Origin of the sequence: Chitinophaga sp. RAB17 (assembly GCF_052114225.1) — a bacterium.
Lineage (GTDB): Bacteria > Bacteroidota > Bacteroidia > Chitinophagales > Chitinophagaceae > Chitinophaga.
Window position 1 is genome coordinate 115,344 of sequence record NZ_JBFREI010000002.1, and the last position, 230,686, is coordinate 346,029.

184 protein-coding genes and 4 tRNA genes (2 of these 188 only partly in view) are annotated in these 230,686 nt (G+C 43.9%); 111 read left to right on the forward strand and 77 right to left on the reverse strand.

Annotated features, from left to right (window positions below; translation table 11 throughout):
* Positions 1-1,113, forward strand: partial view of a hypothetical protein gene (locus AB4Z08_RS06480; protein WP_441572919.1) — the 3' portion only. 63 nt of this gene lie to the left of the window's left edge; only the last 1,113 of its 1,176 coding nucleotides appear in the window; the start codon falls outside the window, past its left edge; its stop codon occupies positions 1,111-1,113.
* A 15-nt stretch (positions 1,114-1,128) separates the two neighbouring features.
* Positions 1,129-2,280 carry a hypothetical protein gene (locus AB4Z08_RS06485; protein WP_441572920.1) on the forward strand — a complete coding sequence of 384 codons (1,152 nt, stop codon included), beginning with the start codon at positions 1,129-1,131 and terminating at the stop codon, positions 2,278-2,280.
* Positions 2,281-2,331: 51 nt separating this feature from the next.
* Here the strand turns inward: AB4Z08_RS06485 and AB4Z08_RS06490 are convergent, their stop codons facing one another.
* The 4 genes from AB4Z08_RS06490 to AB4Z08_RS06505 all read right to left on the reverse strand — a co-directional run bounded on the left by AB4Z08_RS06490 (position 2,332) and on the right by AB4Z08_RS06505 (position 9,319).
* Positions 2,332-3,726 carry a S41 family peptidase gene (locus AB4Z08_RS06490; protein ID WP_441572921.1) on the reverse strand — a complete coding sequence of 465 codons (1,395 nt, stop codon included), beginning with the start codon at positions 3,724-3,726 and terminating at the stop codon, positions 2,332-2,334.
* 140 nt (positions 3,727-3,866) lie between these two features.
* Entirely contained in the window at positions 3,867-7,061 is a 3,195-nt protein-coding gene (locus AB4Z08_RS06495) for an error-prone DNA polymerase (RefSeq protein WP_441572922.1), read from the reverse strand.
* A 19-nt stretch (positions 7,062-7,080) separates the two neighbouring features.
* Positions 7,081-8,583 carry a Y-family DNA polymerase gene (locus AB4Z08_RS06500; protein ID WP_441572923.1) on the reverse strand — a complete coding sequence of 501 codons (1,503 nt, stop codon included), beginning with the start codon at positions 8,581-8,583 and terminating at the stop codon, positions 7,081-7,083.
* Between the two features lies 1 nt (position 8,584).
* On the reverse strand, positions 8,585-9,319 hold the full coding sequence (locus AB4Z08_RS06505) for an ImuA family protein (protein WP_441572924.1): 735 nt from the start codon (positions 9,317-9,319) through the stop codon (positions 8,585-8,587).
* Positions 9,320-9,509: 190 nt separating this feature from the next.
* On the opposite strand from AB4Z08_RS06505, the gene AB4Z08_RS06510 reads away from it, so the two are divergent.
* From AB4Z08_RS06510 to AB4Z08_RS06525, 4 genes are all read left to right on the forward strand, one after another.
* Positions 9,510-9,896, forward strand: coding sequence for a DUF2750 domain-containing protein (locus AB4Z08_RS06510; protein WP_441572925.1), 387 nt, complete (start codon positions 9,510-9,512; stop codon positions 9,894-9,896).
* Between the two features lie 129 nt (positions 9,897-10,025).
* The gene (locus AB4Z08_RS06515; protein WP_441572926.1) at positions 10,026-11,117 is read left to right on the forward strand and encodes a glycosyltransferase family 2 protein; all 1,092 of its coding nucleotides are present in this window, start codon (positions 10,026-10,028) and stop codon (positions 11,115-11,117) included.
* A 150-nt stretch (positions 11,118-11,267) separates the two neighbouring features.
* Positions 11,268-11,966, forward strand: coding sequence for a dTMP kinase (gene tmk, locus AB4Z08_RS06520; protein WP_441572927.1), 699 nt, complete (start codon positions 11,268-11,270; stop codon positions 11,964-11,966).
* Positions 11,967-12,064: 98 nt separating this feature from the next.
* Positions 12,065-14,416, forward strand: a complete 2,352-nt coding sequence (locus AB4Z08_RS06525) for a TonB-dependent receptor (RefSeq protein WP_441572928.1) — start codon at positions 12,065-12,067, stop codon at positions 14,414-14,416.
* A 58-nt stretch (positions 14,417-14,474) separates the two neighbouring features.
* On the opposite strand, the gene AB4Z08_RS06530 is transcribed toward AB4Z08_RS06525, so the two are convergent.
* Positions 14,475-15,365 carry an amidohydrolase family protein gene (locus tag AB4Z08_RS06530; protein ID WP_441572929.1) on the reverse strand — a complete coding sequence of 297 codons (891 nt, stop codon included), beginning with the start codon at positions 15,363-15,365 and terminating at the stop codon, positions 14,475-14,477.
* Positions 15,366-15,714: 349 nt separating this feature from the next.
* Here AB4Z08_RS06530 and AB4Z08_RS06535 point away from each other — a divergent pair, with 349 nt between their 5' ends.
* Positions 15,715-16,896 (forward strand): glycoside hydrolase family 76 protein, encoded by a 1,182-nt coding sequence (locus AB4Z08_RS06535; RefSeq protein WP_441572930.1) that lies wholly within the window; start codon positions 15,715-15,717, stop codon positions 16,894-16,896.
* 85 nt (positions 16,897-16,981) lie between these two features.
* On the opposite strand, the gene recB is transcribed toward AB4Z08_RS06535, so the two are convergent.
* The 3 genes from recB to recD are packed head-to-tail and all read right to left on the reverse strand — an operon-like array spanning position 16,982 to position 25,485.
* Positions 16,982-20,416, reverse strand: coding sequence for an exodeoxyribonuclease V subunit beta (recB, locus tag AB4Z08_RS06540; protein WP_441572931.1), 3,435 nt, complete (start codon positions 20,414-20,416; stop codon positions 16,982-16,984).
* Positions 20,413-23,622: an exodeoxyribonuclease V subunit gamma gene (gene recC / locus AB4Z08_RS06545; RefSeq protein ID WP_441572932.1), complete on the reverse strand. Its 3,210-nt coding sequence runs from the start codon at positions 23,620-23,622 to the stop codon at positions 20,413-20,415. The genes recB and recC overlap by 4 nt, the downstream gene beginning before the upstream one ends.
* Before the next feature lie 45 nt (positions 23,623-23,667).
* Positions 23,668-25,485, reverse strand: a complete 1,818-nt coding sequence (gene recD / locus AB4Z08_RS06550; protein ID WP_441572933.1) for an exodeoxyribonuclease V subunit alpha — start codon at positions 25,483-25,485, stop codon at positions 23,668-23,670.
* 97 nt (positions 25,486-25,582) lie between these two features.
* On the opposite strand from recD, the gene AB4Z08_RS06555 reads away from it, so the two are divergent.
* Both AB4Z08_RS06555 and pth2 read left to right on the forward strand, forming a co-directional pair.
* Positions 25,583-26,140 carry a hypothetical protein gene (locus AB4Z08_RS06555; RefSeq protein WP_441572934.1) on the forward strand — a complete coding sequence of 186 codons (558 nt, stop codon included), beginning with the start codon at positions 25,583-25,585 and terminating at the stop codon, positions 26,138-26,140.
* Positions 26,141-26,171: 31 nt separating this feature from the next.
* Positions 26,172-26,567, forward strand: a complete 396-nt coding sequence (gene pth2, locus AB4Z08_RS06560) for an aminoacyl-tRNA hydrolase (RefSeq protein WP_441572935.1) — start codon at positions 26,172-26,174, stop codon at positions 26,565-26,567.
* Here pth2 and AB4Z08_RS06565 read toward each other — a convergent pair.
* The 6 genes from AB4Z08_RS06565 to AB4Z08_RS06590 form a co-directional block, all read right to left on the reverse strand.
* Positions 26,564-26,773: a YwbE family protein gene (locus AB4Z08_RS06565; RefSeq protein WP_441572936.1), complete on the reverse strand. Its 210-nt coding sequence runs from the start codon at positions 26,771-26,773 to the stop codon at positions 26,564-26,566. The two genes, pth2 and AB4Z08_RS06565, sit on opposite strands and share 4 nt — an antisense overlap.
* Before the next feature lie 88 nt (positions 26,774-26,861).
* Positions 26,862-27,956 carry a slipin family protein gene (locus AB4Z08_RS06570; protein ID WP_441572937.1) on the reverse strand — a complete coding sequence of 365 codons (1,095 nt, stop codon included), beginning with the start codon at positions 27,954-27,956 and terminating at the stop codon, positions 26,862-26,864.
* Positions 27,957-28,462: 506 nt separating this feature from the next.
* Positions 28,463-28,537, reverse strand: a tRNA-Phe gene (locus tag AB4Z08_RS06575).
* Between the two features lie 7 nt (positions 28,538-28,544).
* Positions 28,545-28,630, reverse strand: a tRNA-Tyr gene (locus tag AB4Z08_RS06580).
* Positions 28,631-28,852: 222 nt separating this feature from the next.
* A tRNA-His gene (locus AB4Z08_RS06585) sits at positions 28,853-28,925 on the reverse strand.
* Positions 28,926-28,936: 11 nt separating this feature from the next.
* Positions 28,937-29,009: transfer RNA gene (locus AB4Z08_RS06590), tRNA-Ile, on the reverse strand.
* 830 nt (positions 29,010-29,839) lie between these two features.
* Between AB4Z08_RS06590 and AB4Z08_RS06595 the strand changes: the two genes are divergently transcribed.
* From AB4Z08_RS06595 to AB4Z08_RS06605, 3 genes are all read left to right on the forward strand, one after another.
* Entirely contained in the window at positions 29,840-30,214 is a 375-nt protein-coding gene (locus AB4Z08_RS06595; RefSeq protein ID WP_441572938.1) for a response regulator, read from the forward strand.
* Entirely contained in the window at positions 30,211-30,510 is a 300-nt protein-coding gene (locus AB4Z08_RS06600; protein WP_441572939.1) for a winged helix-turn-helix domain-containing protein, read from the forward strand. The genes AB4Z08_RS06595 and AB4Z08_RS06600 overlap by 4 nt, the downstream gene beginning before the upstream one ends.
* A gap of 105 nt (positions 30,511-30,615) precedes the next feature.
* Positions 30,616-30,891 (forward strand): hypothetical protein, encoded by a 276-nt coding sequence (locus AB4Z08_RS06605; RefSeq protein WP_441572940.1) that lies wholly within the window; start codon positions 30,616-30,618, stop codon positions 30,889-30,891.
* A 51-nt stretch (positions 30,892-30,942) separates the two neighbouring features.
* Here AB4Z08_RS06605 and AB4Z08_RS06610 read toward each other — a convergent pair whose 3' ends face one another.
* Complete coding sequence (locus tag AB4Z08_RS06610; RefSeq protein ID WP_441572941.1) at positions 30,943-31,299, reverse strand: hypothetical protein; 357 nt, start codon at positions 31,297-31,299, stop codon at positions 30,943-30,945.
* Between the two features lie 577 nt (positions 31,300-31,876).
* Here AB4Z08_RS06610 and AB4Z08_RS06615 point away from each other — a divergent pair.
* The gene (locus tag AB4Z08_RS06615) at positions 31,877-32,596 is read left to right on the forward strand and encodes a hypothetical protein (protein ID WP_441572942.1); all 720 of its coding nucleotides are present in this window, start codon (positions 31,877-31,879) and stop codon (positions 32,594-32,596) included.
* A gap of 45 nt (positions 32,597-32,641) precedes the next feature.
* Here the strand turns inward: AB4Z08_RS06615 and AB4Z08_RS06620 are convergent, their stop codons facing one another.
* Positions 32,642-33,238 carry a hypothetical protein gene (locus AB4Z08_RS06620; RefSeq protein ID WP_441572943.1) on the reverse strand — a complete coding sequence of 199 codons (597 nt, stop codon included), beginning with the start codon at positions 33,236-33,238 and terminating at the stop codon, positions 32,642-32,644.
* Between the two features lie 95 nt (positions 33,239-33,333).
* The gene (locus tag AB4Z08_RS06625; protein WP_441572944.1) at positions 33,334-34,422 is read right to left on the reverse strand and encodes an MrcB family domain-containing protein; all 1,089 of its coding nucleotides are present in this window, start codon (positions 34,420-34,422) and stop codon (positions 33,334-33,336) included.
* A 124-nt stretch (positions 34,423-34,546) separates the two neighbouring features.
* Here AB4Z08_RS06625 and AB4Z08_RS06630 point away from each other — a divergent pair, with 124 nt between their 5' ends.
* The 5 genes from AB4Z08_RS06630 (at position 34,547) to AB4Z08_RS06650 (ending at position 42,776) form a co-directional block, all read left to right on the forward strand.
* A complete protein-coding gene (locus AB4Z08_RS06630; RefSeq protein WP_441572945.1) occupies positions 34,547-35,089 on the forward strand; it encodes an RNA polymerase sigma-70 factor in 543 nt (180 codons plus the stop codon).
* A gap of 49 nt (positions 35,090-35,138) precedes the next feature.
* The gene (locus AB4Z08_RS06635; protein ID WP_441572946.1) at positions 35,139-36,266 is read left to right on the forward strand and encodes a FecR family protein; all 1,128 of its coding nucleotides are present in this window, start codon (positions 35,139-35,141) and stop codon (positions 36,264-36,266) included.
* Between the two features lie 93 nt (positions 36,267-36,359).
* Positions 36,360-39,890, forward strand: a complete 3,531-nt coding sequence (locus AB4Z08_RS06640) for a SusC/RagA family TonB-linked outer membrane protein (RefSeq protein WP_441572947.1) — start codon at positions 36,360-36,362, stop codon at positions 39,888-39,890.
* A gap of 20 nt (positions 39,891-39,910) precedes the next feature.
* Positions 39,911-41,287: a RagB/SusD family nutrient uptake outer membrane protein gene (locus AB4Z08_RS06645; RefSeq protein WP_441572948.1), complete on the forward strand. Its 1,377-nt coding sequence runs from the start codon at positions 39,911-39,913 to the stop codon at positions 41,285-41,287.
* Positions 41,288-41,297: 10 nt separating this feature from the next.
* Positions 41,298-42,776: a TlpA family protein disulfide reductase gene (locus AB4Z08_RS06650; RefSeq protein WP_441572949.1), complete on the forward strand. Its 1,479-nt coding sequence runs from the start codon at positions 41,298-41,300 to the stop codon at positions 42,774-42,776.
* 119 nt (positions 42,777-42,895) lie between these two features.
* Here the strand turns inward: AB4Z08_RS06650 and AB4Z08_RS06655 are convergent, their stop codons facing one another.
* Positions 42,896-44,743: an ABC transporter ATP-binding protein gene (locus AB4Z08_RS06655; RefSeq protein ID WP_441572950.1), complete on the reverse strand. Its 1,848-nt coding sequence runs from the start codon at positions 44,741-44,743 to the stop codon at positions 42,896-42,898.
* Between the two features lie 388 nt (positions 44,744-45,131).
* On the opposite strand from AB4Z08_RS06655, the gene AB4Z08_RS06660 reads away from it, so the two are divergent.
* From AB4Z08_RS06660 to AB4Z08_RS06670, 3 genes are all read left to right on the forward strand, one after another.
* Positions 45,132-46,598: a serine hydrolase domain-containing protein gene (locus tag AB4Z08_RS06660; protein ID WP_441572951.1), complete on the forward strand. Its 1,467-nt coding sequence runs from the start codon at positions 45,132-45,134 to the stop codon at positions 46,596-46,598.
* An 82-nt stretch (positions 46,599-46,680) separates the two neighbouring features.
* The gene (locus AB4Z08_RS06665) at positions 46,681-47,892 is read left to right on the forward strand and encodes a glycosyltransferase family 87 protein (protein WP_441572952.1); all 1,212 of its coding nucleotides are present in this window, start codon (positions 46,681-46,683) and stop codon (positions 47,890-47,892) included.
* Between the two features lie 63 nt (positions 47,893-47,955).
* Complete coding sequence (locus AB4Z08_RS06670; RefSeq protein ID WP_441572953.1) at positions 47,956-50,232, forward strand: GH92 family glycosyl hydrolase; 2,277 nt, start codon at positions 47,956-47,958, stop codon at positions 50,230-50,232.
* A gap of 116 nt (positions 50,233-50,348) precedes the next feature.
* Here AB4Z08_RS06670 and AB4Z08_RS06675 read toward each other — a convergent pair whose 3' ends face one another.
* The 4 genes from AB4Z08_RS06675 to AB4Z08_RS06690 all read right to left on the reverse strand — a co-directional run bounded on the left by AB4Z08_RS06675 (position 50,349) and on the right by AB4Z08_RS06690 (position 55,205).
* Positions 50,349-51,437 carry a family 10 glycosylhydrolase gene (locus tag AB4Z08_RS06675; protein ID WP_441572954.1) on the reverse strand — a complete coding sequence of 363 codons (1,089 nt, stop codon included), beginning with the start codon at positions 51,435-51,437 and terminating at the stop codon, positions 50,349-50,351.
* Between the two features lie 58 nt (positions 51,438-51,495).
* Complete coding sequence (locus AB4Z08_RS06680; RefSeq protein WP_441572955.1) at positions 51,496-52,614, reverse strand: carbohydrate-binding family 9-like protein; 1,119 nt, start codon at positions 52,612-52,614, stop codon at positions 51,496-51,498.
* The gene (locus AB4Z08_RS06685; RefSeq protein ID WP_441572956.1) at positions 52,611-53,000 is read right to left on the reverse strand and encodes a GxxExxY protein; all 390 of its coding nucleotides are present in this window, start codon (positions 52,998-53,000) and stop codon (positions 52,611-52,613) included. Before AB4Z08_RS06685 ends, AB4Z08_RS06680 begins: the two co-directional genes overlap by 4 nt.
* A gap of 156 nt (positions 53,001-53,156) precedes the next feature.
* The gene (locus tag AB4Z08_RS06690; RefSeq protein WP_441572957.1) at positions 53,157-55,205 is read right to left on the reverse strand and encodes a M13 family metallopeptidase; all 2,049 of its coding nucleotides are present in this window, start codon (positions 55,203-55,205) and stop codon (positions 53,157-53,159) included.
* Between the two features lie 152 nt (positions 55,206-55,357).
* On the opposite strand from AB4Z08_RS06690, the gene AB4Z08_RS06695 reads away from it, so the two are divergent.
* From AB4Z08_RS06695 to AB4Z08_RS06705, 3 genes are all read left to right on the forward strand, one after another.
* Entirely contained in the window at positions 55,358-56,542 is a 1,185-nt protein-coding gene (locus AB4Z08_RS06695) for a DUF5009 domain-containing protein (RefSeq protein ID WP_441572958.1), read from the forward strand.
* Between the two features lie 156 nt (positions 56,543-56,698).
* Positions 56,699-56,956 (forward strand): hypothetical protein, encoded by a 258-nt coding sequence (locus AB4Z08_RS06700; protein ID WP_133807026.1) that lies wholly within the window; start codon positions 56,699-56,701, stop codon positions 56,954-56,956.
* Positions 56,957-56,962: 6 nt separating this feature from the next.
* Complete coding sequence (locus AB4Z08_RS06705; RefSeq protein ID WP_133807025.1) at positions 56,963-57,211, forward strand: hypothetical protein; 249 nt, start codon at positions 56,963-56,965, stop codon at positions 57,209-57,211.
* 33 nt (positions 57,212-57,244) lie between these two features.
* Here the strand turns inward: AB4Z08_RS06705 and AB4Z08_RS06710 are convergent, their stop codons facing one another.
* The 5 genes from AB4Z08_RS06710 to AB4Z08_RS06730 are packed head-to-tail and all read right to left on the reverse strand — an operon-like array spanning position 57,245 to position 65,206.
* Positions 57,245-59,137 (reverse strand): monovalent cation:proton antiporter-2 (CPA2) family protein, encoded by a 1,893-nt coding sequence (locus AB4Z08_RS06710; protein WP_441572959.1) that lies wholly within the window; start codon positions 59,135-59,137, stop codon positions 57,245-57,247.
* Position 59,138: 1 nt separating this feature from the next.
* Positions 59,139-59,744: an NAD(P)H-dependent oxidoreductase gene (locus tag AB4Z08_RS06715; protein WP_441572960.1), complete on the reverse strand. Its 606-nt coding sequence runs from the start codon at positions 59,742-59,744 to the stop codon at positions 59,139-59,141.
* A 49-nt stretch (positions 59,745-59,793) separates the two neighbouring features.
* Entirely contained in the window at positions 59,794-61,644 is a 1,851-nt protein-coding gene (locus AB4Z08_RS06720) for a chloride channel protein (protein WP_441572961.1), read from the reverse strand.
* A 16-nt stretch (positions 61,645-61,660) separates the two neighbouring features.
* Complete coding sequence (locus AB4Z08_RS06725) at positions 61,661-62,581, reverse strand: transglutaminase domain-containing protein (RefSeq protein ID WP_441572962.1); 921 nt, start codon at positions 62,579-62,581, stop codon at positions 61,661-61,663.
* A 21-nt stretch (positions 62,582-62,602) separates the two neighbouring features.
* Positions 62,603-65,206: a hypothetical protein gene (locus AB4Z08_RS06730; RefSeq protein WP_441572963.1), complete on the reverse strand. Its 2,604-nt coding sequence runs from the start codon at positions 65,204-65,206 to the stop codon at positions 62,603-62,605.
* A gap of 631 nt (positions 65,207-65,837) precedes the next feature.
* On the opposite strand from AB4Z08_RS06730, the gene AB4Z08_RS06735 reads away from it, so the two are divergent.
* From AB4Z08_RS06735 to AB4Z08_RS06745, 3 genes are all read left to right on the forward strand, one after another.
* Positions 65,838-80,138, forward strand: coding sequence for a gliding motility-associated C-terminal domain-containing protein (locus tag AB4Z08_RS06735; protein WP_441572964.1), 14,301 nt, complete (start codon positions 65,838-65,840; stop codon positions 80,136-80,138).
* A gap of 92 nt (positions 80,139-80,230) precedes the next feature.
* The gene (locus AB4Z08_RS06740; protein ID WP_441572965.1) at positions 80,231-81,238 is read left to right on the forward strand and encodes a PorP/SprF family type IX secretion system membrane protein; all 1,008 of its coding nucleotides are present in this window, start codon (positions 80,231-80,233) and stop codon (positions 81,236-81,238) included.
* Positions 81,239-81,301: 63 nt separating this feature from the next.
* Positions 81,302-83,356, forward strand: coding sequence for an OmpA family protein (locus tag AB4Z08_RS06745; RefSeq protein WP_441572966.1), 2,055 nt, complete (start codon positions 81,302-81,304; stop codon positions 83,354-83,356).
* A gap of 184 nt (positions 83,357-83,540) precedes the next feature.
* Here AB4Z08_RS06745 and AB4Z08_RS06750 read toward each other — a convergent pair whose 3' ends face one another.
* Positions 83,541-84,044: a hypothetical protein gene (locus tag AB4Z08_RS06750; RefSeq protein WP_441572967.1), complete on the reverse strand. Its 504-nt coding sequence runs from the start codon at positions 84,042-84,044 to the stop codon at positions 83,541-83,543.
* Between the two features lie 504 nt (positions 84,045-84,548).
* Between AB4Z08_RS06750 and AB4Z08_RS06755 the strand changes: the two genes are divergently transcribed.
* Both AB4Z08_RS06755 and AB4Z08_RS06760 read left to right on the forward strand, forming a co-directional pair.
* Complete coding sequence (locus tag AB4Z08_RS06755; protein WP_441572968.1) at positions 84,549-85,964, forward strand: MATE family efflux transporter; 1,416 nt, start codon at positions 84,549-84,551, stop codon at positions 85,962-85,964.
* Between the two features lie 80 nt (positions 85,965-86,044).
* Complete coding sequence (locus AB4Z08_RS06760) at positions 86,045-86,968, forward strand: PfkB family carbohydrate kinase (protein WP_441572969.1); 924 nt, start codon at positions 86,045-86,047, stop codon at positions 86,966-86,968.
* Between the two features lie 102 nt (positions 86,969-87,070).
* Here AB4Z08_RS06760 and AB4Z08_RS06765 read toward each other — a convergent pair whose 3' ends face one another.
* Entirely contained in the window at positions 87,071-87,862 is a 792-nt protein-coding gene (locus tag AB4Z08_RS06765; protein WP_441572970.1) for a S1/P1 nuclease, read from the reverse strand.
* A 105-nt stretch (positions 87,863-87,967) separates the two neighbouring features.
* On the opposite strand from AB4Z08_RS06765, the gene uvrB reads away from it, so the two are divergent.
* The 4 genes from uvrB to AB4Z08_RS06785 all read left to right on the forward strand — a co-directional run bounded on the left by uvrB (position 87,968) and on the right by AB4Z08_RS06785 (position 93,975).
* Positions 87,968-90,022, forward strand: a complete 2,055-nt coding sequence (gene uvrB, locus AB4Z08_RS06770) for an excinuclease ABC subunit UvrB (RefSeq protein ID WP_441572971.1) — start codon at positions 87,968-87,970, stop codon at positions 90,020-90,022.
* Positions 90,023-90,431: 409 nt separating this feature from the next.
* A complete protein-coding gene (locus AB4Z08_RS06775) occupies positions 90,432-91,823 on the forward strand; it encodes an ammonium transporter (protein WP_441572972.1) in 1,392 nt (463 codons plus the stop codon).
* Positions 91,824-92,109: 286 nt separating this feature from the next.
* On the forward strand, positions 92,110-93,195 hold the full coding sequence (locus AB4Z08_RS06780; RefSeq protein ID WP_441572973.1) for a porin: 1,086 nt from the start codon (positions 92,110-92,112) through the stop codon (positions 93,193-93,195).
* A 120-nt stretch (positions 93,196-93,315) separates the two neighbouring features.
* A complete protein-coding gene (locus tag AB4Z08_RS06785; protein WP_441572974.1) occupies positions 93,316-93,975 on the forward strand; it encodes a DUF2461 domain-containing protein in 660 nt (219 codons plus the stop codon).
* A gap of 223 nt (positions 93,976-94,198) precedes the next feature.
* Here the strand turns inward: AB4Z08_RS06785 and AB4Z08_RS06790 are convergent, their stop codons facing one another.
* Both AB4Z08_RS06790 and AB4Z08_RS06795 read right to left on the reverse strand, forming a co-directional pair.
* Positions 94,199-94,450 (reverse strand): hypothetical protein, encoded by a 252-nt coding sequence (locus tag AB4Z08_RS06790; protein WP_079471700.1) that lies wholly within the window; start codon positions 94,448-94,450, stop codon positions 94,199-94,201.
* A gap of 317 nt (positions 94,451-94,767) precedes the next feature.
* Positions 94,768-95,757 carry an aspartate-semialdehyde dehydrogenase gene (locus AB4Z08_RS06795; protein WP_441572975.1) on the reverse strand — a complete coding sequence of 330 codons (990 nt, stop codon included), beginning with the start codon at positions 95,755-95,757 and terminating at the stop codon, positions 94,768-94,770.
* A gap of 149 nt (positions 95,758-95,906) precedes the next feature.
* Here AB4Z08_RS06795 and AB4Z08_RS06800 point away from each other — a divergent pair, with 149 nt between their 5' ends.
* The 3 genes from AB4Z08_RS06800 (at position 95,907) to AB4Z08_RS06810 (ending at position 100,342) form a co-directional block, all read left to right on the forward strand.
* On the forward strand, positions 95,907-97,613 hold the full coding sequence (locus AB4Z08_RS06800; RefSeq protein WP_441572976.1) for a lamin tail domain-containing protein: 1,707 nt from the start codon (positions 95,907-95,909) through the stop codon (positions 97,611-97,613).
* Positions 97,614-97,706: 93 nt separating this feature from the next.
* Positions 97,707-98,384 carry a DUF5606 family protein gene (locus AB4Z08_RS06805; RefSeq protein ID WP_441572977.1) on the forward strand — a complete coding sequence of 226 codons (678 nt, stop codon included), beginning with the start codon at positions 97,707-97,709 and terminating at the stop codon, positions 98,382-98,384.
* A 236-nt stretch (positions 98,385-98,620) separates the two neighbouring features.
* Positions 98,621-100,342 (forward strand): M3 family oligoendopeptidase, encoded by a 1,722-nt coding sequence (locus AB4Z08_RS06810; RefSeq protein WP_441572978.1) that lies wholly within the window; start codon positions 98,621-98,623, stop codon positions 100,340-100,342.
* Positions 100,343-100,436: 94 nt separating this feature from the next.
* Here the strand turns inward: AB4Z08_RS06810 and AB4Z08_RS06815 are convergent, their stop codons facing one another.
* A complete protein-coding gene (locus AB4Z08_RS06815) occupies positions 100,437-100,871 on the reverse strand; it encodes a Fur family transcriptional regulator (RefSeq protein WP_441572979.1) in 435 nt (144 codons plus the stop codon).
* A 12-nt stretch (positions 100,872-100,883) separates the two neighbouring features.
* A complete protein-coding gene (locus tag AB4Z08_RS06820; protein WP_441572980.1) occupies positions 100,884-101,510 on the reverse strand; it encodes an SCO family protein in 627 nt (208 codons plus the stop codon).
* 202 nt (positions 101,511-101,712) lie between these two features.
* Between AB4Z08_RS06820 and AB4Z08_RS06825 the strand changes: the two genes are divergently transcribed.
* The 3 genes from AB4Z08_RS06825 to AB4Z08_RS06835 all read left to right on the forward strand — a co-directional run bounded on the left by AB4Z08_RS06825 (position 101,713) and on the right by AB4Z08_RS06835 (position 105,940).
* A complete protein-coding gene (locus tag AB4Z08_RS06825; protein ID WP_441572981.1) occupies positions 101,713-102,114 on the forward strand; it encodes a MerC domain-containing protein in 402 nt (133 codons plus the stop codon).
* Positions 102,115-102,159: 45 nt separating this feature from the next.
* Positions 102,160-103,344: a GTP-binding protein gene (locus tag AB4Z08_RS06830; RefSeq protein WP_441572982.1), complete on the forward strand. Its 1,185-nt coding sequence runs from the start codon at positions 102,160-102,162 to the stop codon at positions 103,342-103,344.
* A 133-nt stretch (positions 103,345-103,477) separates the two neighbouring features.
* Positions 103,478-105,940 carry a TonB-dependent receptor gene (locus tag AB4Z08_RS06835; protein ID WP_441572983.1) on the forward strand — a complete coding sequence of 821 codons (2,463 nt, stop codon included), beginning with the start codon at positions 103,478-103,480 and terminating at the stop codon, positions 105,938-105,940.
* 6 nt (positions 105,941-105,946) lie between these two features.
* Here AB4Z08_RS06835 and AB4Z08_RS06840 read toward each other — a convergent pair whose 3' ends face one another.
* From AB4Z08_RS06840 to AB4Z08_RS06850, 3 genes are all read right to left on the reverse strand, one after another.
* A complete protein-coding gene (locus tag AB4Z08_RS06840; RefSeq protein WP_441572984.1) occupies positions 105,947-106,618 on the reverse strand; it encodes a hypothetical protein in 672 nt (223 codons plus the stop codon).
* Positions 106,619-106,673: 55 nt separating this feature from the next.
* Positions 106,674-107,243 carry a phosphoribosylglycinamide formyltransferase gene (gene purN, locus AB4Z08_RS06845; protein WP_441572985.1) on the reverse strand — a complete coding sequence of 190 codons (570 nt, stop codon included), beginning with the start codon at positions 107,241-107,243 and terminating at the stop codon, positions 106,674-106,676.
* A 130-nt stretch (positions 107,244-107,373) separates the two neighbouring features.
* Positions 107,374-108,123: a copper resistance protein NlpE N-terminal domain-containing protein gene (locus AB4Z08_RS06850; RefSeq protein ID WP_441572986.1), complete on the reverse strand. Its 750-nt coding sequence runs from the start codon at positions 108,121-108,123 to the stop codon at positions 107,374-107,376.
* A gap of 494 nt (positions 108,124-108,617) precedes the next feature.
* Here AB4Z08_RS06850 and AB4Z08_RS06855 point away from each other — a divergent pair, with 494 nt between their 5' ends.
* The 16 genes from AB4Z08_RS06855 (at position 108,618) to AB4Z08_RS06930 (ending at position 125,089) form a co-directional block, all read left to right on the forward strand.
* Complete coding sequence (locus AB4Z08_RS06855) at positions 108,618-109,838, forward strand: c-type cytochrome (protein WP_441573951.1); 1,221 nt, start codon at positions 108,618-108,620, stop codon at positions 109,836-109,838.
* Between the two features lie 69 nt (positions 109,839-109,907).
* Entirely contained in the window at positions 109,908-112,973 is a 3,066-nt protein-coding gene (locus AB4Z08_RS06860) for a TAT-variant-translocated molybdopterin oxidoreductase (protein ID WP_441572987.1), read from the forward strand.
* A gap of 116 nt (positions 112,974-113,089) precedes the next feature.
* Positions 113,090-114,526: an NrfD/PsrC family molybdoenzyme membrane anchor subunit gene (gene nrfD / locus AB4Z08_RS06865; RefSeq protein ID WP_441572988.1), complete on the forward strand. Its 1,437-nt coding sequence runs from the start codon at positions 113,090-113,092 to the stop codon at positions 114,524-114,526.
* A gap of 48 nt (positions 114,527-114,574) precedes the next feature.
* The gene (locus AB4Z08_RS06870) at positions 114,575-115,168 is read left to right on the forward strand and encodes a DUF3341 domain-containing protein (RefSeq protein WP_441572989.1); all 594 of its coding nucleotides are present in this window, start codon (positions 114,575-114,577) and stop codon (positions 115,166-115,168) included.
* A gap of 83 nt (positions 115,169-115,251) precedes the next feature.
* Positions 115,252-115,857 carry a c-type cytochrome gene (locus tag AB4Z08_RS06875; protein ID WP_441572990.1) on the forward strand — a complete coding sequence of 202 codons (606 nt, stop codon included), beginning with the start codon at positions 115,252-115,254 and terminating at the stop codon, positions 115,855-115,857.
* A gap of 44 nt (positions 115,858-115,901) precedes the next feature.
* The gene (locus tag AB4Z08_RS06880) at positions 115,902-117,107 is read left to right on the forward strand and encodes a quinol:cytochrome C oxidoreductase (RefSeq protein ID WP_441572991.1); all 1,206 of its coding nucleotides are present in this window, start codon (positions 115,902-115,904) and stop codon (positions 117,105-117,107) included.
* A gap of 62 nt (positions 117,108-117,169) precedes the next feature.
* Positions 117,170-118,198 carry a cytochrome c oxidase subunit II gene (locus tag AB4Z08_RS06885; RefSeq protein WP_441572992.1) on the forward strand — a complete coding sequence of 343 codons (1,029 nt, stop codon included), beginning with the start codon at positions 117,170-117,172 and terminating at the stop codon, positions 118,196-118,198.
* A gap of 112 nt (positions 118,199-118,310) precedes the next feature.
* Positions 118,311-120,122, forward strand: a complete 1,812-nt coding sequence (locus tag AB4Z08_RS06890; protein WP_441572993.1) for a cytochrome c oxidase subunit I — start codon at positions 118,311-118,313, stop codon at positions 120,120-120,122.
* Positions 120,123-120,270: 148 nt separating this feature from the next.
* Positions 120,271-121,146, forward strand: coding sequence for a heme o synthase (cyoE, locus tag AB4Z08_RS06895; RefSeq protein ID WP_441572994.1), 876 nt, complete (start codon positions 120,271-120,273; stop codon positions 121,144-121,146).
* A 25-nt stretch (positions 121,147-121,171) separates the two neighbouring features.
* Positions 121,172-121,729, forward strand: coding sequence for a cytochrome c oxidase subunit 3 (locus AB4Z08_RS06900; protein ID WP_441572995.1), 558 nt, complete (start codon positions 121,172-121,174; stop codon positions 121,727-121,729).
* A gap of 27 nt (positions 121,730-121,756) precedes the next feature.
* Positions 121,757-122,431: a cytochrome c oxidase subunit 3 gene (locus AB4Z08_RS06905; protein ID WP_441572996.1), complete on the forward strand. Its 675-nt coding sequence runs from the start codon at positions 121,757-121,759 to the stop codon at positions 122,429-122,431.
* 80 nt (positions 122,432-122,511) lie between these two features.
* Entirely contained in the window at positions 122,512-122,913 is a 402-nt protein-coding gene (locus AB4Z08_RS06910; RefSeq protein WP_441572997.1) for a cytochrome C oxidase subunit IV family protein, read from the forward strand.
* Positions 122,914-122,988: 75 nt separating this feature from the next.
* On the forward strand, positions 122,989-123,660 hold the full coding sequence (locus tag AB4Z08_RS06915; protein ID WP_441572998.1) for an SCO family protein: 672 nt from the start codon (positions 122,989-122,991) through the stop codon (positions 123,658-123,660).
* Between the two features lie 75 nt (positions 123,661-123,735).
* Positions 123,736-124,308 carry a DUF420 domain-containing protein gene (locus AB4Z08_RS06920; RefSeq protein WP_441572999.1) on the forward strand — a complete coding sequence of 191 codons (573 nt, stop codon included), beginning with the start codon at positions 123,736-123,738 and terminating at the stop codon, positions 124,306-124,308.
* 62 nt (positions 124,309-124,370) lie between these two features.
* Positions 124,371-124,586 (forward strand): hypothetical protein, encoded by a 216-nt coding sequence (locus tag AB4Z08_RS06925; protein WP_441573000.1) that lies wholly within the window; start codon positions 124,371-124,373, stop codon positions 124,584-124,586.
* 29 nt (positions 124,587-124,615) lie between these two features.
* A complete protein-coding gene (locus tag AB4Z08_RS06930; protein ID WP_441573001.1) occupies positions 124,616-125,089 on the forward strand; it encodes a GNAT family N-acetyltransferase in 474 nt (157 codons plus the stop codon).
* Positions 125,090-125,093: 4 nt separating this feature from the next.
* Here the strand turns inward: AB4Z08_RS06930 and AB4Z08_RS06935 are convergent, their stop codons facing one another.
* The 3 genes from AB4Z08_RS06935 to AB4Z08_RS06945 all read right to left on the reverse strand — a co-directional run bounded on the left by AB4Z08_RS06935 (position 125,094) and on the right by AB4Z08_RS06945 (position 126,692).
* Positions 125,094-125,705 (reverse strand): MarR family winged helix-turn-helix transcriptional regulator, encoded by a 612-nt coding sequence (locus AB4Z08_RS06935; RefSeq protein WP_441573002.1) that lies wholly within the window; start codon positions 125,703-125,705, stop codon positions 125,094-125,096.
* 79 nt (positions 125,706-125,784) lie between these two features.
* Positions 125,785-126,078 (reverse strand): DUF2024 family protein, encoded by a 294-nt coding sequence (locus tag AB4Z08_RS06940; protein ID WP_441573003.1) that lies wholly within the window; start codon positions 126,076-126,078, stop codon positions 125,785-125,787.
* Positions 126,079-126,113: 35 nt separating this feature from the next.
* On the reverse strand, positions 126,114-126,692 hold the full coding sequence (locus AB4Z08_RS06945; RefSeq protein WP_441573004.1) for a protoglobin domain-containing protein: 579 nt from the start codon (positions 126,690-126,692) through the stop codon (positions 126,114-126,116).
* 186 nt (positions 126,693-126,878) lie between these two features.
* Here AB4Z08_RS06945 and AB4Z08_RS06950 point away from each other — a divergent pair, with 186 nt between their 5' ends.
* Positions 126,879-128,159 (forward strand): chloride channel protein, encoded by a 1,281-nt coding sequence (locus tag AB4Z08_RS06950; RefSeq protein ID WP_441573005.1) that lies wholly within the window; start codon positions 126,879-126,881, stop codon positions 128,157-128,159.
* A 16-nt stretch (positions 128,160-128,175) separates the two neighbouring features.
* On the opposite strand, the gene AB4Z08_RS06955 is transcribed toward AB4Z08_RS06950, so the two are convergent.
* Genes AB4Z08_RS06955 through AB4Z08_RS06965 form a run of 3 tightly spaced genes read right to left on the reverse strand, consistent with a single transcriptional unit; the run spans position 128,176 to position 130,846 of the window.
* Entirely contained in the window at positions 128,176-128,841 is a 666-nt protein-coding gene (locus tag AB4Z08_RS06955) for a DNA alkylation repair protein (protein ID WP_441573006.1), read from the reverse strand.
* 3 nt (positions 128,842-128,844) lie between these two features.
* The gene (gene meaB, locus AB4Z08_RS06960; protein WP_441573007.1) at positions 128,845-129,753 is read right to left on the reverse strand and encodes a methylmalonyl Co-A mutase-associated GTPase MeaB; all 909 of its coding nucleotides are present in this window, start codon (positions 129,751-129,753) and stop codon (positions 128,845-128,847) included.
* Between the two features lie 46 nt (positions 129,754-129,799).
* A complete protein-coding gene (locus AB4Z08_RS06965) occupies positions 129,800-130,846 on the reverse strand; it encodes a glycosyltransferase family 4 protein (RefSeq protein WP_441573008.1) in 1,047 nt (348 codons plus the stop codon).
* A 172-nt stretch (positions 130,847-131,018) separates the two neighbouring features.
* Between AB4Z08_RS06965 and AB4Z08_RS06970 the strand changes: the two genes are divergently transcribed.
* The 4 genes from AB4Z08_RS06970 (at position 131,019) to AB4Z08_RS06985 (ending at position 134,352) form a co-directional block, all read left to right on the forward strand.
* Positions 131,019-131,654 (forward strand): LON peptidase substrate-binding domain-containing protein, encoded by a 636-nt coding sequence (locus AB4Z08_RS06970; RefSeq protein ID WP_441573009.1) that lies wholly within the window; start codon positions 131,019-131,021, stop codon positions 131,652-131,654.
* A gap of 169 nt (positions 131,655-131,823) precedes the next feature.
* A complete protein-coding gene (locus tag AB4Z08_RS06975; RefSeq protein ID WP_441573010.1) occupies positions 131,824-133,119 on the forward strand; it encodes a hypothetical protein in 1,296 nt (431 codons plus the stop codon).
* Between the two features lie 135 nt (positions 133,120-133,254).
* Complete coding sequence (gene lptC, locus AB4Z08_RS06980; protein ID WP_441573011.1) at positions 133,255-133,806, forward strand: LPS export ABC transporter periplasmic protein LptC; 552 nt, start codon at positions 133,255-133,257, stop codon at positions 133,804-133,806.
* 207 nt (positions 133,807-134,013) lie between these two features.
* The gene (locus AB4Z08_RS06985) at positions 134,014-134,352 is read left to right on the forward strand and encodes a tRNA-binding protein (protein ID WP_441573012.1); all 339 of its coding nucleotides are present in this window, start codon (positions 134,014-134,016) and stop codon (positions 134,350-134,352) included.
* 1,044 nt (positions 134,353-135,396) lie between these two features.
* Here AB4Z08_RS06985 and AB4Z08_RS06990 read toward each other — a convergent pair.
* The gene (locus AB4Z08_RS06990; protein WP_441573013.1) at positions 135,397-137,547 is read right to left on the reverse strand and encodes a S9 family peptidase; all 2,151 of its coding nucleotides are present in this window, start codon (positions 137,545-137,547) and stop codon (positions 135,397-135,399) included.
* Positions 137,548-137,841: 294 nt separating this feature from the next.
* Between AB4Z08_RS06990 and lysS the strand changes: the two genes are divergently transcribed.
* The 3 genes from lysS to AB4Z08_RS07005 all read left to right on the forward strand — a co-directional run bounded on the left by lysS (position 137,842) and on the right by AB4Z08_RS07005 (position 141,203).
* Positions 137,842-139,359, forward strand: a complete 1,518-nt coding sequence (gene lysS, locus AB4Z08_RS06995) for a lysine--tRNA ligase (protein WP_441573014.1) — start codon at positions 137,842-137,844, stop codon at positions 139,357-139,359.
* Between the two features lie 215 nt (positions 139,360-139,574).
* Positions 139,575-140,408 carry a universal stress protein gene (locus tag AB4Z08_RS07000; RefSeq protein WP_441573015.1) on the forward strand — a complete coding sequence of 278 codons (834 nt, stop codon included), beginning with the start codon at positions 139,575-139,577 and terminating at the stop codon, positions 140,406-140,408.
* A 39-nt stretch (positions 140,409-140,447) separates the two neighbouring features.
* Entirely contained in the window at positions 140,448-141,203 is a 756-nt protein-coding gene (locus AB4Z08_RS07005) for a DUF4197 domain-containing protein (RefSeq protein ID WP_441573016.1), read from the forward strand.
* A 93-nt stretch (positions 141,204-141,296) separates the two neighbouring features.
* On the opposite strand, the gene AB4Z08_RS07010 is transcribed toward AB4Z08_RS07005, so the two are convergent.
* Positions 141,297-142,184, reverse strand: a complete 888-nt coding sequence (locus tag AB4Z08_RS07010) for a flavin reductase family protein (protein WP_441573017.1) — start codon at positions 142,182-142,184, stop codon at positions 141,297-141,299.
* A gap of 2 nt (positions 142,185-142,186) precedes the next feature.
* On the reverse strand, positions 142,187-143,200 hold the full coding sequence (locus tag AB4Z08_RS07015) for a fumarylacetoacetate hydrolase family protein (protein WP_441573018.1): 1,014 nt from the start codon (positions 143,198-143,200) through the stop codon (positions 142,187-142,189).
* A gap of 355 nt (positions 143,201-143,555) precedes the next feature.
* Between AB4Z08_RS07015 and AB4Z08_RS07020 the strand changes: the two genes are divergently transcribed.
* Together AB4Z08_RS07020 and AB4Z08_RS07025 are read left to right on the forward strand one after the other, a co-directional pair.
* Positions 143,556-144,803, forward strand: a complete 1,248-nt coding sequence (locus AB4Z08_RS07020) for a serine hydrolase (RefSeq protein ID WP_441573019.1) — start codon at positions 143,556-143,558, stop codon at positions 144,801-144,803.
* Between the two features lie 190 nt (positions 144,804-144,993).
* Positions 144,994-145,650: a sterol desaturase family protein gene (locus tag AB4Z08_RS07025; RefSeq protein ID WP_441573020.1), complete on the forward strand. Its 657-nt coding sequence runs from the start codon at positions 144,994-144,996 to the stop codon at positions 145,648-145,650.
* A 112-nt stretch (positions 145,651-145,762) separates the two neighbouring features.
* Here AB4Z08_RS07025 and AB4Z08_RS07030 read toward each other — a convergent pair whose 3' ends face one another.
* From AB4Z08_RS07030 to AB4Z08_RS07060, 7 genes are all read right to left on the reverse strand, one after another.
* Positions 145,763-146,107 (reverse strand): hypothetical protein, encoded by a 345-nt coding sequence (locus AB4Z08_RS07030; RefSeq protein ID WP_441573021.1) that lies wholly within the window; start codon positions 146,105-146,107, stop codon positions 145,763-145,765.
* A complete protein-coding gene (locus AB4Z08_RS07035; protein ID WP_441573022.1) occupies positions 146,107-147,048 on the reverse strand; it encodes a DUF6263 family protein in 942 nt (313 codons plus the stop codon). The genes AB4Z08_RS07030 and AB4Z08_RS07035 overlap by 1 nt, the downstream gene beginning before the upstream one ends.
* 17 nt (positions 147,049-147,065) lie before the next feature.
* Positions 147,066-147,839, reverse strand: a complete 774-nt coding sequence (locus AB4Z08_RS07040; protein WP_441573023.1) for a TIGR02757 family protein — start codon at positions 147,837-147,839, stop codon at positions 147,066-147,068.
* A gap of 140 nt (positions 147,840-147,979) precedes the next feature.
* Positions 147,980-149,119, reverse strand: coding sequence for a cystathionine gamma-synthase (locus AB4Z08_RS07045; RefSeq protein ID WP_441573024.1), 1,140 nt, complete (start codon positions 149,117-149,119; stop codon positions 147,980-147,982).
* Positions 149,120-149,498: 379 nt separating this feature from the next.
* Complete coding sequence (locus AB4Z08_RS07050) at positions 149,499-150,098, reverse strand: DUF2911 domain-containing protein (protein ID WP_441573025.1); 600 nt, start codon at positions 150,096-150,098, stop codon at positions 149,499-149,501.
* 94 nt (positions 150,099-150,192) lie between these two features.
* Positions 150,193-150,789 carry an ACP phosphodiesterase gene (locus AB4Z08_RS07055; RefSeq protein WP_441573026.1) on the reverse strand — a complete coding sequence of 199 codons (597 nt, stop codon included), beginning with the start codon at positions 150,787-150,789 and terminating at the stop codon, positions 150,193-150,195.
* A 44-nt stretch (positions 150,790-150,833) separates the two neighbouring features.
* Positions 150,834-151,331, reverse strand: coding sequence for a hypothetical protein (locus AB4Z08_RS07060; RefSeq protein ID WP_441573027.1), 498 nt, complete (start codon positions 151,329-151,331; stop codon positions 150,834-150,836).
* Positions 151,332-151,671: 340 nt separating this feature from the next.
* Here AB4Z08_RS07060 and AB4Z08_RS07065 point away from each other — a divergent pair, with 340 nt between their 5' ends.
* Positions 151,672-152,124: a hypothetical protein gene (locus AB4Z08_RS07065; RefSeq protein ID WP_441573028.1), complete on the forward strand. Its 453-nt coding sequence runs from the start codon at positions 151,672-151,674 to the stop codon at positions 152,122-152,124.
* A gap of 154 nt (positions 152,125-152,278) precedes the next feature.
* Positions 152,279-153,253: a deoxyhypusine synthase family protein gene (locus tag AB4Z08_RS07070; RefSeq protein ID WP_133806957.1), complete on the forward strand. Its 975-nt coding sequence runs from the start codon at positions 152,279-152,281 to the stop codon at positions 153,251-153,253.
* A gap of 99 nt (positions 153,254-153,352) precedes the next feature.
* On the opposite strand, the gene hemW is transcribed toward AB4Z08_RS07070, so the two are convergent.
* A complete protein-coding gene (hemW, locus tag AB4Z08_RS07075; protein ID WP_441573029.1) occupies positions 153,353-154,477 on the reverse strand; it encodes a radical SAM family heme chaperone HemW in 1,125 nt (374 codons plus the stop codon).
* A gap of 196 nt (positions 154,478-154,673) precedes the next feature.
* On the opposite strand from hemW, the gene AB4Z08_RS07080 reads away from it, so the two are divergent.
* From AB4Z08_RS07080 to AB4Z08_RS07125, 10 genes are all read left to right on the forward strand, one after another.
* Complete coding sequence (locus AB4Z08_RS07080; RefSeq protein WP_441573030.1) at positions 154,674-155,759, forward strand: DUF4271 domain-containing protein; 1,086 nt, start codon at positions 154,674-154,676, stop codon at positions 155,757-155,759.
* 35 nt (positions 155,760-155,794) lie between these two features.
* Positions 155,795-156,586 carry a uroporphyrinogen-III synthase gene (locus AB4Z08_RS07085; RefSeq protein ID WP_331959312.1) on the forward strand — a complete coding sequence of 264 codons (792 nt, stop codon included), beginning with the start codon at positions 155,795-155,797 and terminating at the stop codon, positions 156,584-156,586.
* A gap of 31 nt (positions 156,587-156,617) precedes the next feature.
* Positions 156,618-156,773: a hypothetical protein gene (locus AB4Z08_RS07090; protein ID WP_441573031.1), complete on the forward strand. Its 156-nt coding sequence runs from the start codon at positions 156,618-156,620 to the stop codon at positions 156,771-156,773.
* Positions 156,774-156,825: 52 nt separating this feature from the next.
* Entirely contained in the window at positions 156,826-158,871 is a 2,046-nt protein-coding gene (locus AB4Z08_RS07095) for a thioredoxin domain-containing protein (protein WP_441573032.1), read from the forward strand.
* 270 nt (positions 158,872-159,141) lie between these two features.
* Positions 159,142-160,425, forward strand: coding sequence for an SUMF1/EgtB/PvdO family nonheme iron enzyme (locus tag AB4Z08_RS07100; RefSeq protein WP_441573033.1), 1,284 nt, complete (start codon positions 159,142-159,144; stop codon positions 160,423-160,425).
* A 151-nt stretch (positions 160,426-160,576) separates the two neighbouring features.
* A complete protein-coding gene (gene gldL, locus AB4Z08_RS07105; RefSeq protein ID WP_441573034.1) occupies positions 160,577-161,314 on the forward strand; it encodes a gliding motility protein GldL in 738 nt (245 codons plus the stop codon).
* A 55-nt stretch (positions 161,315-161,369) separates the two neighbouring features.
* Positions 161,370-162,911: a gliding motility protein GldM gene (gldM, locus tag AB4Z08_RS07110; protein WP_441573035.1), complete on the forward strand. Its 1,542-nt coding sequence runs from the start codon at positions 161,370-161,372 to the stop codon at positions 162,909-162,911.
* A 21-nt stretch (positions 162,912-162,932) separates the two neighbouring features.
* On the forward strand, positions 162,933-163,955 hold the full coding sequence (gene gldN, locus AB4Z08_RS07115) for a gliding motility protein GldN (RefSeq protein ID WP_441573036.1): 1,023 nt from the start codon (positions 162,933-162,935) through the stop codon (positions 163,953-163,955).
* A 108-nt stretch (positions 163,956-164,063) separates the two neighbouring features.
* Positions 164,064-164,639, forward strand: a complete 576-nt coding sequence (locus AB4Z08_RS07120) for a Crp/Fnr family transcriptional regulator (protein WP_441573037.1) — start codon at positions 164,064-164,066, stop codon at positions 164,637-164,639.
* A 65-nt stretch (positions 164,640-164,704) separates the two neighbouring features.
* The gene (locus AB4Z08_RS07125; RefSeq protein WP_441573038.1) at positions 164,705-165,301 is read left to right on the forward strand and encodes a DinB family protein; all 597 of its coding nucleotides are present in this window, start codon (positions 164,705-164,707) and stop codon (positions 165,299-165,301) included.
* 2 nt (positions 165,302-165,303) lie between these two features.
* On the opposite strand, the gene uvrC is transcribed toward AB4Z08_RS07125, so the two are convergent.
* From uvrC to gpmI, 3 genes are all read right to left on the reverse strand, one after another.
* A complete protein-coding gene (gene uvrC / locus AB4Z08_RS07130) occupies positions 165,304-167,109 on the reverse strand; it encodes an excinuclease ABC subunit UvrC (RefSeq protein ID WP_441573039.1) in 1,806 nt (601 codons plus the stop codon).
* A gap of 2 nt (positions 167,110-167,111) precedes the next feature.
* Positions 167,112-167,696 (reverse strand): hypothetical protein, encoded by a 585-nt coding sequence (locus tag AB4Z08_RS07135; protein WP_441573040.1) that lies wholly within the window; start codon positions 167,694-167,696, stop codon positions 167,112-167,114.
* Positions 167,697-168,036: 340 nt separating this feature from the next.
* A complete protein-coding gene (gpmI, locus tag AB4Z08_RS07140; RefSeq protein WP_441573041.1) occupies positions 168,037-169,560 on the reverse strand; it encodes a 2,3-bisphosphoglycerate-independent phosphoglycerate mutase in 1,524 nt (507 codons plus the stop codon).
* A gap of 292 nt (positions 169,561-169,852) precedes the next feature.
* Between gpmI and AB4Z08_RS07145 the strand changes: the two genes are divergently transcribed.
* From AB4Z08_RS07145 to AB4Z08_RS07160, 4 genes are all read left to right on the forward strand, one after another.
* Positions 169,853-170,266, forward strand: a complete 414-nt coding sequence (locus tag AB4Z08_RS07145; protein ID WP_441573042.1) for a DUF4783 domain-containing protein — start codon at positions 169,853-169,855, stop codon at positions 170,264-170,266.
* 198 nt (positions 170,267-170,464) lie between these two features.
* A complete protein-coding gene (nadC, locus tag AB4Z08_RS07150; protein WP_441573043.1) occupies positions 170,465-171,316 on the forward strand; it encodes a carboxylating nicotinate-nucleotide diphosphorylase in 852 nt (283 codons plus the stop codon).
* A gap of 10 nt (positions 171,317-171,326) precedes the next feature.
* Entirely contained in the window at positions 171,327-172,208 is an 882-nt protein-coding gene (locus tag AB4Z08_RS07155; RefSeq protein WP_441573044.1) for a diacylglycerol/lipid kinase family protein, read from the forward strand.
* Between the two features lie 20 nt (positions 172,209-172,228).
* Positions 172,229-172,567, forward strand: coding sequence for a translation initiation factor (locus tag AB4Z08_RS07160; protein WP_441573045.1), 339 nt, complete (start codon positions 172,229-172,231; stop codon positions 172,565-172,567).
* A gap of 124 nt (positions 172,568-172,691) precedes the next feature.
* On the opposite strand, the gene AB4Z08_RS07165 is transcribed toward AB4Z08_RS07160, so the two are convergent.
* Both AB4Z08_RS07165 and AB4Z08_RS07170 read right to left on the reverse strand, forming a co-directional pair.
* Positions 172,692-173,684: an aldo/keto reductase gene (locus tag AB4Z08_RS07165; protein ID WP_441573046.1), complete on the reverse strand. Its 993-nt coding sequence runs from the start codon at positions 173,682-173,684 to the stop codon at positions 172,692-172,694.
* Positions 173,685-173,774: 90 nt separating this feature from the next.
* Positions 173,775-174,713, reverse strand: coding sequence for an AraC family transcriptional regulator (locus AB4Z08_RS07170; protein ID WP_441573047.1), 939 nt, complete (start codon positions 174,711-174,713; stop codon positions 173,775-173,777).
* Positions 174,714-175,134: 421 nt separating this feature from the next.
* Between AB4Z08_RS07170 and AB4Z08_RS07175 the strand changes: the two genes are divergently transcribed.
* Positions 175,135-176,622, forward strand: a complete 1,488-nt coding sequence (locus AB4Z08_RS07175) for a glycosyltransferase family 39 protein (RefSeq protein WP_441573048.1) — start codon at positions 175,135-175,137, stop codon at positions 176,620-176,622.
* 57 nt (positions 176,623-176,679) lie between these two features.
* Here AB4Z08_RS07175 and AB4Z08_RS07180 read toward each other — a convergent pair whose 3' ends face one another.
* Positions 176,680-177,468, reverse strand: a complete 789-nt coding sequence (locus AB4Z08_RS07180; RefSeq protein WP_441573049.1) for a biotin--[acetyl-CoA-carboxylase] ligase — start codon at positions 177,466-177,468, stop codon at positions 176,680-176,682.
* A 114-nt stretch (positions 177,469-177,582) separates the two neighbouring features.
* On the opposite strand from AB4Z08_RS07180, the gene rsfS reads away from it, so the two are divergent.
* The 4 genes from rsfS (at position 177,583) to AB4Z08_RS07200 (ending at position 181,676) form a co-directional block, all read left to right on the forward strand.
* The gene (gene rsfS, locus AB4Z08_RS07185; protein ID WP_441573050.1) at positions 177,583-177,987 is read left to right on the forward strand and encodes a ribosome silencing factor; all 405 of its coding nucleotides are present in this window, start codon (positions 177,583-177,585) and stop codon (positions 177,985-177,987) included.
* Positions 177,988-178,063: 76 nt separating this feature from the next.
* Entirely contained in the window at positions 178,064-180,094 is a 2,031-nt protein-coding gene (gene ftsH / locus AB4Z08_RS07190) for an ATP-dependent zinc metalloprotease FtsH (RefSeq protein WP_441573051.1), read from the forward strand.
* 8 nt (positions 180,095-180,102) lie between these two features.
* Positions 180,103-180,738, forward strand: coding sequence for a LutC/YkgG family protein (locus AB4Z08_RS07195; RefSeq protein WP_441573052.1), 636 nt, complete (start codon positions 180,103-180,105; stop codon positions 180,736-180,738).
* 119 nt (positions 180,739-180,857) lie between these two features.
* Positions 180,858-181,676 carry a UDP-2,3-diacylglucosamine diphosphatase gene (locus AB4Z08_RS07200; RefSeq protein ID WP_441573053.1) on the forward strand — a complete coding sequence of 273 codons (819 nt, stop codon included), beginning with the start codon at positions 180,858-180,860 and terminating at the stop codon, positions 181,674-181,676.
* On the opposite strand, the gene recO is transcribed toward AB4Z08_RS07200, so the two are convergent.
* Complete coding sequence (gene recO / locus AB4Z08_RS07205; RefSeq protein WP_441573054.1) at positions 181,641-182,378, reverse strand: DNA repair protein RecO; 738 nt, start codon at positions 182,376-182,378, stop codon at positions 181,641-181,643. The two genes, AB4Z08_RS07200 and recO, sit on opposite strands and share 36 nt — an antisense overlap.
* A 247-nt stretch (positions 182,379-182,625) precedes the next feature.
* On the opposite strand from recO, the gene AB4Z08_RS07210 reads away from it, so the two are divergent.
* The 7 genes from AB4Z08_RS07210 to AB4Z08_RS07240 all read left to right on the forward strand — a co-directional run bounded on the left by AB4Z08_RS07210 (position 182,626) and on the right by AB4Z08_RS07240 (position 197,215).
* Positions 182,626-184,992: an efflux RND transporter permease subunit gene (locus AB4Z08_RS07210; RefSeq protein WP_441573055.1), complete on the forward strand. Its 2,367-nt coding sequence runs from the start codon at positions 182,626-182,628 to the stop codon at positions 184,990-184,992.
* A gap of 253 nt (positions 184,993-185,245) precedes the next feature.
* Positions 185,246-185,935: a hypothetical protein gene (locus AB4Z08_RS07215; protein ID WP_441573056.1), complete on the forward strand. Its 690-nt coding sequence runs from the start codon at positions 185,246-185,248 to the stop codon at positions 185,933-185,935.
* Positions 185,936-186,414: 479 nt separating this feature from the next.
* The gene (locus AB4Z08_RS07220; RefSeq protein WP_441573057.1) at positions 186,415-189,441 is read left to right on the forward strand and encodes a SusC/RagA family TonB-linked outer membrane protein; all 3,027 of its coding nucleotides are present in this window, start codon (positions 186,415-186,417) and stop codon (positions 189,439-189,441) included.
* Positions 189,442-189,460: 19 nt separating this feature from the next.
* Positions 189,461-190,870, forward strand: coding sequence for a RagB/SusD family nutrient uptake outer membrane protein (locus AB4Z08_RS07225; protein ID WP_441573058.1), 1,410 nt, complete (start codon positions 189,461-189,463; stop codon positions 190,868-190,870).
* 114 nt (positions 190,871-190,984) lie between these two features.
* Positions 190,985-191,254 (forward strand): hypothetical protein, encoded by a 270-nt coding sequence (locus AB4Z08_RS07230; RefSeq protein ID WP_441573059.1) that lies wholly within the window; start codon positions 190,985-190,987, stop codon positions 191,252-191,254.
* Positions 191,255-192,557: 1,303 nt separating this feature from the next.
* Positions 192,558-195,719, forward strand: a complete 3,162-nt coding sequence (locus AB4Z08_RS07235) for a SusC/RagA family TonB-linked outer membrane protein (RefSeq protein WP_441573060.1) — start codon at positions 192,558-192,560, stop codon at positions 195,717-195,719.
* Between the two features lie 11 nt (positions 195,720-195,730).
* Positions 195,731-197,215: a RagB/SusD family nutrient uptake outer membrane protein gene (locus AB4Z08_RS07240; RefSeq protein ID WP_441573061.1), complete on the forward strand. Its 1,485-nt coding sequence runs from the start codon at positions 195,731-195,733 to the stop codon at positions 197,213-197,215.
* 78 nt (positions 197,216-197,293) lie between these two features.
* Here the strand turns inward: AB4Z08_RS07240 and AB4Z08_RS07245 are convergent, their stop codons facing one another.
* A complete protein-coding gene (locus AB4Z08_RS07245) occupies positions 197,294-198,451 on the reverse strand; it encodes a redoxin domain-containing protein (RefSeq protein WP_441573062.1) in 1,158 nt (385 codons plus the stop codon).
* A 68-nt stretch (positions 198,452-198,519) separates the two neighbouring features.
* Positions 198,520-199,968 (reverse strand): Asp-tRNA(Asn)/Glu-tRNA(Gln) amidotransferase subunit GatB, encoded by a 1,449-nt coding sequence (gene gatB, locus AB4Z08_RS07250; RefSeq protein WP_441573063.1) that lies wholly within the window; start codon positions 199,966-199,968, stop codon positions 198,520-198,522.
* Between the two features lie 109 nt (positions 199,969-200,077).
* Here gatB and AB4Z08_RS07255 point away from each other — a divergent pair, with 109 nt between their 5' ends.
* Positions 200,078-201,460, forward strand: a complete 1,383-nt coding sequence (locus AB4Z08_RS07255; RefSeq protein WP_441573064.1) for an aldehyde dehydrogenase — start codon at positions 200,078-200,080, stop codon at positions 201,458-201,460.
* Positions 201,461-201,533: 73 nt separating this feature from the next.
* Here AB4Z08_RS07255 and AB4Z08_RS07260 read toward each other — a convergent pair whose 3' ends face one another.
* Both AB4Z08_RS07260 and alaS read right to left on the reverse strand, forming a co-directional pair.
* A complete protein-coding gene (locus AB4Z08_RS07260) occupies positions 201,534-202,568 on the reverse strand; it encodes a PDZ domain-containing protein (protein WP_441573065.1) in 1,035 nt (344 codons plus the stop codon).
* A gap of 195 nt (positions 202,569-202,763) precedes the next feature.
* On the reverse strand, positions 202,764-205,382 hold the full coding sequence (alaS, locus tag AB4Z08_RS07265) for an alanine--tRNA ligase (RefSeq protein ID WP_441573066.1): 2,619 nt from the start codon (positions 205,380-205,382) through the stop codon (positions 202,764-202,766).
* 353 nt (positions 205,383-205,735) lie between these two features.
* Between alaS and AB4Z08_RS07270 the strand changes: the two genes are divergently transcribed.
* The 3 genes from AB4Z08_RS07270 (at position 205,736) to AB4Z08_RS07280 (ending at position 207,901) form a co-directional block, all read left to right on the forward strand.
* The gene (locus AB4Z08_RS07270) at positions 205,736-206,707 is read left to right on the forward strand and encodes a peptidoglycan DD-metalloendopeptidase family protein (protein WP_441573067.1); all 972 of its coding nucleotides are present in this window, start codon (positions 205,736-205,738) and stop codon (positions 206,705-206,707) included.
* 152 nt (positions 206,708-206,859) lie between these two features.
* Complete coding sequence (locus tag AB4Z08_RS07275) at positions 206,860-207,378, forward strand: MerR family transcriptional regulator (protein ID WP_441573068.1); 519 nt, start codon at positions 206,860-206,862, stop codon at positions 207,376-207,378.
* 10 nt (positions 207,379-207,388) lie between these two features.
* A complete protein-coding gene (locus AB4Z08_RS07280) occupies positions 207,389-207,901 on the forward strand; it encodes a hypothetical protein (RefSeq protein WP_441573069.1) in 513 nt (170 codons plus the stop codon).
* A 137-nt stretch (positions 207,902-208,038) separates the two neighbouring features.
* On the opposite strand, the gene AB4Z08_RS07285 is transcribed toward AB4Z08_RS07280, so the two are convergent.
* Positions 208,039-209,142, reverse strand: a complete 1,104-nt coding sequence (locus tag AB4Z08_RS07285) for a mechanosensitive ion channel family protein (protein ID WP_441573070.1) — start codon at positions 209,140-209,142, stop codon at positions 208,039-208,041.
* A gap of 9 nt (positions 209,143-209,151) precedes the next feature.
* Complete coding sequence (locus AB4Z08_RS07290) at positions 209,152-210,297, reverse strand: amidohydrolase family protein (RefSeq protein WP_441573071.1); 1,146 nt, start codon at positions 210,295-210,297, stop codon at positions 209,152-209,154.
* A gap of 99 nt (positions 210,298-210,396) precedes the next feature.
* Between AB4Z08_RS07290 and prfA the strand changes: the two genes are divergently transcribed.
* The 3 genes from prfA (at position 210,397) to AB4Z08_RS07305 (ending at position 213,123) form a co-directional block, all read left to right on the forward strand.
* Complete coding sequence (gene prfA, locus AB4Z08_RS07295) at positions 210,397-211,461, forward strand: peptide chain release factor 1 (RefSeq protein WP_441573072.1); 1,065 nt, start codon at positions 210,397-210,399, stop codon at positions 211,459-211,461.
* A gap of 174 nt (positions 211,462-211,635) precedes the next feature.
* Positions 211,636-212,217: a hypothetical protein gene (locus AB4Z08_RS07300; RefSeq protein WP_441573073.1), complete on the forward strand. Its 582-nt coding sequence runs from the start codon at positions 211,636-211,638 to the stop codon at positions 212,215-212,217.
* Positions 212,218-212,424: 207 nt separating this feature from the next.
* On the forward strand, positions 212,425-213,123 hold the full coding sequence (locus tag AB4Z08_RS07305) for an OmpA family protein (RefSeq protein WP_441573074.1): 699 nt from the start codon (positions 212,425-212,427) through the stop codon (positions 213,121-213,123).
* A 68-nt stretch (positions 213,124-213,191) separates the two neighbouring features.
* On the opposite strand, the gene AB4Z08_RS07310 is transcribed toward AB4Z08_RS07305, so the two are convergent.
* The 4 genes from AB4Z08_RS07310 to AB4Z08_RS07325 form a co-directional block, all read right to left on the reverse strand.
* Positions 213,192-213,581, reverse strand: a complete 390-nt coding sequence (locus tag AB4Z08_RS07310) for a VanZ family protein (protein WP_441573075.1) — start codon at positions 213,579-213,581, stop codon at positions 213,192-213,194.
* Positions 213,582-213,697: 116 nt separating this feature from the next.
* Positions 213,698-214,078 carry a glycine cleavage system protein GcvH gene (gcvH, locus tag AB4Z08_RS07315; RefSeq protein WP_441573076.1) on the reverse strand — a complete coding sequence of 127 codons (381 nt, stop codon included), beginning with the start codon at positions 214,076-214,078 and terminating at the stop codon, positions 213,698-213,700.
* Between the two features lie 71 nt (positions 214,079-214,149).
* On the reverse strand, positions 214,150-214,812 hold the full coding sequence (locus AB4Z08_RS07320; protein WP_441573077.1) for a peptidylprolyl isomerase: 663 nt from the start codon (positions 214,810-214,812) through the stop codon (positions 214,150-214,152).
* A gap of 9 nt (positions 214,813-214,821) precedes the next feature.
* The gene (locus AB4Z08_RS07325) at positions 214,822-215,160 is read right to left on the reverse strand and encodes a hypothetical protein (RefSeq protein WP_441573078.1); all 339 of its coding nucleotides are present in this window, start codon (positions 215,158-215,160) and stop codon (positions 214,822-214,824) included.
* A 243-nt stretch (positions 215,161-215,403) separates the two neighbouring features.
* On the opposite strand from AB4Z08_RS07325, the gene AB4Z08_RS07330 reads away from it, so the two are divergent.
* The 5 genes from AB4Z08_RS07330 (at position 215,404) to rsgA (ending at position 220,459) form a co-directional block, all read left to right on the forward strand.
* On the forward strand, positions 215,404-216,405 hold the full coding sequence (locus AB4Z08_RS07330; RefSeq protein WP_133806907.1) for an AAA family ATPase: 1,002 nt from the start codon (positions 215,404-215,406) through the stop codon (positions 216,403-216,405).
* 63 nt (positions 216,406-216,468) lie between these two features.
* On the forward strand, positions 216,469-217,338 hold the full coding sequence (locus tag AB4Z08_RS07335) for a DUF58 domain-containing protein (protein ID WP_441573079.1): 870 nt from the start codon (positions 216,469-216,471) through the stop codon (positions 217,336-217,338).
* A 24-nt stretch (positions 217,339-217,362) separates the two neighbouring features.
* A complete protein-coding gene (locus AB4Z08_RS07340) occupies positions 217,363-218,361 on the forward strand; it encodes a hypothetical protein (RefSeq protein WP_441573080.1) in 999 nt (332 codons plus the stop codon).
* A gap of 29 nt (positions 218,362-218,390) precedes the next feature.
* On the forward strand, positions 218,391-219,401 hold the full coding sequence (locus AB4Z08_RS07345; RefSeq protein ID WP_441573081.1) for a vWA domain-containing protein: 1,011 nt from the start codon (positions 218,391-218,393) through the stop codon (positions 219,399-219,401).
* Positions 219,402-219,523: 122 nt separating this feature from the next.
* Complete coding sequence (gene rsgA, locus AB4Z08_RS07350) at positions 219,524-220,459, forward strand: ribosome small subunit-dependent GTPase A (RefSeq protein ID WP_441573082.1); 936 nt, start codon at positions 219,524-219,526, stop codon at positions 220,457-220,459.
* Here the strand turns inward: rsgA and AB4Z08_RS07355 are convergent, their stop codons facing one another.
* The 3 genes from AB4Z08_RS07355 to AB4Z08_RS07365 are packed head-to-tail and all read right to left on the reverse strand — an operon-like array spanning position 220,460 to position 221,354.
* A complete protein-coding gene (locus AB4Z08_RS07355) occupies positions 220,460-220,606 on the reverse strand; it encodes a hypothetical protein (RefSeq protein WP_441573083.1) in 147 nt (48 codons plus the stop codon). It lies immediately after the preceding gene.
* Between the two features lie 10 nt (positions 220,607-220,616).
* A complete protein-coding gene (locus tag AB4Z08_RS07360) occupies positions 220,617-220,769 on the reverse strand; it encodes a hypothetical protein (protein ID WP_441573084.1) in 153 nt (50 codons plus the stop codon).
* Positions 220,770-220,817: 48 nt separating this feature from the next.
* A complete protein-coding gene (locus tag AB4Z08_RS07365; protein ID WP_441573085.1) occupies positions 220,818-221,354 on the reverse strand; it encodes a gamma carbonic anhydrase family protein in 537 nt (178 codons plus the stop codon).
* A 91-nt stretch (positions 221,355-221,445) separates the two neighbouring features.
* Between AB4Z08_RS07365 and AB4Z08_RS07370 the strand changes: the two genes are divergently transcribed.
* Positions 221,446-222,627, forward strand: a complete 1,182-nt coding sequence (locus tag AB4Z08_RS07370; RefSeq protein ID WP_441573086.1) for an aspartate aminotransferase family protein — start codon at positions 221,446-221,448, stop codon at positions 222,625-222,627.
* Between the two features lie 35 nt (positions 222,628-222,662).
* Here the strand turns inward: AB4Z08_RS07370 and AB4Z08_RS07375 are convergent, their stop codons facing one another.
* Genes AB4Z08_RS07375 through AB4Z08_RS07385 form a run of 3 tightly spaced genes read right to left on the reverse strand, consistent with a single transcriptional unit; the run spans position 222,663 to position 226,178 of the window.
* On the reverse strand, positions 222,663-223,199 hold the full coding sequence (locus tag AB4Z08_RS07375) for a hypothetical protein (protein WP_441573087.1): 537 nt from the start codon (positions 223,197-223,199) through the stop codon (positions 222,663-222,665).
* A gap of 56 nt (positions 223,200-223,255) precedes the next feature.
* Entirely contained in the window at positions 223,256-223,648 is a 393-nt protein-coding gene (locus tag AB4Z08_RS07380) for a hypothetical protein (RefSeq protein WP_441573088.1), read from the reverse strand.
* A 10-nt stretch (positions 223,649-223,658) separates the two neighbouring features.
* Entirely contained in the window at positions 223,659-226,178 is a 2,520-nt protein-coding gene (locus tag AB4Z08_RS07385) for a DUF5686 family protein (RefSeq protein ID WP_441573089.1), read from the reverse strand.
* Positions 226,179-226,301: 123 nt separating this feature from the next.
* On the opposite strand from AB4Z08_RS07385, the gene AB4Z08_RS07390 reads away from it, so the two are divergent.
* The 5 genes from AB4Z08_RS07390 to AB4Z08_RS07410 are packed head-to-tail and all read left to right on the forward strand — an operon-like array spanning position 226,302 to position 229,692.
* Positions 226,302-226,940, forward strand: coding sequence for a hypothetical protein (locus AB4Z08_RS07390; RefSeq protein ID WP_441573090.1), 639 nt, complete (start codon positions 226,302-226,304; stop codon positions 226,938-226,940).
* An 8-nt stretch (positions 226,941-226,948) separates the two neighbouring features.
* Positions 226,949-227,245, forward strand: coding sequence for a winged helix-turn-helix domain-containing protein (locus AB4Z08_RS07395; RefSeq protein WP_133806897.1), 297 nt, complete (start codon positions 226,949-226,951; stop codon positions 227,243-227,245).
* Between the two features lie 54 nt (positions 227,246-227,299).
* Positions 227,300-228,628: a cell envelope integrity protein CreD gene (creD, locus tag AB4Z08_RS07400; protein ID WP_441573091.1), complete on the forward strand. Its 1,329-nt coding sequence runs from the start codon at positions 227,300-227,302 to the stop codon at positions 228,626-228,628.
* A gap of 8 nt (positions 228,629-228,636) precedes the next feature.
* Entirely contained in the window at positions 228,637-229,008 is a 372-nt protein-coding gene (locus AB4Z08_RS07405) for a diacylglycerol kinase family protein (RefSeq protein ID WP_441573092.1), read from the forward strand.
* Positions 229,009-229,020: 12 nt separating this feature from the next.
* Positions 229,021-229,692: a DUF1361 domain-containing protein gene (locus AB4Z08_RS07410; RefSeq protein ID WP_441573093.1), complete on the forward strand. Its 672-nt coding sequence runs from the start codon at positions 229,021-229,023 to the stop codon at positions 229,690-229,692.
* Between the two features lie 74 nt (positions 229,693-229,766).
* On the opposite strand, the gene AB4Z08_RS07415 is transcribed toward AB4Z08_RS07410, so the two are convergent.
* Positions 229,767-230,686: the 3' portion of a hypothetical protein gene (locus AB4Z08_RS07415; RefSeq protein ID WP_441573094.1), read on the reverse strand. 2,488 nt of this gene lie beyond the right edge of the window; only the last 920 of its 3,408 coding nucleotides appear in the window; its start codon lies beyond the right edge, outside the window; it ends in the stop codon at positions 229,767-229,769.

The window sequence follows — 230,686 nt, forward strand, 5'->3', positions numbered from 1 at the left end:
AGATATTTGTTGTTAAATGGCGGGTTTACAAAAAGCATTAGCTTAAACGCCGGTAAAACAGGGATATCGTTTTTTATGCTGCATTATGCCAGGTATAAACAAGTGAAAACATACGATTCCTTTGGGGAAGATCTGCTACAGGAGGTTTTTAGTACCATGAATTTTAAGTCAGGCAAAGGGTTTGGATCCGGACTACCTGGAATAGCTTGGACGGTAGAATACCTGTTGCGGCATAACTTAATACGCCTGAATGATTCTTCTCTGGCGGTATTAAGTGATATTGACGAAGCGGTGTATTCCTGGAATTATGAGTTGAGCTGGGGATTTTCCGAGGGATTGACAGGACATGTACTGTACCTGCAAAACCGTATTGATCGCGAAGGATATAATGCCGAAGACCTGGAAAAAATTATACGGTATGAGGTGTACATTGGTATGATAGACCGGCTGGAAAGAATCTTCCTGAAAAAATTCAGTGAAGATAGTAATGCTCTTGCCAAATTTATTGCCGATAAAAAGTATACTCCTACCGAGAAGAATATAGAGACCTGCCATCATGCAAAAGTAGTTACCGCTCTTGCCAGGAGCCTGCAGTATGACATCTATCCTGTTGTTACAAAGCGCTCGCTGGAGAGAATGGTCGCATGTATTCCTGCTGCTATTGCCGCTATGGAACAAAATATTCCTGGCAATGTGCACGATGCATTTATGTATTTTAATATACAGGTAGAACTATGCCGGTCTTGTTGGAATGCCTGGAAGTATACGGGTAATGAAAGTTGGAAAGAGATCGCCAGGGAGCATTTGTTGTCGGCTATAGATAACTATCTGCCGCTGATAGGTGCTGCATTTAAGAATATCATCTATCTGCAGAAAACTATTTTTATAGCACAGGTGTACAGGCGTGCTTACCTGGAAATGCAGGAACCGGCATTTGAGCGTGTTTATGATGAAATCACTGATCATTTAATTGGTTTGTCATATGCTGCTATTGCAAAGGAAAGCGATAAGTGCATAGGTATAACAGAAGGTTTGGCGGGTATTGGCCTGGTTCTTTTATCAGGTATAGATGAAGAAACCTGCTGCTGGGATGAATGTTTGTTAATCAGTTAAGATAATCCGTGCTATATGCTACACATTGTTAAAATATTCGACACTACCACTACCGGGTCATCAATATTAGATCATCTCCTTACTTCATCATGGAAAAACGGGGAGTACTTATCTTACAATATATATATCGGCAGCAATAAATATGCGGAGTATACAGAACAAGAGATAAATGGCGAAGTATATATTTATATTCCTTTCCCGTTTGCAATAAAATACCTGGCAAACATACCAACAGCGGAATTTAAAAAATACTCCCTGCGGATTGCTGACTTGCTGGAACAACGTTTCAGTGGAAAGAGCAACCTCCTTTTCCATTTTGAAAGTTGCAATTGGGGGTACCTCGCACAAAGTATTAAAACGATATTGAATGCTATTATTACATGCGGATGTAATGGCGCCATATTAACCAACAATGCCATGCAGCAGGCCATGATAAACGCTGCCGATAGCATACTTTGTACAAGTCAGGTGGCCCGGGAACAGCTACTGTTAGTATATCCTTATATTATTGAAAAGGTATCCGTCATATATAATGTTATCTCCCCTATCAATAAAACAGCGATTTTGCCGGAGCAGCGTACTGCGTTTCGAAACGCCTGGGGGCTTCCCGCCGAAGAGGCTGTATTTGTATTTAACAAGCAAATGGCCGGGGAGGAATATGATATGCCATCCCTTATTCATGCATTTACCACTTTAAAGAGGGAGCTGCCGAAGGCCAGGTTGTTTATTCTCCATGAGTCGGATATCATGTTATATCCGGCATTCATAGAGAAGCACATGTGGAATAGTATAACTTTTATCAGTAGCCTCGCGGAGGAAGATGTAATGGAATTATATGCCGCCGCGAATGGGGTTATCATGCCGCCGCTGAGAGAAGATAATTTTCTTTATGTCATACAATTATTGCAAAACGGTATCCGGTTTATTTATGATGACGCTCCGAATGATAACAGCTGGTTTAATGAGCTGGTAAGTATGGAAGCATTAAAACCGATAACAAACGATAATAATAACACGAGCTATTTGTTGCATCAGTTAAAACAGGTGCTTACTCAAAATAATAATACGCCTGGGAAAATGCTGCCGGCGGCCTTTACAGCTGCATTTATACATAAACAGCTGAATGTTGTTTATGAGAAGATGTTAAGCCTGGAGGCAATCAGCTGAAGGTTACATTCAATTAAACAGGCAGCATTTTAATGTAATTAGAATGCTGCTTTATTTTTTCTCCAAATATTGCTGTGCTGCAATTATCCAATTCTGTGAGGGTTTCAGTTTTATCGCAGGCTGTAATCCTACGTTGTCAATGCCTTTCCCCATATCAATTCTCCTGCTCCTTGTAGTTGCGTAATACAAGGTATATGGCATGCACGGAAGTGCCACCTGCCTCATATTTGCGTAGTCCAGCACACCTGCGGTCGCTTCACCTATTACAGTTACTTTCTTACTTTGCATGGCATCCAGCAGGAACTCTTCTGTGGTGCTGCCACAGCCTCTGTTGACCAGGATGGCTACTTTTTGCGGGTAAGGTTTGATACTGTCTAATACCTTTTTCTCATCTTCCACCACGTTTACAAATCCTCCCTTGCCACGTTCCATTGATTCAATCATGCCCGTAATTTCTTTTTTCTGTTCTGCAGGGATATCGGCCATTTTCAACAGCGGTTTCCACCCTTCAATATTTTGTTCTGTTGCTAACGCATCTACTCCAATCTTTTTAATAGTATCTGTATAAAGATAGGGAGTGATGGGCGCATACGCGAAATCGGACCCTCCCCCATTGTCCCGCACATCTATGATCAGGTTAGGTGTTTTATCCAATAACGCTTTGTATGCTTTAAATAGAGAATCAATATTGGCGGCGTTGCTTTGATCGAAGGATTTTATTTTAAGATAGAGTGTTTTATCAGATAATAGTTTGCCTGCTACATTTTCGGTAGAGCCGTCTTCATTGCTATTATTCACAGTACCTTCCCGTTGCCAGGTCCCCAATGTATTGGTGGTAACAGGAAATGATTCACCATAAGGAGTGTGATCGGTATCATACGTAATCCCTATTAATTCGTTCTTTTTATTGGATTTTCGTAACTCCAGTTTTACCTGTCCGGGTTTCCAGTCATCCACTTTTGAATAGATAATCACACCTGCATAATCCCGGAAATTTTTGACGCTTTTAACGATAGCTATACGGAATGCAGAATCATTACTCCAATAGATGCCATCAATGCCTTTAGCTTGCTTCAGCTGATCTAACTGTTGTTTGGGGAGCTTTATATTTTCCGTTTCTGAAACTATTTTCTGCAAAGCTGTTGCTGATAAGGGGTTTTCGCCAAAAGCCACGTGTCTGTCTTTAAAGAAATTAAGCCAGTCATTAATCAATAGCGCGCAATGATGTGGTTTTGTTATTCCTTTTGTTGCGTTAAGAATCCGTTGTGTATAGGTTGTGTACGCCACATTTGTAGCTCCTGTTACTTTGTCTTTGAATCCTGCATAGTTATGTGTTATCTGATCTTTAACATGCAAAAATTCAGCTGTGCAATTGCAGGTTTGTCCAATAGCGTGAATGCTGATTAATAAACAAATAGACGGAAAAAGTAAGTGCTTCAAATTCATAAGACAGCCATTTCTTCAATGAACAGCATTAGGGCTGTTCATTACTGGGTTTTTTAGTGAGCCTAAGATAATTGAATTCCGGTAAAATGAAAGACCTTATCCGGTAGAAATATAAAAYGGCTATTTAATTGTGACGGTTTCTATCTGAAATTCCTCGCCTCTGCAAAAATGTTTCCCTGCGTCACTTCTTTTTTCTGCTCCTGTTGCTGCTCTCCTACTACCTGTGCTGCCTTTGCTTCTATCCTGGATGGAATGAGTTGCTGCAATAATCTCGATACGTTATAACAACGTTGTACCACCACATGCACTACTTCTCCTTCGCGTTGCAGTTTGCCTTCTACCATGAGTAAGCGTGATTGCACGATTTCTTTTCGAAATTTGTCGAATGTTTTTTTGAAAACCACCAGGTTACTGCATCCTGTTTCATCTTCAATAGTAATAAAACAAACGCCGCTCGCTGTTCCGGGCCTTTGTCTTACCAGTACCAGTCCTGCTACTTTTACAGGTTGTCCATCGGGAATAGTGTCAAGATCTTTTGTGGTGGTAATATGTAGCTGCTGAAGTTTTTCACGTACAAAGCTTACCGGATGTGCTTTTAAAGATAGTGTGGTGCTGCTATAATCGTGTACTACATGTTCTGAAGTAGTCATTTCAGGTAGCTGTATTTGTGCTTCGGAGGTGCTTTCAGAGGGCTGGCCGGTAAACATGCCGGTGGGGCGGTCGTGTAGCGCGGATACTTCCCATAGTGCGCGGCGCCGGTCCAGGCCCATAGATCTGAAGGCATCTGCATCGGCTAGTTTTTCCAGCGTGGTGAGGGGAATGCCGGCATCGCGGAGTGCGGGTATACTGGTGTAGTGGGTGGTTCTGTTGGAGAGAAGCGATTGCAGATCATCTTCCTTAAGTCCTTTCACCTGGCGGAAACCCAGGCGGAGTGCATGATATTTCCCGGATATTTCCTCGAGCTTATTATCCCATAAAGAAAGATTTACATCTACAGGTCTTACTTCCACACCATGATTGCGGGCATCAATTACAATCTGTGCCGGGTGGTAAAAGCCCATGGGCATGCTGTTTAATAAAGCACATGCGAAAACATCGGGATAGTAACATTTGATCCAGGAGGAAACATATACCAGCAAAGCAAAACTGACGGCGTGGCTTTCGGGGAAGCCATAGCTGCCAAAGCCTTCCAGCTGTTTGAAGATACGGTTGGCGTAGTCTTCTTTATATCCTTTTTTTGTCATGCCCGTAACCAGTTTCTCACGAAGCCGGGAAATGGTGCCAACAGATTTGAAAGTGGCCATACTGCGGCGTAGTTCGTCTGCTTCAGTGGGCGTAAAGTCTGCTGCAACGATAGCGATTTTCATGGCTTGTTCCTGGAATAATGGAACACCCAAAGTTTTTTCAAGAATAGCTTTCAATTCATCATTGGGATAATCTACCGTCTCCTCGCCATTACGGCGCCGGAGATAGGGATGCACCATGTCTCCCTGTATAGGCCCGGGGCGTACGATCGCCACTTCGATCACCAAATCATAAAAGCATTTCGGTTTTAAGCGGGGGAGCATAGATTGCTGTGCCCTGCTTTCGATCTGAAACACACCGATCGTATCTGCATGACCCACCATTTCATATACTGCGGGATCATCTTGTGGTATGTTGGCTAATGTAAGATCCAGCTCATAGTGCGCTTTGGCAAGGTCAAAAGCCTTGCGGATACAGGTGAGCATGCCCAGTGCGAGCACATCAATTTTCAGAAAGCCTAAAGCATCGATGTCGTCTTTGTTCCACTCGATGTTGGTTCTGTTTTCCATACGTGCATTCAGGATGGGACACAGATCAGATAATTTCCCCTGCGTAATCACAAAACCGCCGGTATGTTGTCCCAGCTGGCGAGGAAAGCCGATCATCTGTTCGGTGAGTTCCAGTACTTTGCTGAGATGCGGGTCATTGGGATTTAATCCCTGTGCAGCAACCTGATCGCTATCAAACGAATCATCGGTGTATTCCCAGATAACACCTGACAGGCGGTTGATCATATCCACAGAGAGTCCCATGGCTTTTCCCACATCGCGGATGGCGCCCTTTTGCCGTTGCTGGGTAACAGTGGCAACAATGGCTGCCCTGTCGCGGCCATATTTTTCATAGATGTATTGAATGACTTCCTCCCGCCGTTCATGTTCAAAGTCTACATCAATATCCGGTGGCTCGTTACGTGCGGAAGAAATAAACCGTTCGAACAGCAAATCAAATTTTGTTGGATTCACAGACGTGATGCCTAAGCAGAAACATATAGTGGAATTGGCCGCGGAACCACGCCCCTGGCATAGGATGTGTTGTTTCCTGGCAAATCTTACAATATCATAAACTGTTAGAAAGTAGGGAGCGTAATCCATTTCCTTAATAAATCCCAGCTCGTAGTTGATGTTATATATTATTTTTTCAGGAAGATGATCACCGAATATTTCCCTGGCGCCCTGCCATGCGAGAAAAGTCAGTTCTTCCTGTGGTGTACGTCCTTCTGTAGTCAGTTCTTCCGGATAAATGTATTTCAGGGAGTCGAGCGAGAATTGGCATGCTGCAGCTATTTCCTTTGTACGACTGATAGCATCCCGGTATTGCCGGAATAAACGATGCATTTCAGCCGGCGGCTTCAGGTATCTTTCTGCATTAAGATGCAAACGATAGCCGGCATTGTAGACGGTACATTTTTCTTTGATACAGGTTAATACATCCTGTAATTGCCGGCGTTCCGGATGATGATAATGTACATCATTAGTAGCGGCCAAAGGAATGCTCAATGCTTCAGATAACCCGGAAAGACGGTATAGTTTTTTTAAGTCATCGCCCTGGTAGGAACGGGTGGCAGCAAGATAGAGATGCCCTTTAAAGGCTTCACGGTATTCACTTAGGACCTGTTTGAACGTATCATCATAGTCAAACAGGGCATTTAACGCAGGTGGTGGAATCACGATGAATTTAATGCCTTCCGCATGTTGATATACATCTGTTTTATATAAATGACATTGCCCTTTTTCTGCCCTCAGATTACCTTTTGTTAACAGTGCAGATAGCCGCCCATAGGCATCTCTGTTGGTGGGGTACGCCAATAGACTGGGGCCATCCAGCAGGTCAAGGCAGCATCCGGGAATGATGCGTATCCCTTTTTGTTTGGCGGCAACATGACCGCGAACGATGCCTGCAAGCGTGTTATGATCTGTGATAGCTATTTCCGTGTATCCTAAAGTGGCGGCCTGTTCTACCAGCTCCTCCGGATGGGAGGCGCCCTGCAGAAAGCTAAAGTTGGAGGTGACCTGTAATTCTGTGTAGTACATACTTCATCATTTTCATTCTTCACGCAAAAAAGCCATGAATAAACCAGTGTTGAGGTTTATCCGCATCATAATGTCCCAACCTGAAAAGCCAGTAACGGCGGCCTTCTTCATCTTCCACGCTGTAATAGTCACGATGTTCGCCTGCTTCCAGCCACCATTCGCGTTCTATCCGTTCGGGGCCATCTGCTTTTTTTATCCGGTGCAGCTGTCCTTTGTAATGGAATAACATGGGGGGATAATCAGGTATCGGTGCAGACACTTGTACTGCTTCCGGCTTTTTTAAGAGCCGGATGGGCCGGGGCCTGTCTGCGCGCCAGTCTATTGTTGGTTTTTCCTGTAGGCTGGAAGCGGTTTTAATAGAGCGTTCCGGCCAGTGATGCTGATCCGGTAAATAGCGTTGTATGGTATGCGTACCCATTTTTCCGGTGAGTCTGTCCAGCAATTCAGCTATGATCACATCTTCCAGACTGCCGGGTGTTACCCACAATACTTCCTGGGAAGGGAGCGCGTCTTCCACTTTAGGCGCTTCCAGTACAAACAGTTCAATGCCTAATGCGGGTTCGATCATCTGGATTTTCCCATCGAACAGTTTGAAAAGATGAATGGGATTATGCGATGCGCGGTTGGTGCCAATGTCAATCTGCTGGATATTACCATCTACCCGGTAGCATTTAAATACGCAGGTGCGAAGTCCTTTTCCTTCCCTGGTCAGTCGTTCACAGAGTGTTTCCAGGAGTCGGTTCAGCGCAATTTCAATACCCGTGGCGGTCATGATAGGCTCCATACTGGGTAGTCGTTCCTGGTAAGGTTCGGGGGGCTGTAATGGTTCAATGGCCTCTTCTTCCTGGCCCAGGGCATGATCCAGCCGGTGTAGCATGTCCTGGCCGAAGCGTCGGCGTAATGCAGACCGGGGCATACCAATAAAATTGGCTACCTGGTAAAGCCCGAGTTTGTGCAGCCGTTCAACAACTGCCGGATCCAGGCGTAATGCTGCGGGAGGAAGTGGTAGCAGGTAGGCTGTTTGCTCACCTTGCGGTATCATGGCAGCGCCTTGTCCATAGCGTGCAATGGCCCATGCGGCGCCAATGGTATCAGCCATTCCGGCACGCACATCATAGCCGAAATTTTTTAATCGTGAAAGGATGTCTTGCAGATAGGGTGCTTCGCCTCCCCATAGATGTGCACAGCCACTTATATCGAGGATCAGTCCATCAGGTGGATCAATGGCGGTGACGGGAGTATAACGGATGCACCAATGGCCGAGTGAGGTAAGTAATCTGGCTGGTAGTTCCGGCACTTCATCAAATACCTGCAGGGAGGTAAAGAGGGCTCTGGCATCGGCAACAGACATGTCCGCATTGATGCCATGCATCTGTGCTGCTGCATTAGCGGCGGTTACTTTCATACGGCCATGATCTGCTGCGGCCAATACAAAAGGTGTGTTTCGCAGGTGGGGTTGCCGGCGGGTGAACCAATCCGTCAGTAAATGACGGAACCATATCGTTACAAAGCGCCGGGACATATCAACCTATTTTTCGGATGGGCTGTTGCGGTACTACTGCAATATGCTGGTGAACAGGCCGGAACCTGCCTGCTGACCATTCTACCTGCCATATGCCGGGTTTGCCATTACGGATCTTCTCTAACTCCACATTCCAGCGCGGAAAGCCTACGCCGGGCATATGATCTTCCTGTTCACTGATCAGTGGAGTTATTCTCCATCTGGAAACGCAGGTGGTGGTACCAATGCTGCGGGGCTGATGCCGGTGAATAAATCCGGTTACCCTGCTTTGTTCCACCGCTAATTGAAGCCTTCTTGAATTAGCGAAACTGATCTCTCTTATTTCACCAACAACCGCTGCGAGTCCCTCACATTTGAGGGCTTCCTCCATGGCCCAGAGCGCATCTTTATCGCGTTCCAGGTCAACGAAAATGATTTGATCAGGTGCTATACCAAAGCTTTTTAAAGCAGGAGGAAAAATGGTGCGGGAAGTGCTGATCCATAAACAAATGCCGCCTCCTGTCATCAGACAACCCAATAATCCACTAATGAAACCAGCGGTAGCTGCTGCATCTTCTGTGGCGGTGCTGAGGAATTCATGTACGGCACCTGTGGGAAAGGAACGGTTGGGAAATGCATCTTTTATCGGCCCAAGCCCCACATCTACGGCAGCACTGTTTAATGTTGGTTTGAGCCCTTGTAAAAGAAGGATATCTTTTTGCAATTGCGCGATGATATCTGCTTTTTTTGCGGGCATCGTTATGAATTTTAAAGCTAATATATTTAGCAATTATACTAATTTAATTAGTATTTATAGCATATTATTTTCCGTATTCTACTAGTAGTTAAAAGACAGAACGTTAGCTGGCAGCGTAGCTGCGGATGTTATTAGTTTTCCTTAAAATCCTAACTTGCACTACTTAAAAAGGAACCAACAAAGGAGTTTCATGAAGATTATATCACAAAAAGAAGTAGATAACGTTTTGAAGTTATCGCCTTTGCAACGATACAAATACACTGTTAAGTGGATCGCGGATGGCCTCACTATCTATACTTTAGCCAAACAAGCCACCATCGCCATTACTGAACTGGAAGGCCGTAAAATGATTTCATTCTGGAGTGCGGAAGTTTTCGCGCAATTATCCGCCAAAGGAGCGTGGAGTGATTATGAGGTGATGAAAGTTAACTTTGAAGCGTTTGAGTCTGAGATAATCCCGTTAATAATGAAGGAAGATTATTTGTTAAATATTTTTTCTATTGAAGATAAATCAGGATTTGTGGTAGATCTGGACGAGTTTATAACGGATCTTAATGAAGAGCTGAGTAACTATTAGACCCCAAAATATACCTGGAATTCATTTGTACGAATGCACCTAAATATTCCCCTTCCCCATCAAACAATCTTCTTCTTCCATTGTTATACTACCCGGCACCTCCATGAAAACACCATTAAAGAAGTATCCATGCAAAACCGCATATCCTGCTGTACAGTATGTATGAACCGGACCATACACCTGAAGCAAACCCTGAAACGTAATATCCTCGACAATGCAGGGTATAATAATATTGAATTTGTCATCCTCGATTATGGTTCCCGCGATGATTTATACGACTGGATCCAAAAAGAGTTGCAACATGAAATAGATACCGGCCTGGTGACCTATTTCAGAACAAAAGATCCTCAGTTTTTCCACATGAGCCATTCCAAGAATATGGTATTCAGACTCGGTACCGGCGATATTCTATGCAGTATAGATGCTGATAATTTCACCGGTCCCGGGTTTGCAGCATATGTAAATGAGCAGTTCAATAAAGAGTCTGATATCTTTTTAATGCCTCCCCGTATTGGCGCTAACAAAAAATGGTGGGATGTACAGGGACGGGTATGTGTAAGGCGGGACGATTTTTATGCAATGAGAGGATATGATGAAAAAGTAATGGATTATGGTTATGAAGACAAAGACTTCAAATGCAGACTGGAAGCCTATGGACGAAAAAGTGTTATTATTAAAGAGCCTGTATTTTTAAATGCCATTACCCATGATGATAGTATGCGGATAGCTGATGGCTTTTCAACAAAGAAAACGAAAGACGTACTTATTTCCTCACAGGGAGAAGATTTAACGGAGATTATTTACCTGGAAGAGCATAATATATTTGAAATATTTTACGTGAGCAGTGAATCATTGGCCAGCGGAAAATTAAGCGATTGTGTGCTGCATCCCAAAAAGAGATATGACGGTGTTTATAGGCAGGATGGGAAAGTGCTACAGCTGTACAAGGATAATGGCATCTTGTTCAAGACCTTGACTTATACAGGTAATGACCACCTTATGTCAGATGATCACCGGGGCTTTAATCGCATTAGTTCTGACTTGTTGCGGGAAAATTTCTTACTGAAAAGAGCTATTTATGTAGGAAAGAAAATCTTTTCCAATAACAAAAATAAAGGCGGCATCGTGAATGAAAGTGGCTTCGGACAGGGCATCGTTTATCCTAACTTTTCTGATATCAGCATTCATCTCGGGGAAGAAGTGGCAGCAGGCCGAATTTGATTTTGGGCAAAACTTTGCTAACTTCGCTTCAGGTACGATAAAAGTCTGCAGTAATGCAGACTTTTTGTATTTCAAGCGTAATCGTATTCATTAATAAATCAAAAGAGCAGGAGATTTTCATTAATTTCCGACTTCAATTCAGGGATCATAATGGTAGCAAGTAGCAAATTTATAGCGGTGGAAGGTTTAGATGGCGCCGGGAAGTCAACGCAGATAGAACTGCTGACAAAATACCTGGAGTCAAAAAATGAGAAGACCAAATTCGTGCACTTTCCCCGGAGCAACCAGGGCGTGTTTGGTGAACTCATTGCTAAATTTCTCCGTGGTGAATTTGGCGAGGTGAAAAATGTACACCCGCAGCTGGTGGCGTTATTGTTTGCGGAAGACCGTAAAGCATTTGCCGCTACCATCAATGAATGGCTCCGTGATGGCTATTTTGTGCTGGTAGACAGGTATGTACTTTCAAACATTGCCTTTCAATGCGCCAAGCTACATACCGATTCAGAGAAAGAATACCTGCGCAACTGGATCAATGATTTCGAATATAATTACAACCAGATCCCCAAACCACAGTTTTCTATTTACCTGGATGTACCATTTTCCTTTGTTGAATCAGCGTTGGCCAAAAGACGCGTCAATGAAGACCGGGACTACCTCCAGGGGAAAGATGATATCCACGAAAAAGATACTTCCCTGCAACAGGCCGTAAAGAAAGAGTATGAAGCGATGCTGTTAGCTGATGAAAGCATTAACAGGATTGTTTGCGCTAATGACACTCAGGGAATGAGGTCTGTGGAAGACATTCATGCAGAGATCATACAGCTGGTCAATAGCCGTCTGCAGCTCTAACCCGTAAAATTCCGCTTTCGATCATTATATTTCCCTTTTTCGCAATCAGGGATAAATTGTAGCTGCTAGCTTTGCGCTTCAAATTTATCAGCCTATATATGCGTAGTATATTTTTATTAATTCCCATCCTATTGGGAGTTACGCTATCAGCCAATGCTCAGCAAGCTGTTTTAAAAGGCACCGTGAAAACTGAAACCGGTGATCAGCTGCCATTTGCAAATATCAGCATCCCCGGATCAAAAACAGGTGTGGTAGCCAATAAATCAGGTGTTTTTATACTCACACTGGCTAAAGCCGGTACTTACAAAATAAAGGTGACCAGTGTAGGATATAAAGGAATGGAACAAACCGTTACCCTGCTCCCTAACGATACCACCCACCAGGAAATAACTTTATCATCGAATGGCGACCTGCAGGAATTTGTAGTATCTGCCAGTCGTAAACAGGAAACACTGGACCAGGTGCCGTCTTCCATTACTATTTTAGGTGCTAAAGATTTAGCTATTCAAAAAGGAATCAGTAATAATATTTCGGACATCCTGGCTAACAGTGTGCCCGGACTGGGTTTCAGCAGCAATACTACCGGTAATTCCGGGCAAACGCTGAGAGGCAGAGAGATATTGGTGATGATTGACGGTATTCCACAGTCAACACCGCTGAGAAACGGAGGTCGTGATATCCGCAGCATAGATCCTTCTGCCATTGAAAGAGTGGAAGTGATAAAAGGCGCTACCGCCATTTATGGTAATGGCGCCGATGGTGGATTGATCAATTATATCACCAAAAAAGCCAACCCGGGACAGCCTTTGAGTGGACAAACCACCATCGGTGGCAATACCCAGCTAAAAAATGCACAGCATACCGGTGGCTGGCAGGTAGGACAACTGTTGTCCGGTTCATATAAGAAACTGGATTATGTAGTTTCAGGACACTATGAACAAACCGGTGTGTATAAAGATGCAAAGGGCGTAGTGCTCTCTCCTGATTATGGTCTGGGGGAAACACAGTTATGGAATGCTTATACAAAAATTGGTTACAACATTAATCCCCTCAACCGTGTGGAAGTGATGTATAACTTTTTCGGTAGCCAGCAACGGAGTGACTATATCCTGAAAAAAGGCCACTATCGGGATACCGCAGCTACTGGCGTTTTTGGGACCCGTCCCGGCAATCCGGAAGGAACACCTTACAACCATAACGTAAACGTGCATTATGGCAGCCAGAAAATTATCGGTAATACTGATCTGGATATCAATGTATACTACCAGAAATTTTATACCGTATTCTCCTGGGTAGATTCCTTTGTAGGTGGCGGCCAGTCAACCATTTCATCGGATAAAAAAGGGATACGTATTAATTTATCTACTCCATTCCAGGCTGGTAAAAACATAGATGGTGACCTGGTATACGGATTAGATATCTTAAATGATAAAACAGCACAGAAGCTGACGGATGGAAGAACCTGGGTACCGGAAATGAGTATGCGCAACCTGGCGCCTTATGCACAACTGAAGACCACTTTCTTCAAGCACCTGATATTTAAAGCAGGTGCGCGCTACGAAAATATTAATATCGATGTACCGGATTATACCACCATTATTTCCCTGAATACCAAAACAGGTCTGTATTCTGAAGGTGGTAAAAGTGTAAAAGGTGGTGCTATTGACTACAACGCCCTGGTATTTAACGCAGGGTTACGTTATAATCAGCTGAAATATTTCAAACCCTTTATCAGCTACTCCCAGAGCTTTTCTGTGAATGAGCTGGGCCGTACTTTACGTACTGCCAGTGAAAGCACGGTATCCCTGTTAAAAACAAAAGCTATCATTGCCAATAACTACGAAGCGGGCTTTAACAGTACATTAGGTCCTGTAGAACTGGAAGGTAGTTATTATATCAGCTCCTCTAAATTAGGCGCCAACTACACACTGGTAGAAGGTCGGTTTGAAATAGCACGGGAGCCGATTAAGATCCATGGTTTCGAAATAGCTGCTGATGTTCGTATCCTGAAAAATTTAGGTGCAGGTGCCTCTTATTCCTATATCGAAGGAAAAATAGATGCCAACAAAAATGGTAAGTATAACGATAAAGAGGATACTTATATCCTGGGAGATAAAATTGCTCCGCCAAAGTTAACCGCCTACATCCGCTATCAGCCGGTGAAGCAATGGAATTTACGTTTGCAGATGCTGCAAGCTGGCGCGCGTAATCGCTTTGCTCCGGATGCTACTGGTGCATACACTTATGGAAAAGGACCTATAGAACAGTTTACCTTATTCAGCTTCTTCTCTGACTTTAATATAGATGGTCATAGCAGTGTGCAGCTCGGAGTAGATAATATTTTCAACAAAGACTATTACACCGTTACTTCTCAATGGAATGCCAGGAATGAGAATTTTATAAAGGGATCAGGCGCACGTGTTAATATTACTTATAACTATAAGTTTTAAAAAAAGAAGGCCAGCTTCTCTGATAAAGGGAAGCTGGCCTTCTTTTTAAAACCACCTATCATGGTTGTAATTGCAATAACCTCGCGGCATTGCTATAAAATATTTTCTGTTCTTCTTCCTTCGTAAACCCCATCGCCTCTATTCCTTTAATTGCTTCGCCCGGTGCGAAAACGGGAAAGTCAGAGCCAAACAGGAACTGGTCTACACCGATTTTCCGGATAGTCCATACCAGCTGGTCCCGATAGGGAGAATCACCGAGTAAAGGTGCAATGGCTGAGAGGTCCATCCAGATATTACCCTTATACCAGGGATATTTCTTCAATGCTTCAATAGCAAGAAGTTGTGGGAAATTTATCAATCCCGTATGCGCAAATATGAATTTCGCTTCCGGGTTGGTAGCAGCCAGCATAATCAGCTTACCAATTTCACTGTTATCCAATAAGCTATAGCTGTCAAACAGCAAGGTCATATGTAGTTCCCCAGCTTTTTTGGCAATAGCAGCTACTTCTGGTGCCGCTACATCAAAACGTTGGGTGTTGGGGTGCAGCTTTATTACCTGTACTCCCTGCTGGTGTACCCGCTCCATTTCTGCAAATGCATCTGCGCCATCCATAGGATGCACAGAGCATACAGGTATCAGGGAAGGATATTTTTTGCTAAGCGCTATAATGCTATCATTTCTCCAGCGGGTATTCACCATATCTCCTTTCCAGGCCATGGTGATAATGGCTGCTTTAGTAATAGGCGTAGCAGTCATAAAGGCTTGTATATCCTTTAGAGAATTGGTACGCTCGGCGCTCAGGCTTTTGACTTCCTGTTCGTTCAAACCGATATGCACATGCATGTCTATAATTTTTCCTTTATAGTGAGGAGCGGAAGACTGGCTTATTCCTTTGATGGCGATAAATAACAATACCAGGCTGAAAACAGGGATCAGGAACTTTCTCATAATAGCAGATCTTGGATGATGTTTTTGGCAAAAACGGTGTTCTAAATTACATTAATTTTTACAGGTTGTAAGACAGAAAAAAATAATGATCGTTTAGTCTTCACCGGGAGGGCTCCCAAAATATTTTTTGTGTTTGTAAGGAATTCTGCCCCGTTCACCTGTCCTCAGGTGTAGGATATCCGTGTAAACCCGGTTCCACTGTTATGAGTCCGCATTGTTTGCACAACCAACAAGCATTTGCGGCTCCTTTGTAGTAATACGGCTTTCCATAAGACAGGCACTGATCGGCGCGTAGCAAACAGTTCATTCCACAAAAAGCAGCATTCCTGATTCCACAAAAACTGAAAACATGAAAACTCCATCGGGCGCAAAAGCGCTTTCCCGCACCCAGTGTGTAGTGGCCCTCCTATTGGCACTGATTTTTGTTGGCTGCCAAAAAAAAGAAATGATAGCAAAAGATCCGGCTTCCCTTTCGGGAACAAAGGCTAACCTGGTCACTATCAATTCTGTACAACCTGTAAAGTCGGAAGCATTGCTGGCCATGCAGTGCTATAACAACGCCTTCTACCATCAGTATGGTACCTATGGTCCTTCCTTTAAAGCGTACTATTATTCTGATGTAACCCAGAGCGGCCGCATGGATTTCTGGCGACAGGCAGAAGCTATTGAAATGTTGATTGATGCGTATACCGTCAACAACGACATAGATCTCAAAAACAAGATGGTATACCTCTACAATGGTATGAGAGATGCCTATGGCTTACTCTGGACTTCCAACATCTATAACGATGATGTCATCTGGGGTGCCCTGATGTGTATCCGTGCTTTTCAGATTACCAATGATGGCGGTATGAAAGACATGGCAAAAAACAATTTCGATATGGTATGGGCCCGTGCCTGGGATACCAATCTGGGCGGCGGCTTATGGTGGACTACCGCCAATAACTCCAAGAATGTATGTGTAAACGCGCCTGCAGCCATTTGCGCCATGTACCTTTACCAGGCTACCGGCGATGTTGGTTACCGCACGAAGGCAAAACAGATCCTGGACTGGATGGTCACCAAGTTGTACGTATCCGGCACAGGTGAAGTAAAAGGCGCTATGAATTCAGCCGGCACTATTACGGAAGGAGCACGCACCTATACCCAGGGCACTTTCATTGGCGCCTGCAGCATGTTGCATAACTCCTACCCTTCCAATGGATACAAAGCTATGGGAGCTAAAGCTATGGACTATACGAAAAATACTATGAGCAATGCACAGGGCCTGCTGCCGGATGAATATGATAACGACGATTGCCAGGGCTTTAAAGCTATTTTTGCACGTTGGGCCTGCAAGTTTGTACATGACCAGAGCTACCAGAGCACTTATGCTGCCTGGCTTAACTACAACGCCGCAGAAGCCTGGAACTACAGAAACTCCAATGGTTTGATGTGGGGACAGTGGTGGCACAGAACACCGGATAATTACGTGAACTCATTTGAAACAACCTGCGGTGTAGCGATGATGAATGGGGTATGGCTTTTTTAGCTGTTAGGCATTAGCTGTTAGCTTTTAGCTAAGAGCGAGTGGGGGATCACTTTTAGTAGTATGCCCGTAGCCGTTAGCGATAATGTTAACGGCTATGGGTATTTTTTTTTGTTAGCAAGGATTCTAGCAATTGTATCTTTTTCAAATTGGGCCTGGCGGTAAAAATGCCTTGCCCACTGGTGTTTCTGACACCACGCACAAAGCAATAGATAACGCCGCCAAACTGTCTTTCGTAATCAAAGCCAGGAATGCGGCTTTCCAGGTATTTTTTTACAGCTACCGTGTATATGAAATATTGCAGGTGATAATTACTTTCATTCATCGCCGCTGCAAGTCCTTCTTTGTCATAATCCGCCACACTGTTGCCCAGATAGTTTGATTTCCAGTCGAGGATATAATATTTACCGTGGTATTCAAAGAAAAGGTCAATTTTCCCGTTCATGATTCCTTCCAGTTCCTGGCTGCTATATTCAGAGAAACGTTTTACACTCACGCTCACCTGGTCATCAGAAAGATTGTTGAGCAGGTTTGCCTGAAATACCGGTACCGGGAAATCAAATTCAAATTCTGCCAGCCGCTGCTGACGCCCTACAGATGCCAGTTGGAAAGTATTGCCTGCTATGTGAATGGGAGTATACATCACATGCTGTAACATTTCGTGTAACCGTTCAAGGTATACTTCTCTTTGCCCCGGTACAAATCGGCGGATAGCTTCTTCCAGCCAATGATCCCATTTGCTGTTATCGGAGAAATTGATGCTTTCAAAAATGAAGTGCAACAGGTTTCCTGTTTTAGCACCGCGGCGTAGCGTGGTGAAAATGAAATTATCGTAAGGATCTGTTTGTTGGAAAGAGCGTACACGTGGCCGGTGTTCGGGTTTGGCGGCCAGCATGGTATAGCTCATCTTGCGCCAGTTTTGTTCCAGCAGATGGAAGGCTACCGGAGCGCGGTTGACTGCCAGTTTACCTTTGGTAGTTTGCTGCCGGTAAGTTTGTTCTGTTGTAGCCGGAATAGCTCCCTGCAGCTGTATCAGCGAGGGATCCGGATTCGCTACGGCTAATGCTTTCAGGAAAAATGCCAGCGAAGAATCTTTGAATTTGGTGAAATTATTTTTAAACAGGTAACATTTATACACCGCGCGAGTGATGGCCACATAAATTAAGCGGCGGTTCTCCTGCTCTTGTTGTTGCTGGTAGGCTTCCAGTTGATCTTCTGAGAGACGGGCACGTTGTGTGCCCAGGTAATCGCCGCTTGCCGGGTCGCGGAAGCTGACAAACTCAATGTTTTGTGATTCCACGAAGTCCAGGAAAGGAGCCATTACAATTTTGTATTCCAGCCCTTTACTTTTATGGATGGTGACAATATTTACCGCCTCTTCATCACTTTCTACGCGCTGGGCATATTCATCACCATCGGTAGTCATGCCGTCAATGCCGCGTTTGAGCCAGGAAATAAGATCCCGCATAGACAGGTTTTTCCGGCTTTGCACCTGGTGTACCAGTTCCGATAGTTGATAGAGATTAGTGATAATCCGTTCTCCGTTTTCGGTATGTCCATCGAGTAACACGTGGCGTACGTTGAAATCGGTAATGAATTCCATCAGCGCGGTGTAGGCGCCATCGCGTTGCCAGAGGTTGCGGTATTTGCCGAACAGGTCCAGCATGGTTTCATCGTCCAGCTTCAAAATAGTGCTGGTATTGTATCCGGTGAAAGACCCTAACAGCGCGCGGTTAATAGACGATCGGTCCGGCGTTTCCATGGCTTCCAGGATATGCAGTAATTGCTGTGCTTCTCCTGATCTCAGCACTCTGGCTTCATCGATGGTCACGGCTGGTATGCCCAGTTTTGCAAGGGCATGTTTAATATCTTTCCCTTCCTGGCCTGTGCGTACTAATATACCTATGTCTGAAGGGGTAATGTTGCGGCTACCTTTGTCATTTTCAATCCGGTAGTCCTTATCCAGCAATAGTTGCGCTATCTGCGCTGCTACTGCTTCGCAGATGGTTTCTTTTTTATCGCAGGCAATAACTTCTATGGGTACTTCTTTCCTGCTGCCTTTAAACAGATAACCTTTGGTATTATTCTCCGGACTGTTCACCGGGATATAATCAATGCTATCGCTTTCTCCTCCGAAGTCGAAGGTGTCGAAGCCGGGAGTAGGTTCAAAGAAGATGTTCATAGCACGGATCAGGTTTTCCGCAGAGCGGAAATTCTGATTCATGTCATACACCTGTTGTACGCCGTTGCGGGCATTGAAGTAAGTGAAGATATCTGCTTTACGCCAGGCGTAAATACTTTGCTTTGGGTCGCCGATATAGAACAGCGTGGTGTTTTGGCCGAAGGCCTTATCAAATACCTCAAACTGCTCACGGTCGGTGTCCTGGAACTCATCTACGAAAACCGCCTTGTATTTGTTTTGCAGATTAGCGATGAGATCCGGATTGCCGTTTTTTACCAGGGCTGTATGCAGGTTGTTGATGAGGTCATCATACCCCATCATATTACTGCGTTCTTTAAAGAGACGTACCTGCTCTCCCACTTCTTTAATGGCTGTATAGAAAAGGTGACGGCGTATTGATTGTTGATATTCGGTGAGCTGCTGACGTATTTCTTCTACTTTGTCCAGTTCTTCCAGAATATCCGGGAAAACGGCTTCAATATATTTGGCATCTTTTCTTTTGGCGAGGATCTTTTTTACCAGCAATTCCGGCTGTGCTACTAATTCCGGCCATTCCTTTTTGGTATACCGGTTACTAGTACAGGCAGCAATAAGCCGGGCACTGTTGGCAGTAATGCCTTCGTACAGCTTTTCTATGGCAATTTGTACATTGGCAGCCAGTTGATCCATTTCCTGGATCCATTTGTCCTGCTGTTCTTCGCTGATGGTGTCCGGAATGTCTTCCCGGTAGCCTATATATTTTTTTCCGTTGAGATGCTCCTGTATGACTTTCTGCAGATCGGCTTTCATTTTCTCCTCCCAGATGCTTTCCAGCAGGCTGGTTTTGAGCGTGGTGATATTTCTGCGCCAGAATTTATTCAATTCATTTTCCACTACCGGCGTAAGGTCCGGCACCATTTGGGCGCCAAATAGCTGGTTGGTTTCAAAAGCGTATTCATTCAGTGTTTGCTGGCAGAAGCCGTGGATAGTCAATACAGAGGTTTCATCCAGCAGCAGGATAGCATCGCGCAGCAGTTGTTGTACCGGTAGCGGGTCCTCCGGATCTATCACTTCCAGCACCAGGTCCAGTATTTTTTCATCGGCTATGTCCTTACCCATACTGGCTTTATACGCCTGCCGGATAAAAAGACGAATCCTTTCTTCCAGTTCTGCTACGGCGGCCCGGGTGAAAGTTACCATCAGTATTTCTTTGACAGACAGCTTTTGCTCCAGTATCAGCCGGAGTACGAGGATAGCGATGGAATAGGTTTTCCCTGTTCCGGCGCTGGCCTCAATCAGATTGCTGCCCTCCAGTGGTACTGTAGTGGCCTCAAACTTTTTATATATAATGCTATCGATCATTTCTCTTTATCTGGTTTTTCAAAATACGCCGGCAGCAATGTTGTCAACGGCGCTATCAGCAAGTCGTATACATCGAGGAAACTGGTCAGTGCCTCTTCTCTGTCAAAAAATCCCTGTTCATATACCTGCACGATATAAGGATCCGGCGCTTCATGCCGGTCAATCAACCCGGTAATTTTGCTTTTAAATTTCTTCAGATCTATGGTGAGTACATCTTTCGCACTAATTTCCAGATCCGGATAAAAAGAAATGATATGCGTAAATCCGGTTTTGTATACTTTAATAATTTCTGTTAAGCGGCGTGTGGCTTCTTCCTGTGTGAGCGCCACCGCTTCAAATGCGTCTTCTTTTTTAGTACCTGAAATGTAGCAGAGATGCGTGATCACTCCCGCCGCCCTGCCCGCGAGATAACGGATATAGGCTTCCACCAGGTATTTGCTTTCTCGTTTAGACCATGACACCTGTAACACCGTATGATCAAATGTCCGGATATTTCCTTTCAGCGAGCTGTTATCGATAAATAGTTCTATCGGTAACTTTTTTTCTGTCGTGCCTTGTGTACAGGCTTCGTATAAATTGCGAACGGGCACAACCAGGTCTTCCATCCGGTGAATGGCCACTGCAGCCATATTTCGGAGTGGTAGACGACCTTTTTTCACCATCACAGTTTGCAGTGTATCTTGTTCAGACGCAGGAACGGGCAGCAATTCATTTTTGACAGACCACTGCTGTAATTTATTCAGATCAAAAATTTCTGTTTCGTTCAGCAGCAGCTGACTGTCGTTATACCGAATCCCTAACACCTTATTGTAGTATGCCCGGAACGGATTTTTGAAGAAGCTGATTACTTCTTCAAGGGTAATTTCTTCAAAGGTTAAAGGAGTCGTGATTTTATTTTCATTGAGAAAGGATGCAGTGGCGGCTTCTTTCGTACTCAGATAAGAAAAAAGACGTTCATCCGTGCCAGCATATTTCCTGCTGAAACTTTGCAGCGGCTGTAAGGTCACCAGCTGACTGCGCACCGTTTCCGGCGAGGCAGTACCTGCTTCTATATAATCTATCAGTTCGTCTACCAGTGCTGATGGCGGGAGGTCGGCGTTATCTTTTGCATTTTTCCCGAGATAGCTGATGTATAAATATTCCCTGGCGGAGAGCAATGTTTCCAGGAACAGGTGTTTATCATTCTCTTTCACATTACGATCGCCTTTCTGCCGGTTGTCTTCCATGATGTTGAAGCTGGATTTATTTTCCCGGCGGGGGAACTTATCGTAATTCAATCCCATCAATGCTACCACCCTAAAGGGAATACTACGCATGGGGATGAGTGAGCAGAAAGTAATACCTCCGTTTACGAACAAACCAGCGCGGGTGCTACCGGTGAGGGTATCCAGGAAACTGTGACTAAACACCTCAAACGTTACTTTTTCACTCATAAACTCATTGAGTGCATTGTAGGCAGTGAGCTGTTTTACCAGGGTGTTATAGTCTTCATCCACATCCTCTACGGGTTCAAATACCATGTTGTGCAGTACTCTTTCCGTATAGGCCACCCACTCCACAATGGTGCGTGGACGGCGCCTGTCGAGGATAGACGACATGAGCACTTCTGCAAAATGACAAAACCGGATGACATCATGGGCATCGCTGCCTTCGGTGATATCCAGTGGGAAGAAGCTGTCTTCCCCACTGCCATATTCTTCTTCCCCGCTCATGCAGATGCCGTACATGATCCGTTGAATACCATATTGCCAGCTGACGAAATGAGTTTCATCTTTTTTGTGACCGTTGATGCCGAAGCGGATATTGGCCGCTTCAATAATCCGGCGGATGAGTACGGGATCCTCCAGGTTAAAGCGTTTACGGATGTACGAAAAGTCCAGCAGCTGCATCACTGCTTCTGCCTTAAAATTCTCTTCGTTCATGGTGAGAATAGCGTGCAGGGCATTGAAGAGGTTGTCGTTGTCCGTATAGCTTTCATCGGCGATGGTATACCTGAACGGATAGGGCGCATTGTTGAACACCGCCTTGATATAGGGTGCGTAGGCATCGATGTCGCTTACCATCACTACAATGTCGCGGGGCGACAGTTGCTCCTGCCGCCGGGCTACCAGGTGTACCAGGTAGTTGTAGAGTACTTCTACTTCACGGGCAACGGTATAACAGGCGTTGATGGTAACGGAACCATCGTTGATATCCTGTTGGGAAATGCGTTCCCTGTCTGCCGTGGTAGCGGCTATGAAAATGTCATGTTGTATTTTATGTAGCAGGGTGTCTGTATCGGGTTCTACAGTTTCAATTTCCTCATAGGCATTTATGAATGCATCGTACGCGAAGAAAAGACCGAAACTGTCCTGTATTACTCTGCCCCAGCCGGTGAGTAAGGCGTTGCCGGCTTTGGACTCTTCCAGTTCTTTGAGTCCTTTTTGCCGCCAGCGGGCCAGTTGTTTTTCATTGCGGTCATCGAACCAGAACATCACTGGTGCGGGGTTGATGATATGAAAATGTACATCTATGAAGCTGGATAGTTCATGCAGGATCTTCACGTGGTAGGCCGTGATAATGGATAATCCAAACAGGTGGATTACCGGCATACGGGAAGTGAGCGCTGCTTTATTGTGCCCGGTATTGTGTAGCGTGTCCAGGATAAAGTTACCCACGATGGTTTTATCCGGGAGAGCGCCGCCGGAGAGCTGTTTTACTTTTACCCAGAGCCAGTGTTGCCAGCCGGCGCCGGAAAGTTCCGGGGTGTTGGTATTGGTCCAGGCCTGGATCATTTCCGGGCGGTATACCTGGTACTGGTCAAACAGATCGGCTACTTTTTCCGCGAGGGCCATGCGTTTCAGGTCACTTTCTGCGTGCTGTTCTGCATAGTAGGCCGCTACTTTCGGAAATTTGGCCATGAACTCTTCCTGCCCCAGGAGTTTAAATACCAGCCAGCTGAGATTCTGAGGGGACAATACTTCAGAGAAGGGCCCGCCCAGCAATACATATAGCTGGTAGAGCAGGTCGTTAGGCTTCATGAAGCGGCAGTTGGCTGCAATGCCCAGGCGGTCTGCCAACTGGAGTTTCAGCCAGTTGTTCATACCTTCCGTTTGGGTAATAATATAGTGAGGCTGAAACACACTGTTGCCCGCATCCTGCAGGTCTTGTGCCAACCCGGATGATAAGCTATTGAGTGAGTTCGAAACTTTTAAAAACAATGCCATTGATAAATCCTTTGTTTAGACTCCGCCATTCCCGAAGCATGTTATTTAATTTGCATGCGCGTCTACTTCTCTGAATCTGGAGGCAATGCCAGAAGCTCTTTCTACAAAGCGTTCTGCCGCCATGAGGATTACTTCCGGTGTTCCCTGAACATACACTTTCTGTTTGGCACGACTCACCGCGGTGTACAGCAGTTCCCGTGTAAGAATGGGCACGTCTGTGGTATCCGGCAAAAGTACCAGTACTTCTCCGAATTCGGAGCCCTGGCTTTTATGGATGGTCATGGCGAAGGCCGTTTCCGCCTGGGTAAGATAGCCGGGTAATACCGCTTTCAGCGCCCCGGTGCTGTCTTCAAACCAGGCCATGAGCACCCCGTTTTCATCTGTCCGTATAATACCGGTATCTCCATTAAACAATCCGTGTTCATAATAGTTACGGGTAAGTATCACCGGACGGTTTTGATAAAACTCGGTATTGGCCTGAATCAGCCGTTTATCGTGCAAATATTTTTCTATTTGTTTGTTGACTGCGTACAGCCCTTGCGGTCCTTCTCTCACGGCGGTGAGTACACGTTGTGCATTTAGCAGCTTCAGTGCCGTGGGAATATCCTTTTCTTTTATAAATGTTTCGTAACCGGCAATAAAGTCTTCGAATAATTTTACAGATGCAGTAGGGTCAATGACTACCTGTTCATCTGCCGAAGGCGGGAAAAAAGAATGTATTACCGGTACATTATTGGCGATGATGGCCTTACTAAATTTACCAATGCCTGTGTTGCCGGTAAAACGGTGACTGCGCCTCAGTTCCACCAGGTGTTGAAATAGTGGATGGCTACTATCCGCGTTTTGGGTGGCAGGGATATGGCGTTGTTCATCTGCAATAAAACTGTTGATAAACTGACGCCGGGCAGCGGTAAAAAGGTTCAGTTTTTCCTGTGCCTGGCAGAGATCTCCAAACAGGCTACCTGCTTCTACGGAGGCCAGCTGGTCTTTATCTCCCAGCAAAATGAGGCGGGTACCAGGATGGATCGCTATCATCAGTTTAGCAAACAAGGCCACGTCAATCATGGAACACTCATCTACAATGACTACATCGTAGTTGAGCGGGTTGTCTTTGTTATGCCTGAAATATGGGCTGCCATTAATAGGCTTCAGCAACCGGTGAATAGTGGCTGGTTGCAGTAGCCGGAACTTTTCGGTAATGGTAGCATCTACTTCAATGGTGGTGCTGCGTAAACTTTCCGCCATACGGGCGGCTGCTTTACCGGTAGGTGCGGCCAGCGCCACTTTCAATGCGGGGTCGGTGGCAAACAGGATGGCCAGGATTTTAGCCACTGTAGTGGTTTTACCTGTACCCGGACCACCGGTAATGATGGTGAAATTATTTAATACACCGGTGATGGCAGCGGCGAGCTGCCAGTCGGCCGGATCGTTATCATCATTGATAGTGGTAGCTGTATTAAACAGTTTGCTGATCAGTGGTTGCTGGCTTTTCAATAATGCCATTCTTTCCGCCAGCAATGCCTGCTCTGTTACCAGGAACTGTTTGATGCGTTGCAGAAATTCCGTTTCATACCTGAAGTATCGTTGCAGGTAAAGCCTGTTCTGATAAATAACGAAAGGTTGTTTGTCGTTGCCATGCGTACCTACTACTGGAATGGTTTCCAGGATGCTGTTGCTGGTTTCTATTTTCTGGTAGGACTCTGGCAGGTTTTCCTGTTCTTCTTTTATTTTATCGAGATGCAGACAGATATGTCCTTCGCTCCCTTTTTTTGATAGTAGATAAGCATACGGTTTCAGCGCCGGTATATCAAAATACTCGGCAAATTGTTGATGTACATCGTTCAGCGTGGGTATGTTTCGCATTCTTATCCGGACACTTGAAAAGATTAAAGTACGACTTTTTCTGCTTCGGTTGAAAGGCTTATATTGCTTTTAATCTATAACCTATATACTGTATACTATGTCAAAGAAATGGCACATTTTAAGTGCGTTATTGTTAGTTGCCTTTTTACGTGTTAACGCCCAGCAGAATTTAGAAAGAAAGCCGAGTCAACTGAGAGCAAATTTTTCCGTTCTTGGATTGGGTGCAAATTACGAATTGCGATTGTTAAAATTCACCACACTTAACCTGGATGCAGAAGTTGGAATGGGGGTGAGTTATTCCTACAGTGATTATATGGGATCAGATTGGGGATATGCTATTGTACCGGATTTTTCAGTTGGGATAAGACAATACTATAATATTGCACGCCGCGAAAAGAAGGGAAAACGTATTGACAATAACTCCGGCAATTTTTTTACGGTGAGGGGTGGTTATATGGCTAATCCTATTGCTGCCAATGATTATTATGAAGGTAACTATGCTTATTTCGTGCCTGCCTGGGGAATGCAGCGCAGTTGGGGTAAGCACTTTAGTTTTGAAGCCCAATTTGGTATCAGGTTTAGCCCGGTAGAATATGAAAATGGTGCTATTAATGCGCTGGATGCACGTTTAAAGGTCGGGTATGTAATTTGGTAATGTTGTAAATTAGCTGCTTAAAAGGAGTCATATGTCGTCCAGGATAATTAAGCAGGTAATAGTGATGCGCAAGGATCTGAACATGCGCAAGGGAAAAATGATTGCTCAGGGAGCGCATGCTTCTATCGCGTTTCTAACGCGGCATGCCACGATCGAAGGGCATACATTACAAACCAATCTGAGAAATCCGGAAGAAGTATCTGAATGGATGACGAAAGGGTTTACCAAAATTTGTTTGTCGGTGGACTCGGAAGAAGACCTGGACCGGGTATACCAACAGGCGGTTGAAGATGGGTTAAATGCTACGCTGATAACAGATTCGGGGTTAACAGAATTTGGAGGGGTGCCTACTAAAACCTGTTGTGCTATCGGCCCTAATTTAAACGAGGAAATAGATCGTATTACAAAAGATTTGAAGTTGCTTTAATCTTCGTCCCCTACTACGTCTGTTTCAATGACTCTGCCTACCTGTCCATCTTCCAAACGTACTTTAATACCGCGGGAATGATAGGCGGCAGAGGTCAGTAAATCCTTTACGATACCATAGGTTTTTTTACCGCTGCGTTGATCTTTTTTAAGGATGATGGCCACTTCCAGGCCTGGGTATACATCTTTTCTATATTGTCCGTCCATTATTTTATTTATGCTTATGCTGCAAAGCTAGAAAAATTATGCTGAATTAATGGCTAAAGGCACCACCCTTTTGGTAGTGCCTTTTCGCTTATTTAGGGATAAATATTTGCCTTAGCTGATCAATCAGTACACCGTTTCCGCTTACGCTGATGCTGTTGATCTTTTCTGCGATTTTTTCCACATATTCCATTTCCTTCAACTTAAACAGCATCGGGTTGTCTTCCATCAGTTTGGCGGTATTCAGCAAACTTCTGGTGCTGGCTGTTTCTTCTCTTCGCATGATGATATTGGCTTGTGCCTTCTTTTCAGCTACCAGTACCTGGTTCATGATTTCCTTTACATCGCCCGGCAGGATGATATCGCGGATACCAAAGCTGGCGATGGTGATACCCAGGCTTTCCGCCTTAGGCGTAACAGCTTGCATGATATAAGGCGCCAGTGCATCTTTCTTTTCCAGCAATTCATCAAAATTCAGTACGGCGATGTATTCTCTCAGCGCCAGCTGGAACAGGATGTAGAGCTGTCGTTCGTAGTCCTTATTTTGCAACAGGGCCTTGTTGATATCTACCACCCGGTACTGTGCCCATGCGTTGATTCTCAGTGCTGCTTTGTCTTTGGTCAGGATTTCCTGACCATTGATTTCTGCCTGCAGTTGCCTGGTATCAATTTTAGAGATGGTGATAGAGATGTTATTCCTCCACCAGAAATAGATGCCAGGATACAGCGTCATAGAATATTTACCATCGATGAGCAGGATCGCCTGTTCGTGACTTTCCACGCTATAGCTCCTCACATAAGGGGCTACCAGCCGGTGGCAAAGTGTGGACCGGTCTATGTTTTCCGTGATGGCTATCTTGGAGATATCCGCGCGGATAAACTTGTAGTCGATCATATTTTTCCAGAAGGTGTATCTACCTGCGGTCAATACCTGCTTCAGCAATCCATTTTCGTAATGCAATACAATTTCTGTTTCGCTTACTTCTACTACGTGCAAAGCGGCGGTGATTTCTGGGTCTTGCAGGAGTATGTTCAGCTCCAGGGGAGCAACAAAAGGTTTGTTGATATCGAAGATTTCCACGTCTTCGTTAATCAGCCAGTGTCTGCCTTCCTGCAGCATTCGCTGATATGCTCCGTTCTTAAATATCAAGCCTCTTTCGTAGGCGTTGATGGTTACTCTTTTCATTTTCCTTTTCTTTTGGGGTTGTTAAAAAAAGCCAGCGCTGTTGTCCATTCTGCCTGCACGGAAACAGTTGTCAATCTACCGTTATTCATCAGTTAGGGCGGAAGTGCTAAGTGATGGTAATGGTATGATGTATATACCTGTTTTCTGGTGTTGGCAAAACTGCCGGTATCACCCTTTTGATGATGTGGCTGGACCTACAGCCCTGGCTTTTGTTTGTTGTTTGGTTGCTATTTTCAGTAGCAGTTTTTAACAGTTTTTAAGACTGTCTCCTGAAAGGGAGTTATCCATTGCTCTGCCGCTGAGCTACCGTTTTTCAGACGGACGGGATTCGAACCCATGACCCATAGACGATTTGGGCGAGAGCAGTGTCTTGAGGCAACAGCATACAACACGTTACTACGGCTGCACTGCAGGGCTTTGTGAAACCCTTGCCTGGTTTGCGTTCAACGACATCAATTCTCGTCTTCCCGTTGGGGAAGGATTTTAGTAAATGCTTTTCATTTACCTGGTGGATGAAGCAGGATTCGAACCTGCACTGGCGGTACTTCAAGCCGCTGCTCTACCATTGGAGCTATACATCCTTTTTAGTGTGAGTTGCAGGATTCGAACCTGCTAAGCCTGTTAAGGCGATGGTTTTACAGACCATTGCGACACTCCCGCTTCGCTGTACTCACCTTGGGGTTTCCTGTTTTTGGGTTAACAAATTTGGGGTTAACCTCATTTCGACAACACTCTTGGGGGTTAATACTCTTTTAGGGTTAACGTTCTTTTTGACAACACTTTTACCGTTAGTGTTTTGGGAGTTAACACGCTTTCCGGTTAACAAATTTGGGGTTAACACATTTTGGATGAACAAAATTTGGGTTAACAAACAGGGTTAACAACATTGGTTCTCGGGGTGCAGGCGGGGCTTGAACCCTGATCTTCCGGTTCACAGCCGGATATTCTCACCATTGAACTACATGCACCATTTACAAAAGTTGGCCAGACCGGATTCGAACCGATAACTCGCTGCATATAAGGCAGATGCTCTACCAGTTGAGCTACTGGCCGTTTTTTTGCACAAAAAAAACCGGGCGTTTATAACGACCGGTTTTTACGTTGTACATAAGCAGTTACTTATGTTCGTTGACACCTGGGTCGTTGATATTTTTTTGCATAGGGATACCATATCGATAACAGTTGTTTGTTATGATCACAGTTAAACCGTATGCTATGAATATGCGTTTGCATGCTTAATTGTTTCGTTATAAATACAAATAAAAAGCCCCGCAATCTCTTGCGGGGCTTATGTTATATTGAATTCGTTTTATCAACTATTCTGTAGCATAACATGCCCCGCACCTTGTATAGTCCTCCACGTGACTAAACCGGTTTTTTGTTTGTATGTGTAATATTGAGCGGTACATGTTTTATGATTTTTTTAACAGTGCAAAGATGGATATATTTTTTTAATATCTCCAAATTTTTTTGAAAAATATTTTTTAGCTAGATAAGTGAGGAGGATTAGCCATCACTTTTTTTGAGAAAGATGTGATCTCCTTATTTGTAATTTTCTGGTGGTTTTTGTGAATGAATTCTTAATGAAATTAGAAGTGTTATTTAACTTGTATTAAGTGTCGATTAACAAACCATTAACCGATGCATCCCTTTCAGAATGGGTGTTTCAGCGTTTTAATCTTTTTTGTTTAAAATCCGGCATACTTAGAAAATTACTCGCTTATTTTGTGTGTATGGTTATTATTTTGATAACCTTAGGGTACACCAACCAATCGCAGGAACGCCTAAAAAGATAAGCGCAACCATTATCCGTATAGCATTCTTCGAATTGTAAAATGTGCTTTTTGTCGGGATTCATTTCTTTTACAATACAGTAATATCTTATGAAATATCGCATCCTGCATGCAGACGATGATACCCTTTTCTCCCGTATCGTAAAACAAGTTTTACAGCAAAATGGCTTTGAAGTTCACAGTGCATTTGACGGTGAACAGGCATGGCTGCTTTTCAACCAGATGAGCTTTGATAGTTGTTTGCTGGATATCCAAATGCCGCATCTGGATGGAATCGGTCTGGGTGAAAGAATCAGAAATGCAGATAAACAAGTACCTATTGTGTTTCTATCAGGCGAAGATCCTGCAATAGTAGCTGCGGAAGTATTTGGGAGAGGTGGTGGCAATGGCTACTTCACAAAAACACTCAACATCAGACAATTATCTGCCCTACTAAATCTGCATCTTAATCAAAGAATACAATGAAGGATATAGGGATATTTAAACTTGACTTAAACAGTTTAATACTTACCGGACCTCGAACTGAAACGAAGTTGTCGCCTTATATGAGTAAACTGTTGATTTACCTTTACGATAATGTTAATAGAACACTTAGCATGGAAGATATTCTGCTGAATGTATGGGGCGGAAAAGAAGGCGCAAAGAAGTCGCTTTACGTTTATATTCCCAGGCTTCGCGGAATACTTGAAGAAGATGACAGGCTCGAACTGGATAATGAATATGGCAAAGGTTATGGAATAAGAGAACACAGAATTAAATAGGTGTAGTATGTTTTCCTAACAAAATACTTTCTTATATTTGATATCTGTTTCGTAGACCCAAAAGAACCGTTAGCCATATTTTTAAAAACTCAAAAAACAATTACCATGAAACTCCACAGAACATTACATCATCCTGATGGTGGGCGTTCATTAGCAGAATATGAAATCAGAGAAAACAATGTTTTTACAACCATACACCATGCAAAGGGCTCCAATTCCCTTCCCTGGTATGAGGTCAGGGACAATAAGCTATATCCTACCACGCATCATCCGGAAGGCAGAAGCTCCTTTCCCTGGTTTGAAATTACTGGAAATAGTATAACCCCGTCAATCCACCATCCGAAAGGCTGGGATGGGTTGCCCTGGTACAAGATTATGTGAAAGTAAGTAAGGGTTTACTGACGGGCCTGGCATTTAGTTGCCGGGCTTTTTTTATGAATTTATTATCTGGTCATGTGTATCAGGGTACGAGATATTTAACCATTGAATGCACTTTTCCATATTTACTTCAATGCCTTCGTGAACCAGATCTACAAAAGGGGCAGGTATCCAGGCCAATAATACTGGACCATCAGAAGTATTAAAGAGGTGAAACCAAGTATCGATAGGTGGGCAACTGTAATCGTCGAGAAAGCCATCTGTTTCATCGGTGGCTGCGCCATCAAATAAATTCCAGTCCATCATGAAGGCGAGTATCTTCCCTGCTTTGTCGATGTCCTGGTGTGCGAAGTGAGTTTCCTCTTTTCTTTTAAAATCCATCTGATAGTCAAAGACGTCCGCTATCAACATTCCTGTTTTATCATCATATGGTTTTTTTCGCCATTGGACCAATGGGGATCTGTCTGCTTCTATGTAATAGAACAGGTGGCTGGAGGGAATAGTTCGCAGAAGTGGTCTATGGCGAGCATAGGATTAGTGGATTCCTGCTTGGATAAGTGGGTGTGATTGAAAAATGGTTGAGAGGTTTGCATAACAATAGATTTTTTGATATCGAAAATTTGCATAAAAATATTAGGGCTATTTAATTCCTTAATAAATATATTTGTATACTTACTAGGGCTATTTTTTAAAATCATTGTGAAGATTATTCTGCCTAAGTTGATGAAAATATGCTTTAACAGCGTTTTTATGAGCGATAAAGTATTCAATAGAATAAAGGCGGTATTGGCTGAAAGAGGAAGAGCGAATAAATGATTAGCAGAAGCACTGGTGTGAATATTAATACAGTGTCTAAATAGTGTACTATAAAATACAACCTTCGGTTGAGACTTTGTTTGAGATTGCAGAGGCATTGGACGTGGAAGCGAGGGAGCTTCTGGTGCTAAGAAAAAGTAAATAACCCCTCTGCAGAAATTTTTAACCCACGATGCAATACAAAGAAGAACTTGATCTCCTGCGTCAACAAATCCCCATCGGTATTCGTCATGGAGGCAACCTACTTATTAAAACTAATGGCAACATAAATGAGGCGCGTCGTTTATTTGAGGACGAACTCATAGAAATTATTGTCAGTAAAACTGCTGTTTCACAGGAAGACGCTCATAAGCATTTGATCACCGCCGATTATGATATCGCCAAAACGCTTATCAGTATTGACGAATCGCGATTTACCTTGCCAGAACGGATATTGCGTAAATCGAAAGATAATAAGGAAGACGCGCTAACCTTATTAGCGCGAAACCTGGAAGATGCTAAGCGTATAAAGCGTGGGTACTGGCTCACTCTTGATCAATTGCAAGATTTGTCGGCAGTGCAGTATTGTTTATTGGTAGTAAAGGAGTGGCTGGATTATGAAGATTACGAGGGATTTGATACAGCTATGTACTTTTACCTGGATATTGTTGCTGCCCAAATTGAAACAGAGCTGTTATTACCTGAAGTGGCGGATTGCCTCCGTATAGCGAGGAAACGAAGTGACGAGATCGTTGCGCAATACAAGTTTGCTGAGAAGCCATCATTATTAGGTAATATGCTTAATGAAGATAAAAGTTTTATGAGGAGTGAAAGTGCATTTAAGAAAGCAAGGCCGGTTATTATAGATAGGCTTTATGAGCTGGTAGTGAATAATATTGGGAAGTTTGTCTGAAGCTGCCAACTTAATCAAAGCTACCAAGGAAGCCTACTGATGTTTTTATCCCCGACTAAATTTATTAATCCTTTTTTCCGCGAGGATGTGTACCGCGAGTTTGAATGGATCAATATATTTTCGCTGTAAACCAATTGAAAGTAGAGCGAGCAGAGTAATGAGGGGGAATACAATTAGATTAATAAGTTGTTGCGCATATACATTCGGAGTGGGTAGTTTATAAAATAGAATAAACGAAATGAAAAGCGAAAGGAATGATAGGGTTGTTATGAGGACAAATTTTTCAGTCGATTTTATTAACTTTTTTTCTTTATTCGTAAACTCTAATTTGGGCTGTCTAATATTCGTCCAATCTATATATTTCTGAACTTTTTTTACCTGTGACCACCTCTCTATATTGTATTCTTTTTTTATGTACCTAAAGCCTGTGATTCTATTGCTATTAGTGCGTATTCCAGAGTCTTGAAAAAATTGTTCTTCATCCAGTAGCTCTTTTGTATCACGTATTTCATCGGCACTGCCATTATATTTTTTAAGAAAGAATATCCGATCTCTATAGACTTCAATTTTTTTCTTCGAGTTATAGTCAAGAATAAAAGAGAAAAGCCGACTGCTTAGTGATATTAATAGGCCTGCATTCATGATTTTTTATTTTAAAATGATAATCATGAATAAATTTAGAAACGGAAGGGCTTATAACAGTTAATGAATTCTTAAGCTTTAAGGCTTTACATTCCTTATTCCACAAACTCCCTGCTCTTCAAATACAACTTTACTAATAATTCTTCCTGTATCTTTATCCCCCGCCTACTCAATCCGTCTTCCCGCTGTCGAAGAAATACATCCAACATCTGCTTTTTCACATCTGCATTTGCATAATGAATCGCTCTGTGACAATTCGGGCACAGCGCAATAATATTTTCGGGTACATCAAGACTATACTTGAAATTATCCTGAAATTGCATTGGTATTAAATGATGGGCCTCTACAAAGTGATTCCCCGATTTAGCATTGATGAAAGTTTCATGATGCGATTTATGCTCGCATCTATGTCCTGCATTTTCTAACGCTTGTGCGGAATAACTAGCATTTCTTTTCCACGTCTCCCCAGTATTGGCCCTTTTAGAGCCCTTGGGGACAGGTCCTATTGGCGGCTTTTCAGCAGCAGTATGTTGTATTTCATCTTGAAATATTTCTTCTTTGGATCTAATTTCGATGTTCAAGATATTTGCGCCTACTAATCCCTTCAGTTCTTTATAAACTCCTACTAAATTGCGCAAATCGTCTACTAATTCGGCGTCAGATGGTAGGTTGTCAGCCTCGTATACCTTGGAACAAATAGCGCCTAGCTCATAACCTCTACCTAATGGTCGTGTAGCATTTAGCACCGGTGTTTTGAAAGAAAACCCTTCGGCAGATCTAATGATATTGCGAATTTTAGCAGTATTGATGGCTATTTCATTTTTCCCATTTTTAACACCATATTGATCCTTGTACTGTGTCCATGCCTGTTCAAGGGTTAAGTACACCCTTTTCATGTTGGCCTCAAATAGGTAGACAATATAATACCCTTTCTGTGCGGAAGTGGTGATCTCAGAGTCGAATATACATAGATGTGGAACTTCCGGCATATTCCCCTTACCTATCGAACCGTCGAATAAGTAGAGATCACTTAGACTGCTTGCATTTTTGAATTTAATGGGTAATTCCTTTTCCAATTTGTTAAAGGTGAATAGGGAACTTAGCTTTTTGTCTTCTAGGGCAGCATATATCTCCTTATCCTCTAAATAATGTTCCAATACATCTTCAAACAATTCTCTAATCATAACGATGGACGATAATGGGTATTTTGAAATCTTACAGTAATTCTCAGTATGATTCTTAAAATTACAAATTCCCTTTCAAAACCCACAATTGCAAATCCCCCCTATTCTCCCTAAATTTACCCCAATGCATACCGGCGATCCACAACTCTCCCATCACCAACTAAAGTCATTATTTGACCTGTTATACCTGCGCCTATGCCGTTTCGCAGATCAAATCATCGCCGATTCCGCCGCTGCAGAAGACATCGTCCAGGAGGCTTTCATCAAATTCTGGCAACACAATGCGGATGTAAAAGATCTAAAAGCCATTAAAACATTTCTGTATGTAATGGTGAGAAACGCATGTCTGAACCACCTTAAGCACCAAAAGGTGGTAAAGAAATTCGAGCAAACGCAGACGGAGGTGGCCGAAGAAGCGGCGGTACTTAAAGCGGAAGTATGGGGAGAAGTGTATAGAGCAATTGCTTCGCTGCCGGAAGGCTGCCGTAATGTTTTTAAGCTCAGTTACCTGGAGGGGTTAAAAAACCAGGAAATCGCTGATGAACTGAAAATTTCCATTAACACCGTAAAAACGCAAAAAGCCAGGGCGTTAGAGTTATTAAAGTTAAGATTAAAGCCGGAAGCCTTTCTGGCATTATGTCTCCTCGTTTCAGAAAAATATTTTTAGGTCTTTCACCCATTTGCAATCAGTAGATTGTTTATAGATATAGTAGCACATGGAATCATACAACCACCTGTATCACACGTCCCGGTTAATAGTGAAGTATTGGGATAATACGTTATCTGAAGAAGAGAGCGTGGAGTTGGAGGCATGGATAGCCGTGACTGAGGGTAATAGGTTGTTGTTTGAGGAATTGAGCAAGGAAGAGGTGTTAAAGGAGGAGATGCAGGCAATGGGGAAATATCATCCGCAGCAGGCCTGGGATCGTATTGAGGGCGAGGTGATGGTGAAAAGGATGGTACCCTGGGGACGGGTGGCCGCAGCCATGGCATTGATTATATTGGCTATTGGGGCGAAATGGTGGTATACCAACAGTATGGAGCCGCTAAGGCCGGTGATAGCGAAAACACAGCAGATGAAGGGAAGACCGGTGCTGATTATGGGTAATGGAGAAACGGTTGTGCTTAGCGGGACTAAAGACACGCTGTTAACAGAGCAAAGTGGTGCGAAGATTAGGCAGCAGGGCAATAAGCTGGAATATAAAGACGGCAGCGGGCCGTTAGTATATAATACCCTGCAAATACCGAGGGGAATGGATTATAGCCTTACACTGAGTGACGGCACACAGGTATGGCTGAATGCAGAGTCATCATTGCGTTTCCCGGTACATTTTACGGAGAATAACCGGAGAGTATACCTGACGGGAGAAGCCTACTTCGCGGTGGCGCCTAATGCGGCGAAGCCTTTCAGCGTCACCGCCGGGCAAGTAGAAGTGGCGGTATTGGGAACGGAGTTTAATATCATGGCCTACGAGAATGAGCCGGCAGTACAAACGGCTTTAGTCAGTGGCAGTATAAAAGTAAACACGACGATATTGCAGCCAGGTTGGGTTGGTGTTACGAGTAACGGGAACACCACTACGCAGCAAATGGATATCACTGCGTTGACAGGTTGGAAAAGAGGGATGTTTGTATTCAGGAATGATGATATCAGTACTGTATTGCACCAGTTAGAGCGCTGGTACGATGTAACGGCAGTATATCCAAAGGGGAAAGCGGGTAGCCAGCATTTCACCGGCGCCATGAAGCGCTATAATAATATAGAACAGGTACTGGAGCTATTAAATCAAACTGGGGGAGCCAATTTTAAATTGAGTGGAAGACAAATAAACGTAGCATTTTAATCAACAACCAACCAGTGTAATTGTCAGAATGATACCCGGAACGTTACGGGTAGATGATTGTCATGCTCGCTGAGCCAAAATCTCTTGTAGTCAATGAAACGATTGTTCGTATTACTGCTTTGTATGCAGTATATAGTGCCGCTATGTGCGCAGTCAGTTACGGCGAGCCTGCAGCATGTGTCCGCAGAGAAAGCATTTGCCGTTATTCAGCAACAGACCGGGTACGAGTTTTTATATAATAACGAGTCGGTAAAAAAGGCGGGGACTATCAGCCTTTCGGTAAAGCAGGCAACGTTGGAAACCGCTTTACAGCAGTGTTTTAGCCAGATCCCTTTTACCTGGAAGGTGGTGGACAAAACGATTGTAGTAACGCCTAAGCCGGTAGCAGCCACCGCAGAGTACACCATCAGCGGTCGGATATTGTCCCTGGATAGTAAGCAGCCATTGATTGGTGCCACTATCCGTGTGAAGGGTACTGATAAAGGTGCTACCAGCAACAGCAGCGGCGCGTTTGCTATTACGACCGGGATGCAGCATCCGCTTTTACAGGTGTCATTTCTGGGATATATTACGAAAGAAATCAGAGGAGAAGAGGAACAAATAATTTATCTGGAAGAAGATAAAAAGAAACTCAATGAAGTAGTAGTCACTACGGGCTATATCACGCTCCCGAAGGAACGCGCTACGGGCTCTTTTTCGCAGGTAGATAAGTCACAGTTGGATAAACGCATCACCACCAATATCCTCGATAAACTCGAAGGCCTCAGTACAGGCTTGTCTTTTTCAAGAAGTGTGACGTCCGATAAGCCTAAGCTGAGCCTACGCGGCCGCAGTACCTTGTTCTCTGAAGATCAACCTCTGATTGTAGTGAATGGTTTCCCGATAGAAGGTGATCTGAATAGCATCGATCCCGATGATGTGGAAAGCATCACCATCCTGAAAGACGCAGCAGCGGCATCTATCTGGGGTGTTCGGGCAGCCAATGGCGTGATTGTGATCACCACCCGCCAGGGTAAATTGAATCAGCGCCCTTCAGTGGAAGCAAGAACAAACATCGTTTTTGGGAAGAAGCCCGACTACAGTCAGCTGCATTTAATGAGCACCAGTGATTATATAGATGCCCAACAGATATTGTTTAAAGCAGGTAGATTTAATAACCTGTTTTCTGTTGGCAGCAGGCTGCCTATCCCGGAAGCAGTGCAGATCTGGAAAGATGAAAAAGACGGAAAGATCAGCAGCGACATCGCTGCACAAAAAGTAAACGCACTCCGTAGTATCGATATCCTGGATGATTACAGTCGCTTATTTACCAGGAATACTTTAACACAGCAGTACCAGGTAAATGTGAGTGGCGGTGGTGAAAACATGCAGTATTATCTATCTGCAGGATATGATAAAAACGCCAACTACATGGTAGGCAATGATTATGAGCGCTTCACGCTGAATACCAGCAACACCGTTCGTGTAACAAAAAAGCTGGAACTCAGCATCGCTGGACAGCTGTCTCAAGGCAATGCCACCAACCCTTTTGATGTAACAGGTAGTTCTGCTTTCGATATCATCAGCGGATCACGCAGCGCCACAAATGTAAGCGCGCAGATTCCTTCCCCCTACTCCAGGCTGGTAGATGATAACGGTAATGCGTTAAAAGTACCTTGGTTTTATAATGATGCATTTAAGCAACATGGATATGATCAGGGATTTCTGAACATGGACTACTCCCCGCTGACAGAGTACCAGCTAATGAACCGGCGTGAAAAAAGTATGGCCGTTAACGTTAGATTGGGTGTCAACTATGAAATCATTAAAGGCTTAAACCTGGATCTGAAATACAACCTGGAAAAGAACAACGGATCAGACAGAAATCTGCAGGATCAGAACACGTTTATGGTAAGAGACAATGTAAATCTCTTTTCAGAAACAATGCCTGATGGTGAGTTGGTGCGGCATCTGCCACTGGGCGATATTTTAACGCTGGCGAAAAATGATCTTACGGCGCAAACATTCAGGGGGCAGTTAAACTTCAATCGTAGCTGGCGTCAAAAGCATGTGGTGGCGGCTATTGCAGGTGCAGAGTCAAGAGAAATTCTGAGAGAAGGGAACCGGCAGCGCCTCTTCGGTTACAACGATCATACGCTGCAATTTGCGGATGTGGATATGGTCACACAATTCCCGAACTATTTCGGTTTCACCAATTCCATCGGTAGCTCGCTGGGAGTAGGTATCCCTGTAACTTATATAAAAGATCGTTTCATTTCTTACTTTACCAATGCTTCCTATACTTATCTTAACCGCTATACGTTATCCGCCAGCGGCCGTGTAGATGGTTCTAATCTTTTTGGCGTACAGCGAAATCGTCGCCTGAATCCATTGTGGTCAGTAGGTGCCGCCTGGCAGGTGCAGCGAGAGAAATTCTTTCATGCGGATTGGGTGGATATGCTGAAATTGCGTGTTACCTATGGTTTCAACGGCAACATCAACAAAACGGCTACAGCTTATACTACGGCTAATCTCCTGCCATCAGGTGAAAATGCTACTTCTTATATTCCATATGCGAATATTATTAATCCTGCCAATCCTAACCTGCGTTGGGAAAAAGTGGGGCAAGTAAACCTCGGGGTAGACTTCGCACTCTTTCACGAGTCGCTGAATGGATCGTTGGAGTATTTTAACAAGCGCGCACAGGATCTTTTTGGAAGTGCTTTCCTGGCACCTTCTACCGGCTTTAATAGCATTAGTAGCAACATTGCCGCGATGCGCACACATGGTTGGGAGCTGAAGCTGGACTCCCGTAATATCAGCACAAATAATTTCAGGTGGAACACCACCTTGATGGTGAGTGTGGCAAAAGATAAGGTGACGAAGTTTTATAACACCGGCAGCAGCATGAATCCCTCGCTGTTCCTGTTATATGGCGGCCGCGATGATGACGATCGTTCTACCTATTTGCCGGTTGAGGGATATCCCCTGTTTGGTCTCTGGGCTTATCCATGGGGCGGACTGGATGCTAAAGGAAATGCTTCCATCATAGGTCCTGACGGTAAAGCCATCAGGGATCGTTTGGAGGCAGGACGCATCTATGATAACATTTATAAAATGAAATACATGGGCGCGGTGAATCCACCGGTGTTCGGCAGCGTGGCCAATACCTTTTCTTATAAGCAGCTGAGTGTTACGGTGAATATCCTGTATAAACTGGGACATTATTATCGTGGCAGCGACCCGGGATATTTTACGATGGCGGCTATGTACCAGCGCGGCCCGGATATCTTTAAAGACCGCTGGAAACAAGTCGGTGACGAAGCGAAAACAAATATTCCGGCCTTTACTGGTGTGAGAGCGCAGGATCGGACGAACAATGATTTGTACCAGTATTCAGATGTGAATGTGAATAAAGCGGATCATGTGCGCTTGCAGGACATATTATTAAGTTACGACATCACCCGGCAAACGGTTGCCAGCCTGCCGGTGAGCCGTATCACCCTGTATGCACAGGCCAGCAATCTGGGTATTATCTGGAGAGCAAATAAAAATGGAATAGATCCGGACTATGCACCACAAACATTTTCTTCAGTGATGCCGCCGGTGCGCACACTGGCAATAGGTGCCAAGGTAGGTTTCTGATCACATCAAATAATTAAGCAATGAAGAAGAATATATATATAGTATTTGCTTTTATAGTGGCGGCTTTGGCAGGTTGTAAAGATTACCTGGATATACAGCCCAAAGACAAACTCATTCCTTACGGCGTAGAAGATTTTCGTTTATTGCTCGATGATCAGTGGACCATGACGCTAACACCGGGCATAGGAGATATCATGACGGATGATTTGTTTTTAACGGAAGATCAATACGGAGATGTGCCACAGGACTACTTTCAGCGTACTTACACCTGGAGCAAAGACCTCTTCGCTCCGGATGACGATATACGGGACTGGAGCGCGCCATATAAGATAATTTTTTATGCCAACACCATCAAAGAAGGATTAAGAGCAAATCCGGCGGGATTGCAGGAAGCACGTAACCAGGTGGAAGGGGAAGCTGATTTTTATCGCGCTTACGCCTACTTTAACCTGTTGAATACTTTTGCAAAACAATACAATGTTGCCACATCAGGTAAAGATCCGGGTGTGCCACTTCGCTTATCTTCTGATGTAACGGCGCCGGTTACACGTAATAGTGTAAAGGAAGTATATGCACAGATACTTACAGATGTGAATGATGCCATAAAACTATTGCCGGTAAAAGCAACGTATAAAACAAGACCATCCCGCGCCGCAGCCCATGCGCTGGCAGCACGTATCTACCTGCAGATAGGGGATTACGATCGGGCCATGGAACAGGCTACTGCCGGCCTGTCTCTCCAAAATACTCTGCTGGATTATAACAAGGTGGATCCGGAAAACAGCCCTTTTGATGCCGTATTTCCGGTTACCATTGTGAGCAATCCGGAAGTAATTTTCATTTCATCGACTACAGGGATATATGCGAAAAATAATTTCATCTCTCCGGATGTTTATCAGCTTTATAATAGCCATGATCTGCGTACTTCTTTATTTTTCAGAGAGATGCCGGATCAGGGCGACTATCAGTTCATCGGTAGTTATAACGATGGCGGCAGTACGAATGTGCCGAATCCATTTTCCGGGTTTTCCGTGGCAGAATTATATCTCATCCGGGCAGAATGTTATGCACGTAAAAATGAAACCGGTAAAGCGATGGGAGATCTGAATACCTTACTGGTAAATCGTTTCGAAGCAGATGCCTTTCAGCCTCTAACAGCTGCATCTCCAAAGGAAGCACTGAAAATTGTGCTGAAAGAGCGCCGGAAAGAACTGATCTTCAGAAACCTCCGCCTCATGGATCTCAAACGTTTAAATGTAGATCCGGAATATGCCATAACGTTGACGCGTACACTGAATAATGAAACGTTCACGTTATTACCTGGAGATAACCGATACGTTTTTCCTATTCCTGCAAAAGAAACTTCCGCCACCCACCTGGAACAAAACCCAAGATAAATTATATATCATGCGAGTGATCATCGTTTTTCTCATAGCATTGATTACCACATCGGTAGTAAATGCGCAACAAAAGGTAGATAAATCTGTCAGAAGTAGTCTTACTTTAACAGCCTTTCAAAAAAAAGGAAAATTCCGGATCGAACAATTATCGACAGCAAAGAATGCGGTGCTGCGGAAAGCACCACCAGCGGCAATGCTGCCATTAGATAGCCTGGATCATATTACCTGGACAACAGATATCAGCGAGCCCGTTATTATTAATTTATTAATGATCGGTGAATCTGCAATGGCTTCGCAAAAAGTTTATCTGAAGCCCGGCGACTCTTTAAGCCTGGTGTTTAATGATCAGGACACTACGGCGCATGACATAATGATGGATACACTGCACTCTCATGCAGGTACACTGAACAACGCGCTGGCATGGTATGAATATACTACCAGTGCTTACGGAAAATCCATGTCGGATAGTTTTGATGCTAAACAGGCGTCTCAACCTTTCCTGGAACAACAGCTGAAGGCAATGGATAATGCATATGCAAAGGCACAACAGATCGCTGGTAATAATAATTATCTGAAGGCATTGCATGCTTTCAACATGATCAATAACCGTTACTATTGCTGGTGGTATTATGATGAGAATAACATTGTACCTGCTATCCCGGCATCGTTGATCGGCGCGGCTTATGATGATAAAGCCTTTGGGCTGTTGAATCAGCCTGTTTTTACAACATATATTCTTCCGGGAGAAGTGAAAGCAGGGTTCTTTTTTGTATACGATTGGATGCTCAAACAACGATTTAAAAAAGAGCGTGCTGCTATTACAAATGATAGTGCTAAAATCGCTTTCCTCGGAAAAAAAGCATTGCAGTTAAGTACTTATGCTGCCTTCAGGGAGCTGGTGCAATACTGGTATGTAAAGGATGTGTATTTCCCCTATGTGCAAAAAAGTCATTCCAGTTCGGAGCTGACCATTGCCCGCAAACTCGCTGCTGATGCTGCCCTGCCGGTGAAAGATACAGCCCTCCAGAATCGTTTGCAGCAACTGATTGTGACCATGGGTAATGTGTTACCAGGCACGCCCGGCCTCAATTTCGCCCTGGAAGATCATAAAGGTAAAATCTGGCATTTCAACGACCTCAAAGGAAAAGTAGTATACATCGATGTGTGGACTACCTGGTGTGGCCCTTGCCGCATGGAAGCACCGCTTTTTGAGAAAATGGCAGCAGACTACGCAGGTAAAGAAGTAGTGTTTTTAGGTATTTCAGCAGATAGACCTAAAGATAAAGCTACCTGGATAGAAATGGCCGGCCACAAACAAACCTTACAACTGTATTCCGGCGAAAAAACAGCCTTTATGCAGTACTACCAGGTTCCTGGCTATCCTACCTTTCTGCTCTTCGATAAAGAAGGAAAAGTAGTTACCGCCAATGCACCAAGACCCAGTTCAGAAGAGACCCTGAAGGCTGCTATAAATAAGCTTTTATAAACAGTTGATAGGGGTATAGCAGGCGCACCTGCGTTCTGCTTGAAAGGGGGATTACCTCTTCTTTCCGCCATAGGTTTTCTTAAGAGGAGGCTGTCTCAAGATAGGGAGATGGCCTCTTCTTATTTATACCCTGCCGCCTGCAATTCAAATAATTCTGCATAACGTCCTTTCTTTGCCAGCAGCTGTTCGTGACTGCCTATCTCTACTAATGCACCCTTTTCCAGTACCAGTATACGATTGGCCATGCGCACTGTAGAAAACCGATGAGATATCAATACAGCAGTTTTATCCCTGGTGAGATCTGCAAAGCGTAGGAATACATTGTATTCTGCGCGCGCATCCAGTGCGGAAGTAGGTTCATCTAATATTAGCAACTGGGCATCTTTCATGTAAGCCCTTGCCAGTGCTATCTTCTGCCACTCACCACCGGAAAGTTCTATGCCCTGGTTAAAGCGGCGTCCAAGCATCTGCTCATATCCCAAAGGCATTTTTTCTATAAGCGGATAAGCCAGGCTTTGTTTAGCCGCATCTTCAATCATAGGCTGGTTGCTGCTTTGCGCTATATTACCTACGGCAATATTCTGCGATACAGTCATCTGGTATCGCTGGAAATCCTGGAATATAACGCCCACCTGTGTACGTAATTCTTTCAGATCGTATTCCCGTAAGTCCACACCATCTAATAAAATCCGGCCTTCCACAGGATCGTATAAACGAGAGAGCAGTTTCACCAGCGTGGTTTTTCCTGCTCCGTTTTCTCCTACCAGCGCCAGCTTTTCACCAGCATGCAACGTGAAGTTCAAATGACGGATGGCCCATTTATCAGAGTTGATATATTTAAAACCTACATCTTCAAAAGTAAATCCCTGTTGTATAGGTTTGGGAAAGTTCCGCGGATGAATTGGCGCCACCATCTTAGGCTGTATCTCAAAATATTCAAACAGATCACGGAGGTATAAGGCGCCTTGTGTAACCGAGGAAAAGCGGATGAGAATCCCCTGGAAGGTTGATCGCAGCTGCCGGAATGATCCTGCCAGGAAAGCCAGGTCACCAATGCTGAGATGTCCGCTGATGGTTTGCATAATAATGATCACATAGGCGGCATAGTAGCCACCGGCACCTAATACGGCAAACGCGGTTCCCCAGACAGACTCCCTTACCTGCAGCACTTTTTTATCAGTATAAAACTTATCGGAGATCGCCCGGAACCGGCTGATCAGGAAATTGGAAAGATCAAATACTTTCACCTCTTTCGCTGTTTCATCGCTGGCGCCGAGGTAGCGGATATAGTCCAGCTCACGCCTGTCGGAAGTTTGCCCCCAGGCTAATTTATAATACAGATCATTGAAATGCGACTCGTTTAAAAACGCCGGTATCACGGCAAGCAGCAACAATAATATCAGCCACGGATTAAATAACACCAACCCCGCTGCCAGGAAAACAATAGTAATCATGTCCTGGACCTGGCTTAATACCTGTGCCAGCAGCACCGTTCGCCCGGATGTTTGTTGACGCGCGCGCTCCAGTTTATCATAGAATTCCGCATCTTCAAACTGGTCAAGATCGAGGGTAGCGGCATGTTCCATGATTTTTACGGAAGTATGGTTGGCGAAAAGATCGCCGAGTAATCCATCCAGCAGCGAAATTGCGCGACTCAATGCATCTGAAATAATCGCCAGCCCGAATTCAAACGCCACCAGCTGCCAAAGCCAGGTGCTGGAATGATGTGGATCTTTATTTAACTGTACTACCTGGTCTATGATTAGTTTACCAACATAAAGTAAGGATAATGGCATGGAAGATTGCGCCACTCTAAGTACACTGTTGGCTATCGTAAGGCCAGGACTCGTTTGCCACACCATGCGGAAGAATGCCGGTAGGTTACGTAACGCTGCCAGGCGCTCTTTAAAGGTTAATTTTTCGTCCTTGCCGGAACGTTTTTTTCTAGGGCTTCCCATTGCGCTCATGCAAGTAATTTACGAAAATTGTTTCTCCAAACCTGAAAGCCGCACGCTGGCTTAGAGAGCGCGACTATATTCAATTTCTACTTTCCAATGTTCATCTGATTATTAATCTCCGGTCGCAACGGACCAATTTTCCAGACCATCATATGTTTTTTACAACCTGGAGTTTATCTGCTTGCTAAGTTTTTTCTTTACATTTGAGCTCATGTGAAAAAATCGGGTTTGCTATGATTTTATTGATAAGTTTCCTTGTAATCTTTTGTAGTGTGGTGTTTGCGGGCGTTGTATACGCTATTAATGAGCAATCAAAACAATGGGCGAAGTCGGAAAATTAAAACTGCAGTTATACCGCAGCCACGAATACTAATTTAAGCCCAATCAATATGCTGTTATGCCGAAGTCTTTCCTGCCATGCGTTTTGCTGGCGTTGACCCTCCATGTTTCTGCACAAGACAATCATAAAATGGAGCAGGTGGAAAATAACCTGAAGCCCTGGTTTCAGCCAGAAGGTGCACCTGCCATGGGTTTTAACATCTATGACCGCATGAAGGCATATAACATACCTTCAGTTTCTATTGCGGTCATCGACAACGGAAAAATTTCCTGGGCAAAAGCATATGGCCTTGCAGATGTAGCGGAAAATAAACCAGCTACTACGCAAACTATTTACCAGGCTGCATCTATCAGTAAACCTGTAAATGCTATCGGGGTAATGAAACTGGTAGAAGGCAACAAATTGTCATTGGATAAAGATATTCGCGGTTATCTCAAAACCTGGAAATTTCCAGAGAACCAGTTTTCAAATAATCAAACCATCACCCTCCGGAACCTGATGAGTCATACAGCCGGACTAAATGTGCATGGATTTGGTGGGTATGAAGCCGGTACTCCCCTGCCGGATATTAATCAGATCCTTAATGGTGAAGCTCCTGCCAATAGCCCCAGGGTAGCTCCTATATATAAGCCTGGTGAAAGAGTGGAGTACTCCGGTGGCGGCACCACCATTATCAGGAAAATCATTGAAGATAATATCGATAAAGATTACGCGGGTTTGTATCAGAAGATGGTACTAACACCGTTGCATATGACGCATAGTACCTTTGTGCAGCCATTGCCGCCGGCGTTGGCCGTAAATGCTGCCACGGCTTATAAAGAAGACGGAGCGCCGCTGAAAGGCAAATATCATGTATACCCTGAAGTGGCGCCAGATGGCCTCTGGACAACCCCTTCGGATCTCGCTACGTTCGCTATTGGCATACAACAGTCGCTGGACAGCAGCAAACATAGCTTCCTCCGGCCAGCTACAGTACGAACCATGTTAACGCCCGTTACGCCGCAGGAAAATAATGCCCTCGGTTTTTTTATTGAGACTACGGATACAGAAAAATTCTTTCAGCATAGTGGAGGCAACGAAGGATTCAGATGTATGTTGTTCGCTGGCGAAACAAACCACCAGGGGGTAGCGGTGATGATCAACTCAGACAACGGCGGCATTTTAAGGGAAATTGTAAATGCGGTGGCTGAAGTGTATGGCTGGAAGAACTTCTACAAGCCAGTCATCAAAAAGATAATCAACCCTGCCACAGACAGCCTCCAGGCGTACACCGGCAAGTACCTCATCAAAAACCAGGATCTGAACCTGTATCTGGAATTTGTTGTGCAAAACGGTCTTCCCGGTTTGATCCGCTCAGATAGAAAGGTCTGGGAGCAACTTTATTTCACAGATGAAAGCAATGCTTTCCTGCTTTCAGAACAGTTTAATTTCCGGTTTACCCGCAATGCCAGCAGCCAGATAGACCATATTGTTATTTCAAATAGCAATGTTAGCATGAACGCCCAAAGAGTAACTGCAGAATAATTAACACAACAGTAGAGGGATGTGCATTTCTGATGCGTCATACCTTCGTACTGTAGCTTTTAATTATTTAGTAATTATTGATATGCGTGAAAAAAGGAATGTGCTGACTTATCTGGCGGAAAAGGAATGGCTAATCATGTCTTTATGGTTCGGACTGGCCTTCCTGGGCGCTGTCATGGAGATATCCAGAGGTAATATTAATAATTTTCTAATATTTAAGAACGTATTTTTCCACCTCATTCATCAGCAACCTTTATACATTCAATACCCCGCTGAGTATTATGATGTAAACCTTTATGGCCCTGTATTCAGTATCATGATTGCCCCATTTGCCGGTCTGGATACTCACCTCGGAGCCATGCTGTGGGCAATGACAGGTGCTGCTGCACTTTTTTATGCTATCCGCCAGCTACCCCTTACCCGCATGCAGCAAAACATCATCCTGCTGTTATGTACCCAGGAGCTCATGGGCGCCAGTGGATGGTTCCAGCTAAACCAATTTATAGGCGCTTTCATTATACTTACTTTTACTAATACGATCAAAGGAAAAGAGCTGTGGGCTACTTTCTTCATTGTATTAGGTACGCTTACCAAATTTTATGGCATCGTGGGACTGGCATTTTTCTTTTTCAGTCCTAATCCAAGACGCTTCATCGGAGGGCTAATCCTGTGGGGCGCGGTAATGTTTGCCTTGCCTATGGCTATTTCTTCTCCTCAGTATATCATCAACTGCTACTTTGAGTGGTATGCGGCACTGGTACATAAAAATGCCCTGAACGTAGGAGACAATGCTATCTTCCAGGATATTTCAGCCGGCGGCTTTATCAAACGGGTGTTTCATATTCCCTGGTTAAACAGCCTGGTAGTGCTGATTCCGGCAGTAATCTTATTCGGGTTGCAGTATACACAACTGAAATATCGCTACAACTCCCGTTACCGTTTATATATTTTATGTTCTACTTTAATGTTCCCGGTACTCTTTAGCAGTAGCTCGGAATCGCCCACCTATATCATTGCTATACCAGCCATCTGTATCTGGTACGTGATGCAGCCGGCAACTAAGTGGAATAATATATTTATCTTTTTTGCCATCCTGTTTGTGAGCTTCTCACATTCTGATCTGGTAACTCCCTGGGTAAGAAAAAATCTGGCGGTACCTTATGCCCTGAAAGCCTTGCCCTGCCTGGTGTTATGGTTAATGATCGCATATGAGATCTATACCCGTAAATTTTTGTTGAAAAAAGAACATGCTCCCGCGCCTGTACAGGAATTGAAGGCCATCGCCCATTTATAAAAAAATTAACTAAAAAAGTAATAATCAGGCCGTAAATTGCCAGATTATTAAAGGTTTTTGATTATGAACACGGGATTCAAGATAGGTGGCGCACTCGCGTTATCTGCAATGCTGTTTCACAGCATACAGGCAGATGCTCAGAAAAAAGAAACATTTGTTGAAAGTAAATCAGTCGCCTCAGTAGATCCATATATTGGCTCCGGTGGACATGGACACGTATTCTTAGGGGCCAGCGTGCCTTATGGTGCCGTACAAACAGGTCCTACCAATATTGTGAAGGGTTGGGATTGGTGCTCCGGTTATCACTATTCAGACAGTGTATTAATAGGCTTCTCTCAGATGCACCTCAGCGGCACCGGTATTGGTGACCTGGGGGATGTACTCGTAATGCCTTATACCGGCAAGGTGAGAACTAACAGGGGTACGCAGGAAGATCCTACTTCAGGATACGGTTCCCACTACTCTCATGACCGCGAAACAGCCCGTCCCGGATACTATTCCGTTCAGCTGGACGACTACAATATCAAAGCAGAACTAACGGCATCAGAAAGAGTTGCTTTACATAGGTATACTTTCCCGAAAGATCAACCTGCTAATATCATCATCGACCTGAAAGAAGGTATCGGCTGGGATGCTCCGGTAGAAACATTTATCCGTCAGGTAGATGAATATACCCTGGAAGGCTACCGCTACTCCAAAGGTTGGGCAGAAGACCAACGCCTCTGGTTTGCTATCAAGTCGTCTGTACCGGTTAAGCAATTCCTGGTATTTGATGGAGATACCAAACAATCAGGTAACTCCGTAAAGTCAAAAGCCGCCAGGGGTGTTATCTCCTTTGATAAATCTCCGGGTCAGGTAATGCTGAAAGTGGGTATCTCTCCGGTAAGCAGTGAGAATGCACTCGCTAATATCAAGGCAGAAATTCCAGGCTGGGACTTTACCAAAACAGTAAACGCCGCCAATGCCAAATGGGATAAAGAACTCTCTAAGGTAAAAATAGAAACGAAAGATGAGGCAGYGCGTCGTGTATTCTACACAGCCATGTATCATACTATGATTGATCCTGCTTTATTCAACGATCATGATGGCAGCTACCGTGGCACAGATAAAAAAGTATATACCAATCCCGGATTCGATAACTATTCCGTATTCTCTTTATGGGATATCTATCGTTCCTGCGCACCATTGAGCACCATCCTGCACCCTGAAAAGGTAAACAGCTTTGTGAACTCTATGCTCGCTATCTACAAGCAACAGGGCAAATTACCGGTATGGCACCTGATGGGTAATGAAACCAATTGCATGGTAGGTTATCATGCAGTTCCTCCTATCGTTGATGCTTATCTGAAAGGCTTTACCGGCTTTAATGCAGAAGATGCATTTGCTGCCATGAAAGCTTCTTCTACCCGCGATGACCTGGGTGTGAAATACGTAAAAGAGTTAGGATACATCCCTGCTGACAAGGAATATGAATCCGTTTCTAAAGCACTGGAATATGCGATCGATGACTGGTGCATCGCCGCTATGGCCAAAAAATTGGGTAAAACTACTGACTACGAATACTATAAAAAACGCGCGGGCTACTATAAAAACTATTTCGATAGCACCATCCGCTTTGTTCGTCCACGTATGAGCGATGGCAGCTTCAAAACACCTTACGATCCATTCAACTCCATTCATGAAAAAGGCGACTTCACCGAAGGTAATGGCTGGCAGTATACCTGGCTGGTGCCACAGGATGTAGAAGGTCTTATTAGCCTCATGGGTGGTGATGATGCTTTCACCCGTAAGCTCGATAGCCTCTTTACCGCTAAAGGCGATATGGGTGCAGAAGCCTCCAGTGATATCTCTGGTCTCATTGGTATGTATGCACACGGTAATGAGCCTAGCCACCACGTTACCTATATGTATGCTTTCTCCGGTTACCAATGGAAAACCGCTGAAAAAGTAAGACAGGTAATGAAAGATTTCTACTTCGACAAACCGGAAGGTTTGGCCGGTAACGAAGATTGCGGCGCTATGTCTTCCTGGTATGTATTCTCTTCTTTGGGCTTCTATCCTGAAAACCCAGCCAGTGGCGTGTATGTATTAGGCAGTCCGCTGTTTGATAAAGCAACTATTAATGTAGGTGCTGGTAAAACATTCACTGTACAGGCCATCGGCAATAGCCCTGAAAACATTTATATCCAGAGCGTTACCCTCAATGGAAAGCCTTACAGCAAAAGCTTTATCACGCATCAGGATGTAGTGAAAGGTGGTACCATGGTAGTTAAAATGGGTAACAAACCTAATTACGACTTCGGTAAAGCAGCAGCAAACAGACCAAAGAATATATTGTAATCGATAGGGAGTATGCTCCCGGTGATATATAAAAAGATTAGCGAAGACAGATACATTTTTCAGTATCGGTCTTCGCTAATCTTTTTTATGAGATGGCCTTAAAATAAGGACAATGCTTATGCGCTCTCTCCCAGTATCCGTAGCACTTCCGGCGTCACTTCTCCGAAAATGGAAACACCCGCAGCGCCATTCTGAACAGCTAGTCTAACCGCTTCCGCCAGCTCGGTGTAGTTGCCGTGGAAGTCCGGTAAATAAAGACCGGCATACAGCGGAAACGCACCATGCAAACCCTTCACACCTTCTGCTACCGCATCCCCTATCCAGCTTACATTTTCCCGGTAAAATCCATGATATATCATGGGACATACAGCATTCAGAGGCCAGTTGGTCCAATCCTGCCGTACAATACGTTTGGCAATTTCCGGTGTAGGAAATACCGCTGCTGAAATAGGTTTCTTATGTTGTCTGGCTACCTGCGCCAGGTTACTGACCACGTTGGTAATACGATCATAACGAAACTTTCGCCAGGAAGGGCTTTGGTCAGGATGCTCCATCTGTAATGGATCTACACCGCTTTTTTCTTTATATGCATTGCGGCATTGATCACAATAACAGAAATCATATTCCGGTAATTCTTTTGACTGATCAATACCGTAATTACTCCACAGGTTCACTGGTAGTATCACATCGCAGTAACGCACATAATCCAGGTGAATACCATCTACATAATCCAGGCTAAGGATCTTTTCTACCTGGTCTTTCAGATAGTTAACTACTTCAGGTTTGCTGGGACACAGCCAGCGGTAGTAATCTACATAGGGAGGATGATCAGCACAGGATTCTCCTTTACGGTTTCTGGCGTACCATTCAGGATGACTGGCCAGCAATTCTTTCTCGCCGCGGTTCATGGTCCATATCCAGCGGTGCGCTTTGATACCATTCGCTTTCGCCGTTTTAAAATGTAATGGACTGTCGGCTTCAAACATGATATCCGTAATTCCTGCTTTTCTGTAAGCGGCATATCTTTGCTGCAATACGGCAGCAGTGTCTTTGTGATCCGGATTGATCCACACGCGGTGCTGCACTGCTGTTTTTTCCAGTCTGGGCGCCTTTTTAGTGGCTGCCGCAGCACTTCCAGGTAACAAGGGAGCTGTTAGCGCCAGTCCTCCAATACCTAATGATTTAATAAAAAGACGTTTATCCATATCCGTTATTTTCTGTTTTAGATAGCATGGTTTTCCTCGTGAATACGCAGGTAGCTGTTTATTTTCTATTACCCCCAATTCTTCCTTCCTGGTTAATACTCATAGTACCAGGAAAATTGCTGCCGGTAACGCTGGCGGTAAACTGGGAAGTAATTCCTTCCATCGTGAAGTTATATATCTGGCCGTTGGCGGCGGTTTCTTTTGCAGGCAGCTTCAACGCTTCCAGGCTGCTCGCATATTTGCCATTACTGTATTTGTATGTCTGTTGCGCATAATAAATACGCCACAGGTAAGCTTTGGCGTCTTCTGATGCTGGTAACTGGAAAGTAGCTTGTGCTTGGGTGGTGAACAACAGGTAGCCCCATCTTTCCGGCGCATGCATATTTATGATGTCCTGTGGCGACCATACCCAGTTGTTTTCAGGCTTTTGCTGCTTCACATATTCACCATTCTTTATGTCGGTATCCCATTCTACCCTTGAAAAGTTAATCCGCCATAAGCTGTTATCTGTGGGCTTTTGGCTACTACCAAAAAAGCGGAGTGCACTAAATGGAATGGCCATTTCTACCGTCCATTCTTTGTCGGTGTCCTTTGCATTATTAAGTGTGCCGTTTACTTGTACAGCTGTGCGAATCCCCTTGGTGTCCCAGTTCAGCAGGGCTTCACCGCCATTGCGGTAAGGCTTGCCCATATACAGGTCCATCACCGTATTCAGGGCATTGATTTCTATTTCATAATACTGATGTGTATCTCCATCAGGATCTATAAATACTTCAAAATCATTGTCATGGAAAATGATCGCATCATGGTCGCGCAGTGTCGCCCATATATGCGGTTCCTGCAGCTCGGCGGCAATATAGAGGTACTTGTCGTCCCACATCATCTTCACCCTGGTGCGCAGCCGTGGGGTAGGTTTAGCCTTGCCTTCAATGTCCTCGAAATCTGCTGTCCAGTTAACCTGTTTCCATGCCGCTTCATCCAGCTTGCCATCAACTACCACACTCCCTTTTACCTGGTAGCAGATGTAATGCTTCGGTGTTCCGGTGAAGGGCTTAAAGGCATCAGAGAAGGTTTGAGCGGAGGTTGTCTTACTCAGGATTATACTGATTATACTGATTGTGCAGATTATACTGATTGTGCGGATTATCTTTTTTATACTATTATGTCTTGTTCTCATTGAAACTTGTCGTTGAATAGTCTTTTAAATTCAAGGCTTGGCGTGCCAAAGTTAATAAGTAATCCCGTGTCTACATTATACGCTTTAAGATAGCTTTTTGCCTGAGATATATGTACTTGTTCTGTCATTACTAATGCTTTCAGTTCCACAGAAATAACGTTTTCAACAATGAAGTCTGCTCTGCGACCTCCTACATACAATCCTTTATAATATATTGGACTCTCTTTTTCTCTTTCAAAAAGAATTCCTTTCTCATCCATTTCAATGGCCAGGGCACGCTGATATATTACTTCCTGAAATCCAGGACCTAAAACGCGATGGACATGCATAGCACATCCTATTATTTTACCAGTAAGCTCAGAATGCTTGTAGTTAGGGTTAATCATAAAGTAAGGTTAAAACAAACAATACCCCTAATTTAACCAATTCACTACATAAAAAAAGAGCCGGAATAATATCCGGCTCAAATCTCAAAAAACATAAAATCAAAGTCTTAAAAAAATCATCAAAATCAGTATAATCCTGATCAAGACAAAAACTCGCTACCAGATCCTCACTCTCGTACTATCTGCTCTGTACATACCATCTCCTGGCTTAAGACCATACACTTCATAGAATGCATCTACATCACTAAATGGCCCATTCACCCTGAACTTAGCAGGAGAATGTACATCAGTGAGCACTTGTCTCGCCAATGCTTCTTTTTTAGTGTGGCCTAACCATCCCAGTGCATAGCCCATAAAGTAGCGCTGCGACGGAGTATAACCGGCAATTTTCTCGTTTTTCTTGAACTGTGCTGTTTTCTTGAAAGCTTCCCATCCAAGCAGTATACCGCCAAGGTCGGCAATATTTTCACCGAGTGTGGCTTTACCGTTGATGCGTAAGGTATCCACTACTACATATCCATTGAATTGTTTCACCATCACAGCCGCACGATCATTGAATTTCCTTTCATCATCTTTTGTCCACCAGCTTTTCAGGTTGCCGGCGGCATCAAATTGGCGGCCTTCATCATCAAAGCCATGGGTGATTTCGTGGCCAATGGTGGAAGCACCTGCATATCCGTATACCAGGGCGTCATCCAATTCCTCATCGCGCTTGCCTGGAACAGTGAAGATACCAGCAGGCAACACAATTTCATTGTTGCTGGGGTTGTAGTAGGCATTGTACGTTTGTGGTGTCATATCCCACTCGGTGCGGTCTACTGGTTTGCCCAGTTTATTTATCTGGTATGCTAACCACCACTGACGCGCGGCTTGCATATTCTCATAGTAGGATTGTTCTTTGATATCCATGGCAGAAAAATCTTTCCACTTGTCGGGATAACCTACTTTCTTCGTGATCTTAGAAAGTTTGTATAATGCTTTTTGCTTGGTACTATCGCTCATCCACTCCAGGTGTTCGATACGTGTTTTCAGTTCTGCACGAATTTCTTCTACCAGGTTTTCGTATCTTTTTTTAGCGGTTGCATTAAAGAACTCTTTTGCAAAAAGTTGTCCCAGCGCTTCGCCGATGGCGCCTTCTTCAGCATCCAGTACACGCTTCCAGCGGGGCTTCTGCTTATCCTGTCCTCTCATCAGCGTACCGTAAAAGGCGAAGTCGGTGTTGGCAATTGTGTCGCTCAACATCTCGGAAGATCTGTTGATCAGGTTCCACTTCAGATAATTTTTCCAGGTGTCAAGTGGTTGCGACTTAAGAGCATTGCTTAAGGCCGTATAGAATTCAGGTTGACCAACAATTACGGTATCTGCAAATTTGCTGATGCCCTGTTGTTTGATGAAATCTACCCAATCAACACTGCCGGCAATTTTATTCAGGTCGGTCACCGCCATTTTGTGGTAGTTGGCTTCAGGATCACGAAGGGCTTCCAGTTTGCGACTGGATTTAGCCAGTATGGTTTCCAGTGCTATTACGCCGGCAGCAGCCTTTTTAGCAGCAGTGCTGTCAAGACCGGTAAATTGCAGCATCTTCGCCACATGCACCGGATAAGCATTTCTTATTTTGGTGGTGCGTTCATCTGTATTGAAATAGTAATCACGGTTAGGTAAGCCTAAGCCACCCTGTGAAAACTGCGCGATGATTAACTCACTGTTTTTTGCATCCTGTCCTATGGATAGGTCGCACATAACACCGGTTTGGTTGTGCTGTTTGGCAGCCAGTTGCACCAGTTGTTGCATATTCGTCACTGCATCAATGGCCTTCAGGCCTTCTTCAATAGGTTTGATCCCATCTGCATTGATTTTCACGGAGTCCATTCCGCTTTTCCAGAAGGCTGCTATCTTTTTGGAAATAGCATCAGTAGGATTTTCTACCGCCTTTTCGTTGATGGTACGGAGACGTTTGTACAGTTCTTCCTGTACCAGGTTACCTATTCCCCAGGAGCTATATTCAGGAGGAATGGGATTACGCTTTATCCAACCGCCATTGGCATAATCAAAAAAATCCTGGGCGGGATTAACAGTACTGTCTACGTTGGCGGCTACGGCATCAGGAGTAGCTTCGGTAGTGTCGGCACTTTTTGTTCCCTGGTTGCAGGCTACGAAACAAGCCATACTGGCTATACCGGCCCCAGTGAGAATGAATTTCATCATAAGCTGTAGAGAATTTTGTTGTCGGGAGAAAGGTAATTATTTTTTATCAACCTCCTTATTAAAAAGGGCTTAATGGTAGTAGGATAATTTGAAGTAAAAGATCGTTTAATGTTGTATTTTGTTACGAAGTCAACTGCTTACCCATTACACTTATGATCAATAAATTGAGGCCCGGCCGTATTTTATCTATCGATGCATTTCGCGGCATCACTATTCTTGTCATGATTTTCGTTAATAGTGTAGCGGGCGTAAGCGGTATCCCTTCCTGGATGCAGCATGCACATGGTAATGAAGACAGGATGACTTTTGTGGATGTAGTATTTCCGGCGTTTCTTTTTATCGTAGGGATGTCTGTTCCTTTTGCTATCAACAGCCGGCTAGCGAAAGGTGATTCTTTCTGGAAATTACAACAACACATTGCGTGGCGCACGTTAGGCTTATTGGTGCTGGGTGTTTTCATGGTGAATGCGGAAGAAGTAAATGCAGCTGCAACAGGTATGAATGGCGCGTTGTGGGCATTGTTATTTTATGCGTGTGTAATACTGGTTTGGAATGTATATACGTTTAAGCAGCCCTGGATCAGCTGGTGCGGCAAAGGTATTGGCCTGGCAGGATTAATTATGTTGGGTATCATATATCGCGGCGGAGATGGTAGCGAACGATTAAGTCCACAGTGGTGGGGCATTCTGGGGCTCATTGGATGGGCTTACCTGTATGCATGTATTATTTATCAGTTGTTCAGAGGCAATGCCGGTGGTATTATGCTGATGATAGCTGTTTGTATTGGGTATTATGCGTTATGTCAACGTTCGTTTATACAAAACAGTGGCTGGAGCTGGCTGACAACGCAACAGGGTAATGCAGCACACACAGCTATTATGTTGTGTGGTATGGTGCTAACCTTGTTTTATTTCGATGAAGAGTTGGGCTTAACCGGCAGTAAATTATTTGCGCGGGTTACTGGTTTTTTAATCATCATTTTAATTGCTGCCTGGCGTTTACGACCGGCTTATAAAATATCAAAGATTCACGCTACGCCCAGCTGGTGCCTGTATAGTGCCGCTATTTGTGTAGCTGTATTTTCCTTTTTATATTTTTTGATAGATGTAAAACATATCAACAAATGGACTGCCTTTTTCCGCCCTGCAGGATCTAATCCACTACTCACTTATATACTGCCGGACATTGTTTTCTACGGCATGCTGCTGGCCGGTATCGCTTTACCTGCTGTATTGGGAGAAGGGTGGCCGGGTATGGCCTGGTGCGCCTTTTTCGCAGTGGCCATGCTTTTTGTGGTAAAAGGTTTAAACAAGCTGGGAATTCGTTTGCAACTGTAACAATCTTACACAATACACCGTTTTAACGCTCGTAATGTAGAAATATATCTACGTGAAATACATCTGTATACCCGTGTATCACGTAGATATGACATGGCATTTCGTTTGCCGCTGTCACTACGGATGCAAGATTTTTTGTCCCAAAAAAAGTTCCCCATGAAAAAAATCGCGGTAGTATTGGTGTTAGCAGGAGTGATTTTAGCTATCTTAGCACAGTACGCCTACATCAATGACTGGGTGTGGTTTAAAGTATTCCATACACTCGGATTTATAGGCTACATATTTATCATCAGCGGTCTTGCTTATTTTTCCCTGTGGTTAATTCATCTGTTTTCCCGTGATGAAAAAAACAGGATAAAACGCTACTATCATCGCCATAGAGGGGATGCAGCAGCCAATACTGCACAACGGTAACAACATATGTCAGATATTTTCACACTCAAGTTTGAATACAAAGGTCATCCGCACATCCTGGAAGTGCAGACTGCACATCAGCAATATAAAACAGTATATAAGGTAGCCATCGAAGAGCATGAAATTGTTTACGAACCTGATGAAGAAGGCTTTGTACGCGCCATCTCCAGCAAGCCGATGCATGATCATTTAAATGCAGTGGATGTGGGATTATTACACCGGGTAGCCGAACTCATTGTAGAACATATTCAGTAATACCTCATGCAGGAGGCGCAAATGGACAAACCATTATGCCTCCTCTCCTTTTTCTCCCCTGATTTCATCACGTAAAGATTCAGGGTCCCATCCCTGTCCTTCATCCAGCCAGGTTTTCACGCGATCAGAGGAAATGAGTTTTTCCATTTCCTCAATGCGTTCTTTCATGGAATTGATATACTGCTTTTTGTCATCGCGTAAGGCCGATAAACCTTTTAATGTCCGTTCATCCTGCCGGAAAAAAGTACGGGCAGCCCGTTCACTCCGATAGGCCCGATTCCCCAACATGCGGAGGGCATCTACGCCTACCCGCAGGGAAGTATCTACCGTTTCGCGATAGATGTGTAACACGCCCAGATCCATCAACTCAAAAGTGTCTTCATTATTTTCGGCCCTTACCAATAATTGCAGATGGGGGAAATACCGCTGCGCGATTTTTACGATATCACGGGTTTGCTCCGGATGATCCGTGGCAATGATCAGCATTTTAGCATCCTTGGCACCTGCTGCTGCCAGCAGATCATAACGGGAGGCGTCTCCATAATATACTTTAATGCCCAGGTTATGCAATGCATCTACGCGGTCAGAATCCAGGTCCAGGATGGTGGCATTGATGCCATTGGCACGCAGGAAACGCCCTGTCATGCTGCCAAAGCGGCCAAATCCTGCTATAATTACCGGGTTCTTTTCATTGATTTCATCCGCTTCCCGCTCTGCACTTACCTCTGATCTCGTGAAATAAGGCTGTATCACTTTTTCATACAACAACATAATCAGCGGCGTGAGCGCCATACTAATAGCCACCACAGCTGTCATCATGGCGGTCATCTCCGTACTCATCAGGTGCGTTTGGGAGGTGAACGACAACAGCACAAAGGCAAATTCTCCGATGTCCGCCAGGGCAAAGGCAAACAACAGGTTTTGGTCAATATTCAGCTTGAATATTTTGCCCAGCATCAGCAATACTATTCCCTTTAATGCCATGATACCCGCTACCAGACCAAAGATCAGCCAGGGCTGCGTCATGATTAATCTGAAATCTATAGAGGCGCCCACGGCAATAAAAAATAGGCCCAGCAATAAACCTTTGAATGGTTCAATATCACTTTCCAGTTCGTGCCGGTATTCACTGTTGGCCAGCACTACGCCTCCCAAAAAGGCTCCCAGCGCAGAACTCAGCCCCACAAGATTCATCAGTACTGCGATGCCAACTACCATCAGTAAAGCGGTGGCGGTAAATAGTTCGCGCACCCGTGTACGGGCTATAATCCGCATCAGCGGCCGCACGAGATATCTGCCGGCAATGATAATGATGGCTACTGCCCCCAGTACCACCAGTGTTTGTCCCCAGCCGGGTAAGTTCTCCCGCAGTGAAGGTGAATGAGCTGCGGTATCTGCAGCCGCATTGCCCGCCAATAAAGGAAAGACGGCCAGCATCGGAATCACGGCAATATCCTGGAACAGTAATACCGAGAAGGCACTCTGTCCGGCAGCAGTTCCCATCCACCCTTTCTCATTCAGTGTTTGCAGCACTATCGCCGTGGAAGACAGCGATAAGATCATGCCCAACGCCAGTGATGTATTCAAAGGTTGTCCTATCAGAAAGGCAATACCTGCTATAGCGGCGGCACTTAATATCACCTGTAAACCACCCAATCCCAGAATCGAAGCCCGCAATCGCCACAACAGCGCCGGCTCCAGCTCAATACCAATCAGAAACAGCATCATCACTACACCGAATTCCGCGAAATGCATAATGTCTTCTCCTTCTCTCCCTATAAAACCAAGTAAAGAAGGACCTATGATAATACCCGCTATCAGATAGCCCAATACTGCACCCAGCCCCATTTTTTTGGCAAGAGGCACAAATACAATGGCCGCCGCCAGGTATACCATCGACTGAAATAGTAAGGAATGTTGATCCATATTAACGGGTTTGTGCGGGAAGTTGAAGTATTTGATTCAGGTAATCCAGTCCGGGTAATGGGGCCAGGTCAATTTTTTTATCACTTAACCGCTCCAGCACGCGTGCCAGTTCTTCGGCATCTTCTTTTATATCAGAAAGATCCTGCCGGTGTACACCATAAATTACAAATGGTGCCACATATTGCATATTGCACAACCTGGCTGTTTGCGAAAATGGTAGTAAAAAATCATGTATCGTATGACCATGATGCCCATCCGGATGATAGGATTGTTCGGATCCACCAGCACTGATAATGTTGCCGAAATACTTTCCCTGCAATGCTTTTCCGGTATGGCCATAAGCCCAGCCATGCTCCAGTACAAGGTCTATCCATTGTTTTACAATGGCAGGTGCACTATACCAGTAAAAAGGGTGCTGCATCAATATAATATCATGCTGCTCCAGCAACTTTTGCTCACGGGCTACATTTATATCCAGATCAGGGTATTGCTCGTACAGATCATTAAAAGTAACACCCGGTATATTTTTAATAACACGCAGCAACTGAGTATGCACCCTGGACTTCTCCAGTGCAGGATGTGCAAAATTTATCAGAACTCTGGCCATTTAGTCGTTGGGTATTTTAGAATAAAAATAGACCATCTGCAGGAACAAATTATCCTTCAGAATATTCCTGTAATAATAACCGGTATTTATTGAGAACGCTGGATTTGGAAATAAAGCCTATCAGCTGCTTATCCTGTACCACTGGCAGGTTCCATGCGTTGACTTCATCAAATTTTTTAATCACCTGGTTGATATTATCTTTTAAATTAACCACCGCAGGAGGCGCCTGCATCAGCTTCTTAACGGTAACCGTATCGTACAGTTCCGGACTAAACATGATGGGCCGGATATCATCCAGTGTAATAATGCCTTCAAACAATTGCTGGTGATTGATCACCGCAATAATATTACGACTACCCTCTTTTACCAGCTCAATCACTTGCCGCAAAGTCGCGTCAATGTTAATGAGTTGTACATCTGTTTCTACCAGGTCGTCCATTTTTAGGAGTAGCAGTATGTTCTTGTCATGTTCCCTGGTAAATACTTTACCATCTTTTGCCAGTTCTTTTATTTCTGGTGAGATGGGAGAAAACCACTTTGCCATTAAAAATGAGATCGTGGAAACAATCATCAGTGGAATAAACAGGTCGTACCCTGAGCTGGATTCAGCGATCAGGAAGATGGCGGTAAGTGGGGCATACATCACACCGGCCATCACACCGGCCATACCCACAATTACCAGGTTGGTAACCGGAATGTCCGTCAGTCCCATCTGCTGACATACCATCGCATAAAAAAATCCGAGGAACCCGCCTGCAAATAGTGATGGAGCAAAGTTTCCCCCATTACCACCACTTTGTATGGTCACAGATGCGGCCAGCGCTTTCAATAAACATACACAACCGGTAAACACCAACAACATCCAGCTTTGTATGGGCAGATAACGGAAAAAACTGTTTTGTAAAATGGCTTCACCATTGCCGGAAGCCAGTGATTTTACACTGGTATAACCCTCTCCGAATAAAGGTGGTAAGGCCACACAAAGCGCCGATACCAGCACACCGCCCAGTATAGCCCGCTGCAGGGCTGTCCACTTCAGGCGATGAAAGAAATGTTCTATTTTTTGTGAGATGACCACATAATAGCGGGCATAAAAGCCACTGAGAATGCCCAGGGCTATATAATAGGGTACGTTGTGATAATTGAAGGCTACACGGGATTCAAAATGAAACAAGGCTTCTTCCTGTAAAATAATCTTCGACAGCAAGCTGCCACAAACCGCTGCTACTATCAATGGCATGAAATCTGAAAACACTACGCCTGTCAATAATATTTCAAAGGCAAACATCATCCCGGCTATTGGCGCATTAAAAGCGGCTGCTATACCTGCCGTGGCGCCTGCAGCCAGTAACAGGGTACGTTCTTTATAACCAAGCTTGTAAGTACGTGCATAGTTAGAACCCAGGGCAGCACCGGTTACAGCAATCGGACTCTCCAATCCCGCAGATCCACCCAGCCCCACAGTGATAGCACTTTGCAATATCTGGGAATACATTTTTACCGGCGGAATAATGCTGGAGTTTTGTGCTATTTCATGTAATATGGCGGGGATTCCTTTTCGTGATTGTCCTTTGAAAAACCAGATCACCATCAGCGTGGTCAACACAATTCCCAGGAAAGGGAAAACCATATAAAAAATGATCTGTGTACTGAAATGAACTTTGTAGGTGATAACATAATGTATATAGTGGACCAGGCTTTTCAAAATCACTCCCGCCAAACCTGCACTGCATCCCACTATTATACCGGAAAGCAGGAGAAATTGCTGCCGGTTCATCTTGCTGTGTAACCAATGTAGAATCAGCTCATAGCTTTTGGCACTCTTTAAACTATACTGTTCGAAGTCCTTTTTAAATCGAAAAAAGCTATGATACTTCCGGAGGCGGGTAAATTGACTCATGTGGCAAATTTAAGGATCAGAGCTCAATCAGTGCATAAACTTTATCGTTCATGTATGGTCCTCCAGGATGACGGGCAGTATAATCCAGGTTAATCCAATACTCCCCTTTCAGCTCGTGATAATATATTTCGGTCACCATAGGCTTGGGGAAAAGCGTGATGATGGCTTGCTTCATGATTTCAAAATCTTCGCGGTCGCCGCAATAGAGTTCCGGATAGGCATGTCCTTTCACCAGCACAATACGGCAACGGGCACCAATAGACTGTAAGCAGGAGGTCATTAATATGGAGTGGTCATCGCAGTCGCCACCCAAACCATTTTCTATGGTTTCCTGTGGTGTGGCAAAATATTCATCACGCCGGGAGTCGAGTACATATTTAAAGTGGCTGTTGATATAACGAAACAGGGAAAGGAAGCGGGTTACTTTGCCGTATTTATAAAAGTATTGGTCATAATAATCCAGGGAATGTTTTACGGAGAAGTTACGGACTACGGAATCCTGGAAGTTGATTTTTTCCCGCATGCCTCTGACCGTTTTATCGCGGTAACTCTCTACCCTTCTGGGATAAAGACTGAGGATATCCAGCTGTTTGCTGTCTTTGGCGCCCAGGTTTCCCTGTACCATCCCCTTATAGTCATTGATGACATTGCTGAAAGTATAGCGGTCGGTATATTTATTAAATACCATTACGCCACAAACCAATAAAAACACAGGAATAATAAGTGGTCTGAACATCCAGCGAAAGAGGAATACCACAAAAAAGCTCAGGACTACAGATGCCAGCAGGTCCACATGCCAGCCATTGGCAACCAGCGGTGGAACAAAGCGGTTGATGTAGGGGGCGAGTAGTAATAAAGTCAACAGGCTCAATAAATTGAGCAGTAACAACTGTCCCCTCGTGTATTTGCTTTCGTCGATGGCCATTATGCTACGCAATAAAGCAAAATTATGCCATAATCACCTAGCAAAATTTGAAACAGCTTGTTTAAAGGAGGTACTTTTTCTGATGAGCTCTATTTGCTGTACGGTATCATTTTTCTGTTTATCCATCTGTAGTTGCTGATAGATCTTATTCAACAACCCAAAATTCATCAGTGCCAGTACTTTGAAATCCAGTTTTTGTGCATTTTCCACGGCAGTTTCAGCAGTACGGATAGCCTTATTGAATTCGTGTTCATTAAAATAAACACCGGCATACAATAGTTTCTGGACAGATTCGAGGTACTTGCCACCGAAATAATCAGCGGAATATTTTTTAATGACCTGGTCGGTATGTCTGCAAATACGAGCAGCCGATGCTGTTTGTCCCAGTCCAAGGTAGGCCTGTGCCTGCCAGCAGAGCAGCATCAGGCGTAGTGAATCTGTTTTGCGGTGTTGTAAAGAAGGATATGTTTCAAATATACGGGTGGTAAAACTAAGTAGATGTTCGTTGTCTTCCAGCAGGGTAAATACGATGCCCATATTCCGGAACACAATTTCCTGTGGTTCTGATATTGGTTTTTTTCCACCATTGGTGCCGGTCCAGTAACGGAAATAATTGTAGATCTTTTCCCTGATATCTTCATTCACAATACCAAACTTGAGGAATTCGTAAATGAACAGTTGTATTTCATAAGGTGTCACCCAGAGTTCATCTTCAAATTCATCCGCAGCATATATCTTTTTAATATTGTTAAGCTCTACTTCACACTGCTCGGCATCCAGCTGCAGCAGGGCCATGGTGAATAGTTTGCTCCGGATTTTAAGTTTATCTTCCCGGGCTTCTGCCAGTCCCAGCAGCGCCGTTAGCACCTTCCGTTTTCTGAAATGAATAAATTCATCACTGATAAAAGGGCCAATCGGATTCTTTTTAAAGAAGCCTGCCGGGAAGATAGATTTCAGTTCTCCCTGGTTATTACCATCATGCTGGTAGTGTAGTACAAGGTATTCCAGCAGATGGGATTTTTCTATGTTGGATAATGGTAAATGCAACATTTTGATGATGCCATCTATCTGGGCGTGGTTAATGGCATAGCGCAACAGCCATCTGAATACGCCAATGCGATAGGGCGATTGAGGCAAATGATCCAGTATTGCCATGAGCAGCCCTTCATTGATTTCCTGGCCATTCTGTTTCAGGTAATGCATGGCCACAAAATATTCGAGCAACATGGTATGGGCGAAACGCACCTTCACATTGAACATGATTTCCTGGCTCAGATTTTCTTCTACCAATATATTATCTGCCAGTAATTCTTTATAGGCAGGAAATAGTTCGGCGTTTTGGGTGAGCAGGAGGTTTTTGTCTGTATAGATCCCGGTTCTGCCAAGATCTAACAGGGTCAGTAATTTCTCAATGATTTTTATTTTGAAAGAATTGCTTTGCGAGTTGAACACCCGGTTTTGAATGAATCGCGAAACAATTTCGAATAAGCTGAGGTGTTCATCTACAAATGTTTGATCAGGACCGCTGTTTAACTGGCAGAACAACTGCAGATAATATGGGTACCTTAATTTTTGCAGGAAGTTTTCAGAGAACAGCCGCACTGTTGCAGGATCAAACTGATGGTTATATAATATGGACTTCACTTCCTGCTCCGTTAGCCGGGGCATATTGATATTGGTTTCCTCGTCCATTTCGGCGCCGAGGTACCAGTAACGCCGGAAGGCGGGGTATTGCTGGGAGTGCTGGAATATTTCCGCCCAGGTACTGCTCCGGATAGAAAGGATCACTTTCACCCATGGGTACAAATCGTTGGAGTATACGAAGTCTTCCAGTTTTGAATATAACAAACGGAGTTTTTCGCCTGCTACGGCAATTTCATCGAATCCGTCTATTATTAATATAAGGCGTCCTCCTTTTTTGTCGAAGTGACTGGAGAAGTATTCCCGGAAGTTTTCTCCGTTGCCCAGGTTCATCTGGTTGTCCAGCCAGCTGGAGAGTGAAAATCCTTTGAGTAACAGGCTGCCGGCAGCATGTGCATGAATAAACCAGCAAACATCTCTTTTATACCGGGCTTCTTTCCCAAACCAGCAATGTTCCGCCAGGTGTACGAGTGCCAGTGACTTACCCCAGCCGGAAGGAGCAATTAAAGCGGTGGCCGCATAATCGCTTTCCAGGAACTTTTCGATATGTGCATTACAGAATGGCCGGTGTACGGTGTACGGATAGGCTATGCCAGAGCGGTTTTTGAGGGTGAGGATGGTGTAATGGGAAACAGCATCCGCCTTGCTTTTTAAGTCAAGCCATTTCGTGGTGTCAAATACTGGAACAGTAGCAGTTTCAGTAGCAGAAACCGGCTCATTGTTGAGCATCCTGTAATGATGTTGCTGAAAATCTTCCCAGTCTTTATACTGACAGTATTGCGAAAGTGTATTTAAGGTGTATCTGGAGAAGCTGTGTTGAGCCACAGCAAAACCAAACACCCTTTTGAGCGTAGTTTCGCTCACCAGTTTCGTGGTGTCATCCAATATGGACTGAGAGAGATGTTTGCAATCTCCTGGTAGTATGACTTCAACACCGAACCTGCGCAAAACTTCATTCTGCAAGGTGACGATAAAGTCATAGGATAGATCAATCATAGGGGACAATAAAATGGATTTTCGAATTGTCGGTACTTGTTTAAGTACGTATGCTATTTGCGTTTAGATTTTACAAAAAGCGAATGAACAAAATGAACAGAAAACATTAAACTGAATTATATATATAAATTAAACTAATAAGACTTGCGTGCTCTATAATTGTTAGATGAATATCATATATAAATATGAGTGGTACAATATAATATTATTATATAAAATATATTAATATATTATTTTTTTGTGTTGTGATAGCGCGATAATATTTCACAATTATTTTGCTGTGGCTGCTTAAAAAAAAGAAGTTCTTCACATTTAAAGACCTGACCAGGGTTAACTCCGCGCAAATCATCCTATTTTGATTTTTGAAAATGAACGAAATGAACAGGATAAATGCATATTGAACAAAGTGAACCGTGAAAAAATAATGAATGAAAAGACCCTTTCGTAAACCACCCCTTAAATATACATTCGTAGCGTTTTTGTAACATTCTTTTAACAAATAACCGCAAGGAAGCATACTTTTTTATCAACCAGTATCCTTTCCCGAAGACATTCCTAACCTACCTGCCTCCGATAGAGTTTTGTTGTATCGCAATGAAACTGAACAATTTTTATTCAAATATTTGATGCTATGCATTCAAAAGCTACTCCTAATAGCCCTTTTACTGCTCTTTTTTGTCTCCCTCACCCAAAGGGAACGGCTACTGTTAAAACCAGTCTCGCTTATACCTGTCGTGGAGCCGGTTCGCTGGCCTGGAAAAGTCTGCTGGTATTACTACTCCTGTTTGGTATAAGCGCTAAGGAGAGCTCGGCGCAGACCTATACTACAAGAGTATATGCCAATGATCAGGCGAGCAGGTCCACAGGACTCTGCGTAGGTTGTAATGTAGCCAACCCCGGACAAGCGGTAGATGGCAACCTGAACACAGCATCAACTATTAATACTTTGGTAACCCTGCTGGGAGCCACGGAATCTCAGGACCTGATTTTCCCGGCTCCGGTAACCAACAATGCCCCTGCAATAGTAAAAGTCGGATCTGCCGGGAACCTGGGAGGTCTCGTATCACTGCAGTTGTTAGGGGGTGTATATGTACAGGCTTATAACGGATCCACTCCGGTTGGAGATACGGCATTTGCAAGTGAGGCAACATTAACACTCCTTGCCAGTGGTAACCAGGCAGAAATATTCCTGGTTGCTCCCGGAGTAACTTATGATAGAGTACGTGTAACTGTTGATGGAGGATTGGCCGGTGTGGCAGGTAGTATAAACGTATTCTCCGCTTATTACAATGTACCCGCTGCCAGCACTATTGCCTGCGACGTAGCCGTTGATGTCCTTTCCGGCGTTACCGGTTCCATTGGTGCATTAGGAAGCGTGACTAACCCCGTACAGGCAGGTGATGGTATTGTAACTCCCGCAAATTTTGCTACACTATCCAGCGCAGTTGGTCTGTTAAACAGCAGCGCCCAGGTAACAGCCATATATCCTGGTCTTTCTAAACTCGGCGATTCTGTTCGGATAGTGATGTCTATCCCATCTTCGCTCATTACATTACAGGTATTAGGCTCCGTTAAAATCATTACATACAATGGACCTACCGTAGTAGATAATATCACAGCATCCAGTAACTTCCTGAATCTGACTTTACTTGGAGATGGCAGCGGATTGCAATCACTTTCTTTTCAGGCTTCCGCACCTTTCGATCGAGTCGAGGTATTGCTGGGTTCAGTCCTCGCAGGAGCACTATCGACCCTGCGGGTGCATGAAATACAACGATACCCGGCAGGTCCGGCAACGAACAGTGGAGCACTGCGAACCACCTGTTTGAATTCGGCAATTACACTGAATGTAACTAGCCCCGATCCGGGACTTACTTACACCTGGTACGATTCTACCCAAACTACAGTTGTTGCTTCCAATAGCACCAGCTACAGCCCTCCGGTGAACGCCATCGGAACTTTTCGCTATTATGTATCTGCTAAAAGATTGAATTGTTCTACAGAATCAGCCAAAACACTGGTGACTGTAAAAGTGAACAACTTCGCAACTGCTGCTGATATTACGGTACCGGCAAATACTGCTTCCTGTCCCGGTGATACTGCCAGGATCACTCCTACTTCTGTTACCGCTAACACAAAGCCGGTATTCAAATGGTATAAAGATGCTGCCAAAACCACCGCTATCACAAATGGTCTGGTGGAAGGCGCTGTAAAATACACTATCGATACTACCGGCAGATTATCTATTACCGGTCTCGCGGTTGGCACTTATAACTATTTTGTAAGTGTGACAGATAGCAATCATTGTGAAAATGCAGCGAATACACTCAAACAAGCGACTGTAACAGTAGGCACCGGCCCAGCTCCTGCATCAGTAGCGCCGGCCTTCTCCGTTCCAACCGGTCAGACAGTAACCCTGACCGCAGCTCCGGTTCCCGGCGCCACCATCGTTTGGTACAGTGATACTACCCAGGCATCTATCGGTGCTGGTACTTCCTTCCAGGTAGGACCGTTCAGTACACCAGGTACCTATACTTTCTACGCAGGCGTACGTCTTACTGGTGGTTGCGAATCTTATCGCGTGCCGGTAGTCGTAACGGTTACAGGCCCGGTAACTACCGGAGGATGTAATGTCCCTACCAGCCAGGTAACAGGAACTACCCTGGGTTGCGTACTGTGTAGCGTGGATAATCCAACGAACGATATTGATGTGAATCCGAACAATTTCACTCAACTTAACCTTCCAGTAGGATTGTTGGGTGGATCGGTTTATCAGCAACTGATATTCCCGGCCGTTGGTGCAGCAACAGACAGCATCCGGATTGATCTGGGCACAAGTGCTCCACTCGCCAATGTAAGTCTGCTCGGAGGTACTATCATTACTATCGCTAATGGTACCACCGTTATAAGAAGAGATACGCTCTCTCAGCTGCTGACCTTACGTTTGCTGAGCAGTACACGCTATAGCGTAAGCATCCCGGCAACCGGACCTTACGATCGTGTACAGATCCTCATGACCGGCACCCTCAATTTGCTGAATGCCTTGCAGATATATGGTGTGCGTGCTGTAGGTGCAAATCCGACAATTACACCAAATGGCTTTACTACCTGTGTTGGTTCAACGGCAACTTTGTCCGTAACACCAGCCGCCGGTACAAGCGTATTATGGTTCGCGGATTCTACTACTACCACCTCACTGAGTAATCAGCCTACCTATACTACTACTGTATTAAATACACCTGGTAAAGTGACTTACTTTGTACAGGTGGTAGACGGTTCAGGTGCCAGTGCATGTAACAATCCAGAAAGGATACCAGTAGTGGTGAATGTTAATCCTTTGGGAACTGCTGCAGATATCACACTGCCAGATACTACTGCCACTTGCGGTAGTGCTGCTGCTGTGATTACACCTACAGCTGCCGGTGTAACCGCACCTGTATTCAAATGGTATGCAAATGCGAATAAAACCACTCCAATCATTAACGGTACCGTTATAGGTGCTGCTACATTTGCAATAGACAGCACTGGTAAACTCAGCGTTACCGGTCTGGCTCCTGGTAATTATACCTATTATGCAAGTGTATCCGGTACCAACCGTTGTGAAAATGCAGCAGGCAGTCTGAAAGCAGCTACTATCAAAGTAACCAGCACACCGGCTCCGCCTACATTGATACAAACATATACTGTCACCACAGGATTACCACTTACATTAGTGGCCTCCCCTGCCCCAGGTGCTACTGTATTATGGTACAGCGATACTACCAAAGCTTCCATTGGCAGTGGTAGTTCTATCACGCTGCCTCCGTTTAGTACACCAGGTGTCTACAAATATTTTGCCGGTGATAGTTTACCAGGTGGTTGTATCTCTAACCGCCTGTTAGTGACCATCACCGTAACAGGTCCGGTAATCCCAACCAGTTGTAATGTACCCACCAGCCAGGTAACAGGGACTACTCTGGGTTGCGTACTGTGTAGCGTAGTAAATCCGACCAACGATATTGATGCAGATCTGACCAACTTCGCCCGCCTGAATATCCCAGTAGGTTTACTCGGTGGCTCTGTCTTCCAGCAACTGATCTTCCCGGCCAATGGTGCAGGAACAGACAGCATTCGCTTCGACCTGGCTTCACCAGGTGGACTGGCAGATGTTTCATTGCTCGGTGGTGCGGTGATAACCGTATACAATAACAACACAGTTGTAAGTACACATACTTTATCACAATTACTTACTTTAAGATTACTGAGTGGTAACCGTTATACCGCATCAGTAGCAGCAGGCGGCGCCTACAATAAGGTAGAAGTAAAACTCACCGGAGTAGCTAATCTGTTGAACTCACTGGATATTTATAATGTACGCGCAGTTGGACCAAATCCAACCATTACAGCGAGCAACGTAACCGTATGTGCTGGTCAGCCTGCAGCACTCACGGCTACCCCAGCAGCCGGAACTACGGTTCAGTGGTATAAAGATTCAACTGGTGGTGCTTCTCTCAGCAACCAGCCTACTTATACTACAGATAGTCTGAAAACAGCAGGCACCTTCACTTACTACGTACAAGTAGTAGATGGTACCTGTCCGAATCCTGAACGTATACCAGTTACCGTTACTGTAAACCCACTGGGCTCACCAGCTGATATTACAGTGGCTGATACCACTACAGTATGTGGAAGTGCAACCGCTGTGCTGACACCAACAGCAGCCGGTGTAACAACTCCTGTATTTAAATGGTATGCAAATGCAAACAAAACAAGTCCGATTATAAATGGTACTGTAATAGGTGGTGCTACCTTCACGATCGATGCGTCAGGTATTCTGCGTGTAACCGGTTTAACTCCGGGTAATCACACCTATTATGTGAGCGTATCCGGTACCAACCGTTGTGAAAACGCGGCGGGCAGCCTGAAAGCAGCTACTATCAAAGTAACCAGTGCACCGGCTCCACCAACATTGGTTCAAACATATACTGTCACCACAGGCTTGCCGCTGACTTTAGTAGCGTCTCCTGCTCCAGGTGCTACAGTAGTATGGTACAGCGATACCACCCTGGCTTCTATTGGCAGCGGTAGTTCTATCACACTGCCTCCATTTAGCACACCAGGTGTCTATAAATATTTTGCTGGTGATAGCTTACCAGGTGGTTGTATCTCTAACCGCCTGCTGATCACTGTCACTGTAACTGGTCCGGTAATCCCAACCAGTTGTAATGTACCCACCAGCCAGGTTACAGGAACGACTCTGGGTTGCGTACTGTGTAGCGTGGTGAATCCAACCAACGACATCGATGCAGATCTGACCAACTTCGCCCGCCTGAATATACCGGTAGGCTTACTCGGTGGCTCTGTCTTCCAGCAACTGATCTTCCCAACCAATGGTGCAGGAACAGACAGCATTCGCTTTGATCTGGCTTCACCAGGCGGACTGGCAGATGTTTCATTACTTGGTGGTGCAGTGATAACCGTATACAATAACAATACGGTTGTAAGTACACATACCTTATCACAATTACTTACTTTAAGATTACTGAGTGGTAGTCGTTATACCGCAACAGTTGCAGCAGGAGGCGCCTACAATAAGGTGGAAGTGAAACTTACGGGTGTAGCCAATCTGCTGAACTCACTGGATATTTATAATGTACGCGCAGTTGGACCAAATCCAACCATTACAGCGAACAGTGTAACAGTATGTGTTGGTCAACCAGCAGCACTCACCGCTACCCCAGCAGCCGGAACTACGGTTCAGTGGTATAAAGATTCAACTGGCGGTGCTTCTCTCAGCAACCAACCTACTTATACTACAGATAGTCTGAAAACAGCAGGCACCTTCACTTACTACGTACAAGTAGTAGATGGTACCTGTCCGAACCCAGAGCGTATACCGGTTACCGTTACTGTAAACCCACTGGGCTCACCAGCTGATATTACTGTAACAGATACTACAGCTACCTGCGGCGGAAGTGCAGCAGTGCTGATTCCAACAGCAGCAGGTGTAACTACTCCGGTATTTACATGGTATGCAAATGCAAACAAAACAAGTCCGATCGTAAACGGTACCGTAATAGGTGGTGCTACATTCACCATCGATGCGGCTGGTAAACTTACTGTTACCGGCTTAACACAGGGCAGCCATACTTACTATGTAAGCGTATCCGGCGCTAACCGTTGTGAAAATGCAGCCGGTAATCTGAAACCTGCTACAATCAATGTAACAGGTGCACCAGCTCCGCCTACTGTTGTACAGAACTACACCATCACTACAGGATTGCCACTCACTTTGGTGGCATCTCCTGCTCCGGGTGCTACCGTAGTATGGTACAGCGATACCACAAAGGCAGCAATAGCTACAGGTAATTCAATTACACTTCCGCCGTTTACGAATCCGGGAGTATATATTTATTATGCAGGCGATAGCTTGGCGGGGGGCTGTTTATCCAGCCGCCTGCCAATTACCATTACAGTAACTGGTCCGGTGATCCCAACCAGCTGTAATGTGCCAACCAGTCAGGTAACAGGAACTACCCTGGGATGCGTACTGTGTAGTGTCGTGAACCCAACAAATGATATTGACTCTGTCAATACCAACTTCACCCGTTTGAATATACCAGTAGGATTACTGGGCGGTTCTGTCTTCCAGCAACTGATCTTCCCAACCAATGGTTCAGGAGCAGATAGTATCCGTTTCGATCTGGCTTCTCCAGGTGGCCTGGCAGATGTATCCTTACTGGGTGGTGCAGTAATAACTGTATACAATAACAACACAGTTGTAAGCACACATACTTTATCACAATTACTTACTTTAAGATTACTGAGTGGTACCCGTTATACTGCAACGGTAGCAGCAGGAGGCGCTTTCAACAAGGTGGAAGTGAAACTCACTGGTGTGGCTAATCTGTTAAACTCACTGGATATTTATAATGTTCGTTCAGTGGTGCCGGATCCAACAATTGCAGCTAAGAGTGTAACAGTCTGCGCTGGTCAACCTGCAGTATTAACAGCTACTCCATCAGCTGGTACCACTGTTCGCTGGTATGCAGATTCTACTTCTCCGGCTATACTCAGCACACTCAGTACATTTACTACTGATAGCCTGAAAACAGCAGGCACATTTGTTTACTATGCGCAAGCAGTAAGTGCAAGTGGTTGTGCTAATCCTAATCGTATACCGGTTACCGTTATCGTTAATCCGTTAAGCAACGCAGGTAATATTACAATAGCAGATACAACTACTGCCTGCACCAGCAATCCTGCAGTACTCACACCAACAGCAACAGGTGTTACTGCACCGGTATTCAAATGGTACAAGGATGCTAATAAAACATCGCCAATAACAAATGGTCTGGTAAATGGTGCAGTAAGCTACGCGCTCGACAGCACCGGTAAACTGACTATCACTGGTCTGACAGCAGGTAACTATACTTACTATGTAAGCGTATCCGGTACTGGTCAGTGTGAAAATCCTGCTGGTGCACTGAAAGCAGCAAAAGTACAGGTAGTAACCGCTCCTGCCGCACCAGTAGTAACCGGTGATGTAGTAGTACAAACTGGTGTGAAAGCCACGCTGTCAGCTACACCGGTAATAGGTGGAAATGCTACTATCGTATGGTATAGTGATTCTACTTCTACTGTACCAGTAGGAACAGGTGCTTCTATCCAGGTAGGACCATTCAATAATCCAGGTACATATACTTACTACGCAGCTATCCAGATCACAGGCGCCTGCTCATCTGCGCGCGTACCTGTACATGTGGTGGTAACAGGACCAGTTATTCCGTCTCCGGATTGTAACGTTCCAACCAGCCAGAATTCAGGTACTACCCTGGGTTGTATACTGTGTAGCGTAAATGGACCAACAAATGATATCGACAGCGTTCAGACAAACTTCACCAGATTGTCTATCCCTGTAGGATTACTGGGTGGATCAGTTTACCAACAGCTGATATTCCCGAACCCAGGTAAGGCTACCGACAGTATCCAGATTCGTCTGGCTACCTCTGTGGGACTGGCTGATGTAAGTCTGCTGGGCGGTACCCTGATTTCATTGTACAATAACAATACGCTGGTTAAAGCAGATACATTATCCAGACTGCTTACTTTACGTCTGCTCAACGGACAACAGTTTGCAGCCACTATAACAGCACCTGGTGCCTACGATCGTATAGAAGTAAGATTGACAGGTGTGCTTAATCTGCTGAACTCAATTGACATCTATGGCGCACGGATCTTCTATCCTAAACCAACTGTCAATACAACTGGCGCAAGTGTTTGCATAAACAATAAAGCGACCCTCTCCGTAACACCGGCAGCTGGTACGTCTGTGCGCTGGTATGCTGATTCTACCAGCACTACTGTATTAAGCACACAGTCTACTTATACTACTGATACACTAAGAACAGCAGGAAAAATCACTTACTACGTAGCGGTACTCGGCGGACCTAACAACTGTCCAAACCCAGAACGTATCCCGGTAAGCGTGACCGTGTCTCCTGCACCGGCAGTGCCTGGAGCTCCGGCTACTGTTAATATTTGTCCTGGTTCAGACGCAGTGTTGCAGGTAACTAATCCTGATCATCAGCTCAGGTATAACTGGTACAACGTAGCAACAGGTGGTACCAAGCTGAACACAGACAGTGGTTTTGTATTCAGCGTACCTGCAGTTAGCAGAGATACCATCTTCTACGTAGAAGCCGTAAGCAGCTGTGGTGCAGCGTCTGCAAGACAAGCCATCAGTGTTAAACTGTCTACTTCTTTAAGTGCACCAACCGTTATTCCAAATCCGGATTCAGTGGTGATCGGTACACAGGGCGTACTCACGGCTACTTCCAATGCAGCAAATGTGATCTTTAAATGGTACGGCAGTCAGACTGGCAATGACAGTCTGTTTACAGGACCAGTATTTACACCGCCAATCAGTAATACACTGGGTACAGTTACTTACTGGGTAGAAGCTGCGTTAACGGGTGGTACAACTTGTAAGTCAATAAGAGTGCCTGCGGTGGTAGTAACAATACCTGCTGGTCCGTTCACGCAAGTGCCTTGCGAAGGTGCAACTACTCAAACAATTGGTGGCAGCGGATTGCTGATACTGGGCAATGTTTACAATCCTGCCCTGTCAGTTGATAACGATGCAAGCACCGCATCTTCCCTGGTTATCAACCTCGGCGCACTGAATGCACAGGTATGGCAGAGAGCTAAATTCAACGGAGTATCTTCTCTGGGTGATACAGTAAGAGTATTACTGTCTAATCCAAGCCAGGTACTTTCTGCAGCAGTATTAGGTGGTGTTCAGTTAACCACTTATAACGGTAACACACCTGGAGATTCTGTGGCAATAAATAATCCGCTTGTTAAACTCACACTCCTGAACAACAGTAAACAAGCTATCGTCGAATTCGTACCAACGAAAGCATTTGATGCGATAGAAGTGAAACTGAAATCAGGTATAGTAGGAGCATTAACAACAATAGACTTTAACTACGCACAGCGTGCACTGGTGGCGCCAAAAGTACAGGCAGCCCAGGTAACGGTTTGCGCAGGAAATACAGCAACATTGAATGTGCAGGATCCTGTAGCAGGAATTACTTATCGCTGGTACAACAGCAACGGTATTTACCTCACAGGAAAAGATGGCGTATCACTTACTACAGGCACCCTTACCAAGGACACTACCTTCTTTGTGGAAGCGTTCAGAAATGGTTGTGCAAGTAAAGGACGTGCAAGAGTAGATGTGAAAGTAACTGCAGCACCAGCAGCTCCGCAGGTACAATCTGCCAATGTGGATGTATGTGCCGGTTCAGATGCGGTACTCGCCGTGGTCAATCCTGTGAAAGGTTACACCTACGCATGGTACAACGTGGCAGCGGGTGGTACTAAGCTGAATACAGACAGTGGCTTCACTTATAAAGTGGTGAATGTAACTGCGAAGGCAATCTACTATGTGGAAGCTAAGAACGACAGCTGTAATACAGTATCTGCTACAAGAACCGCAGTAACTGTTAACACTGCTGCGGCACTGGCTCCGCCTACGGTATCTCCAACAACAGATACTGTGGTTGTAGGTCAGCAACCAGTGTTCAGAGCAAGCGCGGCTTCCGCAAATGCACAGTTCTTCTGGTTCGCCAGTCAAACAAGTACTGACACCTTATTTAAAGGGTCAACATTTGCGCCTCCGGCATCTAATGTAGTAGGTACTATCACTTATTGGGTAGAGGCAGCCCTGCCGGGAGCAGCTACCTGTAAGTCAGCAAGAGTAGCGGTGAATGCGCTTACCGTTAACAGCAACCTGGATATCGTGCCTTGCGAAGGCGCAACTGGTCAAACGATCGGCGGATCTGGTCTGTTAATACTGGGTAACGTTTATAATCCTGCCCTTGCTGTGGATAATAATAAAAATACCGCTGCTTCCCTGGTTATCAACCTCGGCGCAGTTAACGCCAGCGTATTCGAAAAAGCAACGTTCACTGGTTTGTCTACTCCAGGCGATACCGTGAGAGTGATGCTGTCGAACCCAGGCCAGGTGCTTTCTGCCGCAGTACTTGCCAGCATCCAGCTGACAACATACAACGGTAATACTGCGGGCGACTCTGTACTGGTATCTAATCCGATCCTCCACCTGGATCTGCTCAGTGGTAGCAGAGGTGCATTACTGTCCTTCGTTCCGACGAAAGCCTTTGATGCGGTGGAAGTGAAACTGAAATCCGGTATCATCGGTGCGCTGACAGCAATAGACTTCAATTATGCGCAGCGTGCAATTGTACAGCCTAAAGTACAGTCTAATAACGCCACCATATGTAAAGGCAAACAAGCCACACTCAGCGTGGTGAATCCTGCACAGGGTGTTGTTTACAGCTGGTACAACAGTCAGGGTAACCGCTTGCTGGATAGCATAGCATTTGTAACGCCAACTACCCTTGATTCCGGTACGTATACTTACTTCGTAAGAGCTACCAGGAATGGTTGTACAGGAAGTGCTTCTGCACCTGTTCTGGTAGTTGTAAAAGGAATACCATCCGTACCAGTACCAGTAAGCAACAACGTATCTACCTGTCTGAACACACCTGTAACCCTCAGCGTGAAAGCAGTGGCTGGTGTTCAGTTCAACTGGTACGATGCAGCTACCGGTGGTGCTATACTGGTATCAAATAATAATACATACACTACGCCGGCAAATCTGCAGGCTGGTACTTATAACTTCTATGTAGAAGCGGTGAATGCCGGTAACTGTGCGAACGACAGCGGACGCGTGAAGATCATGCTTACCGTAGACAGCGCATCCACAGCAGCCGACATCCAGGTAGCTGATAAGGCAATCTGCGCAGGTGGTGTGGCGGTATTAACACCAACCAGCACTACTGTTCAGAACCCGGTATTTAAATGGTATGCAAATCCTGATAAAACAGGTCCGATCACACAGGGTGTAAGTGCAGCCGGTGTATTAACGATCTCCGGATTAGCTACAGGAACATACACCTACTATGTAAGTGTAAGCAATGCCGGTAAGTGTGAAAACCCTGCCGGTGCACTGAAAGCAGTCAAAGTAACGGTGAATGCTGGCGCAACTGCTGCCGACATCATACTGGCAGATACTACTATCTGTGCAAACAGTACCGTGAAGCTGACCGCTACCAGTACAACTGTTATCAACCCAATCTTCAAATGGTATAAAGATGCAAGTCTGACCACCTTACTGTTTACCGGTCCGACATATACCACCGCGTTGATAACTGCTAATACTTCTTTCTATGTTACAGTGGAAGGAGATAACAGGTGCGCTAATACAGCTGCAAATGCGAAGACAGTAACGGTAACCGTACGTGATGTGCCAGTGCCGATCATTGCAGCTTCTGCTATCAGCATCTGCGTAGGCGACACCACCACATTAACAGTTCAGAATGCAGACAACACACTCACTTATCGCTGGTACAACGCAGCTACTGGTGGTACGCTATTATTCACCGGACCGGTTTATGTGGTAAGAGGTCTTACAGCATCTGCAGATTTCTATGCAGAAGCATCAGCAGGTGCATGTAGCAGCGCTACCAGAACGAAAGTATCCATAGGTGTGGGTGTAGCACCAACTCCGATTCTGGAATCTAATAACGTAACGGTTTGTCAGGGTGGTACTGCAGTGCTGAAGGTTACTTCTTCTGTAAATAACATCACTTATAAATGGTACAATACAGCCACAGGCGGTGCCGCTATATTCACTGGTCCGATTTACACTACCGGAGCAATCAATGCAAATGTGACGTTCTATGTAGAAGCTATCGGTGATACTTCGAAATGTGGTAAGCCATCTGCACGCGCTGCTGCGAAAGTAAATGTGGTGCCAGTACCGGCGGCTCCAACCCTGGTAAGCAATAATGTTCAGGGCTGTATCGGTCAAAGTGCTTCGCTGGCTATCCAAAGCCCTGCGGCAGGTACTACCTACCAATGGTTCAATGCAGCCACCGGTGGTACAATGGTATTCGAAGGACCAGTATTTAACATTACGGCCCTCGATAGTACCGTCACCTACTATGTACAGGCATTGGTAAATGGAGGCTGCCCAAGCGCCACCAGGTCCAGCGCCACCATCAAGGTGAACAGCATACCAACAGCTCCGGTAGTAACGGCAACTTCCCTGTTCGTTTGTCAGGGCGGAAGTGTAACACTCTCTATTAAAGATCCGGTTGCAGGTACTACCTACCGCTGGTTCGATGCCGCCACCGCAGGCAACTTGTTGTTCACAGGTGTCAGCTTCCCAACAGGCGTATTGAATGTCAGCACTGATTTCTACGCAGAAGCCAGCAATGGTAACTGTAGCAGTGCATTGAGAACGAAGGTATCTATCGGTGTAGGACAAGCACCAACACCAATACTGGAATCCAACGCAGTTACAGCTTGTCAGGGAACTACGGCTACGCTCCGCGTAACTTCAGCAACCAATGGTATTACTTACAAATGGTATACTCAGGCTACCGGTGGTACAGCAGTATTCACAGGACCAATATTTACTACGGATCCGCTGAACACCAGCATGGACTTCTGGGTGGAAGCAACAGGTACCACTGGTCAATGTGGTAACCCATCTGTCAGAGTGAAAGCTACCGTAACAGTGGTAGTAGCACCAAATGCACCAGATGTAGTAGCATCCTCTCTCAAAACATGTGCTGGTACAGGTGTTACCGTAGCCGTGAAAACAATACTGCCTAACGTTACCTACCAGTGGTATGATGCGGCTACAAACGGTTCGTTGCTCTTTACCGGAGCGGTGTACAGTGTACCTGTCATCACTAAGAATACTACTTATTATGTACAGGCGAACCTGGGCAGCGGCTGCTCCAGCTCTACAAGAACTGCGGTAAATGTAACAGTTGATCCGGCTCCGCCAATTCCAACAGTAGATCTGGATAATGTGGTTACCTGCATAGGTGGTACAGCTACATTCACTATTAAGAATCCTGATGCGACAATGACGTATCGCTGGTTTGATGCTCCGTCTAACGGCACCCTCCTGGCTACGGGCACTGCTTATACTACTGCGGCACTCGCACAAACAACTGTCTTCTACCTTGAAGCATTGAACAGTGCAGGATGCAGCAGCGCACGCAAAGGATTAACGGCAACAGTAGTCAGCACAATAGATGCACCGCTGGCTGATCCGATCACAATATGCAGCGGTCAAACCGGTGTGTTGAGCGCGAAAAACAAACAACCAGGTGTGATCTATAAATGGTACACCGTACTCCATGGTGGTTCACCAGTATTCACCGGAGGCGACTTTACCATCAGACCTACTGCAAATGCAGTATACTACCTGGAAGCGTCTACCAGCGGTGGTTGTGTAAGCGCCAGCAGAACACAGGTAAATGTATCAGTGAATCCGTCACCATCAGCACCGGCAGTTGCCAATGCAACCCTGCAGGCTTGCCCTGGTCAAACAGTTACACTGAATGCACTGAATCCGGATGCTGCGCTCACATATAAATGGTATACCACTGCCGTCGGAGGAACAGCAGTAGCTACGGGAGCTTCATATACAACACCTCCTGTAAATGCAAACCAGATGTACTACCTGGAAGCAACCAACAGCAATGGCTGTTCTAGCCCAACACGTACAGCGGTGAGCGTAGAAGCTACTCCGGCACCAGGTAAACCAACAATTACCGGAAACGATGCAGGTGTCTGCCCTGGTAAAACAGCAACACTCACTGCGGCTTCAACAACAACAGGGGTAGACTTCCGCTGGTACACCGTTGCAACAGGTGGCACACCAATATTCACAGGTGCAACATTTGTAACACCAGCATTAAACACAGCTACTACCTACTACGTGGAAGCATTCACAACCGGAGGTTGTATCAGCGCAGGACAAAGAACAACAGTACAGGTAGCTATAGCACAACCGCTTCCAGCACCGGTAGTAACAGTGGATAATACAACAGCCACTACTATTACTTTCCGCTGGTCACCGGTAACCGGAGCTCAACGTTATGAAGTAACACTGAACAATGGTGTAACATTCATACCACCAAGCTCAGGTGCTAATGGAACCACACATACCATAACAGGCCTGCAGCCTAACCAGAGTGCAACCATACAGGTAAGAGCTATCGGAGCATCAGACTGTGAAACCAGTGCATTGTCTACAGCGGTAACCGGTAAAACAACCAACCCGCAAGGCAACAACATCTATGTTCCAAACCTCTTCAGCCCGAATGGTGACGGAATAAATGATATCGAGTATGTGTACTCAACAGCAATCGCACAACTCGAATTCAGAATCTACAACCAGTGGGGTCAGTTGGTATTCACATCCAAAGACCAACGTCAGGGTTGGGATGGTACCATGAGTGGTCAGAAACAACCGGTAGGTGTTTACGTGTACATCGTGAGAGCTACTATGCAGGATGGCACGGTGATCACCAAGAAGGGTAACGTAACAATTATGAGATAAAGATGATTCATCAGCGTAATACTAAGTCAATCATAAAACCGGGATGCGATTTTGCATCCCGGTTTATCCAGAAAATGCTAAAAAATGTTCCTATGAAAAGGATTTTTATAGTCGCAATAATTTTATGGAGCAGTTTGTTGCCCAGGATATCTGTTGCCCAGGTTGATCCACACTTCTCCCAGTACTATGCTTACCCGTTGTGGCTAAACCCTGCTCTGACGGGAATTATAGATGGGGACTACAGAATTAGCGGTGATTATCGTAATCAGTGGGCTAATTATGGGAAACCCTTTTCTACGGCAGGAGTTTCTATCGATGCCGCTACCAACAAAAATATTGGTGTGGGCCTTAATGTAATGAATATGTCTGCAGGTGATGCAGGCTATAATTATTTTAATGCCATGGCCAGTGTTTCCTATAGTGGTGTGAAATTCGGCCGTACCAAAACCAGCCAGCTGGTGTTTGGTATCAATGCCGGTTTAATCAACAGAAGATTAGATCCCGCCAAATTCCAGACAGGTAGCCAGTATCAGCCGGTAACAGGTTTTGATCCAAGCATATTCAACGGTGAAAATGTAAATAATACTACCTCAAATCAGTTTGATGCCGGCGCCGGCGTGGTGTATTTTGACGGTAATCCGAATCATATGTTCAATCCATTTGCCGGATTTGCCGCTGCACACCTTACGCAACCTAAAGATCCCTTCTCCGCCGATGGTACTGAAAGAAAGTTGCCGGTACGTTACCTGGTGCATGGAGGTACAAAAATCAAACTGAACGAGGCATTAAGCCTTACTCCTACAGGGCTCTATATGAGACAAGGTAATGCAGAAGAGATTGTGGCAGGTGTATACGCTCAACTAATGGTAAACCCCGAATTCGACTTCCTGGTGGGAGGTAACTATCGCTTCAATGACGCGGTAATACCATTTGCCGGATTCCACTTCAAGAGCTTTACATTGGGCTTGAGCTATGATGCCAATACTTCTAACATGCGCCGCCTGGTAAATGGCAGCCAGAGCTTTGAAGTGTCTCTTTCTTTTATCAGCCGCAAAAGAAGAGTGTTGAACGAAGAATACTTTATTTGTCCCAGGTTATAATCTGCAAGCAACCGGATCAGAATGGAGGAAAAAACTTATACAGAAAAAAGAAATGGAACCCTCATGAAAAAAATTACACTCTGTTGGCTGGTGGTTTTTTTAGGAATAATAGACGCGACACAGGCGCAATATGTTTATGATTTTAAACATACTGCTGATGTCTTTTACAATTCAAGAGATTATTATTCCGCGGCGCAGTATTATAATAAAGCGCTTGGTACTTTCAAGATCAAACCAGAACAGGTATTGCCCTATACCATTGCAGGTTCCGCACCCCCAAGCGGTAAAGTGAAAGATTACCAACAGGTGGTAGCCAGGTTGGCAGAATCTTACCGGCTTTTCTATGATTATGGCAATGCTGAAACGTGGTACTCACAGCTGGTAGGATTTAATAATCCTGCATATCCCCAGGCCCGCTACTGGTACGCGGTGTGTTTACGCTTTAATGGAAAGTATCAGCAGGCACTGGATGAATTTACTAAGTTCAAACAAAGCTATACTGCTGCCGACGAACTGTCTACAAGAACACCCCTTGAAATTGCCTGCTGCCAGTTTGCGCTGTCAGAAGCCAATAAAGAGCCAAGATTTACCATCGTAAAAACTTCAGGTAATGTGAACGAAGGTGGCGCTAACTACGCCCCGGTAATACTGGACGGAAGCACTTTAATGTATACCTCTTCCCGTTCCGATAATCCACCTTTGCCCGCCCCAACCGCCAAACAGGCGGCAGCCAATAAGAAACTGCCTAAAGGGACCCCCTATGTAAATGCACTTTATACCGCCACCGGTAGCGGCAATAATTTTGATAACAGCCAGAAGGTAAAAATTCCTACTGCCAAAGGCTATGATCAGGGTGTGTCTGCATTAACACCAGATGGCAATTCCCTGTATCTTACCCGTTGGTTGATGAAAGATGGCGTAAAACAATCTGCCATTTATATCAGTACCCGGCAGAACGGTGTATGGTCCGAACCTAAAATCTTGGGCGATAATGTAAATGTAGCGGGATACAATTCTATGCAACCTTACATCACAGCCGATGGAAAATACTTACTCTTTTCTTCCAACAGGCCAGGGGGGATGGGTAAAAATGATTTGTGGTATTGTATTATGACTAACGGAACTCCCGGTGGTGCACGTAATATGGGCACTGCAATAAATACCAAAGATGAAGAACAGGGGCCCTTTTATGATGCCGAGAAAAATCTCCTGGTATTCAGTACAGATGGCCGTGTAGGCCTCGGTGGACTCGACTTCTTCCAGAGTGAAGGCGATTTTGGTACCTGGTCTGTCCCTGTTAATATGGGCAAACCGTTGAACTCCCCTAAAGATGATATCTATTACACGGCACTAGATAACACCCATCCTTTTGCCGCCGGATTCATCAGTTCCGACAGGGAATCTATTTGCTGTCTCGAAGTATTTGGTATTAATCGTATCCGGAAAATAGCCAGCGGATTGATTGTGGATTGCGATACACATCTGCCATTGCAAGGAGCTACTGTTACCTTATTGGATACAGTGAGAAGAAAAACAATCAAGAAGATGACACTGGATGCTACTGGCCGGTATACCTTCGAAGTTGATCCGCAACGCTACTATAAAGTAATAGCGGAGAAAGAAAATTATTTCACCAAAGCACTCTATTTCAATACAGACGAACTGCAAAGAGTGGATTCTATGGATAATCCAACCCTCTGCCTCAAGCATTATGAAATTGAGAAACCAATCGTACTTAATAATATCTACTATGATTTCAACAAGGCTACACTTCGTAATGAATCGAAAGTGGTATTAGATACTGTAGTAGATATGTTGAACGATAATCCGAAACTGACCATTGAAATGAGTGCACACACAGATAGTGTTGGCTCTGTAAAGTATAATGAGAAGTTGTCTCAGGCACGTGCACAGTCTTGTGTTGATTACCTGATCAGTAAAGGTATTTCACCGGAACGACTTATCGCAAAAGGCTATGGCAAGTCAAGACCAATTGCGCCAAACTCATTGCCTAATCATAAAGATAATCCTGAAGGTCGTCAGCTTAACCGTAGAACAGAGTTCAAGGTGTTAAAAAGACAAATACAGGTAAAAGAAGAAGATAGTAGTAGTCAATAATATTTTTTTTAAGCGCGGCTATAGGCCGATTGCTTCCATATCCTACATTTACCATTTCAAAGCCGGCTATTTAGCCGGCTTTTTATTTATAGTAAGGTATCCTTCTTAAATATATGAATGCGCAAAAGCATATCCTTTTGAAGGGATATGCCTGCAATAGTTTTAATGTAAATTCTTCGGAGAATTAGTTGCTTTTGCCAAAGAGACCGATAGCCAGCGTATCTGCGCCTTTCAACACTTTGATGTGAGAAGCGATAGCCAGTGCGTTGTCGTATTTGAAAGCAGTGTCTTTCTGAATGCCACCTGGTTTGTTAACTTTAATTGTTTTCACTTTAGTGAAAAGGTCTACTTTCAGCGCAGCACCAGTTCCCTGGAAAGCACCGTTGTACAGGGTGTCAGTAACCGGAGCGGTAGTTGTACCTGCAATCAGATAAATTTTGTGCGCTGCGTCTTTTGTATTTTTTGTCAGGTTCAATACTACATTTACAGAGCTATCAGTATTTTCTGTAAGTGTGATATTACCAACTTTTGTATCCTTATCAGCGCCAGTTCCTTTCAGGTCAAATGATTTGGTACGTGCAGGTGGTGGAGTTGGTGTATCGTTATCATCATTTTTGCAGGATGTGAAAGATATACCCAATACAGTAGCGAGCGCTACTCCGGTCCGGAGCGCGTGTTTGTTGAACATAAGCATGATTTCAGTTTTATAAAAGTTTTAAGATTGCGATTCTGAAACAGTTGAATTACAACTGTCACTAACCTTGCGATTTTAAGATTGTGATTTATTTTTTTCTATATAGGTTTTCAGCGCTTACTAGTAGATGTTAAACGAGGCTTGAAATAAAAAGTTACAGCTATAAGTAGGAATTTTTTTAAATATTTATTTTTGCCGCATGTAATGCTTATTGGTAAAGAGTTGCAGCGGTATAAAATATTTTTTCGAACAACATGGTGAGTATAACTAAGTGTTTAACCATTCATTTTTAACCAGCATCTTTTTATAAAGATGTTTTTTGATGATTCAAAAATTAAATTACATTTGTAAGGCATCGCGATTAGATGCGCCAACTGATAGTAATATGAAAATGTAATCAGACTACGGTATTTCCGTTTGTCGCCCTCCCACTCTTATTTTTTTGTTTGCAGTGCCCTCAACCGCACTGTTTCTCCTTTTATTTTTCAAAGTATTTGTATGCATATTTTAACGAAGATGCTATCGCGCATAGCTCGTTTCTTTCAATTATTTAAGATAGCCGTTGCCGGTAGTGAAAAAGAATTTACAACAGGTAGTATTAATCGTGCCATTTTTTTGCTTTCTATTCCAATGATCCTGGAAATGGCCATGGAATCACTTTTTGCAGTGGTGGACATTTATTTCGTGAGTCATCTCGGCGTGAATGCAATTACTACAGTAGGGTTAACCGAATCAGTACTCACGCTGGTATATACTGGCGCAATGGGCTTGAGTATGGCGGCTACTGCCATGATCGCAAGAAGAACAGGTGAAAAAGATCCGGATGGAGCGGCACATGCAGCGATGCAGTCACTATATCCCGGATTGATTATTTCATTGGTGGTAAGTGTTGTAGGATTATTTTTTTCGAAAGATATATTACTATTAATGGGTGCCGCCAAAGAAGTGGCAGATTACGGTTATGTATATACGAAAATTGTACTTGGTGGTAATGTGGTGGTTATTTTATTATTCCTGGTCAATGGCGTTTTTCGTGGTGCCGGAGACGCTGCATTGGCCATGCGCACATTATGGATTGCCAATGGTCTGAATATTATACTATGTCCGGTATTGATTTCCGGTTGGGGCCCTATTCCTGCAATGGGTTTAAAAGGAGCAGCCATTGCTACTTTTATTGGCAGGGGGATGGGCGTAAGCTACCAGTTGTATCATTTAATAAAGGGAAGGGACTTAATACGTATTACAAAGAAGCACCTGGTGCCTGTTTGGAGTTTGATTGGTGCAATTCTGAAAATAGCCATGGGGGCAACTGCGCAAATGTTGATTGCTTCCGCCAGCTGGATTTTCCTGGTGCGTATTATTTCTCATTTTGGCAAAGATGCGGTAGCCGGATATACTATTGCTATCCGGGTAATCATCTTCACCATATTACCTGCCTGGGGAATGGCCAATGCAGCAGCAGCCCTGGTAGGACAAAACCTGGGCGCGCAGCAGCCAGAACGCGCCGCCACGTCCGCCTGGCGGGCAGCTTTCTTTAATATGGTGTTTCTGGGCATAGTGGCTATTATTTTCATGATAGGAGCACCGGCTATTATTCGCTTCTTTACAGATGATCCTATTGTGCTTGGCTATGCGGTGCAATGCATCCGGCTAATGAGTGGTGGCTATATCTTTTATGCCTTTGGTATGGTACTGACCCAGTCCTTCAATGGAGCAGGTGATACCCGCACGCCGATGCTGATTAATTTATTTGCTATGTGGATGTTTCAGATGCCGTTGGCCTATACGTTGTCTGTTTGGTGGAAGATGGGCCCTGTTGGGGTATTCTGGGCAATTGCGATCTCTGAGTCGGCAGCCGCTATCGCTGCTATACTGCTGTTTCGCCGCGGTACCTGGAAACAGGTGAAGATTTAGCTTCCCGCTTTCTGTATAAGTAGTTACCTTTGCCTGGTTTTGTATTGAATTTTAAAGTAATAAAAATTAACTAAAATAGCATGTCACTCACTGTTGTAGGTACTATGGCGTTCGATGAAATCGAAACCCCCTTTGGCAAATCAGGTAAAATCATTGGTGGTTCGGCCACTTACATTGCATGGGCAGCATCAAACTTTGTTCAGCCAATTAACCAGGTATCGGTAATAGGCGAAGATTTCCCTCAGGCAGAACTGGATGCACTGACAGCAAAAGGTGTAGCGCTTGACGGTGTAGAGCATAAGCCGGGGGAGAAATCCTTCTATTGGTCAGGCAGGTATCACATGGATATGAATACCCGCGATTCATTGGCCACAGAGCTGAATGTACTGGCTGATTTTAAACCCGTGATTCCTGAAAGCTACCAGGGAAGCGAATTCCTGATCCTTGGTAACCTTACACCACAGGTACAGATGAGTGTACTGGATCAGTTTAAGGTGCGTCCTAAACTGATAGTAATGGATACTATGAACTTCTGGATGGAAGTAGCACTGGATGATCTGTTGAAAGTATTGAAAAGAGTAGATGTGCTGATGGTGAATGATGGTGAGGCCCGTCAGTTGAGCGGTGAGTTCTCCCTGGTAAAGGCAGCCCGTAAGATCCTGTCTATGGGACCACGGTACCTGATCATCAAGAAAGGTGAACACGGTGCATTGTTATTCCATGAAAATCATGTGTTCTTTGCGCCTGCTATGCCACTGGATGATGTATATGATCCAACCGGCGCGGGTGATACATTCGCAGGTGGTTTCATCGGACACCTGGCAAAGACAAAGGACATTTCTTTCGAAAATATGAAAACCGCGATCATTGTGGGTTCTGCTATGGCTTCTTTCTGCGTGGAAAAATTCGGTACAGAACGTATCCGTGAAATCACACATGAAGACATTACTACCCGTCTGGAACAATTTGTACAGCTGGTGAACTTCGATATAGATCTGGTGTAGATAGCCATTAGCCATTAGCTTTTAGCAAAAATGCAGCGGGGAACATAACATGTTCCCCGCTGCATTTTTGCTAAAAGCTAAAAGCTAATGGCTAACAGCTGTTTATTTATATATTCCGTTCAGTACGGCTGCCAGTCTCAGTCCTCCTTTCAGCAGTTGCTGGTTCAGATCTTTCACAAATACATAATTATAGCGATAGCTGAGCTTTGCATCCGGCTTGGTGTAGGCATATACCTTGTCGGACAGCAGATGTGAGTCGAACATCCAGTCGGCAATAGAACCGCTCTGTATGGTCTTTATTTCAGCTGCAGAAGCGATGTTAAGCGCTTTGGTATACTCTGTATAGCTCAGCTGCTGGAAATCGATCAGGTGTTCGTCCCATACACGATGCAGGTTAGAGGGCTTGTCGAACCACATTACATTGATCTTGTTGCCGCCCATATCTTCGTCACGGCCCACATGCAGTGGCTGATGCATATCTCCCATCATATGTACCAGGAAAGTCAGCGCAAACAGCTTTTTCTCCTGAGATAGCTCACGATTCTTCAGGTCTTTGATCATCGCCTGTGTTTCGGTATACAGGTTTTCGCCGGTAGCCGCATTCAATAACTGATCAAATTTTGCACGGTCAATATCCGCGGGAAAGTCCAGGTAATGCCAGGAGTTGGTATGGTCATACTGGTGGGTAGTATCTGATTTGATAAAATCCGGCCAGTTGGCAATCATGGCCATACTTTGACCTCCCAATATCTTATCGATCGCTTTGCGGGCTTTTGGAGTAAGGTGAAGCCAGGCAATTTCAGCAACAATGCGGTGACCGTTAGGTCCCCAGGCAAAAGAGGCAAGGGGTAGCAGGAAGGCCACTATCAAGCCCATTAAAATTTTTTTTCTCATAAGTCAGTCCTTGGTATGAGCCGCTAAATTAAAGCATCTTTTTTAACACTTCCACTTCCTTATTCTTTAGTATTTTTACAGATACTGCTCAAATACAATTTCAATATGCCTTTTAGTATACGTGCACCATATTCTCCTGCTGGTGATCAGCCGGAAGCCATCAAACAATTAACCCAGGGACTCAATGAAGGAGAACCATTTCAGACCCTGTTGGGGGTGACAGGGTCAGGAAAAACATACACTGTAGCCAATGTAATACAGGAGGTACAGCGGCCTACCCTGGTGCTGACACATAACAAAACCCTGGTAGCGCAGCTTTATGGTGAGTTTAAACAGTTTTTCCCAGACAATGCTGTAGAATATTATGTATCCTATTACGATTATTATCAGCCAGAGGCCTATATGCCTGTAAGTGATACTTATATAGAAAAGGACCTGGCTATTAACGAGGAATTGGATAAGCTCCGGTTGAGAACTTCTGCCAGCCTGCTGTCTGGTCGAAGAGATATTATCGTGGTGGCCAGCGTGTCCTGTATCTATGGTATCGGTAACCCTACAGATTATGAAAATGGGATTATCCGTATAACGAAAGGACAGACACTGAGTCGTAATACCTTACTGCATGGACTGGTAAACTCCCTGTATAGCCGCACCACTGGCGATTTTAACAGGGGCAATTTCCGGGTAAAAGGGGACACAGTAGATATTAACCTGTCTTATGTGGATTATGGATATCGGATTACTTTTTTTGGAGATGAGATAGAAGAGATAGAAACCATTGATGTGCAAAACAGTAAGCGTATTACCGTAGTGGAAAATGCGGCCATTTTCCCGGCTAATATGTATCTGGCACCCAAGGATATGATGCAACAGATCATCTATGAAATACAGGATGAACTGAAAGCCCAGGTAGATTATTTCAAAGCCAATGGCAAACTGATCGAAGCACAGCGTTTATCCGAAAGGGTGAATTATGATGTGGAAATGATTCGTGAACTGGGTTATTGCAGTGGTATTGAAAATTACTCCAGGTTCCTGGATCGCCGTAAGCCCGGTGCGAGGCCCTTCTGCCTGTTGGATTATTTCCCGGAAGATTTCCTGCTGGTAATTGATGAGAGCCATGTAACTATTCCGCAGATAGGCGCCATGTATGGTGGTGACCGTTCCCGTAAACTGAACCTGGTGGAATTTGGCTTTAGGTTGCCATCTGCTATGGATAACCGCCCGCTGAATTTCTACGAGTTTGAGAATATGGTGAACCAGGCCATTTTTGTGAGTGCTACCCCCGGGGATTATGAACTGAAGAAAACGGAAGGCGTGGTAGTGGAACAGGTGGTACGTCCTACCGGCCTGCTGGAACCTCCTATAGAAGTAAGGCCCAGTGTTAACCAGGTGGATGACCTACTGGAGGAAATAGATAAACGCGTACAGAAAGGCGATCGGGTGTTGGTGACTACGCTGACCAAGCGCATGGCTGAGGAAATGGATAAGTACCTGGGACGTATTAATATTAAGTCACGCTACATCCACTCTGAAGTAGATACGCTGGAGCGTATAGAAATCTTAAGGGATCTGCGGTTGGGTAATATAGATGTATTGGTAGGAGTGAATCTGCTGAGAGAGGGACTTGATTTGCCGGAGGTATCGTTGGTGGCCATTCTGGATGCTGATAAGGAAGGGTTCCTGAGAGATGAGCGGTCGCTGACGCAAACGGCTGGTCGTGCGGCGCGTAACGTAGATGGATTGGTCATCTTTTATGCAGATAAGATAACCGAGAGCATGCAGCGTACCATTGATGAAACAGATCGACGCCGGGAAAAGCAGGTGGCCTTTAATATTGCACATAATATTACACCGAAGACAGTACGTAAAAGCAAAGAACAAATCTTGGGGCAAACATCTGTATTGGAAATCAAGCACTTCGATGAAAATTCGCCTATGGCAGTACATGATGAGGTACAACTGGTAGCAGAGGATGCTATGGCATACGCCAAAACTTCCGCTGCGGCCGTTAAAACCATTCCGCAGATGGAAAAATCTATCGCCAAAGTGAAGAAGGATATGGAAAAAGCAGCCCGGGATCTTGATTTTATGGAAGCAGCCCGTTTAAGGGATCAAATGTTTGCGATGGAGCGGGAATTATTAGAAATGAAGCAATAAATGGCTTTGCTTATTTATAACATTATATGTAATTATTTATAATGTATTTGTAAGATTTCCTGCTTCAAATTGATAAATATATAATTTGTAAAATATTATTTGCCAGGTGATTACAGCATATGTTTCCTCGTTACAGTAAGGCGTGCACCTGGCAAATTTGAAAAATGTTAACCTTTCCTTAATGTTCAATATATTTAATTGATAAACAACTAGTTAAGTGTAAATTAAGCGCCGTTATAAAAGCGTATATTCAGAAAAATAATAATTAACATTATTATTATTTATAATATCATTGACTTAATCCTAAATTTCACACCTCTTATTCAAATATTTCTATTTTTATCGCCTTCTATTTGATGTTTTAAATTTCAGACCTACTTTTATTTAAGAAATTTAAAAATCAAACGCTATGAAGAAAATATCATTTCAGGACTATCTCCCCTTCATTTTCCTTTCGATCATTGCGATTATTGGAATTTTTATCCCTTCCCTCCCGAGTTTTGCTGATGGCGGCAAATATAATTCTGCTGACATTGCCTGGATTCTGGTAGCCTCTTCGCTGGTATTTTTAATGACTCCTGGCTTGTCCTTCTTTTATGGAGGCATGGTAAATAAGAAGAATGTTATTTCTACCATGATGCAAAGCTTCATTGCCACCGGAATTATCAGCATTGTATGGTTAGTTGTTGGATTTAGCCTGGCGTTTGGTAAATCTGTTAACGGCATCATTGGTGATCCCCGCACATTCTTTATGTTTCAGAATGTAGGATCTGGTGCTCCATGGAGCCTGGCGCCTACTATTCCGCTGTTATTGTTTGCGCTCTTCCAGATGAAGTTTGCCATCATCACACCTGCCCTGGTAGTAGGTGCTGTAGCAGGAAGAATACGTTTTACTTCTTATGTATTATTCATGGTGTTATTCAGCGTATTGATATATGCACCTATTGCACACTGGACATGGCATCCCGATGGTATCCTGTTTAAATTAGGCGTACTGGATTTTGCTGGTGGTACAGTGGTACATATTTCTGCTGGTTGCGCGGCATTAGCCGGTGCACTGGTACTGAAAAGAAGGAAGGATCACGTGGAAAAGAAAGAATTACAACCTGCAAATATTCCTTTCGTATTACTGGGTACCGGTTTACTGTGGTTCGGCTGGTTTGGTTTCAACGCAGGTTCTGCTTTGAGCGCTAACGCCCTCGCTGCTACTGCTTTTGCAACTACTAATACAGCTACTGCTGCTGCTGGTTTATCATGGGTGTTTTTTGATGTGATCCGTGGTAGAAAACCATCAGCACTCGGCTTCTGCATCGGTGCAGTGGTTGGTCTGGTAGCCATTACACCTGCAGCTGGTTTCGTTGCTATCCCACAAAGTATATTTATCGGATTTATTGCTGCTATCGTTTCTAACGTAGCTGTACACTGGAAATCAAAAACCAGCATTGATGATACACTGGATGTATTCCCTTGCCATGGTTTAGGTGGTATGGTGGGTATGTTGCTCACAGGTATCTTCGCTACCAAAACTATCAACGCTGGTGGCAACGATGGTTGGCTCTATGGCAACTTCGAGCTGTTTAAAAATCAGGTGCTCGGTCTGTTACTGGTAGTAGGCTATAGCTTCACTGTATCATATGGTATCTTCAAACTGATCAACCTGATTCACCCGCTGCGTGTAACTGAAGAAGAAGAAGAATTGGGCCTGGATGTATCACAGCACAATGAAAATTATCATCCTTCTCTGATCAGCATATCCGACAACGGTTCTCTGAAAGAAGAAGATGAACTGGTACACTCTTGAAATAATATGTCGTATACCGGCATAACAATAGAGTGGCAGTTCAAAGAATACGATCTTTATCAACTTTATTAAACATATACTTTATGTTGTAAGAACCTGGAATGGATAATTGGTAGTTAAATCGCTGTAAATAAGTGAAACTCGCACCAATCATTAGCTACTGATTATCCATTCCTTCTATTCTGATTGTAGCATCATCAGAAAGCACGCGAGAATACACCCCCGAAACAATCCGCAAGAAAAGGCCGCATCAATACTTACCATTTTATCAACCAAATTTATAAGTATGAAAAGAATGTTAACGACCTTATTTGTCATGGGCAGCAGCCTCGTTGCCATGTCACAATCCACGACGGATACTACAGTAGCTCCGGCTTTTAAATTGTCCGGATCCGCTGATGTATATTATAAGTACAATCTGAATGGCAACTACACCGATAATAAAACCAGTTTTACCAATTCACATAATTCTTTCGAATTAGGTATGGTATCTCTGAAAGTGGAACATGGGTTTAAAAAAGGAAGTATCGTTGCTGATCTCGGATTTGGTAAAAGAGCCGGAGAATTTTCCTATAATGATGTACCTGGTTCATCAAATGGTTTGTCTATGGCCATCAAGCAACTGTATGTTTCTTACCAGTTAACAGAAAAAGTGAAAGTGAGTCTCGGTAGTTTTGCTACACACATCGGTTATGAATTGGTAGATGCCTATGCCAATAGAAACTATAGCATGAGCTATATGTTTAGTTACGGTCCTTTTTTCAATACAGGTGTTAAGGCAGACATTGCCATCACCTCCTCTTTAAGCGCCATGGTAGGGGTGTTTAATCCTACCGATTTAAAATCAGTATCCCTTAACAGCCATAAATATATTGGTGCTCAGCTGGGCTTCGCTCCTGCCGAAACACCCATTAAATTATACCTGAACTACCTCGAAGGAAAAGATACTTTCGGTGTTCAAAACCACCAGGTAGACCTGGTAGCAACTTATCAGATTAATAAAGTGCTGGGTCTTGGTTATAACGCTACCTACAGCACTTACTCAGATACACGCGCACCTAAGGATACCCGTGAAAATGCCAAATGGTGGGGTAATGCGCTCTACGTAAATCTCGACTTTACCGATAAATTCGGATTAACAGTACGTGGTGAATACTTCAGTGATAAAGATGGTCTGAAAGTATTTGGTGCGATACCCGATGGAGGTAATGTAGTTGCCGGTACGCTTACTTTTAATTATAAGGTAGGAAACCTAACTATTATGCCAGAGTTCAGATTAGATAAAGCATCTGCTGATATATTCAGTAAGTCGGATGGTAAACCTTATGATATGACATCCAATGTACTTTTAGCCGCCACCTATCATTTCTGATTTTTTTTAAAAAGATGTAGTGTTTAGGGATTTAAGGATTTGCTTGCTGCAGGTGGTCTGCGGCAAGCAAATCCTTAAATCCCTAAATGATTTGTATTATATTGCTGTCAAAAAGAAATAATGTTGCAGCCGTCCACGTTAAAATTTCTGAAGTCTCTCAGGCTGAATAATAATAAAGTCTGGTTTGACGAACACAGAACCGAATATCAAACCGCAAAAGCTGATTTTGAAAGTATGGTACAGCAGCTCATTGATGGGCTGGCCAGGCAGGATGCCTCTCTGCAGGGTTTACAGGTAAAAGATTGTGTTTTTCGTATTTATAAGGATGTCCGGTTTTCCAAAGATAAGACGCCTTACAAAACAAATCTGGGTGCCTCTTTTCAGATAGGGGGCAAAAAATCAACCCTTGCAGGTTACTATTTTCAACTGGAACCAGGAGGAAATAGCTTTGCCGGTGGCGGTATTTGGATGCCAGCCGCTCCCGATTTGAAAAAGATACGTCAGGAAATTGACTATAACTTCAAAGAGTTTGAACAACTCATTTCCAATAAAGAATTTATTAAGCATTTCGGGAAGGTAGAAGGAGATGCGTTAAAAACAGCTCCACAGGGGTATCAACCGGACAACCCGGCTATCGCTTATTTAAAGCTGAAAAGTGTGATTGTATCACATCCCTTTTCGGATGAAGCATGCACACAACCCACTATTGTAAAGGAAATTTTGAAAACATTTGCGCTGATGCAACCACTGTTGCAGTTCATTAACCGCGCCATGGATTGATAATAAGTAGTTTATTAGTTTATCAGATAAATAATTTGCTTTATCAGTTGCCGGTTACTAACATATAGATAGCTGTTGCGAACAACATTAAAAAGCAAAGCCGCCAACAATGCCCAGCACCCAAACCAGTAAATAGGCAAATGATTCTCTGTCTTCTCCTGGCAACCTCATGTAAACTAATGATCTGATAAACTAATAAATAACTCTCCGGTTTAACCCGGAATTAATTTTTGTGAATGAGGAATTCGAACGGACGAGCTTTGCGATTCTTTAAAAGGTTTTCTTTGTCCGTACGCGCGTGGGCAAAACGTTGATTGTAAACATTAGCCACCTCAATAATAGGTATAATTCCATCTAACGTATCCTGCTGATCAACGATGTTCATGATCCGGGATACCTGTGAAGAGAAATTGGTGCTCCACTCTTCGGTGAACTTGTGCATTAACAGAAGCTCGCGATTGGTGTTGGTTTTCATAGGACTTAAGGGTGTTTTCTGATTAGAAAATAACGAAAAATACCGGCATCTCTAAAATTGGACTACTCTTCTTTTTCAAAGAGTTTTAGTTGGCATAGGATTATTACTACCAAAATTGGATTTTATCCGCCACAAATCAATACTACTTCCGTGTAATTTTTAAGGTTTTTGTGTTATCGTTTTATGAATCACGTAAAAAAGAGCAAGCGGTAACACGCTTGCTCTTAATGAGTTATAGATATATTTTCGTATAGTCATATACGGGAGCTGCATTTAAGGGTACAATAGGCCCTTAATTACATAGCACAACAGTATGATTACAGCCAGTTCTTACCACTGAGGTATTCTGCAATCTGTACGGCGTTGGTAGCAGCACCTTTACGAAGGTTGTCTGCAACTATCCACATATTCACTGTTTTAGGCTGTGTTTCATCCCGGCGGATACGACCCACAAACACTTCGTCCTTGTCGTGTGCATCTTTAGGCATCGGGTATTGTGCCCTGGAAGGATCGTCTACAACTATTACTCCTGGCGTATTTTCGAGGATAGCACGCAGTTCAGCCGCTTCATACTCATTTTCAAACTCAATGTTCACCGACTCACTATGACCACCCATTACCGGAATACGTACAGTCGTGGCCGTTACCAGGATGCTGTCATCTCCCATAATTTTCTTGGTCTCATTTACCATCTTCATCTCTTCTTTCGTATAGCCGTTCTCGAGAAATACGTCTATCTGCGGAATAACATTTAGATCTATCTGGTAAGGATAAGCCATTTCACCGGTAATGCCTTGTCTTTCATTCATTAACTGGGTTACCGCTTTAACACCGGTGCCAGTTACTGACTGATAAGTAGATACTACTACCCTTTTAATTTTATATTTTTCGTGCAATGGTTTCAGAACCAGCACCATTTGAATGGTAGAACAGTTAGGATTGGCAATGATTTTATCTTCCCGGGTAATAGCGTCACCATTTACCTCAGGTACTACCAGCTTTTTGGTAGGATCCATTCTCCAGGCACTGGAGTTGTCGATAACAGTAATGCCTGCTGCTGCAAATTTAGGTGCCCACTCCAGAGAAGTGCCACCGCCGGCAGAAAAGATAGCCACATTAGGCTGCATCGAAATAGCCGTTTCAGCATTCACCACCTTCCAGGTCTTGCCCTTAAATGTTACTTCCTTACCAACAGACTTCTCAGAAGCCACGGGAATCAATTCAGTAACGGGAAAATTTCTTTCCGTTAACACCTGTAACATTTTTGAGCCTACCAGTCCGGTCGCTCCTACTACGGCAACTTTCATTTTGTTTTACATTTTAAATTTTGGAAGCCCAAAATTAATGTATAGCCCGCGCTTTTCATAGCACTAAGATTTTTTTTTACTGTTTGCATGGCATTAACAGTGCATAACATTCTGAATGCTAAGTTTGAACGCCATAAAACCCAGCAAATATGAAGTTAACTGTTGTTTGTTCCCTCTTGCTATTGCAGACCCTTTATGGTTTTACACAATCCCCCGGCAGATATGGAGTGATTATACATGAAATTATGCCCAAACCTTCTCCTGTGACGGGGCTGCCGCCTTATGAATATATAGAACTAAGAAATGTAAGCGGGGAGACAGTACAACTGAAAGACTGGCGACTCTCCGTCAATAAGCGGGAAGTATTGCTCCCGGCCTTTTTGCTACCCGCAGATAGCCTGGTCGTATTATGTACACCTGCTGCGGTAAATAGCTATAACATCTCCAATATCAGGGGGATAGACCGTTTCCCGGCACTGGCAGACGATAGCGCGTTGATAGTACTGTATGATCCGGCTAAAAGAGTAATACATGCGGTTGATTATCAACAGGGCTGGTATGGCAGCACTAAACCCAAAGGAGGTGTCAGTCTGGAAATGGTCAACGCTGCCCTTCCCTGTAGTGGAAAAATAAACTGGCACCTCAGCACCGCAGCAGCGGGTGGTACTCCCGGCAAAGCCAATGCAGTAGCCGCTATTACAACGGACAATACCCGGCCTGATCTGCTTTTTGCTACCATTACAGACAGTATGCATGTGTTACTGCAATTTAGCAAAACGCTGGACAGTGCACTGGCAGCAGATCCTACGCGCTATCAACTCACAGGAGGAATAAAGATAACCACCAGTATGGTAAGTCCTCCTTTATTTACCAGCGTGCAATTACAGCTATCTGCTCCTATTCATCCGCAGCAGGACTATATATTAAGTACAGGCGGCCTGGCTGGTTGTTATGGAGAAGTTAGTGGAGTCAATACCAGTATCACATTGGGAATGCCGCAGCCACCAGTGGCACAGGATGTGGTCATTAATGAAGTTTTGTTTTATCCGCCTCCGGGGGTACCTGAATTTATTGAGCTCTATAACCGCAGCCACAAAACCATAGAACTGGGGCAATTATATTTTTGTGCAAGAAAGACAGATGGAAAATTTGAAACATTTAAGAAAATAGCAACGGCAGGCCGGCTGTTGATGCCAGGACAATTCCTGGCCATTACTACAGATGGCCCCCTCCTATGCAGCCATTACGTCTGTAAAGCCCCGGAAAACATACAGGAGGTAAGTAGTTTGCCATCTATGCCTATGTCAGCAGGGAGAATCAGCTTACTGATGGCAGATAGTACTATTATAGATGAACTACCTTATACAGATGGACAACATTTTCCACTGGCCAGTGAGCTACAGGGCATTTCCCTGGAACGGTTGCAATATGACCGCCCTGCTGCCAGCGGAGATAACTGGCATTCTGCGGCGGCTACCGCGGGTTATGCTACTCCCGGTGCTCCTAATTCCCAGCGCTGGCCCGAAGCAGCGGATTCCCTGAATATTGTACTCGAACCGGCCTCCTTTACGCCGGATCATGATGGAATAGATGACTTTATGAAAATTTCCTGGCAACTGCCCGCCCCTGGCTTCGTTGGTAATATTACAATTTATGACATACGAGGCCGGACGGTTCGTTTCCTTGCCCGTAATATTTTAATGGGAAACAGTGGATATTTGCAATGGGATGGAATTGGTGAAAATGCAGTAGTTTTACCGTCAGGTATTTATATATTTTTTATAGAGATATTTAATCTCAAAGGACTTGTGAAACGCTGGAAACGCACGGTGGTCATGGCACGAAAGTTGACCTGACCGATTCCCCCGTTGCAGGCTTTTTACAGGTCAAAAATAGCAGCGGTCAATCTATTATAATTATTTATATTTGCGCTTCCTAAAAATTTGAACATGCAGTACAGAGAAATTGTTGCAGTAACCGGATTGGGCGGTTTGTTTCAGTTAGTAGCCAGCAAACAAGATGGCGCCATCGTAAGGTCACTGGAAGATAAAAGTACAAGGTTTGTATCTTCCCGCGTGCATAATTTTACTCCACTGGAAAGTATTGAAGTATTCACTACCGGCGAAAACGTAAACCTGGCTGAAGTATTTAAAGCCATGGATGAAAAAGCAGCGACATTCCCACCTGCAGCAGGTAAAGCAGATAACAATGCTATCAAAGCTTATTTCAAAAACGTATTCCCTGAATTCGATGAAGACAGAGTGTATGTGAGTGATATGAAGAAAATGGTGAAATGGTTCGGTATCCTCAAAGCAAACGATCTGTTGAAATTTGAAGAGATCCTGGCCGAAGGTGAAGGTGAAGTAGAAGAAGTGGTAGAAGAAACCGCTGCTCCTGAGAAAAAGAAGAAAGCCGCTCCAGCCGCTACTGAAGCAGCTGCAGAAGTAGCAACAGAAGAAAAGCCTAAAAAGGCACGTGCTAAAAAGGCTGAAAAAGAAGAAGGCGAAGAAGGTGCTGAAGAAAAAGCGCCTAAAAAAGCCAAAGCTAAGAAAGATGACGCGCCGGCAGCAGAAGGTGAAGAACCTAAAAAAGTTGCTAAGCCACGCAAGAAGAAAACAGAAGAATAGTAAGAATCGCGTTATTTGATTAGGATGAAGTAGCCGTCTGTTATCAGATAGCGAAAAGAAATAAGCAAATAACATAATAGCTCAGGCTTCTATTTACAGGATATCATGTCTGTAAATAGAAGCCTGAATCGTTTTAGGATTCCGGTTTTTTAACGATTCTTTTAATCAGATCCTATCGGCATTCGCACAAAAATCCCTAAATTTCTACATTCGAAAATTCAAAAATATTTGATAGCATGGATAATTTAAGTGCAGATATAAAAAAACTACCCCGTCAATTTCTCCCGGAAGATTTTCAGGTAACGACCTGGGATGGCCTGCAGCCCTACTTTGAAACCCTGCAGCAAAGACCTGTTAACAGTGTGGCAGACCTGGAAAAGTGGCTGAAAGATATGAGCGAACTGGAAGCTGTTATTAGTGAAGATGCCTGCTGGCGACAGATCCGCATGACCTGCGATACCAACAGTAAAGAGCTGGAAGAAGCATTTACCTACTTCTGCATGGAAATTCAGCCTAAACTGCAACCATACGCAGACGCACTCAACAAAAAACTCCTGGAAAGCCCCTTCCGTAAAGAGCTGGATCAGGACCTCTATAAAACCTATCTCCGCAATGTAGAGAAACAGGTAAAATTATTCAGGGCCGAAAATATTCCCATTCAGGCAGAATTGAGCGTAATGGCGCAGCAATACGGTGTTATTGCCGGTAAAATGAGCATTACAGTGAAAGACCAGGAATATACACTGCAACAAGCCGCAAAATTCCTGGAAAACAGTGACCGCACCCTGAGAGAAGAAGTATTCACTAAAACGGCTACACGCCGTTTGGCAGACAAACAGGCGCTGGATGAATTATATACGGGTCTCATACTAAAACGTGACCAGGTAGCCAGGAACGCCGGCTTCGCCAATTACCGTGACTATAAGTTTGAAGAACTGGGCCGCTTTGATTATACCAAAGAAGACGCCTTTCAGTTTCATGCTGCCATCAAAGCACACATTGTTCCGCTGGTACAGCAAATCCTCGAAGCGCAAAAGAAAAAATTGCAACTGGATACCTTAAAGCCATGGGATACGGACGCAGAACCCGTAGGCGTAAAACCACTGGAGCCATTCCGCACCGGAGATGAACTGGTGAATAAAGCCATCGAAACCTTTGACGAACTGGGTCCCTTCTTTGGTAATTGCCTTCGTGTAATGAAACAAATGGGGCGCCTGGATCTGGAAAGCCGCAAAGGCAAAGCACCAGGAGGTTATAACTGCCCATTGGCAGAAACCGGTGTACCTTTTATTTTTATGAATGCTGCCGGCCAGATGAAAGACCTTACTACCATGGTGCACGAAGGGGGCCATGCGGTACACTCTTTCCTGAGCCATCATCTGTCACTCAGTTCTTTCAAGGAGTACCCGATGGAAATAGCGGAAGTAGCCAGCATGAGCATGGAGCTGTTTACCATGGACTACTGGAATATTTTCTTTGATGATGCCACGCAACTTCGTCGTGCACGTCTGCAACAACTGGAACGTGCGATTACCATATTCCCGTGGATTGCTACCATCGATAAATTCCAGCATTGGATTTATGAGCACCCACAACATACAGTAGCAGAACGCACGGATAAATGGTTGGAAATTCTGAACGAGTTTTCTCCTGCAATTGTGGACTGGACAGGGCATGAAGACTACCGCGCCATTACCTGGCAGAAACAACTCCACCTGTTTGAAGTACCATTTTATTATATCGAATACGGTATTGCGCAACTGGGCGCCATTGCTATGTGGAAACAATTCAAGGAAAACAAAACGCAGGCATTGGATAATTACGTACAGGCGTTGAGTTTAGGTAACACTAAAACATTACCCGAATTGTATAAAGCAGCAGGAATTAAATTTGATTTCTCGCCGGCATATGTGAAGGAGTTAGCTGATTTCGTGAAGGCGGAAATAGAGAAGTTATAGCATCCGGCTAAAATGAAAAGCCACTGAGTAAATGATCTGCGGGTATCTTCCGCCCAGAACATTTACTCAGTGGCTTTTTCTTTCAGGTTTAAGCTCATTTGCACCCTTTACATACCCCACTCACCACTACTTCCACATTATGCATAGCATAACCTTTTGGAAGATGTATCTGCGGTACGTCTGTATCATCTAAACAGATCGTATTGCCACACTCCTCACATTTGAAGTGAATATGATGATCATGGTGATGATGCTCAGAACATTCCGACTTGCATACTGCATAGCGTACGGAAGTATCTGTCGTGGGTATTTTATGAATGATGCCTTTATCCAGGAATGTTTGTAAAGTACGGTAAACCGTAACGCGGTCAAATGATTTGCCCGCCAGTTTTTCGAAATCGCTATGTTCCAGTGCTCCATTGCTTTTCATAAAAAGCTCCAGGATTTTGGTCCTGGTTTCTGTTACACTTAGCTTACTATCACGTAAGAGACTGCCGATTCGTTCTGTTATTTGTTGCTTGGTGCCCATGATGAAAAAAATTTATTCTTCCATTAAACGGTCTATGTCTGTAATCAGCTTATTCACATCCTGCTGTTTGGTGCCTTCATATAAACCGCGTATCTGTCCGGTTTTATCTACCAGTGCAAACCACTGTGTATGTACAAAGTCCTCTTCTCCGGTATAAACGCCGTCATCTACCAGGTAAGCTTGTCTGGCCATACGATAGATTTGTTTTTTATCACCGGTCAGGAACCACCAGTTTTTTGCGTCCGCACCATGTTTGTCTGCATACGCTTTCAAAACAGGTACACTGTCATGATCGGGATCTACGGTGTGCGACAGGATCAGAAAATCGGGTTTGTCTTTATATTTTGCATACACCTTTTCCATATTAGCATTCATCTTCGGACAAATACCTGTGCAGGTGGTAAAAAAGAACTCTGACACATAAATTTTGCCTGCCACATCTGCTTTTGCTTTTGTGTTTCCATTTTGATCTATAAAGGAAAAACCAGGTACGGTATGTCCCGGTGCTCCCAGTATCGGCAGTTTTTCTTTTCCAATAAAAGAGCCTGTCTGATCCTTAATAACATAGGCAGAGTAGGCGAGAAAACCCGCGCTCAGCACCACAAAAAACGTAATAAGTATAATTGCTTTCTTCGACATAGGTATAATCCCCTGTTTTATTCAATATACAAAGGTAGCACATGTTTAACAGATGCCCAGCGCTGTATCCTTTCTCTTCTTTTTTTAACACGACTGCAACATTTTATAGTTGACGATTTAAATTATCTGATTAAATGCTCAAATTTAATTTGCAACATTGTTGCAAATTTATGTAGTTTTGTCGGAATAGAAAAACGGGGACATGGAAGATAATATTTTGAAGCGGATGAGCCTGGATACAATCGGAATTGGGGCTTCTCTGGCCTGCGCGGTGCATTGTGCCTTACTACCATTACTAATCACCGTATTACCCCTCCTGGGATCACATATCCTGGAGAATGAAAAGCTGGAGTATGGACTGCTGTTTTTTTCCTTCGGAGTAGGTTGCCTGTCGCTTGGACGGGGATATTTCCGCCATCACCGGCGCATAGCTCCGCTATTGATATTTACTGTGGGTTTCGCGCTGCTTTTAGGAGGGCACTTCGGTATTGCCGGTGGGTATTGGGAACCTGTGGTGATTTTCACTGGAGCAGCGGGTGTAACGGGAGCGCATATATTAAATCTGCGGCGTTGTAAACAATGTGTTGTTCATAAACACGGGTAGTATCAGCGGCGATAACATCGCCTATCGCAATATAATAAATCACATATGGAAAAATTACCTGTTACGGTGCTGAGTGGCTTTCTCGGCGCGGGGAAGACTACTTTGCTCAATCATGTGCTGCATAATCGTGAAAACCTACGTGTAGCCGTTATTGTTAATGACATGAGCGAAGTAAATATTGATGCACAGTTGGTGAGAAATGAAAACACACTTCACAAAACAGAAGAGCGACTGGTGGAAATGAGCAACGGCTGCATCTGTTGCACATTACGGGAAGATTTGCTGAAAGAAGTAGCTACTCTGGCAGCAGAAAAGCGCTTCGATTATTTGCTGATTGAATCTACGGGCATATCGGAACCGATACCGGTTGCACAAACCTTCTGCTACCAGGATGAGGCCAATGGTATTGATCTAAGCACCGTAAGCCAGCTGGATACGATGGTGACCGTAGTAGATGCTTTTAATTTTATGAGCGATTATGGGAGCATTGAACACCTGCATGCAAAAGGCCTGACAGAGGATGCAACAGATCAACGCACTATCGTTAACCTGTTAACAGACCAGGTAGAATTTGCTAATGTAATTGTGTTAAATAAATGCGACCTGGTAAGTAAGGAGAAACTGGGAAATCTGAAGGCCATACTGCGTAAGCTCAATGCCAATGCAAAGATCATCGAAGCCGTAAAAGGACAGGTACCATTGAAAGAAATACTGCATACAGGTTTATTTGATTTCGACACCACCTCGCAAAGTGCCGGCTGGCAGGCGGAATTGGAAAATGAACATACTCCCGAAAAAGCAGAATATGGTATCTCTTCATTTGTTTACCGCAGCAGAAAACCCTTTCATCCACAGCGCTTCTGGCAATATATCAATGAAAACTGGCCCGGTAATGTGATTCGTAGTAAAGGGTTATTCTGGCTGGCATCCCGTCCGGATATTGCGGTGAACTGGAGCCAGGCGGGCGGTTCTCTGCGCGCTGAAAAAGCAGGCTACTGGTGGTGCGCTATTCCCCGTAAGCAATGGCAACAGGATCGGGAAACGTATGAACTCATCACCAACCGATGGGACGAACGCTTTGCTGATCGCTATAATGAGTTGGTAATCATAGGTCAGGAGCTATCCGTACACGACATGATTATGGATCTGGATAGTTGCCTGTGCACAGAAGCAGRGATTAAAAACTTTAAAGAAGGCCATGTTTTTAGAGATCCTTTTCCTAATATTTAGACTAGACTAAAAATTAATTGAGACAAGTATAAAAATAGAATATAGTTTTGTTAAAATTTACAGCTCGGAAGTGTAATAATTGTTACTATCCAGAAATCCCTGTCTGTACTAAAAACCTACATTTTTTACACCCATGAAACATTTATCTGTATTACTATTTTTACTATTTCTTACAACACTAACATATGCACAACAAGGTACTCTTAAAGGAACTGTTACCAACAAGGATCGTAAGCCGGTACAATTTGCCAATGTTGCTATAAAGGACTTGCATACAGGGGCAACTGCCGATCAACAGGGCCTTTTCAATATTAAAAATATCACGCCCGGCACCTACGACATCAAAATTTCAATGGTAGGTTATCAACCTGTTATGCTCAGGAAAACAATTGTAGCAGGACAAACCACCATGGTGAGCATCTCTTTGGAAGAAGATTTATCAAAACTCAATGAAGTAGTGGTGACCGGYGTTTCCCGTGCTACCGCAGTTCGAAAAAATCCTATACCCATCGCTGTTATAGGTAAAAGAGAAATGAACATGAATGTGAATAATAACATCATCGATGCTATTATTAAAGGAGTGCCTGGTGTTAGCGCAGTAACTACCGGACCTAACATTTCAAAACCTTTTATTCGTGGCTTAGGATATAATCGTGTACTCACTTTGTTTGACGGCGTACGACAGGAAGGGCAGCAATGGGGCGATGAGCATGGTATTGAAATAGATCAGTATGGCATCTCCCGCGCAGAAGTAGTGAAAGGTCCTGCCAGCCTTACTTATGGCTCCGATGCCCTGGCGGGAGTAATCAATATGATTCCTGATATCCCTGAACTCACCCCCGGAAAATTACAGGGAAGCTTTCTCACAGATTATCATAGTAACAACGGTATGATTGGTTCTTCTTTAGGGTTAGCCTATGGAAGCAACGACTGGAAATATGTAGTTAGGGCTACTGCCAAAGCTGCACATAATTATCAGAATAAAATAGACGGATACGTGTATGGTACAGCTTTCCGTGAATATAATCTTACCGGCCTGGCAAGAGTTGATAAAGCCTGGGGGCACTCACAATTTGGGGCTACGTTATATGATAATACCCAGGAAATTCCGGATGGCAGCAGGGATTCGCTTACGCGTAAATTTACAAAGCAGGTAAAGGATGATGACGATATAAAAAACAGGCCATTGGTGCCGGAAGGAGACCTCCGTTCTTATACTATTAATCCGTTGCATCAGCGGATACAACATTACCGGGTGTACAACCATACAAAGTGGAATGTGGGTAATGGAGATATCAATGCCATGTTGGGAGCACAGCAAAGTATCCGGCGAGAATACAATCACCCGGAAATGCCCGTTCAACCAGGATTGTATGTAGTGCTCAATACACTCAACTACGATGTACGTTATAATTTACCGGTCATGGATGGCTTTGAAACAACCGTAGGTGTAAATGGTATGTATCAGTCCAACAAAAGTAAAAACGGTACCGATTTTCCAATCCCCGATTATAATCTGTTTGATATCGGTGCATTCTTTTTTGCAAAAAAATCTTTCGGTAAAGTAGATGTATCCGGAGGTATCCGTTATGATAGCCGTAGTATCCGCTGGAATGATTTTTATGTAGGACCTAATAATAAGAATGGATTTGAGCAGCATGTATCATTACCGGATACTGCTGGTGCACATCTGCAGTTTCCGCAGTTTAATCATCGCTACACGGGCATCTCGGGCAGCGTGGGAGCTACCTGGAATATCAGCGAACGTATACTGGTGAAAGCCAATATTGCCCGAGGCTACAGGGCGCCCAATATTACGGAGATTGGTTCCAATGGTCTTGATCCGGGGGCACATATTGTATACCTGGGTAACCGCGGTTTCAAGCCGGAGTTTAGTTTACAGGAAGATATTGGTATACAGGCCTGGTTACCGGATGTAGCTATCAGTGTAGAACTGTTTAATAATAATATTGAAAATTATATCTATCAGGCAAAGCTATATGACAATACAGGTAATCCTGTAGTGATAGTACCAGGCAATGCTACCTATAGTTATCAGCAATCAGCAGCCAGATTATATGGTGCGGAAGTAAGTGTAAATCTTCATCCCCGCGACATAAAATGGCTGACCATGAATAACAGTGTCGCTTACACGCAGGGCCGCAATGGCAATAAGGAGTTGATCCGTACACATGGAGACGAGGCACGTTATCTTCCTTTTATACCTCCGACGCATATACGTAGTGAATTAAAAGCCACCACACAACGCAATCATGGTATGTTTTCAAAAACATATGTTCGCGTAGAAGCGGATGTGATAGCTGATCAGCCGCATTTTTATGGGGTAGATGATACGGAAACATTTACACCAGGATATACTCTTTTTAACGCGGGGGCCGGTACTGGCATCGTTAATAAAAAAGGTAGAACAGTCTGTGAAATATTCCTGCAACTGGATAATGTATGGAATGTAGCTTACCAGGCCAATATGAACAGGTTGAAATATTTTGAGTATTACAACTCCTCTCCTAACGGTCACCTGGGAATTTATAATATGGGAAGAAATTTCAGCGCTAAAGTAATCGTACCTTTTTAGGTACGGTTACCACAGCTTGAGGCCCATTTTTATACCTATCTGTAAACTGGGTAATACACTCACCATTCTGCCATTATTCAGGGATAATGTATTGTTGTCGAAGTGATAAGTATTGTAGTGATATATTTTACTGCGGATACCCACGCCGATAAATGGATCCAGGATGAAACGGTCTTTCTTGAATTGCCGGCCTATTAAAAGTTGCAATCCTACTACACTTTTATCACCGGAGTCTGTATAGGTGGCGTTCTGGAAAGTATTATCGATGTTAGGGTAGAAAACTTTTTTGAAGAAGATCACCGGCTCAAAATAGGTGCCTGCTGCTCTGGCGGGTGCCATATCCCTTGAAATAAGATAGAGGCGTGCGCCTATACGGAAGCCGAGCCCACGGCCGTCTACAAATTGTTCCGTACTGATGTCCGGCTTTTTTTGCCCGATATCAATTTTTTTTGCCAATACGTAATCCGGGTAATCTGTATAAATACCACTGATGCCAATTTCGAGACTGAAATTATCGGATACCTCCTGTTCAAGGGAGATGTCCAGTTCATTTATCAATGTGGCAGGATTCACCTTGAGGTAGGTATTTCTGCTCCCCTGCTTTTTTTTTGCCTCCTGTGCAAAAGATGCTAAGGTGAGCAAACAGGATAACCATAGTAATAGCAATGTCTTTTTCATACAGTTGTAAGGGTTAGACTGGCTTTTAGGACCTTATTCCTGGCGTGTCTCAGTTTTAAAAATCAGACAATAATCGTTCCACAATTACCGGAAACCATTGGTGCTCCAAGGCTTGCACCTTTTGTGCTACAGTTACAGGGGTGTCTTCCGGCGTAACGATACAACGTTCCTGCAGGATCGTTTCTCCGTCGTCATATTTTTCATTCACATAGTGGATCGTAATACCGCTTTCTTTTTCCCCTGCTGCCACTACCGCTTCATGCACGAAGTGACCATACATACCTTTGCCGCCATATTTAGGTAATAATGCCGGATGTATATTAATGATACGGTTAGGAAATGCCTGTACCAGGTTAGCGGGTATTTTCCATAGAAAACCTGCTAACACCACAAGATCTGTTTGTTGTTCCTTTAATAATTGTACGTATTTATCTGAATGGAAAAATGATTCCTTTTCTATTAAAATACCCGGAATACCTTCACGTTCGGCAATTTGTAAAACACCTGCCCCCGCTTTATTGCAAACAATGAGGGAAACCCTGCCCTTGTCTGAGTGTCTGAGATGATCTATAATTTTCTGCGCGTTGCTACCTGCACCCGAAGCGAATATGGCGATATTTTTCAACTAAGTCTGTTTTAAAAATGTAAAATTACGAATTAGGAATTAAGAATTACGGATTTGTAGGGAGATCGTAAATGTGTAAATCTCCCCACAAATCCGTAATCCGTAATCCGTAATTCCTAATTCTTAATTCCTACTTCAGGTATTCTCCGCAACCCTGATAGGTTTTATCTTTTATCTGTACCTGCACCGAGTTGGGGCGCATCAGGCCACTCATATCATCTGAGCACATGCTGTTCCGGATGCTTACGGTGATGCCCGGGGTCGTATATACTTTGAGGGTATCTGTATCCGGGCGGGCGGGGGGCAGTGATGCCTGCACGCTGTCGCCGTTCATGGTATGGAAGCTGATTTTTTTGTTATCAAGGTCGAGGTTCCAGCCAGGTTCATTGCCATTGGCGGTAAACCGGATGCCGGACTTCAACTTTTCGGCGAGGAGGGTTCTGCGGTCGCCTCCTTCTACCGGTTTCAATATATAATTACTGGCCAGTACTCCTTCAATACGTTTTCCTTTGGTATCCAGGAGTAGTAGTTTGCCTTCGGTGGCGAGGAAGGAGCTGCTGTCTGTTTTCTTTTGGAGCATTACTGTGGAATCAGAGGTTTGTTTCCACGTGCCGGTTTGCACAGTAGCGACTCCTTGCCCCCTGCCCTGGTATGCCACCAGCTCACTGAAGGTATGGTCATCGTACAGGCTTACCTGGTAGTCCATACCGGGGCAGTCGGCACAGGGCAGGGTACCTTGGTAGGTGCCGGTTATATGTGTCGCTTTCGGGGTGGCGGAAGTGGTATTTTGTAAGGTACTGTCCGTCTGATGGGTGGTGGGATTATTATTGCAGGCCGCAATGGCAGCCAGCAGAAACGGGAGTATTACGCTTTTTTTCATGGGAACGATTTTTTGGTAGCAGATTGAACATTCTGGTTCGCTGGCAGGTTATTATGGTAAAAATAGCGACTCTCGTAGAAATTAATTGCGCTGACAGATAATATATTATATTGTGTAAGGAAGGATATAGGGGACCACTATCTGATTTTCATCTGCATCTATTATAATTATATCCCCGCAAACCTTGCCCCATGTTATGATGTAGACGAGCCTCCACAGAGGAATCGAACTTTCAATCAAAATAATAAGTTCTGAAAGGATATATTCGACAATTTGATTAAATAGGCCAGCAGCAAGACTTACAGCTCAATCATCGCTCAAAAAACAGGCTTCAAAAGGCATTCTATAAGACAATAATTTTTTTTAATTGTTGGTAAATTGTCAACATTCTGTCTTATTTTTGCTGGCACTTTTAAGAAACTTTAGGTCAAATCTAAACTATATAGGCTGTGTATCGTCGTGTTTCCATTCTTTTGCGCAAGCATTTTGTGAGTGTGCTTATTCTATGCGCTAGTATAGTAATTCCGTTTTCTTCAGTTAAGGCTGCGGATTCTGCGAAGGGTAAAGCATTATTCCAAACAAACTGCGCTTCATGCCATAATGTCCATAAGAAGCTGACAGGTCCTGCATTAGCGGGAGTTGCCGATCGCTGGCCCGATAAGAAATTATTGCACCAGTGGATCCATAACTCTGCTTCTGTACTGGCTACAGGGGACAAATATGCAAATGATCTCTTCAATGAGTACAACAAGACAGCGATGACATCTTTCCCATCATTATCCAATGATGAGATTGATGACATTCTTGAGTATGTGAAAGTTGAAGGGGGCAAACCTCAGGGACCTAAAGTTGTTGATCAACCAGAAGGTGCTCCTGATAAAGGCAATGACAACAGTTTACTGTTTGGTATCATTACCCTGATTCTCGCTGTAGTAGCGCTGATCCTGATGCAGATCAACAGCAATCTGAATAAGCTGGCTGGTGATAAAGAAGGTGTACCAACACCGGATCCTGTTCCTTTCTACAAAAACAAAGCTTACCTGGCACTCATTATCCTCGTGCTCTTCATGGTAGGTGGCTACTTAACTATTCAGGGAGCGGTAGGCCTGGGTCGTCAAAAAGACTACATGCCGGAACAACCGATCTTCTACAGCCATAAAGTGCATGCGGGTATCAACCAGATCAACTGCCTGTACTGCCACGCCGGTGCTGAAAAAAGTAAGCATGCTATGATTCCTTCTGAAAATATCTGTATGAACTGTCACAAGGCCATTAAGGAATACTCCGGTCCTGAGCTGACAACTGCAGAAGGTAAGAAGGTGAATGGTACTGCCGAAATTGCAAAATTATACGATTATGTAGGATGGGATCCTGAAGCTGGTAAATATACCAAGCCAGGCAGACCTATCGAATGGACTAAAATCCATAACCTGCCTGACCACGTTTACTTTAACCACTCTCAACACGTGGTGGCCGGTCAGCAACAATGTCAAACCTGCCACGGTGCCATTACAGAAATGGACGAAGTACACCAGTTTGCTGATCTCTCTATGGGATGGTGCATCAACTGTCACCGTACTACGAAAGTGCAGTTCGCTGACAACAACTATTACAGCATCTTCGAAAAGCTTCATCAGGATATTAAAGATAAGAAGATCGATAGCGTAACAGTTGAAATGGTAGGTGGTACTGAATGTCAAAAATGTCACTACTAGGATGGATTTAGAGAGATTTCTCTCAGATCAGAAGATATCAAATTTATAAACGTAACTCGTTAATATAACATGGAGCAAAAAAAGTATTGGAAAGGCTTGGAGGAGTTGCACAATACCGATGCGCATCAGGAAATTGTGAAGAACGAATTCAGTGAAGAACTGCCGTTCGAGAGTGAAGGCCTGTTGAATGCTACTACCCCCCGCAGGGATTTTCTTAAATATCTTGGTTTTACCACCGCTGCTGCCGCTATCGCTGCCAGCTGTGAGACACCGGTTAAGAAAGCTATTCCGTATGTAAACAAGCCGGAAGAAATTACCCCGGGCGTAGCCAATTATTATGCTTCTTCTTATTCCATTGATGGTGAATATGTACCAGTTGTGGTGAAAACCCGCGAAGGTCGCCCCATCAAAATGGAAGGGAATACTTTATCATCTATCACACAGGGCGCTACCTCTGCCAAAGTACAGGGCGCTGTACTGAGCCTGTATGATACTGCCCGTCTCCGTTTCCCATCTATCGGTGGTACGGAAACAACCTGGGCAGAACTGGATAAACAAGTAGGTGCAGCACTGGCCGGATTAGGCGGTGCTCCTGTTGTTTTATTAAGTTCCACTTTACTCAGCCCTTCTACCAAAAAAGTAATCGGCGAGTTCCTGGGCAAATATCCTAACTCACGTCATGTAGTATACGATGCGGTTTCTTACGCTGGTATGCTGCAGGCAAACGAAGCTTCCTACGGAAAAAGAGTGATCCCTTCTTACCACTTTGAAAATGCCAAAGTGATTGTAAGTCTGGCCGCCGATTTCATCGGAACCTGGTTAAACCCGGTTGAATACTCCCGCCAGTTTGCACAAACACGTAAGATCGATGCCAAGAAACCGGAAATGTCCAAACACTTCCATTTCGAAAGCAATATGAGTCTGACCGGTGCAAATGCGGATGAAAGATATACACACAAGCCTTCTGAAACTGGTGCAATCGCACTGGCACTGCTGGCAGCCGTAGGTGGTAGCGTAACTGCTCCTGCTATTGCTGACAAACGCGTAGCAGATGGTATCAAAAAAGCAGCGGAAGCACTGAAAGCTAATACCGGTAAAGCACTGGTAGTAAGTGGTTCCAATGATGTGAATGTACAAACCATCGTAAACGCTATCAATAACATTGTTGGCGCTAACGGTACTACCATCGATTTTGCTTCTCCTTCCAACTACCGTCAGGGTAGTGATAGCGATATGGCGAAACTGGTAAGCGATATGAACTCAGGAAGTATTGGTGCTGTATTGGTTTATGGCGCTAACCCGGCATATGACTACTTCGAAGCTTCCAAATTTGCAGATGGACTGAAGAAAGTGAAAGTAGCCGTTTCCTTCAACGAAAGAAACGATGAAACCACTGAACTGTGTAAATATGTTGCTCCGGATCATCACTTCCTCGAAAGCTGGAATGATGCAGAAGGTAGAACAGGCTACTACAGCTTTGCACAGCCTACTATCCTCCCACTGTTCAAAACACGCGCTATTCAGGATACTTTCCTTACCTGGTCTGGTAACACAGCTACCTGGGCGGACTACCTGAAAAATGAGTGGATCACCAAACTGGGTGGACAGGAAGGATGGGATAAAGCATTACAGGATGGTGTTGTTGAACCAGCTACTGCTCCTGCTTTAGGTGGTGCTTCCTTCGCCGGCGACGTTGCTGGTGCTGCAGGCAAAATCAACAGTGCTAAGAAAGGCGGTAAACTGGAACTGGTTCTCTACGAAAAAGTAGCGATCGGTAACGGTAAACTGGCTAATAACCCATGGTTACAGGAAATGCCGGATCCTATCACCCGCGCTACCTGGGATAACTACGCTTGTGTATCCAACACACTGGCAAAAACTTTCTCTACTCAATTAGGTGATGATTACGAAATCAACGCTGAAAAGAAAGTACTGAAAATTAAAACCAACGGTAAAGAACTCGAATTACCACTCCTGATCGTTCCTGGTATTCACCCTGAAGTAATCGCTATCGCAGTAGGTTACGGTCGTGGTGCAAACGTAGGAAGAGCAGCAGCCGGTATCGGTAAAAATGCTTATCCGCTGGTGAGCTACAACGGTCAGACTTTCGACTACTTCACTACAGATGCAACTGTTGAAGCGACCGGTGCTAAATATGCAATTGGCTTAACACAAACACATAATAGCTACGAAGGTCGTCCTATCGTTAAGGAAACTACTCTGGAAGAGTTTATCCACAACCCTAAAGAGGTAAACGAAGACCGACTGGAACTGAAGAAATTTGGTCCTGACTTCCGTAAGGATGCTACCCTGTATCCTAACTACAGCTACCCTGGTATCAAATGGGGCATGTCTATCGATCTGAACACCTGTTTCGGTTGTGGTGCATGTACGATTGCCTGCCAGGCAGAAAACAACGTTTCTGTTGTAGGTAAAGACGAAGTGGTGAAAGCGCATGAAATGCACTGGATCCGTATCGATCGTTACTTCAGCGGTGATGAAAACAATCCGGAAGTAGTGTTCCAACCAATGCTGTGTCAGCATTGTGATAACGCTCCTTGCGAAAACGTTTGTCCTGTAGGTGCTACCAACCACAGTTCTGAAGGTATTAACCAGATGGCTTATAACCGTTGTATCGGTACCCGTTACTGCGCTAATAACTGTCCTTATAAAGTACGTCGCCTGAACTGGAGAGACTGGAATGGTGCTGACAGCTTTGAAAATAACCTGTACGATGTAGCTGATATGAACGATAACCTCACCCGTATGGTACTGAACCCTGATGTAGTGGTTCGTAGCCGTGGTGTGATGGAAAAATGTTCCTTCTGCGTACAACGTCTGCAGGAAGCTAAACTGGATGCGAAGAAAGCAGGTCACCCATTGAAAGATGGAGCTGCTAAAACCGCCTGCCAGCAAGCTTGTGGTGCTGATGCCATCGTATTTGGTAACATCAACGACAAAAACAGCGAAATCTATAAGATCCGCAACGAAATGCAGACAGACAGGTTATACTATGTGTTGGAAGAAACACACGTACTGCCTTCTATCAGCTACCTGGCTAAGATCAGAAACAAGGATGCCGCTCCTAAAGCAGAAAAAGAACCTGCTCATAAGGAAGAAGCGCATCACGCGTAATAGATCTTAACAGGAAATCGTTAGGAGATAAAGACAGAAAGAAGTTACAGAATCTGAGATCATAACAAAAGACAAGGGCTAGTAGCTAGAAGCTAGCAGCTAAAAGCTTATAGAATATGCATTTAAAATACGAATCCACACTGAGAGAACCTTTAGTAGACGGGGTTAAGGATTATCACCAGGTAACGGAAGATATCATTAGTCCCATTGAAGGGAAGCCTGGAACACTGTGGTATGTAGGCTTTTTTATATCCCTGACACTGTTGGGCTTCGGCGCATTTTCAGTGTTCTGGCAGATCTATTTCGGTGTCGGAGTATGGAATCTGAATAAAACCATCGGTTGGGGTTGGGATATTACCAACTTCGTATGGTGGGTAGGTATTGGTCACGCCGGTACGCTGATTTCCGCTATCCTCCTCCTGTTCCGCCAGGGCTGGCGTACAGGGGTAAACCGTGCAGCAGAAGCGATGACTATCTTCGCGGTAATGTGCGCCGGTCAGTTCCCGATCATTCACATGGGTCGTGTATGGATGGCATTCTTCATCCTGCCTTACCCAAACACCCGCGGCCCGGTATGGGTTAACTTTAACTCTCCGCTCCTCTGGGACGTATTTGCGATCTCTACTTACTTTACCGTATCACTGTTATTCTGGTACTCAGGTTTATTACCGGATTTCGCTACGGTTCGTGACAGAGCTAAAACTAAATTACGCAAGTTATTATATGGTGTAGCAGCATTCGGCTGGACCGGTTCTACCAAACACTGGCAACGTCATGAAGCACTGTCACTGGTATTGGCAGGTTTATCTACACCACTGGTACTGTCTGTACACACCATTGTATCTTTTGACTTTGCGACTTCTGTAATTCCTGGTTGGCATACTACCATCTTCCCTCCCTACTTCGTAGCGGGTGCGATCTTCTCCGGATTTGCGATGGTACAAACACTGCTGATCATTACACGTAAAATATTACACCTGGAAGAATACATCACCCTTGGACACATGGAAGCCATGAACAAGGTAATTGTATTAACCGGTTCCGTAGTAGGTTGCGCTTACCTGACTGAGTTATTCATGGCATGGTACGGTGCTAACCCTTACGAATTCGATACCTTCTTTAAATATCGTGCAGCTGGTCCGTTAGGTTGGTCTTACTGGATCATGATGACCTGTAACGTAATCACTCCACAGGTGTTCTGGTTCCGTAAAATGAGAAGAAATGTTGCCGTGACTTTCGTGATGTCAATCATTGTGAACATCGGTATGTGGTTCGAGCGTTTCGTAATCATCTGTACTTCACTGTACCGCGATTACCTGCCATCCAGCTGGGCTTACTATCGTCCATCCTGGCCTGAAGTAGGTTTCTACATGGGTACTTTCGGTCTGTTCTTTACCTGCTTCTTCCTGTTTGCTAAATACTTCCCGGTAATCGCAGTAGCTGAGATCAAGGCTATCCTGAAGACTTCCGGTGAGAACTACAAAGAGAAAATGGAAGTTTACGAAGAAGAGAGCGCTGAGAAATTTGCACACGATGTAGCTCACGCTCACTAATAGACGAATTAAGAGAACTAATTACCTGGAATTTGAATTTTTAAATATATGGCTGTTAAAAAATTTGTTGTAGGCTTGTTTGACGATGAGGCAGTGTTGTTTCCGGCAGTAAAGAAAGTACGCACTGCAGGTTACAAATTGCACGATGTATATACTCCTTTTCCTATTCACGGCCTCGATCATGCAATGGGTTTAAGAGAAACCAGTCTGCACACAGCCGGTTTCATATATGGTATCACTGGTACTACTACCGCATTATCCTTCATGAGTTGGGTATTTAACGTAGACTGGCCGCTGAACATTGGTGGTAAACCACATTTCCCGTTGCCTGCTTTTATTCCCATCACTTTTGAGTTGACCGTATTATTTGCGGCAGTAGGTATGGTGATGACTTTCTGTTACCTCTGTCAACTGATGCCAGGTGTGAAAAAACACATCTTCCATCCAAGACAAACAGATGATAAGTTTGTAATGGTGATAGAACTGACAGAAAAAACGAATGCAGAAGAAGTGAAAAGCTTCCTCGCCGCTGCAGGTGCAAAGGATATCAATGAGCAAAAGGCTGAAGCAGGATGGTGGTTCGGAAGGTATGATAAGGACGATGAGCCTTATCTCCGTAAGATTCAGACCGCAAACGCTTAATTATACTAACAGCTAAAACATACCGTTGCGACATTAGGATTTGAGCAAGCAAGAACTAATGAAAGCTAGATAAATAATTTCTGATGAAAAGGACTTCCAACATATTGATTGTAGCCGCATTGGCAACTGGAGCTTTCCTGGCAGCCTGTAACAGAGGGGAGCATAACAGAAAGCCCGGCAGGATTTATATGCCAGACATGTATGAATCCCGTGCGTATGAGTTTTATAGTGCTCGTTTGTCAGGCCTGAAGCCAGTGGAAGGAACAGTAAAAAGAGGTGAACTTTTGCCATACCATCTGAAAGAATCAGATACGGCACTGGCTAATCTGGTGAAAAATCCATTAACTATCACGCCAACTGATCTTAAAGAAGGCGAACGTTTATTTAATATCTACTGCGGTATCTGCCATGGTACAGCTTTAGATGGTAATGGTCCTTTGTACAAAGGTGGTGATGGACCTTATCCTGCCGCTCCTGCTAACCTGGTTGCCGGTGCAAAATCCGGTTACACGGAAGGCCGCCTGTTTCACGTGATGACCTATGGTTATAACATGATGGGTAGCTACGCCAGCCAGCTCGACAGAGAACAGCGCTGGAAGATTGCTGCCTATATCAAGAGCAAACAGCCAGGTGCTGCCGCCCCGTCTGAAGCTCCTGCTAAAGATAGTAGCGCAATTGCAGCTAAATAAATGAGTTAAAACTGAATTTCAATCAAGTATTTTAATATACAGTAATGAAAGACCAATTTGTAGTACCGGCAAGATTAAAAAAGACCAGCTTCGTGTTAATGGGCGTGGGCTTGCTGACGTTATTGATCGGATTAATTGCGTTTCAAGGTGAGAACGCCACACGGTTTTGGGCCGGTCTGTTGCAAAACAGCAGCTTCTTTTTGCTGATTACATTGGCGAGCACCTTCTTTATAGCTGCTACTACCCTGGCACATGGTGGCTGGCAGATCGCTTTTCGCCGTGTACCTGAAGCTATTTCAATGGCAGTACCAGTATTAGCTGCCATCTTATTTGTGATCGTAATGATCCTCGTATTCGGAGGAAAAGAAGATATCTACCACTGGGTGAATGCTCACCATGTGGCAGAAGATAAAATCCTTACCTGGAAATCTGCTTTCCTGAACAAAGGATTTTTCACTGTAGCTACCATTCTTACACTGGGCCTCTGGATATTCTTTACCCTGAAGCTCCGTAAAATGTCTATCGAAGAAGATGGATGGGATCTGCGTCCTGAAACAGGCCGTAAATTACTCTGGAGAAATACTGTTGTATGCGGTGGCTTCCTGGTAGTTTTCACCCTCAGCGTTGGTTCTACCACTCCATGGGTATGGTTAATGAGTATCGATGCACATTGGTTCTCTACCATGTATAGCTGGTACACTTTTGCCAGCACCTGGGTATCCGGTCTGTCCCTGATAGCACTGTTCGTTGTATATCTCAAGAAACATGGTTATCTCACATATGTAACAGAAGAGCACCTGCATGACTTAGGTAAATTCATGTTTGCATTCAGTATCTTCTGGACTTACCTCTGGTTCTCTCAGTATATGCTGATCTGGTACGCCAACATGCCGGAAGAAACTGAATACTTCCAGCCACGTGTTTGGGGCCAGTGGAGACCAATTTTCTTCCTGAACCTCCTGATCAACTTTGTAACGCCGTTACTGTTCCTGATGAAAAGGGACACCAAACGTAATTATACTGCCGTTGTATTCATCGCTATCGTGATCATCTTCGGTCACTGGCTGGATTTCTGGCAGATGGTTTATCCAGGCACTGTTAAACACCTGGTATTCCCCTGGTATGAATTCGGACTTGGACTTGGTTTCGTGGGACTGATCATTTTCCTGGTATCCAATCAGCTTACCAAAGCTTCATTGGTTCCAAAAAATCATCCTTACCTGAAAGAAAGTATCATTCATCACACCTAATAGGTGATCAAGGAGATTAGGCAATAGAAAAGCATTAGATAACTTAATTATTTCATATAGCAATGTCAGGATTTTTAGCAGTCTTAGTTGTTGTTCTCATATTCATAGTCATCTTCCAGATTGCGAAGGCGAGCGAATATGTGTCCATATTGAAGGGAGAAAAGAAAGCGCGCGAGCAAAGTAACCGTATAAATGGTTTCCTGCTGATTGCATTCCTGGTGCTGGGGCTTATAGGAGTGTACTACTGTAACGATTTGCTGAAAGGCAAAATCCTGGGCGAATCTGCTTCAGAACAGGGAGAAGGCGTTGATACCCTCATCTACGTAACACTCGCCATCACTGGTGTGGTGTTCGTTCTTACCCAGATCGCGCTGTTCTGGTTTGCATTTAAATACCAGGAAAAAGAAGGCCGTAAAGCATTTTACTTTCCGCATAATAATAAACTGGAAGTTATCTGGACTGTTATTCCAGCGATCGCATTAACCGTACTGGTAGCTTTCGGTCTGAAACATTGGTTCCAACTGACTTCAGATGCTCCAAAAGATGCACAGGTAGTAGAAGTAATCGGTAAACAGTTTAACTGGATCTTCCGCTATCCCGGTAAAGATGGGCAGCTGGGTCGCCGCGACTTCAAAAATATCGATCCATCTGCAGGTAACGAATTAGGTCTGGACTGGAATGATCCGCTGAATAAGGATGATTTTATGCCTACCGAACTCCACCTGGTAGTAGGTAAACCGGTTAAATTTGTGATCGGTTCCCGTGACGTTATCCATGACGTAGGTTTATCGCACTTCCGCCTGAAAATGGATGCGGTGCCAGGTATCCCTACTACACTCTGGTTTACACCTAAATTTACCACCAAACAAATGCAGGAAAAAACCGGTAACCCGGATTTCACATTCGAAATTTCCTGTGATCAGATGTGTGGTAGCGGTCACTACTCCATGAGAGGCGTAATAGTTGTAGAAACACAGGCTGAATACGACGCCTGGGTTGCTAAACAAAAATCTACGTACGATTTGACACATCAGCCTGCCGCTCCTGCAGCAGCAGACAGCACACAAAAAGTAGTAGCAGCTAACAAGTAAGCTGTAATTTTGTGTAGAAGAATTTTTGACGGAGTACAATTAAAAACAATAAAGACAAACTGACAAACGACGATACTTCCCGGGCGTTAGTTTATAATAAACCGAACCGATTATGAGTAACGAAGCAACATTGCACAGTCAACAGGAGGTAATGCACGGAGCGCATGATCATCATGATCATGAGCACCATCATGAAGACAGTTTCATTTCGAAATATGTGTTCAGCATGGATCATAAAATGATCGCCAAACAATTCCTGATTACTGGTATCGTTTGGGCTATCATTGGTGCCTTCTTCTCTGTTCTGTTCCGTTTGCAACTTGGTTTTCCCGATGCTACTTTCCCCTGGCTGGAAAGCATCCTGGGTCATTGGGCTAAAGGTGGCCGCATTTCAGCGGAAGCATATTATGCATTGGTAACAATGCACGGTACCATCCTTGTATTCTTTGTATTGACTGCCGGTTTGAGCGGTACCTTCTCTAACCTGCTGATTCCTTTGCAGGTAGGTGCGCGTGACATGGCCTCTCCTTTCATGAACTGTCTGAGCTATTGGTTCTTCTTCCTGGCTAGTATGGTAATGATGGCATCCCTGTTTGTTCAAACAGGTCCTGCTTCCGGAGGTTGGACGATGTATCCGCCACTGAGTGCTTTAGGTGATGCTTCTATCGGTTCTAAAGTAGGGGTGGATTTATGGTTAACCAGTATGGCACTGTTTGTTGTTTCTCAGCTGCTCGGTGGTTTGAACTACATCTCTACACTGCTGAATATGCGTACCAAAGGTATGGCGATGACCAAAATGCCTTTGACTATCTGGTCATTCTTCTTTACTGCTGTATTAGGTGTACTGTCTTTCCCTGTATTGCTGTCAGGTTTCATCCTGCTGCTGATGGATCGTCACGCTGGTACCAGCTTCTACCTGTCCGATATCTTTATCGCTGGTAAAGCATTGGCAAATGAAGGTGGTAGTGCTATTCTCTATCAACATTTATTCTGGTTCTTAGGTCACCCTGAAGTATATATCATTATCCTCCCTGCAATGGGTATGGTATCTGAAGTATTAGCGGTAAGCGCACGCAAACCTATCTTCGGTTACCTGGCAATGATCGGTTCCCTGTTCGCTATCTGTATCCTGGCCTTCCTGGTTTGGGCGCACCATATGTTCGTTACAGGTCTGAATCCGTTCCTGGGTGCATTCTTCGTACTCTTAACCTTATTGATTGCGGTACCATCTGCTATCAAGGTATTTAACTGGATCACTACTATCTGGAAGGGTAATATCAACTTTACACCTGCTTCCCTGTTCTCTATCGGTTTTGTGAGCACTTTCATCTCCGGTGGTTTAACAGGTATCTGGTTAGGTAACTCTTCTATCGATATTCACCTGCATGATACCATGTTCGTAATTGCCCACTTCCACATTGTAATGGGTGTATCTGCGTTCTTCGGTATGTTTGCCGGTATCTACCACTGGTTCCCTAAATTATACGGACGTTTCATGAACCAGACGATCGGTTTCATCCACTTCTGGGTAACTATGATCGGTGCTTACCTGATCTTCTGGCCTATGCACTACGAAGGTATGGCGGGTATGCCAAGAAGATACTATGATGTATCCGGTTGGGCTTCCTTCAAACAGTTTGGTGGTCTGAACGAATTCATCACTATCGTGGTAATCCTTGTATTTGCAGTACAGCTCCTGTTCGTGTTCAACTTCTTCTACAGCATTTTCAAAGGTAGAAAGATGACCACACTGAACCCATGGAACGCAACTACCCTGGAATGGACTACACCAATCCATGCTGGTCACGGTAACTGGCCTGGTGAAATTCCTGAAGTATACCGTTGGGCTTATGACTATAGCAAAGATGGAAGAGATTTCATTCCGCAGACTGAGCCAATTGGACCTAATGAATCAGCGCACTAAAATATAGTTCGGAATTCCGGCAGGAAGAAACCCTTTAAAGGAAAATCTTCCTCCCGGGATTTTGTTCACTGTGATGTTTGTAAATTTGTTCCGGACTTAAAACCGGAATGTGGCTAGAAATAAAATGTTGCAAGAAAACTCCATAAAATTGTCGTCATCGTATGCAGTAGCCAGTAAGGCGAAGGACTACTCTCAACTGATGAAGTTTAATCTCACCTTTATGGTGGTATTTTCGTCTGTGGTGGGTTATCTGCTGGTACCTGGAGTGGAGTTTAACTTAATAAAAGTTCTTTTATTATTTGCCGGTGGTTTGCTGGTTTCCGGATCTGCAAATACCATTAACCAGATATGGGAGAAGAATACAGATAAACTGATGGCCCGTACCGCTGTTCGTCCATTGCCTTCAGGGCGGATGAACGATAGCGAAGCGATTGTGCTGGCAGTAGTAACCGGGGTGGCAGGTATCCTTATCATGGGATATTGTTTTAACTGGTTATCAGCTTTACTGAGCCTGGTTTCCCTGGTGATGTATGGTTTCGTATACACACCCTGGAAAAAATGGAATTCGCTGGCCGTACTGGTAGGTGCTATTCCTGGTGCTATGCCTCCGTTGATCGGTTGGGCAGCGGGCGCCAATAACCTGGCAGAAGGTGGCTGGTCTTTATTTGCTATCCAGTTTCTGTGGCAGTTTCCGCATTTCTGGGCCATTGCCTGGATTGCGTATAAAGACTATGCGAAAGCAGGCTTCAGAATGTTGCCTGGTAGTGGAGAACCCAACAAGTACACAGCCATACAGGCTGCTATGTACACCTTGTTGCTGATTCCTGCCGGCGTTGCACCTTACCTCTTGAAAATCACTGGCAGTATCTCTGCAATAGTGGCTATTCTTGCGGGTATTTTCTTCCTCTACAGAGCTATTAACCTGTACAGAAAGAATGATGTTCCTGCCGCACGCAAACTCATGTTCGGATCTTATATTTATCTGACTATTGTTCAGCTGGCTCAGCTACTGGACAAAGCATAAAATGAAAAGAGGAGTGATGGATACTATGACACTAGAACAACGTAAGAAAATACATCCGCATAAATATTCCCTATGGATTGCTATGGGTAGCATCACCATGATGTTTATCGGATTCACGAGTGCTTACATTGTTAAAAGATCACAGGCAAATTGGCTGGCATTTGAATTGCCGCATATTTTCTGGATATCCACTGCCGTAATTTTAACAAGTAGCTTAACTATTCACCTGGCTTTAAAGCAGTTTAAAGAAAGGAATATGCAGCGTTACAAACAGTTGATTACACTCACTGCTATATTGGGTGTTGTGTTTGCAGCCTGCCAATGGATTGGTTTTTCTCAGCTGAAAAATATGGGACTTCCCCTCAACGGGCCAGTTTCCGCTTCTTTTATTTATGTAATCGTAGGAGTGCACATGCTGCACGTTCTGGGTGGTGTAGTAGCATTACTCATTATGTTTGGCAGGGCCTACAGAACCCGTGTACGAACCTATAGCCCGGTACCCATTGAAGTGGCCGCAACTTATTGGCATTTCGTGGACATACTGTGGATTTACCTGTTAATTTTTTTAAGTATCGCCAGATAAACTTTGTAAAATTTTATAAAACTAACAATGGATACAGCAGTTACAGCGAAGAAAAAATGGTGGGCCGGAGGATATTCTCCCTTTAATGTGAGCTATGGCAAGTTGATGATGTGGTACTTCCTGATGTCAGATGCGTTCACATTCGGCGCATTGTTGATAGCATATGGTACCATCCGGTTTTCCAGCACATCCTGGCCTGATCCGAATGAAGTATTCAAATCATTCCCGGGCATGGGTCATGCCAATCTGCCGTTAATGTTTGTGAGCTTAATGACCTTCATTCTGATCATGAGCTCTGTAACCATGGTACTGGCTGTACATGCCGGTCACATGAGAGATAGAAAAGCAGTTGCTAAGTGGCTGATCTGGACCATCATTGGTGGTATTGCCTTCCTGAGCTGTCAGGCATGGGAATGGACACATCTGTACGCAGAAGGCGCATGGTGGGGTCGTAACCCTTTCATTAACGTAGATGGTACACTGGCATCTACCAACTTTACCAACTTCTTCTTTACCATCACCGGTTTCCACGGCTTGCACGTAACTTCTGGTGTTGTATTGAATATCGTGATCCTCGGCAACGTACTGAAAGGTACTTACGAACAGAGAGGTCACTACGAAATGGTGGAAAAAGTAGGGCTGTACTGGCACTTTGTAGACCTGGTTTGGGTATTCGTATTCACCTGCTTCTACCTGTTGTGATCATAAACAGGTAGCATTATACAAGGTTTGTTATAATTATTTGGAATCTGAATTTTACGAATTATTTAATTTAAAGAATAATGGAGCATACACATACTGCGGCAGGGCATGAAAGTGCACATAGTGATTCATCTACTAAATCAATCTGGAGAACATTCTGGATCCTGTTGTGTATCACATTGGTGGAAGTAGGTCTGGCGTTCTTACACCTGGAATACGGTTTCCTTCCAAGAGTATTACTGAACGCAATATTTATCGGTCTTACCCTGGTGAAAGCTTTCTATATCGTTGCTGAATTTATGCACTTAGGTTCTGAAATCAAGAACCTGATCATGACGGTTTTAATTCCTTTGTTGTTATTCGTATGGTTCATCATCGCTTTCCTTTATGAAGGTGATTCCTGGAAAAATATGCGCAAAGACCTGAAACCAGGTACTCCCGTAGAAACACCAAAGGTTGGACCAGCTGAAAAGCATCATTAATTTCATTTATAAATTGTCAGGATCATCACTCGCAGGGCTTTATTAGGAGTATCATTGGCTATATTGGTGCCGCTTTTGGGTTATCTCATTGTAGATCACTATGGAAAAAATGTGGTACCAGTGCCAGGTTACTTTATCCCTGAAAGAGTAGATACCATCTCTGAAAATGGTAAAGTTTCCTACGATACTGTTTTTCATAAGATCAGGGACTTCAAACTTACTAACCAACTGGGTCAACAGGTAAGTTTGAAAGACGTGGAAGGAAAAGTATTACTGGTTGATTTCTTTTTCACCTCCTGCCCAAGTATCTGTCCTACACTCACTAAAAATCTGAGAAAGGTCCAGAGCGCTTACGTAAAGAATGATTCTTTACTCCAGATACTCTCTTTTTCAGTGGATCCGGAAAGGGACACGGTAGACAAGCTGCGTAAATACGCATACGACTACCAGATCAATCCCGATAACTGGTGGTTGCTTACAGGTAGTAAAAAAGAAATCTACGACCTCGCCAGAAATGATTTTTTTGTTTCTGTTACAAAAGGAGACGGCGGTCCGGATGATTTTATACATACAGAGAAGCTCGTGTTGATTGATAAAAATGGAAATATCAGGGGATACTACGATGGTCTGGATTCCAATGCTATTAAACGATGCGCAGGCGATATCGCCATATTGCATCTGGCAAAAGAAAGACATCGTCCGGGTTTTGGGGCCTTCCTCAAAAAACTGTTCTCCGGAGAAAAGTAATAAATAATTTTATTTGAAAGGGTGAATAAGGAAAGGGTGTTCACCTTACCTTATTCACCTTTATATTTAGCAGATATGGAACTTAAAAATAAAAATCTCAATACGCCCATTACTATTGTATCTATCGCAATCCCTGCGCTGGTGGCGTTATTGTTTGTTTTGCCCAAACCGGACATGCATCCTGGTTTTGATATCAGGATACTGCCGTTGTTCCATGCTATCCTTAATACCGCTACTGCTGTGCTTTTGCTGGCAAGTTTATACTTTATCAAAAATGGTCATGTAAAAGCGCATAAAACAGCTAATTTAATTGCAGTCGGTTTATCTGCACTCTTCCTGTTATCGTATGTTACCTATCATGCCCTGGCAGCAGAAACGCGTTTTGGCGACCTCGATCACAATGGTATCGTAGATGCTTCGGAAAAGGCCATATTGGGTGGGGTACGTTATATCTATTACTTCCTTTTATTGACACATATTGTATTGGCCGGTATCATCGTTCCGTTGGTGCTTTTTACCCTATTACGTGGTTTTCAGAATGATATTCCACGCCACCGTAAAATTGCCCGTATTACCTGGCCTATCTGGTTTTATGTGGCAGTGACTGGTGTGATTGTTTACATCATGATTTCCCCTTACTACCACTGATATATTTAGCGGTATTTTTTGGGAGAGATAGCCTAATTTTGTGTGATCAAAAGAATAATACTATGAAGAAGGCAGGTTTGTTTTTGCTGACAGGTGTTTTAATGATGATGAGTGGGTCAGTAATGGCGCAGTGTTCCCTGTGTACTAAAACAGCACAACAGCTGGGCGAAGGTCCTGCTAAAGGCTTGAATAATGGTATCCTGATGTTGGCTTTAACACCATTGGCAATTATTGGCTTCCTGGCCTTTAGATGGTGGAGGAGCAATAAGGAAGCGTGATAAATAAATAAGAATAACCCAAAAAAACTATGATTACCTACAGAAAGGCGGATATAACGGATATCCCGCAGTTAGTGCATTTGCGGCTGCAGTTTCTGAAAGAAATTTACCCTAAGGCTGATAATTCCCAGGATGTCGTGTTACAGGATCATCTCAGGGTTTACTTAACAGAACATCTTTCCAAAAATAACTTTGTAAACTGGTTTGCTGATGCAGAAGGCAAGGTAGTGGCCAGTGCCGGCATAGTTTTTTATAACCAGCCACCACTATACCACAACCTTGAAGGCAAAGTTGCCTATATTCTGAATGTGTATACGCTTCCTGCTTTCCGGCGTAAAGGCATAGCAAAAACTTTGCTGCAAAAGTTAATGGAAGAAGCAAAGGAACGTAATACCGGTAAGGTAAGCTTACATACGAGTAAGGATGGACGTTTGTTATACGAGCAATTTGGCTTTGTGGCCGGAGATAATGAGATGACCTGCCAGTTACCACGTATACAATAAGCTCCTACTCTTCTTCCCGAAGTTCAAATACCTGACAATCTACCCTTAAACCACCGTTGTTTAAAGAAATTTTCAACTTGTTACAGTAGTGCCCTTTCTTCTCAGCGTACGACTGACAATTAAAACACATAGGCTGTGTGGAAATAACTTCCCGTTGGTTAAGCTGGTAGATCAGTTGCATCAACTGCTCGAGTAGCCCATTCTGTTCTTTAACAGGTAACTGGTCTACCGTTTCCTCTAAAGGACTGGCGAACTGTTCTACTTTTTTAGCAACGGCCCGTCCTTCCTTTACCAGGTGTAAAGTGTGGCTGCGCGTGTCTGTAGGACTCGCTTTACGGGTCAGGTATTGCTTCTGTTCCAACGATTTCACTGCATCACTGATGGTGGCTTTGGTCATGTTGAAATACGATGCCAAAGTGGTTACAGTACGTTTTTCCTCCGGGTAATGCAGTAAAAAGGTAAGTACCTGAATTTGTATGGGACTAAGTCCATACTGAGTGGCCTCCTGCCATAATAGTACGCGGAAGGCTTCTGATAATCGCTCCAGGGAGGCTACTACTTTACTAGATGTGTTTTCTGCCTGCTGTGCGGGGCTGAATGTGGAAACTTTCCCCATATTTTTTTCTTGCTGTCTGTCCTTAATAGTTAGTTAGTGGGGCAAGGTACAATATAAATATATGGCGGGAAATAGCATATTAGTGACATTCCTTGTCCAAATCCCTTTTTTTTCCCTGACAGCCTTCCAGTTCATGAATATAATATCCTTTCCGCAGAATTTGTACCTCCCACCGCGGTATTATCTCAGTAATGTGGGAAAAACGACAGTCTTTATGGGAAACAAGCAGTCCCTCCCCTCTTTTGGTTTGAAGGTAGGCATTACCAAATATCAATACCTCCTCAAAAAGGGTTGCCTTATTTACTATTATGTCGAAATGCAGATGTCCTCCATCCTTCTTCTTAACGTAAGTGTCGTAAACTGCGACTTCCATAGCCTATTCTTTTGTTACTAACGTAGACGGTTATACTAAAACGGGAGTTGTTGGATATCAGGATATACCCATAATAAGACACTAAAACTAATAGCTTTAAACCATGCCTGTTGCATGCGTTCCACTTCAGTTGCCGGATGACCTTGTCGGCTCAGATAAGGTCTGCCTGCTTCCGAAACAGGATAAATAAAAGTGGATAAGTAACGTAAATATTCTATTGGCAGCGGTTCCATATCACCGGTAGATGCAGGTTTTAGCTGTAGTTGTGCCGCAATACGTTCTTCAAACTGCCACCAGGAATTGCCTTCCTGCCGGGTACATAAATCAATAATCCATTTGCGGAAATGTGGACGTAGCGTTTGCAGATAATCCAAATCAGGCGCACCATCCCGTGTAAAATAATAAGCGAGATAATTATTCTTTAGAATATAGTCGTACCAGTTATTCAGAATGTCTTCCGTATGCGCTACCAGTATATTTCCTGCCATTATCAGATATTGCTCGTCGTCATTTGTAAATAGCAGCATTCTTTTTAGCCTGACCATCATTTGTGCATCCAGTGGGGATTTGGGGTTACCTGAGCCAGCTGTGCCATGCTGCAGAGCGTCATTCATACATTTTCATTTAGATTTCCGTCACGGATTGGTTATTACAAATATAATAAGGTTACCTAACTAAAAAAATTATATAATCACGTATACAGCTATACGTTAGTGCGCTGATATATTAATATAATTTTATTTGTGATTGTAAGATGAACACTATAGCTTTGATGGTATTGATTATAACCACGCTACATCATGTTATACTATATCACTAAAAGCGGTTTCCGGATAATACCAAAGTTAACTGATGACCTCGAATCCTCAAGGGTGAAGACTTTTTCCAGATCCATGTATCTTTCTTTTGCCGCAATACTGGTGGCCGCTGCAGGCGCCCTTGCAGGTAAACTGATCAGTATAATAATACAGTGGCTTACAGCATTGGCATATTTCGGAGATATAAAAAAGGATATCAGTGGTGCAGAAAATGATGAGCTGGGATTTTGGATCATATTCATTCCGATAGCAGGCGCTGTATTACTGACATGGCTGAGCAGGTATCGTTCTTTTTTTCTAAAAGCAATCGGGCTTACGGTGGCGATTGGTGCCGGCGCTCCTCTCGGAGTGGAAACTCCCGCCATGATTTTTAACGGCGCACTGGGTAACTGGGTGGGCAAATTATTTGCTTGCACACCCGAAGAATGCTATATACTTTTTGTAGCAGGTACATGCAGTACATTAGGTAGCCTCTTCGGAGCACCAATAGCAGCGATATTCCTGGCAATGGAAGTGTTTTTTTCGGCTATTACGTTTAACACCATGATCCCGGTAATACTGGCAGCTATAACGGCAGGTGCAGGTAGTTATCTGCAGCGTGGCACAACGCCTGTGTTTAGTATACCAACTGCACCGGTTGTAAACAAACAGGCTTTATTAGCGTATATGGCAGTGGGACTCATCATTGGCTTATGGGGCAGCATGAGTACAAAACTATCGATGCTGATAGAAAAAATGTTTGGAAAGCTAACTAAGCTCAATAGCTGGTATTTGCTTTTCGCTGCTTTAATAGTAGGCATTGCGGGTTATATCTCTCCCAGGGTACTGGGAACAGGCAATCATTATGTAAATGATCTGTTGCAGGCACATGTTACTTTGTATATCCTCTTTGCACTGGCAATACTTAAATTAGTAGCATGGCTTTTTTTCTCAGGCGCTTATAAAACCGGCAGCGGCATTACACCGGTATTGATAACTGGTGGAGCTACCGGTTTACTGATAGGCGTGGTCATACAATTAATCTTTCCGGCTGTTGTAATACATTCCGGTACGTTGGTGCTGGCAGGTATGGGAGCTATGCTGGCAGCTAGTTCCAGGGCCATATTTACGGCTGTTATTCTTTCTTTTGAGTTAACGCATGATGCTAATACCGCATTACCTGTTTTGGGCGCCTGCAGTATTGCATTTTGCATATCGTTACTCACTTCATATAGCAGAAGAAAGCGCATTAATATGCCGGATGAAGTAAAACAGACGTGGTAAGGATGGCGATAATCATCTAACCAATTCTTTTGAGCGCTTCTCTCCTGCTTAGTGGCGCCAGGGTATGACTGTTTACAAACGTGCGTACATTATCCGGATACGTTTTGGAATACTCCCGTAATGCCCAGCCAATGGCTTTCTGAATAAAAAATTCTTTAGAGTTTGCGTGCTGCAGGACGTACTTATATAGAAGCTGTTCGTTTGTATGTTGTTTATAAGCATTCTGAAAGATAATAGCTGCCCGTTGCAACCACATATGATCGCTATTGCTCCACTTGTTGGTGATTGCCGGTTGAGCGGTTGCAAATTTTTTAAGCCATGGACCCGCTAAACAGGATACCACGCCATCTACACTATCCCACCATGATTTGTGTGTGATCATGTATTCAATAAGATGTATATCATCTAACGTCCACTCTTTGTGTAATTGCTGCATGAGATCAATGGCGGCATATTGATATTCTCTTTCCGGCTTTTCCCATAATGCTTTTATCAGTGCAGGTATTTCTGCTGCTTTGGGCAAACCAGATGTTGTTTTCAGCGCTTTGTTAATAAGGCGGCGGTCGGGCGTTTTAATACCAAGATATTCAAACTGATCGCGCATGTATCGTTTCATGGCCAGGGCGTTCTCCGGATTGGCTGCAGGAGTATAAGCATTGATAAGCAGGGTGAGGTAGTGCATGTATTATGCGTGACTTTTAGTGCTGATATAACGGTAAAGATTAAACGTTTTTTCTGCCAGGAGCGCTTTTATTTCCTGCTGTAGTTCTTGTTTAACCACATCTTTCATTCGCCGGTGCTGAATCAGCTGATACGCTTTTTCTGCCAGCAACAGGATATGTTTTTGTTGTTGATGAGAGATTGCTTTGTGATGCAGCGTAATAGCGCTTATGATTTCGTGTATGCCTTCCTGTTTGGTTGCTATCGATTTGATAACAGGAATTTCCCAGTCGCCATGATGTTTGCTGTGGGCCAGCAACCGCAGATTTTTTACAAAAATATCTGCATTGGACCGGTCGGCTTTATTCACAATAAAAATATCTGCAATCTCCATTAAGCCTGCTTTCATGGTTTGGATTTCATCACCAGCTTCCGGTACCACTACTACTATTGTGGTGTCTGCCACACCCGCTACCTCCACTTCGCTTTGCCCTACTCCTACTGTTTCAATAAACAGGTAGTCAAACCGGGCGGCTTTAATCAGGTCACTGACTTCTATGATTTTGGGACTTAATCCGCCTAAGGCGCCTCTGCTGGCCATGGAACGGATAAATACATGTGGATGATTAAAATGTTGGCTCATTCTGATCCGGTCGCCAAGGAGGGCGCCGAAGTTAAAAGGAGAAGAAGGGTCTACCGCAATAATGGCTACACTTTTCTGTTGCTCCAGTAATTCGGTAATCAGTGCGTTGACCAGTGTACTTTTTCCTGCGCCCGGAGGTCCGGTAATGCCCACCACTATAGTATGATTGCTGACTGGAAGTTGTTCCAGCAGTTGTTCATAGCCTGCCGCTTCATTTTCAACCAAGGAAATGCAACGGGCAAGTGATTTTATATCTCCGCTTAAAAGTCCGGGTAAATACTGCTGATACATTTTACTGTTTACAAACGTTAAACAACAAAAATAAGTGGTATACCTGTTACGCGAGCAAGGAACGGTAAATATTCAGGTATTGTTCTCCGATTTCTTCCCAGCTAAAACTGTCCGCATGTTTTTTTATAGCTTCCATGGGTTGTGTGGCTGCGTAATGTGCCATGCCTTTGGCGAAAACGTCCTGCATATAGGCGGGATCAAAATTCTCGAAGTAATAGGCCAGGTCGCCACCTATTTCAGGTAAGCTCGTTTTATTAGATAGGAAAACTGGTTTACCATGATGCATGGCTTCTACTACCGGGATACCAAAGCCTTCAGCAATTGAAGGAAATACAAATGCTGCACAGTTACTGAAATACCAGTATTTGCTTTCTTCGTCTATGGGGCCAAGAATTTTAACACGGTCCTGTACACCATAAGCGGCCGCTTCCTGCAATATTTGTTTCTGGTAGGTGGTGTTCGCGTTCCCGGCTATGATCAGTTCATAATTGTTGTCCTTGAGTAAGCAAGGGATTACATGAAAGTTCTTCTTCGGCAGTATGGTGCCTATCGTAAACAAAAATGGCCGGCTGGGGCGATAAAGCGGATTGTCGAAAGAGGGGAATGACTTTACATCACACCCGTTATATATCACGCTTAACGGGGTATTTCCTATGTCAAGGTGCTGAAGTACATCTTGTTTTACATAATTTGAAATGGCAATAAGATGATCTGCTTTATTAATCATCCGTTGTACCTTGGCCAGTTGTCCCGATATCCTATGTTTATAATTTGGTTTATATAAAAAATTAAGATCGTGAATCGTTAATACCCGTTTGATACTGGGAGATTCCGGCGAATAATCTGATAACTGATAAGTGGTATGCCATACCTGGATGTCTTTTGAATAGGGCATCCATAGCTTATGCCACGCCTTTTGATTATAATGAGGTTCTTCTGAAAAAATTGTTTGCTTATAAGAGGGCAAATAGAAGTAAAGCTCCTCGGGAGGAGCTACCAGCTTGATCAAAGATTGGCCAAGTTCGCTGCAATAAGTATATAGACCGTTATTCGGATATTTCAATCTCTCACAGTCTATCACAAATCTTGGCATATACTAATCAGTTTGAATAATTGTCAGGTATATATTTATATATAACTAAATGCTTAAGCGAAGATATTACAACTTTTTACGAAAAAAAGATAATTATCTTTTATCCTTTGCCGGATAAATTATCTTCCTGACGTATATTGGTTGTCAGTCCAATTGTGTATAATTACTACTAATGACCAATTTTATTTCCATATTTCCGCTTGGAATTGTAGTGTACCCGGGGGAGCAATTAAACTTACATGTTTTTGAGCCCCGGTACAAACAATTAGTGGCTGCTTGTATTGCTGAACATAAGCCGTTTGGAATTCCAGTTGTAATAAATAAAAAAATAATGGAATATGGAACACTCGTACAAATAAAAAAGGTAGAAAAAATATATGAGACCGGGGAAATGGATCTTGTGACCACTGGTGACAGCGTTTTTCGGATACTGGAGCATGTAGCGGAGATTCCGGATAAATTATACGCCGGCGCCATTGTCAACTACCCGGAAAATAACGAGGGCAACCATGCCAGGTTATTACAGGAAGTGCTGCACGGGGTTCGTGAACTGCATTCCATCCTTCAGATCCATAAAACCTTTAAAAAAGAGGACGACCAGCTGCTGTCATACGATCTGGCGCATCATGCCGGATTATCACTGGAGGAGGAATATGAGCTGCTGCACCTTTTCTACGAAGCACAACGGCTGGAATACCTGAAACGCCATTTACACAAAGTAATTCCCATGATGGCAGAAATGGAGCGCCTGAAGGAGCGGGTGATGCTGAATGGCCACTTCCGGAACTTATCTGCTGATAATTTATAATTTTATGGAGATGCCTGTCAGGCTTATGTTCTATGCCCCTTTTCCGGGAACTTTAACGTGCATTTAACAGGTCGGCTTTTTGTTTTTTTTGCTTCCCGCCTTAAAAAGTAGATATTTGCAGACCCATATTTTCACTGGAATAAGGGCTTAAACTCAATTCTGTAACTAAATGCATTGGACAAAAGTCAGTATTCTTTGCCTGTTGGGAAGCTTCTTCCTGTTGGCAAATAAGGCTATCGCACAGGACAACTCACCATATTCCCGCTACGGATTAGGAGATCTGAATAACAACCAGAACACGGTGAATCGTGGTATGGGAGGTGTTTCTCAGGCTTATAGTGATCCGCAGTCAGTAAACTTTATCAATCCGGCCAGTTATTCCAGCTTGTTGCTGACAACTTTCGATGTTGGTATTGAAGGTGGAGGCAGATCGATTAGCGATCAGGGGAATAAATTCAGTTCCGGTTTCGGTACCCTCTCCTATTTACAACTGGGAATACCCATTATTAAGAATAAATGGGGCCTGAACCTGGGCTTACGCCCGGTAACCAGGGTTTCCTATAATATCCAGCAAGGATTTAACGGCACCTTTTTCGACACCCTGAGGTACCCGCTGACCAACAAGTATGAAGGCAGTGGCGGTCTTTATCAAATGTATGCCGGTACAGGTGTACGCTTTGGTAATTTCAGCGTTGGGGTAAACCTGGGCTACCTTTTTGGTAACATTGAGAACAATACCCGGTTGATTTTTCCAGATGCCAGCATTTATCCTTCCCATAAAATGTTCCGTACCAGCTACAGCAGCTTTTTCTATAAGTTAGGTGTACAGTACAGAGCTAAAGTGGCTAAAGAAATGGACCTCACCTTTGGTGCATCCGGTAGCCTGAAGCAGAATATGAACGCCCGCCAGGAAGCTTTGAGCGAAACACTGCAGTTTGACGGCAATTCAGGCAATTATTCATCCCAGGATACAGCTAAATATGTGAAAGGAGAAAGAGGAACGGTTGTTTATCCGGAAGAATTTGCAGTAGGTATCATGCTCCGCAAATTCGATAAATGGATGATCGGTATGGACTTCAACACTACCCAGTGGCAGAACTACTCCAACTTTGGCGCGAAGGATTCACTGCAAAATGCCTGGAAACTTTCCATTGGCGGACAGTTTGTACCTAACGCCATGGCACTCAGCGGATACTGGAACAGAGTGGCTTACCGTTTAGGTGCTTACTACGGAAATGACTACCTGAAACTAAATGGCGTAACTATGCCTACAACAGGTTTTACCGTTGGTGCGGGTTTACCGGTACGCCGTTTACCTTACTCCAACCAATACAGCATGATCAATGTGGCGTTTGAATTAGCACGTCGCGGTAATAATCAAACAGTATTAAAGGAAAATATCTACCGCATATCATTGGGCTTTACCCTGAGCGATAAGTGGTTTATAAAACGTAAATACGAATAAAAGCACATAGCTATAAATAAAATGCAGCGGAGGTATAAGCAGTTTTAATATTAACTACGCTTATATCTCCGCTGCATTTTACCAATAGCTAAAAGCTAACAGCTAATAGCTATCTTTGGCTCATTATTTCTCCAAATGATTAAAAGAACTATCTTATTTTTTATTATAGCCATTGCCGTTAGTAGCTGTGAGAATGATATACAGACGGTGATGGAATTTGATTCCAAAAAAGCGGCTACCGAAAATGGCGTTGATATCATTACCATTTTTAGTCAGGGTGGTAAGGTAAATGCAAAGTTGCTGGCGCCTGCTATGGAACGCAGCCTGGATCGCCCGTCATATGTAGCTTTTAATAGTGGACTGAGGGTATTTATGTATAACGATACCCTGGGGCTGGAAAGTACCCTTTCTGCGAAGAAAGGTAAGTATCTCGAAGAAGAAGGCTACGTATATTTATCAGATAGCGTAGTGGTAATTAATAAGAAAGGAGAACGACTGGATACCAAGGAATTGAACTGGGATCCTAAACGCAAGATCTTCTACTCTACACAGGAAGTTTTTATAAAAACACCTACTGATTCCCTACATGGATGGGGATTGGAAGCCAACGAGGATTTCAGTATCAAGAAAATTCTAAAGGTGAGTGGCCCTATTATGGTGCAGGACAGCACCGCTACATTAAACTGATCTAACTAACGGATATATATACACGAAAGAACCCCACCTCTGCAGGTGGGGTTCTTTCGCTTTAACCTATTTTTTAACCTAAAATTTGGGTTAGCAATGCCAATAATTATGCCAGTTTGTTATAATGTATAGTGTAAAACAGGTACATGGTAACTATCTGCCTGTTTTCTCATTATTTGCTATATTTCGCCAAACAAACCAACAGAAATGGAAACTATCAATTGGCCGGATTTTGAAAAAATAGAAATAAGAGCAGGCACCATACTGGAGGCGAATGACTTTCCTAAAGCCCGCAATCCTTCTTACCAGCTCGTTATAGATTTTGGACCGGAACTGGGTATTAAAAAGTCTTCGGCACAAATCACCACCTTATATAGTAAAGAAGAGCTTATCGGAAAACAAATTGTGGCTGTGGTTAATTTTCCGCCAAAGCAAATTGCCAACTTTATGTCTGAATGCCTGGTACTGGGTGTAGTAGGCGATAATAAGGATGTTGTGTTACTTCAACCGAACAAGCAGGTGAGCAATGGGCAGCGTGTAGCGTAGGTAATAAATAGAGTTTTCTTTTTTACTATTGATTATCAGTTTATAATGAATTTTTATTTAATCTAATTTTATTTATTAATAATATTATTATTAAAATAATATAATAACACATTAACCATTATCATCAGTTTACGAACAATAATACATCGTTCACGGAAATGAAACCTAAGACTAAATTCGACAGTATATCTTTGTTCTAGGTTTTTCATAGGATATGGTTAAAATTATTACAAGGGCGGTATTCTTACCACCCTTTTTTTTTACTTTTTTCTTCAAATGCCTGTCCAAAATGCCTGAATAGATGTTTAAACAGCTATCCGCCCTGATAACCAATATGTTAGCTTTGGATGGCCATATGTTAAGTTATCATGAAGTGTTTTTAGGCCCCATACGTTCACCTTCTCTTTTCATACGTTTACTGGATAAAATATATCGTTCACTAGAATGGACACTGCAGTATCATAAAATTCGGCCACCTTTGGTATAGGTTTTTCAATAAAGATATGGTTAAAATTTTTCGGGGCTGTAGTCTTGCAGCCCTGTTTCTTTTTCTACACCTCCCGCTTCATATCTATCTTCCTTTAAATTTTACCTTTTTAGATAAATAAAAATAATGGCTGAGATCGGCATTTGCCCTGTCGCGTAGCCATATGGATTCCATATTCCTTATCTTTTCATGGATCAGGTTGAAAACCTTGAGATAGTGCAAGTTTTCAGTATAAAGGTTAGTCAATCAATAAAGGAAGAATGCTACGGATCTAAGCCTGCCAGCTGCCCGAAAGCCTGCGTCACAGATAACGATGCTATGCTTAGCACCTGCTAAGTAGGTATCGTATCACTGCAGCAGAGGTGGACTTGATACGGACTTGAGGTGGACTTGATGTGGACTTGATGTGGGGATGAGGTGGACTTGATGCGGGCATGACTACTTCCGGATGTATAGCCAGGTTGAAATTGAATCGGAAGATGGATGAATGAAATTACGGCCTGATATACAGGATAATGCTGTATATCAGGCCGTAGCGCTGTAATTTATATCAGGGATTATTGCTGGAATTGTGTTGGATAAGTCTTGTTCAGCAGGTGATTATATATAAAGCGGTTAGACTCACCGGAAGAATGTACACTTTTCAAGCCACCCCAGCCGTGACGTTCACCTGGGTACAGCATAAATTCAAAATGTTTGTTGAGATTTTCCAGCTTGTCGATCAGCTGAATACAGTTTTGCATGTGTACATTATCATCCATGGTACCATGCACAATACGGATCAGTCCTTTGTATTTGTCGGCATAAGTCATTACAGAAGTAGCTTTATAGCCATCCGGGTTTTCAGCCGGGGTATCCATATAGCGCTCTGTATAGTGACTATCATATAAGTGCCAGTCAGTTACGGCGTAGTTGGCCATACCATGCGTAAATACGTCTGCTCCATAGGTAAGTGCCATACAGGTCATATAACCACCAAAGCTGCCACCAGTCATACATATTTTGCTGCTATCAGCCCAGGGTTGCGCCCGCAGCCATGTAGCGGCATCCATATAATCCTCAATTTCATATTTACCCATCTGCCGGTGAATGTAGTTCATCCCCATTTTGCCGAGCTGTCCGCTGCTGCGGTTGTCGATGGCTACCTGTATTACTCCTTCCTGTGCCCACCATTGTTGGGTGTTGGAGAACTTCCAGCTATCGTATACGGTTCCGGCATTAGGACCACCATAAATACTGATGAGGATTGGATACTTTTTACCCGGTTCCATATGCAGGGGCATTGTGATCGTAAGCGGTAAAGTAAGACCATCGCGGGTTGTATAAGTTTTCAACTCCGTTTTGGCGAGGTTGTAGCTGTCAAATTTTTCGCCTTTACTGTCACCCAGCTCACGCACTACTTTCCCGTTATTATCTACCAGCGCCATTTTCGCGGGTGTTTGAAGGTTAGAATAGGTAGTAATGAAGTATTTACCACCAGGTGCTATTTTGATCACATTGCTGTAGTCGCCTTTGGTGAGACGCGTAATCACACCGGTTTTCATACTCACCTTGTAAAGGTCAATACGGGTAGAAACTTCTTTACGGGCAAGGAAGTAAACCAGTTGGTTTTTATCATCTATCTGTAATACGTCTTTTACGGTCCAGTTGCCAGATGTCAATTGCTTTTTCAGCGTTCCGTCCATATTATACAAGTATAGGTGCGCCCAGCCTGTTTTATCACTTAGCAGCAGGAAGCCCTGGTTGTTTTGTACAAAAGGAACGGCATCAAACCAGTCGATCCAGGTTTTCTGTTTTTCATCGTAGACTTCTTTTTTGGCGCCGCTTTGCGGGTTGATGCTGTATATTTTCAGATTGTCCTGACCGCGGTTCATCCACTGCATCCACAACTGCTGACTATCGTCTGTCCAGAAGGGCGTACCAAAATACTGATCATCATTTTCGTTGAAATCGGCCCAAACAGTAGCGCCACCGGAAACGGGTACCACGCCTACTTTCACAGTAGGATTAGGGTCGCCGGCCTTGGGATAGCGTGTATTTTCGAGATAGCCATGCTGGCCTTTCTCGCTATAGATAGGGAATACAGGTACTTTAGTATCGTTAAAGTGCATGTAAGCAATTTTGCGGCTGTCGGGGCTCCACCAGAAGGCGCGGTAATGAGTTGCCCGGCCCAGGATTTCTTCATAATATACCCAGGATGCCCAACCATTGTAGATCACATCTGATCCGTCATTGGTATAGCGGGTTTCTTTTTTAGATGCTACTTCTACGCTGTATAAGTCGTTGTTACGGGTAAAAGCCACATATTTTCCATCCGGGGAGAGCGTTGGATTTTTTTCTTCCGCTGCGTCATTGGTTAAACGCACGCTGTTGCCGTCTGCGGCCTTATAAAACACATCTTTTTCACGTACTTCAACACTGGGACCATCTACCGGAGCGGTATAAATAGTGGCATTGCCGGTGCGGGCATCTACTTTCCATGCCTGCATGCGGCCATTGGCGGCATCAGGGCGCATTTCCAGGTAATGTTCACCATCTGCCCATTCCCGGATGGCCGGCAGGGGCTTACTGATAAGGGTTGCTTTGCCTTTAAAAGCCTGTTCAAAAGTAAGATCCTGCTTTTGTTGCGCCTGCAAACAGGGGGTTGTCAGCAGCAATAAGGCTACACTACTGATAGTGGTTGGTTTTAACCATTGTTCGCTTCTCATAATTTGTAAAGTATCAGGTGTTTTTTTCTTGTCGTTAGCGGGCGAAAATAAGCATAACTAAAAAATACCCCCCAACAAATTACACAAACGGGCACCTCGTCAAAACCGCTCATTGCCCAAATTCCACCAGTTATGAAAGATTTCCCCGCGCCTGGTAATTGGGGCTGAAAATAGCAGTGGAAGCGGTTACCTTTAAAATGGTTTTCATAGGATATGGTCAAAAAATAAGAGGGCTGTAGTCTTACAGCCCTTTTTACTATTTTTGCACTCCAACAGGCAATTACAACTTACTACATGACACAATTATCTGAGCAAGAGATTATACGCCGGGAAAAATTACAGGAGCTGCATAATTTAGGCATAGACCCCTACCCAGCAGCGGAGTACCCGGTTAATGATACTTCCGTAAATATAAAATCCAATTATTCGGAAGAAACAAAAGAACAATTCCAGGACGTGTGCCTGGCAGGCCGCGTTATGATGGTACGCGACATGGGTAAGGCGGCATTTGTCTCTATCCAGGACAGCATAGGTCGTATCCAGATATATATCCGCAGGGATGATATCTGCCCTGGTGAAGACAAAACGCTGTATGATGTTGTATTTAAAAAACTGCTGGATATCAGCGACTTTATAGGAGTGAAGGGATATGCCTTTATTACCAAAACCGGCGAAACCTCTATTCACGCCAAGGAAATTACTATTCTAGCCAAATCCTTGCGTCCTATGCCCATTGTAAAAGAAAGGGAAGGAGAAGTATTTGATGAAGTAACCGATCCGGAATTTAAATACCGTCAACGTTATGTAGACCTGGTGATTAACCCGGAAGTGAAAGAGGTGTTTATCAAACGCACCAAAATCATGCAAACTATCCGCGATTTCTACAATAACCTGGGTTACCTGGAAGTAGAAACGCCTATACTGCAGCCAATTCCAGGTGGAGCCACCGCACGTCCGTTTACTACGCATCACAATGCACTGGACATGCCGCTCTATCTACGTATAGCCAATGAGTTATACCTGAAACGCCTGATCGTAGGTGGTTTTGAAGGTGTATACGAGTTCGCAAAAGATTTCCGCAATGAAGGAATGGACCGTACCCATAACCCGGAATTTACCGTAATGGAAATGTACGCCGCCTATAAGGATTACGAGTGGATGATGCGTACCACAGAATCCCTGCTGGAAAAGATTGCCATTACCTTACACGGTACTACCGCTGTTCAGGTGGGTGATAAAACCATCGACTTCAAAGCGCCGTTCCGCCGTGTATCCATGTATGAAGCTATACAGGAACATACCGGTATCGATATTTCCACGATGGACGAAGCACAGCTCCGCGAGGTATGCAAACAATTAGGTTTACATGTAGATCCTAAATTTGGTAAGGCTAAACTGATTGATGAAATTTTCGGCGAAAAATGTGAAGGCAACTACATCCAGCCAACCTTCATCACAGACTACCCGGTAGAAATGAGCCCGCTGACGAAAAAACATCGCAGCAAAGCCGGTCTGGTAGAACGTTTTGAACTGATGGTGAATGGTAAGGAAATTGCCAACGCCTACAGTGAGCTGAACGACCCAATTGACCAGCGCGAACGTTTTGAAGAACAGGTACAACTGATGGAACGTGGTGATGATGAAGCCATGTACATTGATTACGACTTCTTACGCGCACTGGAATATGGTATGCCACCAACCTCCGGTATTGGTATCGGTATAGACCGCTTAACTATGCTGATGACGAACCAGCCATCCATTCAGGATGTATTGTTCTTCCCGCAAATGAAACCAGAACAGCAGCAGAAATAGAGCCGAAGGCTGAAGACATAAAGCAAAAAGCTATTGTAGCAATTGATTAAAGCGGATAACCTTTCGCGTTGATCATTCACTACAATAGCTTTTTGCTTTATGCCTTCAGCTTTAAGCTCCACAAAAAGTGGCATTAAATTTTCATGAAGCGTTCATATACCAACGCACATCGTTAACTTTAAGAAGTGCTTATTAGTATCTTAAAATTAGCCCATATGAAAACAATCTTAGTACCTACTGATTTTTCTGATACCGCGTATAATGCTGCTACTTACGCCCTTTCTCTGGCCAATAGCCTGGGCACTACCCGCATTGTATTGTATCATGCATATGAGCTGATTGTCCCTATTCCAGATGTGCCTACCATGATACCCATGGTAAATCCGGACGATCTGAGAGAAGCCAGCCTGGAAGGTCTTGAGAAGATGAAAAAGGAATTGCATGCATTGGTATCTGCTGATACCACATTGGTAACCCGGGCAGACAATACCCTACTGGCTGCTACCATCGAAGAAGTATGTAAGAATGAGGGGGCAGACCTTATTGTAATGGGCATTACCGGGGGCAGTAAACTGGAAGAAGTATTGGTAGGTTCCAATACTATTGACGTGGTGAAAAATACCAGCTATCCGGTGCTGATAGTGCCTGGTGATGCGAAATATAAGCCCATTGAAAAAATAGTTTTTGCAGCAGACCTCCGCAAGGTGGCGGAAACCACCCCGGTGGAACCACTGAAAAAGCTATTACATATTTTTAATGCGGAATTGCACGTTATTAATATTGACCATGAAAGCCGGCATTTCAGCACAGATACGCCTTTTGAAACACTGATGCTGGATACCCTGCTGGAAGATTTTCACCCGGAATATCATTTTATCGATAACCCGGATGTGATTGAAGGGATTGTAGAATTTGGAGAGGAAATTAAAGCGGACATCATCCTTACCATTCCTAAAAAACATGGATTATTTGAAAGCATTTTTAAGCGTAGCCGCACATCAAAACTGGCTTACCAAACGCATATACCACTGTTGACATTACATGAATAATTTATATTTTTGACAGATATTAATATTTATAATAACACTATGCTTAAACGTTCATTATTAGTACTGCTGGGCTTTTTTTGCCTGCAGGCAAGTCAGGCTCAACTCCTGAAAAAACTCGGCAAACAACTGGAATCTGCCGGCAATAAAAACAGCAGCACGGGTAATTCGGGTGCTTCACTCGCCGGCTTAACGGAATCGGATGCTGGTGGCGGCATCAAGGAAGCACTGGCCAAAGGGGTGGCTGCAGGTATTGCCAAGCTGAATAAAACAGATGGTTTTTTTGGTAGTGATGTGTATAAATTATTGTTGCCACCGGATGCCGTGAAGATTGGTAACACCTTACGCTCCATAGGATTGGGCAGCCAGGTAGATAAAGCGATCCTGCAAATTAACCGTTCGGCAGAAAAAGCGGTAGGTTATGCAGCACCTATCTTTGTGAGCGCTATTAAGCAAATGACCCTGACAGATGCGTTGAACCTGGTGAAAGGCGGTAATACTTCCGCTACCGATTTCTTTAAAAGCAAAACAACCGATTCCCTGAAAACGGCTTTCATGCCTGTTATTAAAAAGACACTGGACAGCACCAGTGCTACCCGCTATTATTCAGATATTGTAACATCTTATAACAAGTTACCTACCACCTTCAATAAAGTAAATCCGGATCTGCAGGACTACGTGACCACCATGGCCGTAAATGCGCTGTTTGACCAGATCGCTAAAGAAGAATTAGCTATCCGTGCAAATCCGGCGGCGAGAACAACAGACCTGCTGAAGAAAGTGTTTGGAGCGAAATAGCGAACCAGCTTTTAGCTTTTAGCTGTTAGCTTTTAGCAAATGCAGCAAAGATTATTTTATATGATCCTCGCTACATTTGCTAAAAGCTAAAAGCTAACGGCTAACAGCTGTAAGCAGTATCTGCCAGGCTGCGGCTACCTTTCCTTCATCCAGTAGCTTTTTTGCATAGTGATGGAGTTCTTTATCCATTTCTTCCGGTGTGATGCTGTAATACTGGATAATATTTTTGAGATGGTCATCATAGAAAGCAGCATCAATAACAGGTACTTCATGTACATTCCCCAGTTGCCCCAGGTTGTTGCCTGTAAGAATATGACTGTTACGGATAGCCAACGGTAACGCATCTACGCCAATGCCCAGTTGAGTATTGGGTTTTGCCACTTCAAATACGGCACTACCGGAAGCACGGCAATAGTAATCTCCTCCCATACGGGCCACCAGGTCTATTTTATGGGGATCTATTTTGCCCTGGGCATCCAATATATTATCGTTGATATGTAGCATTACCGGCTCGCATATAACCAGATTGCCGGCTCCTCCCCCTTGTCCTGTTTCAATGATCTGTTTTACGATACACTCCATTTGCACCGGGCTCTCTTTTACCCGGAATGGTTGTACTTTTTCAGATGCCAGTGGTGTAAATCCGGCTTTTTCAAATTCATTGATACCGGCCGGGTATTCGCAGCTGCTAAGGGAAGTCTGCTGTACCATGGCATAGCTTACTACATTGATCACTACTTCTTTGGTAGCATATACATTTTCCAGTGTATGCTTCACCGTATTATCGCGTACCCGTCGGGCGGGTGAAAATATCAATGTAGGAGGATTGGCGCCAAATACATTAAAAAAGCTGAATGGCGACAAATTAGGCCGGCCATCTATATCTATAGTGCTGGCAAAACAGATAGGACGGGGCGCTATGGCGCCCAGCAGATAAGCGTGCAGCTCACTGGTTTTTACCTGGGAGGGATCTATCTGCATGGTTATGCTTTTTTCTTGAGCGCCAGTATGGAAAAGTCACTGTCTTCTTTCACAATAGTGTTGGAAAGCGTTCCTAAGCCGGTTACTTCCATTTCCACTACATCACCGGGTTGCAGCCATTGTTCGGTATAATCCGGGTCGTTCAGCTTGCCGGTACCGTTTAGCTCCAGGAAGCAGCCGGTGCCTACAGTACCACTGCCAATAATATCGCCTGGCAGAATATTTACGCCATAGGCGCAACGTTCTACGATTTCGGCAAAGGTCCAGTCCATGTCGCCCATGTTGCCTTCACTCACAGTGATACCGTTGACTTTACAGGTCATTTTCAGGTCGTAATTATTGCCGGTATGATCAGGCTTGGCGGGTATTTTTAATGATTCCAGTTCATCAGGGGTCACCAGCATAGGGCCAATAACAGTACTGAAGTCCTTGCCTTTGGCAGGTCCGAGATTCAGCAACATTTCTTCCATTTGCAGGGTTCGTGCGCTCATATCATTCATGATCATGTAGCCGCCGATATAGTCATCTGCTTCCGCTGCCGTAACATTACGTCCTGCTTTGCAGATCACGATGGCAACTTCCAGCTCGAAATCCAGTTTCTCGAAATGATCCGGCATACAGTGAATATCGCCGGGACCCTGAATGGCATTGTGGTTGGTGAAGTAGAAAATCGGATATTGATCGAACTCCGGAATCATGGCCACCTTACGGTTGCGTCGTGCTGCAGCCACGTGTTGCCGGAAAGCATATCCATCCCTGCAGGAAGTAGGAAACGGTACCGGTGAAAGTAGCTGTACGCTGCCCACCGGAATACCCATCGCACTGCTGGGATTTTTACCTGCTTTCAATAGCGCATCCGCCTGTTTGGCAATGTCAATCACATCTTCCCACATCATCAGGAACATGCCCATGTTATTTGGAAGATCCGGATACAGCTCCTGGGTATTGTATAACAGCCCGTCTACCAGGATGGCTAACTGGTCTGTTTCCTCTCTTAAATAGCTTACTAGTTTCATGGTGTTGGTAATTGTTCTGGTTGTATGAAGTGCCAAATATAAGAATGGCCTTTAAATGGTTTGGCTATTTTTTCATAAAAAATAAAGATAAATCTCCTGCTATGAAACCTTTGTTGCGCCTTATTTTCTCTTATTGGCCACACCAGCCGTTTTGAACGCACAAACATTAAAAATCACTGTTTCGCCGGTTATCCCATGCTAAAACTGATATGGCGCGACAACACAGCTGCGGCCTATCCCGAAGCAGTTAATGGGCTCCGACAAATAAATCCGCAAAACTTCCATCAAAAGATCAGAAAAATGCTGTCCGCAGCCGGGTAATTGCTTTATATTTATATGCAGAACCACCACGTATATGCGTTCCTGTTTGTTGTTCTTGCTGTTTTATAGCCATCTCTTTATTGTACAGGCGCAATCCCGTACAGATACCATGCTGCAAAACCTGCTGCAAAGGGAAGGCTCTCCTGCGCTAAAACACATTCTGCAGTATCCAGATTCATTTCGTTACCAGCTGATTTACACACAAATTGACCGGGATGCGGACAATACACCTCATTTTAAAAACTATTACCTGGAGGTAGATGCGAATAAATATTTTAATCCCGCCAGTACAGTGAAGTTACCTATTGCTTTGCTGGCACTGGAAAAGCTGCATGAACTGAATATACCCCGGCTTACCGGGAATACACCGATGCTTACGGATAGCGCCTGGCGCGGGCAGGTAAAAGTGTATACCGACAGTACGGCGCAGAATGGGCTGCCATCTATCTATCACTATATCAAACAAGTATTCCTCATCAGTGATAATGATGCCTACAACCGGTTGTATGAGTTTGTGGGACAGCAGCGTATTCATGAAAGGCTATGGGCAATGGGGTATAAAGATGTACGTATTGTGCGCCGTTTTATGCCACTCACAGAAGAGGAAAACAGGCATACTAACCCCATTCGTTTTGTGGCGAACGGGGAACTGATATATGAACAACCAGCGGCTTATGATACTTTGTCTTTTGATTATAGCAGGCAGGTAACTATTGGTGTTGGTTACCTTGACCGGGACGATAAACTGGTATTTTTACCGATGGATTTTACCCGGCATAATAACCTGCCGCTGACCGGATTGCAGCATATGTTACAGTCTGTGTTGTTTCCTGCTTCAGTGCCGGCAAAGGAGCGGTTTAATCTTACGAAAGATGATTATCGTTTTTTGTACCGTTATATGTCACAATATCCGTCAGAAACTTCCTGGCCTAAATATGATACTACAGAGTATTACAACAGTTTTACAAAATTCTTTTTTTTCAAAGATGGTAAACAAAACATTCCGCCATACATACGTGTATTTAATAAAGCTGGCTGGTCCTACGGCTTTCTGACCGATGCTGCATATGTTGTTGATTTTAAAAATAGCATTGAGTTTATGCTTACCGGCAATCTTTACGTTAACCGTGACGGCATTTTGAATGATAATAAATATGAATATGAGGGAGATGGTTATCCCTTCTTTAAAGAAGTAGGGGAAATTATTTATAAATATGAATTACAACGCAGGAGAAAATACAAACCTAACCTGCGGAATTTCAGTATTAATTACAAAGAATAAATGGCAAGGGATAAATATTATTTATAGCCTCATAGAATAGTATAATGCACGAAATAATATATGAACGTTGTATTTTTGCTTTTTATAGGGTAGTCATATTTAAAATGCGCATCATTTTTGAGTTGGCTGCTCAGGGTTTATAAGGAAGGTTTTATTCATATCCCGTAACTGCACTCTAAAATTCGGAGTTATGAAGTTTGAAAAGATTAAGAACAAAGGACAGGCAAGATTATTTGAGAGCCAGTATCTGGAGATGCTTACCAAAACGCATCCATTGGTGATCTGGGGGCTTTATTTGCCCATTATTGGCTATATGCTTTACTATAGTCATGATACACTAGGCTTTACACCCGGTACAGTATTCGGTATATTCATTGGTGCCATGGCTTTCTGGTCATTTTTTGAGTATATCATGCACCGGTTTATGTTTCACTTTGCGAGCGACAAGCCCAAAGTGCAACGCTTTATTTATGTAATGCATGGGAACCACCATGAGTATCCGAGAGACAAACAGCGTTTATTTATGCCTCCGGTACCCAGTCTGATACTCGCTTCAGCCATTTTTGGCGTGCAATATATCTTCCTGCGACAGATCACATTTATGTTTTTCCCCGGCTTTATCCTGGGATACCTGATTTACGGTAGTATGCACTACGCTATCCACGCATGGAACCCGCCTTTCCGGTTTATGAAACCATTATGGCGCAACCATCACCTGCATCACTACAAAAGTGAGGACAGAGGGTTTGGCGTGAGTTCTTCTGTCTGGGATCACGTATTCGGAACTTTCTTCGACCTGGATAAAGAGAAGGAGGACAAGGAAAAAGTAAAAGAGCTGACGTTTTAGCGGTTAGCTGTTAGCTATTAGCTTTTAGCTTTTAGGAAATGCAGCGTAGATAATATTATGATGATCTTTGCTGCATTTCCTAAAAGCTAAAAGCTAATGGCTAACAGCTGTTTCACCATCTCTCTTCATCATCGGGCAGGTTATCCTGTTTATAGGTGGCCCGGGAAGTGATTTTTTGCAGTTGCCTTTCGATGATCAGCGCAGCAATAGGTTTATACGGATCTGCCCCGGTAGCTACTGCGTTTTCCAATATCTGTTTTACACGATCTTCTGATACATCCGTCCGGTACAGGAGAAATATAAACTGCTGAAAGTTTTCACTGATCAGTATTTCCAGCTTCCTAGCCAGTATTTCTTCCAGTAACTCGTAACTAACATTAGCGGGTACACTTATGTCAAAGTGTTCCTGCGCCCATGTTGCTGCTTCCTGCAGGTATAGTGCTGGCAATGCAGTCATTATTTCATTTGTTTTATTTTGTAAGAAGCGTTGGTGACTACTTTTACGGGCACTTTCAGGTCATGTTTAATGCGTTTGGCCTTATTAGCTTTGTAGGTATAATCACCGGACATATCTGTGTTTTGTACACAGATGCTGGGAAATCCGCTGCTGCGGTTCACCAGGTAGTTGGAAGAAGTAGTTCCCTGGATTTCTGCGGTGGCTTTAATACCATCTTCCAGGGTCAGCATTTGTACTTTATCTGTTTTTATTTTGGAGGTACCACCAATTTTCGCTGTTTGTGCGTCCCAGGTTTGCAGGTTCCAGTAAAGGTCTATACTGCCTACCAGGCCCCCACGTAAAGGCACATTTTCTTCCCATTGGGTGCCGGTTTTAATGCCGTGTGCAGGGTACATGATCAGGAGTTGTTCCAGCCAGCTTTGGAAGGCAGTGGTGCCAAACTGGTCTTTCATCAATTTTTTATAGGCTTCCTGCTCATCTTTCTTCAGTGCGCTGAAAGCATTGCTGGCGTTATCCAGGATATTGTCGAGGCCTTCTACTTTATTAATGATACCGGTTGTCTGTATTTCAACGGTAAAGGGCTGATCCAGTACTTTATTAAGTCCTGCCTGGAAAGGCTCCTCCGTTTTTGTCACCCTGGCATCCACAAAGATGTTCTGGTTTTTAGCGTTGAAGTTGAATTTCAGATCTTTATATCGGAAGGTGAGTGTGGTTTTGCCAGGTTGTACATCTGTTACTTCCATGGTAATGATATTGTTGTAATCACGGGTAGTACGTTGTACAATTTCGTTGACCGTCATATAGGTTTCACTTCTGCTTTTCTGCTCCAGTTCAAACAACTCTCCTTTATGAAAGGTATAGGTGAGGGCTACATATTCCTGTGCTTTAGCGGATAAAGCCAGTGTTACTACCATCGTAATCAGTCCCAAAATTCTTTTCATTACCATTTTTTATTTGATCAAACATATTTTTCAATCACGCCCAGACCAAACAGTGCAAAATCGTACCTGGCAGGATCATCAGGGTCGAGTTTTTTCAGCTGGTGAGTGAGGGCCGCGGCTGTTTTCCAGTCAGCTTTCGCCTCCGGTATTAATCCCAGTCTGGCGGCAACCCTGCTTACATGTACATCCATAGGACATACCAGTTGCGAAGGTGATATGTGCTGCCAAAGCCCAAAATCCACGCCATTTTCATCTTGTCTTACCATCCAGCGTAAATACATGTTCAATCGTTTGCAGGCTGAGTTCTTAGCCGGGGTGGCAATATGCTTGCCTGTTCTCTCCGGATGTTCCAGCGCAAAAAATACCTTACGAAATCCAATCAGCGCGTTTTCCACATTATCATCCTGAGGGGTAATATGGGCGCTGAAGGCGAATTCCAGCGATGTTACGTTGGTGTAATAATGCTGGAGAAACTCAACAAAATACAGCAGATCCAAACCGTTGAATGTGCGGTGACAAAATGAAAATAACTTCATCCGGTCTTTTGCCTGATGATGACGGATAAAGTCATAAGGTGAATCATCCATCATCTTCATCAGTTCTGTGCATTTATTGATAATGCTGGTACGGTTTCCCCAGGCCAATATGGCCGCGAAGAGACCGGATATTTCAATATCCTGCAATACACTGAAACGGTGCGGTATGCAAATAGGATCGTTTGCAATAAAGTCCGGGTGATTGTAATACGCCGCCTTTGCATCCAAAAACTCCCTTAGTTTCTCGATTTTCATAAGTTAAATCACGTGTATCACCACAAGCCTTTTTATATCAGCGGTCACTTTTGATATAAAAAGGCTCTGGATATGGTTAGGGTAAATATTTACACTTTGGTAAAGATAATTTTTACCAGATAAGAATTAAAATCTATTACTTAGCCGATAGCTTTATTCAGATCGGCTGTCAGGTCGCTTACATCCTCGATACCTACGCTTAACCGGATGAGGGAATCCACTAATCCGTTTTGGACTCTTTCTGCGCGGGGAATAGAGGCGTGAGTCATGCTGGCAGGGTGTCCTATGAGTGATTCTACCCCACCTAATGACTCGGCCAGTGCAAACAGGTGTGTATTGCTCAGAATCCGGTTGGCGGCTTCCAGGCTGTCATCTTTGAGGGTAAAGGACATCATGCCTCCAAAGCCACGCATCTGCTGTTTGGCAATATCATGGTTGGGATGGTCTGTAAAGCCAGGCCAGTATACTTTGTCTACTTTAGGATGATCGCGGAGGAAATTGGCCACTACTACCCCATTTTCACAATGCCGTTGCATCCGTACATGCAGGGTTTTAATACCGCGGAGTACCAGGAAGCAGTCTTGCGGGCCAGGAACGGCGCCGCAACTGTTTTGTATAAAATACAGCCGTTGGGCCAGGTCTTCATTTTTTACAATCACCACGCCATGTACCACGTCACTATGGCCTCCGAGGTATTTGGTAGCCGAATGCAGTACGATATCGGCACCCAGGTCCAGCGGATTTTGCAGGTAAGGTGATGCAAAGGTGTTATCCACGCAAAGCATGATTTCATTTTTCCTGGCTATTTGTGCGCAGGCAGCAATATCAATGATCCTTAACAAGGGATTGGTAGGCGTTTCCAGCCAAATCATTTTTGTCTGGGGGGTTACATGGGCCTCTATGTTCCTGGCATCAGCCATATCAATAAAGGTGAACTTGATGCCATAACGCTCAAATACCTTGGTAAAAATGCGATAGGTGCCTCCATAGAGGTCGTTGGTAGCAATGACTTCATCACCAGGATTCAGGAGCTTCATCACACCGTCTGTAGCTGCCAGCCCACTTCCAAAGGAAATACCATGTGTGCCGTTTTCAATAGCTGCCAATGCGTTCTGCAGTGCATCACGGGTGGGGTTTTGCGTCCGGGCATACTCGTAGCCTTTATGGACCCCTGGCGCACTTTGTACATAAGTAGAAGTTTGAAAAATTGGTGTCATAATAGCGCCGGTAGATGGATCGGGAGCTACACCTGCGTGTATGAGTTTAGTACCCAGCTTCATGTCTTAAATGTTTAAAAATGAGTAATTTCTGGTGGTTTTCAAATATACTCCAGTTTTTGCGATTGAACAGCCCCCAAATGATGAGAGGAATACTTGTCCATTTTAGTTAATATTAAGATATGATCGCATAAAATACCACGGTTACGAACATTTTTATATCGTTCACCAATTCACCACTAACGGTTAAGTATAATCGGACTAAATTCGTTTTAGGTTTTTCATAGGATATGGTTAAAATTCTTAAGGCGGTATTCTTACCGCTTTTTCCTTTTTAAAGAAGTGCTGTTTACAGCATCCACATAAAAGCCGAAGAGGCGAAGTAATAAGTGGTTATCCGCTTATTACTTCGCCTCTTCGGCTTTATTATTTCAGGTAGATATTATTTCTTTTTGGTGGAAGCTATCGCATCAGACCATTTGATAGGTAAGCTCACACTTACCTTGTCCCAGGCGATGATCAGGTTAGCACCAGGATCCCCTTTTTCAAATACCATCGTAAACGCTTCTACTGCAGTATCCAGTGTTACCACCGGCAGCGCAGTTCTTACCACGTCTTTTTTCTGATCGTACTTAAAGGCGCCCCATATATCAGTGTCTTTATTCAGGATGATGGTCCAGGTTTTTTCTGTTGGGATGGCATACAGTGTATAACGTCCTTTCGGAATATTTTTACCAGCAATGGTTACCGGGCGGAAAAATTCGATTTCAGTGGCTTCGTTGGCTCCTAAACGCCATATTTTGCCATATTCTTCCAGGTTACCAAATATGTCCCTGCCTTTGGTTTGTGGGCGACTGTATATTACCCGGGCTACCAATGCACCAGGTTCACCTTTTACTTTCACTACGTAAGGGTACATTACAGGGTAATAGGCCATATCCATAGGGCTGGCATCAAGTGGCGGCAATTTTTTGTCCTGTGCGCCAGCGGTCAAACTGAGCATGCCTGCTATAAAGGCAAAAAGGAGAACTTTTTTCATCATCCTGGAAAGCTTTATTTCTTTTAAATGTAATTGGCGGCAAACCTACCCATTTTTAAGGAATCAGAAAAGAGGATACGCTGCTTTTAACAAGCTGTTAGCGGTTTTCCATCTGAAGCAGATTTTCCACATATGTCTGAAGTTCGGGAAAAAATTCCTGGTAACAGATTTTCAGCGCGGAATAATGCTCCATGAAAACTGCAAACACCACATTACCATCTGTTTCGAGATATCTCGCCCGGCGGGCTACCCCCCTGATGGCACTGGAAATACCTTCTGTAGTATGATAGTTATATAACCAGTTATAGGCCTGCATGTATTCAAACATCTTCAGGAAGTCCGGTGGTAGCTGCGCTGCCCGCTGTTTCACTTCACTATAAACGTAACGGGCAAACGAATAAAGTGAATCATTAGTAAAGCGCTCAGGGTCAGCAGCTAAGAAATGATCGTACACAAGATCTGTAAACACACCGCTATATAGACCGCAGGAAGGCCTGAAAAAAAGTTTAGCCCTGCCCGTTACAGGATGCTGGTCGGTAAAAGTATCGATAGCCCGGTGAATACGAATGCCTTGCTGGATCCCCTCATCAAAGGCAGCCATGTTTTTCCTGCCCTTTACAAAATCAGCAATCAGATTGCCGGTGATCAGCTCAGGTTGCCGGAAAGATAAATAAGCATGGGCCAGGTGGTTCATGGCCTCAAGTTACGTATTTATGCTAAATGGCTTTATCTGTATCGTTATGCTATCTGTGGCCTGGGGGCATAGGATTGTAATGCTATCAACGCTTTTTCGGTGTCCAATACACTCATCATCATTTTTTCACCGTTCATCAGTTCCAGGAGCAATCCTTTTTTACGGCTGGTAATATAACCTTTACCATATTCGGGGCTGCTGCGGACAGGCCAGCCACTGAAATCCTTTTTGAGATCAAATTCTATGATAGTGGCGGATTTGATCTGTGACCAGTCGTAATGTACAGACTGGAAGCTCCAGGAAAGGTACCGGAAGGAAATCCCACTTTCATCTATACGCACCTTTAGGCAAAATACCGCCCAAATGTAGCCCAGTAGCAAGGTTTCGGAGATGGTTGCTATCCAGAACACAGAGAACAGCAAGTTATCTGTTTGCCAGATATCACCATAGTGGAGCCTGTAATAGATGGAAAAGATAGACGGGAAGAGCAAAAAGATCCAGGTACTAACGGGATTACTATATTCTGAAAAGGCTTTTTTCATGTTCAGGGCTTAGGTATGAAGGGTTTACCGTTTATGGAGGGCATTTTCACACGTTCTATCAAAATATCACATTTCTTTTAAAACCTTATCCATTTTAACAATTTCTTAACTCTCGTCGATGCAACATTGGCAAGTTGGCACCAACAAACAGGCTATGGCTGCTCTGTATCCCCGTATGTCCGCCACCGGTCAGGCGGACGTTCATTAACGGATACTCCAAATTATCAAGTGCTTCCATCAGTAAAGTATGCCTTGACCACTGCCCACTTCCCAACGTAGCTTTGACCTATCGAAACAACAAAAACGAAAAAAATTACAAACACCATAAAATTTTTCCGCCATGAAAAAAATTATTTTCTTAGTAAGCGCTGCACTTTTACTCAGTGTCAATGTGCTTCTTGCAAGCCCTTATGAAACTACTGCTAACACTAAAATTAACAGTACGTTTAATGAATCTTTTACCGGAGCTACCGATGTTAAATGGTATACCGATGATAACAAAACGTTTACCGCCAAGTTTACCCTGAGTAATACCAAGGTAACCGCCTTTTTCAAAGAAGATGGCACCTTGCTGGCTACCTCCCGCTATCTCCTGGCAGAACAGTTGCCACTGAAAGTAACCGGTAAACTGAATAAGAAATATCCCGGTACCAGCATCTACTGCGTAGTAGAATATACTTCCGGCGAAAACGTAGTATATTTTGTAACATTAGAAAGTACAGACACCTGGACAGTTATCAAAACCGATGCGGATGCTAATATGAAAGTATACAGCCGCCTGAAGAAAGCTTAGTTTTAGTAGTGTTAAAAATACAGGGCTCATGGTATTTACCATGGGCTCTTTTGTTTTATTCCACCGCCCCGTTCCCCCTCCAAAAATTATCTTAACTTTGCCACCTGTTAAGGCTTTATTAGCCAGACTGTTAATGTATAAATGATTAAATGACATGAACAAGGGACCCGTTTCTCAATTTATCCAGCACCATTACCGCCACTTTAATGCAGCTGCATTGGTGGATGCTGCCAAAGGATATGAAACACATTTGCTGGAAGGCGGTAAAATGATGGTGACATTGGCCGGTGCGATGAGTACGGCTGAACTGGGCATTTCTTTCGCAGAAATGATCCGTCAGGGTAAAGTGGATATCATTTCCTGTACCGGTGCAAACCTGGAAGAAGATATCATGAACCTGGTAGCACATACACACTATAAAAGAGTGCCTAACTACCGCGATCTGAGCCCACAGGAAGAATGGGATCTGCTGGAACAGGGTTTCAACCGTGTAACGGATACCTGTATCCCGGAAGAAGAAGCTTTCCGTCGTATCCAGAAACATATCCACAAAATATGGAAGGAAGCGGAAGAAAGTGGTGAGCGCTACTTCCCGCACGAATACATGTACAAACTGCTGCTGAGCGGCGTAATGAAAGAACATTACGAAATTGATCCAAAGAATAGCTGGATGATCGCCGCCGCAGAAATGAATATTCCTATCATCGTTCCAGGATGGGAAGACAGCACCATGGGTAATATCTTCGCTTCTTACTGCATCAAAGGTGAACTGAAAACGTCTACCATGAAAAGCGGTATCGAATATATGATCTACCTGTCTGAGTGGTACCGTGCAAACTCTTCTGGTAAAGGCGTTGGCTTCTTCCAGATTGGTGGTGGTATTGCGGGTGACTTCCCGATTTGTGTAGTACCGATGATGTACCAGGATCTGGAATGGACGGATGTACCTTTCTGGGGTTACTTCTGCCAGATATCAGATTCCACTACCTCTTACGGTTCCTATTCCGGTGCCGTTCCTAACGAAAAAATTACCTGGGGTAAACTCGATATCCATACGCCTAAGTTTATCGTAGAATCAGATGCTACTATCGTAGCACCGCTGATGTTTGCGTATATCCTGGGATGGTAAATACAGCTTTTAGCCATTAGCTTTTAGCTTTTAGAAAAAATGCAGCGGAGACTATCTTCGCTGCATTTTTTCTAAAAGCTAAAAGCTAATGGCTAAAAGCTAAATAAATAGTTCTGCTGCTATTCCATCCGCAAATAATCTTCCTGCTTTAGTAAGCCGTAATGTTTCTCCTGCCCGTTCCATATGTTTCATCACTATAAAGGGCTGGCTATGTGCAATCAGGTGAGTGGTCAGGGCAGTGCCGAATTTTTCGGCGACCCATTCCAGGTTACAGCCGGCAGCCGTACGCAGGGCCGTCATTATGTATTCATTGAATTGCATGGCCGTAGTCAGTGATTCTATTTCAAAAGGAATTTTACCCTTGGTGATACGGTCGATGTATTGTGTATTGTTGGCAATGTTCCATTGCCTGGATACGCCGTTAAAGGAGTGGGCGGATGGCCCCAGGCCCAGGTAGGATCTGCCCTGCCAGTAGCTGCTGTTATGCCTGGAATGCCATCCTGGCAAAGCGAAGTTGGAGATTTCATAATGCTCATAACCGGCTGCTCCCAGTAATTCCATCAGCATTTCGAAGTGCAGAGCGGCCTTATCAGGGTCGGTGGCGGCCATCTTCTTTTTCTTAATAAAGTGATCCAGTGCCGTACCCGGTTCTACGGTGAGGGCATAACAGGATAAGTGGGGAACACCCAGGGCAATGGCTTGTTGCACGTTTTGTTCCCAGCCTTCATCTGTGAGTGTGGGACCACCGTATATAAGATCAATTGTGATGTTATGAAAGCCCAGGTCCTGTGCCTGCCGCACACAATCCAGCGCCTGTTGGCTGTTATGTGCCCGGTTCATCCAGGTGAGGTCTGCTTCATGAAAGGACTGTACCCCAATACTCAACCGGTTGATGCCCGCTGCTTTGAGCATGGTCAGTTTTTCAATACTAAGATCATCGGGATTGGCTTCCAGTGTTATTTCAGCATCTTCGGCTACCGGAAAAGTAGCACGTAAATGCGTCAGCAATGCCTCTAGCTCTTCAGCCTGCAGCAGGCTTGGCGTACCACCACCAAAATAAATGGTGTGTACCGGCGCTCCGGCCAGGTAATCTTTTTGCAGGGTGATTTCCTGCAACAAACTTTTTACCATTGCTCCCTGCTTTGAAACGGAAGTGGAAAAGTGGAAGTTGCAGTAGTAACAGGCCTGTTTACAAAAAGGAATATGTAAATAAATTCCGGACATGCGCGTTTTATAGTGGTCTGCCATTGCCGTTTTACGGGTCAACTATGGACTATTTTAATATCTTTGCAACGTCAAAATTACGTTTCAGTTTTGTTATGTGAACAGGACAACGTTAATTGCTGCTGTTTCCTTTGTGCGTGAAAGGGACGTTATTATTGAAAAACCGATTTTAAAGTCATTGCAAAATATTTTCCTGGTGCGAAACTGGTTATTGCTGTTATTCATTTTCAGTTATTTGCCGATACTGGCGCAAACAACAGATTCCGCTGCTGTGAAGGCGCCGGTAGTAAAGAAAAAGCCGGTGATCACCCATTCGGCTGGCGATTCATCGCGTCCGAAGGTGCGTACCGCGCCTGTGAAAAGAGATTCCTCAAGGGTTAGCCATGTTAAAAAAGACAGTACCCGGGCCATTTCTCCGTTAATCGCACGCGCTAAAAAAGATACCACACGTTCAGGGATAGATACTGCTCAGTATAAAACGGATAGTCTGACTGTGGCGGCAGTGCCTAAGGTGAAGGTTCCATCGCCCTATGATCTGTACATGAAGAAAATAGCGGAAGAAAATATCTTTTTAAAACCTGGCAGACCCAGGTTTGTGGACACCAACCCGGTGCGGCCCTACCGTAATATGGACTGGCTCATTTATTTAATGGCGGGCGTATTGCTGGTGTTGAGCCTGATCCGCCTGTTTTATCATAAGTATTTCTCTGATCTTTTCAGGGCTTTTCTGAATCCTACCCTCAGCCAGCGGCAGTTGAAGGATCAGTTGTCACAGTCGCCTTTTCCCAATATGTTGCTGAATATTTTCTTCGCGATTGTGCTGGGATTGTATTTCTACCTGGTATTGTACCGTCAGCAGGTATTCCCTCAGGCAGAGCCCTGGTTGCTGATTCCTGGTTTGATTGTGCTGGTAGCGGTGGTGTATGGATTTAAATATACGATGCTGCGCTTTTGCGGCTGGTTATTTGGCAATACGGAGCTGGCCGATGCTTACATTTTCATCTTATATCTGATCAATAAGATTTTAGGGGTGTTATTGGTGCCTTTTCTGGTGATAATAGCCTTCTGTACCCCTGAAATTGCCCGTACTTTCTTGTATATATCGTTATTTTTTATTGTATTACTCATTATATACAGGTACATTAGATCTTATTCATTGGTTAAGCAATACCTATCTTTCAGTAAATTGCATTTTTTTCTTTACCTTTGCGCATTCGAAGTAGCGCCTGTTTTAATATTAACCAAGGTGCTGCAGAATATCTGGTTAACTGGTAATCCCTGATTATCGCCTATTGTTAACACAAGAGCAAAAAACGTATGATAAAAGGCGGGCCAAAAAAAGATTTGCAAGGTAAACAAATTCAGTCAATCCTAATTTCTCAACCTAAGCCTGAAACAGAAAAGTCGCCTTACTTTGATCTGGCCAAAAAGTTCAATATCAAATTGGATTTTTTTCCGTTCATTAGGGTGGAAGGTTTGCCAGCGAAGGAGTTCAGAAAACAGAAAATCGACATTCTTAGCTTTACGGCAGTGATTTTCACCAGTCGTAATTCGGTAGACCACTTTTTCCGGATCTGTGAGGAAATGAAGGTGAAAGTGTCGCAGGACTGCAAATACTTTTGTATTACAGAAGCTGTAGCGTTGTACCTGCAGAAATTCATTCTCTATCGTAAGCGGAAGGTATTCTATGGCGCGGATGGTTCAACCAAAGGGGTACTGGAGGTAATGAACAAGCACCGGGATAATGAAAAATTCCTGTTCCCAAGCTCAGATAGCCAGAAGAAAGATATTGAAGAGTGGTTAAAAGCGAACAAGTGTGAATATGCTACTGCTACCCTTTACAAAACCGTTTCTACCGATGTAAAGGAAGTGTTGGCTGCTACTACTTACGACATGATCGTGTTTTTCAGCCCTTCAGGTGTAAAATCGCTGTTTGAAAACATGCCGGGGTTTGAGCAGAATGGTACCCATATCGGTGCATTCGGACCAACTACCTCTGCAGCTGTTGAAGAAGCAGGATTACGACTGGATGTAAAAGCACCGCTTCCACAGGCGCCTTCAATGGCAGCCGCGCTGGAACAGTATCTTACAACATTAATAAAAAAGTAAGCAGTCCTTCTGTCCATAAAATTTAGCAGGGATGGCATCATGCCATCCCTGTTTTTGTTACTGCAACGGTGGTGCAGGATTCAGGGAAATACGCGCCCAGCAACTGTTTCCCGCTACATCTTTCCAACAGCCTATTGCTAACGGCTACCAGTTCAAAAAATATTTCTTTGTAATCCTGAAAAAATAAATTTCTTTGTAAGAGAATATTTTATCAATCAGTCTATCGTGTAACGGAATTCATGAACAAGCTTATCAGTGAAACCAGCCCGTATTTGTTGCAGCATGCGCATAATCCTGTCCATTGGTATCCTTGGGGAGAAGAGGCCTTACAACGGGCTTTGCAGGAAGATAAACCGATATTGGTAAGCATAGGATATGCTGCCTGTCATTGGTGCCATGTAATGGAACGTGAGAGTTTTGAGAATGAGGCCACTGCAGCCATCATGAACGAACACTTTATTAATATTAAAATAGACCGGGAAGAAAGGCCGGACCTGGATCATATTTATATGGATGCAGTACAGGCGATGACCGGTGCTGGTGGCTGGCCGCTGAATGTTTTTCTTACCCCGGATAAAAAACCTTTTTACGGTGGCACCTATTTTCCGCCGGTGCAGGCTTACAGCCGACCTTCATGGACAGATGTACTCCTCTCCCTTTCCGATGCATTTCATAAAAAACGGGAAGAAATAGAAACACAGGCAGATAATTTGGTGCAGCATATCAGTCAATCGGCCCAGATTGGCCAACAGTTGGGCCTGGAGTTGAATATTCCCCGGGAAGAATTGTTTACCAAAGCGCAGTGCGATACGATTTGTGAAAATATCCTCAAGCAGGCGGATACCACCTGGGGCGGTTTTGGACGCGCGCCAAAGTTCCCGCAGACCTTTACCATCGCTTATTTGCTGCGTCATCACCATGCCTGGCATCATCCGGAAGCTCTGCAACAGGCACTGTTATCGCTTGATAAGATGTTGCAGGGAGGACTTTATGATCAGTTAGGGGGCGGTTTTGCCAGGTATTCGACAGATGAAAAATGGCTGGCACCTCATTTTGAGAAGATGCTGTACGACAATGCTCTGCTGATAGACGTGCTCTGCGATGCCTATCAGCTGACCCGTAACGACGTATATGCGCAAACGATAAAAGATACACTGACTTATATTACCCGTGAAATGACTTCTCCGGAAGGGGGCTTCTATGCTGCGCTGGACGCTGATTCAGAGGGTGTGGAAGGGAAATTTTATACGTGGAGTAAAGCAGAAATACATCATATACTGGGAGAGCAGGCAATACCTTTCTGCGAGTATTATGATGTTAGCGAGCATGGCAACTGGGAAGAACAAAATATATTGTGGGTACAAGAGCCGTTGTTGCAGTTTGCCGCTGAGAAAGGATATGATGCGGCTATATTGGGTGCGATGCTGAAGGGATGTCGCGAAAAGCTGCTGGCAGTGCGGGCAAACAGGATCCGTCCCGGATTGGATGATAAAATTCTGCTGGGATGGAATGCGATGATGGTGCATGCCTGTTGCAAAGCTTATGGTGCACTGGGGATAGAAGAATACCGGCAGATGGCCATCCGCAATATGGATTTCTGCCTGGCTAATTTCCGTCAAACTGAAGGAGGACAAGCTTTTTATCATACCTGGAAGAATAATCAGGCGAAGTATCCGGCCTTCCTGGACGATTATGCATGTTTGGTCAGTGCGCTGATTGCTTTGCAGGAAATCACCGGTAATATTGTTTATCTGTATCAGGCACGGGATATTGCCACGTTTGTGACCACGCATTTCAGTGATGAAAATCAGCTGTTTTTTTACTATACCATTGAGGGTCAGGATGATGTGATTGTGCGTAAGAAGGAAATTTATGATGGAGCTGTGCCAAGTGGGAATGCTGTAATGATTCAAAACCTTTGGTACCTCTCTGTTGTTTTTGATCATAAGCAATGGGCCGACAGATGTATAGCGGCTGTTTCCAGCCTTTCGCAAACGGTGGTACGCTATCCAACCTCATTTGGCGTGTGGGCGAGCCAGTTATTACAATTTGTAAAAGGCACCCCGGAACTGGCGGTAGTAGGAAAAGATTTTATGGAAAGAATGCAGGAAACCCAAAAATGGTTTATTCCGTATAGAATATTGGTAGGCGCAGAAAAAAATATTTCTGATATTCCGCTCCTGACGGATCGGGAGAAGGAAAATGAAACTTTGGTGTATTTATGCAAAGATTATCATTGCATTAAGCCAGTATATTATATAGAAGAAATTATTAATTTAATATAATAATTATGTAACTTGCCCCTTATAAGGGGGGCCGGCGATTCAATAAATGTTATTACGTTAATATAATAAAATGTTAAAAGCAGCGTTTAAACTAGTTACAGAACGGTTGTAAGTGGGATTGAAAAAGTTGTATAAAAAGTCACTACGGATTAAAATTAATTATTACATTTGCTATCTTTCATATAAACAAAGCGGGTGAAATATGAGAAATGTGTTCCCTTGTATACAGGCAAATCACACCAGGCTGGTTAATAGAAAAAACATATTCTGATGAAAGCTACCCTTATGAAGCTTAACTATGTAAAAGGTCTGTTGGCAGTTTTGCTGGTTTCCCTGCTGGCCAGCTGTGGCGGTAGTAAAACCCCTAAAAATGCACAAGGGCAATTGATCGGCGTAAGTCCGAGACCAAAGTACACTCCCCCTGTACCTTATGGCATGGTATATATACCTGCCGGAACTTTTCACATGGGTCCCAGTGATGAGGATGTAAACTATGCATTCACTGCGCGTAACAAGGCAATTTCCATTTCCGGTTTCTACATGGATGCCACGGAAATTACCAATAACGAGTATCGCCAGTTTGTGCAATGGGTACAGGATTCCATCGCGCATATACTGCTGGGGCACGTAAAATCCGATGACGGCCATGATGTAATCGACTGGAAACAGAAGATTACCTGGAAGGACAAAGGAACCTGGGAAAAACTGGATGCTATGGTGTATTCCGAGGCAGACAGGTTATATGGTCGCAAGGATATTGATGTAGGTAAACTGATTTACCATCAGGAAACATTCAACTGGGACAAAGCCAAGTTGAGAGAGAACACTGGTAAGCCACGTTCTACATTTATTGTAAAGAAAGATGTGCCCATTTATCCGGATACACTTTGCTGGATCAGGGATTTCTCTTACGCCTACAACGAGCCGATGACACGTATGTACTTCTGGCATCCGGCGTTTGACAACTATCCGGTAGTAGGTGTAAACTGGCATCAGGCCACCGCTTTCTGCGAATGGAGAAGTAAATTCTGGGAAGACTACCGCCTCAGCAAGAAGCTGTTTACGGAAGATAAATTCCAGTTGCCTTCTGAAGCACAGTGGGAATATGCAGCCCGCGGCGGAAGAGAGCAAACACCATACCCATGGGGTGGTTACTATATCCGTAACAAAAAAGGATGCTTACTCGCCAACTTCAAACCTGGCCGTGGTAACTATCCGGAAGATGGTGGATTTTATACTGTTCGTGCAGATGCTTACTGGCCTAACGATTACGGATTATACAATATGTCCGGTAACGTAGCCGAGTGGACAGCGGATATCTTTTATGAAAATGCCTACTCATTCACTTCTGATATGAACCCTTATTTGAGAATGGATGTACCAGATGATGCACCATTGAAAATGAAGCGTAAAGCCATCAGAGGCGGATCATGGAAAGACGTAGGTTATTTCCTCCAAACAGGAACCAGGACATATGAATATCAGGACAGTTCTAAATCATATGTAGGTTTCAGATGTACCATTGCCCTGAGTAGAAGAGCCAAACACAGATAGTAAAAACCAAATCAGTAATAGCCTGTATTAATATAACTACCAAAGAAACCTTTGTATTATGTACACTATTATCAGCAAATCAGTGAGAATTAACTATTCCATACAGACTTTAACTATTAACACTTTAACCAGTAAATTTTAACCTATGGCTATGAATCCTAACAAAGCTAAATGGCTGAACTTTTTCGTATGTATTGCGGCTTCCGTAGTAATTATCGGAGCATTATTTAAACTGCAACACTGGCGGGGAGCTGATATCGCTTTGATCTTAGGTTTGAGCACAGAAGCGCTTATCTTCTTTGTATACGCTTTCGTGCCTGATTCCAGTGCACATACTGAAGGACAAGTAGTGGCAGTTGCCGGCAGTCCTGCAGTAGCTGGCCTGGATAAAATGCTCCAGGAAGCAGACATCACTCCTGCTAACCTGCAACGTTTAAGCGAAAACTTCCAGAAACTGGGTACTACTGTTGACAAAATGAGAGACATCAGCGATGTGGTAGCAGCCACCGGTGATTACACTCAGAAAACAAGAGAAGCTGCCAGCGCTATTGGTAATGTAGCTAACGCTTACACTACTGCTGCTGCTGCCGTATCTTCTTTCAACAGTGCATCAGAATCTACCAAAGATTTCCACGTACAGATGCAGGGCATGACTAAAAATCTGGCTTCCCTCAATGCTATCTACGAACTGGAACTCCAGGACACCAACAACCACCTGAAAGCAATGAACTCATTCTACAGCAACCTGCAGAATGCTTCTTCCGCTATGAGTGGCAGCATTGAAGATGCTAAGAAAACACAAGAACAAATTTCCCTGCTCGCTAAAAACCTCAGCAACCTGAATTCAATTTATGGTAACATGCTGAGCGCAATGCACGGAGGACGATAAGGTATAGCTAATAGTTTTTGAATTAACACATATCAATTAAATCTGAAAACAAACTATGGCACTACCTAAAGATCCTAGGCAGAAGATGATCAACATCATGTACCTGGTCTTGACGGCCATGCTCGCGTTGAACGTCTCAGCCGAAATATTGAACGCATTTAGTATCGTAAATAACTCAATTAATACTTCCAATAAAACAGTAGCAGATAAAAACGATTTCATTTACAAACAGTTTGAGGCACAAATGAAGGACAACGCTGGAAAAACAGCTCCTTACAAAGCCAAAGCAGAAGAAGTAAAGAAATTATCTGCCAGCATGTATGACTACGTACAATCCTTAAAAGAAACCATTATCACTGAAAGCGGTGGTAAAGATGAACATGGTGAAATTAAGGACAAAGCTGGTCTGGATGCCCCTACAAGGGTGATGGAGAATAATAGAAAAGGACCTGAGCTGGAAGGCAAGCTGACAGAGCTGCGTGCAAAACTCCTCTCCTATGTTGACGATCCTAAAGCTAAAGCACAGATCGAAAAAACTTTACCACTGAAAATAGAAGTAGGTAAATCCAACGATGATCATGGTGGCGGTCCTAAAACCTGGACTACCTACCACTTCAACATGGTGCCTACCATTGCAGCAGTAACCATCCTGGGTAAATTCCAGAATGATATCAGGAACTCTGAATCTGCTGTGATTGATTATCTCTTCAGTCGTATTGAAGCAAACACTTTCAAGTTTGATAAAGTAAGACCTTTCATTTCACTGAATTCCAAAAACCTGATGGAAGGACAAACCTTAACTGCCAACATCGCAGTAGGTGCCTACAGCACTACGGTAAATCCAACTATCGTTGTAAATGGTCAAACCATTGAAGCACACGAAGGTTTAGGAACACTTACTATTCCTGCTTCCGGAATTGGCGAAAAAACTATCTCCGGTACTATTACCTTACCCAGTCCTTCTGGTGGCGCTCCTGAATCCTATCCCTTTACAGAAACTTATAATGTAGGTGCTTCTGCTACCTCCATCTCCGCCGACAAAATGAACGTGCTGTATATCGGTTTGCAGAATCCAATTTCGATCTCTGCTGCAGGTGTACCTGCCGAACAAGTGTCTGCCTCCATTAGTGGTGGTAACATGACTAAACGCGGTTCAGGCGAATATATCGTTACAGTAAGTCAGCCAGGTAAAGCAGTAATTAACGTAGTAGCCAACATCGATGGTAAAACCAAATCACTCGGTCAGAAGGAATTCCGTGTAAAACGTGTTCCTGATCCGGTACTGAAAGTAGGTGTTAACAAAGGTGGTAGCATGAAAGCTGCAGACTTTAAAGTTCAGGGCGGTTTACGCGCTGATTTGGAAGACTTCGAATTTGAAGGTGTGAAATATGAAGTAATCGGTTATCGGGTAGGTATCTCTGCAAAAGGCAAGGAATACCAGGAAGGTGATGCTACTTCCGCTTATTTCCCAGGCAACGTAGCGGGATCTATCCGCTCTTTGCGCCCAGGTGATGAAGTATTTTTTGAGAATGTGAAAGTGAAAGGCCCGGATAACATTGTTCGTTCGATGCCGAGTACTATATTTAAATTAAACTAACGGTCAATTAATTACTGAATTATGCGAGCAGTAATATTTAACAGAATAGGTTGGTGCACTCTTTTGCTGGTGATGCTGGCAACAGCTGCTGATGCGCAACGCCGCGGCGGTACAACCCGCCGTAGAACTGCTAACACAGCTGCGCCTACACCAGATGCCTCAGTAGTAAACCCGGCAACCGGGAATGCTGTTACGCCTCCGGCTGCTCCTCCTGCTTCTCAACGTCCGGATGGTATTACCTCCCCGGTGGTGGATACTCCCCGCAAATCATTACGTATTGATGGTGTGGTGGAAAGAAACCTTGCAAGAGAACGCACGCCAATTGCCTATGACTACATCCGTGAGGACGACAGATTCTGGGAAAAACGCGTATGGCAGGTAATCGACATCAGAGAGAAAATAAACCTCCCCTTCCAATACAACGTGGAAGATGAGACCGGCACCAATCAGCTGTTTATAAATATTCTGCTGGACGCACTCAAGAATAAAGAGGTAGAAGCTTTCAGCCCTATCGATGACCGCTTTACCACTGTTATGCCCTTCGCTGAAATCCAGAATAAACTCAGCGGTGAAGAAAGAACAGTACGTAGTATAGATCCGGTAACCGGTGAAGAAAAAATGGTGACTACCCGCGATGACTTCGATCCTCGTACCATCAAACAGTACAAGATCAAAGAAGTTTGGGTATTCGACAAAGAAGCTTCTGTCCTGAAAGTTCGTATACTGGGTATTGCTCCTATGGTATCCCGTATAAATGAAGACGGCTCTATCCGTGCCTCCATTCCTTTATTCTGGGTATATTATCCTGACTGCCGCGGTATCCTGGCCAAACACGATGTGTACAACCAGAATAACGATGCATCTACTATCAGCTGGGAAGACCTTTTTGAAATGCGCTTCTTCGGTAGCTACATAGTAAAGGAAAATAATACCTACAACCGCGAGATCAAGGACTACATTAAAGATGGTACCATGCGCCTCCTCGAAGGACAAGCCATTCACGACCGTATCTTTAATAAAGAGCAGGACCTCTGGCAATACTAGCATAAAGCCACTAGCTTTTAACATAAAGCAAAAATGCAGCGGAGACCATAACAGGTCCTTCGCTGCATTTTTGCTTTATGCTTTTCGCTGTTTTTCATATCTTTCAGTATGCACCTTGAGCTTTTACGTAAAACCGCTTTCCAGATTATGCCACTCCCCGATCCAGAATGGGAGGCGCTTGCTGCCGTTTGGACACCGGTGCAGTATAAACGAAAAGAAGTAATGACAGTAGCGGGTGAAGTAGAAAAATATCTCTACTTCGTTACTGCAGGCGTACAAAGAGTTTTTAACCTGGACGGTGATAAAGAATCTACCCTCCTCTTTACTTATACTGGTTCATTTTCTGGTGTAATGGATTCCTTCCAGCTACAACGCCCGTCTCCCTGGTACCTGGAAACATTAACACATAGTGAATTGCTGCGAATGAGTTACACCGATTTTACCCGCCTGATACTGGAATTTCCGCTGATAGAAAGATGGGTGAGATTAGGAACAGTAGCTGCATTAGCCGGTGTTATGGAACGACACCTGGAATTGCTGTCTTTTACTGCCGAACAAAAATTCAGGAAATTATTAACTCGCAGCCCTCATGTATTACAACTGATTCCACATAAATATCTCGCTTCCTATCTCGGCTTGGATCCCGCCACATTCAGTAAATTACTGAGCACCGTAAAACTATAAAATGTTGATCTGCACAAAGATTTTCTATCACAGACCATCCTAATTTTGCGCTAAATATGGATGTCATGAACCCGGTTAAAAGTAATGAACTGTTGCAGGGGTTGCGTAAACAAATCGTAGCCATACAATATAAAGCAGCCAATCGCTTTGGTGAAAGTACAGATGAGATGTTACAACATTTTCCGGCGCCGGGCAAATGGAGTGCTGTGCAATGCCTGGAGCACCTGAATACGTACGGTAGGTACTATCTGCCGCAACTTGAAAATGCAATTACGTCAGCAGAGAAAAAAAATAGCCGGCCGGAAACTTCGTTTAAAAGCAGTTGGCTGGGAAGCTATTTCACCCGCCTGATGCAACCCAAAGAAGATGGGCAATTGCGCTCCCGGATGAAATCTCCCAAGGGGCATATCCCTGTTTTAAACCCGGATGTAGCCACAGTATTACAGGAGTTTATTGAGCAGCAACAGCAGTTGGTAGCATTACTGGTACGTGCAGAAAAAATAAATATCCGGCAGTATAAAGTACCCACTTCCCTGTCGCGCTTTATAAAGTTGTCAGTAGGCGATACTTTTGGTTTCCTCACCGCACATATCAACCGGCATATACTGCAGGCGGAAAGAGCGATGGCTGAACACACACCGCCGATAGCAAAAGTGGTATAAGGCTAACCATTATGAAAGTGTTCCCAGATCAGTTTGGCTTTAGCTGTACCTACTTCTTTTTCCAGTTCTTCCTGTGATAATAATTTTATTTTAGTCACAGACCGGAAGGCTTTCAGTAACTGTGTAGCCGTATTTTCTCCAATACCTTTAATACTTTCCAATTCGTTTTTGAACGTGCCTTTACTGCGTTTCTGCCGGTGAAAAGTAATACCGAAACGATGTACTTCATCACGGACCCGGCGTATCAGTTTCAGGCTCTCGCTGTTATATGGTAACTTGATACTTTGTGAGTCACCCGGAAAAAATATTTCTTCTTCATTTTTTGCTAACCCCACAACAGTCATACTGCCTATCAGGTTCAGCTCACGAATACTTTCCATAGCAGATCCGAGCTGGCCCTTACCACCATCTATGATCACCAGTTGAGGCAATGGCTGCTGCTCTGCCAACAGGCGGTTATATCGCCTGAAAACCACTTCTTTCATGGACGCAAAGTCATTGATCCCTTCTACCGTTTTGATATTGAAATGCCGGTAGTCTTTATTGGAGGCTACACCGTCTTTGAAAACTACACAGGCAGCCACAGGATAGCTACCCTGGAAGTTGGAGTTATCAAAGCATTCAATATGTTCGGGTAATACCGGTAGTTCAAGATCTGCCTGCAGCTGGTATAATACCTGCTTTCTCTCCATATCAGTTTTACCTTCCAGGTGCAGTATTTTTTTACGGTATAAATCTTCTTTAAAATAATTCACATTCTTTTCAGAAAGTTCCAGCAATTTCTTCTTATCACCGCCTTTCGGAACGGTAACAGTAACGCTGCTCTCAGGGTATTCTAACGGTAACGGCACAACTATTTCGGTAGTGATACTTTTAAATACTTCGCGAAGATATGCAATGGCATATGCCAGCACTTCTTCATCACTTTCCTCCAGCTGTTTTTCCAGCGTCACGGTTTTGGTATCAGCAATGGTGCCGTTCAAAATGCGCAGGTAATTTACATAAGCATGATTGCCTTCGCTGATAATAGAAAACACATCCACATTGCCCATGCGGTTATTAACAATGGTGGATTTGGCAGAATAGTCTTCGAGACTGGCTATCTTTTTACGCATGATTTCCGCCTTCTCGAATTCCATTTTTGACACATGGTCCAGCATCTGTTCTTTGAAAAGGTTTACTACCGGGGTAAGATTCCCTTTTAACACGTTCTTTACCTGCTGTAATCCTTCGCGGTAGTCTTCCTGTGTCTGTAGTCCTTCACAGGGGCCTTTGCAGTTCCCCAGATGATATTCGAGACATACCTTGAATTTGCCTTTTCGTATATTCTCTTCCGTTAAGTTGAGGCTACAGGTACGTAAGGGGATATTGTATTTGATCACCTCCAGTATTTCTCTTACACGTCCTACAGAGGTAAAAGGTCCCAGGTAGTCGGATCCATCTTTGACAACGTTGCGGGTGAAAAACACACGGGGAAAAGACTCATGTTTAATAACGATATAAGGATAGGTTTTATCATCCTTCAGGTTAATATTGTATTTGGGCCTGAATTGTTTGATAAGAGAGTTTTCCAGTAGAAATGCATCCTGCTCTGAGTCTACGATGGTAAACTCAATATGATGTATATGTTCTACCAGTTTCCTGGTTTTGTAGTTATCATGATTTTTTACAAAATAGGAGCTCACCCGTTTACGTAAACTTTTGGCTTTCCCTACATATAAGAGGGTGCCTGATTCATCGTAGTATTTATAGATGCCTGCATCGCCAGGTATGGTATGTGATATTTTCTGAAACTCCGCTGCGGTCATGTTTACATCCCTTTTTTAGGTGCGATCGTTACATTTACTTCCAGTTCTTTGGGCGCCAGGAAGGCTATTTTCTGATAGGTAGTCATCCGAACCTGCCTGTTTTGCTGGTAAAATAGGTCCTGCCGGAATTCATATACCAGGTTGCTGGTGTAGGAGTGAATGTTTACCTGTTGTATATTGCCTTGTTTGTCCAGTTCCATGGTTACTTCTGATGGATTGGTTTGTTTGCCCCGTGATTTATAGATCACTGATTTCCTTCCGGAAAAGGGATCGTATAAGCTGGAGGTATCATATTCATCCCGGAGGGAGGGCTTATTTAGGTCAGCATCCATAAATGGCTTTAATAAGTCGTGTACGGTGGCACTATCATTTCCGGAAATGCTGGCAGTATCTTTTTTCCCATTGAGTATCACTGTTTTAAATAGTGTCACATCGTTGGTGCGAATATGTGCATTCTCCTGGCTAAAGTAGGCTGGCAGTGCTGCAAACTTATCTTGTCCTGAGTCTTTTGATGTTTTATTTGCCTGGTTACAGGCCATGAAGCCAATTATGGTAAACAACACCGTTACTTGCGGGTATATTTTCATGCTGCAAAATTAATACTTAAATGTGGGTCATAAAAAATGCGCCGTAAAAACGGCGCATCGATGCATGAGCAAATCTGTCGAGAGCACTAAAAATATGTAAATCAGCGTGTTGGGCTGACAATTTTTTAAGGGTAACGTCTATTAAACGGGGGCCATAAACTAAATGTTACAGGTGCAGGTAAATAAACAGGGATTTTATATTTCTTTTCACGTTTGGACATAGGAGATTAAAAAAAGATTAGCGGAGACCAACATGATGTTATTCATGCCAATCTCCGCTAATCTTTCAGATCTTATAAAATAGAAATCAGTATAATCCCGGGAAAAAACCTTTCTGCGTTTATACCAGCAGGTTGCCAGTCATTTCCTTTGGAATAGGTAATCCCATGAAATGTAGGATGGTAGGGGCAATGTCACCTAGCTTACCATCTTTTACGGGACCCTGAAAGTCTTTGTTGATAATGAAGAACGGAACCAGGTTCAATGAGTGGGCGGTATTAGGACTACCATCTGCATTGATCATAAAGTCGGCGTTACCATGATCGGCGGTGAGGAAAACAGTATAGTCGCTGGCCAGAGCTGCGGTCACTACACGTTCTACGCAATGATCTACGGTTTCAACTGCTTTAATAACGGCTTCGAATACACCGGTATGTCCTACCATGTCCGCGTTAGCGAAGTTGAGAACCACAAAGTCAGCTGATTTTTGCTGCAATTCAGGAACAATCAGGTCAGCCAGTTCATTGGCGCTCATTTCTGGTTTCAGGTCGTAGGTGGCTACTTTGGGAGAAGCTGCCATCAGCCGGCGTTCACCTTCGAATTCTGTTTCACGGCCTCCGGAAAAGAAGAAGGATACGTGCGGATATTTTTCTGTTTCAGCAATACGGATCTGTGTACAGCCATCTTTAGCCAACACTTCACCCAGCGTCATGTTCAGGTTATCGTTTTCGAAAATTACGTGTACATTTTTATAGGTACGGTCGTAATCTGTCATGGTAGTATAGTAGATATTCAGCGGCGTCATACCGAAGTCGGGAATGGCTTCCTGTGTGAGCACCTGAGATATTTCGCGGCAACGATCTGTACGGAAGTTGAAGCAAAGTACGGCATCGCCTTCCTTGATGGTACCTATCGCTTTTTCCTGCGCATCTGTTGCAATAATCGGCTTAATGAATTCATCTGTTACGCCTTCTGCATAAGATGCTTTCACGGCAGTTAACAGGTCATGAGTAGGAGTACCTATTCCATGTACCATGGCATCATAGGCCAGCTTCACGCGCTCCCAGCGCTTGTCGCGGTCCATGGCATAATAACGGCCTGTTACGGTAGCAATTTTGCCGGTAGATGTTTCCAGGTGAGCAGAAAGATCTTCGAGGAAACCTAATCCACTTCTGGGATCAGTATCACGACCATCTGTAAAGGCGTGGATATATACTTTTTCCAGGCCATGTGCTTTGGCAATGTTGGTCAGTGCTTTCAGGTGGGCAATATGTGAGTGTACGCCACCATCACTTACCAATCCTATCAGGTGAAGCGCTTTATCATTGTTTTTAGCATGAGCCAGTGTATCCAGTAATATAGGATTGGCAGCCAGTTCTCCATCTCTGATGGCTACGTTGATGCGTTGCAGTTCCTGGTACACTATTCTGCCGGCGCCGATGTTCAGATGGCCTACTTCAGAGTTGCCCATTTGTCCATCAGGAAGACCCACAGCTTCTCCGCAGGTGATGAGGTGACTGTGTGGGTACTGTTTGTATAAACTGCTTACAAAAGGGGTTTTTGCATGTGCAATGGCATCGGCTGTAGGAACTTTACCTTCGCCCCATCCGTCCATAATTACGAGAATGGCTCTTTTCTTTTCCATATCCTATCTGGTTATAGTTTAATATAAATTCACTCAAGACGGTGAAAGTACTTATAAAGGGTTTAAATATTTTGCAAAAATAACGCTTATCAAAAAATTAACCCTCATGACCCTGGTTGCTTAAATTTTATATTCTATTTATTTAAAATGAAACACATATTATCTTACTGTTATTACTTAGCCGTTAATAGCTACCACGATAATGTGATTTTGTTGATTTGCAGGGTGTTTGGCATAGTTTTCGCTTTTAATTTGAGTTAGAAAAATCACATTTTTAATAAAATAACTGACAATGAAGAAGCTATTGATTGTGCTGGGGATTATGTTGTTGGGAGGTGTTTTTACGTCGCTTACACTGTCGGCCAGGTCAATTAGTATCACAGTTGCCGGCCCATTTGAAGATGTAGTGGCGGCATTAAAGCAAGGCGATGTTAGCGGCTTATCCCGTTACCTTGACAATACTGTGGAGATCAATATTTCAGGAAAGTCAAATTCCTATAGCAAAGCACAGGCGGAGATTATTTTAAAGGATTTCTTCTCTAAAAACCAGGTTAAATCATTTGAGCTGGTACATCAGGGTGGAGATAATTCCCGCTTTGGTATTGGTACTATGGTGACTGGTAATGGTACTTTCAGGGTTTCTTTCTTCCTGCAGAAGAAAGGTGGAACAATGGTACTGAATGAATTAAGATTTGAGAGTAAATAAGTATACCAATATAAATTAATTGAAAAACCCCCGGTGCCCCGCAATTTATTGCGGGGCACTTTTTATTTTTGACATATCTTTCACGCGGTAATTACGAATTACGAATTACGGATTACGGATTTGTGGGGAGATTTTATATCCTTCTCCCACAAATCCGTAATCCGTAATTCGGAATTCGTAATTGAAAATTATTCAATTATGTTAGACGAAGCAGCGCTGAATGCGTTTATCAGAAGCGCACTGGCAGAAGATATAGGAAGCGGAGATCATTCCACGATGGCGTGTATTCCGCCTACCGCGAAAGGAAAGGCGGTACTCAAGATTAAAGAAGATGGCATCCTGGCCGGCATGGAAGTAGCCGAAGCCATTTTTAAATGGCTGGATATGTTCACCGTATTCACTCCACATAAAAAAGACGGTGATGCCATGAAAGCCGGTGAAATAGCCTTTGAAGTAGAAGCTGCGGTGCATACCCTGCTGATGGGCGAAAGACTGGTGCTGAACTGCATGCAACGCATGAGCGGTATTGCTACCTTAACCAATCAGTATGTAACAAAACTGAAAGGATATCATACCCGTATACTGGATACCCGTAAAACCACACCTAACTTCAGGATGCTGGAGAAGGAGGCCGTTCGTATAGGTGGCGGCGTTAATCACCGCATAGGATTGTATGATATGGTTATGCTGAAAGATAATCATATTGATTTTTCCGGTGGTATTACAGCTGCTATCACCAAGACTATAGCCTATCTGAAAGAACATCAGTTACCGCTGAAAATTGAGGTGGAAACACGTAACCTGGATGATGTGAAGGAGGTGCTGGCAGTAGGACAGATAGATAGGATCATGCTCGACAACTTTGCGCCTGCTGATATTGTTACTGCATTGGAACTCATCAACGGCCGCTTTGAAACAGAAGCATCAGGTGGTATCACGATAGACACGCTGGAAGCATATGCCCAAACAGGCGTTGATTATATTTCTGTTGGCGCTATCATACATCACGCTGTGAGCCTGGATCTGAGCCTGAAGGCGATTATATTATAAAACAGTTTTTTTGAAGAAGATACTATTTATCATCAACCGCAAAGCGGGCACTGATCGTGAAAAGCGTTTGGAGCATGCTATCAGCAAGCACCTGCCGGCTGACCGGTACGAAGTGAGTACGGCATTCCTGGCTTATCTGGGCCATGGTGCCGACCTGGCGAGAGAAGCCGTGCAAAATGGCGTAGATATCGTGGTTGCCGTTGGCGGCGATGGATCTATCAACGAAATTTCACAAGGCCTGATAGGCAGCAATACCGCTATGGCGATACTGCCACTGGGCAGCGGAAACGGCCTGGCGCGTGCATTGAAAATTCCATTGAACATAGACAAAGCTTTGCAACTCATCGTCAACAATAAACAACGCGCTATTGATGTTGGTTATGCCAATGAGCATCTGTTCCTCAGTAATGCCGGCGTTGGCTTTGATGCCCTGATTGCTGAACAGTTCAGACACAATACCAAACGCGGTTTATCAGGTTATGCAAAACTGGTGTTGAAAAGTTTTAACACTTACGACCCTGCGGAATACAATATTGATATTGACGGATCATCCTTTCAGGCAAAAGCGTTCCTGCTCACCGTAGCCAATGGGAACCAGTTTGGATACGAATTTAAACTGGCACCTAAAGCCAGCGTATTCGATGGACAGCTGGACCTTTGTATTATGCCACCAGTGGGTATTCTGAGCCTGTTACCCGTAAGTATTTTCTCCTTAATGGGTAACATCGATAATACACGTTACATAAAACATTATACAGGTAAGGATATTACCATTCGCAGTAATGCGCTGCAATATCTGCAGGTAGACGGCGATGCCGTACCGCTCACCGAAAACGGAGTGGTACGTATACGGATACAATCACAGGCTATTAACGTAGTGGTAAACGAATAACCTTTAAATATTTTAGAGAGATGTCGAAAAAGAAAAATACACCAGGCCACGGAATAGTATATTCCACCGATCCTAACTTTTCACTCGAACCAGAGCCGGAAGAAGTAACAGACACACTTGCTCCCGCAGAACAGATCCTGAGAGTAATACTGGATAAAAAACAACGCGGAGGAAAAGTAGTAACCCTGATTACCGGTTTTATCGGTAAAGACGAAGACATAGAGAAACTGGGAAAAGAACTTAAAACGAAATGCGGTACAGGTGGTAGCGTAAAAGACGGTGAAATTCTTATCCAGGGCGACTATAAAGAGAAAGTGGTGAAATGGTTGCTGGATTGGGGTTATAAGAAAACGAAATAGTGATTTAGCTATTAGCCATTAGCTTTTAGCTTTTAGCAAAATGCAGCGAAGATTGACATAGGTAAACTATGTTCTTCGCTGCATTTTGCTAAAAGCTAAAAGCTAATGGCTAATAGCTAGTTCGCTATCTATTTACCAGTTGCATTCCGCCTTCAGTATAGCGGGCGCCGGCTACTGCATTGTTACGCAGAATGCTTTCAATGGCTGCTATATCTGCAGCTGATAAATTTACATCAGCAGCGGCGGCATTTTCCTGTAAATATTTTCTGCGTTTGGTTCCCGGAATGGGCACAATGTCTTCTCCTTGTGCCAGCAGCCATGCGAGTGACAATTGAGCGGCTGTAATACCTTTCTCTTTTGCAAAAGCTTCCAGTGCAGTCACGGTTTGTAAGTTCTGTTCAAAGTTTTCTCCCTGAAACCGTGGTAAGTTTTTACGGAAATCACCATCGCTTAATGAATCGGTATTATTGATAGCACCGGTGGAAAGTCCTCTGCCCAGTGGGCTGTAGGCTACCAGAGAGATGCCCAGTTCACGGGTGGCGGTTAAAATATCCCCTTCCACATCGCGGGTAAACAATGAGTATTCTGTTTGCAGGGCTGCAATAGGATGTACTGCATTTGCTTTCCTGATAGAAGCGGCGCTTGCTTCTGATAAACCAAGATAGCGTACCTTACCTTCTTTCACCAGTTCGGCCATAGCACCTACAGTTTCTTCTACAGGCACGGTGTCGTCTATACGATGTGCGTAATAAAGATCAATTACGTCTACTCCCAGTCTTTTCAAACTTGCTTCACAGGCCTGTTTCAGGTATTTTGGAGAGCCATCAAAATAGTAGGATCCATCGTCTTTAAACTTGAATCCAAATTTGGTAGCGAGGAAAACTTTATCTCTTTTGGCAGCGAGTATTTTTGAGAGTAGAATTTCATTGGCACCCTGTCCATACATATCTGCTGTATCCCAGAAATTAACACCTAAATCCAGTGCCAGTTCCAATGTGGCCAATGATTCGGATTCATTGAAATCCTGACCGCTGCCGTAAGCGAATGACATGCCCATGCAACCCAGCCCTATCGCGGATATAGATTCACCTGTTTTACCTAGTTTTCTGTACTGCATATTGATTAATTTTTAGTGATACAAAAGTACATGCAGGTACAGGTCTTACAGTTGTAAGAGGCAAAGTATTAATTGTTAATATCAAAGGTTTTAATGTACCCGGTATACATGCGGAGATACGCCGCTATGATTTTTAAAGAAGTGAGTGAAGTTACCCGGATCTTCAAAACCAAGACACCACGCAATCTCAGCAATCTGCCAGTCGGTATGCATCAATAATAAACGAGCTTCCAGGAGCATACGTTGGCGAATATGTTCACTCACTGTACGACCGGTAGCTTGTTTTACAGAAGCATTTAAGTGATTGGGATGTGTATTTAATACCTGTGCAAATTCCTTAGCCGTTTTGAGAGACACCTGGTTATGACTATACTCAATTGGAAACTGTTTTTCCAGTTTGTCTGTAAAACGATGCGCCAGCATTTGTGCTGCGGAAAGCTGCCGGTTAGGTTGCTGAGTTTGGGAAGATAGTCGTTTGCCTTCCAGCATCAGCAACTTCAGGTAAATAAGAATAGCTTCCTGTTTAAAGGCCGCATTTTCGTTATATTCTCTTAATAGTTGTCTGAATATGGATTGCAGGTATTCGGATTGTTCATTGGTTAATTTGAATACTGCTTTGGCGCCCAGCTGCAAAAGCGGATGTTGCAACAGGTTTTCCTGGTGCCCTGTCTGTGATTCAAACAACAGGTCAGTAAACAGGCAGAAATAACCTTCCTGTACCTCTGAAGAAGAGCGCCATGTTTTTACTTCAAACGGATTGATGAAAAGTAAAGTGGGACCATCTATCTCGTAGCGTTCTTCCCCCATCGTGAAGATGCCGCTGCCTTTACTAAAGAAACTTATTTTGTAATAATCACGTCTGCTGGCGGTGACTTCATCCAGGCAAGGGTAGTTGACCCTTTCCTGAACGGCAAAACTGCCACGCAGAGGTGCTTTAGGTACGATTTCTTTTCTTGTATACAAGAGAACATCATCGTTGAAGTCGTCAATCGTTTTTAGTCCAATGGAAGCATTTTTATTTGTAGGCATACTCCAAATTTAAGCAATTCCATATTAAATTCTCCTGTTGCCTACGCTGTCAATGTTAAGTTTTACAAAGAAAGAATGCCTGCAAATCCTTGCTGCGTCTTACTATTTTTATAAAATGAAACTAAGTTGCAATTTCATTTTTGCTTAAATAGAAAAAATTTCACAATTTGTTAACGCCTTTATCAACCAAAATCTTGTTATCATCAAGCCCTGATGATTGCTATGTAGAGCAGCCTGCCACATATGCCACCGAACAAGAAACTTATAATTTATCGACGGAAATACATTGCTTACCGGCAAGTATTTCCGTTTTTGAGATGACTATTTTTTGTCCCTGTTTATGATAACATCAACGATTGCCCCGCAACAGCACAGTGGCCGTACATCCCTTTGGCTGCTTTTATTAATTATAATAGTAAAAATGGGTTTTCAGTATGGAATACTGACTCCCTACTACGATTTACAACGGGATGAATACCTTCATCTGGACCTGGCTAATCATTTGTCTGCTGGATACTTGTCGGTACCTCCTTTCACCGCTTTTACTTCTTTATTGATCCAATGGTTGGGCAATGGCTTTTTCTGGGTAAGATTTTTTCCTGCGTTATATGGGGTATTCACCATGGTGCTGGTGTGGAAAATGGTGGAGATGCTGGGCGGCAGATGGTTTGCGCAGGTGCTGGCAGCCCTGGTGTTTATTTGTTCGGGGATGAGTCGTATAAATTTGTTGTACCAACCCAACTCTTTTGAAATTCTGGCCTGGACCTTATTGTTTTGGTGTTTATTACAATTCCTGCACACCCAACAAAATAAGTGGTTATTATGGATGGGGGTTGTTACGGGCATTGGAATACTGAATAAATACAATATTATATTCGGGGTGATAGGCCTGGTAGGTGGCTTATTATTGTCTTCGCACCGGCAAATATTCAAAAATAAATACCTGTATATAGGAGCATTGATTGCATTGGTGATCATTTCGCCTAACATAGTATGGCAACTGCAACATGGATTGCCTGTATTGCATCATATGAAGGAGCTGAGTGAGAGCCAGCTGGTACATGTAAGTCGCATGGCTTTTATCACAGATCAGTTCATTTTCTTTATAGGTGGTGCTTTCATTGTGGTGGCAGCATTCATAGGATTACTTTTCTACAAACCCTTTCGTCCTTACCGGGTGGTGCTGCTGGCGTATGGGCTAACCATGCTGATGTTTACCTACCTGCGGGCAAAAAGCTACTATTCTTTGGGCTTATATCCGGTGTTACTGGCTTTTGGCAGCGTATACTGGGAACGAATTTTTACGCACGACTGGACGCGCTATCTGCGTGTGTTATGGGTGGCGATCATCGTTATCCCTTTCGCGTTGCTGGTAAATGCAGTTTTTCCGGTACTACGCCCGGCGCAGATCAGTGAAAAGGCCGCCAAGTTTAAGGCATTGGGCTTATTACGCTGGGAGGACGGAAAGGATCATCCGCTGCCCCAGGATTTTGCGGATATGCTGGGCTGGCATAGCCTGGCTGCAATGGCTTTACAGGCCTGGCAGCAGGTGCCGGAAGCGGATAAGCCGTATACTATGGTAGTTACCAGTAATTATGGAGAAGCGGGTGCATTAAACTATTATAATAAAGGAAAGATGCCTTTAGCGGTATCTTTTGATGCAGACTATGTTTTCTGGTTTCCCAGGATGGATAGTATCCGTTACATTATTAAAATAGGCAAGCGGCCACAGGGCGAAACGCTGAAGTTTATTGGCCGGGTGGTGCAAACCGGCACATTACAGGATACTCTTTCCCGCGAGTACGGTTATGGAGCGGATGTCTACCTCTTATCTGATTTGTCGCCGGTGTTGCCACAGGCATTGCACAAGGTACTACTGGAAAAGCAGCAGGAATATACAGGAAAGTAGACGTTTTAGAGGGCAGCCTCCAGGCTTTGGCTGGCGGCTGCCGCTTTTGTCTATATATTACCGGTTGAGGATAAACTCTATCTCGCCAAATCCTAGTTGCAATATTTCTCCATTTTTCTCCAGGCAAAGATGTCCATCGGGCAATACGTCCCTGATAATGCCTTCAAAAATTTCCCCGTCTTTACGGTACAGGGCTGGCTGTTGCCAGCGGAAAAGCCTGCTGGTATATTCCTGGAGGAGGGCTTCGTAGCTGGCAGGCTGTAATTCCCGGATTCTTTTGTCCAGGAAAGTACAGAGTTCCTTTGCCACGCTGGAGGTGTCCCGGGTTTTGCCGGTGATCTGTCTCAGGGAAACAGCATTGGGCAACTCAGGAGGGAAAGCAGCCTGGTTAATGTTGAGCCCGATGCCGATAATGGCATATTGCCACATATTTCCGCGTAGTACATTCTCTATCAACATGCCTACTGCCTTTCTGTCACGCCAATAAATATCGTTTGGCCACTTGATGGTGGTTTCGTCTCCGGCATAGGAAGCAAAGAAATCGGCGGTAGCCAGTGCTACCGAAATGCTGAGCATAAACTGGCGCGAAAGCGGTAGCATAGCCGGTTGGAGGGCAACGCTGAGTGCACAGATGTCGCCGGGTTGGGCCAGCCATTGTTTCCCGCGGGTACCTTTTCCGGCAGTTTGGTTGCTGGTAAACCAGGCAGTACCAGATGTCACCTGCCCGGAATTTACCTGCTCCATGGCATAGTTATTGGTGCTGTCTATTTCGTCTAATACATGAAACGGGTGTCCTATCACATGAATCTTTTTTAGTCTGTATATCTGGCCCGAAAAGTAATTCATTTTATTATTTAATTAACATTTCAGGAGGCCCGCAGATGAGATTAAACATCTTATATTACTGCTTGTTTAGTAACTTTGACAATTAAAGATTATTTTTAACAAAAACGAGATTTATTGGCACCCTTAACCGTTCTGAGCACGAGAAAGAAGGCGCAGTTACGCCTGACCAGAGAAAGTGAAATTTTTACCACCATCATAAAGGCCATACAGGATAAGAAGGGGGAAAATATCGTATCCCTGGATCTACGCCAGATTCCTGAAGCCGTGGCCGATTTCTTTATCATATGTGAAGCCAATTCGGGCACCCAGGTGAAAGCCATTGCTGATTATGTGTCAGATGAGGTGGAGAAGCATACATCAGAGGAACCGTATAAGCACGAAGGATTTAGTTCACAAAACTGGGTTTTGGTGGATTATGTGAATGTTGTTGTACATATTTTCCAGCCAGAGAACCGGAGATTCTATAATCTTGAGGAAATGTGGAGTGATGCTGATAGAATGGACCACATCGAAGACTAGACTAAACAGTTGTTTTAGAATTTAATTATTTATATTATTCTGATTGCAATAAACATCCGTAAAGGAGCGTAAGATTATGGAAAAAGGAGGCAATAACTTCAACAAGGGTTCAGAGAAATCACCTAAGAAAGGACCGAAGTTCAATATATACTGGGTATATGCCTTTATTGGCGTTGCCCTGCTGGCAATGAACATTTTTGGTGATTTTAAATCCTCAACCAAAGAGATCAGTTTCCAGGAATTTCAGATCGAGTATCTGAAACCAGGAGATGTTGATAAGCTGGTTGTCGTAAATAAAAAATATGTAGAGGTCTACATAAAAGCAGACTCTTTAAAACAAGCTAAGTTTAATCCTGTTAACAAGAGTAGATTTGGTGGCGATAATCCCGGTCCTCATTACCGTTTTACGATAGGTAGTGAAGAAAGTTTCAAGAAAGATATCGATAAGGCACAGGAAGGTGTTCCGGTAGAAAACCAGGTTAAGATCTCTTATGATGAGCGTCAAAGCTGGTTTGAGCCTATCTTCCAATTGTTATTACCTATCATTCTGATCATTGGTTTGTGGATATTGCTGATGCGTAAGATGGGTGGCCCTGCCGGTGGTAGTGGCGGTCCTGGTGGCATCTTCAATATTGGTAAATCCAAAGCTACTTTGTTCGATAAAGGTACCCGTGTGAATATCACATTCAACGATGTAGCTGGTTTGGACGAAGCCAAGGTAGAAGTAATGGAAATTGTGGATTTTCTGAAAAATCCTAAAAAATATACTGCCCTGGGAGGTAAAATCCCTAAAGGTGCTTTGCTGGTAGGTCCTCCGGGAACTGGTAAAACCCTGTTGGCTAAAGCCATGGCAGGTGAAGCACAGGTTCCTTTCTTCTCTATGTCCGGTTCCGACTTTGTGGAACTGTTTGTAGGGGTAGGTGCGAGCCGTGTACGTGACTTGTTTAAACAAGCCCGCGAAAAAGCACCATGCATCATCTTTATCGATGAAATTGATGCGATTGGTCGTGCAAGAGGCAAGAATGTGATGATGAGCAACGATGAGCGTGAAAATACACTGAACCAGTTGCTGGTGGAAATGGATGGTTTCGGAACTGACAGCGGTATCATTATCCTGGCGGCCACTAACCGCCCGGATGTACTGGATAGTGCCTTATTACGTCCGGGTCGTTTTGATCGTCAGATCTCTATCGATAAGCCGGATCTGGCAGGAAGGGAAACCATTTTTGAAGTGCATTTAAAGCCTATCAAAACTTCTCCTATCCTCGATGTGAAGAAGCTGGCTTCCATGACACCAGGTTTTGCCGGTGCTGATATTGCCAACGTATGTAACGAAGCCGCCCTGATTGCTGCCCGTAAAGGCAAAACACAGGTGGAAATGGATGACTTCAATGATGCCATTGACCGTGTTATTGGTGGTCTGGAAAAGAAGAATAAAATCATCTCTCCGGAAGAAAAAGAAGTCATTGCTTACCATGAAGCTGGTCACGCTATCTGCGGCTGGCACCTGGAACACGCTAATCCACTGGTGAAAGTAACGATCGTTCCCCGTGGTGTTGCGGCACTCGGTTATGCGCAATATCTTCCTAAAGAACAATATTTATACAATACCGAACAGCTGCTCGATGATATCTGTATGACCCTCGGTGGACGTGCAGTAGAGGAACTGGTATTCGGTAAAATTTCTACCGGTGCACAAAATGACCTGCAGGTAATTACCCGTATGGCCTATGCAATGGTAACCGTTTACGGTATGAACGATAAAGTAGGAAATGTATCTTTCTACGATCCCAACAGCGAGCAATCCTTTACCAAGCCTTACTCTGAAGAAACATCCAAGATGATTGATGATGAAGTAAGGAAACTGATTGCAACTGCTTACATCAGAACTAAAGACCTGCTGACTGAAAAGATGGATCAGGTGAAAGTACTGGCGCAGGAACTGTTGAAGAAAGAAGTTTTATACCAGGCCGACCTGGAAAGACTGATCGGTAAACGTCCTTATGACGTTCACAGAGAACATTTACTGAATAAAGAAGGTATGACTACTGATGGTGTTCATCCGTCAGATATCATCAACCCTTCTCCATCACCAGCTAATGCGTAAATAGTGATATGAAGATTTCTCCTGCTAAGGAAAATATTCTGAAAAGAGTACGGAATGCGTTAAGTCAGTCAGTACAGTTGCCCTTCCCCAATTCGGAGGGCAACTCGTCTGTTTTCAGAACCGAGAATGAGAGCCTGGAATTAAAGTTTGCAGAAGAATTTACCAGATTACAAGGAAAATTTGTTTTCTGTACAGGAAAAGGTGAGTTGATGGATAGTTTGCGCGCACTTTGTGAAAACAAAGAGTGGCACAACGTTTTCTGTCAAACTCCTGCCCTGCTGAAAATAATTCACCAGGAAGAATTACCCACCCTTAATCAGGGCTCCATGCACGAAGCTGATGCTGCCATCACAGATTGTGAGTACCTGGTAGCCCGCACCGGAACAGTGGTGCTGAGTGCAGCACAACCCAGCGGCAGAGCATTGCCGGTATATGCGCCTGTACATATCATGATCGCCTATACGCACCAATTGGTATTTGACCTGAAGGATGCGTTGAATAAGCTGAAAGATAAGTATGGTAACGATCTCCCCTCAGCAATATCCTTTGCAACAGGACCCAGTCGTACCGCAGATATCGAAAAAACGTTGGTAGTAGGGATTCATGGTCCCAAAGAAGTGTATGTATTTTTAGTAGACGAATAATAAAAACAGCCTTTAGCTTTTAGCGGTTAGCTTTTAGTAAATGCAGCGAAGATGATGTTATGTTGATCTTCGCTGCATTTACTAAAAGCTAACCGCTAAAAGCTAAAAGTTTTAAAGCAATGGATATCCACTTACCGCACAATAAGAAAGTATATTTTGCCTCTGATTTTCATCTGGGTGCTCCCAATGCTGCTGCCAGCAGGGAGCGCGAAAAGTTGCTCCTGCAATGGCTCGACCAGATAGAACCTGATGCACAACATATTTTCCTGGTAGGTGATATTTTTGACTTCTGGTTTGAATACAAGCATGTCATCCCTAAAGGCTACACCCGTATACTGGGCAAGCTGGCTGCTTTAAGCGATAAGGGCATTGGCATTTCTGTATTTATCGGAAACCATGATATGTGGATGAATGGATATTTTGAAGAAGAACTGAATATCCCGGTTTACTACGAACCACAAACCTATACCATTGGTGGAAAACGTTTTTATATTGGCCATGGTGATGGTTTAGGGCCAGGTGACCATGGTTATAAGATGCTGAAAAAAGTATTTAGAAATCCGTTTTGCCGCTGGATGTTTTCTGCGATTCATCCCGCCTGGGGAATAGCCCTCGCTAACTACTTCAGCCGTAAAAGCCGGTCTGCTACCGGGCAGGAACTGGAACATTTCTTAGGTACAGAAAATGAATGGCTGGCCATTTACAGTAAAGAAATATTGCAAAAAGAACACTTCGATTACTTCATATATGGGCACAGACATCTGCCCCTCAATATTCAACTATCCGAAGGTAGTCGCTATATTAATCTGGGCGACTGGCTCAACTATTTTTCCTATGCTGTTTATGATGGCAATGAGGTAGCGCTGAAGTTTTTTACCGAAGCTGGTGAAAAGGCTGCCAGATCAGGCATCCAGAATCTCGTGCAGGATAGGCGGTGAGTGCATCTCTGTAAAATCAGGTAAGTGCAACCGAAAAAAATCCAGATACGCATACAGCAATTTCCTTCTTCTTTCTTTATTCATCGTGATTGCCGCCAGGTGCTGTACTTCCGTACACTGGAACAACTGATCGGTTAGTTCACTGCTATGCGCATCCAGGTGATCGCTGTGATGTGGCGGTAAATCAGAAAAAGTGCCTTCCTGTAAATCCAGGTAGGGCGTGTATTCAGAGAAGCGGCCATTTAGCCGGAAACCCAGCTGCTCCCCTACTTTCAGTGTAAAATATAATGGAAGATTAGCGACTACCGGTAACGCAGATACGTCCAGTAGCTGCAAGGTGTTCTCCGTGAAATAATAAAGATCCAGTTGTTGTTCCGGTTGCTTCAGGCATTTTTGCAACAACTCTATAATGTAGAGGGCCACTGTATTTTTTACTACATTCAGGTGTACGGCATTGTAGATATATGCCAGCTTGAATTCAGATATCCGCTGGAGATTCCTGATTTCATTGTGGTACACCACCAGCTCCAGGATATTGCCTGGTTGTAGCAAATTCCCTTTAGCCGCTTTGGGCTTGGAAGATCGGGCGCCGTTTACAATGTACGATTGTACTCCAAAGAGTTCAGTGAATATATTCACGATCAGGCTCGTATCTCCATACTTGACGGTGCGTAATACTATGCCGCGTGTTTTGTGAAGCATTTAGCTGTTAGCTGTTAGCATTTTGTGATAGAAACAGAATTGCAAGTTAATACAAACCGCGATAAGGAACATGCAGGCCATTGATTTACAGGTAAAGGCAAAAAGCTGGCAGCTGGTAGCCAAAACCAGACAGCTCATCGCTGTTCGCTAACAGCTAATAGCTATTTTAATTACCTTTACGCCCATTACTAAAAAGGAAATCCTTATGTGGCAACGTTTAGCCGGCTTTGTGCTAAAATATCGATTATTGCTTCTTGTTCTACTGCTTGCCGGTACCGGCGTGATGGGTTATTTTGCCAGTAAGGTTCAAATGTCTTATGACTATGTGGCCACTATACCGCATGATAATCCAAAGTTTCTTGAGTACCAGGAGTTTAAGAAGAAATTTGGAGCAGATGGTAATGTGCTCATGCTCGCTGTGCAAACAGATAAATTTTTCCAGGCAGATTTTTTTAAGGACTATGTTCAGCTGAACAAGGACATGAAAAATGTTTTTGCCGTAGAAAACATTATGAGTGTGCCCATGGCGGTAAACCTGGTGAAGAACGACAGTACACAGAAGCTGGAAGCCAATTTACTTTTCAAGGGCGATCTGACAAACCAGGTAGTCATTGATAGTTTATCAAAAGTATTTAACACACTCCTGTTTTACAAAGGCCTTTTATACAATCCGGATACACATGCCTACCTGATGGCTATTTATGTGAATAAGGATGTATTTAATTCGCCTAAACGTACGGCAGTAGTAAAAGAAATAACCAAGCTGGCAATAGCTTTCCAGGAGAAGCAACATACAGAAGTGCATTTGAGCGGGTTGCCACTAATTCGTACGGCCATGGCCGTTAAGGTGGCAGACGAACTGAAGCTGTTTCTCAAAATATCATTTCTCCTGACAGGGTTGATCTTATTCCTGTTCTTCCGTTCCTTTGGCGCCGTACTGATGTCCATGATTGTGGTTGCCATTGGAGTGATCTGGTCTGTGGGTACTATCGTGCTGATGGGCTATAAAATTACATTGCTGACGGGCTTAATTCCATCACTGATAGTGGTAATAGGGATTCCCAATTGTGTATATTTCCTGAGTAAGTATCATACCGAATATGCCAAGGATGCCAATAAAACAAGGGCATTGGTGCATATGATACAAAGGATGGGTATTGTAACTTTGTTTACCAACCTGACGGCTGCCATTGGTTTTGGTGTGTTTTGTTTTACCAATAGTGCTATCCTGAAAGAGTTTGGTGTAGTTGCCGGATTGAATATTATGTTCATCTTCCTGATCTCTTTCATTTTCCTGCCTTCTGTACTGAGTTATTTACCTGCACCGAAGAGCAAACATACTACCTACCTGGATAACCGTTTCTTTGGTGCTATTCTGAATTTCCTGACCAAACTGGTATTCCAGTACCGGTCATGGGTATACGCAGTAAGTGCTGTGCTGGTAGTACTGGCTATTGTAGGGATGGGGCGTCTGCAATCTGTGGGCTATATGCTGGATGATATTCCGCATACTGATAAATTGTACCTGGATCTGAAGTTCCTGGAAACTAATTTCAAGGGGGTGATGCCACTGGAAATAGCCGTGGATACCAAAAAGAAAAACGGGGTCATCAATCTGCAAACGTTGAACAAGCTGGATGAACTGACACAGTTGATTTCCGCACAGCCTGATTTTGGCCGTCCGTTGTCCGTAGTGGAAGGTATTAAATTTGCGAAGCAGGCTTACTATAACGGGGATAGCTCCAATTTTGCGGTGCCTAACCAGTTTGATCTGGGCTTTCTGGCGCCTTATCTGCGAATGAAGGGAAGCAATGCCACTGGCCCTGCTTCTACTTTCTCAAAGCTGGTATCTTCCTTTATGGATAGTACCAAGCAGGTAGCGAGACTGAGTGTGAATATGAAGGACGTGGGTTCCCAGAAGTTACCGGTATTGCTGGATTCGTTACAGCCTAAGGTAACGGCTATTTTTGATACAGCTCATTACAAGGTTACCTTTACCGGTACCAGTGTTATATTCCAGGAAGGTACCCGGTTTATCATTAACGGGTTGATGGAAAGTATTGTGCTGGCTTTTATATTGATTATGCTGTGCATGTTGTATCTGTTCCGTTCCTGGAGGATGCTGATCATATCTTTGATCCCGAATGTGATTCCGCTGGTAGTAACTGCAGGTGTGATGGGTTGGGTAGGCGTGCCATTGAAGCCATCTACTGTATTGGTGTTTAGTGTAGCGCTTGGTATAGCCATTGATGTTACAATACGTTTCCTGGTAAATTTCAAACAGGAGTTACCGCGTCATGATTTTGATATCAGTGCTACTGTAAAGCAAACGATTCATGAAACAGGGTTGAGTATCATTTATACTTCTGCAATCCTGTTTGCTGGTTTTATGATCTTTAGTTTCTCCGGGTTTGGAGGTACAAAGGCCCTGGGCTGGTTAACTTCTCTTACGCTGGTAGTGGCTATGATTACGAATCTGACGATCTTGCCGGCTTTGCTGTTGTGGATGGAAAAGGCATTATTGAAGAAGGCTAAGAAGAAGGAGTTATGGAAAGCGCTGGATGAAGAGGAAGATATCGATATTGAGCAGCTGGGGATCAGCGATAAAGAATAGTCTTTTTTAGTATGAAAATAGTCTCTATCGGGGGCGAATGGATGCAGTTTTGACTGCAGCTGTTCGCCCCCGATGTGTTTTTATAGGCTACTTTTCGCAGTCGCTGCTAAACATTTAGCTAAAATGGACAAATAATCGACCTGAAATAATCTAGTGGACAGCATTCAAATACCCTTTTCACCGCTTGTAAAAAAGGATGGCATATTATAATGAAAAAGTATGAGGTTTATAATGCCATTCTAACACATAGTTCATGAAAAATAAGTACTTAAAGGGCGCTCATTTATCCGAGCGCAAATTTAAGGAGATCCTGCGGCTGTTTGCCGATGATCTTACTGCGACCCAGATAGCCAATATCAGCGGTGTCAGCAGGGTAACTATTAATAGCTACCTGAAAAAGCTAAGACACCAGATTGCACGCTACTGTGAGACGCAGCATCCTGCGCCTGTTCCCGTGTTAACCTACGACAGCAGACCCAGTGACCTAACCCCGGACCACGACAGCGACACGCTGGTGGCCGTAAAGCCGGAAGTAGACCGGATTGTAAAGCCGGTAATCTTCGGCATCTGCAGATCCTCAGACAGGTTGCACACCGAAATTCTCCCAGATGTAAGCCGCTCCATGATTCATGCTGCCACACGTGGTCGTTCCGTATTGGAAACCCAGGGTGCAGCAGAACGTTTGCGCAGGTTTAACGGTTTGGTGGATTTAGGTCAATACCGCTTGTACCGATTGGGGCAAACTTCGGAAACACACCAAATGGACGATGTAGATGCTTTCTGGGGCTTAACAAAGCACCGGCTAGCCAAGTTTAAAGGGTTGAACCGTAACACCGCCTATTTGCACCTGAAAGAGTGTGAATACCGGTTTAATCATCGTAATGATGACCTGTTTATGGTACTGCTGGAGTTATTAAAAATATACCCGCTTACCCTTTCCTGATAAAATAATTAGCCCCGCTTTATGCGGGGCAACATTAATCTCGATTTAGATTTTGGTTGATGAGTACAGGCGGTATTCTTGCCGCTTGTTTATTCTTATGCTCTTACGTATTATATTAATTATAAATAAGTTAATAAAACGTTAAAAAAGTGTTATCCAAATGTTATCAGCAACTTTTCTAGCTTAATTTTTTGTTAAGAATTATTATATTTGAAGCTGGTTGAAAATTTGCTAAGGAAACTGCTTATGAGGAAGAAGATGATCACTTCTAATGTTGATTTATTAAATAAATCGCAATGGAATAGGTCAATCTTTTAGTTATTGTCAAAGTATATAATACGCTTGCCAGCTCTCCACTACTAAAGTTATCCAGCTTACAATTTACTCAACTGATTTAACGGGAACCAAATGATTAGGGCTCTATAGCCTTGATGTGGATTTTTATTTTTTAAGGTTAAGGAAACAACAAAATCATGCTTATGAGGAAAGTGTTATTTCTCCTCTTGTCCGTGCTATTTCTGGGCGGGCAGGTCTATGCGCAAAGTCGCACAGTAACAGGGAGAGTTACCGATGGTAAAGACGGTTCGCCTATACCTGGCGCAACCATTCAGATCAAGGGAACCAACAAGGGCACTATGTCCTCTCCGGATGGTTCTTACAAAATTACAGTAGACAACGGCAATGCGGTCCTGTCTTTCTCTTTTATAGGATACCTGGTAAAGGAACTTCCTGCAAACAAAGAAGTCATCAACGTGAGCCTGGAAACCGACAACAAGCAACTGAGCGAAGTAGTGGTGACAGGTTATACGCAGGTAGACCGTAAGAAAATGGTGAGTTCCATTGCAGAAGTAAGTTCCAAACAAATTGAGAACGTACCTATGCCGGATGTAAACCAGATCCTGCAAGGTCGCGCACCTGGTGTGGTATCTGCTTCCGGTTCAGGACAACCCGGGTCTGTTCAGAAAGTAACTATCCGCGGTATCGGTTCACTAAGTGCTGGTGCAGGCCCTCTGTACGTAATTGATGGTATTATCGTGAATAATGGCCAGTTCAATTATGATAACCAGACACAGAGCAGTGATATCATGGCTAACCTGAATCCTAATGACATTGAAAGCGTGAATGTGTTGAAAGACGCATCTGCTACCGGGTTGTATGGTTCAAGAGGTAGTAACGGTGTAATCGTTATCACCACTAAAAAAGGTAAAGCCGGTACCTCCAACGTTAACTTTAAGGCACAATACGGTTTCACTTCTCCCAGCTTCGGTAAATGGAAGCAAATGAATGGTGAGCAGGCTTTTAATTATGAAAAAGACCTGTTGCGCTTAGGTGGTGCGTCAGAAGCAGAAATCAAAGAGCAACTGCCGGATTCTTTGCTGAATCATATGTTTGACTGGAGAGACGCTGCCTTCCAGAATGGACGTACGCAGAACTATCAGATTTCTTCCAGCGGAGGAAACGATAAAACCAAATACTACCTGTCCGGTGCTTACTTCAGCCAGGATGGAGCCCTGATTTACTCGGGTCTGAAACGTTACTCAGTAGTATCTAACATCCAACATAAAGTAAACGACCGTCTGGATATCGGTATGAACCTGAATCTGTCTTACAGCGATGCTAATAACGCTGGTGCAGGTAACCGTTACAGCAGCCCTTTGCTCGCAAGTTTTGCCAACTCACCTATGTTGAACCCATACCAGCCAAATGGTAAGCTATACACGGGGCTGGAAGATGCATGGGCGAATTCTCCTACCGGAGATAACTTCCTGTATTCTGTTCCATTGAATACCAATAACAACTACAACTTCCGTGGTTTGGGTAAAATGTTCCTGAACTACCGCATATTTGACTGGTTAAAATTCTCACAGAATATCTCTGCTGATATGATCATGGCCCGTCAGAAGTCTTTCCAGGATCCAACAACTGCAGACGGATTTAATTCTGAAGATGGTTCCAAAAGCGGAAGCGTACTGGAAGCAAGTCAAACCAACAGAACGATCACTTCACAAACATCTCTCTCTGGTAACTTCAACATTGGTGAAAAAAGCCAGTTTGATTACCTGGCGATGATGGAATACGTGCCTACTCACTTTGATGGTTTCAACGCATCAGGTATTGGTTTGGCTAACGGTAAACTGAAAGTACTGGACGCTACTTCCACGCCGCAGTCAGTAACCGGCGATTCTTACGATTATCGTTTCGTTTCTTACCTGGGTCAGTTAAACTATACTTATAACAACAAGTATTACCTGACAGGTTCCATCAGAAGAGATGGTAGCAGCCGTTTCAGCCCTAATAACAGGTATGGTACTTTCTATGCCTTGGGTGCTTCCTGGCGCGTAATAGACGAAAACTTTATGAAGTCTCAGAATATTTTCTCCAACCTGAAACTGAGAGCCAGCTATGGTACTTCCGGTAATGCCAATTTTGGCAACTATGCGTGGATGGCATTGTACAAATACAACGTTGCCTACAACGGTGCACCAGGTGGATATCTGAACAGCATCGGTAATCCTGACCTGACCTGGGAAAAGAGTACCAATACCAACATTGGTTTGGATATGGGCTTCCTGAAAGACAGGCTGACTGTTTCCGTAGATGTTTATAATAAGAAGAGTGATGATCTGTTGATGAATGTGCCTATTCCATTGTCTACCGGTATTTTCCAGCGGCCAGCAAACGTAGGTGCTATCAGAAACCGTGGTATTGAAGCAACGGTATCTTCTGTAAATATTCAATCAAAAGAAGTTACCTGGACTACAGATGTAACTTTTGCAATGAACCGCAACAAGGTATTGAAGCTGAATAACCATGAGCCGATCAATAACTTTAAAGATTTTGAAGAAACCGCTTACACCAACACTATCCTGAAAGAAGGACTGCCGGCTTATACCTGGTACCTGAGAGAATGGGCTGGTGTGGATCCTGCTAATGGTGATCCATTGTGGTATACCGCTGATGGTAAAACAACCAACGATATCAACAAAGCATCTTATAAAACTTTTGGTAACACCATGCCAAAGTTCACTATGGGCTTCAACAATACTGTTAACTATAAAGGCTTCTCTCTGTCTGCATTCTTCTATGTATCTCAGGGTAACGAAATCTTTAACGGTACAAAGAGATATGGTGATGCAGATGGCGGACGCTTTGGATGGAACTACAACGTAGAAGCAGGAGAGAATTACTGGACTACTCCAGGTCAAAAGGCCGATCGTCCTAAACCTGTAATTGGTGGTAATAAATCCTCCAACGCAGCCTCCAGCCGTTACCTGGAAGATGGTTCCTACATCAGATTACGTAATGTTACTTTAGGTTACAACCTGCCTTCATACATGTTGAAAGCCGCCAAGATACAGGGTATCCGCGTATACGTACAAGGAGCTAACCTGTGGACTATTACTAACTACTCAGGTGTGGATCCGGAAATCGGATATGATGGATATGAGTTCTTTAAGTATCCGGTTAACAAGAGCGTGAGCTTTGGTGTAGATATCACATTGTAATTTTAAAAGGATAATCAGCATGAAAAAATATATCATAGGAATATTTGCAGCAGCTGCCCTGTTACAGGCTTGTTCTGGTAAGCTGGATGTGAAACCAAACAACCAATTGGACATAGGCGATGCCTTAGGTGATTTACCTGCCGTGCAGTCTGCCCTGACCGGTACATACGATGCATTACAGCAGACAGAATATTATGGTCGTAACTATTGGGTGATGACCGAAGTGAGCGGCGATAACGTATACCTGGCAGCAAAAAACAGTAACCGTTTTATATCCAGTTTTAAGCGTGAATACAACGTGCAGGATGTGGATGTAGAGAATCTGTGGAAAACGGCTTATAAAGCTATCCTGGGCGCTAATAACGTTATTAACAGCGTGGATTCTGTAGCAGGTGATCAGGAAGTGAAGAATGTTGCTAAAGGGGAAGCTTTGTTTATCCGGGCATTAGCATATTCTGATCTGGTAAATATGTTTGCAAAACCTTACCGCAACACCAACGGGAGTCAGGCTGGTGTGCCACTCAAATTGAAATTTGAACTGGCGCAAACACCCCGCAGTACTGTAGCGCAGGTGTATACACAGATCATTGCAGATCTGACTGAATCGAAAAAATTATTGGTAAACGTTGGTATTAAAAGCAAATACCGCGCAAGTCAGTATGCAGCATCAGCATTGCTAGCCAGGGTTTATCTTGCAAAAGGTGATGACCAGGCAGCTATCACTGAAGCTACCAACGTTATTAATGCCGGTTTTTCGTTGGCTAGCCCAAGTGATCTGGCAACATTTTATAGTACTCCTGGCACTCAGGAGGAAATCTTTACACTGAGATATGTTGGTACCGCTGAAGATTTTGGTTCAGATAATATTGGTAAAATATACCTGAAGCCAGGGTATGGTGATGTCCGCGTATCTCCTGATCTGTACAATACAGTAGGCAGCACCGATAACAGAAAAATGTTTATTGGCGTATTTTCTGACGGCAGCACAGGTGAAAGAACTAACCTGAAATTTTCAGGACAGGATGGTATCGCAGGTATGCATAGCCCTAAGATCCTCCGTTTGGCGGAAATGTACCTGATTCGCGCGGAAGCATATGCGCACCTGAATCAATCCGCCAATGCTATCAGTAATCTGAATATCCTTAGAGCGCAAAGAATTACGGGAGGAGGTGAGTTGTCCGGTATCGCTGATAAAGATGTACTGGATTATGTATTAGCTGAAAGCAGAAACGAATTTATGTTTGAAGGTCACCGTTATTTTGATCTCCTCAGAAATGGTAAAGATGTTGTCCGCAATTTCTGTCATAGTCTGCTGGAAATAACGGCGCCATGCACTATCAGTGCTACCTCATCTATTGCTATCTGTCCTATTCCTCAAACGGAAATCAATACCAATCCGATTGAGCAAAATGCAGGATATGGTCAATAAATAATTGATCGTTATTTAAATATTAAAGAAGGGAATGCCATCCGGTATTCCCTTCTTTCGTTTGGGCGTGTCCGTGTCAAAAGAAGAAAAAAAAGTTTAGGATACGCTGCTTTTGTGTACTGGTGTGTTCAGCGTACTGCCGGTGATGGATCTTACAAAATTAATGCAGACAACGGATCTCCCCGGCAGCTGGCAGCACTTTTGGGCGCTAAGCTGGATACGATGCATAACGGTACCACCTTTGAGGTTGGCACAGATGTTTACATGAATAGTGAATTAGTCGTGCCCATATTCAGCGGTATTCCCGGTGGAAAAGGATATGGCCCGGATGCTACCAGTTATCCTGGTACCAGTATTCAGGTGACGTATACTATCAAAAATTAACGATGACGAATACACGGAATTTAAGAAGCGGCTATTTGAAAAATGTAGTGCCTGAAGGATAAGATATGTTCGGGGCACTACCTTTTTCAAATAGCTTTTGTAGAATTTGTTTCATAACACGAATGTGTTATTTTTAGATAGGCTTCTTTGGTTACATTTGCCCCCATCATGAAAATTTGAAGTGCCAAAATCTGGATTTACAATGGATTGTCGGGAAATATACATGATGTATTGACGTGTTTTAATTTGAGCTTACAGAGAGGTTTTCTGCTTATGGAAGACGAGTTACAGAAGTTTTCTTTTTTTAAAGATCTGACACTTGCCAAGCCGTAATTTATTCTGAGGGGAGCTTACGTTCTGAAAGTATTTGTCAGGTGTCCTGTTCAATATAAACTTCGCTTACGATGTTGTGTGGAAAAATTGCTGGCCTATGCTGTATACCAACTAAACCAACTTGTTATTTTTCATTGCTTATGAGTAATATGGTTTTTGTAAGTCCATTGGTAGCTTATCTTGCATTGGCATTTGTTATTTCATATATACATATTATCTGAAAATAAAGGTAGGATACCTAATAATATATTGTGGCCAGGATTAAATGATAGCCATTGGCAGAAGTATTTTCTAATCCGGCATTGAAAATGCGTAATAACCGCAGTAGTAATTTTTGTCAACCGAAATCTGAATACAACGAAATAGTTCGGGATTATTCCCGGGCTATTTTAATGGATATCAACTATACTACGAAGGTGTTATTTCCTGACGGGTCTCTTTCATTTATATTTGCGCTCATCATGAAAAATTTTGATGAACCAAAATCGGAGCCGCATAGAAATATTCTATGTTACAACATGATAAACTGAATTTAACTTTTATTGAGCTTATATAGAGAGAATTATTGCTTACTGAGGAACTAGTTACAACGACTTTTTCCATTTTAAATTAGGGATCTAAACAACTTGTAAACCAGAACCTATTTCGGCATCGGAATTTATTCGGGGTATTGAGCGCATTACTTTTTGAAATGTTTTCGATTACAATGTTTAATGGTAGAAATTAATTGTTTGTTGCTGCGCGCTTGTGCTGCAATATGCTAGCTTGTTATTTGGTTTTTGAATTGCTTTTGAGATAACATTTGCTGTACTGTGCAGTATTGTGCTGTTAGCCGCTACGTTGTTTGCACGCGTGGAGTTTGTTATTTCGTATATACGTATTGTTAGAATAAAGGTAGGATGCCTAATAGCATTGCCATGCCTGTAATGGACCCTTTTGTTGTAGTTGTATTTTAAAATCTAAATCGCTTATGAAGAAAGCATTGCTGCTCTTGCTTATTGCGGCTATCAGCGTTATCCAGGCGCACGCGCAAACGCGACCTATCATCGGTAAGGTGACTGATGCCAAAGACGGCGCACCTTTGACTGGTGTAACCGTAAAAATTAAAAATACCAATACTGGTACCACTACTAATTTAGAGGGTAAGTTCTCTTTGAATGTAGAGGGTAACCCGGTGCTTGAGTTTACATTTGTTGGTTTTGGTTCAAAGGAAGTAGCTACTTCCGGTAAAAGCAACATTGATGTTAAGCTGGGTACTGATGAGAAAGCGCTTAGTGAAATAGTTGTGGTCGCTTATGGTACCACTAAAAAGGGATCTAATACCAGCGCTACTACACAAATTGACAGCAAAAAATTTGCTACCAGGGCAATTTCCAACGTTGCGAGTGCATTGGATGGAGCTGCTCCCGGTATTCAAACAAATGCAGGAAGTGGTCAGCCAGGTGACGGACCAGCTATCCGCATCCGTGGATTTGGATCTATCAATGCTTCCAGCGATCCTTTGTATGTAGTGGATGGAGTACCTTACTCCGGTAACCTGAGCAGCTTGAACGTAGCTGATATCGAAAGCATTTCTGTGCTGAAAGATGCGTCTTCTTCTTCTCTTTATGGTTCCCGCGCAGCCAACGGTGTGGTCATTGTGACTACCAAAAAAGGTAAAAATGGACGTAATCAGCTGCAGGTAACTGCTATACAGGGCTTTAACTCCCGTGGTATTCCAGAATATAGCAGATTAAATGCACAGCAATATTATCCGATGTTGTGGGAAGCACAACGTAATGCGTTGGTGACTAATGGTACAGCAAGGGATGTTGCAAACAAACGTGCTTCCGGACTTGTGGCTGGTGCGAAAAGCATCAAAGATATGTTGGGATACAATCCGTTTAACGTAGCTGATAATGCAATTGTTGACACCAATGGTATACTGAATCCTAATGCCAAATTGCTCTATCCGGACGATCTGGATTGGGAAAAAGCAGTTACCCGTGGCGGCGCCCGTGGCGAATATGGTATGAATTACAGCGGTGGAACGGATAAAACGGATTATTTCGCATCACTGAACTACCTGAGCGATAAAGGTTATGTAATCAATTCCGATTTTCAACGTATCAGTGCTCGTATTAACGTAAACACACAGGCTACGAACTGGTTTAAAACGGGGGTTAACTTGTCAGGTACTTTTGTGAAATCAAATCAAACAGATGTTACCAGCAGCACTTCTTACGTAAACCCTATCTTCTTTGCACGTAATATCGGACCAATTTACCCGGTATATCAACACGATGCAACCGGTGCTTACGTATTGGATAAAGATGGCAACAAGATTTTTGATGTGGGAGGTTCTCGTGGTTCCAATGCCTCTCCCGGTCGTAATACCGTGGGTGAAAACCTGTTGAATGATAATTCTTTCACCCGCAATGTTCTCAGTGGTAGAACTTTTGGTGAAATAACTTTCCTGAAAGATTTTAAATTCACTACCAATCTGAGTGTAGACATTACCAACACCAGAAGCAATGTTTATTGGAATACGGTGGTGGGTGATGGTGCGCCAATAGGTCTCGGTGCCCGTACCAGTACACAAACTACCAGCTATACTTTGAACCAGTTATTGAACTACAACAAAACCTTTGGTGCTCATACCCTGGGTGTATTAGTAGGTCACGAAAATTATGATCAGACTGCGAACCAGCTCTATGGAGAACGTCAGTCACAGATCATCCTCGGTAACTCTGAGCTGTATAACTTCACTACCACTAACAACCTGTATTCTTATAAAAGACAATACAGAACTGAAGGTTATTTCTCCCGTATTAACTACGATTATAATGAGAAATATTTTGTTTCTGCATCTGTCCGTCGTGATGGAACCTCCCGGTTTTACACAGACAATCGTTGGGGTAACTTCTACTCCGTTGGTGCAGGATGGCGTATCGATAAAGAAGACTTTATGCATAGCGCTACCTGGGTTAATATGCTGAAACTGAGATCTTCTTACGGTACTGCGGGTAATGATGCCGTAATTGAGGTAGATGGCAATGGGGTAGTAACTCCGATCTACTACGCATGGCAGACACTGTATAAGCTGGGCTTCAATAATGCGCTGGAGCCAGGCGTATTCTTCACTAAATTAGGTAACCCTCAGATTCAATGGGAAGCTAATAAAAGCTTTGACGTAGGTGTTGACTTTGCAATACTGGATAACAGATTATCTGGTAGCGTGGAATATTTCAACCGTAGATCAGATAACCTGTTGTTCGATCTGCCATTACCACTTTCCAGCGGTATTTCTACTAAAACAGTGAACGTGGGTACTATGGTGAACAAAGGAGTAGAACTGCAGTTAACAGGTGAAGTTTTCCGCAAGAAAGATTTCGGTTGGACAGTAGATCTGAACCTGAGTTCCTTCAAAAACGTGATCACTAAATTGCCGCAAGCTGAAATTATCAGCGGTACTAAAAAGTTGTCTGTTGGTCACTCTATGTATGACTACTGGTTACGTGACTGGTATGGCGTAGATCCTACTGATGGTGCTGCATTGTATGTTGCCAACAATACCAGCGGTGCTGGCGTTCGCGCCCTGAAAAATGGTGATACAGTAACTACCAATATCAATAATGCTAAGTATCACTACGCAGGTAGCGCTATTCCAGACTTATTTGGTAGCATCACCAATACTTTCAACTATAAACAATTCCAGCTTTCCTTCCTGGTATCCTTCCAGTTAGGTGGTAAAGTATACGATCAAACTTATGCTTCGTTAATGAGTTCCGGTAGCTATGGTGCTGCTTTACATACAGATGCACTGAAACGCTGGCAGAAACCTGGTGATATCACAGACGTACCACGTATGGATCAGAGCCAGACTTCCAACTTCAATGCTGCTACTTCGGATCGTTGGTTAACCAGTGCTTCTTTCCTGAATTTAAGGTCAGTTAAATTGGGCTATAACGTTCCGGATGCTTTTGCGCAAAGAGCACACGTGCGTGCCGCCAACGTATACCTGAGCGGCGAAAACCTCGCACTCTTCACTGCTCGTAAAGGAATGAACGTTGCACAGGCGTTTACCGGTGTTACCTCGAATGTATATATGCCAGCGCGTATCATCAGTGCAGGATTGAACATTACACTCTAAAATTTGAAAGAATGAAAAGGATACTTTATATATTCATTGCTTTTGCAGTATCCGGCGTGTCGCTGACATCCTGCAAAAAAGATTATCTCAATACTGCTCCTACCGAATCAGTGGAGGAAGGCATTGTGTTTGTTGACATGAAGGGCGCATGGGCTGCTTTGAACGGTATTCACAGGGCAATGTATAAGGACTATGATAGCCAGGACCAAACCGGTCAGTCTACCGTTATGATCGATGCAGATATGATGGGAGATGATCTCGTGATGACCAGCGCAGGTAATAACTGGTTTGTTGCCAACTACCAATGGGTTACACACCGTAATACCAGCGCCGCCCATCTGAAGTTTGTTTATTACTTCTATTACAGGATCATCGCAAATGCTAACAAAATCATTGAAAAGATAGATGGTATTCCCGGTAGTGATGCTGATAAGAGAGCCATCAAAGGTGAGGCTTTGACCTATAGAGCATGGGCACATTTTCAATTGGTACAGTTATTTGCCAAACGTTATGATGCTACTACGAAACCTAACAGTCAGGATGGTATACCGGTATTGACTAAGTTTACTATTGAGGCACAGCCAAGAGTATCGGTAGAAGAAGTATATACGCAGGTAAACAAAGACCTGAACGACGCGTTAACGAACCTGAGTGGTTATGCGCGTACTTCAGGAGCTAAATCTCACTTTGATTCTACTGTGGTATGGGGACTTAAAGCACGTGTTGCATTAACTATGCAGGATTGGACGAATGCTGCTGCCAATGCGGAACTGGTGATCAAGAAAGGCGGCTATTCTCTGATGAGTAATACAGATTATGTAAGAGGATTCAACAACGGTGATAACGCAGAATGGATCTGGGCGAGTCGTCCAACAGATGACCAGACCACCGCATTCAACGGATTCTTTGCTTACATGTCCTTTAATTTTAGCTCTACCAATATCCGTAGTAATCCAAAAGCGATTAATAAATTGCTATACGCCAAGCTAACGGCAACGGATGTACGTGCTCAGTTGTGGGACTCTACCGGAAAAAAATATCCGTTACCTGCGCCGAACTTCATAAGGTATCCTTACATGAACCAGAAATTTCTTGCTAAAGGAACTGGTAGCAGTGTGGGAGATGTGCCTTACATGCGTTTAGCTGAAATGTACCTGATTGATGCAGAGGCAAACGCCCAGTTGTCAAAGGATGGAGCAGCTGCAGATGCATTATACACGTTGGTAAACAACCGCGATGTTAATTATGTAAGATCAACTAACACTGGCCAGGCGCTGAAAGATGAAATTGCTATTCAACGTCGTCTGGAACTTTGGGGTGAAGGCTTCCGTTTCTTAGATCTGAAACGTAAAAATGAAGCGCTTGACAGAAGTGGTGCCAATCATGATCCTTCCCTGGCAAGCATCATGAAGATGCCTGTAGGTGATGCAAGATGGCAGTGGCTGTTCCCTCAGGATGAGTTAAATGCAAATCCTAAGATTGTACAGAATCCATAATAATTGCAAGCTATTACCTGTAAAAGAAAGCCTCACTGGTATTATTCCAGTGAGGCTTTCTTTATGAAGATGAATACCTTATTTCAGTACCTCTCTTAACTTCGCTTCCAGTGCGTCTCCTCTCAGGTTGGAGGCAATAACTTTGCCCTGAGGATCCAGTAAGAAGTTGGTAGGAATAGCATTAATGCCATACAAAGGCACTACTGCAGAATCCCAGAATTTAAGATCACTTACATGGTTCCAGGCAAGTCCGTCTTCCTTGATAGCCTGTTGCCATTTATCTTTTGTTTTATCAAGAGATACGCCCAGTATCGTAAAGTTTTTGCCTTTGTATTGCTGATAAGCTTTTACTACGTTAGGGTTTTCCTGGCGGCAGGGACCACACCAGCTGGCCCAGAAATCCACGAGTACATATTTGCCGCGGAAAGAACTCAGACTGATCATTTTGCCTGCAGGATCCGGTAATGTAAAGTCGGGAGCTACCTGACCCACTTTTACAGCAGATGGCTCTTCACCACCGGCAGCATCACTGCCACCACCTTGTTGCTGCGATTTCTGCAGTTCAGCGATTTTATCTGTCATGCTTTTTACCAGCGTGTTCTTAGGGAAACGCGTAGTAAGATTGGTGATCACTTGTTTGTGAGCTACAATTTCTTCACCATTTCTTACCTGGCTGATAGCAAATACTGCGTTGGCAGGATTTTTTGTTTTATCAGCCATCAGGAAGAAGCCATTTTCAAAATCCTTTTCTTTTTTCTGGAGCTCAGCCAAACGTGGCTGAAACACACTATCTGGCAATGATCCGTGGAGACTATCCAGTTGGCGCATTTCTTCTGTAAGTGAAATGGACTGCTTGCTGATATCTGACAGGAACTGTTGCAGTTCGGTAGTAGGTTCAGAACCGGTTACTTTGATGTTTTCCAGTTTGTCCATATCACCGTCTATTTTCATATCGCCGGCATCGAGTGCCAGTAATACGAATTTGCCGTTATCAAAGCGTATCCGGTACAGGCCCTGTTCAGCCACCATACCTTTCAGTGAAAACTTTCCACTGGCATCTTTGATGTTGGTAGAATCTACCACTTTCACATTTTCCAGTGTCAGTTCTTCCAGTACCACCGGACCCAATGGAAGATTACTAAAGTGCCCGTCTATTTTAAACTCACCTTTCTCCGTTTGTCCGGCACATCCTGCCAGAAAAACACCGGCGGAAATCCATAATAAGTATTTTTTCATGCTGTTGTTTTTTGAACATTCATCTGACCAATGCTACTCAATATAGGTTAATTATCATTAATGCTTTTTCAGCCTTTGAGCTTTTCGGCCAGTAATTCGTTGGTAAGACGCGGATCTGCTTTGCCTTTGGAGAGTTTCATCACCTCTCCCACAAACAGCGACATCAGGCCTTTTTTACCACCTTTAAAAGCGGCTACTTTATCCGGATATTTTGCCAGCACTTCATCAATGATAGGTGAAATGTTGTCGGCATTGTTGTCCTGCAATAAATTGAGCCGGGTAGCTATTTCCATCGGATCTGCAGGCGACTGTATCATTTCCGGCAGTATGCGGGAAGAGGCGATAGAGAAGCTTACTTTGCCGGCATCTGTTAAGGTGATGAGCGATGCCAATGCCGCCGGTGTTACCGGAAACTGGCTGATTTCCACTGAATTTTCATTCAGCCAGGACTTAACAGGGCCCAGCATCCAGTTGGCCGCGGCTTTGTACTGAGACGTAACAGCAATGAGGCTTTCGTAATAATCTGCTGTAGACTTATCATCGCAGATCACGCGGGCATCATATTCCGGTAGCCCGAATTCCACCGTATATTTCCGGATCAGTTCTTCCGGCAGCGCCGGTAAGGTAGCCCTGATCCCTGCAATAAATTCATCGGTGAGCCGGAAAGGCGCCAGATCCGGTTCCGGGAAGTAACGGTAGTCGTTGGCTTCCTCTTTGGAACGCAGGGAAAAAGAACTGCCATTAGACGCGTCAAAGCTCCGGGTTTCCTGTACCAGGGTACCACCGGCTTCAATCAGGTCTATTTGTCTTTTTACTTCGTTATCTATAGCCCGCTTTACGTTGCGGATAGAATTCATATTTTTTACCTCCACCTTGGTCCCCAAGGTGGTAGTACCTTTCAGGCGCACGGAGATGTTCGCATCACAACGCATACTACCTTCTTCCATATTACCATCACATACGCCCAGGTAACGTACCAGGCGGCGCATTTCAGTGAGATAAGCATAAGCCTCATCACTGTTGTGCATGTCCGGCTCCGTCACGATTTCTACCAATGGTACGCCTGCGCGGTTATAATCCACATAGCTGTTATTGAGATCCTGGTCGTGCAACAATTTGCCCGCATCTTCTTCGAGGTGAATGCGGTTTAACTGCACATTACGGGTGCCTGCATCGGTAATAATTGTAATATAGCCACCTTTACAAATAGGGGCCGTATGCTGAGATACCTGGTAACCTTTCGGAAGGTCCGGGTAGAAATAATTCTTTCTGGCGAAATAATTATCTTTTTCAATCTCGCAATGACAAGCCAGTCCCAGTTTGATGGCATATTCAGCCGCCTTACGGTTCATTCGGGGCAAAGTACCCGGATGCGCCATCGTAATAGGACTGATATGCGTATTAGGTGCGCCGCCAAAGGCAGCGCTGTCGCTACAAAATAATTTACTTTCGGTAAGCAGCTGGGCGTGCACTTCCAGCCCTATCACTGTTTCATATTTGCTGTATATATCGCTCATATTCCATACTGATTCCCACAAATATATTCAAATAATACCGTGATTTCAGGCTATTTGGTGCCAATAAATCCCTAAATTGAGATAAGCAACAATTAAAAAAATCTTCCCTATGATCAGTAAGGCCCAGGCAAGTCAACTTTATCAGGCGCAGCAGGTGTATTTCGACTCTGGCGCTACACTCCCGTATGCCTTCCGGAAAACGCAGTTGAAACGGTTAAAAAAGGCAATACAGAAATATGAGGAGAAAATCATTGCGGCTTTACACGCTGATCTGCATAAGCACCCCATGGAGTCTTATGGTAGCGAAGTAGGATTTTTATATGAAGAAATAAGCTATATACTCGATGGGCTTAAACAGTGGATGGAGCCGGAAATGGTGACCTCTCCTTTTGTGACCTACCCCAGCAGTAGCCGGGTGTACAAGCAACCACTGGGGCTCACGCTGATCATTGGCCCATGGAACTATCCGTTTATGTTGCTGCTGAGTCCTTTGCTGGGGGCTATTGCGGGGGGTAATTGTGCCATTATCAAACCTTCGGAGATGGCTCCACACACGGCCACGGTAGTAGCCGACCTGATCAGGGATACTTTTGATCCGGCTTATATTACCGTGGTAGAAGGTGATGGTACCGAAGTAATTCCACTACTCATGAGCTTCCGTTTTGATCATGTATTTTTTACCGGCAGTATACCCGTTGGTAAAAAGATTATGGAAATGGCAGTGCCGCATCTTACACCGGTAACACTGGAGTTAGGCGGTAAATCACCTTGTGTGGTGGATGAAAAAGTGAATATAACGGTGGCGGCTAAACGTATTGTATGGGGAAAGTTCTGGAATGCCGGCCAAACTTGTGTAGCGCCGGATTATTTGCTGGTGCATCAGAAAGTAAAAGAAGAACTGGTAACAGCACTGAAAGCGGCCATCATAGAATTTTTTGGAGATGATCCCGCAGCCAGCGGCGATTATGCCCGGATCATCAATAGTAAACGTTTTGATACGGTGGCTGCCTACCTGGAGGAAGGTCATATTTTACATGGCGGCCAAACCAATCGTGATAGTCTGTACATCGCCCCCACCCTGCTGGACGAGGTGGAATGGACCGATCCGGTAATGCAGGACGAAATATTCGGTCCTATATTACCGATTCTTACCTATACAGATTTACCACAGGCAATACAGGCGATCAAAAAACTGCCCTACCCACTGGCATTGTATGTATTTACGAAAAGTAAAAAAACAGAAAAAATGCTGATAGAACAGGTGCGTTTTGGTGGTGGCTGCGTAAACAATGCGCTGGTACATCTCACGAATCCTGAATTGCCTTTTGGTGGCGCCGGTTATAGTGGTATGGGCAAATATCATGGTAAGTATAGCTTTGATACGTTTACACATGAAAAAGGAATGCTGAAAACAGCTACATGGCTGGATGTCCCCACGAAATATCCACCATTTAAGAATAAGCTGAAAGTGATGAAGCTATTAATGAAATAGTTTATCAATAAAAAAGGACGCTGTATCAGCGTCCTTTTTTATTGATAAAAATGTATGGTTGCGTAATTAAAGACTACAAGTCTGCTTTATTTAATTTCTTTGGTATTTTTATTTCCAGCGATTGTGTTTGTCCATTTCGTTTAACCGTAGCCGTTATATTTCCTTTGTTGCGATTATCCCGGTATGCTTTGGAAAGATCTGATGCTGATTTAACCGCACTGCCAGCCAGGTCCGTGACAATATCATCTTTTTTAAATCCTGCTTTTTCTGCCGGAGATGCCGGTGCAATATCAATTACCTGTGCGCCTTCTTCATTTTCGGTATCCTGTACCTGTAATCCGAGTTTTACACCTTCTTCTGCCTGTTTGTACCAGCCGTTGCCAAAGCCTTGTTCACCGCGTGGATACGGGGACGGAAAAGTGAAAGTGCGTGGTCTTGGTTTAGGTGATCCTGACGGCGGAAGCAGGCTCCAGTTATCACCACCCATATCTTTTCTTTTGTCCAGTGTAACAATCACACTGTTCGGTTTCGAATTGCGTATATACGACACTGTTACATTGTCTGCTGGCTGATGTTTGCCAATGACTTCAAACAATTCGGCGGGTTCATTAATTTTTTGCTTGTCGATAGCGGTGATGATATCTCCTTCTTTGATACCGGCTTTATCTGCAGGAGTGCCTTTGGCAACGCTTTTCACGGTAACACCGGTCGCCGCTGTTTTTTCTGTGATCACGCCCAGTATTGCTTTGTTAGCTATTGCAGGAGTATCATCTTCACCGTCATTGCCATCGTCATTGAACATATCAAAATTACCAGGGAAGTTATCACTGTCGAAGCTGAAGGAATTGCCATCACGCGGTGTAATTTTTCTGCGGAAAACAGAGAGATTGGGATCACTGTATTGATCAAGTTTTTTACCATTCACGAAGATATCGCCATTCTTGATTTCCACAGTAACCTTACTGTCTTTATCATTTTTGTGCTTGATTATAATTTCATCAAACTCTCCCATTTGATTTTTGGGGGACTTGACTGTTTGGGCAGATACCGCGCCCGTAATAAAGCAGGAAATACCTGCCAGTGTGAGGATTTGCAGTAACCTGATCATATTGCTGAATCGTTTTGTTAACTAAATTTAAGCTAATGCAGCAAAATTAAAGAGTGACGGAGGAAAGAAAAAGTTAAAATAGCACAGGGGGGATAAAGCAAAAAGCTATTGCAGCGAATAATCACAATGGATATATCTATCCTTCATAATCATTCGCTACAATAGCTTTATGCCTTATGTTTTAAACTTTTTGCCTTAGCTGATCGCTTTTTTCACTGCCGCGATTACCTGATCCAGTTTATCTGTATCCTGTCCGCCTGCAGTAGCAAAGGTTTTCTGGCCGCCGCCGCCACCTTTGATCAACGGTGCAATATGTTCTTTAATAAATTTAGGTGCTTCAAATCCTTTGGCAGCCGCTATACTTTCGTCTATGGTGAGTGCTACGCTGGCTTTGCCGCCGATGTTGGCTACAAATAGCAGCACATGATCCGGGATATCATTTTTCAGCTGGAAGGAAAGTTGTTTTAATCCTTCTGCGCTGCTAACGTTTACGATCTGCCCCAGGAAGTTAATACCATTAATGGATTCTGCCTGTTGGCGTAATGTAGCGGCCAGTGCACGTACTTTTTCCAGTTCCAGTGCTTCGAGTTGTTTTTCCAGGGAAGCTTTGTCCTGTAGCAGTGTTTCCACTGTTTTAACCACTTCCTTCGGATTTTTGAGGGCTGCCTTAATTTCTTTCAGTTGCAGCAGTTGCTCATTTACGAAAGCTTCTGCTTTGGAACCGGTAACAGCTTCCACACGGCGTACGCCGGCCGCCACTGCACCTTCTGACACAAATTTAAACTGACCCAGTTCGCCGGTAGAGCTGATATGTGTACCCCCGCAAAGCTCTACGCTATAAGCAGGATCTATTACTACTACACGTACCACATCTCCGTATTTTTCACCGAACAACGCCATGGCACCCAGTTTTAGCGCTTCTTCCTTAGGCAGTTCACGGATCACCACTGGGATGTTTTCCCGTATTTTCTCATTTACGATAGCTTCTATCTGCGCCATTTCCTCGTCTGTTACTTTCGCGAAATGGGAGAAGTCAAAGCGCAGGGCTTCTGCGTTTACCAATGAGCCTTTCTGTGCTACGTGTGTACCCAGTACCTGCCGTAACGCTGCATGGAGTAAGTGAGTAGCAGAGTGATGACGCTCTGTATTATGGCGTTTATCTTTGGCTACGGCTGCTTTTACAGGAACTGTTGGCTGTGCCGGCAATTTATCTGCAAAGTGGATGGTGAGGTTATTTTCTTTCTTGGTATCTGTTATATGGATCACTTCTTCTCCAAAATGCAGTGTACCGGTATCTCCTACCTGTCCGCCGCTTTCAGCGTAGAAAGGCGTTTGTCCCAGTACCAGCTGAAACTGTTCTTTACCTTTTGCCTTTACGGTACGGTATTTCAGCAGTTTAGTGGTGCTTTCCAGTTGTTCGTAACCTACGAAAACAGAATTAGGAGTTTCGTCCAGTATTACCCAGTCGCCCATATCCAGTTCGGTAGCGGCGCGGGAGCGGTCTTTCTGTTCTTTCATCGCAGCCTCAAATCCTTTTTCATCCACAGAAAAACCATTTTCTGCAGCAATCAGGCTGGTGAGGTCGTAGGGGAAGCCATAAGTATCATATAATTCGAAGGCAGTTTTACCATCTACGGCCTTAACGGTTGCGTGTTGGATAAAGTCTTCTATCCGGCGGATACCACTTTCCAGGGTACGCAGGAAGTTATTTTCTTCTTCAAAAACTACTTTCTTAACAAAATCTACCTGTTGCTGCAGCTCGGGGAATACGTGGGAGAACTGAGCAGCCAGTACAGGCACCAGGTCGTGCAGCAGTGGCTTTTTCACATCGAGGAAGGAGTAGTAATAACGTACTGCTCTTCGGAGGATACGGCGGATTACGTATCCTGCACCGGTATTGGATGGCAGTTGCCCATCTGCTATGGTGAAGGAAATCGCGCGGATGTGGTCAGCAATAACGCGGAAGGCCACATCTTTTTTATCATCGGTACCAGCATATTTTTTGCCGCTGAGTTCTTCTGTAGTATGGATAGTGCCCATAAACAGGTCGGTATCATAGTTGGAGGTTTTATTCTGCAACACCCTTACGAGGCGCTCCAGTCCCATACCGGTATCTACGTGTTGTGCTGGTAAAGGCTCCAGGGATTTATCTTTCAGGCGGTTGAACTGCATGAATACGTTGTTCCATATTTCAATCACCTGCGGATGATCTGCATTGACAAGGGTTTTGCCGTCTACCAGTTTTTTCTCCGCTTCAGTTCTGCAATCTACGTGAATCTCAGAGCAAGGGCCACATGGACCGGTATCGCCCATTTCCCAGAAGTTATCCTTTTTGTTACCCAGCAGGATGCGGTCTTCTGCGATATGTTGTTTCCAGAAATTATATGCTTCTTCGTCTTTCGGCAAGTTTTCGCTGGCATCTCCCTGGAAGACAGTCACATAGAGCTTGTCTTTAGGGATCTTATATACTTCGGTCAGTAATTCCCAGCTCCAGGCAATGGCTTCTTTCTTAAAATAGTCGCCAAAGCTCCAGTTACCGAGCATTTCAAACATGGTATGGTGGTAAGTATCAATACCTACTTCTTCCAGGTCGTTGTGCTTGCCGCTTACCCGCAGGCACTTTTGCGTATCTACCACTCTTTTATTGGGAGGAACCCGGTTGCCAAGGAAGTAATCCTTAAACTGGTTCATCCCCGCGTTGGTGAACATCAGGGTGGGGTCGTTTTTAATAACGATAGGGGCAGATGGGACAATCTGGTGCCCTTTTGACGCAAAAAAGTCCAGGAATTGCTGTCTTATTTCAGATGCTGTCATAAATATTGATACGAATTAATATGTATTTTATATCTTATAAAGGCGTTTCATCCTGCTTTGGACTTGCAACTGTGTTTCAAGCCCTTATAAAGTAGTTAGAAAATTGACATTCAAAAGGTTGATGTTTTAATCTAATTACAGTAGGTTTGTGCGCCTTATTTTCCCGCCGTGTTAAAGGGAGTGCAAAAATATCGAAACTGGTATGATTATGCAAAACAGGTTGTGTAACCCGGCAAAAATAGTTCAATGGGAAAAGAAAAGCCAACTATAGCATCCATAAGTTTGTACCTCGTGAAATAAATCGGCTGTCATAGCGTTCACTGCACTATGGCGCATAAAGTATACCCTGGTGCATGAAGAAGGTTAAATATTTTTACAACACCCAAACATTAAAATACGAGAAACTCGTAGTATCTCTGCGGGTTAAGATCCTCCGAATACTGGGGTTTGTGTCTGCGGCAATCGTTACCGGGGCTATCTTTCTGTCTGTGGCTTATCGTCTGGTAGACTCTCCTAAGGAGAAGTCACTCCGCCGTGACCTGGAAGGAATGAAGGAAAGGTACGATGCATTGCAGGGCCGTATGAAGGAAGTGAAAGGGAAGCTGGCGGAGCTGGAAGACCGTGACAATGAAATTTACCGGGTAATCTTTGAGGCCTCTCCCATTCCCGACAGTACCCGCCTGGGTAAAGTAAAGCGGGATGAAGAAGCTGCTCAGCTGCAATCTTTTGCCAGCAGTGAAATCATCGCGTCCACCTCTGTTTTGCTGAAAGAACTGAATAACCGGGTAAAAGCACAGGAAGCCTCTTATGATGAAATTGATAAGATGGTGAAGAACAAACAGCAGATGCTGGCGTCTATCCCTGCCATACAACCCGTATCTAATAAAGATCTTAAACATATTGCCTCCGGTTTCGGGTATCGTATAGATCCTATCTATAAAACCATGAAATATCATGCGGGGCTTGATTTCGCGGCTCCCAGTGGTACGCCGATCTATTCTACCGGCGATGGTGTGGTAGAAGAGGCCAGTCTCAGTGATGTGGGCTATGGTAATCATGTGGTCATCCGGCATGGATATGGTTATAAAACGTTATATGGCCACATGCTGCGTATGAAAGTGAAGGCCGGCCAGGTAGTTAAACGTGGGGATGTATTGGGATGGGTAGGCAGCACCGGTAAATCTACCGGGCCGCATTGTCACTATGAGGTGATGAAAAACGGCGAAAAGGTAGATCCGGTTTACTTCTTCTTCAACGATCTCACCCCGGAACAGTTTGATCGCATGTTAAAAATGGCCAGGTCAGGAAACCAGTCATTTGACTAACCAGGAGCCATTAGTCCTTAGCTTTTAGTAAGTTATATGTCCTGACTAATTGCACCGAACTAAAAATTCTGAGATCTAAAAAAGGAAAGCTAAAGGCGAAAAGCTTAACTTCATCTTCGTAAAAGATATTTGTCACCTCGTTTTTTACTACGATGCACCAGCTAGACCTTTTTTCGACACCTGGAATACCGCATCCTGCTGAAGCTGCGGTAACTGTGCCAGCTAAAGTAAAAGTAAAGGCAAGCAGCAAAAAAGCTGCCGTAGCACCCACCATACCTGGGAAAAAGCGGGGACGTAAATCATTGAAAGAGTTATCGGAGGACCCGGATCTGATTATGGAATTGGATAAATTGGTACTAGATAAGCAGTATTATTCGATCAGTGAGGTTGCAGCCATGTTTAAGGTGAATACTTCGCTTATCCGCTATTGGGAAAATGAGTTTGATATACTGCAACCCAAGAAGAACCGAAAAGGCGATCGACTTTTCCGGCAGGAGGACATTCAACACCTCAAATTAATTTATCATTTACTACGCGAAAGAAAATATACCATAGAAGGTGCCAAGCAAAAACTGAAAGAAGATCACAAGCTGGCTGCCCGGAATTTTGAAATGGTACAGGCTTTGCTAAAGGTACGGGGTTTCTTAACGGAACTGAAAGATCAATTATAAAAACATCATTATGCGATTGAAAACATTACTATTGGGTGGCGGCCTGTTATTCTCTTCCCTGGCATGGGCACAGAATGGAAAGGTATTGAAGGGCAAGATAGATATGAAAACACTGATGAATGATACCTCCACAACGTGGTTCTACAAGGGTGTAAACAGCTATCAGCCCAATGACAATATGCTCAATTATATTAAAACAAACCGCTCCAACTTCAATTTGGTAGTGGTAATGGGCACCTGGGACGAAACAAGTCGTGAAGTAGTGCCTGCACTCTATAAAATTATGATCACCGGCGGTAGCCCGGAAGATCAAATCCTGATGTTTGCTGCCGATCAGAAATTACAGACAGATTCTCCTGTTGACTATAAAGTGAAGAAATTGCCTACCATTATCGTTCTCAAAGACGGTAAAGAAGAAGGCCGTATTACAGGCTCTCCAAAAGAATCTGTAGAAGCTGACCTGTCCCGCATTTTGCTCAGCAGCAGCCAGAAAGCCAAGGAAAAAGAGAAGGATAAGGAGTAAATGTGCATGTTGTCTTGATCAGAATTATACTGATTCAGATGATTTATAAGATTAAAAAAGAATAGCGAAGATAGAAGCAGGCTTATGCTTTCATCTTCGCTATTCTTTTTTTGTATAATCCTGGGAAAGACAAAAAATTATGGCCGTTGATCCGTTACCGTTACATTGGTAGAGGTAGTCGGCAATTTAATGTTTCGGGCTTCCAACAGCTTTATCACTGTCAGATTCACTGTTTCCCTTAACGCCGCATACTGGGTGCCGTCAATGATATAGGTATTAAAAACGATCTGGATAACGTAAGTATCTTTCGTGAAATCGTTCAGATTCACGGTAAAGTTTTCCAGTACATTAGCATTGCTTTTCAGCGACTGTCTTATATCCTGTAAAAATCCCAACAACGCATCAGCCGGGGTATCTGTCCCCAATTCGAGCTTTAAGGCCACACGTTGTTGTGTGCGCAAAGAAAGGTTGTCGAGAATACTGTCCACCATTTTTTTATTGGGAACCGTCACAAATGTTTTCTCCAGCGTACGGATACGTGTACTACGCAAGCCTATCTTTTCTACTGCCCCCTGGTAGGAGTCCACTTTAACGTTGTCGCCTACACGGAACGGCTTGTCGAAAAAGATAATGAAAGAGCCTATCAGGTTTTCAATACTTTCTTTGGCTGCGAGTGCAAGGGCTGCCGCACCTATCCCAAGGCCGGCAATGATTTTTTCTACCAGTCCCGGGCCAAAGAGGATGCGTATAAAGGCAATAGCTCCCATGATAAACACAATGGCCTTGAAAAAATCCCGGAAGAAAATAATGAATTGATTATCGGTTTTATCTTCTGTCAGATCCGCTTTCTTTTCCAGCACAAGGGAAATGAAATCGATCAGCCGCAATACAATCCAGATTATGCTCATGCTCAGGGCCAGCTCCAGTAAGGTATCAGTTACATTCTGCAGCGTGGATTTGCCATATACGTGTACGTTCAGGATACGAGGAAAGGTGAACCTGTCGATAGTCAGCATGAAGGTGGTCAGCAACAGGAAGTACTCCAGCGGTCGCAGCAGCAGGTTTACAAAATCCTTTTCTTCGATTTGGGGAGACCAGTGTCTCACCAGCCGGAACAGGATGGCTGCCAGTCCTTTGGATACATAGCGCTTCACAATCAGCACAAATAATAATACGCCAATCAATATCAGGTAATCCTGCACGGGGTTGTCTAAAAAGACTTTGTTCAAAAACTCATTCATAAGTTACAGCTAAATAATTCTCCTGCTTTCCTGGTTAATCAATATTACACCTGGCTGGCTGCCGGTGTTAAAACTGCCATAGGTATCCTGTATACCCAGAGCCTTTGCGCCGTTAAAAGTAGCCCATTGCAGTATTTCTGCCAACGGAATTTCCGGAAAATACTGACGGATGGTTTTTATTTCTTCCCAAATAGACAAGGAGTGGTTAGAAGCCAGGCTGTCAGTGCCCAGGGTAATATTACATTGCAGCTGCCGGAGCAGCGGAATATCCGGTAAACGGTTTTCTATGTACAGATTGGCCTGCGGACAAAGGCACCACCAGGTTTCCAGGGGCTGTTGCTGCGCGAACCGTACATCCTGCTCTGTCGTAAAGGTATTGTGCACCAACAGTATTTTATTTTGGGAGAAATAAGGCAGATAAGCTTCCAGGCTATTGGTACCAGTAGGTTGGAAGCCGCTGACATCCATCCCGAACTGACGGTAAAAATTTAGAAAATCGCCGGTTTTCTGTTGAAACAGTTCATTTTCTGCTGCTGTTTCCTGGTTATGGATACACACGGGCGTGTTGGCGGGAGTGCCGGCCAATAGTTCAAACAGGGTTTGGCTCACGGAATAGGGTGCATGTGGTACAATGGAGCACTGATGGCGGGAACTGTTGATTTCCCGGAAAACTGCCAATACATCCAGGCTGTACTGGTAGCGGCTATTGGCGCCGGCATCGGCTACGCCCATACACTCTACAAAGGAGTGGTAATACATTCTGCCCTGCTGTTTTTTAACCAGGGTGGCAGTACCATTGCAGATGTCGCCAATGGCTGAAATACCAGCCTCCCACATGGCCTGCTCGGCCTGATCAATGATAGCGTTATAGTCGCCGGTGTTGTTATTCCTGGATTGCATCACCTGGGTAAGGAAGGACGGTAGCCCGGTTTTTTCCGGTATTAGCCCTTTCATGTGTGATAATTCCAGGTGACAATGTGTGTTTATGAACCCCGGGCACAAAACTCCATCCAGTTCCTGTACGGAATCCCCTGCTGCTGATTCGGCTACAATGCCCGCCACTACGCCATCTTCCTGAAGAATGAGTACTTTGCCGGGACCCAGCAGCCGGGTACCATTAAATATATCTTTTCCCTTTAATTTGATCTGTTTCAATTACCTGCTGTTTAATTAAGTTAATGGTGTTAATTTTGCAACCCGATTGGCAGTATCTTTTTCCGGTTGGGAAAGGATACTCAAAAGTCAAATATAATTATGATAGACAAACTGGAAGCTATAAAAGGTCGTTTCGAGCAGGTATCAATGGCGCTCACCAACCCGGCTGTTGTTAGTGATAACAAGAAATTTGGTCAGCTGAGCAAGGAATACCGGCAGTTGGAAAAGATCGTGAAGGCATATGACGCCTACCGTAAATTACTGGACAATATTGCATTCAACAAGGAAGTGCTGGACAGTGGTGACGATGAAATGCGCGAACTGGCGAAGGCAGAAACGGAAGAACTGCAGGAACAGAAGACTGTCCTGGAAGAGGATATCCGTAACCTGTTGATACCAAAAGATCCCCAGGATGAAAAGAATGCTATTCTTGAAATCCGTGCTGGTACCGGTGGTGATGAGGCCAGTCTTTTTGCGGGTGACTTGTTCCGTATGTATCTCCGTTTCTGTGAACTCAAGGGTTGGTCTACCAGTTTGCTGAGTGAAAACCCCGGTTCTGCCGGTGGTTACAAGGAAATTGTACTGGAAGTAAATGGTGATGATGTATATGGCACCCTGAAATTTGAATCAGGCGTACATCGTGTACAGCGTGTTCCGGCTACGGAAGCCTCCGGCCGTGTGCATACCTCTGCTGCCACAGTAGCGGTATTACCGGAAGCAGAAGAAGTGGATGTGGATGTACGTGAAGCAGATATTAAGATGGATACTTTCCGCTCCTCTGGTGCGGGTGGTCAGCACGTAAATAAAACGGAATCCGCAGTAAGGCTTACGCATATTCCTACCGGCGTGGTAGTAGAGTGTCAGGAAGGCCGCAGCCAGCACTCCAACCGTGAAATTGCGATGAAAATGTTGCGTACCCGTATCTATGAAGCAGCGGTACGTAAACATGAAGATGCAATTGCCTCCAAACGTAAGAGCCTGGTATCTACCGGTGACCGGTCTGCTAAAATACGTACCTACAACTATCCACAGGGACGAGTTACAGATCACCGTATTGGTATGACCGTATATAATATGGATGCCTTTATGAATGGTGAAATCAAAGATATGATTGATGCCCTTTCTTTTRCTGAAAACGCGGAGAAACTGAAACAGGGAAGCTAGTCTCATCAAGACTGGGTGTTGTGGAAAGATACGGGGGATATGTATTCTCTGTTATCTTTCTGCAACGACTCCGTAATTTCCCAAAATATCCTACATTTAGTTAGCGGTCTCGTGTGAATGGGGCGGCTGCACTAAAAAGCGAAAACCTTTTCTTCCCCTAAAAATCATCTCCAAATGTTAGAGCAATTAATGGACCTCGTTCGGGAACATGCACAGGGTGCTGTGGTGAACAACCCAGCCGTTCCTAATGAACAAAATGAAGCTGTTATTGGCGCAGCTACAGAATCTATTGCATCCGGTTTACAGCAGGAGCTGGCCAGTGGCAATACGGAAGGTGTACTTTCTTTACTGGGTGGTAATAGTGCTGCATCTGCCAGTAATCCGGTAGTGAGCAATATCTCCAATAACCTGGTGGGTACCCTGTTGGAGAAATTCAACATTGATAAAGGAGCAGCCACACAGCTGGCAGCTACATTGATTCCAACTGTGCTGGGCTCTCTGGCTAATAAAACCAACGATCCTGCCAATGGTAGTTTCAGCCTGGATGGTATCCTGAATTCACTCACTGGTGGCTCTGCACAGGGCATCAACCTGCAAGGCATACTGGGCAAGTTGTCCGGAGGCCTGGATAAAAACGGTGATGGACACGTAGATCTGGAAGATTTAAAGAGTCTGTTATCCAATGGCGCACAGCAGCAGCAACAGGCAAATACCGGTGGTGGTATTGGCGGAATGCTAAAAAATCTGTTGGGTTAATCTTTTTCACAGGTGCAGTTGTTTATTACTCATAGTCGTTTCAACGGTATAAGATATTGTTGCCATGTGTTAAAGACTTGCCATTTTTTTGATTTCTATTTATTTTTATTAATCAATAAGTTGTGAATATTAAATCAAGTTGGCAGCATATTTGATTACAAGTTTTTCAATTAGTTTTGTCAACGGAATTAATGCTTAAAAACCTTCATGTCTAAAATTATTATGATGAAAAATTTCAATGTTCTGGTAGCTTTGGTTTTGTCAGTAACCATGTTGTTCAGTTGTAAAACCTGGCAGAGCGCGGACAATACTAAAAAAGGTGCTGCTATAGGTGTTGGTGGTGGAGCTGCCGCTGGTGCTATAATAGGTAAAGTAGCCGGTAATACTGCCCTGGGTGCTATCATTGGTGCTGTTGTAGGTGGTGCTGGTGGTGCTTTGATTGGTAAAAAAATGGATAAACAGGCACAGGAAATAAAAACGGAAGTACCGAATGCTACTGTAGAACGTGTAGGTGAAGGTATCAACGTAACTTTTGATGCAGGTGTATTATTTGGTTTTGATAAATCAAACTTGTCAGCTGTAGCACAGGAAAACATTAAACAACTGGCTGTTGTTTTAAATAAATACCCAGATACTTATGTACGTGTGGAAGGTCATACGGACGATAAGGGTACAGATGAATACAACATGAGTTTATCTGAAAGAAGAACTAAAGCGGTGATGGCATTCCTGCAGGCGCAGGGTATTGCTGGTAGCCGTATTCAGGGTTTCTGGTATGGTAAATCACAGCCTAAAGTACCAAACGATTCTGATGCTAACCGCGCTATAAACCGCCGTTGTGAGTTCTCTATCTTTGCAAATGACAAAATGAAAAATGACGCGAAGAAAGAAGCTGGTCAACAGTAATCAAAATATTAAGAACACTTATTTCTCATAAGCAGATATAGATTCCCCCCTGTTTACAGGGGGGATTTTTATTTCTTGTCCGTGAAGAACCAGTATCTGACAATTTTAAATACCCACACACCTGCAATAGCGCCAAGGGTATCGGCCACTACATCATACATATCGAAGCTTCTTCCGATGGCCCAGTATTTTTGAATAAATTCAATGGCGAGACCATAACCGGCGGCAACAATTACCAGTAATACCAGCGTACGCGGGGAAATATATTTCTTTTGCTTATAAATGCCCAGGCTGAGAAATAATACAATGCCTCCAAACAGGCCAAAATGAACAAACTTATCGAAATGTATTTTATCCAGGAATGAGTTGGAGGGAATATCGTTTCCCGGCAGGGTACATACAACAAGGATCAGGATGATCCATATAATGGCTGGCGCAAAATACCTCAGAGCTTTCATCTTCTTAATTAAATTATTGTTATCCGGTTTCCGATTATCAGTAAAAAGGACAACAGGCTTATCGTACAATAACGTAGCCTGTTGTCCTTTTATATATAAATATGTTACGGGTGCAATTATTCACCTACCAGTGCCTGGTATGCTGCAGCATCCAGCAGGGCTTCTACATCAGCCGGGTTGTTAACGGTAACCTTCACCATCCAGCCTTCGCCATATGGATCCTGGTTTACCAGTTCTGGTGAGCCATCCAGTTCCGGATTAACTTCACTAACGGTGCCCGCGACAGGCATAAAGAGGTCAGATACTGTTTTCACTGCTTCTACTGTACCAAACACTTCTTCAGCGCCTACTGGTTTACTCAATGAGTTGATATCAACGAAAACTATATCGCCTAATTCGCGCTGTGCAAATTCAGTTATACCGATGGTAGCCACATTACCTTCTAATAAAACCCATTCGTGATCCTTTGTGTAACGCAGGTTTGACGGAAAATTCATATCAAGTTTGATTTTGAGCCGTAAAAATACAGAAAGAATTATGAATTTGGCAATTTGGAGTCATTACCATTTTAAAATAACCACCACTTTTTAATAACCCTTATCCGCACGGGCACGTCTTCCAGTGGCCTGTCGTGGCTATCAGTTTTCAGTGCGGCAATTTTATCTATCACTTCCATCCCTTTAATTACCTGACCAAATACGGTATAGTTTTGATCCAGATGGGGGCTGCCACCTTCTGTTTTATATACCCGGCGCTGATCCACCGGTATTTTGCGGCCTCCCAGTCTGGTTTTCTCCAGTTTATCCAGTTGTTCATCCGTGAATACTTTACCCTGCACAATGTAGAACTGGCAACCGGAAGAAGCTTTATCAGGCCTGTCATCCCGTGCAGCACCCAATGCGCCTTTACGGTGGTATAAGTCCAGTTGAAACTCCGGCGGGATTGTATAACCTACATCCCCATTTCCGAGCGTGTCACCGCGATGGGCATGCTTTGAATCCGGATCCCCGCCCTGTATCATAAAATTATTGATCACCCGGTGAAACAGGGTACTGTCGTAGAAATGGCTTCTGGCCAGCTTTACAAAGTTATTACGGTGTTTCGGGGTTTGATCATACAATTTAATGATCATGGTGCCGTATGGTGTAATTACTTTCACTCTTCTGTCTTTTGCAGCGGCAAAGAAAGCAAGGAACAACAAGAGGACACTGAGGGGTAATAGTTTTTTCATAAAATATCTTTATGCTTCTTCGTGATCAGCAAAGTAAGCAATAATATGTTCTTTCAGGAAGTGTTCCTGTTCCATCATTTCCATTTTAGGAACGGGTTGTAACTCTTTAAAATGAGGCCATCCGTCTTTATCGTAGCCATCTACTTCAAAGTATCCGCTCTGACTCAGAAGGGTGCATACGGCCACATGCATCAGATCCTGCTTTTGTTCTTTGGTATATTTCTTTTTAAGATTGTTTAATTCATTTACGCCGATCAGGAAAAGGATGGCTTCCATATTGGGCTTTTTACCAAACCTTTCGGTAAGCATTTCTTCTACCGGTTTCCAGCGCTGCTCAAAATCTTCCATATTGTTGTTGCTTTAAATTGTTGGTGTTTTGCCATAAGCTTGTCCCGGCAAATGTACGTTATAGGGAAAAATATTATATAAATATGCCGGGCTTTATTAATTTAGGCAGCGCCATTAAATGATTAAGTGTCCGGAAATGGCCACAGTGGCAAGTTTAACAGCATTTTAACGGCCTGTTCACATAGTGATAAGTTTTATTTGACCAGAGAATGTTTATTTTAGCACACCTGAAAAATTATTAGCATGGAAAATACATCGTCCGACATCCGGCAACTGAATGAGAAGATTCACCAGGCAAGCGCCTTCGTGGACCTGCTCACAATGGAGTTAGGTAAAGTAATTGTTGGCCAGCGTTATATGGTGGAGAGACTACTCATCGGTTTGCTGGCCCAGGGCCACGTACTGCTGGAAGGCGTACCCGGTCTGGCAAAAACCTTGTCTATCAAGTCCCTGTCATCCGCTATCAACGCTAAATTCAGCCGTATTCAGTTTACGCCTGACCTTTTACCTGCGGATGTGATAGGTACTATGATCTATAACCAGCAGAAGAACGAGTTTGTGGTGCGCAGAGGTCCCATCTTCGCCAATTTTATCCTGGCAGATGAAATCAACCGTGCTCCGGCAAAAGTGCAGAGCGCCTTGCTGGAAGCCATGCAGGAAAGACAAATCACTATCGGTGACACCACTTTCAAGCTGGACGAACCCTTCCTGGTACTGGCTACCCAGAACCCAATTGAGCAGGAAGGTACCTACACGCTGCCCGAAGCACAGGTGGATCGTTTCATGTTGAAAGTAGTGATCGGTTACCCTACCAAAGAAGAGGAAAAACTGATTATCCGTCAAAACCTGAATCCGGAAGCCATGGCTCCTATCCGCCCCATCATACAGCCTTCCGATATCATGGAAGCCCGTAAGCTGGTAAGAGAAGTATATATGGATGAGAAAATTGAAAAATATATTCTCGATATCGTTTTTGCTACCCGTAATCCGGAAGAGTATAAACTGAACAAGCTGAAGCCATTGATCGCTTACGGAGGTTCTCCGAGAGCCAGCATCAACCTGGCCTGGGCTGCTAAAGCATATGCTTTCATGAAACGCCGTGGTTATGTAATTCCGGAAGATGTACGTAATGTATGCTTTGACGTAATGCGTCACCGCGTAGGCTTAACCTATGAGGCGGAAGCAGAAAACGTAACCAGCGAAAACATACTGAGCGAGATACTGAACGCTGTAGAAGTACCATAGTAGCTATTGGCTGTTAGCAGTTAGCTTTTAGTGTAATTCTTAATTTGTAATTCGTAATTTCTCATGTTGGATACGGCTGAAATATTAAAGAAGGTAAGACAAATAGAAATAAAGACRAAAGGGCTTACCAACCACATTTTTGCGGGCGAATATCATAGCGCCTTCAAAGGACGTGGTATGTCATTCAGCGAAGTGAGAGATTATCATTTTGGAGATGATGTAAGGTCTATCGACTGGAATGTAACAGCACGATTCAACCACCCTTTTGTGAAGGTTTTTGAAGAAGAAAGAGAGCTGACCGTGATGTTACTGGTGGATATGAGTGAAAGCTCTTCCTTTGGTACCAAAAAGCAGGATAAACGTGATCTGATCACGGAACTGTGCGCCGTTCTCGCTTTTTCTGCCATCAAAAATAATGATAAGGTAGGTGTTATCTTTTTCAGTGATGGAATGGAGAAATATATCCCGCCTAAAAAAGGTAAATCACATATCCTGTTCATTATCCGTGAACTACTATCGTTTACGCCTAAACGTAAAGGAACCAACATACAGGAAACCCTGCGTTTCTTTAACAATGCTACAAAGAAACGCAGCATCGTTTTTATGTTGAGTGACTTTCTTTCCGGCAATTACCAGGATGCGCTTAACATCGCCGCCAAACGGCATGACGTGGTAGGAATACAGGTATACGACCAGCGGGATAAAGACCTGCCACCAGTGGGGTTAATACAGGTGGCAGATGCAGAAACCGGTGCTAACCAATGGATAGATACTACCGACCGCCGGGTGCGCCAGTATTATGAGCAACAATTCCTGCAGCATTCACAATACTGCAAAAATGCGTTTATGAAAAGTGGTGCCGAACTGGTAAGTGTACGCACAGATGAAGACTATGTGAAAGCATTACAAACATTTTTCCTCAAGAGGGCCTAAGTTATAATGGAGCGCAAATTGAACATGTATAAACAACAAGTTATAAGACGTATATTTTTATGTTGCTTACTGGGGTTGTTATATCCTTTTAGCCTGCTGGCACAGCAGGCGGTAGACGTGACGGCTAAAGCAGATACCAACAGTATCAGGATTGGTGAGCAGATAAAACTGCAGCTTACCGCCAAGCTCACGCCGGCACAGTTTAAGGACGCCAACTTTAAAATACTGTTCCCGGTACTACCGGATTCCCTGGATCATTTTGAGGTAGTTGCCCGTACTTCTCTGGATACACTGGTCAACCAGGATCAGCACATTCTTCACCAAACATTTACACTCACCAGTTTTGACTCCGGCCATTGGGAAATTCCTCCTATGCGGTTCGAAGTATTCGCTGGTGCCAATACCAATCCCGATTCGGCGTTTACACTGCCGGTAGGGATAGACGTAAATACGGTGGCTGTAGATACTACCAAAGCCTTTAAACCCATCAAAGCGGTGCAATCAGTGCCCTGGAATATCTGGGATTACTGGCTGTATATCGCCATCGGTATCACGATTGTATTAATAGCAATAGGTATCTGGTGGTATCTCCGTACAAGACCTAAGAAAGAAAAGGTAATTAATATCCCTACTGTTTCCCCGTACGAAATTGCGGCCCAGGAACTGAAGGCACTGAAAGAAGAAAAGTTGTGGCAGCAAGGTGATATTAAACAATATTATACCCGGTTAACAGATATTCTGCGTACTTACTTTGAGCATCAGTTCAGCATTGCTGCGCTGGAACAAACAAGTGAGGAATTGCTGCAGAATATTAAACCGGTTACGAAGCTGAATCAGCAAAGAGATAAGCTGCGTAGCCTGCTGGCTATTGCCGATCTGGCGAAGTTTGCCAAATTACAGCCTACGGCAGAAGAGCATGAAGAGTGTATGCGCAAGGCAGAAGAAATTCTGGAGTGGACCAAACCCAAAGCTGGGGCACCCGCAGAAGAAGCCGGCGCGGAAGGTGAGAAACAACAAGCATAAAGCCAGAATGGATCTTAATTAGAAAATTGATGGATTTTTCAACGTGGAAAAATATTGAATTTGCCTACCCGGTTTTCCTGTGGCTATTGCTGCTGGTACCGGTGCTGATATACTGGTACTTCGCCCGCCGCAAGGGCCGGCAGAGTGTGATGATGATTTCTTCCCTGGAAGGATTAAAAGGATTACCGGTATCCTGGAAGGTGCGTTTCAGGCCATTATTACTGGTGTTGCGCCTGTTGGCGGTCATCGCACTGATTGTGGCGCTGGCCCGTCCGCAAACCTCCAATACCTCTGAAAGCATAGATAGTGAAGGAATCGATATCGTAATGGCTATAGACATCTCCGGTAGTATGTTGGCAGAAGATCTGCAGCCAAACCGTATGGAGGCTGCTAAAAAAGTGGCCACCGACTTTGTGGATAAACGCATCAGCGACCGTATTGGCCTGGTGGTGTTTTCCGGCGAAAGCTTTACGCAATGCCCTATTACCACTGATCATGCAGTATTGAAAAACCAGATCATGCAGGTGAAAAGCGGCATGTTACAGGACGGTACTGCCATTGGTATGGGCCTGGCTACTTCAGTAGACCGCCTGCGCAACAGTCATGCTAAAAGCAAGGTAATCATCCTGCTTACAGATGGGGTGAACAACACCGGCCTGATAGATCCACTCACTGCACTGGATATCGCCAAGGCATTTAAAATCCGGGTATATACCATTGGGGTAGGTACTATCGGCAAAGCGCCGTTTCCTATGCCTATGGCGGATGGTAGCGTGCAAATGGTGATGCAGGACGTGCAGATCGATGAGCCGCTGATGAAAAAGATTTCCAAAGAAACAGGTGGAAAATATTTCCGTGCTACCAATACCAATGATCTGAAAAGCATTTATAATGAAATTGATCAGCTGGAGAAGACCAAGGTAGAAATTACCTCTTACAAACGCTTCGCAGAGCATTTCTTCCTCCTGGCTATGATCGCACTGGGATGTATATTACTGGAAGTAGTACTGCGTTACAGTCTGTTCAAAAGTCTGCCCTAAGAGGCGGAAAGCATAAAGTATAAAGCAAAAAGCTATTGGGGCAAATGTATAAACCGCCTCAATAGCTTTTTGCTTTCCGCTTTATCCGTACCTTTGGTACTCTTATAAAATATCAGAAACTATTGCAAGCAACAGTATATAAATCAACGGGAAGCTGGTATGTGGTAAAAACTACCACAGGTGAAACATTTCAGGCAAGAATGAAAGGTATTTTCAAGAAAGATGAAGATATTACTTCCACCAACCCTATTGCGGTGGGCGATACAGTGGAAATAGTGCCGGACGACAGCGATGCGAATGCCAAAAATGCCATGATAACGGAAATCGGTCCCCGCAAGAATTATATTGTGCGCAGCTCCCCTCATGGGAAAAACAAAAAACATATTGTAGCTGCTAATATGGATCAGGCAATGCTGATCTGTACTGTAAAGGAGCCACGTACCTCACAGGGCTTTATAGACCGCTTCCTGGTAACTGCCGCAGCCTATCACATTCCGGTGATACTGGTGTTCAACAAAAAAGATATTTATAAAGAAAAAGAAACAGAGAAGTATGATGAACTGGAGGAACTATACGGCAGTATTGGTTACCAGGTTTTATTGATCTCTGCTTCCAAAGGCGATAGTGTAGATGAAGTAAGAGCATTGCTGAAAGATAAAACCACCCTGATGGCCGGACATTCCGGTGTAGGGAAATCCTCTCTGATCAATGTACTGATGCCGGGTCTGGACCTCAGAACCAAAGCCGTGAGCGGCTGGAGCGGTAAAGGACTACACACTACTACATCTGCTGAAATGTATGACCTGCCATTTGGTGGATGCCTGATAGATACCCCCGGAGTGAGGGAATTTGGTATTGTAGACATTCCCAAGCCGGAATTATCCCACTATTTTCTGGAAATGCAACCCTATATTACCCAGTGTCAGTTTAACAACTGTTTGCATATCAACGAACCCGGCTGTGCGGTGAAAGTCGCCGTAGAGGAAGGGCATATCGATGTAGACAGGTATGTTAGCTATGCTACCATCCTGGAAACAATACAGGAAGAACAGTACTGATCAGCCTTTCTTTGGTTTACCTAATTCGTCCAGCACTTTTTCAGCGCCCCAGTTACGTCTGGGCTGTGGACAACCTTTCTTTTGAGTACGACAGGCAGCTAACAGGATAACAGCCAGCAATAAGACAATGGAGACGGTTTTACGCATGAGTAATTTTTTAAAATAAACGGCTCATTTGTTTACCCGCCTTGCGGTTACTTTGCTTGATATCTTTCGTGTAGTAATTGGAAGAGGGGCATCCTGTTTTCTGCGATGAACAGCCGGTAAACAGGATGCTGCCCAATATGAGCAGGCACAAAATAGATTTCATAGGAGGGTATTTGCCTGCAATATAACCTTTTTCTGTAACATGAACCGGTTATGGTTCTTTTACTTCTTCTGCCTCCTGATACCAGGATGCGTACATGTTATAGTTCTTGGAAATACGGTTTATTTCTCCCTTAATCAGGGCCATATCAATATCTTTTACTTTTTTGGCAGGCACCCCGGCATAAATAGTACCTGGTTCCACATTGGTGCCGGCGAGTACCACCGCACCAGCAGCAATAATGCTATTGCTGCTGATATGGGCATTATCCATTACAATAGCTCCCATTCCGATCAACACATCATTATCAATTGTACAGCCATGCAGAATGGCATTGTGGCCAATAGACACATTATTACCTACAATGGTTTTTGACTTCTGGTAGGTACAATGGATCACTGCACCATCCTGTACATTCACATTTTCGCCCAGACGTATACTGTTTACATCGCCGCGAACAACTGCATTGAACCATACCGTGCAGCCTTTTCCCATTACTACATCCCCTACTATAGTAGCATTGGGGGCAATGTAACAGTCTTCTGGAATTTGAGGAGTAATTCCCTTTAGTGGAATAATGTGCGCCATAATAATGTGTTTTAATGCTTATTTTACAAATATAACAATTACTAATTAGCAGTTGTTTTCTAACTTCGCAAAGAACAGAGCAGTTAGTGATATGAACAACAGGCAACTTTTTTTGCAGCACGTAGCGCAAACTTCTGATGCTCCTCTGGCATTGGAAATAGTGAAGGCGGAAGGCATGTATATGTGGGATGTAAATGGCAAGCGGTATCTCGACCTCATTGCCGGTATTAGTGTATGCAACGTAGGACATTGCCATCCGGCAGTAGTAAAGGCAATACAGGAACAGGCGCAGCAATATATGCACCTGCTGGTATATGGAGAATTTGTACAATCGCCACAGGTGGCTTTCGCCACACTGCTCACACAACATCTTCCGGAACAGCTGGACTGTGTATATTTCACCAATTCAGGTGCAGAAGCTGTAGAAGGCGCCATGAAGCTGGCTAAACGTTTTACCGGCAGAACAGAAATCGCTGCTTTTAATCGTAGCTACCACGGGTCTACACAGGGCGCCCTTAGTATCCTGGGAGATGAATACTGGCGTAATGCCTACCGGCCTTTGTTGCCAGGCATTCAACACCTGGAGTATAATAATTTTGATTCGCTGGAACTGATTACACATAATACCGCAGCGGTTATTGCAGAAACGGTACAGGCAGAAGGCGGTGTAAATTTACCACAACGGGAATGGCTACACGCACTTCGTGCTAAATGTACTGCCACCGGAGCATTATTGATATTAGATGAAATTCAGTGCGGATTTGGGAGAAATGGTACGCTGTGGGCATTTGAACAATTCGGTATCATACCGGATGTTTTATTACTGGGCAAGGCGTTAGGCGGTGGTATGCCTTTAGGTGCTTTCATCGCCTCCCGCGAAGTTATGTGGACATTAACCAACAACCCCGTGCTGGGCCATATTACTACGTTTGGTGGTCACCCGGTAAATTGTGCTGCTGGGCGTGCAGGCTTCCAGGCCTTACTGGATCTGGATTTGCTGAAAGATGTGAAAGCAAAGGAGCAGTTGTTTCTCCAGCAGCTGAAACACCCTGCTATTAAATCTGTCCGGTCTCTTGGATTGATGATAGCAGTAGAATTTGAAAGCTTCCCTGTCAATAAAAAAATCATTGATTATTGTATCGCAAATGGGATGGTAACCGACTGGTTCCTGTTTGCCGCAGAATGTATGCGCATTGTGCCACCTCTCATTATTACACCAGCGGAAATTGAATGGGCCTGCAAACTGATCTGCGAAGCAGCTGATACGGTCTGATAAATAACCATGGGATTAAAAGGTAGTGATCGTTGCTATTTGAGGATGGATGGACGTGGCGGAAAAGGAGTTTCTATGGAGGAGAAATCGTTGGCGGTATACAACTTCATGAGCAATGCAGATAATATCAGCGGATCTATCCCGTTTTTTTGAGAGGATAAGTTGCTGGAATTGCGCCAGGTCATTGATTTATATACCAGAATGCCTATATCAGGAGAGAAGAAATAACAACTGCCACCATCTTGTATTTCCGTGTTCAGTAATAGTTTGAACACCCGGAAGTGATGATCGTTTAATGTGAACGTAGTATCTCTGTTCAGCGTTAAAAGTTTACTTTTCTCCTCCTTCTCTCTATACGTGAAACGTTGATAACTGCTATCGAATGAAATGACGAAAGTGTATTGGTCATTTTGATAGGTATATTCACTATTGCTGCCCCTGGTGGATTTGCTGACCAGGAAGCTGTCTATGTGCAGGCTTTCTTTGTGAACTTTCAGGAAGATATCCTGTCTTAACGTATTTCTATAAGCACCTATTCTTTCATTCCATGTTTTTATTTGCCGTTCTTTCATTTTTTTCTGAACATAAGAGCAGGAGCTGATCGCAGGTACAGCAAATACTTCATGTATCACGAATTCAGCCGGCTTAAAGATAGGGTAACACTTTTAGCAAATAGCTCTATGGCATCTTTTTCGAGTAAAGACAGGTAGTAATAGTACTTGCCTTGTGCCGTCATTTCATGTAAGTTATTGTTGTATTTAAATCGTCCGCGATAAAACTGGTCGAGGGTCCCGCTGTCAGTTGTCTTTTCAGGATGGATCGTGAAGTTGGTAATGGTTGCCTGATGAAACTCTACAATGATTTTGAAGTCATCATTGGTGAATCTTAATTGTAGCTTTTTATCTGTAGGATCCAACTGTATTTTGATGCATTGAAAATCATTATGCAGATCATAAGGATGGCCATCTATTTCCCCCACCATGATACTTTCAAACAGCGGTGTATGTGTTACATCTTTCATGAGCAAACAATTAAAACTGTAGTTTGAAGCTGCCGAATACGCCGAAACGCTTGTTGGCAGGTTCGCCCGGCGTTACATCCGGTGTTACTCTCCAGATAAAGTCTACCCGCAGGAATTTAAAAATATTTTCTATACCGGTACCCAATTCCAGATAGGGATTGCCCTGTAAGGTTTTGAATGGATAGCCGTTGTTAAGGTTCAGTTGTTTGTTGGACTCAGATAAAGAGCCGATAACGCCTTTCGCTGTCCAGAACTGGCGCCATTTTAATTTTTTGATTAATGGAATGTAACCGAATACACCATTACCGATGGTATGCTCTACGTTGAATCCTACGTATTGATCACTGATGAATTCAAAGCGGTTCATCATGTTAAAGGCGTATTTGTTATAATAGTAAATTTCATTACCAGGGTGCACTTCCAGGGAAGTGTAAGGGACGGTACCAAAAATTTTACCACCAAATACATTATAGTAAATAGATCCGAAAGGTGGCAGTTTAACGTAGTCGGATACACTGAGTGATGCACGCTGGTATTTCTGACCGCTGTTAGCGATGCCAGGTATGCCTGCTGCAAGTTTTAACTCTGCAATTGGATATTTACTACCTAAACTGATACGGTAGTAATTCCCTTCCAGGAATTGCTCATGGAAGGCGTAGCGGAATTTCACTTCTATTTCCATACTGGTCAGCGGATCCCGGTTGTTGGGCTCCTTTGGATAGTATGCAGCTGTGGGTAGTGGTTCGTATGGCCTTACCTGTTTGTGTACCAGGTTTATCTGATGAGAAAAACCGCTGTAGTATTCCTTGAAGAATTCTACCCGTTTTTCATCTACCATCAAAAACTTCTGTGGCACTCCCCCCTTGCGTATGGCCAGGGTGAAAATATTATCTGTCCCTACTTCATCATAATAGTGGGTACCATTATCCAGATCTTTTGTATAGGCTGCATAGATGTAGGTACGTGGATGCCTTTTCAGCAGCCATAAAGCAGACATCTTTCCTTTGTATACGTGATCTTTGAAGCCATAGGCCAGATAGCCATATAAGTAGAGATCTTTATTGAATTTAGGGGTAGTACCCAGGTCCATTCTTAAGCGGAATCCTTCCAGCCTGTTTTGTGAAAACAGGTAATAGTAAGGACCAAACTCAATGGGTCCAACTGGTTTATACCCGGTGGCCAGGAAGCGGATAGTATTGGAATACGTTCTGAACAGCGGCATTTTCTGAAGGGTATCCACCATTTTGTAAATGCCTTCTTCATTTTTGCTGAGGTCTTCCGGACGGTTATCCATCCAGAAAGAGTCTTTCCGGATGCGTGCACTGTCCATTACCACTACAGGTTCGGGATACTTTTTATCACTGAAAATGTTGGTGGCAGCGGTATCGTTTGTGATGACATTATCATAGCTCGTTGTTTTGCGGCCAATAAAATCAAACGTCTTCCCCGGCCTTGGGCTGGGTGCCCAGAAGTCGGCCACAAATTTATCTTTATACAGGAACCAGGAACTATCTTTTAGTTGCCGGAATTCCTGTACCATGCTGATTTTATGAACGAAGTTGATATTGGCATCGCGGGGAACAGATAAGGTTGTTTTCTGAACAGCGTAGGTAGTATCATGTACCCAGAGATCACCGATAAAGGTGTTTTCTCCTTTTCGTTTGGGCGTAAAGTTTAGTTTAATAAACCGTTGTCCGTTGATGTATTGTGTATCTGCAATGGAGTAGTCGTAATAGAAGGCACCGTTATGATGTATCGGGCTTACAAATTGCTTATCGAATACTGGAATGAAGTTATCGTACACGTTTACATTCTGGTACATTCCTCCCAGGAATTTTGTCACGCTCTCATTGTCGATACCAGAGGTACGGGCGGCTTTAATTACTTCTTTTGTCTTGCGGGGGCTCGACTGGAAATAATAATCCGACAATGTTTCGGTGAGGAAAATGGGTAGGAAGGGTTTGTCTTCCGAGGTACTGTCTATGTTATCAAAAATAAACGCGAACGGTTTGGTGAAGCGGTTCCTGCCGAGTTTCTCTTTATTGAGATTCTTCATGTCCAGCTCCAGTTTATTATACACCTCGTATTTATAATTATCGAGGCGGTTATAATTGTTCTCCGGTTTATGTTTAATAATTTGTTTGAGCAGAATCAGGGCCCAGTTTACGTTGGCTTTTATTTCATATGTTTTCAGTGAAACATCTGAGCGGGTGACTTCAAAATTGATCGTCTGTTCTTTCAGGTCTTTATGTACGGGGAGTTTCAGGATGTTATATCCCATTACCCTTACCAGCAATGAATCTGATGGGATAACATTTAGTTCGAACAGGTATTTACCTTCCGCGTTGCTAACCATACCGGTTTGGGTATGTACGAACTGAAGAGTGGCGAAGGGGATGATTTCCTGTGAGTGCGCGTCCCTGACCACTCCACTAACCTTGTACTGCTGCGCCATCAAACCCGAACACCAAACGCTTACGCCGATGATTATTGCTAATATTCTTTTCCAGCCAACCATATCTGACAACAATATTATATTATTTATCTCTATTCTACGCAGACGGTATCCTTTAGGTAACGCAGTTATAACAAAAAATTATATTTTAAGATTCAAATATTTCTATTAGCTTTGTAATGCAAAGTACTTTTCTGTATGACAGACCAACAACATCTGCAAGCATTAACTGACATTAAGCGCCTCATGGAACGGAGCAGCCGTTTCATTTCGCTGAGTGGCTTAAGTGGAATATCTGCCGGCATCAGCGGGCTGATTGGAGCGTTTATAGCACATAACTGGCTGGTAGCATATTATACCAGGTGGGAAAGCACTGGAGCCTACAATGATGCAGATTACAGGATATTAAAGTATCGCTTAATCGCTCTGGGATTGGCTGTAATGGCAGCAGCGCTGGCGGGAGGAACTTTTTTTACCTGGCGTAAGGCGAGGCAGAATAATTTGCCGATCTGGGATTTAACCGCGCGGAAAGTGCTGATTAACACGGCTATTCCTTTGGCAGCAGGTGGTGCTTTTATTGCGGGACTGTTATATAATCACCTGGAAGGGCTGGTAGCCCCTACCTGCCTGGTATTTTATGGGTTAGCCATTATAAATGCCAGCAAATATACCCTGCCCGATGTGAAGTACCTGGGTATATGTGAAACGATCCTCGGTATACTTAATCTTTTCTATTTGCGTAAAGGCCTTTATTTTTGGGCAGTAGGTTTTGGTCTGTTACACATCATTTACGGTGCATTGATGTGGTGGAAATATGAACGGAAAAGGACTATTTAATCAATAGCATGAACCCGATAGGTAATTTAAACAAGATATTCGAGAGCCGTATACGCCTGGGCGTGATGAGTATATTGATGGTGAACGAGGAAGTTAATTTCAATGACCTCAAGCAAATGCTGGAAGTAACAGACGGTAATCTGGCTTCTCACCTCAATACATTGGAAGAAAATGGCTATCTGAAAGTGCATAAGGGCTTTATTGGCCGCAAAACCAATACGACCTATGCTATTACCGCTGCTGGTGAGAAGGCCTTTAAAGGGCATCTTGCGGCCCTGGAGCACATGATAAAATTCACTAAATAAATTTTTTTTGCCTTTTTACTTTGAAATACAAAGTGCTTTTTAAAAAATAAAAACATGGAACCTTCAACTAATGAACCACTTTCTTTCTTTGACCGGTACGCCTACGCCCTTAAAGCAGGCATTATTGTAATACTGATACTGGTATTGCTGATACCTGCCAACATGATTCAAAACCTCATATGGGAGCGCCGCGACAGACAGGAGGAAGCTTCCAAAGAAGTCAGCAGCCGCTGGGGAAATGAACAGAACATCACAGGTCCGGTGCTGGCCATTCCCTATAAATCCACTTCGGGAAACGCAGCCAGTTATGTTTACCTGTTACCGGAAAATCTTAAAATCAACGGGGAACTCTTACCAGAAAAATTACAAAGAGGTATTTTCAATGTCGCAGTGTACAACGCCAAACTGCAACTGAGTGGCGCTTTTAACAGAGACGCAATAGCATCTCTAAACATCTCTCCTTCCGCCTTAGATTGGGAACATGCGTCATTACTCATTGGCATCAGCGATCTCCACGGCATTGATAACCAGGTACAAATGATGTGGAATGGTAAGAACTACCTTTTTAACCCGGGTGTGGTCAGCAGTGATCTGTTTAACAGCGGTATTCAGTCACCGTTGGCCATCATACCAGGAGACACCAGCGCATTGAGTGGCAATTTCTCCTTGGAGCTGGGCGTAAAAGGCTCCGGCAGGATTAGCTTCTCCCCCATTGGCAAAACCACTACCGTAGCCATCAACTCCAGCTGGCCCAACCCCAGCTTTGATGAGGCCTTTCCTCCTAAAACCAGGCGGGTAGACGATAAAGGCTTTGCCGCTTCCTGGCAGGTACAGCACCTGAACCGCAGCTATCCCCAAAGCTGGGAAGGAAAAAAATTTAATATCCACTCGGCCGACTTCGGTATCAAATTATTTATGCCTGCTGAAAGCCACCAGATGTCTATGCGTGCCGTGAAATACGCCATCATGATCATCGGACTTACCTTCTTTGTATTTTATTTTATTGAATTATCACAGCGCCGCGCCCTTCATCCAATACAGTATGCCCTGATCGGGTTAGCCCTTTGTATTTTTTATACCCTGCTCATATCTATTTCAGAACAAATTAACTTTATTATGGCTTACATTATTGCCAGTGTACTCACGATAGGTCTGATTATTGCATATACGGCTGCTGCCTTTAAAAGCATCCGTATCGCTGCAGGCATAGGAGCCACACTTACACTGATTTACGGATTTATTTATGTAATCATCAGTGCTGAAGACCAGGCACTGCTGATGGGAAGCTTAGGACTCTTTATTATCCTGGCCCTGATCATGTACTTCAGTACCACCATCAAATGGGATAAGTTAGGACATAAAAACACCACTATTACTCAATAAAAACGAACATGGGAAATTCTTATATCAGCAAACGGTTAGCCAGCTTCGGATACGCATTCAATGGCATTGGCGCCTTCCTGCGCAGTGAGCCGCATGCACGTATCCACGCAATCGCTACCCTCGTTGTAGTGGCCGCCGGTTGCTGGTATAAAATAGCAACGCCGGAATGGATTTGGATCATCCTGGCAACAGCATTGGTTTGGACAACGGAAATGCTGAATACGGTCGTTGAAAAAATAATGGATCACCTTTCACCACAACTACATCCCAAAGTAAAATTCATCAAAGATGTAGCTGCGGGCGCAGTGCTAATAGCCGCTATAGCAGCAGCTATTATCGGGGCTGTCATATTTATTCCCTATATGTTTAAAACCATCTAACATCATAACCATATGCAATTGAAAAGAACCATCCGTTTAGTACAACACCGTATCAGCCGCTCCCGGCCTCAATATACACTGTATGCCTCTGTCCTGTTCAGTCTGGCGTTGCTCTTATGTCGTGTCATCCATACCGGCAGTAACCTGCGTGTTTCCCTGATATGGAACCTTTTCCTGGCTTATGTGCCTTTTGCCATTACCCGCTGGATGGAGAAGCATCCGGAGCAGATAAAGAACCGTTACAACTGGTACGGTTGCTTTATTTGCTGGCTGCTGTTTATTCCCAATGCGCCTTATATACTTACAGATCTCTTCCACCTCTTTGACGGAGGAGTGCCTCTATGGTTTGATCTGTTTGTAATTTTTTCCTTCGCCTGGAATGGTATGATGCTGGGATATATTTCTATTCGCAGTATGGAAAATATGTGGAGCCAACGGCATTCCCGCTGGCCGGCCTGGTTATTCACTTTCCCCGTGATGTTCCTTTGTGGAATGGGCGTTTATATTGGCAGATTCTTAAGATATAACAGCTGGGATATTGTGAAAGATCCGCTTACCCTGCTGGGTGATATGAGAGATATCGTGTTGCATCCCTGGGAAAACCGCAGTGCCTGGGCTTTTACAATATGCATGGGCGTCTTCCTGAGCCTGATGTATCCATTGGTAAAGAAACAACATAGCTGATCAGTATTTCATAAAAAGGAAAAGGGAGAACATGTTCTGTTCTCCCTTTTCTATTAATAGATAAAAATCCGCGTTTAGAAATCTACTCCCATTCCAAAGTACCATATCGGGCTGCCTCTGAAAAATGCCACTGCAGGCCAGCCTGCATCTGCACGGAGGAAGTAGCCGGCAATAGTGGTACGGGCACCGAAGCCATACCCACCTACAAACGGACCAAGGAATCCTTCTTTAATACGGGTAGTGATGCCAGAAGTAGGATTGGTATAATTGGTATAATTAGCATCTTTAAAGCTCAGCTTTTTGTTCCATGCAGTACCGATGTCAATAAAGGAGGTTACCTGGAAATTACGCAGGAAAGCAGAGTTGATAGGCTTATCTATAAATGTGGCGAATACCGGCAAACGGAGCTCTGTATTTAATACCATTGCATTGTTACCATTCCTCGCATTTTGTTTGTAACCACGCAGATTTTCAGTCAAAGTCTGGAAAGCATAGTTCACACTCATATCTACCGGGTTATTGGTATTGATCTGTGGATTTAACCAGTTATCTACACCACCCAGGTAATACAGCAGCTTACGTGTTCCCCACGACATATCCATGGCGAAGCGGGTAGCCCAGATGAAGTTGCGGTAAATCTTTTCATAGTGACGGATATCTATCCCCATGTTATAGGTAAACCTGCCCTGAGCAGCGGCAGAAGTAGCCGGGTTGAACAGCTCATTCAAACCATTATTGGTTAACTGCGCGTTGGTTTCTCCATAAATTTTATAGCGGGTACCATTCCATATATTAATAGCCGGGTTAATGGTATTGTCATACACATATTCCAGGCGCATTAATGCATACGTTTCTTTGCGATCTTTAAATAACAAAGGTGGTTTATCAGTAGCCTGTACTACTAGCTTATCGGTACGTATGCCTGCCGATAAACGAATGCTTCTTACCTGGTCAAACGGATAACGTATTTCTCCCTGGTAAATATTGGTAATAA

Bases quoted from the DNA above. Each gene is read 5' to 3' on its own strand.
- AB4Z08_RS07085 (WP_331959312.1), top strand. From the start codon at position 155,795: ATGATAAAAGGCGGGCCAAAAAAAGATTTGCAAGGTAAACAAATTCAG.
- AB4Z08_RS07020 (WP_441573019.1), top strand. From the start codon at position 143,556: ATGCGTTCCTGTTTGTTGTTCTTGCTGTTTTATAGCCATCTCTTTATT.
- AB4Z08_RS06750 (WP_441572967.1), bottom strand. From the start codon at position 84,044: ATGTTCAACAAACACGCGCTCCGGACCGGAGTAGCGCTCGCTACTGTA.
- AB4Z08_RS07010 (WP_441573017.1), bottom strand. From the start codon at position 142,184: ATGCAGATAGATCCCTCCCAGGTAAAAACCAGTGAGCTGCACGCTTAT.
- AB4Z08_RS06605 (WP_441572940.1), top strand. From the start codon at position 30,616: ATGAAACTCCACAGAACATTACATCATCCTGATGGTGGGCGTTCATTA.
- AB4Z08_RS06875 (WP_441572990.1), top strand. From the start codon at position 115,252: ATGAAAAGGACTTCCAACATATTGATTGTAGCCGCATTGGCAACTGGA.
- AB4Z08_RS06825 (WP_441572981.1), top strand. From the start codon at position 101,713: ATGGAAGATAATATTTTGAAGCGGATGAGCCTGGATACAATCGGAATT.
- AB4Z08_RS07365 (WP_441573085.1), bottom strand. From the start codon at position 221,354: ATGGCGCACATTATTCCACTAAAGGGAATTACTCCTCAAATTCCAGAA.
- AB4Z08_RS06500 (WP_441572923.1), bottom strand. From the start codon at position 8,583: ATGTCCCGGCGCTTTGTAACGATATGGTTCCGTCATTTACTGACGGAT.
- AB4Z08_RS06610 (WP_441572941.1), bottom strand. From the start codon at position 31,299: ATGTTGATAGCGGACGTCTTTGACTATCAGATGGATTTTAAAAGAAAA.
- AB4Z08_RS07270 (WP_441573067.1), top strand. From the start codon at position 205,736: ATGAAGAAGGTTAAATATTTTTACAACACCCAAACATTAAAATACGAG.
- AB4Z08_RS06780 (WP_441572973.1), top strand. From the start codon at position 92,110: ATGAAAAGAATGTTAACGACCTTATTTGTCATGGGCAGCAGCCTCGTT.
- AB4Z08_RS06700 (WP_133807026.1), top strand. From the start codon at position 56,699: ATGAAAAAAATCGCGGTAGTATTGGTGTTAGCAGGAGTGATTTTAGCT.
- AB4Z08_RS07380 (WP_441573088.1), bottom strand. From the start codon at position 223,648: ATGAAAGATGTAACACATACACCGCTGTTTGAAAGTATCATGGTGGGG.
- tmk (WP_441572927.1), top strand. From the start codon at position 11,268: ATGGTAGCAAGTAGCAAATTTATAGCGGTGGAAGGTTTAGATGGCGCC.
- AB4Z08_RS07310 (WP_441573075.1), bottom strand. From the start codon at position 213,581: ATGAAAGCTCTGAGGTATTTTGCGCCAGCCATTATATGGATCATCCTG.
- AB4Z08_RS06860 (WP_441572987.1), top strand. From the start codon at position 109,908: ATGGAGCAAAAAAAGTATTGGAAAGGCTTGGAGGAGTTGCACAATACC.
- AB4Z08_RS06925 (WP_441573000.1), top strand. From the start codon at position 124,371: ATGAAGAAGGCAGGTTTGTTTTTGCTGACAGGTGTTTTAATGATGATG.
- AB4Z08_RS06775 (WP_441572972.1), top strand. From the start codon at position 90,432: ATGAAGAAAATATCATTTCAGGACTATCTCCCCTTCATTTTCCTTTCG.
- lysS (WP_441573014.1), top strand. From the start codon at position 137,842: ATGACACAATTATCTGAGCAAGAGATTATACGCCGGGAAAAATTACAG.
- AB4Z08_RS07180 (WP_441573049.1), bottom strand. From the start codon at position 177,468: ATGAATTACTTTTCGGGCCAGATATACAGACTAAAAAAGATTCATGTG.
- AB4Z08_RS06945 (WP_441573004.1), bottom strand. From the start codon at position 126,692: ATGAATGACGCTCTGCAGCATGGCACAGCTGGCTCAGGTAACCCCAAA.
- AB4Z08_RS06525 (WP_441572928.1), top strand. From the start codon at position 12,065: ATGCGTAGTATATTTTTATTAATTCCCATCCTATTGGGAGTTACGCTA.
- AB4Z08_RS06880 (WP_441572991.1), top strand. From the start codon at position 115,902: ATGAAAGACCAATTTGTAGTACCGGCAAGATTAAAAAAGACCAGCTTC.
- AB4Z08_RS06595 (WP_441572938.1), top strand. From the start codon at position 29,840: ATGAAATATCGCATCCTGCATGCAGACGATGATACCCTTTTCTCCCGT.
- AB4Z08_RS07235 (WP_441573060.1), top strand. From the start codon at position 192,558: ATGAAGAAAGCATTGCTGCTCTTGCTTATTGCGGCTATCAGCGTTATC.
- AB4Z08_RS06620 (WP_441572943.1), bottom strand. From the start codon at position 33,238: ATGAATGCAGGCCTATTAATATCACTAAGCAGTCGGCTTTTCTCTTTT.
- AB4Z08_RS07125 (WP_441573038.1), top strand. From the start codon at position 164,705: ATGAACCCGGTTAAAAGTAATGAACTGTTGCAGGGGTTGCGTAAACAA.
- AB4Z08_RS07060 (WP_441573027.1), bottom strand. From the start codon at position 151,331: ATGAAAAAAGCCTTTTCAGAATATAGTAATCCCGTTAGTACCTGGATC.
- AB4Z08_RS06795 (WP_441572975.1), bottom strand. From the start codon at position 95,757: ATGAAAGTTGCCGTAGTAGGAGCGACCGGACTGGTAGGCTCAAAAATG.
- AB4Z08_RS07045 (WP_441573024.1), bottom strand. From the start codon at position 149,119: ATGAAGCTGGGTACTAAACTCATACACGCAGGTGTAGCTCCCGATCCA.
- AB4Z08_RS06870 (WP_441572989.1), top strand. From the start codon at position 114,575: ATGGCTGTTAAAAAATTTGTTGTAGGCTTGTTTGACGATGAGGCAGTG.
- AB4Z08_RS06740 (WP_441572965.1), top strand. From the start codon at position 80,231: ATGAAAAGGATTTTTATAGTCGCAATAATTTTATGGAGCAGTTTGTTG.
- AB4Z08_RS06535 (WP_441572930.1), top strand. From the start codon at position 15,715: ATGAAAACTCCATCGGGCGCAAAAGCGCTTTCCCGCACCCAGTGTGTA.
- AB4Z08_RS07165 (WP_441573046.1), bottom strand. From the start codon at position 173,684: ATGCAGTACAGAAAACTAGGTAAAACAGGTGAATCTATATCCGCGATA.
- AB4Z08_RS07375 (WP_441573087.1), bottom strand. From the start codon at position 223,199: ATGAAAGAACGGCAAATAAAAACATGGAATGAAAGAATAGGTGCTTAT.
- AB4Z08_RS07345 (WP_441573081.1), top strand. From the start codon at position 218,391: ATGGATTTTTCAACGTGGAAAAATATTGAATTTGCCTACCCGGTTTTC.
- AB4Z08_RS06975 (WP_441573010.1), top strand. From the start codon at position 131,824: ATGCATTGGACAAAAGTCAGTATTCTTTGCCTGTTGGGAAGCTTCTTC.
- nrfD (WP_441572988.1), top strand. From the start codon at position 113,090: ATGCATTTAAAATACGAATCCACACTGAGAGAACCTTTAGTAGACGGG.
- AB4Z08_RS06765 (WP_441572970.1), bottom strand. From the start codon at position 87,862: ATGAGAAAAAAAATTTTAATGGGCTTGATAGTGGCCTTCCTGCTACCC.
- AB4Z08_RS06800 (WP_441572976.1), top strand. From the start codon at position 95,907: ATGAAGTTAACTGTTGTTTGTTCCCTCTTGCTATTGCAGACCCTTTAT.
- AB4Z08_RS06735 (WP_441572964.1), top strand. From the start codon at position 65,838: ATGCATTCAAAAGCTACTCCTAATAGCCCTTTTACTGCTCTTTTTTGT.
- AB4Z08_RS07065 (WP_441573028.1), top strand. From the start codon at position 151,672: ATGAAAAAAATTATTTTCTTAGTAAGCGCTGCACTTTTACTCAGTGTC.
- AB4Z08_RS07025 (WP_441573020.1), top strand. From the start codon at position 144,994: ATGAAGTTTGAAAAGATTAAGAACAAAGGACAGGCAAGATTATTTGAG.
- AB4Z08_RS06745 (WP_441572966.1), top strand. From the start codon at position 81,302: ATGAAAAAAATTACACTCTGTTGGCTGGTGGTTTTTTTAGGAATAATA.
- AB4Z08_RS07355 (WP_441573083.1), bottom strand. From the start codon at position 220,606: ATGCGTAAAACCGTCTCCATTGTCTTATTGCTGGCTGTTATCCTGTTA.
- AB4Z08_RS06820 (WP_441572980.1), bottom strand. From the start codon at position 101,510: ATGTCGAAGAAAGCAATTATACTTATTACGTTTTTTGTGGTGCTGAGC.
- AB4Z08_RS07170 (WP_441573047.1), bottom strand. From the start codon at position 174,713: ATGCCTACAAATAAAAATGCTTCCATTGGACTAAAAACGATTGACGAC.
- AB4Z08_RS07405 (WP_441573092.1), top strand. From the start codon at position 228,637: ATGGGAAATTCTTATATCAGCAAACGGTTAGCCAGCTTCGGATACGCA.
- AB4Z08_RS06930 (WP_441573001.1), top strand. From the start codon at position 124,616: ATGATTACCTACAGAAAGGCGGATATAACGGATATCCCGCAGTTAGTG.
- AB4Z08_RS07340 (WP_441573080.1), top strand. From the start codon at position 217,363: ATGTATAAACAACAAGTTATAAGACGTATATTTTTATGTTGCTTACTG.
- AB4Z08_RS06645 (WP_441572948.1), top strand. From the start codon at position 39,911: ATGAAGAAGAATATATATATAGTATTTGCTTTTATAGTGGCGGCTTTG.
- AB4Z08_RS07040 (WP_441573023.1), bottom strand. From the start codon at position 147,839: ATGAAAATCGAGAAACTAAGGGAGTTTTTGGATGCAAAGGCGGCGTAT.
- AB4Z08_RS06730 (WP_441572963.1), bottom strand. From the start codon at position 65,206: ATGATTGATCTATCCTATGACTTTATCGTCACCTTGCAGAATGAAGTT.
- AB4Z08_RS06690 (WP_441572957.1), bottom strand. From the start codon at position 55,205: ATGATGAAATTCATTCTCACTGGGGCCGGTATAGCCAGTATGGCTTGT.
- AB4Z08_RS07200 (WP_441573053.1), top strand. From the start codon at position 180,858: ATGGATATCCACTTACCGCACAATAAGAAAGTATATTTTGCCTCTGAT.
- AB4Z08_RS07175 (WP_441573048.1), top strand. From the start codon at position 175,135: ATGGGTTTTCAGTATGGAATACTGACTCCCTACTACGATTTACAACGG.
- AB4Z08_RS06840 (WP_441572984.1), bottom strand. From the start codon at position 106,618: ATGAAAAAGACATTGCTATTACTATGGTTATCCTGTTTGCTCACCTTA.
- AB4Z08_RS07050 (WP_441573025.1), bottom strand. From the start codon at position 150,098: ATGATGAAAAAAGTTCTCCTTTTTGCCTTTATAGCAGGCATGCTCAGT.
- AB4Z08_RS06890 (WP_441572993.1), top strand. From the start codon at position 118,311: ATGAGTAACGAAGCAACATTGCACAGTCAACAGGAGGTAATGCACGGA.
- AB4Z08_RS06965 (WP_441573008.1), bottom strand. From the start codon at position 130,846: ATGCCAAGATTTGTGATAGACTGTGAGAGATTGAAATATCCGAATAAC.
- AB4Z08_RS07120 (WP_441573037.1), top strand. From the start codon at position 164,064: ATGCACCTTGAGCTTTTACGTAAAACCGCTTTCCAGATTATGCCACTC.
- AB4Z08_RS06490 (WP_441572921.1), bottom strand. From the start codon at position 3,726: ATGAATTTGAAGCACTTACTTTTTCCGTCTATTTGTTTATTAATCAGC.
- AB4Z08_RS06685 (WP_441572956.1), bottom strand. From the start codon at position 53,000: ATGATTAACCCTAACTACAAGCATTCTGAGCTTACTGGTAAAATAATA.
- AB4Z08_RS06485 (WP_441572920.1), top strand. From the start codon at position 1,129: ATGCTACACATTGTTAAAATATTCGACACTACCACTACCGGGTCATCA.
- AB4Z08_RS06565 (WP_441572936.1), bottom strand. From the start codon at position 26,773: ATGGACGGACAATATAGAAAAGATGTATACCCAGGCCTGGAAGTGGCC.
- uvrB (WP_441572971.1), top strand. From the start codon at position 87,968: ATGCCTTTTAGTATACGTGCACCATATTCTCCTGCTGGTGATCAGCCG.
- AB4Z08_RS06635 (WP_441572946.1), top strand. From the start codon at position 35,139: ATGGAATCATACAACCACCTGTATCACACGTCCCGGTTAATAGTGAAG.
- gpmI (WP_441573041.1), bottom strand. From the start codon at position 169,560: ATGGAAAAGAAAAGAGCCATTCTCGTAATTATGGACGGATGGGGCGAA.
- pth2 (WP_441572935.1), top strand. From the start codon at position 26,172: ATGTCGTCCAGGATAATTAAGCAGGTAATAGTGATGCGCAAGGATCTG.
- AB4Z08_RS07330 (WP_133806907.1), top strand. From the start codon at position 215,404: ATGGAAAATACATCGTCCGACATCCGGCAACTGAATGAGAAGATTCAC.
- gldN (WP_441573036.1), top strand. From the start codon at position 162,933: ATGCGAGCAGTAATATTTAACAGAATAGGTTGGTGCACTCTTTTGCTG.
- AB4Z08_RS07160 (WP_441573045.1), top strand. From the start codon at position 172,229: ATGTCGAAAAAGAAAAATACACCAGGCCACGGAATAGTATATTCCACC.
- AB4Z08_RS06885 (WP_441572992.1), top strand. From the start codon at position 117,170: ATGTCAGGATTTTTAGCAGTCTTAGTTGTTGTTCTCATATTCATAGTC.
- AB4Z08_RS06715 (WP_441572960.1), bottom strand. From the start codon at position 59,744: ATGGCCAGAGTTCTGATAAATTTTGCACATCCTGCACTGGAGAAGTCC.
- AB4Z08_RS06905 (WP_441572996.1), top strand. From the start codon at position 121,757: ATGGATACAGCAGTTACAGCGAAGAAAAAATGGTGGGCCGGAGGATAT.
- uvrC (WP_441573039.1), bottom strand. From the start codon at position 167,109: ATGACCGCAGCGGAGTTTCAGAAAATATCACATACCATACCTGGCGAT.
- recO (WP_441573054.1), bottom strand. From the start codon at position 182,378: ATGCTTCACAAAACACGCGGCATAGTATTACGCACCGTCAAGTATGGA.
- AB4Z08_RS07285 (WP_441573070.1), bottom strand. From the start codon at position 209,142: ATGAATGAGTTTTTGAACAAAGTCTTTTTAGACAACCCCGTGCAGGAT.
- AB4Z08_RS07100 (WP_441573033.1), top strand. From the start codon at position 159,142: ATGAAAGCTACCCTTATGAAGCTTAACTATGTAAAAGGTCTGTTGGCA.
- AB4Z08_RS06935 (WP_441573002.1), bottom strand. From the start codon at position 125,705: ATGGGGAAAGTTTCCACATTCAGCCCCGCACAGCAGGCAGAAAACACA.
- AB4Z08_RS06910 (WP_441572997.1), top strand. From the start codon at position 122,512: ATGGAGCATACACATACTGCGGCAGGGCATGAAAGTGCACATAGTGAT.
- AB4Z08_RS06640 (WP_441572947.1), top strand. From the start codon at position 36,360: ATGAAACGATTGTTCGTATTACTGCTTTGTATGCAGTATATAGTGCCG.
- AB4Z08_RS07055 (WP_441573026.1), bottom strand. From the start codon at position 150,789: ATGAACCACCTGGCCCATGCTTATTTATCTTTCCGGCAACCTGAGCTG.
- AB4Z08_RS06805 (WP_441572977.1), top strand. From the start codon at position 97,707: ATGCAGTACAGAGAAATTGTTGCAGTAACCGGATTGGGCGGTTTGTTT.
- AB4Z08_RS07390 (WP_441573090.1), top strand. From the start codon at position 226,302: ATGACAGACCAACAACATCTGCAAGCATTAACTGACATTAAGCGCCTC.
- AB4Z08_RS07300 (WP_441573073.1), top strand. From the start codon at position 211,636: ATGTTAGAGCAATTAATGGACCTCGTTCGGGAACATGCACAGGGTGCT.
- recD (WP_441572933.1), bottom strand. From the start codon at position 25,485: ATGCGAAACATACCCACGCTGAACGATGTACATCAACAATTTGCCGAG.
- AB4Z08_RS07070 (WP_133806957.1), top strand. From the start codon at position 152,279: ATGAACAAGGGACCCGTTTCTCAATTTATCCAGCACCATTACCGCCAC.
- AB4Z08_RS07275 (WP_441573068.1), top strand. From the start codon at position 206,860: ATGCACCAGCTAGACCTTTTTTCGACACCTGGAATACCGCATCCTGCT.
- AB4Z08_RS06720 (WP_441572961.1), bottom strand. From the start codon at position 61,644: ATGAGTCAATTTACCCGCCTCCGGAAGTATCATAGCTTTTTTCGATTT.
- AB4Z08_RS07220 (WP_441573057.1), top strand. From the start codon at position 186,415: ATGAGGAAAGTGTTATTTCTCCTCTTGTCCGTGCTATTTCTGGGCGGG.
- AB4Z08_RS06940 (WP_441573003.1), bottom strand. From the start codon at position 126,078: ATGGAAGTCGCAGTTTACGACACTTACGTTAAGAAGAAGGATGGAGGA.
- alaS (WP_441573066.1), bottom strand. From the start codon at position 205,382: ATGACAGCATCTGAAATAAGACAGCAATTCCTGGACTTTTTTGCGTCA.
- AB4Z08_RS06760 (WP_441572969.1), top strand. From the start codon at position 86,045: ATGTCACTCACTGTTGTAGGTACTATGGCGTTCGATGAAATCGAAACC.
- AB4Z08_RS06990 (WP_441573013.1), bottom strand. From the start codon at position 137,547: ATGAGAAGCGAACAATGGTTAAAACCAACCACTATCAGTAGTGTAGCC.
- gldL (WP_441573034.1), top strand. From the start codon at position 160,577: ATGAATCCTAACAAAGCTAAATGGCTGAACTTTTTCGTATGTATTGCG.
- AB4Z08_RS06900 (WP_441572995.1), top strand. From the start codon at position 121,172: ATGACACTAGAACAACGTAAGAAAATACATCCGCATAAATATTCCCTA.
- gldM (WP_441573035.1), top strand. From the start codon at position 161,370: ATGGCACTACCTAAAGATCCTAGGCAGAAGATGATCAACATCATGTAC.
- AB4Z08_RS06710 (WP_441572959.1), bottom strand. From the start codon at position 59,137: ATGGATCAACATTCCTTACTATTTCAGTCGATGGTATACCTGGCGGCG.
- AB4Z08_RS06815 (WP_441572979.1), bottom strand. From the start codon at position 100,871: ATGGGCACCAAGCAACAAATAACAGAACGAATCGGCAGTCTCTTACGT.
- AB4Z08_RS07145 (WP_441573042.1), top strand. From the start codon at position 169,853: ATGAAGAAGCTATTGATTGTGCTGGGGATTATGTTGTTGGGAGGTGTT.
- AB4Z08_RS07215 (WP_441573056.1), top strand. From the start codon at position 185,246: ATGAAAAATAAGTACTTAAAGGGCGCTCATTTATCCGAGCGCAAATTT.
- AB4Z08_RS07395 (WP_133806897.1), top strand. From the start codon at position 226,949: ATGAACCCGATAGGTAATTTAAACAAGATATTCGAGAGCCGTATACGC.
- AB4Z08_RS06510 (WP_441572925.1), top strand. From the start codon at position 9,510: ATGAAGATTATATCACAAAAAGAAGTAGATAACGTTTTGAAGTTATCG.
- AB4Z08_RS07035 (WP_441573022.1), bottom strand. From the start codon at position 147,048: ATGAAAAGAATTTTGGGACTGATTACGATGGTAGTAACACTGGCTTTA.
- AB4Z08_RS06495 (WP_441572922.1), bottom strand. From the start codon at position 7,061: ATGTACTACACAGAATTACAGGTCACCTCCAACTTTAGCTTTCTGCAG.
- AB4Z08_RS06615 (WP_441572942.1), top strand. From the start codon at position 31,877: ATGCAATACAAAGAAGAACTTGATCTCCTGCGTCAACAAATCCCCATC.
- lptC (WP_441573011.1), top strand. From the start codon at position 133,255: ATGATTAAAAGAACTATCTTATTTTTTATTATAGCCATTGCCGTTAGT.
- AB4Z08_RS06630 (WP_441572945.1), top strand. From the start codon at position 34,547: ATGCATACCGGCGATCCACAACTCTCCCATCACCAACTAAAGTCATTA.
- AB4Z08_RS06675 (WP_441572954.1), bottom strand. From the start codon at position 51,437: ATGGATAAACGTCTTTTTATTAAATCATTAGGTATTGGAGGACTGGCG.
- AB4Z08_RS07240 (WP_441573061.1), top strand. From the start codon at position 195,731: ATGAAAAGGATACTTTATATATTCATTGCTTTTGCAGTATCCGGCGTG.
- AB4Z08_RS06555 (WP_441572934.1), top strand. From the start codon at position 25,583: ATGTCAAAGAAATGGCACATTTTAAGTGCGTTATTGTTAGTTGCCTTT.
- AB4Z08_RS06790 (WP_079471700.1), bottom strand. From the start codon at position 94,450: ATGAAAACCAACACCAATCGCGAGCTTCTGTTAATGCACAAGTTCACC.
- AB4Z08_RS07255 (WP_441573064.1), top strand. From the start codon at position 200,078: ATGATCAGTAAGGCCCAGGCAAGTCAACTTTATCAGGCGCAGCAGGTG.
- gcvH (WP_441573076.1), bottom strand. From the start codon at position 214,078: ATGAATTTTCCGTCAAACCTGCGTTACACAAAGGATCACGAATGGGTT.
- AB4Z08_RS06530 (WP_441572929.1), bottom strand. From the start codon at position 15,365: ATGAGAAAGTTCCTGATCCCTGTTTTCAGCCTGGTATTGTTATTTATC.
- AB4Z08_RS07225 (WP_441573058.1), top strand. From the start codon at position 189,461: ATGAAAAAATATATCATAGGAATATTTGCAGCAGCTGCCCTGTTACAG.
- AB4Z08_RS06850 (WP_441572986.1), bottom strand. From the start codon at position 108,123: ATGAAAAAAAGCGTAATACTCCCGTTTCTGCTGGCTGCCATTGCGGCC.
- hemW (WP_441573029.1), bottom strand. From the start codon at position 154,477: ATGTCCGGAATTTATTTACATATTCCTTTTTGTAAACAGGCCTGTTAC.
- meaB (WP_441573007.1), bottom strand. From the start codon at position 129,753: ATGTATCAGCAGTATTTACCCGGACTTTTAAGCGGAGATATAAAATCA.
- AB4Z08_RS06625 (WP_441572944.1), bottom strand. From the start codon at position 34,422: ATGATTAGAGAATTGTTTGAAGATGTATTGGAACATTATTTAGAGGAT.
- AB4Z08_RS06680 (WP_441572955.1), bottom strand. From the start codon at position 52,614: ATGAGAACAAGACATAATAGTATAAAAAAGATAATCCGCACAATCAGT.
- AB4Z08_RS07015 (WP_441573018.1), bottom strand. From the start codon at position 143,200: ATGAAACTAGTAAGCTATTTAAGAGAGGAAACAGACCAGTTAGCCATC.
- AB4Z08_RS07305 (WP_441573074.1), top strand. From the start codon at position 212,425: ATGTCTAAAATTATTATGATGAAAAATTTCAATGTTCTGGTAGCTTTG.
- AB4Z08_RS06755 (WP_441572968.1), top strand. From the start codon at position 84,549: ATGCATATTTTAACGAAGATGCTATCGCGCATAGCTCGTTTCTTTCAA.
- AB4Z08_RS07280 (WP_441573069.1), top strand. From the start codon at position 207,389: ATGCGATTGAAAACATTACTATTGGGTGGCGGCCTGTTATTCTCTTCC.
- AB4Z08_RS07320 (WP_441573077.1), bottom strand. From the start codon at position 214,812: ATGAAAAAACTATTACCCCTCAGTGTCCTCTTGTTGTTCCTTGCTTTC.
- AB4Z08_RS06660 (WP_441572951.1), top strand. From the start codon at position 45,132: ATGCCGAAGTCTTTCCTGCCATGCGTTTTGCTGGCGTTGACCCTCCAT.
- recB (WP_441572931.1), bottom strand. From the start codon at position 20,416: ATGATCGATAGCATTATATATAAAAAGTTTGAGGCCACTACAGTACCA.
- AB4Z08_RS06600 (WP_441572939.1), top strand. From the start codon at position 30,211: ATGAAGGATATAGGGATATTTAAACTTGACTTAAACAGTTTAATACTT.
- AB4Z08_RS06650 (WP_441572949.1), top strand. From the start codon at position 41,298: ATGCGAGTGATCATCGTTTTTCTCATAGCATTGATTACCACATCGGTA.
- AB4Z08_RS06695 (WP_441572958.1), top strand. From the start codon at position 55,358: ATGATCAATAAATTGAGGCCCGGCCGTATTTTATCTATCGATGCATTT.
- AB4Z08_RS07090 (WP_441573031.1), top strand. From the start codon at position 156,618: ATGGCATCATGCCATCCCTGTTTTTGTTACTGCAACGGTGGTGCAGGA.
- AB4Z08_RS07000 (WP_441573015.1), top strand. From the start codon at position 139,575: ATGAAAACAATCTTAGTACCTACTGATTTTTCTGATACCGCGTATAAT.
- AB4Z08_RS07325 (WP_441573078.1), bottom strand. From the start codon at position 215,160: ATGGAAGATTTTGAGCAGCGCTGGAAACCGGTAGAAGAAATGCTTACC.
- AB4Z08_RS07030 (WP_441573021.1), bottom strand. From the start codon at position 146,107: ATGACTGCATTGCCAGCACTATACCTGCAGGAAGCAGCAACATGGGCG.
- AB4Z08_RS06655 (WP_441572950.1), bottom strand. From the start codon at position 44,743: ATGAGCGCAATGGGAAGCCCTAGAAAAAAACGTTCCGGCAAGGACGAA.
- AB4Z08_RS07245 (WP_441573062.1), bottom strand. From the start codon at position 198,451: ATGAAAAAATACTTATTATGGATTTCCGCCGGTGTTTTTCTGGCAGGA.
- AB4Z08_RS06505 (WP_441572924.1), bottom strand. From the start codon at position 9,319: ATGCCCGCAAAAAAAGCAGATATCATCGCGCAATTGCAAAAAGATATC.
- AB4Z08_RS06665 (WP_441572952.1), top strand. From the start codon at position 46,681: ATGCGTGAAAAAAGGAATGTGCTGACTTATCTGGCGGAAAAGGAATGG.
- AB4Z08_RS07410 (WP_441573093.1), top strand. From the start codon at position 229,021: ATGCAATTGAAAAGAACCATCCGTTTAGTACAACACCGTATCAGCCGC.
- AB4Z08_RS06955 (WP_441573006.1), bottom strand. From the start codon at position 128,841: ATGCACTACCTCACCCTGCTTATCAATGCTTATACTCCTGCAGCCAAT.
- recC (WP_441572932.1), bottom strand. From the start codon at position 23,622: ATGGCATTGTTTTTAAAAGTTTCGAACTCACTCAATAGCTTATCATCC.
- AB4Z08_RS07360 (WP_441573084.1), bottom strand. From the start codon at position 220,769: ATGAAATCTATTTTGTGCCTGCTCATATTGGGCAGCATCCTGTTTACC.
- AB4Z08_RS07370 (WP_441573086.1), top strand. From the start codon at position 221,446: ATGAACAACAGGCAACTTTTTTTGCAGCACGTAGCGCAAACTTCTGAT.
- gatB (WP_441573063.1), bottom strand. From the start codon at position 199,968: ATGAGCGATATATACAGCAAATATGAAACAGTGATAGGGCTGGAAGTG.
- AB4Z08_RS07195 (WP_441573052.1), top strand. From the start codon at position 180,103: ATGAAGATTTCTCCTGCTAAGGAAAATATTCTGAAAAGAGTACGGAAT.
- AB4Z08_RS06985 (WP_441573012.1), top strand. From the start codon at position 134,014: ATGGAAACTATCAATTGGCCGGATTTTGAAAAAATAGAAATAAGAGCA.
- AB4Z08_RS07260 (WP_441573065.1), bottom strand. From the start codon at position 202,568: ATGATCAGGTTACTGCAAATCCTCACACTGGCAGGTATTTCCTGCTTT.
- creD (WP_441573091.1), top strand. From the start codon at position 227,300: ATGGAACCTTCAACTAATGAACCACTTTCTTTCTTTGACCGGTACGCC.
- AB4Z08_RS06515 (WP_441572926.1), top strand. From the start codon at position 10,026: ATGCAAAACCGCATATCCTGCTGTACAGTATGTATGAACCGGACCATA.
- AB4Z08_RS06970 (WP_441573009.1), top strand. From the start codon at position 131,019: ATGACCAATTTTATTTCCATATTTCCGCTTGGAATTGTAGTGTACCCG.
- AB4Z08_RS07095 (WP_441573032.1), top strand. From the start codon at position 156,826: ATGAACAAGCTTATCAGTGAAACCAGCCCGTATTTGTTGCAGCATGCG.
- AB4Z08_RS06810 (WP_441572978.1), top strand. From the start codon at position 98,621: ATGGATAATTTAAGTGCAGATATAAAAAAACTACCCCGTCAATTTCTC.
- AB4Z08_RS07005 (WP_441573016.1), top strand. From the start codon at position 140,448: ATGCTTAAACGTTCATTATTAGTACTGCTGGGCTTTTTTTGCCTGCAG.
- AB4Z08_RS06570 (WP_441572937.1), bottom strand. From the start codon at position 27,956: ATGAAAAGAGTAACCATCAACGCCTACGAAAGAGGCTTGATATTTAAG.
- AB4Z08_RS06785 (WP_441572974.1), top strand. From the start codon at position 93,316: ATGTTGCAGCCGTCCACGTTAAAATTTCTGAAGTCTCTCAGGCTGAAT.
- AB4Z08_RS06705 (WP_133807025.1), top strand. From the start codon at position 56,963: ATGTCAGATATTTTCACACTCAAGTTTGAATACAAAGGTCATCCGCAC.
- nadC (WP_441573043.1), top strand. From the start codon at position 170,465: ATGTTAGACGAAGCAGCGCTGAATGCGTTTATCAGAAGCGCACTGGCA.
- AB4Z08_RS06950 (WP_441573005.1), top strand. From the start codon at position 126,879: ATGTTATACTATATCACTAAAAGCGGTTTCCGGATAATACCAAAGTTA.
- AB4Z08_RS06920 (WP_441572999.1), top strand. From the start codon at position 123,736: ATGGAACTTAAAAATAAAAATCTCAATACGCCCATTACTATTGTATCT.
- AB4Z08_RS07135 (WP_441573040.1), bottom strand. From the start codon at position 167,696: ATGAAAATATACCCGCAAGTAACGGTGTTGTTTACCATAATTGGCTTC.
- ftsH (WP_441573051.1), top strand. From the start codon at position 178,064: ATGGAAAAAGGAGGCAATAACTTCAACAAGGGTTCAGAGAAATCACCT.